191 protein-coding genes, 2 pseudogenes and 2 riboswitches (1 of these 195 cut by a window edge) are annotated in these 230,686 nt (G+C 45.8%); of the genes and pseudogenes, 39 read left to right on the forward strand and 154 right to left on the reverse strand.

All coding sequences use genetic code 11. The annotated features are described in order from the left end of the window. Positions 1-298: 298 nt before the first annotated feature. From CHH60_RS30185 to CHH60_RS03640, 17 genes are all read right to left on the reverse strand, one after another. A complete protein-coding gene (locus tag CHH60_RS30185; protein WP_255247816.1) occupies positions 299-1,063 on the reverse strand; it encodes a discoidin domain-containing protein in 765 nt (254 codons plus the stop codon). Between the two features lie 9 nt (positions 1,064-1,072). Further along, positions 1,073-2,992 carry a glycoside hydrolase family 55 protein gene (locus CHH60_RS03565; protein ID WP_255247817.1) on the reverse strand — a complete coding sequence of 640 codons (1,920 nt, stop codon included), beginning with the start codon at positions 2,990-2,992 and terminating at the stop codon, positions 1,073-1,075. A 195-nt stretch (positions 2,993-3,187) separates the two neighbouring features. Next, positions 3,188-4,837 carry an extracellular solute-binding protein gene (locus CHH60_RS03570; protein WP_095357953.1) on the reverse strand — a complete coding sequence of 550 codons (1,650 nt, stop codon included), beginning with the start codon at positions 4,835-4,837 and terminating at the stop codon, positions 3,188-3,190. A 23-nt stretch (positions 4,838-4,860) separates the two neighbouring features. Further along, complete coding sequence (locus CHH60_RS03575) at positions 4,861-7,125, reverse strand: helix-turn-helix domain-containing protein (protein ID WP_255247855.1); 2,265 nt, start codon at positions 7,123-7,125, stop codon at positions 4,861-4,863. A 311-nt stretch (positions 7,126-7,436) separates the two neighbouring features. Beyond that, on the reverse strand, positions 7,437-8,495 hold the full coding sequence (locus tag CHH60_RS03580; RefSeq protein ID WP_437126859.1) for a glycoside hydrolase family 88 protein: 1,059 nt from the start codon (positions 8,493-8,495) through the stop codon (positions 7,437-7,439). A gap of 100 nt (positions 8,496-8,595) precedes the next feature. After that, the gene (locus CHH60_RS03585) at positions 8,596-9,477 is read right to left on the reverse strand and encodes a carbohydrate ABC transporter permease (protein WP_095357955.1); all 882 of its coding nucleotides are present in this window, start codon (positions 9,475-9,477) and stop codon (positions 8,596-8,598) included. Positions 9,478-9,487: 10 nt separating this feature from the next. Further along, complete coding sequence (locus tag CHH60_RS03590) at positions 9,488-10,411, reverse strand: ABC transporter permease (RefSeq protein WP_095357956.1); 924 nt, start codon at positions 10,409-10,411, stop codon at positions 9,488-9,490. A gap of 56 nt (positions 10,412-10,467) precedes the next feature. Then, a complete protein-coding gene (locus CHH60_RS03595; RefSeq protein WP_095357957.1) occupies positions 10,468-12,093 on the reverse strand; it encodes an extracellular solute-binding protein in 1,626 nt (541 codons plus the stop codon). 312 nt (positions 12,094-12,405) lie between these two features. Beyond that, positions 12,406-12,804, reverse strand: coding sequence for an RDD family protein (locus CHH60_RS03600; RefSeq protein WP_095357958.1), 399 nt, complete (start codon positions 12,802-12,804; stop codon positions 12,406-12,408). Between the two features lie 240 nt (positions 12,805-13,044). Continuing rightward, positions 13,045-15,549 (reverse strand): WG repeat-containing protein, encoded by a 2,505-nt coding sequence (locus tag CHH60_RS03605; protein WP_095357959.1) that lies wholly within the window; start codon positions 15,547-15,549, stop codon positions 13,045-13,047. A 197-nt stretch (positions 15,550-15,746) separates the two neighbouring features. Next, the gene (locus CHH60_RS03610; protein WP_095357960.1) at positions 15,747-16,025 is read right to left on the reverse strand and encodes a hypothetical protein; all 279 of its coding nucleotides are present in this window, start codon (positions 16,023-16,025) and stop codon (positions 15,747-15,749) included. Then, positions 16,012-17,676 carry a hypothetical protein gene (locus tag CHH60_RS03615; protein ID WP_176475970.1) on the reverse strand — a complete coding sequence of 555 codons (1,665 nt, stop codon included), beginning with the start codon at positions 17,674-17,676 and terminating at the stop codon, positions 16,012-16,014. Before CHH60_RS03615 ends, CHH60_RS03610 begins: the two co-directional genes overlap by 14 nt. Positions 17,677-17,797: 121 nt before the next feature. Further along, positions 17,798-21,358, reverse strand: coding sequence for a DUF4132 domain-containing protein (locus CHH60_RS03620; protein ID WP_095357962.1), 3,561 nt, complete (start codon positions 21,356-21,358; stop codon positions 17,798-17,800). A gap of 48 nt (positions 21,359-21,406) precedes the next feature. After that, complete coding sequence (locus CHH60_RS03625; protein ID WP_095357963.1) at positions 21,407-22,597, reverse strand: VWA domain-containing protein; 1,191 nt, start codon at positions 22,595-22,597, stop codon at positions 21,407-21,409. Further along, positions 22,582-24,996 carry a DUF5682 family protein gene (locus tag CHH60_RS03630; protein ID WP_095357964.1) on the reverse strand — a complete coding sequence of 805 codons (2,415 nt, stop codon included), beginning with the start codon at positions 24,994-24,996 and terminating at the stop codon, positions 22,582-22,584. The genes CHH60_RS03625 and CHH60_RS03630 overlap by 16 nt, the downstream gene beginning before the upstream one ends. Beyond that, positions 24,984-26,084, reverse strand: coding sequence for an ATP-binding protein (locus tag CHH60_RS03635; RefSeq protein WP_095357965.1), 1,101 nt, complete (start codon positions 26,082-26,084; stop codon positions 24,984-24,986). The genes CHH60_RS03630 and CHH60_RS03635 overlap by 13 nt, the downstream gene beginning before the upstream one ends. 301 nt (positions 26,085-26,385) lie before the next feature. Beyond that, a complete protein-coding gene (locus CHH60_RS03640) occupies positions 26,386-27,363 on the reverse strand; it encodes an aldo/keto reductase (RefSeq protein ID WP_095357966.1) in 978 nt (325 codons plus the stop codon). Between the two features lie 291 nt (positions 27,364-27,654). Here CHH60_RS03640 and CHH60_RS03645 point away from each other — a divergent pair, with 291 nt between their 5' ends. Beyond that, a complete protein-coding gene (locus CHH60_RS03645; RefSeq protein ID WP_095357967.1) occupies positions 27,655-28,845 on the forward strand; it encodes a cytochrome P450 family protein in 1,191 nt (396 codons plus the stop codon). A 41-nt stretch (positions 28,846-28,886) separates the two neighbouring features. Continuing rightward, entirely contained in the window at positions 28,887-29,246 is a 360-nt protein-coding gene (locus CHH60_RS03650; RefSeq protein ID WP_095357968.1) for a ribosomal protein L7/L12, read from the forward strand. 129 nt (positions 29,247-29,375) lie between these two features. On the opposite strand, the gene CHH60_RS03655 is transcribed toward CHH60_RS03650, so the two are convergent. The 9 genes and pseudogenes from CHH60_RS03655 to CHH60_RS03695 form a co-directional block, all read right to left on the reverse strand. Beyond that, positions 29,376-30,131, reverse strand: a complete 756-nt coding sequence (locus CHH60_RS03655) for an SDR family NAD(P)-dependent oxidoreductase (protein WP_095357969.1) — start codon at positions 30,129-30,131, stop codon at positions 29,376-29,378. A 294-nt stretch (positions 30,132-30,425) separates the two neighbouring features. Next, positions 30,426-32,152 (reverse strand): annotated as a pseudogene (gene poxB / locus CHH60_RS03660) (ubiquinone-dependent pyruvate dehydrogenase). 241 nt (positions 32,153-32,393) lie between these two features. After that, the gene (locus tag CHH60_RS03665; protein WP_095357970.1) at positions 32,394-33,161 is read right to left on the reverse strand and encodes an SDR family NAD(P)-dependent oxidoreductase; all 768 of its coding nucleotides are present in this window, start codon (positions 33,159-33,161) and stop codon (positions 32,394-32,396) included. A gap of 116 nt (positions 33,162-33,277) precedes the next feature. Then, positions 33,278-33,583: a Dabb family protein gene (locus CHH60_RS03670; protein ID WP_176475971.1), complete on the reverse strand. Its 306-nt coding sequence runs from the start codon at positions 33,581-33,583 to the stop codon at positions 33,278-33,280. Between the two features lie 183 nt (positions 33,584-33,766). Further along, positions 33,767-34,018 carry a type B 50S ribosomal protein L31 gene (locus CHH60_RS03675; RefSeq protein ID WP_095357971.1) on the reverse strand — a complete coding sequence of 84 codons (252 nt, stop codon included), beginning with the start codon at positions 34,016-34,018 and terminating at the stop codon, positions 33,767-33,769. A 142-nt stretch (positions 34,019-34,160) separates the two neighbouring features. Continuing rightward, positions 34,161-34,427, reverse strand: a complete 267-nt coding sequence (locus CHH60_RS03680) for an HPr family phosphocarrier protein (protein WP_236146554.1) — start codon at positions 34,425-34,427, stop codon at positions 34,161-34,163. A gap of 166 nt (positions 34,428-34,593) precedes the next feature. Beyond that, on the reverse strand, positions 34,594-35,661 hold the full coding sequence (locus tag CHH60_RS03685) for an NAD(P)-dependent alcohol dehydrogenase (protein WP_095357972.1): 1,068 nt from the start codon (positions 35,659-35,661) through the stop codon (positions 34,594-34,596). 73 nt (positions 35,662-35,734) lie between these two features. Beyond that, a complete protein-coding gene (locus CHH60_RS03690; RefSeq protein WP_095357973.1) occupies positions 35,735-37,876 on the reverse strand; it encodes an alpha-glucuronidase family glycosyl hydrolase in 2,142 nt (713 codons plus the stop codon). After that, positions 37,873-40,098, reverse strand: a complete 2,226-nt coding sequence (locus CHH60_RS03695; protein ID WP_095357974.1) for a glycoside hydrolase family 52 protein — start codon at positions 40,096-40,098, stop codon at positions 37,873-37,875. Before CHH60_RS03695 ends, CHH60_RS03690 begins: the two co-directional genes overlap by 4 nt. Positions 40,099-40,315: 217 nt before the next feature. On the opposite strand from CHH60_RS03695, the gene CHH60_RS03700 reads away from it, so the two are divergent. Next, on the forward strand, positions 40,316-41,230 hold the full coding sequence (locus CHH60_RS03700) for an AraC family transcriptional regulator (protein WP_095357975.1): 915 nt from the start codon (positions 40,316-40,318) through the stop codon (positions 41,228-41,230). Between the two features lie 61 nt (positions 41,231-41,291). On the opposite strand, the gene CHH60_RS03705 is transcribed toward CHH60_RS03700, so the two are convergent. Beyond that, a complete protein-coding gene (locus CHH60_RS03705) occupies positions 41,292-42,692 on the reverse strand; it encodes an aldehyde dehydrogenase (RefSeq protein ID WP_095357976.1) in 1,401 nt (466 codons plus the stop codon). Positions 42,693-42,789: 97 nt separating this feature from the next. Continuing rightward, entirely contained in the window at positions 42,790-43,092 is a 303-nt protein-coding gene (locus CHH60_RS03710; protein WP_095287060.1) for an ArsR/SmtB family transcription factor, read from the reverse strand. Between the two features lie 252 nt (positions 43,093-43,344). Between CHH60_RS03710 and CHH60_RS03715 the strand changes: the two genes are divergently transcribed. From CHH60_RS03715 to CHH60_RS03735, 5 genes are all read left to right on the forward strand, one after another. Beyond that, positions 43,345-44,022, forward strand: coding sequence for a GntR family transcriptional regulator (locus CHH60_RS03715; protein ID WP_255247856.1), 678 nt, complete (start codon positions 43,345-43,347; stop codon positions 44,020-44,022). 41 nt (positions 44,023-44,063) lie between these two features. Continuing rightward, positions 44,064-45,131, forward strand: a complete 1,068-nt coding sequence (gene uxuA / locus CHH60_RS03720; RefSeq protein ID WP_095357978.1) for a mannonate dehydratase — start codon at positions 44,064-44,066, stop codon at positions 45,129-45,131. Then, the gene (locus tag CHH60_RS03725; RefSeq protein WP_095357979.1) at positions 45,128-45,991 is read left to right on the forward strand and encodes an SDR family oxidoreductase; all 864 of its coding nucleotides are present in this window, start codon (positions 45,128-45,130) and stop codon (positions 45,989-45,991) included. The genes uxuA and CHH60_RS03725 overlap by 4 nt, the downstream gene beginning before the upstream one ends. A gap of 244 nt (positions 45,992-46,235) precedes the next feature. Continuing rightward, the gene (locus tag CHH60_RS03730; RefSeq protein ID WP_095357980.1) at positions 46,236-46,964 is read left to right on the forward strand and encodes a DUF421 domain-containing protein; all 729 of its coding nucleotides are present in this window, start codon (positions 46,236-46,238) and stop codon (positions 46,962-46,964) included. Positions 46,965-46,995: 31 nt separating this feature from the next. Beyond that, positions 46,996-47,367 carry a DUF4363 family protein gene (locus CHH60_RS03735; protein ID WP_095357981.1) on the forward strand — a complete coding sequence of 124 codons (372 nt, stop codon included), beginning with the start codon at positions 46,996-46,998 and terminating at the stop codon, positions 47,365-47,367. 73 nt (positions 47,368-47,440) lie between these two features. Here the strand turns inward: CHH60_RS03735 and CHH60_RS03740 are convergent, their stop codons facing one another. From CHH60_RS03740 to CHH60_RS03770, 7 genes are all read right to left on the reverse strand, one after another. Then, a complete protein-coding gene (locus tag CHH60_RS03740; RefSeq protein ID WP_095357982.1) occupies positions 47,441-48,148 on the reverse strand; it encodes a M50 family metallopeptidase in 708 nt (235 codons plus the stop codon). 46 nt (positions 48,149-48,194) lie between these two features. Next, on the reverse strand, positions 48,195-48,671 hold the full coding sequence (locus CHH60_RS03745; protein WP_095357983.1) for a hypothetical protein: 477 nt from the start codon (positions 48,669-48,671) through the stop codon (positions 48,195-48,197). A 165-nt stretch (positions 48,672-48,836) separates the two neighbouring features. Beyond that, on the reverse strand, positions 48,837-49,985 hold the full coding sequence (locus CHH60_RS03750) for a metal ABC transporter substrate-binding protein (protein ID WP_095357984.1): 1,149 nt from the start codon (positions 49,983-49,985) through the stop codon (positions 48,837-48,839). After that, the gene (locus CHH60_RS03755) at positions 49,972-50,865 is read right to left on the reverse strand and encodes a metal ABC transporter permease (RefSeq protein ID WP_095357985.1); all 894 of its coding nucleotides are present in this window, start codon (positions 50,863-50,865) and stop codon (positions 49,972-49,974) included. The genes CHH60_RS03750 and CHH60_RS03755 overlap by 14 nt, the downstream gene beginning before the upstream one ends. After that, positions 50,811-51,518: a metal ABC transporter ATP-binding protein gene (locus CHH60_RS03760; RefSeq protein WP_095357986.1), complete on the reverse strand. Its 708-nt coding sequence runs from the start codon at positions 51,516-51,518 to the stop codon at positions 50,811-50,813. The genes CHH60_RS03755 and CHH60_RS03760 overlap by 55 nt, the downstream gene beginning before the upstream one ends. A 49-nt stretch (positions 51,519-51,567) precedes the next feature. Next, a complete protein-coding gene (gene rpmG, locus CHH60_RS03765) occupies positions 51,568-51,717 on the reverse strand; it encodes a 50S ribosomal protein L33 (RefSeq protein WP_036613813.1) in 150 nt (49 codons plus the stop codon). Positions 51,718-51,785: 68 nt separating this feature from the next. After that, entirely contained in the window at positions 51,786-52,985 is a 1,200-nt protein-coding gene (locus tag CHH60_RS03770; RefSeq protein ID WP_095357987.1) for a GTP-binding protein, read from the reverse strand. A gap of 246 nt (positions 52,986-53,231) precedes the next feature. Here CHH60_RS03770 and CHH60_RS03775 point away from each other — a divergent pair, with 246 nt between their 5' ends. Beyond that, positions 53,232-54,263: a permease gene (locus CHH60_RS03775; RefSeq protein WP_095357988.1), complete on the forward strand. Its 1,032-nt coding sequence runs from the start codon at positions 53,232-53,234 to the stop codon at positions 54,261-54,263. Positions 54,264-54,305: 42 nt separating this feature from the next. Then, the gene (locus CHH60_RS03780) at positions 54,306-55,289 is read left to right on the forward strand and encodes a TIGR03943 family putative permease subunit (RefSeq protein WP_095357989.1); all 984 of its coding nucleotides are present in this window, start codon (positions 54,306-54,308) and stop codon (positions 55,287-55,289) included. A gap of 140 nt (positions 55,290-55,429) precedes the next feature. On the opposite strand, the gene CHH60_RS03785 is transcribed toward CHH60_RS03780, so the two are convergent. The 6 genes from CHH60_RS03785 to CHH60_RS03810 form a co-directional block, all read right to left on the reverse strand. Then, positions 55,430-56,731 (reverse strand): pyrimidine-nucleoside phosphorylase, encoded by a 1,302-nt coding sequence (locus CHH60_RS03785; RefSeq protein ID WP_095357990.1) that lies wholly within the window; start codon positions 56,729-56,731, stop codon positions 55,430-55,432. Positions 56,732-57,044: 313 nt separating this feature from the next. Then, complete coding sequence (gene deoD / locus CHH60_RS03790) at positions 57,045-57,752, reverse strand: purine-nucleoside phosphorylase (RefSeq protein ID WP_095357991.1); 708 nt, start codon at positions 57,750-57,752, stop codon at positions 57,045-57,047. Between the two features lie 132 nt (positions 57,753-57,884). Then, positions 57,885-59,063, reverse strand: coding sequence for a phosphopentomutase (gene deoB, locus CHH60_RS03795; protein WP_095357992.1), 1,179 nt, complete (start codon positions 59,061-59,063; stop codon positions 57,885-57,887). 29 nt (positions 59,064-59,092) lie between these two features. After that, positions 59,093-60,283 carry a NupC/NupG family nucleoside CNT transporter gene (locus CHH60_RS03800; RefSeq protein ID WP_095357993.1) on the reverse strand — a complete coding sequence of 397 codons (1,191 nt, stop codon included), beginning with the start codon at positions 60,281-60,283 and terminating at the stop codon, positions 59,093-59,095. A gap of 185 nt (positions 60,284-60,468) precedes the next feature. Beyond that, positions 60,469-61,119, reverse strand: a complete 651-nt coding sequence (deoC, locus tag CHH60_RS03805) for a deoxyribose-phosphate aldolase (RefSeq protein WP_095358633.1) — start codon at positions 61,117-61,119, stop codon at positions 60,469-60,471. 213 nt (positions 61,120-61,332) lie between these two features. Next, positions 61,333-62,271: a sugar-binding transcriptional regulator gene (locus CHH60_RS03810; protein WP_095358634.1), complete on the reverse strand. Its 939-nt coding sequence runs from the start codon at positions 62,269-62,271 to the stop codon at positions 61,333-61,335. 261 nt (positions 62,272-62,532) lie between these two features. On the opposite strand from CHH60_RS03810, the gene CHH60_RS03815 reads away from it, so the two are divergent. Then, on the forward strand, positions 62,533-63,159 hold the full coding sequence (locus tag CHH60_RS03815) for an FMN-dependent NADH-azoreductase (RefSeq protein WP_095357994.1): 627 nt from the start codon (positions 62,533-62,535) through the stop codon (positions 63,157-63,159). A gap of 90 nt (positions 63,160-63,249) precedes the next feature. Here CHH60_RS03815 and CHH60_RS03820 read toward each other — a convergent pair whose 3' ends face one another. From CHH60_RS03820 to CHH60_RS03835, 4 genes are all read right to left on the reverse strand, one after another. Then, entirely contained in the window at positions 63,250-63,600 is a 351-nt protein-coding gene (locus tag CHH60_RS03820) for a hypothetical protein (RefSeq protein WP_095357995.1), read from the reverse strand. Between the two features lie 175 nt (positions 63,601-63,775). Then, on the reverse strand, positions 63,776-64,438 hold the full coding sequence (locus CHH60_RS03825) for a class II aldolase/adducin family protein (RefSeq protein WP_095357996.1): 663 nt from the start codon (positions 64,436-64,438) through the stop codon (positions 63,776-63,778). A gap of 27 nt (positions 64,439-64,465) precedes the next feature. After that, positions 64,466-65,965, reverse strand: coding sequence for a rhamnulokinase (locus CHH60_RS03830; protein ID WP_095357997.1), 1,500 nt, complete (start codon positions 65,963-65,965; stop codon positions 64,466-64,468). 70 nt (positions 65,966-66,035) lie between these two features. Then, on the reverse strand, positions 66,036-67,826 hold the full coding sequence (locus tag CHH60_RS03835; protein ID WP_095357998.1) for an L-fucose isomerase: 1,791 nt from the start codon (positions 67,824-67,826) through the stop codon (positions 66,036-66,038). A gap of 403 nt (positions 67,827-68,229) precedes the next feature. Here CHH60_RS03835 and CHH60_RS03840 point away from each other — a divergent pair, with 403 nt between their 5' ends. Next, positions 68,230-69,261 carry a LacI family DNA-binding transcriptional regulator gene (locus CHH60_RS03840; protein ID WP_095357999.1) on the forward strand — a complete coding sequence of 344 codons (1,032 nt, stop codon included), beginning with the start codon at positions 68,230-68,232 and terminating at the stop codon, positions 69,259-69,261. A 107-nt stretch (positions 69,262-69,368) separates the two neighbouring features. Here CHH60_RS03840 and CHH60_RS03845 read toward each other — a convergent pair whose 3' ends face one another. The 3 genes from CHH60_RS03845 to CHH60_RS03855 form a co-directional block, all read right to left on the reverse strand. After that, positions 69,369-70,262 carry an NAD-dependent epimerase/dehydratase family protein gene (locus tag CHH60_RS03845; protein ID WP_095358000.1) on the reverse strand — a complete coding sequence of 298 codons (894 nt, stop codon included), beginning with the start codon at positions 70,260-70,262 and terminating at the stop codon, positions 69,369-69,371. A 128-nt stretch (positions 70,263-70,390) separates the two neighbouring features. Continuing rightward, positions 70,391-71,113: an SAM-dependent methyltransferase gene (locus tag CHH60_RS03850; protein WP_095358001.1), complete on the reverse strand. Its 723-nt coding sequence runs from the start codon at positions 71,111-71,113 to the stop codon at positions 70,391-70,393. A gap of 30 nt (positions 71,114-71,143) precedes the next feature. Further along, positions 71,144-72,124 carry a Gfo/Idh/MocA family protein gene (locus CHH60_RS03855; RefSeq protein ID WP_095358002.1) on the reverse strand — a complete coding sequence of 327 codons (981 nt, stop codon included), beginning with the start codon at positions 72,122-72,124 and terminating at the stop codon, positions 71,144-71,146. Between the two features lie 180 nt (positions 72,125-72,304). Between CHH60_RS03855 and CHH60_RS03860 the strand changes: the two genes are divergently transcribed. Both CHH60_RS03860 and CHH60_RS03865 read left to right on the forward strand, forming a co-directional pair. Beyond that, on the forward strand, positions 72,305-72,889 hold the full coding sequence (locus CHH60_RS03860) for a bifunctional transcriptional activator/DNA repair enzyme AdaA (RefSeq protein ID WP_095358003.1): 585 nt from the start codon (positions 72,305-72,307) through the stop codon (positions 72,887-72,889). Further along, complete coding sequence (locus tag CHH60_RS03865; RefSeq protein ID WP_095358635.1) at positions 72,889-73,707, forward strand: SPL family radical SAM protein; 819 nt, start codon at positions 72,889-72,891, stop codon at positions 73,705-73,707. The genes CHH60_RS03860 and CHH60_RS03865 overlap by 1 nt, the downstream gene beginning before the upstream one ends. Positions 73,708-73,812: 105 nt before the next feature. Here the strand turns inward: CHH60_RS03865 and CHH60_RS03870 are convergent, their stop codons facing one another. From CHH60_RS03870 to CHH60_RS03980, 23 genes are all read right to left on the reverse strand, one after another. After that, positions 73,813-74,919: a Gfo/Idh/MocA family protein gene (locus tag CHH60_RS03870; RefSeq protein WP_095358004.1), complete on the reverse strand. Its 1,107-nt coding sequence runs from the start codon at positions 74,917-74,919 to the stop codon at positions 73,813-73,815. A gap of 99 nt (positions 74,920-75,018) precedes the next feature. After that, positions 75,019-75,744: a ThuA domain-containing protein gene (locus CHH60_RS03875; protein ID WP_095358005.1), complete on the reverse strand. Its 726-nt coding sequence runs from the start codon at positions 75,742-75,744 to the stop codon at positions 75,019-75,021. A gap of 82 nt (positions 75,745-75,826) precedes the next feature. Then, complete coding sequence (locus CHH60_RS03880; protein ID WP_095358006.1) at positions 75,827-76,999, reverse strand: Gfo/Idh/MocA family protein; 1,173 nt, start codon at positions 76,997-76,999, stop codon at positions 75,827-75,829. Positions 77,000-77,038: 39 nt separating this feature from the next. Continuing rightward, entirely contained in the window at positions 77,039-78,085 is a 1,047-nt protein-coding gene (locus CHH60_RS03885) for a LacI family DNA-binding transcriptional regulator (protein WP_095358007.1), read from the reverse strand. 257 nt (positions 78,086-78,342) lie between these two features. After that, positions 78,343-79,419: a class II fructose-bisphosphatase gene (glpX, locus tag CHH60_RS03890; RefSeq protein WP_095287732.1), complete on the reverse strand. Its 1,077-nt coding sequence runs from the start codon at positions 79,417-79,419 to the stop codon at positions 78,343-78,345. Positions 79,420-80,422: 1,003 nt separating this feature from the next. Continuing rightward, positions 80,423-80,923 (reverse strand): (2Fe-2S)-binding protein, encoded by a 501-nt coding sequence (locus tag CHH60_RS03895; RefSeq protein WP_095358008.1) that lies wholly within the window; start codon positions 80,921-80,923, stop codon positions 80,423-80,425. Next, positions 80,920-83,244 carry a xanthine dehydrogenase subunit D gene (pucD, locus tag CHH60_RS03900; RefSeq protein ID WP_095358009.1) on the reverse strand — a complete coding sequence of 775 codons (2,325 nt, stop codon included), beginning with the start codon at positions 83,242-83,244 and terminating at the stop codon, positions 80,920-80,922. The genes CHH60_RS03895 and pucD overlap by 4 nt, the downstream gene beginning before the upstream one ends. A 34-nt stretch (positions 83,245-83,278) precedes the next feature. After that, positions 83,279-84,190 carry an FAD binding domain-containing protein gene (locus tag CHH60_RS03905; RefSeq protein WP_095358010.1) on the reverse strand — a complete coding sequence of 304 codons (912 nt, stop codon included), beginning with the start codon at positions 84,188-84,190 and terminating at the stop codon, positions 83,279-83,281. Between the two features lie 367 nt (positions 84,191-84,557). Beyond that, positions 84,558-85,211 (reverse strand): nucleotidyltransferase family protein, encoded by a 654-nt coding sequence (locus CHH60_RS03910; RefSeq protein WP_095358011.1) that lies wholly within the window; start codon positions 85,209-85,211, stop codon positions 84,558-84,560. After that, on the reverse strand, positions 85,177-86,259 hold the full coding sequence (locus CHH60_RS03915) for an XdhC family protein (RefSeq protein WP_095358012.1): 1,083 nt from the start codon (positions 86,257-86,259) through the stop codon (positions 85,177-85,179). The genes CHH60_RS03910 and CHH60_RS03915 overlap by 35 nt, the downstream gene beginning before the upstream one ends. A gap of 74 nt (positions 86,260-86,333) precedes the next feature. Continuing rightward, positions 86,334-87,656, reverse strand: a complete 1,323-nt coding sequence (locus CHH60_RS03920) for a 5'-deoxyadenosine deaminase (RefSeq protein ID WP_095358636.1) — start codon at positions 87,654-87,656, stop codon at positions 86,334-86,336. Between the two features lie 85 nt (positions 87,657-87,741). Then, positions 87,742-89,337 (reverse strand): gamma-glutamyltransferase, encoded by a 1,596-nt coding sequence (gene ggt, locus CHH60_RS03925; RefSeq protein WP_095358013.1) that lies wholly within the window; start codon positions 89,335-89,337, stop codon positions 87,742-87,744. After that, positions 89,331-90,572, reverse strand: coding sequence for a pyridoxal-phosphate-dependent aminotransferase family protein (locus tag CHH60_RS03930; protein WP_095358014.1), 1,242 nt, complete (start codon positions 90,570-90,572; stop codon positions 89,331-89,333). Before CHH60_RS03930 ends, ggt begins: the two co-directional genes overlap by 7 nt. Positions 90,573-90,578: 6 nt before the next feature. After that, the gene (locus CHH60_RS03935) at positions 90,579-91,880 is read right to left on the reverse strand and encodes a Zn-dependent hydrolase (protein ID WP_255247818.1); all 1,302 of its coding nucleotides are present in this window, start codon (positions 91,878-91,880) and stop codon (positions 90,579-90,581) included. Beyond that, positions 91,867-93,282 (reverse strand): allantoinase AllB, encoded by a 1,416-nt coding sequence (gene allB / locus CHH60_RS03940; RefSeq protein WP_095358015.1) that lies wholly within the window; start codon positions 93,280-93,282, stop codon positions 91,867-91,869. The genes CHH60_RS03935 and allB overlap by 14 nt, the downstream gene beginning before the upstream one ends. Before the next feature lie 42 nt (positions 93,283-93,324). After that, positions 93,325-93,702: a hydroxyisourate hydrolase gene (gene uraH / locus CHH60_RS03945; RefSeq protein ID WP_095358016.1), complete on the reverse strand. Its 378-nt coding sequence runs from the start codon at positions 93,700-93,702 to the stop codon at positions 93,325-93,327. Beyond that, positions 93,702-95,207: a factor-independent urate hydroxylase gene (gene pucL / locus CHH60_RS03950; protein WP_095358017.1), complete on the reverse strand. Its 1,506-nt coding sequence runs from the start codon at positions 95,205-95,207 to the stop codon at positions 93,702-93,704. Before pucL ends, uraH begins: the two co-directional genes overlap by 1 nt. A 303-nt stretch (positions 95,208-95,510) precedes the next feature. After that, positions 95,511-97,121, reverse strand: a complete 1,611-nt coding sequence (locus CHH60_RS03955) for a PucR family transcriptional regulator (protein ID WP_095358018.1) — start codon at positions 97,119-97,121, stop codon at positions 95,511-95,513. 256 nt (positions 97,122-97,377) lie between these two features. Beyond that, complete coding sequence (locus CHH60_RS03960) at positions 97,378-100,116, reverse strand: CHASE3 domain-containing protein (protein ID WP_255247819.1); 2,739 nt, start codon at positions 100,114-100,116, stop codon at positions 97,378-97,380. Between the two features lie 313 nt (positions 100,117-100,429). After that, a complete protein-coding gene (gene fumC, locus CHH60_RS03965) occupies positions 100,430-101,818 on the reverse strand; it encodes a class II fumarate hydratase (RefSeq protein WP_095358020.1) in 1,389 nt (462 codons plus the stop codon). Between the two features lie 149 nt (positions 101,819-101,967). Beyond that, a complete protein-coding gene (locus tag CHH60_RS03970; RefSeq protein ID WP_095358021.1) occupies positions 101,968-102,969 on the reverse strand; it encodes an aldose 1-epimerase in 1,002 nt (333 codons plus the stop codon). A 162-nt stretch (positions 102,970-103,131) separates the two neighbouring features. Continuing rightward, complete coding sequence (locus tag CHH60_RS03975; RefSeq protein ID WP_095358022.1) at positions 103,132-103,941, reverse strand: MBL fold metallo-hydrolase; 810 nt, start codon at positions 103,939-103,941, stop codon at positions 103,132-103,134. Positions 103,942-104,119: 178 nt separating this feature from the next. Next, on the reverse strand, positions 104,120-104,392 hold the full coding sequence (locus CHH60_RS03980; protein WP_309147247.1) for a hypothetical protein: 273 nt from the start codon (positions 104,390-104,392) through the stop codon (positions 104,120-104,122). Positions 104,393-104,607: 215 nt separating this feature from the next. On the opposite strand from CHH60_RS03980, the gene CHH60_RS03985 reads away from it, so the two are divergent. The 4 genes from CHH60_RS03985 (at position 104,608) to CHH60_RS04000 (ending at position 108,895) form a co-directional block, all read left to right on the forward strand. Further along, entirely contained in the window at positions 104,608-105,843 is a 1,236-nt protein-coding gene (locus CHH60_RS03985) for an aminopeptidase (protein WP_095358024.1), read from the forward strand. An 83-nt stretch (positions 105,844-105,926) separates the two neighbouring features. Further along, complete coding sequence (locus CHH60_RS03990; protein ID WP_095358025.1) at positions 105,927-107,159, forward strand: aminopeptidase; 1,233 nt, start codon at positions 105,927-105,929, stop codon at positions 107,157-107,159. A gap of 208 nt (positions 107,160-107,367) precedes the next feature. Beyond that, positions 107,368-107,958 (forward strand): RNA polymerase sigma factor, encoded by a 591-nt coding sequence (locus CHH60_RS03995; protein WP_095358026.1) that lies wholly within the window; start codon positions 107,368-107,370, stop codon positions 107,956-107,958. Beyond that, positions 107,936-108,895: a hypothetical protein gene (locus tag CHH60_RS04000; protein ID WP_095358027.1), complete on the forward strand. Its 960-nt coding sequence runs from the start codon at positions 107,936-107,938 to the stop codon at positions 108,893-108,895. The genes CHH60_RS03995 and CHH60_RS04000 overlap by 23 nt, the downstream gene beginning before the upstream one ends. A 1-nt stretch (position 108,896) precedes the next feature. Here CHH60_RS04000 and CHH60_RS04005 read toward each other — a convergent pair whose 3' ends face one another. The 15 genes from CHH60_RS04005 to CHH60_RS04070 all read right to left on the reverse strand — a co-directional run bounded on the left by CHH60_RS04005 (position 108,897) and on the right by CHH60_RS04070 (position 124,551). Then, positions 108,897-109,388, reverse strand: a complete 492-nt coding sequence (locus CHH60_RS04005; RefSeq protein WP_095358028.1) for a hypothetical protein — start codon at positions 109,386-109,388, stop codon at positions 108,897-108,899. Positions 109,389-109,584: 196 nt separating this feature from the next. Further along, complete coding sequence (locus CHH60_RS04010; protein ID WP_095358029.1) at positions 109,585-111,063, reverse strand: Lsa family ABC-F type ribosomal protection protein; 1,479 nt, start codon at positions 111,061-111,063, stop codon at positions 109,585-109,587. A 110-nt stretch (positions 111,064-111,173) separates the two neighbouring features. Beyond that, positions 111,174-111,302 carry a hypothetical protein gene (locus tag CHH60_RS30190; protein WP_255247820.1) on the reverse strand — a complete coding sequence of 43 codons (129 nt, stop codon included), beginning with the start codon at positions 111,300-111,302 and terminating at the stop codon, positions 111,174-111,176. Between the two features lie 177 nt (positions 111,303-111,479). Further along, positions 111,480-112,118 carry a sugar O-acetyltransferase gene (locus tag CHH60_RS04015; protein ID WP_095358030.1) on the reverse strand — a complete coding sequence of 213 codons (639 nt, stop codon included), beginning with the start codon at positions 112,116-112,118 and terminating at the stop codon, positions 111,480-111,482. A gap of 15 nt (positions 112,119-112,133) precedes the next feature. Then, positions 112,134-112,946: a Cof-type HAD-IIB family hydrolase gene (locus CHH60_RS04020; protein WP_095358031.1), complete on the reverse strand. Its 813-nt coding sequence runs from the start codon at positions 112,944-112,946 to the stop codon at positions 112,134-112,136. Positions 112,947-113,260: 314 nt separating this feature from the next. After that, positions 113,261-114,460 carry an MFS transporter gene (locus CHH60_RS04025; RefSeq protein ID WP_095358032.1) on the reverse strand — a complete coding sequence of 400 codons (1,200 nt, stop codon included), beginning with the start codon at positions 114,458-114,460 and terminating at the stop codon, positions 113,261-113,263. A gap of 341 nt (positions 114,461-114,801) precedes the next feature. After that, positions 114,802-116,118, reverse strand: a complete 1,317-nt coding sequence (locus CHH60_RS04030; protein WP_095287117.1) for a hemolysin family protein — start codon at positions 116,116-116,118, stop codon at positions 114,802-114,804. Positions 116,119-116,552: 434 nt separating this feature from the next. Then, a complete protein-coding gene (locus CHH60_RS04035; RefSeq protein ID WP_095358033.1) occupies positions 116,553-118,130 on the reverse strand; it encodes a sigma-70 family RNA polymerase sigma factor in 1,578 nt (525 codons plus the stop codon). A 182-nt stretch (positions 118,131-118,312) separates the two neighbouring features. Then, on the reverse strand, positions 118,313-118,837 hold the full coding sequence (gene gerQ, locus CHH60_RS04040; RefSeq protein WP_095358034.1) for a spore coat protein GerQ: 525 nt from the start codon (positions 118,835-118,837) through the stop codon (positions 118,313-118,315). Between the two features lie 18 nt (positions 118,838-118,855). After that, positions 118,856-119,278 (reverse strand): cell wall hydrolase, encoded by a 423-nt coding sequence (locus tag CHH60_RS04045; protein WP_095358035.1) that lies wholly within the window; start codon positions 119,276-119,278, stop codon positions 118,856-118,858. Between the two features lie 162 nt (positions 119,279-119,440). Next, positions 119,441-121,132 (reverse strand): hypothetical protein, encoded by a 1,692-nt coding sequence (locus tag CHH60_RS04050; RefSeq protein WP_255247821.1) that lies wholly within the window; start codon positions 121,130-121,132, stop codon positions 119,441-119,443. A gap of 204 nt (positions 121,133-121,336) precedes the next feature. Next, positions 121,337-122,086, reverse strand: a complete 750-nt coding sequence (locus CHH60_RS04055) for an SDR family NAD(P)-dependent oxidoreductase (protein ID WP_095358037.1) — start codon at positions 122,084-122,086, stop codon at positions 121,337-121,339. Positions 122,087-122,267: 181 nt separating this feature from the next. Next, positions 122,268-122,660, reverse strand: a complete 393-nt coding sequence (locus CHH60_RS04060; RefSeq protein WP_095358038.1) for a DUF2500 domain-containing protein — start codon at positions 122,658-122,660, stop codon at positions 122,268-122,270. A gap of 262 nt (positions 122,661-122,922) precedes the next feature. Next, a complete protein-coding gene (locus CHH60_RS04065; protein ID WP_095358638.1) occupies positions 122,923-123,132 on the reverse strand; it encodes a hypothetical protein in 210 nt (69 codons plus the stop codon). A 138-nt stretch (positions 123,133-123,270) separates the two neighbouring features. Further along, positions 123,271-124,551, reverse strand: coding sequence for a VPS10 domain-containing protein (locus CHH60_RS04070; RefSeq protein ID WP_095358039.1), 1,281 nt, complete (start codon positions 124,549-124,551; stop codon positions 123,271-123,273). 312 nt (positions 124,552-124,863) lie between these two features. On the opposite strand from CHH60_RS04070, the gene CHH60_RS04075 reads away from it, so the two are divergent. Next, on the forward strand, positions 124,864-125,793 hold the full coding sequence (locus CHH60_RS04075) for an L-lactate dehydrogenase (RefSeq protein WP_095358040.1): 930 nt from the start codon (positions 124,864-124,866) through the stop codon (positions 125,791-125,793). Positions 125,794-126,054: 261 nt separating this feature from the next. Here the strand turns inward: CHH60_RS04075 and CHH60_RS04080 are convergent, their stop codons facing one another. The 6 genes from CHH60_RS04080 to CHH60_RS04105 form a co-directional block, all read right to left on the reverse strand. Beyond that, complete coding sequence (locus CHH60_RS04080; protein WP_095358041.1) at positions 126,055-127,269, reverse strand: chromate transporter; 1,215 nt, start codon at positions 127,267-127,269, stop codon at positions 126,055-126,057. Positions 127,270-127,283: 14 nt separating this feature from the next. Then, on the reverse strand, positions 127,284-128,228 hold the full coding sequence (locus CHH60_RS04085; protein WP_095358042.1) for a tyrosine-type recombinase/integrase: 945 nt from the start codon (positions 128,226-128,228) through the stop codon (positions 127,284-127,286). Positions 128,229-128,317: 89 nt separating this feature from the next. Next, positions 128,318-129,394 (reverse strand): hypothetical protein, encoded by a 1,077-nt coding sequence (locus CHH60_RS04090; protein ID WP_095358043.1) that lies wholly within the window; start codon positions 129,392-129,394, stop codon positions 128,318-128,320. 266 nt (positions 129,395-129,660) lie between these two features. Then, positions 129,661-131,112, reverse strand: coding sequence for an amino acid permease (locus tag CHH60_RS04095; RefSeq protein WP_095358044.1), 1,452 nt, complete (start codon positions 131,110-131,112; stop codon positions 129,661-129,663). A 586-nt stretch (positions 131,113-131,698) separates the two neighbouring features. Then, a complete protein-coding gene (locus CHH60_RS04100; protein WP_095358045.1) occupies positions 131,699-133,072 on the reverse strand; it encodes an amidohydrolase family protein in 1,374 nt (457 codons plus the stop codon). A gap of 173 nt (positions 133,073-133,245) precedes the next feature. Then, a complete protein-coding gene (locus CHH60_RS04105) occupies positions 133,246-133,818 on the reverse strand; it encodes a CGNR zinc finger domain-containing protein (RefSeq protein WP_095358046.1) in 573 nt (190 codons plus the stop codon). Between the two features lie 162 nt (positions 133,819-133,980). Here CHH60_RS04105 and CHH60_RS04110 point away from each other — a divergent pair, with 162 nt between their 5' ends. The 3 genes from CHH60_RS04110 to CHH60_RS04120 all read left to right on the forward strand — a co-directional run bounded on the left by CHH60_RS04110 (position 133,981) and on the right by CHH60_RS04120 (position 137,480). Beyond that, entirely contained in the window at positions 133,981-134,484 is a 504-nt protein-coding gene (locus CHH60_RS04110; RefSeq protein ID WP_095358047.1) for a DinB family protein, read from the forward strand. An 82-nt stretch (positions 134,485-134,566) separates the two neighbouring features. Continuing rightward, positions 134,567-134,717, forward strand: a riboswitch (FMN riboswitch). Between the two features lie 144 nt (positions 134,718-134,861). Then, on the forward strand, positions 134,862-135,842 hold the full coding sequence (locus CHH60_RS04115) for a DMT family transporter (RefSeq protein ID WP_095358048.1): 981 nt from the start codon (positions 134,862-134,864) through the stop codon (positions 135,840-135,842). A 141-nt stretch (positions 135,843-135,983) separates the two neighbouring features. Further along, complete coding sequence (locus CHH60_RS04120; protein WP_095358049.1) at positions 135,984-137,480, forward strand: amidase; 1,497 nt, start codon at positions 135,984-135,986, stop codon at positions 137,478-137,480. Positions 137,481-137,695: 215 nt separating this feature from the next. Here the strand turns inward: CHH60_RS04120 and CHH60_RS04125 are convergent, their stop codons facing one another. From CHH60_RS04125 to CHH60_RS04175, 11 genes are all read right to left on the reverse strand, one after another. Further along, complete coding sequence (locus tag CHH60_RS04125) at positions 137,696-138,682, reverse strand: phosphotransferase enzyme family protein (protein WP_095358050.1); 987 nt, start codon at positions 138,680-138,682, stop codon at positions 137,696-137,698. A 308-nt stretch (positions 138,683-138,990) separates the two neighbouring features. Further along, positions 138,991-140,118 (reverse strand): Ger(x)C family spore germination protein, encoded by a 1,128-nt coding sequence (locus CHH60_RS04130; protein WP_095358051.1) that lies wholly within the window; start codon positions 140,116-140,118, stop codon positions 138,991-138,993. Then, a complete protein-coding gene (locus CHH60_RS04135) occupies positions 140,105-141,208 on the reverse strand; it encodes a GerAB/ArcD/ProY family transporter (protein WP_095358052.1) in 1,104 nt (367 codons plus the stop codon). The genes CHH60_RS04130 and CHH60_RS04135 overlap by 14 nt, the downstream gene beginning before the upstream one ends. A gap of 3 nt (positions 141,209-141,211) precedes the next feature. Then, a complete protein-coding gene (locus tag CHH60_RS04140) occupies positions 141,212-142,705 on the reverse strand; it encodes a spore germination protein (RefSeq protein WP_095358053.1) in 1,494 nt (497 codons plus the stop codon). A gap of 212 nt (positions 142,706-142,917) precedes the next feature. After that, positions 142,918-144,198 carry a DUF4179 domain-containing protein gene (locus tag CHH60_RS04145; RefSeq protein ID WP_095358054.1) on the reverse strand — a complete coding sequence of 427 codons (1,281 nt, stop codon included), beginning with the start codon at positions 144,196-144,198 and terminating at the stop codon, positions 142,918-142,920. After that, on the reverse strand, positions 144,174-144,710 hold the full coding sequence (locus tag CHH60_RS04150) for a sigma-70 family RNA polymerase sigma factor (RefSeq protein WP_095358055.1): 537 nt from the start codon (positions 144,708-144,710) through the stop codon (positions 144,174-144,176). Before CHH60_RS04150 ends, CHH60_RS04145 begins: the two co-directional genes overlap by 25 nt. A gap of 293 nt (positions 144,711-145,003) precedes the next feature. Further along, on the reverse strand, positions 145,004-147,037 hold the full coding sequence (locus CHH60_RS04155; protein ID WP_095358056.1) for a methyl-accepting chemotaxis protein: 2,034 nt from the start codon (positions 147,035-147,037) through the stop codon (positions 145,004-145,006). A 368-nt stretch (positions 147,038-147,405) separates the two neighbouring features. Further along, entirely contained in the window at positions 147,406-148,539 is a 1,134-nt protein-coding gene (locus tag CHH60_RS04160) for a serine hydrolase domain-containing protein (protein ID WP_095358057.1), read from the reverse strand. A gap of 239 nt (positions 148,540-148,778) precedes the next feature. Continuing rightward, the gene (ppsA, locus tag CHH60_RS04165) at positions 148,779-151,403 is read right to left on the reverse strand and encodes a phosphoenolpyruvate synthase (protein WP_095358058.1); all 2,625 of its coding nucleotides are present in this window, start codon (positions 151,401-151,403) and stop codon (positions 148,779-148,781) included. Between the two features lie 254 nt (positions 151,404-151,657). Beyond that, entirely contained in the window at positions 151,658-152,275 is a 618-nt protein-coding gene (locus CHH60_RS04170) for a CPBP family intramembrane glutamic endopeptidase (RefSeq protein ID WP_095358059.1), read from the reverse strand. After that, positions 152,272-153,174, reverse strand: a complete 903-nt coding sequence (locus CHH60_RS04175; protein ID WP_095358060.1) for a LysR family transcriptional regulator — start codon at positions 153,172-153,174, stop codon at positions 152,272-152,274. The genes CHH60_RS04170 and CHH60_RS04175 overlap by 4 nt, the downstream gene beginning before the upstream one ends. Before the next feature lie 174 nt (positions 153,175-153,348). Here CHH60_RS04175 and CHH60_RS04180 point away from each other — a divergent pair, with 174 nt between their 5' ends. Beyond that, positions 153,349-154,314, forward strand: a complete 966-nt coding sequence (locus CHH60_RS04180) for a DMT family transporter (RefSeq protein ID WP_095358061.1) — start codon at positions 153,349-153,351, stop codon at positions 154,312-154,314. 106 nt (positions 154,315-154,420) lie between these two features. Continuing rightward, positions 154,421-155,734 (forward strand): erythromycin esterase family protein, encoded by a 1,314-nt coding sequence (locus tag CHH60_RS04185; RefSeq protein ID WP_095358062.1) that lies wholly within the window; start codon positions 154,421-154,423, stop codon positions 155,732-155,734. A 99-nt stretch (positions 155,735-155,833) separates the two neighbouring features. Here CHH60_RS04185 and CHH60_RS04190 read toward each other — a convergent pair whose 3' ends face one another. The 9 genes from CHH60_RS04190 to CHH60_RS04230 form a co-directional block, all read right to left on the reverse strand. Beyond that, positions 155,834-157,960: a galactose-binding domain-containing protein gene (locus CHH60_RS04190; protein ID WP_095358063.1), complete on the reverse strand. Its 2,127-nt coding sequence runs from the start codon at positions 157,958-157,960 to the stop codon at positions 155,834-155,836. Between the two features lie 77 nt (positions 157,961-158,037). Continuing rightward, the gene (locus tag CHH60_RS04195; RefSeq protein WP_095358064.1) at positions 158,038-161,094 is read right to left on the reverse strand and encodes a glycosyl hydrolase; all 3,057 of its coding nucleotides are present in this window, start codon (positions 161,092-161,094) and stop codon (positions 158,038-158,040) included. Between the two features lie 17 nt (positions 161,095-161,111). Beyond that, a complete protein-coding gene (locus CHH60_RS04200) occupies positions 161,112-162,113 on the reverse strand; it encodes a glycoside hydrolase family 130 protein (protein WP_095358065.1) in 1,002 nt (333 codons plus the stop codon). A 31-nt stretch (positions 162,114-162,144) separates the two neighbouring features. Next, on the reverse strand, positions 162,145-162,972 hold the full coding sequence (locus CHH60_RS04205; protein ID WP_095358066.1) for a carbohydrate ABC transporter permease: 828 nt from the start codon (positions 162,970-162,972) through the stop codon (positions 162,145-162,147). 12 nt (positions 162,973-162,984) lie between these two features. Beyond that, positions 162,985-163,887 carry a carbohydrate ABC transporter permease gene (locus tag CHH60_RS04210; protein WP_095358067.1) on the reverse strand — a complete coding sequence of 301 codons (903 nt, stop codon included), beginning with the start codon at positions 163,885-163,887 and terminating at the stop codon, positions 162,985-162,987. A 75-nt stretch (positions 163,888-163,962) separates the two neighbouring features. Then, complete coding sequence (locus CHH60_RS04215; protein WP_095358068.1) at positions 163,963-165,333, reverse strand: ABC transporter substrate-binding protein; 1,371 nt, start codon at positions 165,331-165,333, stop codon at positions 163,963-163,965. A 191-nt stretch (positions 165,334-165,524) separates the two neighbouring features. Continuing rightward, a complete protein-coding gene (locus CHH60_RS04220) occupies positions 165,525-167,165 on the reverse strand; it encodes a response regulator transcription factor (RefSeq protein ID WP_095358069.1) in 1,641 nt (546 codons plus the stop codon). Then, the gene (locus CHH60_RS04225; protein WP_255247822.1) at positions 167,162-168,841 is read right to left on the reverse strand and encodes a sensor histidine kinase; all 1,680 of its coding nucleotides are present in this window, start codon (positions 168,839-168,841) and stop codon (positions 167,162-167,164) included. The genes CHH60_RS04220 and CHH60_RS04225 overlap by 4 nt, the downstream gene beginning before the upstream one ends. A 468-nt stretch (positions 168,842-169,309) precedes the next feature. Then, positions 169,310-170,311, reverse strand: coding sequence for an NAD(P)-dependent alcohol dehydrogenase (locus CHH60_RS04230; protein ID WP_095358639.1), 1,002 nt, complete (start codon positions 170,309-170,311; stop codon positions 169,310-169,312). Between the two features lie 262 nt (positions 170,312-170,573). Here CHH60_RS04230 and CHH60_RS04235 point away from each other — a divergent pair, with 262 nt between their 5' ends. Together CHH60_RS04235 and CHH60_RS04240 are read left to right on the forward strand one after the other, a co-directional pair. Then, on the forward strand, positions 170,574-171,107 hold the full coding sequence (locus CHH60_RS04235) for a GNAT family N-acetyltransferase (protein WP_095358071.1): 534 nt from the start codon (positions 170,574-170,576) through the stop codon (positions 171,105-171,107). Between the two features lie 21 nt (positions 171,108-171,128). Further along, positions 171,129-171,947 (forward strand): MerR family transcriptional regulator, encoded by an 819-nt coding sequence (locus CHH60_RS04240; RefSeq protein WP_095358072.1) that lies wholly within the window; start codon positions 171,129-171,131, stop codon positions 171,945-171,947. A 65-nt stretch (positions 171,948-172,012) separates the two neighbouring features. On the opposite strand, the gene CHH60_RS04245 is transcribed toward CHH60_RS04240, so the two are convergent. The 3 genes from CHH60_RS04245 to CHH60_RS04255 form a co-directional block, all read right to left on the reverse strand. Next, positions 172,013-172,201 carry a hypothetical protein gene (locus CHH60_RS04245; protein ID WP_095358073.1) on the reverse strand — a complete coding sequence of 63 codons (189 nt, stop codon included), beginning with the start codon at positions 172,199-172,201 and terminating at the stop codon, positions 172,013-172,015. A gap of 37 nt (positions 172,202-172,238) precedes the next feature. Then, positions 172,239-172,466 carry a small acid-soluble spore protein Tlp gene (tlp, locus tag CHH60_RS04250; protein WP_095358074.1) on the reverse strand — a complete coding sequence of 76 codons (228 nt, stop codon included), beginning with the start codon at positions 172,464-172,466 and terminating at the stop codon, positions 172,239-172,241. Between the two features lie 87 nt (positions 172,467-172,553). Next, a complete protein-coding gene (locus CHH60_RS04255; protein ID WP_095358640.1) occupies positions 172,554-173,390 on the reverse strand; it encodes an AraC family transcriptional regulator in 837 nt (278 codons plus the stop codon). A gap of 139 nt (positions 173,391-173,529) precedes the next feature. On the opposite strand from CHH60_RS04255, the gene CHH60_RS04260 reads away from it, so the two are divergent. After that, complete coding sequence (locus tag CHH60_RS04260) at positions 173,530-174,627, forward strand: glycoside hydrolase family 88/105 protein (RefSeq protein WP_095358075.1); 1,098 nt, start codon at positions 173,530-173,532, stop codon at positions 174,625-174,627. 304 nt (positions 174,628-174,931) lie between these two features. On the opposite strand, the gene CHH60_RS04265 is transcribed toward CHH60_RS04260, so the two are convergent. From CHH60_RS04265 to CHH60_RS04300, 8 genes are all read right to left on the reverse strand, one after another. Continuing rightward, positions 174,932-175,804, reverse strand: a complete 873-nt coding sequence (locus tag CHH60_RS04265) for a YitT family protein (RefSeq protein ID WP_095358076.1) — start codon at positions 175,802-175,804, stop codon at positions 174,932-174,934. A 235-nt stretch (positions 175,805-176,039) separates the two neighbouring features. Continuing rightward, positions 176,040-176,636 carry a YdeI/OmpD-associated family protein gene (locus CHH60_RS04270; RefSeq protein WP_095358077.1) on the reverse strand — a complete coding sequence of 199 codons (597 nt, stop codon included), beginning with the start codon at positions 176,634-176,636 and terminating at the stop codon, positions 176,040-176,042. A gap of 17 nt (positions 176,637-176,653) precedes the next feature. Continuing rightward, on the reverse strand, positions 176,654-177,070 hold the full coding sequence (locus CHH60_RS04275; RefSeq protein ID WP_095358078.1) for an SRPBCC family protein: 417 nt from the start codon (positions 177,068-177,070) through the stop codon (positions 176,654-176,656). Then, the gene (locus CHH60_RS04280) at positions 177,067-177,396 is read right to left on the reverse strand and encodes an ArsR/SmtB family transcription factor (protein ID WP_095358079.1); all 330 of its coding nucleotides are present in this window, start codon (positions 177,394-177,396) and stop codon (positions 177,067-177,069) included. Before CHH60_RS04280 ends, CHH60_RS04275 begins: the two co-directional genes overlap by 4 nt. Before the next feature lie 320 nt (positions 177,397-177,716). Then, the gene (locus CHH60_RS04285; protein ID WP_095358080.1) at positions 177,717-178,223 is read right to left on the reverse strand and encodes a DUF6622 family protein; all 507 of its coding nucleotides are present in this window, start codon (positions 178,221-178,223) and stop codon (positions 177,717-177,719) included. Between the two features lie 234 nt (positions 178,224-178,457). Next, entirely contained in the window at positions 178,458-179,123 is a 666-nt protein-coding gene (locus CHH60_RS04290; protein ID WP_095358641.1) for a response regulator, read from the reverse strand. Positions 179,124-179,128: 5 nt separating this feature from the next. After that, complete coding sequence (locus CHH60_RS04295) at positions 179,129-179,440, reverse strand: sensor histidine kinase (RefSeq protein WP_176475973.1); 312 nt, start codon at positions 179,438-179,440, stop codon at positions 179,129-179,131. Continuing rightward, the gene (locus tag CHH60_RS04300) at positions 179,437-180,309 is read right to left on the reverse strand and encodes a sensor histidine kinase (protein ID WP_176475974.1); all 873 of its coding nucleotides are present in this window, start codon (positions 180,307-180,309) and stop codon (positions 179,437-179,439) included. Before CHH60_RS04300 ends, CHH60_RS04295 begins: the two co-directional genes overlap by 4 nt. A 191-nt stretch (positions 180,310-180,500) precedes the next feature. Between CHH60_RS04300 and CHH60_RS04305 the strand changes: the two genes are divergently transcribed. Further along, complete coding sequence (locus CHH60_RS04305) at positions 180,501-180,902, forward strand: transporter (protein ID WP_095358083.1); 402 nt, start codon at positions 180,501-180,503, stop codon at positions 180,900-180,902. Positions 180,903-180,968: 66 nt separating this feature from the next. Here the strand turns inward: CHH60_RS04305 and CHH60_RS04310 are convergent, their stop codons facing one another. The 9 genes from CHH60_RS04310 to CHH60_RS04350 form a co-directional block, all read right to left on the reverse strand. Then, positions 180,969-182,063 carry a GerAB/ArcD/ProY family transporter gene (locus CHH60_RS04310; protein WP_095358084.1) on the reverse strand — a complete coding sequence of 365 codons (1,095 nt, stop codon included), beginning with the start codon at positions 182,061-182,063 and terminating at the stop codon, positions 180,969-180,971. Between the two features lie 13 nt (positions 182,064-182,076). Next, positions 182,077-182,304: a hypothetical protein gene (locus CHH60_RS04315; protein ID WP_095358085.1), complete on the reverse strand. Its 228-nt coding sequence runs from the start codon at positions 182,302-182,304 to the stop codon at positions 182,077-182,079. Positions 182,305-182,316: 12 nt separating this feature from the next. After that, positions 182,317-183,519 carry a Ger(x)C family spore germination protein gene (locus CHH60_RS04320; RefSeq protein ID WP_095358086.1) on the reverse strand — a complete coding sequence of 401 codons (1,203 nt, stop codon included), beginning with the start codon at positions 183,517-183,519 and terminating at the stop codon, positions 182,317-182,319. A 4-nt stretch (positions 183,520-183,523) separates the two neighbouring features. Further along, positions 183,524-184,960 (reverse strand): spore germination protein, encoded by a 1,437-nt coding sequence (locus CHH60_RS04325; protein WP_095358087.1) that lies wholly within the window; start codon positions 184,958-184,960, stop codon positions 183,524-183,526. A 138-nt stretch (positions 184,961-185,098) separates the two neighbouring features. Next, entirely contained in the window at positions 185,099-185,956 is an 858-nt protein-coding gene (locus CHH60_RS04330; RefSeq protein ID WP_095358088.1) for an aldo/keto reductase, read from the reverse strand. Between the two features lie 654 nt (positions 185,957-186,610). Next, on the reverse strand, positions 186,611-188,359 hold the full coding sequence (locus tag CHH60_RS04335; RefSeq protein ID WP_095358089.1) for an allophanate hydrolase: 1,749 nt from the start codon (positions 188,357-188,359) through the stop codon (positions 186,611-186,613). Continuing rightward, positions 188,356-191,979 (reverse strand): urea carboxylase, encoded by a 3,624-nt coding sequence (uca, locus tag CHH60_RS04340; RefSeq protein ID WP_095358090.1) that lies wholly within the window; start codon positions 191,977-191,979, stop codon positions 188,356-188,358. The genes CHH60_RS04335 and uca overlap by 4 nt, the downstream gene beginning before the upstream one ends. Beyond that, positions 191,972-192,640, reverse strand: coding sequence for an urea amidolyase associated protein UAAP2 (locus tag CHH60_RS04345; protein ID WP_095358091.1), 669 nt, complete (start codon positions 192,638-192,640; stop codon positions 191,972-191,974). The genes uca and CHH60_RS04345 overlap by 8 nt, the downstream gene beginning before the upstream one ends. 1 nt (position 192,641) lies before the next feature. Beyond that, positions 192,642-193,364 (reverse strand): urea amidolyase associated protein UAAP1, encoded by a 723-nt coding sequence (locus CHH60_RS04350; protein ID WP_095358092.1) that lies wholly within the window; start codon positions 193,362-193,364, stop codon positions 192,642-192,644. A gap of 70 nt (positions 193,365-193,434) precedes the next feature. Beyond that, positions 193,435-193,541: riboswitch (guanidine-I (ykkC/yxkD leader) on the reverse strand. Positions 193,542-193,802: 261 nt separating this feature from the next. Between CHH60_RS04350 and CHH60_RS04355 the strand changes: the two genes are divergently transcribed. Then, positions 193,803-195,134 carry an APC family permease gene (locus tag CHH60_RS04355; protein ID WP_095358093.1) on the forward strand — a complete coding sequence of 444 codons (1,332 nt, stop codon included), beginning with the start codon at positions 193,803-193,805 and terminating at the stop codon, positions 195,132-195,134. Positions 195,135-195,275: 141 nt separating this feature from the next. On the opposite strand, the gene CHH60_RS04360 is transcribed toward CHH60_RS04355, so the two are convergent. Continuing rightward, positions 195,276-195,794, reverse strand: coding sequence for a GNAT family N-acetyltransferase (locus tag CHH60_RS04360; protein ID WP_095358094.1), 519 nt, complete (start codon positions 195,792-195,794; stop codon positions 195,276-195,278). Positions 195,795-195,957: 163 nt separating this feature from the next. On the opposite strand from CHH60_RS04360, the pseudogene CHH60_RS04365 reads away from it, so the two are divergent. The 3 genes and pseudogenes from CHH60_RS04365 (at position 195,958) to CHH60_RS04375 (ending at position 198,960) form a co-directional block, all read left to right on the forward strand. Then, positions 195,958-196,631: pseudogene (locus CHH60_RS04365) on the forward strand (YczE/YyaS/YitT family protein). Between the two features lie 57 nt (positions 196,632-196,688). Beyond that, positions 196,689-197,570, forward strand: coding sequence for a helix-turn-helix domain-containing protein (locus CHH60_RS04370; RefSeq protein ID WP_095358095.1), 882 nt, complete (start codon positions 196,689-196,691; stop codon positions 197,568-197,570). Between the two features lie 109 nt (positions 197,571-197,679). Next, positions 197,680-198,960 carry a glycoside hydrolase family 27 protein gene (locus CHH60_RS04375; RefSeq protein WP_095358096.1) on the forward strand — a complete coding sequence of 427 codons (1,281 nt, stop codon included), beginning with the start codon at positions 197,680-197,682 and terminating at the stop codon, positions 198,958-198,960. Between the two features lie 146 nt (positions 198,961-199,106). Here CHH60_RS04375 and CHH60_RS04380 read toward each other — a convergent pair whose 3' ends face one another. From CHH60_RS04380 to CHH60_RS04415, 8 genes are all read right to left on the reverse strand, one after another. After that, entirely contained in the window at positions 199,107-199,943 is an 837-nt protein-coding gene (locus tag CHH60_RS04380; RefSeq protein WP_176475976.1) for a carbohydrate ABC transporter permease, read from the reverse strand. A gap of 1 nt (position 199,944) precedes the next feature. Beyond that, entirely contained in the window at positions 199,945-200,880 is a 936-nt protein-coding gene (locus CHH60_RS04385) for a carbohydrate ABC transporter permease (protein WP_095358097.1), read from the reverse strand. Positions 200,881-200,942: 62 nt separating this feature from the next. Then, entirely contained in the window at positions 200,943-202,259 is a 1,317-nt protein-coding gene (locus CHH60_RS04390; RefSeq protein WP_176475977.1) for an ABC transporter substrate-binding protein, read from the reverse strand. A gap of 180 nt (positions 202,260-202,439) precedes the next feature. Continuing rightward, positions 202,440-204,179, reverse strand: coding sequence for a cache domain-containing sensor histidine kinase (locus tag CHH60_RS04395; RefSeq protein ID WP_095358098.1), 1,740 nt, complete (start codon positions 204,177-204,179; stop codon positions 202,440-202,442). Positions 204,180-204,202: 23 nt separating this feature from the next. After that, entirely contained in the window at positions 204,203-205,804 is a 1,602-nt protein-coding gene (locus CHH60_RS04400) for a response regulator transcription factor (RefSeq protein ID WP_095358099.1), read from the reverse strand. 211 nt (positions 205,805-206,015) lie between these two features. Continuing rightward, on the reverse strand, positions 206,016-207,173 hold the full coding sequence (locus CHH60_RS04405; RefSeq protein WP_095358100.1) for a glycoside hydrolase family 88 protein: 1,158 nt from the start codon (positions 207,171-207,173) through the stop codon (positions 206,016-206,018). A gap of 654 nt (positions 207,174-207,827) precedes the next feature. Further along, the gene (locus CHH60_RS04410) at positions 207,828-208,298 is read right to left on the reverse strand and encodes a GNAT family N-acetyltransferase (protein WP_095358101.1); all 471 of its coding nucleotides are present in this window, start codon (positions 208,296-208,298) and stop codon (positions 207,828-207,830) included. A gap of 91 nt (positions 208,299-208,389) precedes the next feature. Next, on the reverse strand, positions 208,390-210,651 hold the full coding sequence (locus tag CHH60_RS04415; RefSeq protein ID WP_095358102.1) for an ATP-binding cassette domain-containing protein: 2,262 nt from the start codon (positions 210,649-210,651) through the stop codon (positions 208,390-208,392). A 273-nt stretch (positions 210,652-210,924) separates the two neighbouring features. On the opposite strand from CHH60_RS04415, the gene CHH60_RS04420 reads away from it, so the two are divergent. Then, positions 210,925-212,295, forward strand: coding sequence for an amino acid permease (locus CHH60_RS04420; RefSeq protein ID WP_095358103.1), 1,371 nt, complete (start codon positions 210,925-210,927; stop codon positions 212,293-212,295). Positions 212,296-212,346: 51 nt separating this feature from the next. On the opposite strand, the gene asnA is transcribed toward CHH60_RS04420, so the two are convergent. From asnA to CHH60_RS04440, 4 genes are all read right to left on the reverse strand, one after another. Further along, positions 212,347-213,360, reverse strand: a complete 1,014-nt coding sequence (gene asnA, locus CHH60_RS04425; RefSeq protein WP_095358104.1) for an aspartate--ammonia ligase — start codon at positions 213,358-213,360, stop codon at positions 212,347-212,349. Positions 213,361-213,494: 134 nt separating this feature from the next. Next, positions 213,495-214,130: a LysE family transporter gene (locus tag CHH60_RS04430; RefSeq protein WP_095358105.1), complete on the reverse strand. Its 636-nt coding sequence runs from the start codon at positions 214,128-214,130 to the stop codon at positions 213,495-213,497. 223 nt (positions 214,131-214,353) lie between these two features. Continuing rightward, positions 214,354-214,686, reverse strand: a complete 333-nt coding sequence (gene csaA, locus CHH60_RS04435; RefSeq protein ID WP_095358106.1) for a chaperone CsaA — start codon at positions 214,684-214,686, stop codon at positions 214,354-214,356. Positions 214,687-214,729: 43 nt separating this feature from the next. Further along, entirely contained in the window at positions 214,730-215,641 is a 912-nt protein-coding gene (locus tag CHH60_RS04440; RefSeq protein WP_095358107.1) for a DMT family transporter, read from the reverse strand. 157 nt (positions 215,642-215,798) lie between these two features. On the opposite strand from CHH60_RS04440, the gene CHH60_RS04445 reads away from it, so the two are divergent. Continuing rightward, positions 215,799-216,677, forward strand: coding sequence for an AraC family transcriptional regulator (locus CHH60_RS04445; RefSeq protein WP_095358108.1), 879 nt, complete (start codon positions 215,799-215,801; stop codon positions 216,675-216,677). A gap of 1 nt (position 216,678) precedes the next feature. After that, entirely contained in the window at positions 216,679-217,557 is an 879-nt protein-coding gene (locus tag CHH60_RS04450) for an aminoglycoside phosphotransferase family protein (protein ID WP_095358109.1), read from the forward strand. Between the two features lie 95 nt (positions 217,558-217,652). Here CHH60_RS04450 and nspC read toward each other — a convergent pair whose 3' ends face one another. The 6 genes from nspC to CHH60_RS04480 all read right to left on the reverse strand — a co-directional run bounded on the left by nspC (position 217,653) and on the right by CHH60_RS04480 (position 223,477). Further along, on the reverse strand, positions 217,653-218,780 hold the full coding sequence (nspC, locus tag CHH60_RS04455) for a carboxynorspermidine decarboxylase (RefSeq protein ID WP_095358110.1): 1,128 nt from the start codon (positions 218,778-218,780) through the stop codon (positions 217,653-217,655). Between the two features lies 1 nt (position 218,781). After that, the gene (locus CHH60_RS04460) at positions 218,782-220,020 is read right to left on the reverse strand and encodes a saccharopine dehydrogenase family protein (protein WP_095287196.1); all 1,239 of its coding nucleotides are present in this window, start codon (positions 220,018-220,020) and stop codon (positions 218,782-218,784) included. Between the two features lie 939 nt (positions 220,021-220,959). Beyond that, complete coding sequence (locus CHH60_RS04465) at positions 220,960-221,310, reverse strand: DUF3221 domain-containing protein (protein ID WP_095358111.1); 351 nt, start codon at positions 221,308-221,310, stop codon at positions 220,960-220,962. A 118-nt stretch (positions 221,311-221,428) separates the two neighbouring features. Further along, a complete protein-coding gene (locus tag CHH60_RS04470) occupies positions 221,429-222,142 on the reverse strand; it encodes an SDR family oxidoreductase (protein ID WP_095358112.1) in 714 nt (237 codons plus the stop codon). A 26-nt stretch (positions 222,143-222,168) separates the two neighbouring features. Then, a complete protein-coding gene (locus CHH60_RS04475; RefSeq protein WP_095358113.1) occupies positions 222,169-222,729 on the reverse strand; it encodes an NAD(P)H-dependent oxidoreductase in 561 nt (186 codons plus the stop codon). Between the two features lie 169 nt (positions 222,730-222,898). Beyond that, entirely contained in the window at positions 222,899-223,477 is a 579-nt protein-coding gene (locus CHH60_RS04480; RefSeq protein ID WP_095358114.1) for a TetR/AcrR family transcriptional regulator, read from the reverse strand. A 376-nt stretch (positions 223,478-223,853) separates the two neighbouring features. Between CHH60_RS04480 and CHH60_RS04485 the strand changes: the two genes are divergently transcribed. Both CHH60_RS04485 and CHH60_RS04490 read left to right on the forward strand, forming a co-directional pair. Further along, on the forward strand, positions 223,854-224,714 hold the full coding sequence (locus CHH60_RS04485; protein WP_095358115.1) for an alpha/beta fold hydrolase: 861 nt from the start codon (positions 223,854-223,856) through the stop codon (positions 224,712-224,714). A gap of 459 nt (positions 224,715-225,173) precedes the next feature. After that, complete coding sequence (locus tag CHH60_RS04490; protein WP_095358116.1) at positions 225,174-225,761, forward strand: hypothetical protein; 588 nt, start codon at positions 225,174-225,176, stop codon at positions 225,759-225,761. A gap of 136 nt (positions 225,762-225,897) precedes the next feature. Here CHH60_RS04490 and CHH60_RS04495 read toward each other — a convergent pair whose 3' ends face one another. Further along, positions 225,898-226,485, reverse strand: a complete 588-nt coding sequence (locus tag CHH60_RS04495; RefSeq protein ID WP_217989971.1) for a hypothetical protein — start codon at positions 226,483-226,485, stop codon at positions 225,898-225,900. 205 nt (positions 226,486-226,690) lie between these two features. Then, positions 226,691-227,440: a gamma-glutamyl-gamma-aminobutyrate hydrolase family protein gene (locus CHH60_RS04500; RefSeq protein WP_095358118.1), complete on the reverse strand. Its 750-nt coding sequence runs from the start codon at positions 227,438-227,440 to the stop codon at positions 226,691-226,693. A 247-nt stretch (positions 227,441-227,687) separates the two neighbouring features. Between CHH60_RS04500 and CHH60_RS04505 the strand changes: the two genes are divergently transcribed. After that, on the forward strand, positions 227,688-228,377 hold the full coding sequence (locus tag CHH60_RS04505) for a DUF421 domain-containing protein (RefSeq protein WP_255247823.1): 690 nt from the start codon (positions 227,688-227,690) through the stop codon (positions 228,375-228,377). Between the two features lie 84 nt (positions 228,378-228,461). On the opposite strand, the gene CHH60_RS04510 is transcribed toward CHH60_RS04505, so the two are convergent. Beyond that, complete coding sequence (locus CHH60_RS04510) at positions 228,462-229,661, reverse strand: MFS transporter (RefSeq protein WP_095358119.1); 1,200 nt, start codon at positions 229,659-229,661, stop codon at positions 228,462-228,464. A gap of 234 nt (positions 229,662-229,895) precedes the next feature. On the opposite strand from CHH60_RS04510, the gene CHH60_RS04515 reads away from it, so the two are divergent. Beyond that, positions 229,896-230,686, forward strand: the 5' portion of a protein-coding gene (locus CHH60_RS04515; protein ID WP_095358120.1) for an AraC family transcriptional regulator. The gene runs 82 nt beyond the window's last position; the window shows 791 of its 873 coding nt (coding positions 1-791); it begins with the start codon at positions 229,896-229,898; the stop codon falls past the right edge of the window.

Genomic DNA, 230,686 nt, shown 5'->3' on the forward strand with positions numbered 1-230,686 from the left:
TTTTAAATGTGATTCGAAGCATCGATAGACATATGTACAAAATACGAGTTTTGTGAAACAGTACCATAGTTTTAGTGATTTACCACATGGATCAATGTGGCTTTTTTGATTTATAACCCCCGAGTTCTTTTCAATTTCATATGGATAAATATGTGATCTGTATACGAATCACAATAACATCTCTAATATCACTTCTTCACAATCAGCTATCCAATCTATCCAAATATAATATGCACCCATTTTAGTTTTAAAATAAGCACATATTATATTTGATACTATAAATCTGAATCGAATTCTTTTAATCTGATCCTACGTCATTTTTAATTCTCGTGTACCCAAAATTCAATAATGCTGTTCCAGGTATTGTATTGGATTCGTTTCCTTGCCCGACATATCGAATGAATTTGGCCTGAACTGGTTCAAATTCAAATGTCTCATAAGCAGCCTGTTTTTGACTTGCCACATTACTTAATACTTTTTGGTAATTAATACCATCAACTGATATCTCCAAGTCAAAATAATTGGATCGCGTATGTCCATTATAGAATTGTATGCTTACCTGCCCTACTTGAGTCTGTTGCTCAAGCTCCAACTGCAGGTATTGTCCCTTTCCATCTGCAGACCATCTGGATTCCGGATCACGGTCGATCGTATGAATCGGCAGATTGCCATCATCTGCACTTGCCGTAACCTTGGTTACGACAGCGAAAGGTCCCTCCGGTTCGGCCACAGGCTCTTTAACTTCAAATTTCTCCCGTGCCTCGACCGTTACGCCATTAAAGACGCAGCTCACGATGATGTCGACTTTTCCCGCTTTTACCGCATGGAATGTAGTTCCTTCTGTATATCCGATTGTATCATCACTTGATGTGTACGTCACAGGAACATTCAATTCTGCAATGTTTACAATCTCACCATTATCTAATGTTAGAAACGAGGATAATTCTCCGCTTTCGCCTGCACTGATCGCATTCCCTGCGACTCTCCAGCCGGGTACTGTTTTATTAGGACTGATGGAGATGTTCTCTGGAAGTACGGGTGTATCAGCTACCTTAAACTTCACTCGCACTTTCTAAGTGTGATCCCGATAAGATACAGTAATCTCTCCAGTTCCATTAGTTCCTTGCGGTTGCTTAATTTTAACCTTTGCATCCTTGGCATAAGCTTTTGCAGAAATGATCGGCGTTTCGGTAGTGCCATAAGGCAAAGTATGATCGTAATCCGTTCTTAAGAACTGCATCCCCCCTATAGGTTCGCCATTAACCAACAGGGATTGAAGCCCCAGATGAATATCTTTGATTCGCTTCTTGCTCTGATCCTGATATAAACTTTGCGGGGACAAACGATCGCCCTCCCCAATACCTTCTGCCATATCAAATGGCTGCGTATTCGCATCCGGTATGGAACCCACAATGTTGACGTTCACGCCGATGTCCTTTCCTTTTGTTCCAATGACATATCCATTCCCGAATTGTTCTGATTCTACAATAACGCCGGATTTACTAGGGTGTGCCGCCTGACCGGTCGTATTCCAGAACACACTTTCCGTGGTTACTACCCCATGACGATTCGTTTGGGATGATCCATAATCCCGTGTAATGGCAGAGATCCCGTCCCCGTTAACGACCAGGTTGTCGATCAGGTTTGCCATGCTCAAATACATATGAAAATCAGTCAATAATGAAGGCTTCTCAGAATACGAACTTTGCAGGACATTCCCGTTCGCAGAGAAGTTGGCATATGTGAAGCTATGTCTAGCTCCGATTGCCTTACTATTCTTAATGAGATTATCATTGCCAATAAATTGATATAAATAACCGTTCCCATTCGCTCCACGATACTGCGGGTACTGCATGGTTACATGATCCACAGTGACGTTCTTCGTACGGTCCAGAATAATCCCTTTGGATAATAGATGATAATTCGCATTGCCAGTTGGCTTATAGGTGTTAATATTTCGAATCCAGCTGTTGGCCACTGCAATCACATTGACCGCTTTGGCATTATCGGCTTCATACCCAGCAGTGCCAACGACTTTGAAGTCATCTTCACCAAGCCCCGACTTCGCATTTTGAATGTTTGCAATCGAGAAATCTTCCAAACCTACTTCGACAATCGGATCTGCGGTCTGACTAATCGTAATATCATCGCGCAGCTTCATGGGATAACGCGTCGGAATGTCTAACGTAATCGTTTTGTTCTCTGAATCTACGCCCACGATTTGGCGATAGAATAATGGTTTTACTTTACCAAGACGTGACGACCACTTGTTTTGCATGCCAAGTTCACGTAAGAAACCTGGCGTCGTTTCGAATGAAATGACCAGGTAATCATTCACTGCAAACCCACTTGTATCTTCAACGGGTAGCAGGACGGTTGGATCAGTAACAGACTTGCGAAGTTTCGTAGAAATTCCGGTTTTCTTCCAATCTCCGTTGCCGATCCGGATAATATCCTTGTTTTTCATATTTTGCTGTGCATTATAGATATGAGTCTTGTTCATCCCGTCACCTTTCAGGACTACACGACTTGCAGGAATGTTTAGTGAATAATCCTTGCCGTCCCGAGGGTTAACCTGATATGTACCCTTGGGAAGATACACGACACCCCCACCTAACGCAACAGCATCATCAATTGCCTTTTGAATAGCCTGCGTTGCATCTCGATTCCCTGAAGGATCGGCAAAATAAGGTGATTTGGTAACGTCAATACGGTTGTTTTTAGCCGTTTTAGGTAGTTCTGTTTCCCCACGCCGATAACCGGCATACGAAAAGTCATGCAGAAACCTTCCCTGTTCGTCTTTAAATCCCGGATACCAATCGTTTGGATAGAGTCTGCTTCTGCCATCCATACCCAGAGATAGATTCTCACTAATACGATCAATAGACGGCTGAGAGTCACCCTCCGACGCTCGAACCTCATGGACTCCAGGTAAAGACAATCCAACAGTCAACGTAAATGCCAACAATAATAAAGGCCACTTTCTACGCATTCTTTCGTTCTCCTCCTTTTGGATTTCAGAGTATGTGAGCGGTTTCAAGAAACCCTGTAGTCACCTCCGATCCTGCTTAAGCAAGAGTCATGTGCATGCCAACTCAGCATGTCATAACCGATTGTAGAGCACGAGGGAACGAAATTACATTAACAAAAACGACACTTCAATGCCCATTTTATACAATATAAGGATTTATTCAGAAGATACAGCGCGATTATATCGCTCTAACGCCTGCTGCTGAATCTCAATCGCACGATCAATCTGCAATGACTTAATTTGCTCGACATACGTATCAAAAGCATCCACCGGCTCCATGCCAAAAATGATTTTAAGCGACATCTCGTCTACCACTTTGTTCACTTCCTGCATGATGACTGACATCTCCGTGCTTTCTTTCTCGGTTTTGGGAAGGGTTGGTACCTGATGCAGAACAGCATCTGTACTGGACCATAACTGAACCGCCTCTTTCTGTTCCGGTAAAATATAATATTGTTCCATATATCGCGTATCCTGGACAAATGGACCGAAATAACTCGCTCTCGTGTACATCGCAAGCGCTTGTGCCGGCGACCACTTATCAGGGTTTTTCAAAATAGTCTCGGTATACGTCGGATACCCGTCCTTCATCTCAAAACTGACACCTTCAATCCCAAAGTTAAACAGCAAATGCCCCTCAGGCCCATATCCGTAATCGAGCATCCGTGCTGCTTCTTCCACATGACGGCTCTTGCTGGATATGGCGACTCCACTGGAACCGATAGCGGGAGCAAGTTGACCAAATTTCGGGCGATCTCCTTTGTTCATGACAGGATATGGCGCTGCCACAAGCTTTGCATGGGGATCCGTCTCCTGCAAGATGGGGAGCCATGTACCAATTCCCGCCCCTGCATTCCAGATACTCGCACCGCTGCGTCCTGTGGTCATGTTTGTATCCTGAGTCTCCGAATCGACGGCAGCTAGATTCTTGTCAATGAGTCCCTCCGCATACCATTCACGAAATAAGGATAGGAACGCCTTATATTCAGGTTCTTGTGCCCCAAACTTAATTTGGCCATCTTCCACGTAGAACCCCTTTTTAATGCCAAAAGCGCCAATAAAACCGCCACCTTCAATACCGAACAACGGATTCGGAACACCTAGAAAAGTAAGCGGGGCGTCAGCTCCCTTTTTGTCCTTAAAAGCCTTAAGCATCGTATGCCATTCGTCAATCGTTGTTGGCACATCAAGTCCAAGTTCATCCAGCCAGTCCTTCCGTATAATCGGCCCTTGATAGGTTCGCAGCTTATCATCTCCTTGAATAAAAGGAAACGCGTAATAACTTCCGCTGGCTGTACGAATCTGCATATCAATGTCCGGATGCTCGGTCAGGTACTGCTTCAGATGAGGTGCGTACTGATCAATAACATCGTTTAATCTCAGAATATATCCATCTTTAATCGCTTTCTCGGGCCCGCCGGGATAATTGCTCCACTCGTATTCAATCATATCCGGCAGTTCTCCGGACGTAAGCAGCACATTAATCGCTTCTTTGGCCTGATTGGCGGGAGGCCGGATGAATTGAAGGTTGACTCCGGTTCTCCGCTGCCACTCCTGAAAAAAAGGAACTTCATTGAAGCTGGACTTAATGCTCGCTGCATTGCCATTCAATTCTGCCCAGTAGGTTAATTTCCCATCGTCATTGGGTGAAGCAATTGAGATGGTCTGGTAATCTGATGAGCCGGAACGTTCATCCAACTTGGCATCCGAATCTGTCCTGTTCTGATCGCAAGCAGTCAGCATGCCAAGCAATAGGATGAATCCTGTCAACTTTGTTATGAATGCCAACTTCCTATTTACGTTCATGTTCCGGTCTCCTTTCAAATCAATCAACTGATTTCTTTATATTTACCGGGCGTAATGCCTTCATATTTCTTGAATACCCGGATGAAAGTTGCTGCATCGTTATATCCGACCAATCGGGATATTTCGGTAATGGATTCCTGTTTATGCTCTATCATTTCTTTAGCCTGTCGGATACGACACTTATGAATACAGTCCAGCAGACCCTCACCAGTCTGATTCTTGAAGAGTTTGGACAAGTAACTGCCCTTAAGCTCAAAATGCTCACCAATTGCGTTGACGTTCAAATTCACGTCAGTATAGTTACTCTCAATATACTGTGTGACTTGGGTACTGAGATGACGCAGGGAATCCTCACGTTCTTGTGATACATTCGTTGCGCGCTTGTCAGCGGCATAGGAACATACCTCCTCAAGCAAGTTCTGCAATGCCTCCTGCATCTCCTGGATGGTATCACCCGCAATAATGTCCTCAATCCGATGCGGGTATTGGGTTAACGTATGGTTATCCCTGTCCCCCAGATCATTGATAGCCTTGATCATTGTACCTACCAGGTTAAAAATCAGGCAACGTGCAAGTGTGAGCGACATAATCGGTTTATCAAAATTTCGCTCTGTAATCTCGTTCATATAAGCACTGGCTTGGTCGGTATCTCCCGCTTTGATAAAATTAAGAAGCTGCTGTTCCACCTGAAGCGGATAGTAGTAGCCAAATGGGTCATCCGCCATCGCATCGCTGCGTACATCCCCATATGTAATGATGCCTTTCTTGCCAAGCACCATTTTGTATTCCATCGCGTCTACTGCTTCCTGGTATGCTTCGGCGATGCCAATCCACGACATATGGCGTCCGCTGATGGAAATCGTCAGTTCCATATCATAACGTTCCAGGAATCGCTGCGCATCAGCCGCAATGTGATGAAGATCCTGGTTACAATCCGAAGAATCCGCTTTCATATTTACAAGACAGACCATCATATCATCGACTTCTGCCACATATCCGACGTGCTGACGCTCTGAAGCCAGTTCTTCAACCACATTTGAAATAATGAGAAGGATTAACTTGTTTCGTTCGTTGATATCAATACCCGGCAGTTTTCCATAGAGATTCTCTTCATTCTCAATGACAAATAAGATAACAGCAAATTCACTTGAATATAGCGGCATATGAAAGGAACGGAATGCATCTTCATAGGGCACGAGCGTATCCTGTTTGCCTTTGAGAAGCCGATTAATGATATTGGAGCGCAGCACCTGCTGATGTTTCTGCAGCTGCTGAGCAATCTCATTCTTTTCTGATCGTGTGTTCATAATGACCTTCTGAATAAATCGAAGTTCGTTCCGATCACCGGGTTCGTTCTGACTATTTTTATCTTTTAGTGATTCCACGAGCTGTTGAATTGGGGAGTAATTCCGGCGCATGAAGAACCAGGTCAGTACACCCGCACTAATGAGACTTACCACGATACTGATATACGTAAAATTGCGGACATATACTGCCTTTTCCCAATACAGGCTGCTGGGAATAATCAATGCGTATTTCAGATCGGATACCGCAGAGTCCATGTAGAACATCTCCGACTTGCCTACCTTCGCGTTATCCAACTGAACCTGATTGCCATTCATGAATGGCTTCAATTCCTCTGACCCGGGATGATTGCTCATCAGAATCTCGTTATTCTGATTCAGAATCAGCAGCGTGGCATCACTAAAACCGGAAATGCTCTCAATTGCTTCCTGGAATCTTCGCGTATCCGCCATGACGACAACCGTACCCGTCTCCTGACCATTCAAATCATCGGGCAGACGTGTAATGTACGCAATGGAAGACTCCGTCGGTGCTGCAGTCTGATGTGGCAGTATGACGAACTGATTCATCTCTGTACCCAGAATCTGATCCCGCCACGCTTCGAAAGACATTGCACCTGTGTTATGTATGGTCTGAAATGCCGTTCGCATATCCCGAATATTACCTGAACGGAGAATGGATTGATCTTTTTTCCACACGACGTAGAATTCATCGATGGATGCGTAGGATGTTTTATAGAGACGGAGTTCCTTTACCAGTTGGTAAGCCGTGTACGGCGCCTCTTTGGCTGGCTGATTGGAATACATCAGCGTTTGCAGATTCGGGCTCCACGTCATCTCCATGTTTAACCGCTTCATCAGATCAACTTGTGTATCGATCGTATATCGCATCTGCTTCAATAAAGAATCGTTGGCCCGATGTATTTCACTCTTCAGTGTCTCATTTGCTTGCATGTAAATAACCAAACTGATCAGAATCGGCACAATCAAAACAGCACTGTAAGAGAGAAGCCAAGTCACAATTATGCTTTCTCGTTTTTGCCACAAATATCGAATGTTTAGCAACAACTCATCACCCAACTCTTCGTAGATTATCGATGTTTGGATCAGGAATTTATTATAACGGCAAGAGCGAGATTGGGATATAGATAAAAAGTTCAATTCGATTGACAAAAAGGGTATCCACCACCGATTTTTCCCGTCAAATCAAGCACAAATAGCCCGAATAGACTACTTTCGTCTATCGGGCATTCGGTATCAAAATGAGAATGTTTTTAATTGTTTTTAGAACATTTTTAGAAAATGCGATGCTTCCATCCGTTTAATTTGGCACTCGCTTCCACGTAGAAATAGTCACCGTAAATTAGCGAGACGTTAACGTTCTGACCTGCCGGTTTATGACCAGTTCCCTCCAGAAGCATACCTTCGTGCTCAGGAAGATCCCATGTTCCATAATGATCCCGCAGGGAACTCAGGATACGTTTGGCAACGGTCGCATAGAGTCTGCCCTCTGGATCAGGAAGCACATCTGCAAGCTCAAGCAATCCGGAAGCAGCAATGGCACCCGCGGAGCTGTCCCGCGAAATCTCCTCCCCTTCTTCCGGCTCAGCACGGAAATCCCAATGCGGAACGCTATCCTCAGGCAGGCTGGAAATGAAGAAGTTCGCCACACGCTGTGCAGCATCCAAATATGACGGGTCCTCTGTATAACGATACGTATTCGTTAATCCATATAAAGCCCAAGCAGCTCCACGACTCCATGCCGAATCCGGCGCCGCTCCCTGACCCCCTATCGCTTCTGCCCGTTCGCCTGTCTCGGGATCAAACCGAATGATATGATGCACAGAGCCATCTTCCCGGACAAAATGCTTCATGACCATATCTGTATGCGCTTTGGCGATATGGCTGAAACGTGGGTCTCCACTTTCCTCCGATGCCCAGAAAAGCAACGACAGATTCATCATGGTGTCGATGATCGACCAGCCCAGCATGTCTCCATTCCAGGCCCGAATGAAGCTGCCTTTGGTATTGAAGCGCCCAGCCAGGAAGTTGGCAGCAAATAAGGCACGTCTAGCCGCGTCAGCATCTCCGGTGAGCTTGTATTTGATGACAGCCGTGGGCAGGAAATGAAAGCCCACATCGTGATCAAAGTAGTTATTTTCGAGAAACCGTTCCGATAGCCGCTCATCCCAATTCCATGCAGCCTCTTTATATTTCTCATCACCCGTCATATCGTACACAATCCATAACATGCCCGGCCAGAATCCCGAGGTCCACCAATCGATTCTCATGTCGTCATAGATGCCATTGGCTCCAGCAACATGCGGAGACTTTTTACCGATGGCTACAAGCATCTGGTCGGCTTTACTTTTAATCTGATCCCACACGTCCTTGTTCACTTCATTTAATACGTTCATGTTGTCATACCTCCTTACCGCTCTTCAATTCTCAGATTTAACCTTTCAATGAACCAACCATGACACCTTTTACGAAAAAGCGCTGCAAAAACGGATAGATGCACAGGATTGGTATCGTCGCTACCATAATCGTTGCATACTTGATGGTCTCCCCGATCTGGAAGCGATCCCCGGCCGATGCTCCGGCTGACATGCTCTCCGTGGAATTGGCAATTAGAATCTCACGCAGCACCAATTGCAGCGGGAACAGCTCTCGGCTCTTGATAAACACGGATGCATAGAACCACCCGTTCCACTTATCTACCGCGTAATACAGAATCATCACGGCAATGACGGGCATGGACAACGGAATAATAATACGGAACAAAATGGTAAAGTGATTCGCTCCATCAATCTTGGCCGATTCCTCCAGGCTATCCGGAATACCCATAAATGACGTTCGCATGATGATCAGGTTAAACGTGCTGATGGCAAAAGGCAGAATAGTCGACCACAGTGTGTCTAACAGGCCAACGCCTTTGACAACCAGATACAGCGGAATTAACCCCCCGCCAAAGAACATCGTGAACACGATAAAGAACATGAACACCTTGTTCCACATCACGTTTTTACGGGACAGCACATACGCTCCGAGCGCTGTCATGAACAGGTTAACGATGACGCCAAACACAAGAATAAACAACGTATTGCGGAATCCTGTGGCTATACCCGGATTGGCAAGCACGCTCTTGTAAGCTTCCAGACTAAAGCCCACTGGCTTCCACAGCAGACCTTTGTTTGCTAACAGCTGCGCCGAATCACTTAAGGACGCAAATAACACGTAGAGAAGCGGATACAATGTGACGATGACAAGCAGGATTAGAAATGTATAATTGAAGATTGTGAAGATCCGGTCAAACCAACCGTTTTCCTTAATCAAAGTTCCCACCTCACCATAAGCTGTTTTGACTCACTCTGCGGCTGATATAGTTCGCCGAAATAAGAAGAACGAGATTGATCACCGAGTTAAATAGGCCGACTGCCGAGCTGTAACTCCATCCGAACTCCAGCAATCCCTTTCGATATACGAAGGAGGAGATGACGTCAGCTGTTTCATATGTTACCGGATTATAAAGGAGAATGATTTTCTCAAACCCAACATTCAGCATATTACCCATCCGGAGAATGAACATGATTGTAATAATAGGCAGCAACCCGGGCAGCGTAATGTGAAACATTTGCTTGAGACGGCTCGCTCCGTCGATCTTCGCCGCTTCATACTGCTCCAGGTCGATGCTCATCAACGCAGCGATATAGATAATGGATTCCCAACCGATTCGCTGCCATATTTCAGACAGGACATAGATTGGACGGAACAGCTCAGGCTTCTGCAGCATCGCCTGACCGTCATATCCGAGCATCATGATCAGACGGTTGATTAAACCATCCGCGTTCGTGAAGTCCGTAATGATACCGCATATGACGACAAGAGAGATGAAATAAGGCATATACGTTATCGTCTGAACGACCCGCTTGAACGTACGTTTGCGAACTTCATTGATGAGCAGCGCCAGAATAATCGGTGCGGGGAATTCAAAGACCAGCGTGTACAAACTGATAAGAAGGGTGTTCTTCAGAACACGCAGGAAATAATAACTGTTGAAAAACTCTTCAAAATGCTTCAGTCCAACCCAATCACTCCCCAAAATGCCCTTCATCGGAGAATAATCTTTAAAGGCAATCATTGCACCATACATCGGACCGTAATGAAATATTAAATAATATCCAATCACAGGAATCATCATGATGTATAAATACTTATTCATCATGAAGTCCCGCACGAACCGGCTTCTAAAGGATTGACGATTGCTCATGATGTACCTTTTCACCTCTTTTCAATCGGGAGGGCCAGAGCCCTCCCCTTTTACAATTACCGTTTGTTGTAGCGTTCGAGTGCTGCGGTTTGGATTTCAATCGCCCGATCCAGATGCAACGATTTCATTTTCACGACATAGCTCTCGAATTGATCCACCGGCTCGTTGCCCAGAATGATCTTGATGGTCATCTCATCGACGAGCGTGTTGATATCATTCATGATGGTCGCGTATTCGGAGCTCTCTTCAGGTGTAGGTGTGATTGAAGGCAGATTATATTTTGCGGCCTGTGTATTCTTCCAGATATCAATCGCATCGCGCTGGGTCTGCAAAGCAAAGAACTGCTCGGCATAACGTTTATCTTGAACGAATGGACCGTTATAGCTGCTGCGGGCATATAGTGAAATCGCTTGTGCAGGAGCGAGTTTATCCGGATTCTTCAGCAGCAAGTCCGTGAATTTCGGATAATCGCCTTCCATGTTATAGCTGACACCCTCTTCACCGAAGTTGAAGAAGAGGTGCCCTTCCTCACTGTAGCCGTAATCCAGCATGCGAACGGCAAGTTCCGGATCCTTGGCTGCCGTCGTGATGGCAACCGTACCTTCTGAGGCATAGCCCTGATTAAGCTGGCCGAATTTAGGAATATCACCTTTGTTAAGCACCGGATATGGTGCAGCGACCAGGACGGCATCCGGATCATTGGCCTCTACAAGCGGCTGCCATTTGCCTATCCCTCCGCCTGCGTTACCTACACTTGCGCCAGTAGCACCCGAAGCGAGGTTACCGTCAACGGATTTGGTATCCGCTGTCGAGATGTTTTTATCAATCAAACCTTCTTTGTACCATTCCTGGAATAACGCCAAGTATTCTTTGAAACCATCTTCCGCCGGACCAAATTTGACCTGTCCGTCTTCCTGGTAGAATCCGCGGTTTACACCGAAGGCGCCAAGGAAAGCACCATTACCCGAATCGTTAAAGAATCGTGGTTTACTTACAACAGAGAACGGAGCGGATGCGCCTTTTTTCTCTTTGAAAGCTCTCAGGGTTGTTGTCCACTCATCAATCGTTTCCGGAACCGGCAGTCCCAGCTCATCCAGCCAATCCTTACGAATGATGGGTCCCTGGAAGACACGAAGATACTCATCTCCCCGAATGAACGGGAATACATAGTAGCTGCCACTGTCCGTTTTGACCATCTTGTCGATGTCGGGATTGTCCTGCAGGTATTTCTTCAGATTCGGAGCATACTGGTCAATCAGATCGTTCAGCTTAAGGATGTAACCGTCGTTGATGGCTTTCTCCGGACCACCGGGGAAATCTCCGATGAAATTGTACTCCAGCATGTCCGGCAAATCCCCGGATGCCAGCATTACGTTAAAGGATTCTCTGACCTGACCTGTCGGTGGTGCCGTGAATTTGAGTGGCACACCGGTTTTTTCCTGCCATTTTTGAAAGAATGGAATTTCGCTGTGCGAGTTTTTGACCCCGATCAAGTTTCCGTTAATTTCACCCCAGTACGTAAGCGTCTTATCCGTTTGAATCGGATAGGTTGTGGCTTCCGTTGATCCGCTTGGTGTCCCTTTATCAGCATCGCCCGTTTTACTGTCTCCGGACGAACACCCCAGGATCGTTGTACCTAATAACAGAATCATCAAACTCGCAGCTAACACTTTTCTTCTCATGGACCTTATCCTCCACCTTTTGGGAATGTCTGTGCTCTACATCAGAGTAAGGGAGAGCGCATTGTAGTGATATTCGCAAAAGATGAAATGACATGTTGATTTCGTCAGAACCAAATGATCATTTAGCCAAAATGATAGACGAATTCTCTATATAATCATCTACAATGCCTTGAATTTGCAGGGTTGGCGCGTGACCGTACTTCTTAAATCACAAAAAACAGACCATGAACAAGGTTCATAGTCTGTAACGTGGGTGAATATGAAGAGATTTGAATACATCGTATATGTTGGCCAGGGCACGCCTTCTCATGTTTAGTCCCAGACGACTTCGGTACCTGCGATAAAATCATGTAATGCACGTTTGTCTTCACGTACAGCAACCATGATGACACTTACAATAAAACCAATGCCAAAAGTTATTCCATATACAAGTCCTGCTACTATTACTCGCATCAGCATGGTTCTAATTCCCGGGGGCTCCTGTGTATCGTATTTTCGAATTCGAATTCCACAGATGCATTTTCCAATCGTTCTTCCGTTCCAGAATGCCGGCAATAAAATGGAATATAATGCACTTAATATTTGCGCTATAGGTTCATCGCTGTCAAAGTTACCTGTAATGAGCCCTGCGATAACCATCAAAGGCAGCCCAATAATAATACCATCAAAAATACTTGCACCGAGCCTTATCCAAAAGCCAGCTTTATACAAGATGTTTCCTCCAAACTGGTTAAATTGAAAAAACTCCTTTACCAAGACATTAATTTAATTTAATTTGTTTGCGTAAATCTTCAGATAGCATAAATAAACTTTCCATTTAATCATCAAGGCTCTTATATTCTTCGTCTTCGATCATGGTGTCAAACCATGTTGCACACTTTCCAAATCATCAAATAAAAAAGAAGCCATAATTAGCCTATGGCCTCACATATATACGCTATGAATTTAAAATTACATATGGAACGCTTTCCAAAACGAACCCTCGGTATTAATAATGTCTCTGATCTGGACAAAAGGAATCGTAAATGTCGGGAATCCGGCAGCGTACGGAGCGATCTCGTATGGATTGAAATACAGATGCAGCGCGTCTGCCGTCACGAAAAATGGCTGGTTCGGGCTAATTCCTTCATAGGTATCCGGAAATACATAAGAATACTGAGGATCATTTTTGATCTGATCTCCTACAATCTGGCTTAATACTTTTACGTAGTCGCTATTCGGCTTAAACAAATCCTTTAACTCATACAGCTGCCCGCTGCTGAGATTAATAATGGCATAGATCATTGTAGGCATACCGTGTGCAGCCCCAAAGGGATAGTTATATCCCGTAAGCTGCAGCTGAAGCAGCTGTTGCTGATAAAAAGTAATATCAAAATCCCCTGTGTAGCTGTAATCCAGCTTTTGGTCTGGAGGAATCGGTTTAACTTGAGACAAGTTCCTCAATTTCAAATTAAGTGCCAGTTGTGCGGCCTGGTCGGTTAATCCCTCCACCTGCGGATAATAAACCAGATAATCGATATTGGGTTTATACTTCTCTTCACGAACACGGTAAGGTGGCTGAAGGGGAACGATCGTATTTTGCCGCCAGATGATCTGTCCGGCTCGATTGACATACAAAAGACGCTGATCAACGTTTGCTTTGATCAAATCCGGTGCTACGACTTCCAGTGTACCGGAACCTTCTACTCGGGGATATCCTGGTGCTGGGCGTCCACTCAGGTCAAGCAGAACAGTCTGTCTTCCATCCGATGCAGAAGCGAGCCCCCCTTTGTAGTCGCCTACGTCCCTGTAAATGAACTCTGTAAGTCTCCTGCCATTAACATCTGCAATCGCATACAATGAGCCAATGAAAGGCTGCTCCGGATCAATGGCCTGCCCCAGTGCAAAACGCTGCTCCCCTAAATCTCGGATATCATTGTAACCCGGTTGAATGACAAAAGCTCCTTGCTTGTTAATGACACCATAAATCGATTTGTAGTCCTCTGCTGTATTCACAATCGCGTGCCCACCATTGAAAGGAAGTGCTGTAGTAAATTTAGGTTCAATTCGGACCTGACCTCGTTCATCGATATATCCGTATTTTCCGGGTGTCTCTTTCTGGAAAGCAAGTAAACCGTCTCCTAGCGGTCCCACATACGCGTAAGGGTATGTCGCCAGTCGGTTTCCATTACGGTCTATGAGTGCGAACTCATTGTCTTTGATCTGTACTACCGCTTTTCCGTCGCTGAAATCGTAGGCTGATACGAACTGTGCTCGGATCACCTCATTGCCAGCAGCGTCCAGGTAGCCATAACGACTGACATCTCCACCTGCCTGAGCTCCGGAAGTATCATAGAAAAGCGCTCGCCCATCCTTCATATTCGCGATAAAGGGATAAGCCCGTTTCGTGAGCACATGACCTTGTTCATCGATCATTTTAAAGCCTTGGGCGTCAATCACAATTGCCCGATCTTCTTCGAATGAATTAATGGAATCATATACAGGCTGAACAACATACTGGCCATTCAGATTAATCACACCAGCTTTGCCATCTTTCACAACTACAGCCAGGCCATTCGGCTGAAAATCACGAGCATCATCAAGTACGGGCTCCAGCCGGATCCGACCCTGTGCATCCATAAAGCCCCACCGGGTTCCCTGGATTGTTCTTACTGAAATGGGGAATAACCAGGTGGTTTCACGTACATGACTACCTCCCATACTTTGTTTGATCTGCTTCTCCAATTCAAGCAGCGCTTCCCGCGATGGGTAAGGCTCGTTGAAACTTAGCGCTTTTTGAACTGAAATCAGGGCAGCCGGTAATAACCCGGCGCGATACTGGGCATCGGCAAGATAATACCAGTAAAAGGTGTAGTCCGGATAATGCTGAGTTAATTGTTCGTAGTACTGCACAACCTTAGGAAAGTAATACATGTATACGTCTGTGGCAGGTACCCATTTCCCATTTTGCCATCTAATAATATCAACCCGATAAGCCTCCCCGGTATCATGCGTCCAAAGCGCAATCTCCACTTTCCCATCTCTTCCATGCTGACCGGGCATATCAATAATCTCGGCATGACTGAAATATAGATCAGCTGGGGCTACGTCCGTTAACCCTGCTTCTGTCCACTCATATACAGCAAGTTTGGACCAGATGGAACCGAGCTGCCAGCCAACAATTAGATTGCTTCTTGCCGTAGATGTTACAGGGGCAGCTGTCAGCAAGGTTGCGTTGTACCCCAATCCTTTGGTGACCGACATCTTCGTCCATTGTCCTTGCACAAATTTCAAAATCAACAAGGTTAATTCTCCATCCAGTTTATAAACCGCAGCGATCTCCGGCATCCCGTCTCCGGTGAGATCTGCCGCATAGATGGCTGGATGTTCGACAGGTTTAAGTATAGTGACGACTTTAGCGCCGGCCGGAAGTTGTTGTTTTACGATTTGAGTTAACAGTGGCTCGCTCATCGACATGTCTGTTTCCTCCCTTATGACCGCATTCGCCTAATGGTATGCATCATAAACCGGGATATGACATCTAAGCGAATATTACTACAGCAAGGTGTATAGTATGCAGAGTTGAGTAGATTCGGTAAAGTAAACCAAATAACACTCTCTCCACAAAAAAAGATTTGCAGAGGCACTCGCTTCTGCAAATCTTTCGTATTGCTTCAGGATGATTCCTGAATGCTCAGTTGTACATACTGGGTTAAGCGGCAATAATGGCTCAGCAGAAGCTCCTCGTTACCATTGCCAAGAGCCAGGCTGCGTCCTTCGGTTATCAATAGCCCTACAATTTCCTCAAGGAATGTCAGTTGATACCGTTTGATCTCCACAAGAAACTGTTCTAACACGCCTACATCCTTCAAGGTGAATTGGGATATCCCGCGCAGCAGCAATTCTTCTGTCCAGCCGCCGATCTGCTGCACGAACTGATTATAGTCTTCCAAGTCTACCCGTCCTCCCATAGCCTATATCCAATTTTAGGCTGATTACCCGTTGTCCCTTCAAAAAGCTGATCGGGTAAAATGCGCTCTGTTCCATTCGCACGAAAGCATAAAAGTGTTCGAGCGAGGCGGCTCCGTATCCTGACTCGAGACGTTGGATCATCATTTGCCAGTCCATGGAGTAAGGAAGCGTCAGAGGAAGCAGTTCCCCTTCTTCCGTTTCAATGGTAAGGATAAGTTGTTGAGTTCGTTTGTCAAAGCTGTGATCTACGATCCGGGCAACCCGAAGGATGGCAAAACGCTCCTTCGGATTGGTAAATAGCTCAAATGTCCTTGAATCCTCAAGAAGTAGAGAAGGAACATTCTGCATGTATTTACCCAGATTCACATCTTCCACTTTCGTTCGCGTCATAAGTTCCAGCTTCGCACCCTCCCCTGAAGAGAGCCTGCGGTCATTGTTCACTTTTACCGTTTGGAACTGCAGCTCTTCCCCAGCAAATTGACGGAAAGTCACGTTGGTAAGCCATGGCGTAAATGCCCCATAATGCTCTGCGTAGGAAAATGAATTGTCGCCATAGTAAACAGCGCGCACATCGCTGTACGTGTATATTTCTTCGTCTTCAAAACAGTAGAAATAGTACGTAATGCCTCGGTAACCGGACCTGGTTTCCCATGCATCTGCTCCTAAACCATACAGATGTAGCTGTGGAACTGTGTAATACTTACTGCGAAAACTGCCAATAAGCTGGCTCTGCATATAAGCGGAAGTACACTCTTGCTCCAAAACCTGTAATGCGAGATACAGCTTAGACACCCGATCAAGCATGGTTTGCATAGAGAAACGAATATGTCGATTGAAGAATAGCTCTAATTCACCCTGAATTCCCCGTAAATTTCGTTCAACATCAGGGAGGTTACCGCTATGCGCAGCTACAGCGAGTGTCTCTAGCTGGGCCATATAAGACTGTGGCAGCCTGGCAAGCCCCGTTTTTAACAGATCGGCAAGCATGCTCCGGCATTCACGGACAGTTTGAATGGAAAACTTGGTATCATATACTCTTCCACCCAAGACGTTCTCATCGTCCATATGTTGTTGTCTGCGATATCGAAGCAAGGCTTCCAGCTTCGCCATACTACCAGCCGTTTGTTTAACCTTACACAGCGCCTTCGTGAGACTGGGTTCCTGGGTGAATGAAACCTCGATGCCTTGTCTTACAAGTCGCACGGTAAGAAGCGAATCCTCCAGAACTTCGATCTGCTCGGGATACTTCAACCGGAACCAAACCTCTTCAATCATCGAGGAGCTATACGATTTGATTAAGGTAGACAGGTCAGACTCTGTCATCCAGCGGAAACGAGATTCATGGCCCGGTGTTAACTCCTCTGCATCCATAGCAATCGAACTGGACTTAGAATCCTTGTCAGTCGCTTCAGGTGTTGGTACAGCCTCCACCTGAATGTCTTGCCCCATAGCATCTTCATCCGTCTGATGTTCACGCTGATAATACAGGATCGAAATCAGAACATGTTTGCAGATGTGATCTGACGGACAGGAACAATCCCAGTGATCGATCGTACTTTCCAGTGTACAGAGATTTCCATCACTCAACAGACAGCTCACTGATGATTCGTTCCACGTATATTGCACACTCACCCCGTTATCGATGTCTTTCAAGGACCTCTTGTACAATCCCTTATTCGCATGTCTTATGAGATAGTCTTCCGTGCATAATTTGGAAAATGTCCTGAATTTATGTTCGAATTCACTCACGTAATCAACGCCCCGTTGCTCTTAGGATATCATAGAGCGTTTCACTGAAGACCCGTCCCGGAATCTGACCCAGAGCAGTGCTTTTGTTATTGCTGTAGTAATAATTTCTCTTGTTCTCCGGTCTGAAGAAATGGAGAGATTCAAGCGTAATATCGTCCATCCCCTCATAATACGTGATACTGGTACCGCTGAAACGCAGTTCAGCTACGTATTCATCGTACTCCTTGTAGAATTCATGGTACCAGCCGCCGTCCATTGCCGGCCCTTTGATCCAACCGAATTTCTCCAGTGCTTTCGGGAAAGCGGTCGGTGAAAATTCCGATTCCGGAAGTCGGGAGTACTCCTCATGCTTGGTGTCTTCTTCCTCAAGCAGGTGAATTTCCCGGTTAAGCTGCTCGAAAGGTTGCTTCACTTCGTAGTCTTCGAGCTGTGTTTTCCAGCCGTTCAGGGTGGATGCTTCAAGTTCAAGAGGGTGTACGAGTCCTACCTGTGTATTCAGAGGCAGTTCATATTCATCCTCATCCACAGTATTATAGGTGCCATCTTCCATATAGCGGAATGTGCTAGTCAGCTGACCATCTTCATATGTCCCCCAGATCAGACCTACAGCGAATTTTTGCATGATCACATTTTCAACAAAGAGTGCTTTCCACTCTTCAGCGGACCACAGACGCTGCTTGGACAATGACTCCTCCAGGCGCTGTGCCTGAATGCCCACCATTGTTTTGAGATCTTTCTTCAGCTGCGTAAAACGTGCTTTGGATTGCGCAGCGAGCTCTGTATCATCCTTCTGTGCGGGTGCAGGCAAGCTTTTCACCGTTTTACCCGTTTCTTCGTTCAGAACGACGACTTGCAAATCCCCATTCACTTTAATCAGGAATGAACGCTCACCGTAACTCAGCCTCATCGTTCCTGACTCGTCAAAGCCAAGCGTGGTCACAAGCCGGTCTTCCAACTGTTCCGGTGTAAGTCCCAAGTTGTCGGCCGCAAGCTGAAGTGCTTCTTCTGCCGCGCCTTTCACCTGACGGTTCTTGACGCTTCGTTTAATTTTATCAATGGCCATGAGTGCAGATGGCTCTTTCAAGTAAGCTAGTACCTTCACGGCATCTGCGGCAATAGCTCCACGGCTATTTTCGGTCCATTCCTTAATCTGAGGCGACAGAATGTGAACGATTTGCACACTGCCAAAGAGCGCAGAGATATACATCACCCATTTCTCCTTCGCAGGAGCACCGTCCTGAATCCATAACTGGAGCAGCTCCGTCGCGAATCGAGATAACGATTCTTCGTCTACATACTCCCGCAGTTCATTCAGTCTTTCGTTAGGTGCAGATGTATGATCTACCGATTGGACCAAAATATATTGCTTGATTCGATCATCCAGAGGTTGATTGTCTTCCGAACGAATAAGCGAAGGCAAGTCCTTCAGGGATAACGAACTAAATCTAGCCAGCTTTTTGGCATCCGCCTGATCAGCAAGTGCAGCATGGGCATATTCCGGGCTTTGATCTGCAGTATCCAGCAGAATTTGAATCAAGTTCTTCCATTCCGCCGACTTCTCACCCTCCAGAAGCTCACGGTATAGCTCTTTATTATGATCCAGGCTGCGAATTGCGCTAAGCGCCATTTCTTTCACGCTTGCTTTTTTCTCTGAACGATAGATCGTTGTGAAAAGTTCCGGATCAGGTATACGATTGAATTCGGATAATGCGAGACTATTGGCTTTTTTGGATGAATCCTGCAGTCCCGCGCGAATCGCCTCGGCAAGCTTCTCCGTCTTGAGTTCGCTTCGTTGCTCGAAGGTAATCTCCAAAATTAAAATACGTGTGTCCGTTGGGAGCTTTTTATACTGTCCCAGAGCATAATCCAGATTTTGCTGAATAATCCGGCGGTACTCATCCTGAGGCATTGCTTTGTACCTGTAATCGGTCATACCGTTTAGCGAGATCAAACTGGTCAATAGTTTATCCTGCTGTACCTCTGGATCTTGCCCATAACGCTGCAGCAGCTTCTCACCGCTGAAAGCGTAGGAACGATACATATCCGAGACGATATCCAGCGTCCACTCCCGATAGGTTGCCAAAATTACAAACCGGCGCATTGACTCTGAATCCACTGGCAGGAAGCTGATCGCAATCAGAGTCTGAATACGTTTTTTGTCACGATTCAGATTGTTAAACAGACTGCGGCTGTTTGAGTCTTTCCAGTAATCTTCAAACGAAGTTTGACCTTCCAGATACCGTGCGATGGCAAGACCACTGCGACCTCCATCGAGTGGCTCCCGGAGTACTGCAGAAACGGCTTGTTCAATCGTACCGTCCGCATCAGGAATTTCTCTACCTTGATCTTCCATTATCTTTTGGATAACCAGCTTGAGGTATGGGGTTTTGAGAATATGATAAGCTCGTATGGATTGTTCCGGATCACTCATAATGGCCGACTGGATCGACTGCCATGATATCGTATACATATTCAATTCGTTATTCATAAGCTCGATCAATTGGTATGGTTCATCCATAGGAAGCAGCCCAGCGAGCAGCCCGTCGGCATTTTTGGCTCTGGAATCCATGCTCATCAGATACATGCGCGTCTCAAACGGATAGATTTCATGCAGCTGAGTAATTGCCTCCAATAGAGCTTGACCTGTTTCGCCTTTGTTTTCGAGGAACCGGTCCTTTCCCCCATGGACATTGATCAGATACAACAACGAGCTGCTTATCAAAATCATGGTCTGATGGAACACATTCTGAGACAATTGTTCTTTTTTATTCAATGAAATGTCCGGGTAGAGCTCTTCCATCAGGCGGTTTCGTTTTTGCTGAAGAAATTCCGGTTTCAGATCATGCACAGACCGATTAGATCGGCTCTGCATGGAGCTAACAACCAGTGGCTCAATAAGCTTATGTAACGCCGGGCGGAGCTGCTCAGCATCATCAGCAACGACCAATTGAAGTAACTCAGGCAGGTGATTGCTTAGTAATTGCAACTGTGCTGCCTGTGAAGGAACTCCGTTCAGCCTGGAATACAGTTTCAATAGAAGCAAGGCGTCGATAATTTCCCGCTCATGGTTACCATATCCGTTGCCTTTTTTGGACTCAACAAATACCTGTACACGGCTTAGCCTGCTTTTGAGCTCATCTACAATTTCTTTTTCTCCGGCAAACTGACGTATTTTCTCCAATCGGGACAGAAGACCACCGATCCGATCCGGGCTTTTGCTCTTTCCACTCAAGCCGTAGGCTTCAGAGTCATTGCCGAGACATATGGTAAAGCCATCCGTGGCCCACGAATTGCGTCTGGAGTAGTGGGATTCCAGGTGAATGACAATAGCCCCTGCCCGGAAAAATATATCTCCATCATCTTTCTTGGCAAGCTTCATGAGCGCATCAATTGTATAGTAGACATAATGGCTGGAATTTCCTATCATTTCAGGAAACTTGTCCGTGTTTCCCAGCACATAATCAATGATTTCCTGACTCCGATCTGTTTTTAGGGAGTAATCCTTCGAGCACATCTCAGCAAACTTCTCAACTAACGCCTCAACAGCGCGATCTGTAGTAAGCATTACACATTCCTCCTTAAATTTTGAGTGAAAAACCTTGTTATAAACTCATTACGTGATAATCTCGCCGATCCAGTCTGCGAGCTCGTTAGGGGTGATTGCGGCGACATGCGCTCCCATATCGGTTAAGGTTTGTGCGGCATGTTTGTTATAGACGGTATCCCCATTAAAATCGAGTGCGGTGAGCACAAGCAGTTTGCAACCGGCATCCATAATATCCTTACACGCTTTATACATTTGTTGGATCGGATATCCCTCTTCCAGATCACTTACAAGGATGTAGATCGTTTTGCCAGGATTATCGATCAGCGTCTCGCCATAACGCAGAGCCTTGGTAATATGAGTTCCTCCACCAAGCTGTACACTCATTAGCACGTCAACCGGATCATCCAACCTGTCACTTAGATCGACAACCTGGGTATCAAATATAAACAAGTGGGTGCGCAGCGCATTCAAACGATAGAAGATACTAGCCATTACTGAGCTGTAAATGACCGAGTCCATCATGCTGCCGCTCTCGTCAACAGCAATAATGACGTTCCATTTATTATGCGGCTGGATATTACCGTCGAAATATAGACGATCAATCACCAATCTGCGGTTTACTCGATCGACATTTTTCAGGTTCTTGGTAATGGTTCGTTTGAAATTAAGATTACGCAGGGATTTTATAGAACTAGGTGTGTAACGGCTGCGTTTTCCCATGATACTGGCTCTGGTCTGGGACTCCAATTTACGCTGAAGGTCCTGTACTACAGTCCGTACGATCTCCTTCGCACTCCGAAGGACGTCCCCTTTCATTCGTCCTTTGAATTGCATGATGTTTTTCAGCAGGTTCATGTTGGGTTCGAGAGACTCAAGCAGTTTTTTATCGGTTAACAGCTCTGTTAGGCCATAACGATCCAGCGCCTGTTTCTCCAGCAGCTCCACGGTTGGCTTGGGGAATAATTCCCGAACCTTATGCAACCAGTTTGGAACCGTAAGATTAGAGGAGCCGCGTCCTCCTTCTTTTCGGTATCCCTGTTCTTCGCCGTATTCCCGATTGTAGAGGTAACCCAGAATTTCATCGATTTCGGTATACTTGAAATGCTCAGCGTCGTATGTATCCGTGTTCGATAAGCCTTCTTCAGCAGAAGCGCCCAGGATCAATCGCCATCGGTTCAGCGTTTCAGCCTGATTGGAATCAGGAAGGGACTTCAATGTATCAGGAGTTCTAGCCCCTCTGTTCAGATCAGCTTCCATGTCTCAAACTCCTTCCGGATGGCTTCATCCCAGGATTTCACCTGAAGCAGTGTGTGTTCGTCGATCCCCGGTATCGCCATCTCTTCGGATTGAACCTGATGCAGCTTCGCAACCCGATCCGCAATCAGTGTTGTCTCCATAGGTGTAAAGTAAGTGAAAGCAAGCCTTAGTTCCGGGATCATCAACATAAAATCATTATGATCCAGCTGCTCTATCATGTAATTCAGCTCGGATAGCAGCTGATCTTCATATAAAAATGCATCTCGTGCCACGGAAAACACACCCTGTAAATACAGTGCTGTCTGCCGCATTTGATCCGGGGTACCGCGAATGTATCCCCGAGCACGATCAACGATCTCTTCCCTTGACCGATCACCGAGTCCCGAGGAAATGGCCAAGCAAACACCCTCGAGTTGAGCCGGAAGGTTGTGATCTGCCAGCAGTTCATTCAGATGAGCTCTGAAGGTTTCATCGCGGTAACGTTCTTCGGAAGATTCCGCCAGCATCGCGAGCAGCTTCAGCCCCTGTATAACAGGCTGATGCTCATCAGAATTCGTTCTCGCGAGCTGCAGCAATTTGTCCACTGCGTTATTGTAGGCTTCGGCAACCAGCTCGGGAAGATGGCTGTCATCCGATAATCCAAGTAATCTTCGGTGCTGATGAATTCGGTCCAGAATGTGAAGACTCCCGCATAGGGATAGGAAATTCCCGTCTTTTCTCAGTGCTGAGCGGACTTGATCATACAATTGAGCTGCCGTATCCTGTAAACCCATAAGCAGAGCCTGGAGCATGGATCTAGCAAGCTCACCACTATGATGATCCGGAATATCCTGCATGTGTTCCGCCATTTTTCGCGTTGCCGCTTCCTGAATGGTACCCCCATAGAGTGAATTTTCGATTAATCTTGCTTCAATCCTTGATGAATAGGTGTAGATCCAAGTTTCCCTGACCAGATTCATATCTCGCTGTGCAATCCAGTCTGGTCCGGATTGGCGTTTCGCGAATTCGGGAACCAGATAGGTAATGCATTGGAATAATTGACTAAGCTGCCGATGCTCTGGTTTGGCATATAGATCAAGGACCTTCTTGTGCTGACCAGTCGTACGAATTTGCAGCTTCGCTACCGCACAGCGGGCTTTGAAATCTTCAACAATCGGAATGTTGAATGAATTGGGGGCCACACTTCCTATGGCATCTCCGGTCAGAAGAAGCTGGAGCTCTTGCAGCGGTTTTTCTGTAGCCAGTGTAAGCTCACCTTTGACAAAAGAAGATGTCGCTGCGTCCATCAATTCATAAACTCCGCCTTCTCTTTTGTCCCGAAGTGCTGCAAGCCCCTGAACCATGCTGTATGCCTCAATCGCGTCACTGGTCGAAACGTGCTCATGGCCCTTACGGAGTGCACGTGTAAGCTTGGACAGCAGATTCACTGCCGTTACGTTGTATGCGGTACTTTTCTTGCGGAGCAGCTCGCTCCATATCATGTCGTAGTAATTCACATATGGCATTCCACTCGCGTAACCATTCAGACGGTCCGCTTCTGCAAAGGTGTACACCATGGGATACATCTGCTGTTGCACCAAATTCGTGGTTCCAGAGCTTATATTGTTCTTCACAGGCTTGTCTGAGAACTTCTGCGAAGCCGAGTCTGTTTCCAAGCCCAGTAGTCCGTACGTATGGAATCCACCTGTAATGACGAGCACACGATCATATTTCAAGGCAGCCTCACGGATGCAGTTTCGCATGTGTTCTTCTCTGTTAAGATCACCGGAACGGTGTAACCGATCAGCTGTGTAACACATACGAGATAACGTACAATAGGTAAACACATCCTGCACAAATTCCTGTGTGGATTTCTCCAAGCCGCCGATCTCAAACACTTTCTCCCATAGCTCGTCGAAGCTGCGGCAGTTGATTTTTTGACACAAACGGTTGATAAAGTCCGAACTGGCCAGCAGCGTCTCATTCTGAACAGATATTTCATGCTGTTCCGCTTTCTCTGTGTTAGCGAAATGATAGTAATCGAGATCAATGAACTGTGCAGGAATGTTAAGCCTTGAAGCTTCGCGTAACGCTACATATTCAGGGGAATAACGCAGCATCGGATAGTAACACGCTGCACGGTCATCCTCGCTCTCATAGGTATAATACAAGCTGACCGGAGGGATCGTTGCTTCATCAGCCAACACGGAGAGAAATGGATTACCACTCTCGGGTCCTTCGATCAGAATACTGTCCGGCTGATATGCCTCGATCAGTTGTAACAAGTGATAAGAACAAACCGGACTATGATGCCTTATCGGAAAATAAACCGTACCATTGTTCAGGTTATATACCTGAGACTCAAAGAGGGATTGTAACTGGGTAACATCCGGCTCCACTTGTGGCGCTACCCGATCCATTTTTTCTCCTCATAATAGTCCTTCCAAATTCCCTCTTCTTTAGAGCGTTCCTTCACAACCTTGGAGAAGTAGGCTTTCAGAACGGACAGATCCTTGTCATTTTCCTTGGCAATGGTTCCAAGCATGTTCTGAACCAGGCGATCCAATGCAATTCCCTTATCCTCGTAATAATACGAAGTCATTGCACTCTGAACATATACGGAAACGGCTTCTGCAGTACTCATGGAAGCTTGTGGCGTGTCCAGCTTGTAACCTTCACGGCTTATGCCGGTACGCAGCTCCATGAATGTCGTCGCAAGAAGCTCGACCACATCGGGATTAATTTCGATATCAATATCACTATGTAATAAAAGGCTTCGTGCCTGGGATTCAATAATTTTCGCTTCCATCTTCACACTGCTGATCGGTTTGATCGTTTCGAAGTTGAAACGGCGTTTCAGCGCACCACTCATCTCGTTAACACCCTTATCACGAATGTTCGCTGTAGCAATTACGTTAAACCCCGGCTTGGCAAACAGCACACCACCATCAAGCTCAGGAATACTCATGACTTTGTCGCTTAGAATACTGATTAGACTATCTTGTGCTTCAGCCGGACAACGTGTAATCTCTTCAAAACGGGTGATGATGCCTTTCTTCATGCCGCTGTATAACGGGGCTGGAACAAGAGCCGCTTCCGATGGACCTTTATCAAGCAGCATCGCATAGTTCCAAGAATACTTGATCATGTCCTCCGTTGTGCCTGCTGTACCTTGAATGGTGTTCAGACTGGTTCCCGAGATCGCAGCTGTCAGCAGCTCACTGAGCATCGTCTTCGCTGTTCCCGGTTCTCCCACCAGCATTAAGCCGCGATTGCCCGCCAGCGTTACCACCGCACGTTCAATTAAGACGTCATTCCCATAAAATTTACGAGTAATCGGTATGGCTTCTCCATCCAATATAGCGGGTTTGTCCCTGCCGATAATGAAATCTCGCACATATGCGGGAGATAATAACCAGTTGGGGGGCCGTTTTCCCTTGTCTTCCTCCCGAAGTGCGCGTAATTCAGTCTCATATAATGTCTCAGCCGGCGGCTTAAGTATTTCCATCGTTATCCTTAATCTCCTTCCACAAAACAGATCGTATGTTCTTATTCCTCTTATTTTATCACAGTGGTTTCTCAACCACCCTAGAAACCGGGAAAAATGGTTGAAACGTCCCTCTTATCAGAACTCTGAACTAAGTCTATGGACATGGAGTATAGCGCATTTATGTATTCACTAGACTACGAATACCCGTATTGAATCTATCAATAAATAGACAAATAAAAAACACAGACCGCCGGCCTGTGTTTCGTTCTCGTTTAAGGAAAAAATGTATCAACTAATGAGCAATCCATATGTCTTCTGCTTACATTCTTCTTCCACAGGACGCTGAATACAGCTCATACCATTCATGTCGCGTTAGTTCAATCTGTGTAGCATCACGGCAGGCACGGATACGTTCCGGCCGAATTGAACCAATCACAGGTTGAATGCCTGCGGGATGTTTCATTAACCAAGCGAGTACAATAGATTCAGCCGTTACGCCCCGTTCCCTGGCAATCTTATTCACGACCTGGACGGTATGTTCTATCTCGGGTCTCTGACCTTCGACTACCCTGCCCGTAAATCTACCTTGCGCAAGTGGTCCCCAAGCCTGCAGCTGGATATTCTCGGCCTGACAATACTCCATCGTACCATAAGGGAAGACTTGGTCCTTGGCTTGTAGACGGTTCACGGTAACCCCCGCTTCCACGAATCCGATTTTGTCCAAACTCATCTCGAGCTGGTTCACGATTAGAGGCACCGAACTATTGAGCTGCAGCAAACGAATCTGTTCCGAACCCATGTTGGATACACCAAAATGTCTGACTTTTCCGGATTGATGGAGTTTCGCCAGTGCTTCACCAATCTCCTGAGGATGCGCGAGAGGGTCAGGACGATGAAGTAACAGAATGTCCAGGTAATCCACGCCGAGTCGAGATAAAATACCATCAACACTGGCTTGAATATGCGCACCAGATGTATCGTAGCGCTGTGGACCCTCGTCTTCCATAGCAAGACGTATGCCGCATTTGGATTGAATGATGATTTGATCACGCAATCCTTTTCTCTCGGATAGGATTCGTCCAAATACATGCTCTGCTTTGCCACGTGTATAGATATCAGCCAGGTCATAATGATTAATGCCGATCTCAAGAGCAGCCTCAACGGCTTGGTGCCCTTCATGTACAAGATCATCGGTGATCGGAAGTCCGTCCCACTCGCCTCCAAATCGCATACAGCCTAATACAAGCGGACTCGCTGGAATCTGGTGACGATTCAGAGGAAGCCGTGATTCATTCATGATAGATTGCTCCTAACTTTGAAATTTTCACTAGTATTGATTCACTACTGCTTCTCTCTTCAGTCTGAATTTCCCTTCTCCTTCCAATAAAATCTTCCTCTCCATGGATATGTCCACTTCTCTGCTCCTCCACAGGAAAACCGATTTTTCAATGAAAACAAGGTTTCTACGCTCTTAATATTGAATATATAGAGGATGCAGGCTTTAGGTATCAAGCCGAAGAAGCATACATATGATCCTTTTAGCAAAGGACTTCATATTTGAGCTCTTGGATGAGAGGAGAGAATTGAATTGAATACGAATGAAACGTCACAAACGACATTCTTTACTAAGGAATTCACTCAAAACCCCTACCCCGTGTACGAAAAGTTGAGAGAGACAGACCCTGTATTCAAGGTCATGTTTCCTCATGGCGAGTTCGGATGGATTATAACCCGGTATGAGGATGCGGTCGAAGTACTCAAGGATCAACGCTTCAGTAAGGATGTAGCCAAACGATATGGACCTGAAAATCAAACGGTTTTTGTGAATAACATGCTATTCTCCGACCCGCCGGATCACCGCCGCCTGAGAGGACTTGTACAGAAAGCGTTCACGCCTAAATTGGTTGCGGATATGAGAAGCCACATTCAGGACATCGCCGATGATCTGCTGAACAAAATAGGCTCCAGGGATAAAATGAATTTAATTGATGAGTATGCCTTTCCACTTCCGATTATTGTCATTAGTGAGATTCTGGGTGTACCTGTTGAGGATCAGGACAAGTTCCGCGTCTGGTCCAATTCGATCATTGATGCATCAAGTTCGGATCACGCGGAGATGTTTGAACAGCATGCGAAGGAGTTTACCGAGTACCTGACCGACTGGTTTGCCAAAGTACGCGAGAAGCCAGGTAAAGACCTGATAAGCCAGCTTGTGATTGCAGAGGAATCCGGACAACAACTTACTGAAAATGAATTACTCGGTGTTGTCTCCCTGCTTATTATTGCTGGCCACGAAACTACGGTTAATTTGATTGGCAATGGTGTATTGGCCCTTCTTGAACACCCTGAGCAGAGAGATCTGCTGATTCAGAAGCCAGAGCTTATCCATAATGCAGTTGAAGAGATGCTGCGCTACAATGGCCCTGTTGAATTCAGTACGTCACGCTGGGCGCTGGAGGACGTTGAATTCCGTGGACAGAACATTGCCAAAGGTGAGCTTGTCATTGTGGCGCTTGATTCTGCCAATCGGGATACTGAGAAATTCAAGGATGCCGATATCTTCGACATAACAAGGGAGAAAAGCCAGCATCTCGCTTTTGGTAAAGGCATTCATCTCTGTCTCGGAGCGCCTCTGGCACGTCTGGAAGGCGAAATCGCCATCAGTACATTGCTAGCCCGTTATCCTGAGATACAGCTTCAAACGGATGTTACCGAACTGGAGTGGAGACCTGGCATGATTGTTCGAGGACTGAAGGAACTCCCGGTTCAACTCAAATGATAAAATGATACACACGTAATGAAAGAGAGGCATTCTACACCATGGAAATCAACACCATTTTTTTAATCGTTTTATTACTTCTAATTGTGATACTACTCACCAGAGTAATCAGTCTGCAAAGCCAACTGAATGAACTTAAACGAGATGTGGAACGCATTGAGAATGGTGCTGGCATAACGCAACGAACGCCAAGTTCCTCATTCAATTATCCTGTTTCATCATCTACCCTGTCATCTTCGTCCGAACAGCCAACGGAGTTGTCAGAGCTGGATCAGGAATTGATCCTAATGATTCAACAAGGCAATAAGATCAAGGCCATTAAAAAGCTTCGCGAAGCCAGAAACCTTTCTCTTAAAGACGCCAAAGATTATGTTGATACATTAGAACGTACTTCTTCCTGATCTGCTTGTTAACTCTCGAAACCGATGCTGCTAACGCTACATGAGCAAAGTCGTGACGGATATAAAATTGGAGAGCAAAGACAAAAAAGAGGCCCTGTGTGCGACAGGCCTCTTTCTCTTTATGCAATATTATTGTGCGGTTACAGCGCCGTCAATCGGATACACAGCACCATTGATGTAAGGAGCTTCATCACCAAGCAGGAAGGCAACGAGATTCGCGATCTCTTCCGGCTTACCAAGACGTCCGGATGGAATGCTGTCCACGGTTGCTTTGAACACTTCCGGGTTGTCCTTACCGAATTGAATGACCATTGGCGTCTCAATTGTTCCTGGTGCAATCGCATTGACACGAATATTTTCTTTGCCGTACTCAATGGCGGCTGTACGAGTCAAACCAACTACGCCGTGCTTGGTAGCCGCATAAGGAGCAACTGCCGGAACACCGACAATACCTGCCGTTGAAGCTGTGTTCAGAATGGCACCGCCACCCGTTTTCAGCATTTCGGTGATGACATATTTCAGTCCATAAAATACGCTTCTTAGGTTAATATCGATAATCTGGTCGAACTGCTCAATCGTGTGTTCGATGAGTTTAATACCAGGTCCTGCGATCCCTGCGTTGTTGAAGAACATATCGATTCGACCGAACTCTTCAACTGTTTTTTTGACATAATTCTCAACGTCACTGGCTTTGCTAACATCGGCTTGTACGAAGATGGCTTTGGCACCAAGCTTCTCAATCTGTTTCACTGTTGCTAGACCAGTCTCCTCGACGAGATCAACAACCACAATGGATGCGCCCTTCTCTGCCAGCTTCAGTGCAGCTGCTTGACCCAATCCACTTCCTGCTCCGGTAATAATGGCTACTTTACCTGTGTGACTCATTCTGATCTCCTCCAGTTGTGTTAGTCATCTTGTCATCGGATCGGCTCATTGCGATAGCGTGTAATCCAACAATTTGCTACATATGTAGGTTAAAACTGACATAAATCCTGCCTGACTTTATCTATTTTAATGGACTTACGATATAAAAACAAACCATATCATATGAGTACATACCATGATTTGGATCACAACCTTGCCATCTCGGGAAGGAGAGCAATCACCATTCAGTGAATTTACGCTCTCCATTCATGTGAGATGTACTATAGAGCAAATAGATTGCGTATTACACGCACATTATCTGAGCAAGTTGGTTTTGGCAAGCTCGATCAATTCATCGCCACGCCCGTTGAGAACCGCCTTCATCATCCACAACGTAAAACCTTCTGCCTGTTTGATATTAATCTTCGGAGGTAAGGACAGTTCCTGACGATTCACAACTGCATCGATCAGGACAGGTCCATCATGTTGAAGTGCACGTTCCACCGCTCCCTCCAGTTCTGCGGGGTCTTCCACCCGAATACCTTCAATGCCCATCGCTTGTGCAACCATGGCGAAGTTTGGATTTACGAGTTCCGTGCCAGATTCAAGGAATCCTGCCGCCTTCATCTCCAGCTCCACAAAGCTCAGCGCACCGTTGTTGAACACGACCACTTTGACCGGAAGGTTATGCTGTTTGAGCGTTAGCATGTCCCCCATTAACATCGCAAGCCCGCCATCTCCGGACAGCGAAATCACTTGCCTTCCCGGATTCGCTACCTGTGCGCCTATCGCCTGTGGAAGTGCATTTGCCATGGTACCGTGGTTGAATGAACCCAGTAATCTTCGGTTACGGCTCATCTCCAGGTAGCGTGCGGCCCATACCGTAGGTGTACCTACATCACAGGTGAAAATTGCATTTTCCCCAGCAGCATCGCTGATTACTTTGGTAAGATACTGCGGATGAATCGGTTTTTTTCCAGGTTTTCCGACAGCAAGTTCATCCAGCTCCTTACGTACCTTCAGATAATGGTCCACACTTTTACGAAGATGTTTGTCATGATGCTCGTGCGTCAGTAAAGGCATCAAAGCCTCAATGGTCGATTTGACATCTCCGCACAACCCATAGTCCAGCTTCGTACGCCGACCAAGATGGGATGACTGTATATCGACCTGAAGCACAATTGCATCCTCCGGATAGAATTGACGATAAGGAAAATCTGTTCCAAGCATTAACAAAACATCACAGTCCATCATGGCATGATAACCGGATGAGTAGCCGATCAAGCCAGTCAAGCCGACGGAATAGGGATTGTCATACTCCAGATACTCCTTACCGCGCAAAGCGATAACCATTGGGGATTTCAGATGATCACACAGCTGCATGAGAGATTCTCTTGCACCTGCACATCCTGCACCACAGAGCAATGTGATTTTTTTGTCCTGATTCAGGTAATCGGCCAATTTCCGCAATTCCTGCTCAGAGGGGTGAACAACAGGCTGTGTCACATGGTAAACATGCTCGGGAACGGCAGGTCGGCTGCCTCAAGACCTGCCACGTCTCCTGGAAGAACAATGACAGATACGCCTGAACGCGAGACCGCAGTTTGTAACGCCATCGTAACCGATCGAGGCATTTGTTTGGGTGTCGTAATGACCTCGCAATAATGACTGCATTCCTGGAAGAGATATTCCGGATGAGTCGATTGAAAATAATCGCTTCCGATTTCATCGCTAGGAATATGAGCGGCAAGAGCAAGTACAGGTACACGGTTTCGGTGACAATCGTACAAGCCGTTAATTAGATGCATGTTTCCTGGCCCGCTGCTGCCAGCACAGACTGCGATACTCCCACTGACCTGCGAATCAGCTCCAGCGGCAAATGCCGCTACCTCTTCATGACGAACATGAATCCATTCGATTTTACCCGACCGCCGGATGGAATCCAGTACGGCATTCAGAGAATCACCCACGATGCCATAAATTCGTTTAATTCCTGCATTTAGTAATGCTTCTACCAGTACATCTGCGATTGTTTTTTTCATAGCTGATCTCCTTTAATCGCTTATTTTGAGTTATGTTTCCACCGGGTTAATATACCTATTCTAATACCCCAATCTTTCGAAAAACGAATCAAAATCATATGTCGTTTTGGATATATAAAACAAAACACCCCTAAGCCATTCCGTCTGCACGGAGCTAGATAGGGGTGTTTCAATGATTCTTTTTCAACAAAGATATTTATATAAGTGTTTCAATTAAAACTTCTTCTAACACATCTTCAGATTAAATAGCTGGCATCACGTTGCCGCCACTGACCGGGATATAGGCACCTGTAATAAAAGAGGATAGATCCGAGGCTAAAAAGGCTACCGCATTGGCAATCTCCTGATCTTCACCCCTGCGTTTCAAAGGAACTGTACGCGTGTAACCCTCATCATGTCCAGGCTCACTGTTACGATCACGATCGCTTATCGTCCAGCCTGGAGCGACTTGGTTGACGGTAATCTGGTACTCTCCCACTTCCTTGGCAAGAACCCGGTATAGTCCGTCCATCCCACGTTTCCCAGCGGTATATGCCGATTGTGTTGCAAAATTCTGCATGGCACATTCCGTGTTAATGCCGATAAATCGACCGCCTCTAGCTTCCTTCATGTACGGAATAAATGCCTTGGCGAGATACACACTCTGCAGCACACAAGATTCGAACTGGCTGATGTAGTCTTCGGGAGATTGTTCGAGCACAGTGGTCCATTCATATTGAATAACTGCATTAGCCACCACAATGTCAACTCCAGCGACGCCAAGAATAGCCTGAATCTGATCCCGCATTTGCATAGCCGTTTCCTGTTTTGTTATATCTCCTTGCACGATAACTGCTTGTCTGCCAAAAGCCTCAATCTCCTGCTTAAGTTCGAGAGCTTTCGTTTCATTGTTTATGTAATGCAGCGCGAGATCGGCACCACAACGAGCCAGCGTACGGGCGATGACTCTCCCGAGTTGTCCAGTGGAGCCAGTGACCAGCGCGGTCTTGCCTGTAAGATCCAATTGCATGGTGACAGCACCTCTCTGGTTCTATATCGATGAATGAAAACACTGCAAATGCAGCATGATAAGCTAAAACGGTTTCGAAACATACCATTCCCTGACCTGAAAATGAAAGATTTATATCATATTCCGTGATTAATCAGATCAATTTCCTGAAAACGACTAACTTCCTTCTCCCAACGTTCCTCCACGTATTTGCGGTGAACCGGGTGCTCATTATAAGCATCATAAGCTGCTTGATCGGCGAAAACCATTGAAAAACTGTAGTCAAATTCATTTTTGGTGCTTACCTGACGCAGTACCTGAAAGTTCTCCACGCCCGGAATGACTGCAAGTGCTTCCGCACTTTCCTTCAGAAAAGCTTCTGCCTCTGCTGTATCCTTGCCAGCGTAAAGTGTAAACGTAACCATATGTGTAATGCTACTCATCTCTATTTCCTCCTCCAATATGATTTCACTCAAGTCCTAGTTTACCTCTGAATGATATGTAAGCGCAATCCTTAATAAAATTTGTCAGAGTTTGGAGCCTTGTAGACCTGCAAATGATGTTTAAGACATAGAAAAAACCCCGGAAACGAATTCCCGAGGTTGATCTTGTCATCTATAGACAAACTAGTTTTTGAGGTTGTATTTACGGTTGAACTTGTCAACACGACCACCGATGTCCACGTTTCTTTGTTTACCAGTGAAGAAAGGGTGGGATGCGGAACTAGTGTCCACACGGATTACAGGGTAAGTGTTGCCATCTTCCCATTCCATTGTCTCGTTCGAGAATTTAGTCGAAGAGCTCAGGAATTTGTAATCAGCACTTGCATCGTAAAAAATAACCGTTTGTGTCTTTGGATGGATATCAGCTTTTGGCATAATCTATTTACACTCCTTTAAATGGGTACTTCCTTGAATAGAACTAAATTTTATTATACTCTTTTTTTGGACAAAGTACCAGCAGGATTTGAAGAAACGATAAATATTTACCTATTCGCCACAATCTGCACCTGATCGCGGTCTAAGTTATTCCCTTCTCCAGTACATCCAGCATGTACTCCAGAGCCTCCAATTCATCTCTTCCACGCGTCTGTAATCTGACTATACTGCCATGACGAATCGGAAGAAGCGCCATACCAAGCAGGCTTTTGACATCTACACGATGCTCATGCTCAGACTCAACAAACGACAATGAAATATCCGAGGCAAAACGTGACGCTTGAGAAGATATAGACATCAGATCATCCCGGTGAAAATCAGAGTGAATCGTAAATTCATGTGTTCTCACAACCTTCAGTTCCTTTCGCTAAGTAGCTTATCAACCAGAGTGGTTTGTATCCATTTATATATTAAAATCTTCATGAATTATACCATGTTATGGGAGCTTGTATAATCATTTATTTGGTGAAAATGAAAAAAAGAAGTCCCTGAATCGGGACTCCCTGAGTTGAGATTTAAATGCAGTTGGGATAGACCATCACTTTCAGACTGCCGCTCTTATTGTGAAGCGCCCGTTCCATGGCTTGTTGAGTTTCAGCCAGTGAATAACGATCCGTGATCAAGGACAATACATCGTGCTCACCGGAGCTCAGAAACTCAATTCCCGCTGGATAGGTGTTGGCATAGCGGAATATGCCGTAAATATCAACCTCGTTATCGGCAATAAAAGGAACATTCAGTGCAATCTCATCCTGTGCCGGCAGGCCCACAATAGCAAGTTTGCCTCCCCGCCGCAGTGAATACAATGCAGATTGAAGCGCTTTGGGGTTCCCTGCAGTTTCCCAAGCCGTATCTACACCGATTCCATTCGTTAACTCTCGAATGACCGTCTGTGCATCTTCATTTCTCACATTGATCGTATGCGTGGCTCCCATACGCCGAGCAGCTTCAAGTCGTACCTCTTCCAGGTCAGTAACTATAATTTTGTCGACTCCAAATGATTTTGCGGCCGCGACAGCCATCAGTCCAACAGGTCCCATGCCCATGATCGCCAGCGTGGTTCCAGGAGCAAGTTTACTTCGACGCGCAGCGTGAATACCTACCGAAAAAGGCTCGTTCATGGCAGCTTCCTCAAAGGACAGATGATCCGGGATTGGAAAAACCATATCCTCACGAATGGTCAGGTATTGTACAAATGCGCCATCAACAGGCGGGGTAGCTAGGAATTGTACATCTGGACACAGATTATAGCGTCCTTCCTTACATGCCACGCAGCGTCCACAAGTAACGCCTGGTTCGATGGCAACCCGGTCACCTGCCTTCAAGCGTGATACGTTCGAGCCTACAGCAGCTACAATACCCGCACATTCATGCCCCAGAATAATGGGTTTTTCCACTACAAATCTGCCAATTCTTCCGTGTTCAAAATAATGCACATCCGATCCGCACACGCCTACTGCCATGACCTGAATCAGAACTTCGTCCTCAGCAGGTTTCGGTACAGCCTGTTCTTCGATGATGATTCGTCCTGGTTCCGTCATTACCGCTGCTTTCATGGTCTGGGGTAATTGATGCTGTCCCATTGGGTTTTCGCCTCCTCTTGGTTGCCAATGCTGCTCTTTCATTCAATAACAAAGGGATGTGTAGCAGAATTCTTTAATAAATGGTTCGTCCCCGCTCATCCTCAATGCCACTCTTGCGATAGAAGTACGTATTAATCATGTCCCGCCATTCCTTGGCATGCTCGGCCTGATTGTCCTGACGCTGAGCTACGGTTTCGAAAATTTCCGGGTCCACTTTACCTTCGAGCTTTCTCCAGGTTTCCGCTAAGGCTTGTGCCTGTTCCGCACCCTTGAAGTGTGTATCATAAATGTGCTGAATGACGGTCTTGCCAGAATGCAGCACATGCGTATAAGGAACATGGTGGAAGAATAACAGCAACTCATCCGGACAGGTCGTTACATTTTCATATCGTTCCGCATTTTCCGTATGATACTGCGATGTATAACCTGTACCGCTCTGTACGGTCCGATCTACTCCAATGCCTCTGCAATCTGCGAAGTGATACGTTCCCCACTTGGAATATTCATAACCGTCCACATTCGGACCATAATGATGATCCGGATTAACCATCCAGCCTACTCCGAGCGGCGCCGTATAATTTTCATAGATGTTCAGAGAGTCGAGAAGCATGCCAGAGATCAGACGAACAACTTCTTCGTCGTGCCCAAACGTGAGTCTAACCCATTCGTCCGCGATCTCTTCCGAAGACAGTTCGGGATTCCAGGCGAGTCTACCATAACCGTACAAATTGGCCTGAGCAAGTGGATGTCCTGTCCAGCATGCATCTGCACCAATATTCGAAACTGCGGCAAAACCGCTATGAGGTCTGTTGTACAGGGAGCCATCCGCAATACGTTTAACTTCCGATCCTTGTCCCTTCGCATAGGTGTCGAAATCCAATACTTCTTTCCACTGTGGAATCAGATAACACAAATGCCGCTGTTGACCTGTATATTCCTGTGTGATCTGAAATTCGAGCACCTGATTGGTCTTATCCATCGCTCCGAACAGCGGAGATACAGCTTCCCTAACCTGAAAATCCATCGGACCATTTTTGATCTGCAAAATGACATTATCAGCAAACCGTCCATCCAGAGGCTTAAAGTGGTCATAGGCAGCGCGCGCACGATCTGTGGAGCGATCACGCCAGTCCTGCTTGCAGTTGTAGACGAAACAGCGCCAAATAACCAATCCACCAAATGGACGAAGTGCTTCAGCAAGCATGTTCGCTCCGTCTGCGTGGTCCCGATTGTAGGTGAATGGACCCGGGCGATTTTCGGAATCCGCTTTGATCAGGTAACCACCAAAGTCAGGGATGGCCGCATACACTTTGGCAGTCTGAATGTTCCACCATTCTCGTACTTGCTCATCCAGTGGATCAGCGGTAAGCAATCCGCCGATCTCCATTGGGCTTGCATAGTTGGCGCTTAAGTAAAGTCGTATGCCGTAAGCTCTGAATGCAGAGGCTACACGAGCTACATCACTCAAAAAGCGCTCTGTCAGAAACAATGTTTCGCGCTGATGCACGTTGACATTGTTGATGGAGATGGCATTGATGCCAGCCGAAGCGAGCAATCGTGCATAATCCCGAATGCGTACGATATCTTGCGTGAATTCTCCATTTTCATAAAAGATAGATTTACCGGCATATCCACGTTCAATGCTTCCGTCCACGTTATCCCATTGATTAATCATCCGCAGCGCATTCCGTGGCTGCTCAATCACATGACTCCATTTCTTCGAGGATGTATCCGCCTCACTTGAACTCCCCTGTGCCAGTACCAGCTCTCTGAGCAAATGGAATGTACCATACAGTACACCTTGAGGTGTCTCAGCACCAATGAAGAGTCTGGCTAGTTCCTCGTCTTCACGAATGACGAAGCCTTCTCCTTGAACAGCGGCACGTTCACTCTCGCTGAACGCCTCTGCAAGAAGTGAATTGCCTGCCCATGTGCCAATCCAGATACCAGGATCATGGGAAGCCTGTTTACCCTCAAGGTCAATACCGGATAAGACTGTTATTGGTTTCTCTCCGAACAATCTCTCCAATCCTTGTGTAAGCTCCTCCAGAGCTGTAGCAATGACTTCATGCTTCTCGATTGTATTTATACGTTTTACCCAAGCAGGAACAGTCTGACTTGCAGTACCCTTACGACTGTATTCACCAGAGAGATATCCAAGCCACGCATCATACTGCGGGCCAGCTAAGTTTTGTTGAACGATTGAACGATTCATCGTACCGCCTCCTTGCTAGCATAGATCTGTTCCAAACGAGTGCCCTTCCCTTCCAGCAGCCAAAGGATGGATGTTACTCCGCGCGGGTAATATTTGCTGCCTACAGCAACGCCCGACAGGATCTGGTCACTCCAGCACCAGTAAGACTCTTCGGGATGCAGCAGCCAGTTTACATGCGCGGCATCGGATGCCTGCCCTGATTCATCCCATTCCATGCCCAGTATTTCTCTAGTGATAAACTGGGACAGATAGATTTTGCTTAACCACGAGTTATTACTTGTTGAGGACAGCTTCCATCCTCCATCTTCAAATAGACAAGTACCTGGTAATAGAACGTTCTTCAAATGGGTTCGGAGTGCCTGCAGGTAAGAACCAAACCGGCCGTGTGCATCCAGTGCACCTTCACAACCTGTAAAGTAAGGGAATACCAACCCTTCGATAGCCGGGATGATACGGGAATCGTTATTCTCCGCAATAACAGCCGGGATGTAGCCTCCTTCCGTCAACTGGGCTGCAACACTCGCGGCACAGCGATCAGCCTGACGTCCTGCCTGAAGGGATAAATCCGAGAGTTTCTCCGCAGCAAACAGCTTTTCAAGGGCCACATATACAGCCCAGCATTTCCCTGCCAGATAAATATTGTTACGGGATTGACCGAGTGACACATCAAGGCTGTCATAAGTCGTAATTTCTGCTCCGCCCTTCGTGCGGCTGCTATCCAGTCCCATGAGACCGTTACGCTGATCTTCATCCGGGTGATCCCGGTTAAGCATGCTTTGGAAGCAATCCTGAATTACAGGAAGCATCTGCTTCACAAATTCCTGATCCTTGGTTTGTTCAATGTAGACAGTTGCACAGCACAGCCAGTTCACAAGCTCTTCATGACTCATCTGGGAAAAGCAATCATCTATTCCCACTAACTCATAGGCAGAATGTCCTGGACGGGAGAACACATTCGCCACACCAATATCATGGGTAAAGGTCAAGCCGCCTGGATACAATTGATCTTCCCCGGGGAAGCGAACCTGATCGGTATAGCTGTAACGTTTCACAAACCACTCGAGCTCGTTGCGAACCGTCCAAGGGTTCAGGGCAAGTTCAAAATATAACTGATCTGCTGTCAGATCAAGGGTGTTCATCATCCGATATTCGCCTTCATTGACAATCCAGAACGGTTCTCCATCTGCGTCCAGGAGCTGCGTGCTTGCATAATAACTATGAATAGAATGAGCGAGCATAAATGCCTGATCATCCGACAGTGAACTGGTACCCAGACGCTGTTCTGCTTCCTCGCAAGATGCTGTCAATGTGTCGAAACGATCCAGGGCATACTGGCCAGCTTCCTGGATATCCGCGAAATATCGGGTATACCAGTACGTCGTATCCAAACCGGAAGTGACGATGCCACCGCGGTAAAAACAAACTGCGAAGTGATATGTACGTTTCTCTCCAGCTGGAACTTCCATTAGCAATGCAGCTGTGCGACCTAATCCAAAAGCCAAATTCTCCACATGTTTTTCCTGCAGGATTTTATCTAACGTGAACCCAAGTGCAGGGTACAGTCCATCATCAGATGACATAATCGCTGTAAGCCTTCCTTGTCCGACACCCGTGAGCTTTCCGCCCTCGGGTCCGCCGATCATGCGCATTGCCGAATACGGATCATTACCCTGATATCCGAAATATGCTCTTCGTGACTGCTGTCCTTGCGTGTTATCAATCGTCATCTCCACGAGAACCGCTGGAACCAGAGCATCCTTTAATTGTTCAAGATCCCCATGCTTCGGTTCAGGTACAGGACGAACTGGTGAATAGATCCGGAAAGTCAGATCTCCCGCTGTCCAGGTGTCTGTACCGGACTTGAATTCACGTGTAATTTCTTCATCACGAAATGCTGCAATGAGCGGACGCTTCGATCGGGTTGAAGTATGTGACTGGGATTGTACCTGTGATTCGGCTCCCTCTTCTATTCCGTTTTCTGCATTGTCCAGCTTCTCAACATCGTAGCGAACACTCTCATCCTCGGTAGCTTCAAAAAAAGGTAGTGCCTGATAATGTTCGCCATCACGAGATTGTAATCCTATATATATATTTTGGTCTGCAGGTTTTCCCAGCTCCAGGCCGAGTCCGCCCTTGGCACCTTTGTATCCAAGTGTAAAACTTGCAAAAGCCCCGATCGGTGAGTGGTGGGCGTTATAAAAGATCGATTTGGATGTGCTCATGAACGATGACCCCTCTCAATATGGTTTGCATGCGTTTTCATAGCCTCATCCTAACATGCTCATTCCACCCTAGACCATGGACAAATCAATCGGATATTTACCCAAATCAAGCTGGTCGTATATAATGGAATAAAGCGATTACATTTATTTTTGAACATTGCCAGCCTTGTAAGCTGACTGCCCATTTAATCAGTTTCTATTATAAAGGAGGTCTCCGATGTCTTCTACTTACTTGCCTCCCGCTCTGGGTGAAAGTGTACATGAGGTCTTCTATCCAGATGTCCAGACCACCGTCAATCTCTTTGCCATTCATCTGCGGAGTGTTGGTGCGAACTGGAATTATCCGGCACATGAACACCCGCAGTACGAGCTGAACTATGTGACAGAAGGTGTACAGCTCATGTCGGTGAACGGCCAAATGTATACACAAAAGGCTGGCGAACTGCTCCTCATTCCTCCAGGAAGCGTTCATTCCAGCCAGAGCCAGGACGGTCAGGGATTTACCTATTTCTGCATGCACTTTGATATCGATGATCAGTTGTTCCTCTCCTTGCTTGCCCGAATCAAGCAGACCCTCTTCCATGCAGACAATCCGGTTACATTAAAAATTGAGCCGGTTCTGAGCAAATTAATGAATTCTGCAAATGAAGAATCGACACCGAATACAATGGTTCAGCGCATGCAGCTGCAATCCGCTGTATTCGAATTATTCGGGCATTTGTGGGAAGCCGTCTCTCAGGAGGCAGCGCATCTGTTCTCCGAAGGATATGAACGGATTGAGCTTGCTCATCAGATCCGGAATCGACTGCAAGGGCTAGTAAACCAGCAGTTTAAGCAAGGCAATGAAACCGACAGCCACTATGGAATTGATGACATTGCTGCTGAACTGGGGATTAGCTCCTCTCATTGTAACCGTGTGTTCAAGCAGGTATTTGGTCAGTCTCCGCGCGTGGCGCTCTCCGAGATGGTTTTGCACGAAGCGAAGGTACTGCTTGGTAATCCGAAACTGTCCGTTCAAAGTATCGCTGCAATGCTCGGTTACAAGGATATCGCTCACTTTAGCCGTCAATTCAAGCGCTGGTCGGGCATGTCACCTTCTCGATTCCGACAGGAACAGCCTACTCTACAGTGAGTCTGTCAGAAGATAGAGCAAAATTGATGAATATGAAATCCCACTACTGATGCAGCAGTGCTTATTTCAACAAACGCTTAATTGTCTTCAGCTTGCCATCGTACGGCGGGTACAAAATGGACAAATTCAGTTTGGTGCTCTTTTTGAGCACGCTTTTCATATGTGAGAAGGTTTCGAGGCTGTACCGCCCATGATAAGAGCCAATACCGGAATGTCCTACACCGCCAAATGGCAGCCGTGGATTGGCTACGTGAGTGATCGTATCATTTATACAGCCGCCTCCAAAAGAAACCTGGCTCAACACCTTATCCTGAAGCTGTAAGTCTGATGTGAACAAATAAAGAGCCAGCGGCTTCGGACGTTTCAAGATCCCGTCAATGGCTTCATCAATGCTGCGGTAACTAATTATGGGCAAAATCGGTCCGAAGATCTCATCTTCCATGGCGGCTGCGTCCCAGGATTCAGCGTCAATTAGTGTCGGTGCAATGTAGCGATCCGCTTCATCAGAGTGACCTCCATAGATCACTTTGTCCTGGTCCCGTTCAATAAGCTTCGTTAATCTTCTGAAATGAGCCTGATTGACGATGCGCCCATAATCGGAATTATGCTGAATGTTTGTACCGAAGAAGGACTCCACAGCTGTTTTCATCTCCGAGATCAGCTGCTCCTTCACTCGTTCATGCACAAGCAAATAATCCGGAGCGATACAGGTCTGTCCCGTATTGAGCAGTTTACCCCATATAATGCGTTCAGCAGCAACTTTAATATCTGCTTTCTCGTCCACAATGACAGGACTTTTCCCACCAAGCTCCAAGGTAACAGGAACGAGGTTTTTGGCAGCGGCCTCCATCACGATTTTTCCTACCGGTACACTGCCCGTAAAAAAGATGTAATCAAACGGAGCATTAATCAGTGCTGTCGTTGTGTCCTTGGCGCCTTCTACAACTTGTACATAACCCGGCTCGAATACCGAGGAGATTATCTCACGAACAACGGCCGAAACCGCAGGTGTGTTTTCAGAGGCTTTGAGCACCGCGGTGTTTCCAGCGGCAATCGCACCAACCAGAGGTTCTATGAGGAGCTGAAACGGATAGTTGAAAGGTCCGATAATGAGCACGGATCCATACGGCTCAGGGATAATGTAACTTTTGGAGCCGACCAGGGCCATCTGCGTTTTTACTTTAACGGGTTTGACCCATTTTTTCACTTTTCGTATGGTGTGTTTGATGCTGTCCATCATAAAACCTATTTCGGTCGTATAGGATTCAAACTCACTTTTACCCAAATCCTGATGCAGCGCTTCGGTGAGTCTGGATTCATATTTCTGAATAGCCTGCTTCAGCTGGGTTAAACGCTCAATTCTAGTCTCCGCTGAACGGGTAGCCCCGGAACGGAAAAACTGGTGCTGCTGCTCCAAAATCAGCTTAACCGCATGATGATCTAATTCCTGCAAGGTGCTCATATCGTATGTCTCCTCTACTTGTATTGATGAAACGTTTAAACAAACGAACGTAACCAACGGAAAACTACGTGCTTCATCGTTAAGATTCATCGGTTGTCTACAGACACTCTTTCTCCAACGCAGCAACCAGTTCTTTCAACAGTTCAACGGATGGCTTCAGGGAAGCAGAGTAATACCGCTGGGTACCCTTCTGTTCCACGGAAATAAGCCCTTTTTCAAGCAGTAACTTGAGATGGTGAGAGATGGCTGGTCTCGACAGACTGGATTGTTCTGTAATCTCGTTAACGGTCATCTGACCCCGCTCGGTTAGGATTAACAAAATATTTTGACGGTGGTTATCGCTTAGCACCTGAAATAATGGAATGCAGGACTGAAAAATACTTATCGCTTGCTGACCCATGTGTTCACCTCAATCTGCTCAATCAATGTATACATTCATATAAATTGGTTTAAATGTTTAAACCTATCGACTTCTATTTTATACCTAATTCAGATAAAACTCAATTATTCATACATTATTTCATTTCAAATGTAATAAAAGCGCTTCCATACTACCATACAAGTATGGTAGTATGTCATTGAAGGAGTTGAAGTTGTGGAATATATCCCAAAGTTTTCGTCCAAAGCCGGTTTGTCGTCTTCCCTAAACGGTCTGTCGTCCAAGAATAAGCAAGCCTCCTCAACACGGGATGTTGTCTATGCTACTTTGAAGCAATTGATTTTAAGTTTAAAATTGCCTCCCGGCACAGCTATCTCTGAGAAGGAAATATCGCTGGAGTTTCAGGTAAGCCGTACTCCTGTTCGCGAGAGTTTTGTAAGACTTGCACAGGAAGGTTTGCTTGAAGTGTATCCGCAGCGCGGCACGTATGTTTCTCTTATACAGGTAGACCTCGTTGAAGAAGCACGCTTCATGCGTGAGCAGCTGGAACGGGCCGTGATCCGGCTTGCATGCGCGCATTTTCCGGATCAGGAGATGATTTTATTAGAGCAAAACCTTGCTCAGCAGCAAGCGTGTTTGCTGCAACCGGACGATGAACGAATGTTTCAACTGGACGAGGAATTCCATAGCACCCTTTTTGCAGGATGCAACAAAAGCAAAACATGGACCGTGATCCAGCAGATGAATGTACACCTCAATCGAAGCCGGATGCTTCGTTTGTCTTCGGATCATCAGTGGGATCATCTAATCGAGCAGCACCGGTCCATGGTGGAGGCCATTCAGCAGCATGATGCTCAGACGGCAGAACGAATTATGCAGGAACATCTTCACCTGACCGTCACAGATCTGGCCATCCTTCAGGATACATATCCTTCCTATTTTCAACAATGACATGTCTGGTTTTTCTAATTACACTTGATGAGGTGAACGTGATGAAAATGGTTTTCCGCTGGTTTGGCGAAGGCAATGATACGGTGACGCTCGATCATATTCGGCAGATTCCGGGAGTGGAGGGCATTGTGTGGGCACTGCATGATGTTCCGGCAGGCGAAGAATGGCCCATGGACAAAATTCTGGCTGTCAAAGCGGCAGCTGATCGGGCAGGATTGCATTTGGATGTAGTGGAAAGTGTCAATATTCATGAAGATATCAAACTGGGCCTGCCTACTCGGGACAAATACATCGACAATTACAAAAAAACAATGGAAAAACTCGCCCAGGTTGGAGTAAAAGTGATCTGTTACAACTTTATGCCCATCTTCGACTGGCTGCGTACGGATCTTCATAAGGAAATGGAAGACGGATCCACTGCCCTTTTCTATGAAAGCAGCAAGCTCGCAGATATTGAACCACTGGAACTTGTGCGGCGCATAACCGAAAATTCCGCGTTAACGATGCCAGGCTGGGAACCGGAACGATTGCAGTACCTGACTGGTCTGTTCGAAGCTTATAAAAATGTGACCGAGGAAGATATGTGGGAGCATGCCCGATATTTTCTACAGGAAATCATTCCTACGGCAGAGCGGCTTGGCATTCGAATGGCGATCCACCCGGATGATCCGCCATGGCCTATTTTCGGTTTACCAAAGATCATTATCAGCCAGGATAACCTGCGTAGATATCTGAATCTTTATGATAGCCCTTACAACTCTGTAACCCTGTGCAGCGGATCTCTTGGAGCTAACCTGGATAACGATATTATTGGTATGATTCATGAATTCCGCGACCGGATTCCGTTTGCCCATATACGTAATGTCAAAGTGTATGATAACGGTGACTTCATTGAGACTTCACATCGCAGCCAGGATGGGAACGTGGATATTGCAGGTGTAGTTGAAGCTTACCATGACATTGGTTTTGAAGGTTATGCAAGACCGGACCACGGGCGTCACCTCTGGGGCGAACAATGCAGACCTGGTTATGGTCTGTACGATCGTGCTCTGGGTATCATGTATCTCTGGGGTGTCTGGGATTCGCTACAAAGGAGGACAAAAGCATGAGCGATTATATATTTGAAACATCTTCCCGTCTGGAAGGCAAAACAGCGGTAATCACAGGTGGTGCCGGCGTCCTCTGCCGATCCATGGCCGAAGAACTTGCTCGTCACGGGGCCCGTGTGGCCATTCTCAATCGTACGGTTTCCAAAGGAGAAGAAGTTGTTGCCGCTATTGAAGCTGCTGGCGGAACAGCCATTGCCGTTGCTTGTGACGTCACCCAAGTGGACAGTGTGAAGGCCGCGGCGGCAGCGGTACAGGAAAAGCTGGGTCCATGCGATATCCTGATCAATGGTGCAGGCGGTAATCACGCCAGTGCCAATACGACGAATGAAATTTTCAGATTGGAAGATCTCGAACAGCCTGATGTCACCACGTTCTTTGACGTCAGTGTGGATGGGTTTCGTCAGGTCATGGATCTGAATTTTGTGGGCTCTCTTATTCCTACCCAGATCTTTGCAAGACAAATGATTGATCGTGACGTGCCTGCAACAGTCATTAATATCTCGTCGATGAGTGCACCTTCGCCGATGACCAAAGTGCCTGCGTACAGTGCAGCCAAGGCTGCAATTAACAATTTTACACAATGGTTGGCAGTCCATCTTGCCGAATCGGGAATCCGGGTTAATGCCATTGCCCCAGGATTTTTCCTTACGGAACAAAACCGGAATTTGCTGCTTCATCCTGATGGCTCTCCTACTGAACGTTCCAGCAAAATCATTGCACATACGCCAATGCGCCGGTTCGGGAAGCCTGAAGATCTGCTGGGCACGCTAATGTGGCTTGCGGATGAGAAGCAGTCTGCATTCGTTACCGGCACGGTTATCCCCGTTGACGGGGGATTTATGGCTTATGCTGGAGTCTAATGATCCGATCGGTACATTTATAAGAGATATCTTAATAGTAAAGCACTAAAAATAATTATTAACATGTAATAACGACCCGTAATCAGGAGTGTGTATCCTGGTTTCGGGTTTTTTCATTTTCCGAATAAGATCATCCAGCCGAGGCAACGCTTGTAATAGTCAACACTAACAATTGGCAGCTAGTTGTCTACTAATAAATACATGTGATTTTGCAGTACGCCAAATGTAGGAAGGTGATACATACATGATGGAAGAAACATGGGTTGTGGTTGTGCGCTCCATAATTGCTTTTTTGACCCTGATCATCTATACCAGAGTGCTCGGCAAACAGCAAATGGGTAACCTTACGTATTTCGATTATATTAATGGGATTACAATTGGTTCCATTGCGGGAACTTTCGCTACTGATTTGTCTTCTAAAGCATGGATTCATTTTGTCGCACTTACCATTTTTACAATCATTACGATTATCTTTCAGTACATTACACTTAAAAATCGAACCATTTCCAAGCTGATGGATTCTGATCCTACCGTTGTCATACAGAACGGTAAAATCCTTGAGCAGAACCTGCAGAAAATGCGTGTCAAATTCGATGAATTGACCATGATGCTGCGTCAAAAAGACGTATTTGACATTACGACACTGGATTATGCAATCCTAGAACCAGACGGCAATCTCTCCGTCGTTTTGAAGCCCGAGAATCAGCCGGTTACTGCCAAGGACATGCATATGCATCCTCCAAAAAGCAAACTAATGACCGAACTCATTATTGAAGGTGTCTTGATCAAGCAAAACCTGAAAGAGAGAAATAAGGACATCAATTGGCTGACTGAACAATTAAAAAAGAAAAACATTACAATCCAGGACATTGCTTTTGCGGCTATCTTGCCTAACGACAAATTGTATGTCGATCTTTTCAAAGACCAATTCTCAGAAAAAACGGATATGGGTGATTATAAGGGACCCTTCTAATTTCTTTTACTATCTGCATGGAGGCGGTTGAATGAAAACACGTTTCTGGTTGCTGTATGTACTACCCATATTTTTGCTTGTTCTGTTTGTAGCCATCATGGCCACAGGCTCATTTCTCAAAAAACCATTTGGTACACAGGACCGTTTGCTCGAATCCGTACAAATATTGGAAAATCAAGTGGAGAAAAAACAGTGGACTGAAGCCAAATCTCAAATTGAATATGCACTGCAAGCCTGGGACCGCATCGTCAATCGTATTCAGTTTAGTGTGGAACGTGAGACCATTTACGACATTTTAGGTACCCTTGCACGAATTAGGGGAGGCGTTGCCGCTGAAGATGATCAGGCGATTATGGAGGAGATTTATTATTTCTACGTCCTATGGGAGAATCTCGGAGATTAGGGGTAGACCAAATCACAAATGATACAGAAAGGCACCTCCTTTATCGCAAAAGGAAGTGCCTTGTTGAATGCATTTAAGCGTTTCGCGAACGTACACCACGTGAACGTGGACTGCGAGATATACCTTCTTTGCGGAAAAACAGACTCAGCGCCCCCTTTGCACACCAGAGCGCAAACAAGGCAAAGAGTGTACCCCAGAACAGGGCTGGCAGGAACGTCTGTTGAGCCAGATTTGCTGCATCCCCAGCCCGTGAAGGCTGTGTCCAGGACATGAAACCAACGTACATGGCACTAACCACAGACTCTTCAAGGGTCAAGAAAGCAAGTAACAGATAGTAGTACTTCACGATCTTGGCGCCAAAGATCATAATCACGACATTCAGAGCAATGAAACCTGTAAGCCATAACATGCCGAATTCTCCTCTTACATACAAGAAAAGGGAAACCAGTGCTACAGCGGTCATGATACCCAGCCCCCACAACTGCAGCCCTTTGCGGTATAGATAGAATAACAACCATGCAAAAAGAGAAGCCGTGACATACCCTGCCAATGACACCAGAATGGATCTGCCTGGTGTTAACATGGAAGAGTACGTGACGCCGCTGTGATCGGCGTATAATTCGATTCGTAATACTTTCCCGGATAACAGCAGGGTCATTAAAGCATGGCCGAATTCATGAATCATCGTGTCCAGATTCCGGAACAACGAAGAGAACGGAATAAAACGTGTTAGAAAAACTGAAGCCACCAAAAACAATATGGTTTTGAGCCATTTATTCAATTCCGTGTTCCCTCCTCATCACCGACTATACATGCCCATCGTTATACTACGTATCAACCCTCTTCTCGTTTCTCCTTGTGAAGTGGGCTGCACAATATTCTATCCACCAGCAGAAGCTGCGATTATGCCTAATGAAGAACGAAGACAGATCATAACGTCCTTTCTCGACCTCGAGCGTAACGAGCAGACGATTTCGCATATGCTTCAGTGCATATTGGACAAATTGATCGGCGGTTTCACTTTGCACTAGTGTAACATAAGCATATAAAGAATGGTCTATCGGTTCATCTAGCGGACTTACTCCAGCACATGAAAATTCGGTCCCAACACCGGCTTGCTGAAGTGAGGATAAGGCTTCAAGCAGCTCCGCATCTATTTCTACACCGTTCCACAACACCGTTCTTTTCGCAGACACGGTATATTTATCACGTTCCGTCCAGTGCAGCAGCTCCTGCTTGCGTCTTCTCCATAGATGAGGCGGCTGCTGACTTAGCAATACTTCCTGTTCTTCACTTAGTCCCATAAGCTTCTTCTCCCCCTATCCCATTGGTCTTCCGATCGTATTACACAAGAAAAGAGCACATCGCTGTGCTCTCTGCTTGGCAAAAGGCAAAGGAATGGCTGTGCCATTCCTCAGCATGTTGTACCATTGTACCTTTTTCGATGACTGGTATCAAACGGGTTTTCATTATTCATTCAGAGCCAGTTTGAGGGCCTCCAGATTCTGCTCCATTACACCAATGTAGTCCAGACCCGCAGCAATCTCCTCTTCGGTTAATCCTTCAATCGGATTCAATACTGCTGTTTTGGCACCCACTTCACTGGCGATGGTCTCGGATACTTTGGAAGATACCAGTGTTTCGAAGAAAATCGTTTTGACCTGATGTTCCTTGGCAAAGTCGATTACAGATGCCATCTGTGCTGCAGATGGCTCTTGCTCGGGAGACAACCCGGCGATAGGTACTTGCTGCAGACCATACTGCTGTGCAAGATAGCCGAACGCTGCATGCTGTGTAATGAAATCTTTTCGTTTGCTGTTGGTTACAGCCGCTTTAAATTCTTGGTCAAGTGTCTCCAGCTTGGCGATGTAAGCATCCGCATTTTGCTTGAATTGTTCGGCATGTTCGGGCGCAGCTTGTGCCAGTCCGGCTTCGATGTTCCGCACTTCCTGAACAGCCAGAACAGGTGATAACCAAACGTGCGGATCAAGTCCGCCATGATCATGTGAATGCCCTTCTTCGGTGTCGGCATCATGTTCATGGTCATGTTCTTCTGTCGTCGCTTCATCTGCATGGTCATGGTCATGCTCTTCTGCAGCAGCTTCTTCCCCATGCTCGTGATCATGATCATGTTCTTCTGTAGTTGCTTCATCTGCATGATCGTGGTCGTGCTCATCTGCACTAGACTCCCCATGATGATGGCCATCTTCTACGCCTTCAAGCAGATCAATGCCTTGGCTTGCTTCAACTTGTACCAGCTTGTCATTACTCAGACTATCCTTTACTTGATCAATCCATGATTCCATGCTAGCACCATTATAGACAAGTACATCTGCTTTCTCGATGCTTGCTATATCCTGAGGTGTAGGCTCCCAGTCATGAGGCTCCATACCAGCAGGAACGAGTGTATGTACATCAGCCAGATCTCCTGCTACATTTTTGGTGAACTCATACATCGGATAAAAGCTAACCTGTACGTTCAATTTTTTCTCAGTTGCTGCCGGAGTACTTGTTGAAGCTGCATCCGAATCGGATGCGGGTTTGGTTTGCCCGCAACCTGCTGCAATAAGTGTGAGACTGAACAGCAGTCCCATTGCTGATTTTTTACTGAATTTCATGCGGTGTATTCTCCCTTGATTGTATTAATATCCTGGCGCCTTGCTGTTTTACTTCCTTGCGATGCCGTTTACGATTGTATAGTTGAATCAGCTTTTGAGCTGATATTCCAGTCAATAGAAAGGCCAGCAAAATGAGTGCGATCGTTCCACCTGGCGGTGTATTCCAATGGTAAGATGTTGTCAATCCGCCAAAAATGCCAATTAACCCGGTAATGACGGCAATGACCAATGCAGCAGCGAAGCTGCGAGAGATTCGAAGTGCCAGCGCTGCTGGCAGCACAATCAATGCGGATACAAGCAGTACGCCTACGATCGGCATAGCTGAAGCAACCGTCAGTCCTGTCAGTACGGCGAAAGCAAACGATAACCCTTTTACCTGAACGCCTCCAATAGAGGCTGTCTCTTCGTCAAACGTCAAATTATATAACGGTCTCCGTAGTACAATGAAAAAAACCAAACCAATGACGCATACAGCTGCCATCATCCATAACTGAACATTGCTGACTGCAACGATGGAACCGAACAGATAGGAACTGAAGGTTTTGGACAAGTTTGTTTTCAAACTCATGAGCACCACAGCCAGTGCCAGGCCTGAGGTCATGATAATCGCCACTGGCACTTCGCTATATGTACGATAGCTTCTACGCAGTTGTTCGACCAATAACGCACCAATGACAGCGATCGCAAACCCGCAGATTACCGGGTTGAGATTCATGACCGAACCAAGGGCCACTCCCGCCAGAGAAACATGGGACAACGTATCGGCCATCAGCACCTGCCTCCGGAGCATCAGGTAGACACCAAGAATCGGAGCAATAATGCCAATCAGTCCGCCTGCCCAAAAGGCGCGCTGCATGAATTCGTACTCAAACACTGCCATTCCTCACTTTCTTGTCGCTCCAGGGTGATCGTCCGGTCCAATCGGTTGCCCATCTCTTCAAGGCCATGTGTGACCATAATAATGGTCAATCCATGGACATCTGCATAGTGTCGCATCAGATCATAGAAACCTTCCCGGCTGCGGCGGTCCATGCCTGTTGTCGGCTCATCCAGAACTAGAACTTGGGGCTGTCCTGCCAGAGCTCTGGCAATGCAGATGCGCTGCTTCTGTCCACCCGACAGCTCGCCTACCCGTGTATTGCGATATTCCCACATACCGACTTCCCGAAGACTGCGTTCGACTACGGCTTCCTGTTCGGGTGAGAATTTTCGGAATAGACCAAGCTTGCGATAACATCCGGACCGCACCAGTTCAATGACTGTACTGGGAAAGCCACTGTTGAATGATGCCACCTGCTGGGGCACATATCCGATCTCCAGTTTGTTGCCATTGTTGTTCTGAATATTCATATGTACCGTGCCGCTCCAGGGCTGTAAAAGCCCCAGCAGCAATTTCAGCATGGTTGTCTTCGCCGAACCGTTGGGTCCGGTAATGCCTACAAACTCGCCCACATGAATATCCAGCGATAATTGATCAATGACGGGGTCTTTGCCATATCCAAAAACCACGTCGCGCATGGAAGATAGAATCATGGTAGATCCTCTTTTCGTAAATATTACGATTTAAAAATGACAAAAAAATTTATCTCGTTTCCCGGTGAATCGTCATTTTCTTTAATCGTGGCGAATATTTTTTCATTTCAAGACGCTCCGGGTGGTTACGTTTGTTCTTCGTCGTGGTATAGTTGCGATCCCCGCACTCTGTACATGCTAAAGTTACAATGACTCTCATGGTTGTGACCTCCTTTTTTAATCGTAATGATTACTGTTTAATGATACTATCCCATCCTTTTTCTTTTGTCAACCCCATGATGGAAACGGATCTTTCAGTTCACGCCAGTTAAGCTGCATCTCTTCTTCGGTAAGCAAAGTATCGTCCAATGTTCGCTCGATCACTGCTCGGTCCATATCAATTCCTATAAACACCAATTTCGTTACCCGGTCTCCCCATGTATCATCCCAATCCGGAATGGCTGGTAACGTATCTCCAAAATGCATCTGCCGTTCCTCTTCGCTCATCGCACCCACCCATAGGCCAGCTGGTCCAAGTTGCTTGGATGTCCCTGCATGACTGAAGGAAATAGCCATATGGTTCCGTGTAGCCAGCCACATCAAGCCCTTGGATCTGACAATACTCTCCGGCCACTTCGCAATCCAGCGCAGCAATCGTTCTGGATGAAACGGACGTTTCCGATGGTATACAAACGAGTGAATGCCATACTCTTCCGTTTCCGGAGTGTGTTCTTCCTTCATTAATTCGCGGATCCAGCCTGCAGACTGACTGGCTTTTTCAAAATCAAACCGTCCCGTGTTCAATATCTCCTTCGGATCGATCTGCCCGTGAGACGTTCGAATCAGCTTAGCTTCGGGTTGCATCGCATGCAGAGCCTTTTCCAGCTTCAGCAATTCCTCCTCAGAGACGAGATCACACTTGTTGAGAATCAGCACATCACAGAATTCAACCTGATCGGTCAATAGATGCACGATTCCCCGGACATCGTCCTCTCCTGCTTCCTGACCCCGATCAATTAATGTTTCCTTTGAATAAAAGTCCCGCCAGAACTGCGCCGCATCCACAACAGTTACCATGGTGTCAAGTCTGGTGAATTTCGTTAAATCAATTCCAAGTTCTTCATCGATATAGGTAAACGTCTGTGCAACGGGAACAGGTTCTCCAATACCCGTCGATTCAATCAGGATATAGTCAAAAGAACCATCCAGAGCGAGACGTTCCACTTCTTTCAGGAGATCTTCCCGAAGCGTGCAGCAGATACAGCCGTTGGACATCTCCACGAGCTTCTCGTCAATACGTGATAATCCGCCTCCATCTCGAATTAACCCGGCATCAATGTTAACTTCACTCAGGTCGTTTACGATTACAGCGACTCTCATACCTTCCCGATTATGCAGCACATGATTCAATAAGGTTGTCTTGCCTGCACCCAGATATCCACTTAATACGGTTACGGGTACCCGGAGATTCTCTTGTTTTTCAGACATGTCTAATCCTCCACTCCCATGGTTCTTTGATAAAAAGGAAGAACCAATATGTTTTTAGTTGATTGTTAATCGTAATTATTACGATTAACAATCAACACTATACTTGACTTGACTTTCGCTTGTCAACTTCTCGATTCAATACCAATCAACAAATCGTAAAATTTATGATTAAAAGACCAAACTGCGTATGTTGCTTAAGGTACAAGCATATAGATTACTAAAAGTCCGGTTGTGGAGGTCTGTTGTATGAAGCTTGCAGCCAATATGAAGCTCCTGTCCATCCTGGTTCCCTGCGCCTTTCTTGTTCCCGTGCTCATCACGATGTCCTCTGATCTGAAACAGGCGTGGAACAGCGAAGCTTTGCAAAATGTGAAAACCGTATTCATCGGCATTTTCCTCGAGGCTGCTCCTTTTCTACTCATCGGTGTACTGCTCTCTTCACTCATGCAGTGGTTCGTGTCAGAAGAAATGGTTCGCAAGCTTACACCAAAGAACCCCGTTGGTGGAGTACTAGTTGCTGGTTTACTCGGCATCATATTTCCGATCTGCGAATGTGGCATGATACCGGTTGTTCGCCGTTTGATGCATAAAGGCATGCCTTCATATATTGCAGTTACATTTATTCTTAGCGGCCCAGTAGTCAATCCTATCGTGTTTACCGCAACACTGCTCGCTTTTCCATCTCATCCCGAAATCACGATTGCCCGCATGGGACTGGCTTTTGCCGTCGCAGCTTCGATTGGCTTGTTGGTATATTTGTTTGTACGGCAGAATCCTCTGCGCAAAGCCAAGGCTGCCGTGACAGAGGTCAAGACTCACTCCGCATTCAAAATGGCACACCCACCTAAGCACGACGACCACGACCATAACCATGAGAAAAACTGGCGCAGCTTCTTTATCCATGCCGGAGATGAATTTGTGGATATGAGCAAGTATTTGGTCATTGGTGCAATGATTACAGCCTGTATACAGACGTTTATTAGTCGAAATGACTTGATTGCGCTTGGGAACGGACCGGTTGCCTCCTATGTGTTTATGATGGGATTTGCTTACGTATTATCTCTTTGTTCGACTTCCGATGCATTTGTAGCCTCTGCATTCTCGCATACCTTCGCTCTCGGCCCACTCATTTCATTTCTGGTTCTTGGTCCCATGCTCGATTTCAAAAGCACACTGATGCTGCTGTCCACTTTCCGCACAAGGTTTGTCATTGGGTTAAGCATATCCATTATTGTTCTTGTCTTCGCTGGATCATGGCTGATTAACCTTCTGGTATAGCGTATAGGATCATTTCATTGAAAATTGAAAAGAGGTGATTAGATGATTCAACCTGCATCCTTTCACGCCTATAGTCACACTCCAAGGAGGCACTCCATCCAGTGGCATTCATTAATCCGTGCGGTATGGATTGGTGGTCTTGCCGTATACATCTTGCATTTGAAGGAGAATGATACTTTACATTATTATCTGGCACCTACGATGCAGCGCTTGCTGTTATGCTGTCCCATACCACTCATGTTCATCGCGGTCATTATGGCTTGGCATGGACTGTTCGGTCACGGCCAGGTCCATTGTGATTGTGAACATCCACCTCCGCCTGGAGGGTTTCGAAGCTTGGTTACCTACGGCTTAATCACGTTTCCCCTGCTGCTCGGCTTATTGCTGCCTGATCAGGCACTCGGAAGTTCCATGGCCAGTCAGAAAGGCATGTCGCTGTCTTACGCTCCTCCCGAAATCCGGCGTAAAGAACCTGCACCAGAGGAAGCTGCCAGCTTGAATATTCAAGATTTTGCCCAGAACCAATCTTCTGCTGCATCTGGGTCAGCGAGTAAAGTCCAATTCATTCCTCCTGATGAATACAGCCGTGAATTTGCTGAGCTAGCGGAAAAATTGTTTGCAGAACCGGTCATCAAGGTTTATCCTGAGATTTTTTCAGAAACGCTTGGCACCATTGACATGTTTCAACGACAATTTGCAGGCAAATCGATCTCCCTTACTGGCTTTGTCTATCGGGATGAAGGTATGGATCATGAATCGCACTTTGCGCTTGGTCGTTTCCTCGTCATGTGCTGTCCAGCAGATGCAGCGCCATTTGGCGTAATGATCCACATTCCTGAAGCCGATAGCTTCCCTACCGACAGCTGGGTACAGATTGATGGCAGCATCGGATCTGCCCAGGTGAATGGCAAAGATACCATCGAGATCCGGGCAGCAAAAATAACTGCTGTTTCCGAGCCATCCACGCCTTATATTTATACCAATGCAGATTCCGTAATGGCTTATGATAAACTCCAAGGGAAATGAAAGGTCTGGTTTAAACCTAAGTTAAGGCCCAGACCGATTCTCATATTCATTGAACGAGAAAAAAACCGAAGCCATGAATCCACGGCTTCGGGTTTTTCAATTCGAGTCCAAGATATATTGTACTCGGGGGATCTGATTGATTATTCTGTTACAATATCATGAACGAGCACAGGAGCATCGGCATGATCCGCAATGGTAATGTTCTCTTTGATCTTCGCGATTACATCTGCCACATCCTCACGATTGGCATGGATGGTTACCAGCGATTCACCAGCATTAACCTTGTCGCCAACTTTTTTGTTCAGCATCAAGCCTACAGCAAGATCAATCTCGGATTCTTTGGTAGCACGACCTGCGCCAAGCAGCATCGCAGCAGTACCAATCTCGTCCGCTACGATTTCAGCGACATAACCGTCCCGGTCAGCTTCAACTTCAATCAGATATTTCGCCTGTGGCAGACGATCCGGATGGTCAACGACAGACGCATCGCCACCTTGGTTGGCCAGGAAATGCTTGAATTTCTCCAGTGCCTTCCCGTTCTGGATCACTTCTTTCAATTTCTCTTCCGCTTGTTCCAAGGAGTCTGCTTTGCCAGCAAGGAACACCATTTGACGTCCGAGTGCAAGACACAGTTCTTCCAGATCTTTTGGTCCTTTGCCCTGCAGTGTCAGGATTGCTTCTTTCACTTCAAGCGCGTTACCGATCGCAAGGCCCAGTGGTTGAGACATGTCAGAGATGACAGCCATCGTTTTGCGCCCTACATTGTTACCGATGCTGACCATGGCATGTGCAAGTTCTTTTGCATCTTCCGTCGTTTTCATAAATGCACCCGCACCTGTTTTTACATCCAGTACGATGGCATCAGCACCTGCAGCAATTTTTTTGCTCATGATGGAGCTGGCGATGAGCGGAATGGAGTTAACTGTTGCTGTTACGTCACGGAGTGCATAGAGCTTCTTGTCAGCTGGGGTAAGGTTACCACTCTGACCGATAACCGCTACCTTATGTTCATTTACGAGTCTAATAAATTCTTCCTTCTCCAGCTCGACGTGGAAACCGGCAACGGACTCCAGTTTATCTGTTGTTCCGCCAGTGTGACCCAGACCGCGTCCGGACATTTTAGCTACAGGAACATCCAGTGCAGCAACGAGCGGGGCCAGTACCAAAGTCGTTGTATCACCAACGCCTCCAGTGGAGTGCTTGTCTACTTTGATGCCTTCAATGGCGGATAGATCGATCGTTTCACCCGAATTAACCATCGACATCGTTAGATCTGCGCGTTCCTTGTCCGTCATATCCTTGAAGAAAACGGCCATCGCCCAAGCGCTGACTTGATAATCCGGAATTTCTCCTTGGGTATAACCTTGAACAACAAAATCAATTTCAGCTGTTGTCAGTTCTTTTCCGTCACGTTTTTTGGCAATAATGTCTACCATTCTCATGATGATCTCTCCTTTGTTGTGGTGAGTGTTTACACAGTCACTCCGATGGCAGAACAACCTTCCGACCACTGTTATCCCCAGATTTCTTGATTCCTCCTTTAAAGGGGGAAATCCTGTGATAAAGGCGGACGCTTCGCTTCTTCAGGTTTATTCTGCCCTCTCCGTTATCGTGTAAATTTGTATGTTATTGTGGTGGTAAAAAAACTCGGAGACAAAGGCGAACGCTTCGCTTCTTCAGAATTGATCCGTTTCCTTCACTACGTGCAAAAACAAAAGTTTCAATTCAAATCAATTGCTTGATTAATAATAAAACCTAAAGCGTGATTGCTGTTTCCAGTGCAACGACCATCATATCGTTGAATGTTTTTTGACGCTCCTCGGCAGAGGTTTCTTCGCCGGTTAGCAAGTGGTCGCTTACTGTCAGAATCGTCAATGCATTAACGCCAAACTTCGCTGCGATCGTGTACAGTGCTGTCGTTTCCATTTCCACGCCCAATACGCCGTGCTGCATCAACTTTTCAGTAACAGAGCGGTCGTCACGGTAGAACGAATCAGAACTGAATACGTTACCCACATGGATTTTCATGCCTTTTGCTGTCGCGCGGTCATATGCTTCTTTCAGCAAGGAGAACGTTGCGATTGGGGAGAAATCATACCCTCCAAACACAAGCTTGTTCATGCTGGAGTCCGTACATGCCGCTTGAGCCAAAATGACGTCACGAACTCGCACGTGCTCCTGCATACCTCCGCATGTTCCCACGCGAATGAGGTTTTTGACGCCATATTCGCTAATCAACTCATTGGCATAGATGGCGAACGATGGAATCCCCATGCCTGAACCCTGCACCGAAATGCGTTTTCCTTGATATGTACCGGTAAAGCCCAGCATTCCGCGAACTTCGTTATAACAAACAACATCTTCCAAATACGTATCCGCAATATATTTAGCGCGCAATGGATCTCCTGGTAAAAGGATCGTTTCTGCGATATCTCCGGGTTTGGCTCCAATATGTGTACTCATGGTTAAATCTCCTCCATTTTATCCATTAATATAGTCATGCCAGATCCCGGGCAGCCGAAGCTGCTCCGGTGTTCTGCATATATTTTTTTTACAGTTTCATTATTCATCTGGTTTTAGCTTGAACGACGAAATCTATTTTAAATCTTTCAGGAAGCTTGTACCATACTCCGGCAATTGAACACCGAAGTTATCAGCTACCGTAGCACCGAGATCTGCAAATGTACTGCGCAGTTCAAGCTGCTTACCTTCAGTAAAGCGTGGGGAATACACAAGCAGTGGCACATACTCACGTGTATGGTCCGTACCACGATACGTTGGGTCGTTACCATGGTCAGCCGTAATAATCAGCAGATCGTCGTTGGTCATTTTCTCAAAAATCTCAGGCAGACGTGCATCGTAATCCTCAAGTGCTTGAGCATATCCTTGTGGATCACGGCGATGACCGAACAATGCGTCGAAGTCTACCAGGTTCAGGAAGCTAAGCCCGGTGAATTCTTCATCCATCGTCTCGGACAATTTGTCCATGCCATCCATGTTGGACACTGTACGGACAGACTTTGTCACACCTTCACCATCATAGATATCTGCAATTTTACCTAGGGCAATGACGTCGAATCCTCCGTCTTTAAGCTCATTCATCACCGTACGGCCGAATGGTTTGAGAGCATAGTCGTGACGATTCGCTGTACGTTTGAAGTTACCCACTTCCCCAACGAACGGACGAGCAATGATACGGCCCAGCATGTATGGATCATCAAGCGTGATCTCCCGGCAGAATTCACAAATTTCGTACAGCTCTTTTAACGGCACCACATCTTCATGTGCTGCAATCTGCAGAACGGAATCCGCGGAAGTATAGATGATGAGCGCTCCAGTTTTCACATGCTCTTCACCAAGCTCATCAATGATTTCCGTACCACTGGCCGGTTTGTTTCCGATGACTTTACGACCTGTCTTCTCTTCGATGCGCTGAATCAGCTCATCCGGGAAGCCATTCTCGAATACACGGAACGGCGTATCAATATAGAGTCCCATGATCTCCCAGTGGCCTGTCATCGTGTCTTTGCCCCGGGACGCTTCTTGCATTTTGGTATAATACGCTTTGGGTGCATCCGAGACAGGAATGCCCTCAATTTCTTTAATGTTGGATAGTCCAAGACTTGCCATATTCGGCATGTTCAGACCTCCACGCTCACGTGCAATGTGACCAAACGTATCCACATCGTAGTCATCAAATTCTGCCGCATCCGGTGCTTCACCGATACCTACAGAATCCATAACGATCAGATGTACTCTTTTGAATGTTGACATAACTTACGCACTCCTTCCAGTTATCCGGCTTACAAGAACAGTCCGGCGATGATCGCAGACAGCACGCTGACAAGCGATGCACCGTAAAGCAGCTTCAGACCGAAGCGGGCCACCACATTGCCCTGTTTCTCATGAAGTCCCTTGACCGCACCGGCAATGATACCGATGGAGGAGAAGTTGGCGAACGATACGAGGAAGACCGACACGATGCCTGTCGTACGGGCAGACAGTGCGGTTTGTTTGGTTAAATCCAGCATGGCGACAAATTCATTCGATACCATTTTGGTCGCCATGATACTTCCCGCCTGAATCGCTTCTTTCCAGGGAACCCCCATAATAAACGCAAAGGGTGCAAACACATAACCAAGCAGTTCCTGGAACGAAATGCCGAGAACAGCACTAAATATGCCGTTAATGAGCGCAATCAGGGCAACGAAACCGATGAGCATTGCTGCAACAACGATCGCTACTTTGAAACCGTCCAGAATGTACTCACCCAGCATCTCGAAGAACGATTGTTTTTCCTCTTCCTGCACTTCCAATATATCTTCTTCCTCGGTTACCTTATAAGGATTCACGATGGAAGCAATGATAAAACCGCCAAACAGGTTCAGCACAAGCGCTGTAACCACATATTTCGGATCAATCATGGACATATAGGCACCGACAATGGACATCGATACCGTAGACATGGCTGAGGCACATAGTGTGTACAGCCGATGCTTCGGCAGCAAACCGATTTGTTTTTTTACGGAGATGAACACTTCAGATTGCCCCAGAATGGCGGAAGCAACCGCGTTATATGATTCCAGTTTGCCCATTCCGTTGACTTTGCTTAATACCAGACCAATATATTTTATAACAAAAGGTAAGATTCGGATATACTGCAGTATACCAATCAGGGCAGAGATGACAACAATCGGCATCAAGACCGTCAGGAAAAACGGGCCACTACCGCTTTCTGCTCCAACGTTTACTAAACTGCCGAAGACAAAGGTAATTCCTTCGTTTGCATAGTCCAGAAGATTTTTAAATATCGTGGAAAATCCGCCAATCAGCCATGTTCCTACTTCGGTGTTCAGCAAGGCATAAGCCAATATAATCTGTAAAATAATCATGACGACCAGCGGCCGGTAGCGAATTTGCTTCTTGCCGTTACTTGCAATGTAAGCCAGTCCAAAAACAACAAGTAAACCAAGTATGGCAATTAGAAATTTCATTTGATCTCTCCTTTGAAGGTAGTTTAGCCAGATGTTAAATTCAGCTCAAAGGCCATACAATAAAATTAAACTTTCAGAAAGTTTATTAAGCGCTTACAAATAATTCATTTTATAAAGGTTGGAAACCTGTTCCCCATGATCGGTGTATATACCGGATTCTGGAGAACAGATCAACCACCTGGTTTTTAGTAAGAGGATGTAGATTGTCCGCCTTGCATGATTTTCACGCCGGAGCTTGCACCAATACGAGTTGCTCCTGCTTCAATCATTTTTTGCATGTCTTCCAGGCTGCGTACCCCGCCCGATGCTTTTACACCCATATCTGGTCCAACCGTGCGACGCATCAGAGCGATATCTTCTGGTGTTGCCCCACCTGTAGAGAAACCTGTGGATGTTTTGACGAAATCGGCGCCAGCTCTAACCGCTGCCTGGCAAGCACGTACTTTCTCTTCATCTGTAAGCAGACACGTTTCAATGATGACTTTTACCAATGCTTTACCCGCTGCAGCTTCAACAACAGCACGAATATCCTGCTCCACATAGTCATCTTTTCCATCTTTTAATGCACTGATGTTGATAACCATGTCTACTTCTGTAGCACCTTTAGCAATTGCATCTGTCGTTTCGAACGCTTTGGTCTCGGAAGTGGAAGCTCCTAGAGGGAATCCGATTACTGTACAGATATCTACGCCACTGCCTTGAAGCTGCTCTGCAGCATAAGAAACCCAGCCCGGATTTACGCACACAGAAGCAAATTGGTACTGTTTCGCTTCTTCCGTCAATTTGTTGATTTCGCTTTGTGTTGCATCCGCACGAAGCAAGGTATGATCGATCATTTTGGCTAATTGAGCTGTAGTCAATTGAATCTCTCCCTTATCTGAACTGTTTATTTATAGCCTTACACTAACATGAACATATGTAAAAATCAATATGAACCTTTGTTCACTCTCATTCACCCATTACTGTGAGCGAACCAACGCTTATAGCTTCTGCCCTAAAAAAGCAAAACATCCACCATTCTTCCGTGGCAGATGTTGTCATCCTCAGATTTAGAATCGAAGCAAAGCCTGCGCCGTGTACTGGTCTGTTACCAGAATGTTAGCATAGTGTCCTTTGAGCGCTGCGTGGATGGCTTCGATTTTGCGTTGACCACCGGCAACAAGGATGGATTTCTCTTTGTTCCGTAATTCAGCCAGGTCAATCCCTACGGTTCTGCTGTTGATCTCTTCACTAATCAATTGACCCTCAGCATCAAAGAAACGTGAACAGATATCACCTGCACCCGAATTCATCAGCAATTGCTGTTCCTCTTCGTTGAAATAACCCAGCTTGAACAGAAGTGCGTCCTCCTTCACCGTACCCACAGTGAAGATGGCGATGTTGGCCTGCCTGCCGAGCTCTACGATGCGTCCGATGTGCCGGTCAGCTTCCACCATTTTCTTGACTTCAATATTGTCAAAAATAACAGGCAGGGGCAAATACCTCGGAACGGTATGGAACGCTTCCGCAAACAAATGCACGATCTCCGCTGCATACGTGTTGACGTGGGAATGACTTACGCCTCCCTTTAATTGAACGACTTCAACACCTTTAACCTGTTTGGCCCGAAGCTGTTTGGCCACCGCGTACATCGTTGTTCCCCATGTCACTCCAATAATATCTGCATCCTGTACGGTGTCCTGCAGATAGTCCGCAGCTCTTTTGCTAATATGCCTCTGTATCTCTTCATCACTCTTCAATGGTGCAAAACAGACGAGTGCGGTATCCAGATTATATTTGGCTTTGAGTTCTCCGGCAATGATATCAATGTCCTCCAGAGGGTCCATAATTTCAATACGGACATAACCTCGGTCCTTGGCATACTGGAGCAACCGGGATACGGTTGGACGAGACACGCCCAGCCTAACGGCGATATCCTGCTGGCTGTAATCCGACTGATAATACAATTTGGCTGCTTCAATGCTTAATCGTTGTTTCTCCATATCCATTCCCATTTGCAATCATCTCACTCATCCATGGTATCGTTTGCAATTCTTGTTTCATACTGATTCATATTTTAATTCACTGCTAGTCCAGTTTATTATACATCATGAAGTACCAGGTCACTATTCCTTCTGTAGCTAATGTCATAAGAGAAGATTTGTGTAATCCAAGCATAAAAAGAACTCTAGGGTGCATACTACAGCGGTCACTTTATCGTTTGAGGAGTTATGAATTCACCCAAATACATGACTGAGAGGAAGTATTGTATGCCAACCCTACTGTATATTACTGCCCATCCACATGATCATGAGACCTCCTTCAGTATGGCCACTGGTCAAGCTTTTATAGATGCATACCGGGAAAGCAATCCCTCGGATGAGGTTGTCCATCTCGATCTGTATCGTTCCAACATCCCGCATATTGATGCTGATGTGTTTAGTGGTTGGGGTAAACTCCAATCCGGCAGTGAACTCACTTCGGAAGAGCAGTCCAAGGTAAGCCGTCTGAATGAGCTATCGGATCAGTTTGCATCAGCTGACAAGTATGTTTTTGTTACTCCGATGTGGAACTTCTCATTTCCTCCAATCATGAAGGCTTACATTGACTCCATATGTGTGGCTGGCAAAACGTTCCGCTATACAGAGCAAGGTCCGATCGGACTTTTGACGAACAAAAAGGCACTGCATATTCAGGCCCGTGGTGGCATTTATTCCGAAGGTCCCGCAGCTCAAACGGAATCCGGGCATCGATATCTGAGCATCATTATGTCATTCCTGGGTGTACCCAAGCTGGATGGGATCTTCATTGAAGGCCACAACCAATTCAGAGAACGGGCGGATCAGATAAAACAGGATGCAATTGAACAGGCTCGAACTGTAGCGAAGCAGTTTTAATCATGAAATGAAAAAAGTAAAGCCCGCTATGCTCCCTTATATATAAGGGTCACACAGCGGGCTTTTATATAATACCAGAACGATATAAGTTTATTGTTGACCGGCACTGGCACGGCTTATGGTTTCAAGTTTGCGGGTAATGGCATTACGGTCCACTTTCAAGCCCCAGAGCATTTCAACGATTTGCTCTTTCTCTTCAGCGGAATCTGCATGTTTGAGCTGCACTAAGAGATCATGCATCTGTTCATTAATCCCTTCAAACTGAGTCCAGAGATCCTGGCGTACTTCTCGAGAATCCAAGTGACGATTAGCGTCCACCTCTTCTTTTAGTGCTTGCAGAATGGAGTTCTTCCACTCATCGTCACCTAACTGTGTCGCTATGTTCAGGAGATCCAGATAATCGTCAACAAGAAGTGAGTTCAATTCAGCATGTGTTTTCATCGTTTATTGCATCCCCTTTTCGTCTATTTACCGAGTATTATACTCGGTTTTTCAGGATTTGCAATAGGTGTCGGAATAAGGTTCAGCTTTTTGCTGTTTATGTCGAATTATGACGAAATACTTTTGTATACACTCTATATTGGCACTCAATAACTCTATATGGATACTCTTGGTATTATGACTTGAGCTGTTGCAGCAGCTGAACACGATACGCTTCACTCTCCAGAGATTGGATCTCCTTATATTGTTCAGTCGTAAGAACCCTTGGTTCTCCAGCTGCCTTGGCTATCATGTACACTTTTGCACTTTCCTCGACCACTTGAGTTCGATAATAGGCTTCACGCAAATTTTTTCCTGTCGTGACCAGTCCATGATTAACAAGAATGAGTGCCGAATGGGAGTCCACCTTAGCTGCGACTGCATCAGCCAGCAGTTTGGTCGTAGGTAGAACGTAAGGAATGAAACCGACGTCCCCTACAAGTGCGGATTGATCCGGAAAAAGGTGAGGCAGTTCATCGTACACGAGGCTCAGAGCGATCGTATATGCAGGATGTGTATGAACAATCGCTTGAATATCGGGATTCACGCGATAGCTGTACAGATGCATTAACACTTCTGAGGAAGGACGTGTTGATTCAGCTCGGGTCTCCCCTGTCCCGATATCAACCGCAATCCACTCCTCCGGTTCAATATCCTCAAGTGCATAACCACTCGGAGAGAGCAGCATCGTCCCTTCCGAACGGGCACTCAGGTTGCCTCCAGGTCCAACCACGAGACCCTGCGCTACCGATCTGCGGGCATATTTGGTCAGTTCTTCTCTTACCAGCTGTTCAGTCATGTGTTCCTCCACTCCCTTAACTTCTTTTTATTTCAATCCTTTCGTAAACCGCCCATTCAGTTTTTGATAGATTTCATAGGCTTCCTGCCATGGCAGGCTATCCTCTGGCTCATAGGTTTCCAACGTGAAGGAAGCGGCGGCAATCTCCCGGACCTCAGACAAACTGCTTAATTCGCCATGGGCCATGAATTGCAGCATGCAATTCCCGGCGGCAGTTGCCTCCACTGGCCCTGCTACTACAGGAATACCGGTAGCATTCGCTGTAAACTGACACAGTAAACGATTCTGAACACCTCCGCCTACCATGTGAATGACGCTCGGCCGGCTCCCCGTGACAAGTTCAAGTTCATCCAGTGTCTGCCTGAATTCCAGAGCCAGGCTTTCCAAGATGCAGCGTACAATCGCTCCGATGGTTTCCGGAGTAACCTGCTTGGTGGCACTGCACTGCTGGCGTATTCGTTCAGGCATATCACCCGGTGTTAGATATATCGCATCCCCCGGCAGGATAAAGCTTTGTAGCGCTGGAGCCGATGCTGCAAGGTGAACCAGTTCCTGATGGCTGAAAATATGGTTTTCCCGTTCCCACTGCCTTTTGCACTCCTGCAGAAGCCAGAGACCAGATCGATTCTTCAATATTCTTGTCTTGCCACTGACCGTCCCTTCATTGGTGAAACCCAGTCTTCGGCTGCGTTCATCCAGTACTGGCGAGTCGCGTTCCATGCCCATTAATGACCAGGTTCCACAGCTGATAAAGGCAAAATTCGAATCTGAAGCAGGAATGGCTGCAAGTGCTGATGCTGTATCATGTGAGCCTACAGCTATGACTTGCATGGGTTCGATCCTTAACTCCGCACACAGATCATCTGTTAACTGCCCCAGTACAGTGCCTGGCCGAATAATGGGTGGGAAAAGTGTTTCAGGTAAACCGAGTCGACCAAACAGGGATTCATTCCAGCGGTCCTCTCCGGCATGCAAAAGTCCGCTTGTGCTGGCAATTGTATATTCACAGGCCTGCTGTCCCGAGAGATAAAAGTGAAACAGATCCGGCATGAATAACATCCGCGTATCCGGACGTAATTCAGCGTTTTCCCGTAAGCTTCCAACCAATTGAAACACCGTATTAATCTGCTGAGGCAGGACACCCGACATGGTATACAGATCTTCGTCATTAACCATACGCAGCGTCTCTTTCATCCAATCGGCATTACGCGACTCCCGGTAATGACGTGGGTTCCCGCACAATTTTCCTGCTCCATCCACCAAGCCATAATCAACGCCCCAGGTATCCACGGCAATGGAACGAACCGGGTGAGTTAATCCCTGAGTCCCCTTTACAATGCCCTGTTTCAGTTCATGGAACAGTCTTAGAAAATCCCAATACAATCCGTCCGCAAGCTGAACGGGATCATTACTGAATCGATGTACTTCCTGTAACGCAAGCATCTCACCGTCAAAACTTCCCCTGACTACCCTGCCGCTTCCGGCACCATAGTCAGCAGCAAGCACATGGTTTGCCTTATTTCCCATCTCTCTTGCCTCCTCCTTTGGAAGAACGCCACATTCTGATTAGGCAGAATATGGCGTCTGACAGGATAGTCTAACGGTATAAAGGTCCAAACACGCTGCAAGCACGATAATCTGCACTTTCAGGTTCACTTGTTCCAAATAACCCCCATGCCCGTGGACGGAATATCTCGGACTCCGGAACATTATGCATACTCACCGGAATCCGCAAGATTGAAGCCAGGGTTAGGAGATCTGCTCCGATGTGCCCATATGAGATCGAGCCGTGGTTGGCGCCCCACTGGTTCATGACTTCATAAACGGAGGTAAACGCGCCTGTTCCTGTTAAAATCGGTGCGAACCATGTTGATGGCCAAGTCGGATCCGTCCGCTGGTCCAGCGTATTATGCACTTCATCAGGCAGATCCACGGTGTAACCCTGCGCGAGCTGCAGTACAGGACCAAGACCCTTAACCAGATTGAGACGTGTCATCGTGACGGGCATACCGCCTTTGGTCAGGAAGTCAGCGGAGTAGCCGCCCCCTCTGAAATATTCGACTGAGGCTGGTCTCCACGATGTCGACTGTAGGCAGCTCTGAACTTCTTCATCTGTAATCTCCCAGAAAGGCTTCAGAGCAGGATTACCGTCTTTGGATTGCTGCCCAGTGCCATCGAGTGCCGCGGAGCCCGAATTGATCAAGTGGAGAATTCCGTCCTTCGCTTTTCCCTCCAATTGGTGTCCTGTGACCCGTGCTACCGAATCCGGACTCCAATACGTCCGTACATCTGCAAAAATCTGGGCTGTATGAGTGAGCAGTGAGCCGAACAGCATGGACACACCATTCAGGCTGTCATTTTCTGTGGCGACCAGATAAGGGGAGCGCTTGCCATTCCAGTCAAAGGATGAATTCAGGATCGACTCCAGGAAATCGCCATTAGGCGAATGGTCCGTCCACTGCCGCTGACCCTGGAAGCCGGATACAATCGCGTGATGACCCATTGATTCTTCTGTAAAACCGAGTTCTGCCAATCTCGGATTACCGGCCATCAGATCACGTACGATCTGAGTCATTTTCACGACGGTTTCCCATTCATACTCTTTCCGCTTGCGGTCTGTTTGCAGATGGGTCGGGTTGTTATCCGGCCCTTCAATACAATTTTCTTTCACCCAAGCCAGTGCCAACTTATATTCTTCCGGATCATAAATTTCTTCCTCAATCCGCCGGGTCAGCTCGCTCATATCCACATATTCGTTCCTCATGCCGAGATATTCCTGGAAAAAAGAATCGTTCACAATGGATCCGGCAATCCCCATGGATACCGAGCCAATGGACAGATAGGCCCGCCCCTTCATCGTAGCGGCTGCAAGACCCGCCCGGCTGAAGCGAAGCAATTTCTCCCGGACGTCATCTGGAATGGTCGTATCCCCGCCATCCTGAACATCCTCGCCATAGATTCCGAAGGCCGGAATCCCCTTCTGAGCATGTGCAGACAGTACGGCTGCCAGATAGACTGCGCCAGGCCGTTCCGTACCGTTAAAACCCCAGATGGCCGTAGGGATGGATGGAGACATATCCATCGTTTCCGTACCATAACACCAGCATGGAGTAACCGTAATGGTGACTCCTACATTCGAACGATTGAACAGCTCTGCCGCCGCAGCTGCTTCGGCTACACCGCCAATACAGGATTCGGCAACGACGCATTCGACCGGGGAGCCGTCCGGATAACGAAGTTCTGCCGTAAGCAGCTCAGCTACCGATGTTGCCATCCGCATCGTTTGTTCCTCCAGGGATTCACGTACTCCCTTGCGTCTGCCGTCAATGGTGGGACGAATACCAATCTTGGGAAAAGCCTGTTTATAACGGTAATCCTGATGTGTCATACTAAAACGTCCTCCTTCAAGTGGTTTCTGGATAGGTACGAATTGATTTCACGTTGTCTTTCAGGATGCAGTTAAAGCGGTCAGACCTTGACGATGTAACCCCGATACCCGTTGGTGCGTCAGTCCTGGACAAGAGAGCAATTCATTAAATGAATGCGTTTACATATTCAAATTGAACAAAAGTCCACTTTATGTATGAATCACCATGATGAAGTCCTGTCTCTATGCAGGAACGGAAGTATAGAGCAAAAAAGAATGAGTACTGAGAATGGTTTTGTTGAAAAAAATGGTTCGTTTTGTATTTTGGGTTATCGGTAACCCTAACATAGCACGCGCCCATATTGCTGTCAATCGGCATTATCCTATAGAATGGTAAGACTATGTTATGAGAGGTTAGATTCTATTGATTACTATTTATGATATTGCCAAGAAAGCCAATGTTTCTGCCATGACGGTCTCCAAAGTGATTAATCAAACAGGTCGCATCAGCACGGCCACCAGGGAACGCGTACAGCAGGTTATTGATGAACTCGGGTATATCCCCAATTCGAATGCACGCAGCCTTGTACTTCAGCGAACACAGATGTTATCTCTGCTGATTACCGATATCACCAATCCATTTTATACGACACTCGCACGCGGCGCTGAGGATGCAGCTAACGCTCGTGGATATCGTCTGTTGTTCGGGAATAGTGATGAAGATTACAACAAGGAGAAAAACTACGTGGAGACGATTCTCTCCACGCGTGTAGACGGAGTCCTGTTTGCCCCTGCGGGCGACCGTTCCCTCGATCATCTACAGCAGTTACATGAGAGGAACATCCCGTTTGTGATCTTGGATCGCACAGTACCAGGAATCACATCGGATGTCATCGCGGGGGACAGCCGGCAAGGTGCACTTCTATTGATCCGAAATCTGACGGAACTGGGTCACCGCCGCATTGCGCTCGTTAACGGCTCTTCCGAGGTTTCTACGGCCAGATTACGTGAAGAGGGATATGCTGAGGGGTTACGTGAAGCAGGAGTTAAGGTTGATCCGAAGCTTGTCCTTCGGACAGGTTACCGTGATTTCAGTGATGAGGCTGGAATGGAACAGTTACTTACACAGCCGGATAAGCCAACGGCTATTTTTGCGGCCAATAATATGCTCGCGATTGGGGTCATTCGTCTGCTGCGTAAAAGAGGACTGCGTGTACCAGAGGACATCTCGGTCGTCTGTTTTGATGATCTGGATCTGGCTTCCGCTTTTGATCCTTTCCTCACTGTAGCAGCACAGCCTGCCTATGATTTTGGAGCCAAAGGAATGCATATGCTAATCGACAGAATTGAAGGCACCGCACCAACGGATCCGCAAACGGTCATTCTTCCATCCGAACTGCGTATCCGTGCCTCAGCTTCCGTACCATTAGGGCAATCGAAACCATTGGAATCATGATAGAATCCGTATGACTGGACTTAAATTAATATAAAAAAATACAGGACGCCAAGGAGTTACTCGCTCCCGTGCGTCCTGTTTTACCTTCATGCTTATACACCAAAAATTTAACCTTCGGACTGCAGAGCCAGTGCCACTTCACGTACGAGACCCGGAAACCAATCCATCAGTGCTTCAAACGTATATCCGGCCTGCTCTGCCTTGGTTGTGTCCATCGTCCACGATTCCGAGATACCGAAGGGGGACATATCCTCCTGAACGGTTTCGCGTAATACTTGGGACTGCATGCCTGTCACAGTCTCAATCAGGTCCATCATGGCAGACAGCGAAATGGATCCTTTCGAAGCGGCGTTTACAGGTCCGGTAATCGACGAATGCCCCAACCAGGCAAGAAATCTGGCTGCTTCCGTGGAATTGATAAAACCAATTTCGGCGTCCGGATTCGGCATGCCAATTGGCTTTCCTTTTTGCACATGTTCAATATGAAAATGCAGTCTTCTCGTATAATCGTCTATTCCGAGAACAATTGGAATTCTCATCGCCACGACAGGGAAACTCGCTTCCTGAAAAAACACAGCCTCCGCTAGCCGCTTGCCCTCTCCATACGAAAAGTCCTCGTGATTCCCGTATTTCAATGGATACGTGTATGGATCAAAATCCTCTTCCTTGAATCCAGGTTGAGGATCGCCATATACGGAGAGTGTTGATGTAAGCACATATCTTTGGGTACGTCCCGCAAAAGCTTCACACGCCGACTTTGCCGCATCCGGTGAGTAACAGATGTTATCATACACCACATCCCACTGGTCAATCTGTGCCACTTCAGCTAGAGATTGTGGATCCTCCCGATCCATCTTGATCCGGTTCACCTCCGGCCCGAAGTCCACGTTCGATTTGCCGCGCGTCGCAACGGTAATTTGCGATTTTCCTTCCCACAGCAAATGATCGACCAGACGTTTGCCGAAAAAGCGTGTCCCGCCAAGAATGAGTACCTTTTTCATCCGATAGACCTCCTACCCTCTTCTGGTGTTTCGTATATTATAGCGAGGTTTGCAATACTACAACAAATATACCCCGTAACTCAACAGTTAACCTGTGTTTCAAGGACGGAAAGACCTCTGATCATGACTCAGGATTCAGGTTTTGTAATTTTGAGCATCGTATGGGCTCCTTGCTGAAATTCATACGTCGTGCTGACTTCTGTAACACTGCATCCAAGGTTCTTCAGAAAGGACTTGATCTCGTCCATATGTTCATAGCGTTTCCCGGACAAGTCTACTGTAGGAAAAATTCGCAGCTCTTGTCTTGTAACGCGCAGCAATTCAAGAATAGTTCGCTCATGGAAGCTGAAGTCCAATCGATCAGCATACGTAAACAGAAAATGTGCAGATAACGTCATATCAAATTGTTCGTCAGTGAAAGGCAGCACGGGAAGCTCTGCATAGACATACTGCAAGGGAAAGCTCCTCATATCTGCCGTACAATCCCGAAGTGCACTCATTCTTGCTTGCTTCAAGCCATCCATTGAGCCGAAATAGTCCCATCTGTATCTGTCATGCACCTGTTCCAATTGCTCGATGGTGTGTTCAACGTCCTGCTGCCCTTTGAGTACCAATTTGTCGATTTCGTGTTCGTATGCGATATCTGCTGCCATGGAGTCCACACCATGCCTGCGGGCATGGCTGCTGAATGAACAAGCCCCACCCGGACAGTCCAGTATGGATCTGCCACGGAGATCTTCTGCTGTAAGGTTGAACATTGACATATATTCCTCATACGTTCGTCCAATAAAAATAATCTTCTCCAGTTCAAGACCTAAACTCTTGTTCTCATGCTGCTCTTCTCTACTCATCTCGTCTCAGCTCACTTTCCTGTCATTCCATTAATCGTTCGGGAAAACCAGACCAATCTGCTTGCGGATCTGATCCATCACCTGCATCGTTTCATAGGAGCGTTCATAGCTGTTCAGCTCGGATTCCTGTTTCCCCTGCTGAACGAGGTTAACGAATTCCTCCACCTCGTAATACATGGCTGGATAGGTCTGCTCAGCTGTCAACAGTTCAACCGTACCGTCATTGTATCGTATTTCCGCGTGTTCGGGGGAACCGATTTTATCAATGATTATGCTGCCGCGCTCTCCCATAATTTCACTTGGCACATGAGAGTTGGATATCTTGGAGTAAGTCACCACGGCTTCCATCCCTTCATATCCTAGAAGTACACTGCCCTGTCCGTCGACGCCTGAATCCAGCATGATGGCTTGAGCTTGAACCTGATTTGGTGCTCCAAACAAAGTGATTAGCGGGTACAGACAGTACACTCCAAGATCCATTAAAGCTCCGTTTGCAAGTTCAGGCTTGAATGCATTAAGCACAACCCCCTCTTTGTACTTGTCGTAACGGGAAGAATACTGACAGTACCCCGCGATATATTTGCGTACAGGTCCAATTTTGTGCAGATGAGCCTGGACCATTTTGAACGTAGGAGCCAGCGTTGACTTCATCGCTTCCATTAGCAAAACGTTGTTATTGCGAGCTGTGTTAATCACATGAGAAACCTCTGCAGCATTGGCTGCAAGTGGTTTCTCGCATAATACATGCTTGCCATTTCTAAGAAACAGCGCCGTCTGATCAGCATGATATGTATTGGGTGTAGCAATGTAGACCGCATCAATCGTGTCACTCGCTGCCATCTCCTCCAGGTCAGTGAATCGATGCTTGGCGTTATATTGATCTGCAAATGCATTCGCCTTCTCCTCTGTCCGTGAGTAGACAGCGGTCAATTCGAATCCCTTCACATGTGCTGCAGCTTCAAGAAGCCGTTCTGTAATCCAGTTGGTACCTACAACTCCGAAACGAACCATTATTACCTACCTCTTTCGTGAATGAATTTCGCATGTACTTCATCCTGCTCATTGTAGCATATTTCATTCCCTTGAACGGAAAGGATCGTCGTCTGCTTGCCATTGAAATCTTGCTTTTTCATGCGAGAATCTGTTGAACATCTTTCGTACAAGGGTATAATGTGTCGTGAGGTGATCCCTATGAAGCTTCGGGATAAACAAGAGCTCCCTTCTTTTTCATTAGACGAAACGCAATGGACAGCCATTATCAGCAATGATGCCTCCTATGACGGAAAATTTTATTATGGTGTCAGGACGACAGGTATTTTTTGCCGACCTTCATGCAAATCCAAAGATCCGAAATACGAAAATGTACTCGGTTTCCATAACCCTGAAGATGCACTGGCACAAGGCTTCAGACCATGCAAACGCTGCAAACCTACAGGACAGCGCGTTCCTGATCAGGAATGGGTTTCCGTCGTAACAAATTACATTAACCATCATTATTCAGAATCTCTTACTCTGGATATTCTTGCCCAGATTAGTCATGGTAGCCCGTATCATCTGCATCGTGTGTTCAAGCGGATTACGGGCGTAACTCCGGTACAATATATTCAGGACACACGGATGACCGAAGCGAAAAAATTGCTTGCGAGCGCTACACTCTCGATTTCAGATATCGGTCGCCAAGTAGGCATAACGAATCCGGCCTATTTCAGTGCTGTGTTTCGCAAGCTTACAGGGCAGACACCTGCTCATTACCGGGAACAGGAGCAACACCAATGATGAAGACCCAATATTTATATAAAACACCCAAGACCCTTTTGAACAAAGGGTCCGGTTTCCTTAACGGATATACCCACACGCTAAATCCCTATACAGGCTGTTCTTTTGGATGCTCTTACTGTTACGTCAGGCAAATGCCCGTTTCTTTGTTCCGCAAGCAGGATTGGGGAAGCTGGGTTGATGTAAAGCAGGAAGCTGCCAGCGTACTTGCCAAAGAGTTGAAACGTGCTCGCTCCAAAGGTAAAGTCACAATCTTTATGTCATCCAGTACCGATCCATATCAGCCTGTCGAATATAAAGAGCAAATTACACGTTCACTGCTCGAAGTGATGATACAGCATCCTCCGGATTTCATTCTGGTTCAAACCCGCAGTCCTCTGGTCACACGGGATATGGACCTGCTGCAGCAATTGGGCGACCGGGTGCGTGTCAGTATGACGATTGAGACGGATCGGGATGATATTCGCAAGCATTTTAGTCCGGCTGCACCACCCATTCCCGGTAGATTACATGCATTGGAAAAACTAAGGGATGCAGGTATAGCAACCCAGGTTGCGATTGCCCCTGTGCTTCCGAGCAGCGATAACTTTCCTACCCTCCTTCGGCCTCTAGTTCAACGTGTATGTATCGATGATTACTTCATGGGCGATGGCAGTCAAGGGAAACGCACGCGCAGATTGGGCATGGAGTCACTCTATCAGGAGTTAGGCGTGGAAGACTGGTATCAACCTGAGGCCTATCAGATCGTTGAGGAACGGATGAGAAAGCATTTTACGGAACATGAGATCTGGATCAGTCAGGCGGGATTTGAGCCTTAATGTGGTTTGCACGATCAATTTGTAAGATTAAAATGAACGAACAGCCCTGCTTCCTTGAGCGGAAGACAGGGCTGTTTGATTTGTATTCATGCTGCGTATCCAAAATTATTGATCAAGACTATACAGAGCCAAACCTTCTGGCAGAGCAGCAGGACGCTGACAGGTGCTTCTCATTTTATAGAAAGTCTGCTCATCGGAAGAGTCATGGAATGCCCACATTGCTTCAAGCACATGGTAGGCAAGCTCTCCGCTCGCTCGGTGAGCGCGGCCACTGTTAGCAGCATACGCCATATCAGCTACACCAATCCCGCGTGTATTTTCCTGATAGCCCGGAAGAAGAGGAACCTCCGTCCACTCGTGTTCACCCAGCAAACGGTAACGTACAGGGCCGCCAAATGTGTTAGGATCAGGTACCTGCAGCGTGCCGTGTGTGCCATAGATCTCAATCGGTGGCAGTGCGCTTCCCCCAAAAACATCAAAGCTCGTAATCAGCGTGCCAATAGCACCCTGCTCGAACTGCAATAATCCTGCCACATGCGTTGGAATATCAACGGGGATGGTTTGCCCTCTCTTTTTCTCACTTGTGATTGTACGCTCTTCCATCGCTTTGCCTGTCATGCCAGCAATGGAGCTGATCGGACCCAGCAGCTGCACTAATGCTGTCAGATAGTAAGGACCCATATCGAACATCGGTCCACCGCCTGAAGCGTAGTAGAATTCTGGATCAGGATGCCAGTGTTCATGTCCTCGGCTCATCATGAACGCCGTAGCAGCTACAGGTTTGCCGATAACGCCATCTTCAACCAGTTTGAGTGAGGTCTGAATGCCTGATCCGAAGAAAGTTTCAGGCGCGCAGCCTACCAGCAATCCTTTGCGCTTGGCTGTTTCCAGAACAGCCTGCCCTTCCTCGCGTGTAACAGCGAGAGGTTTTTCGACGTAGACATGTTTTCCCGCTTCAAGAGAGCGTAAACATACATCTGCGTGTACAGCAGGAATCGTTAAATTGATAATCAGTTCAATCTCTGGACTAGCCAACATCTCATCTACCGTGTATACATTCGGAACGTTATAGGCTGCTGCCTGCTCTTCAGCCCTCTTGCGGTCAATATCCGCTACGGCAACCAGATCTAGGATTTCGAAGCGGTGACAGTTTTCCATATAAATACTACTGATTTTACCACAGCCAATAATGCCAACTTTCATTGTTTTCATGCAGGTGGGCTCCCTTCAAGCGGATCGGAATTGTGGAATGCTGGTCAAGATTTGCTCACTTACGTATGTCCCTTGGTTTATCACAAAAAGTAACGGAAATTAAGTTTGGTTATCGGCCATGCCTGTGTACACTTCAGCTTTTTCACCTGTCTTATTATTGGCAACCGCCTTGCCTGCTGCAGTCCATTTGAAGCCACTGCGCATCATTTCAATAACTTGAGGCATCTCTACGATATCTGCATGATGACCGAGCGAGTTGTAGTACACACGGCCAGCACCCCAACGCTTCGTCCATACAACCGGCATATCCACTGGCCCATTCGCTGAATGGGGACCTTCCACAACCGGGAAACGAGTTGTTGCCAGTACTTCCACCGCAGGGTCAACGTGCAGGTAGTATTGCTCGCTTTTCACCTGAAAATCTTCAATGTGGTCCAGCAGCGGACTTGAACCGCGTTTGATGTTAACCGTATACTCCACGCCATCATTGCCCGGGTGTGCAACCCATTGACCGCCAGTCATAAACTGCCAATCGACATTGTTCCGGAACGCATCACACATCCCGCCGTGAATACCTGCGAGCCCAACGCCGCTCTGAACGGCAGCCGATACATTGTTGACCAGTTCCTGTTCAATCTGTCCCATCGTCCACAATGGAACGATCAGGTCGAGTCCCAGCAGTTTGTCGGCATCTGCATAGGCTTCCAATGTGTTCGAGACCTCGACTTCAAACTGTTCTTCCTTCAAAATGCGCTCAAAAATCGCTGCTACCTGCTCCGGTTCATGTCCATCCCAGCCGCCCCATACAATAAGTGCCTTACTCATCGCTTTATCACTCGCTTTCGGATAGTTTTATAGATTCTCTTCATTTCGAATTCTCTAGCATGTATAAACAGCTAAATGTTGCTCACATCTCATCAAGGGAAACCCAGCGCCGTTCTGTTACAGAACGTTCTACGGCTTCGAGCACTGCCTGGCAGGCAACACCATCATGGAAACTTGGTGAAGGCTGACGACCTTCAGAGATGGCTGTCACCAGCTCCAGCATCTCGTGTGTAAACGTGTGCTCGAATCCGATGGTATGTCCTGCTGGCCACCATGCCTCTGCATACTTATGCGCCGGATCTGTAGCCAGAACACGCCGGAATCCCTGAACGTCCTCTTCATCTTTCGTAAAATACACTTCCAGTTCATTCATTCGTTCAAAGTCAAACCGGACACTGCCCAGGCTGCCGTTAATCTCGAATGAATTGGTACTGCGGTGACCTGCTGCAAAGCGTGTAGCCTCGAAGCTGCCGAGTGCGCCGCCTGCAAACCTGGCCAGGAACAATGTCGCATCATCTACTGTCACTTCGCCCTTCGGTGCGTCCGCATTCGAGCTGCCTTTGGCACTGAGTCCAGTCATTTCGGAAGCAAGCGGCCGTTCCTTAATGAACGTCTCACTCATTCCAATGACTTCTTGGAACTCACCAACAAGGAAGCGTGCAAGATCAATTAAGTGTGCACCCAGATCGCCGTGCGATCCCGAACCAGCCACTTCCTTTTGCAAGCGCCAGACAAGCGGGAATGATGGATCCATGATCCAGTCCTGCAGGAAAAACGCGCGGAAGTGATATATCTTGCCCAGGCGACCGCTCTGAACCAATTCCTTGGCAAGCTGCACTGCCGGGGAGAAGCGATAGTTGAAACCAACCATGTGGGCAACACCAGCATCTTCTGCTGCTTGAAGCATCTCTCTCGAATCGGCAAGCGACAAGGCCAGCGGTTTCTCACAGAACAAATGTTTACCCTGACGGGCAGCTTCCAGTGCAATCTCCTTATGTGCATCACTCGGAGCGTTAATATCAATCAGATCAATGTCATCGCGTTGTACCAATTCACGCCAGTCGGTTACACTTTCGGACCAGCCGAACTGGTTCGCTGCTTCCTGGACACCATTTTCATTCCGGCCGCAGATGACCGACATTTCAGGCTGTAACGGTGCTGATGGGAAAAACATCGGCAGACTGCGATAAGCATTGCTATGGGCCTTCCCCATAAACTTGTATCCTACCATTCCGACACGTAGACGTTGTGACATGTTCTTTTCCTCCTTTGGAATTTGAAATCATGCTCTATGTTACTTACGAATCGATGAAGCTCGGATGATTAACTCTGCAGGCAATAACTCTCTGGGCCATTCAGATGAAAATTCCGAATTAACAGTTGAAGCGCTTCCAACCATAGAACCATGAATGAGTTTAAATGCGGCCAGTTCACCCATTTCATAGAAAGGAACTCTGACGCTAGTTAGCGGAGGCACGGCCATCTCGGCAGCATCGGAGTCGTCATACCCAACAAATGCCGGGAAATCCTCCACCCTAATCCCGCGCTCACGCAAACCATGCATAACACCAATAGCCATACGGTCATTGGCAGCAAATACAGCGTCGATCTCGTCAAGCCTTGCCGCTATCGTGGCCGCAGCCTCCACACCGCTTCTTCTGCTGTAATTCCCTTCAAGCAGCAGGCTGGGATCCAGCTCCATTCCGGCTTCCTGCAAACCAACGCGAACACCTTGCAGCCGCTCCTGACTGTTGGAATAACTGTCCGGACCGTTGAGAAAAGCAATATTTCGGTAACCCTGATCGGTAAGGTGACGAATGGCGAGCCGACTGCCTTCCACATGATCCGCATCCACTTCCAGAAAGGCTTCCCCTGCAAAGTGTTGATTCATAACGCAAAAAGGGTGACCTTCCTCTTGCAGCTGCTGCATGGCTGCCAGTTCCCCAGGGTCATCTCTGGCCCCAAGAATAATGCAGGCGTCCACTTTTTGACGTCGGAACAGGTCGGCATAATTCATGACTTCACCTGGTGATCTGAACATAACCAGCAGATCCATACCGCTGTCTCTGGCCTTATTACCAATACCACTCAGCATTTCCGAGAAAAAATAAGCAGAAAACAAATGCGCCTTCGGAACATAAGGCAAAACAACCCCGAGGTTGCCGCTTTTGCTTCTGGCGAAGCTGCGTGCAATGGCACTCGGCACATAGCCCAGCTTCTGGGAAGCTTCCAATACTTTGCGCCTTGTCTCCTCTTTGATCGGACCGACCCCGTTAAGAACCCGAGAGACCGTAGCTTCGGAGACTCCTGCCAAGTCAGCGACCTCTTTGCGGGATGCCATGAATCTCACTCCCTAACGTCCTTTAAATACGATACTATTTGTGGAATATGATTTTTATGTACGCGCGTACATTTTCTCATGTGTTGTAACCGTTGTCAATGCTTTTAACATAAAACAGGAAGAGGATCTCTATAAGCAGATTCCCTTCCTGTTTGATTGATCTAAGAGCATAAATCTTGTCCTAAGAATGAGGGATGATTCTAATAGATAACCTATGGTTTGGCAGCGACTTTTAGACCACTAAAGCGCAGTTTTGTCTAAGTCAATACACTCTGATTAACTGAAGATTGGCTAAACTCTGCCTGTTCTACTATTTTAGCCGGGCTTTGAATACGGTCTGAGGGTTCCGGCGTAGCTTGCAGTTTCCGTACTTTGTGCAGCACTTCCTTGTTGGGCAGGAAATGCACGGAGCGAATGTAACGGATCGTTTTGGTTTTGGCACGCATGACAATGGAATCTGTCTCGGCACGGTCATCTGCAAGATAACGCACACCGCCCAATATCTCTCCTGGCGTTACACCGGTTGCAGCGAAAATAACATCTTCGGTACCAATCATGTCCTGCATCGTTAAGACTTTGTAAGGATTATCAATGCCCATCTGCAGGCATCGCTGGAACTCGTCTGCATTAGCCGGCATTAAGCGGCCTTGTATTTCGCCTCCCAGGCAAGAGAGTGCTGCTGCAGCCAGCACGCCTTCAGGAGCTCCGCCAGAACCGACGTATAAGTCAATGCCTGCCTCAGGGAATGCAGGCGCCATGGCACCCGCTACGTCGCCGTCACTAAGGAACTTGATCCGTACGCCAACCTTGCGCAGCGTTTTAATCGTGCTCTCATGCCGCGTACGGTCCAGGATCATGACAGTCAAATCCGAAATGTTTTTGTTCAGTGCAGCAGCTGCTTTCTCTAGCGTAACCTCAACCGGGTCTTCGATGCTGACCTTGCCGACGAGTGCCGGACCTACAGCCAGTTTCTCCATATACATATCCGGTGCATGGAGCAGGTTTCCTTTTCCCGCCACTGCAATAACCGATAAAGCGTTGTTCAGTCCCTTGGCCACAATTTCTGTACCTTCAAGAGGATCTACAGCAACGTCGACTTCAGGTCCTTCAGCGTTACCCACTTCCTCGCCGATGTACAACATGGGTGCTTCGTCCATTTCTCCTTCACCGATTACCACCGTGCCGCGAATGGACACGGAATCGAACATGGCGCGCATGGCCAAAGTAGCCGCTTCATCTGCACTGTTCTTGTCACCTCGTCCCATCCAGGGGGCTGAAGCTAACGCAGCCAATTCTGTTACTCGGACAATTTCCAACGCCAGTTCGCGTTCCATTTTTCCCACTTCCTTTCCAGTTTTCAACAGCATACATGGAAAGTACTCCCAAATCCATCGCAAATCCATATGAAAATGATCTATAATCAGCTGAAAATCATTTTTTTGGAATTGACCCCCTTCACTATAAAGGAGCTAATTCTTATCATTTTCCATCGTTATTGAGTTGTTTTTTTGAAAGATAACCTGCAGGGGATTCCAACGTTGATTTCTTGCAGCGTGCCTTTTAGCTATTAAGAACACGAGAATGATGAAAATAAAAAGGAACATTTGTTTACGCATTCCAAACTTCTTTAAACAACATATATTCGATATATTTGCGATGTTTGTTTATAGTAGTCTCACTTGTTTATCAAGCTTCAAAAACGATTATAATTCTACTCTCTCCAGTAAATAAAGAAGCGGAAACAATTATGAGAGTGGGTTATATTTATTTCATGATTTAGAGTTGAATTTTTAAATATGTTGGTAGATGCTGGTTCAACTATTTTATTCCTCAATATAGATGAGGCTTATGGAAGTTATCGAAAATAATAAGTTTACATAATATTTATTATGTCTTTTATTTTTCTAAATCCTCAATATTCTCCTTTAGGAAATCTATTTGTTGACCATCCATACGAACTACATAGATGATCCGGTTGTTTATTCAAACTCTTACCACTAATTATTAAATGATTTCCCCCTTCAACATTATATTTTCGGATGTATAGTCCTGATCCCTGATCTTTATACTCATACCTTTCAAAGTCATTCCAGGAAAGACATTCCCCTTTCCCAGACAATAAAATAAGTTCATTCTAAGGAATGGACGAGCTGGAATCCTCTTGACTAATATTTTTCTGACATGTCAACTCGACTTGCGGTGATTGGTAAATGATCAAATATTAAATGGCCATAAAATAAAGACCGGACGAAATGGAGTTGAGAACTCCCTTCACGCCCGGTTTTATTCGTTTGATATTGAAATATCATGATCTGATCATTCACCTGTACCTCATTGCTAAATTGCCTTCGTTTCCTCACAACTCTCACTTGCCTTACATACTGCTCTTATAATTCCTCCATATCCGGTGCATCGGCACAGATTGCCGCATAATCCCGATTCGATCTGTTCCTGTGTAGGCTGGGGATGATGATCAAGCAGTGCCTTGGTGGCAATGACCATCCCTGGGGTACAATAACCGCATTGAAACCCGCCCTCTTCTACAAAGGCCTGCTGTATCGGATGCAGACTCCCTTCCTGTTCACCATGTAGCCCTTCAATGGTCGTAATATCACTTCCTTCACATTGATAAGCCATAATCAGGCAGGAGTTGACCGGCTCTCCATCCATAAGCGCCATGCATGCTCCGCAGCGACCAACTTCACAGGACACCTTGGTTCCGGTCAGGTTCAGATGTGTTCGAAGCACATCCACCAGCCGGGTTGTTTGGGCAATGTCAAGACGCTTCTCTTCCCCATTCACTACTGCTGACCAGATGTTACCAAGCGGCTTGCTCATGAGGGACTCACCCCTTCCAGTAAAGGTACATGTAGTGATTGAACCAGTTGTTCGCGCGGAACGGGCAATCGATTCACCCACACCCCGGTTGCCTGATGAATTGCTGCAGTGATTGCCGGCGCGAGTGCCACAGAACCAATCTCGCCAATCCCTCTCGGTCCAAAAGGATCTCCTTCGGGGAGGTCTTCAATGGCCTCAACCTCGAGATTGGTATGGATATCCCTAATCGTTGGAATCAAATACGTATCCAGATTGGTCGTAAGATATCGACTATCCTGCATGACAGCATCCTCCGTTAACGTAAACCCGAGCGCCATCACACTTCCACCTTCGATCTGTCCAATGAAGCCCATCGGATTAATGACGGGTCCCGCCGCTACCACATGACGTGTATCGAGCAATTTGGCTTCTCCGGTTAACGTGTTCACTGCTACCTCTGCGGCAACCGCCGCATACGTATATAGATAGTGTCCGCCCACGACATGGTCAGGCGTGGTTGGATAATCGAAATGAGTATCAAATACCCATTCTTCCGCTGTGCCCTGGCCCGCCAAATCTGAGTAGGCAGTAACAAATCCCAATGATTTCGTCTCTACATCAGTACTAGGCAGTTGGCCTTTACGCCATACACCGCCAGGTCCTGTCACCAGTTCATCAGCCGGAATGCCCGACAAGGCCGAAGCTGCCGATAGGACTCTGGAACGGAAAGGGGTCTGCAATCGCTGCAGAGCCATCCAGGCCATCGTTGTCGAACGTGAAGCGGTGCTCGAGCCACTGTGAGGAACCCGATCCGTATCGCCAATGATGATATTCAGATCCGAAGTGCTGCATTGAAACAGATCGCAGAGCATGATCTCCAATGTAGCGATCAACCCCTGACCAAATTCTTCGTAACTGAAAGCCACTTCTATTTTTCCTTCGGAATTAAGGGATAGGCGGCCTCCTGCCGGGTCCGGGATCCCGTAACCCAATCCGGCACCATGCATGGCAATTGCCGCTCCTACGCCGCGCTTGATCCATGGAGGCTGAGAAGGATCTGCCTGGGGAAGCTTATGCTTTTGCCATAATTCAGAACGATCCATGGCTTCCCATACCTGTGACAGTCCATCTGTAGTCAGAATTCTCTGATTTAATGGACCAGGGTCAGCCTTTTCCCTCATGTTCCGTCTGCGAAACTCCCATGGGTCCATATTCATGATCTCAGCGAGTCGATCCATTTGGCCTTCTACAGCAAAGATAGCCTGATTCCCACCAAATCCGCGAAATTCACCTGATAACCCATTGTTGGTATACACGGACAAGCCCTCTACATCCACATTGGGGATAGAGTAAGGACCTAGACAATGCTCCGTGCAGAAGTTCAGCACAGGCGCTCCAAGCGTGGCGTACGCTCCTGTATCTGCCGTAATGCGAACCCGGTGAGCTTGAATGATACCTTCGCGGCTGATTCCCGTCTGCATTTCAATTTTCATCGGATGCCGCTTCAGTCCTGCACGAACGGATTCCTTGCGGGAATTGTGCATTTTCACGGGACGTCCGCTGGTCAATGCAAGAAGTGCGCCATAAGGCTGCACGTTCAATTCGTCTTTCCCGCCGAAAGAACCACCGATAGGGGACGATACGACACGGATATCTTCCTCGGGACAACCGATAATCCGTGCCAGCTGCATCCGGTCCTTGTACCCGTGCTGCGTGGCTGCGTAGACATTAAGCCTTCCTTCGTCATCCGGAACAAACAGGCCGCCTTCTGTCTCCATATAAGCGTGCATTTGACGAGGTGTATAATACGTTTCCGTGACAATATGTTCACATGCTGCAAAAGCCTGCTCTACATTTCCGCGTTTAATTTCGGTGCGATGCAGTACATTGCCCGGTCCATGTGGATGCAGCTCCGGTGCGTCAGGAGCGAGAGCAGCATCCGTGCTGTCCAGCGGGGTAAGCTCCTCATACTCCACTTGGATTGCACTGAGTGCCAGTTCTGCCCGTTCCGGGGAATCCGCAGCAACTGCCGCAAGGGCATCTCCGACATATCGTACAACATCTTCGCAAAATACAGGCTGGTCAGGCGTTGCAATTCCAAAACGATTCAGGCCGGGTACGTCTTTGGAGGTAAGGACAGCATACACTCCCTCCATGGCCTCTGCTTCTGTAGTATCTATAGATAGAATGCGAGCATAAGGATAGGTGCTGCGCAGAACTCTTCCATGAAGCATTCCGGGTAGAGTCATATCCGTCAGATACTGGAGTTGTCCAGTTACCTTTGGAATTCCGTCCGGTCTCAAGTGCCACCGTTTTCCGCTATGTTTCCGATTCAGCAGCATGGTCTCTCTCCCCTTTTCTTGATCAAGATTTGAATCAACGGTATAGTGCTTCCCACAGTCCAGCCCCCAGCAAATTACCTGCAGTCTGCTTGCGGTATTGTTCAGTTGCAAAGACATCGCCATAGGTCACAAATTCCGAAGACGCGGTCCTGCCTAGCGGCTCTGCTTGCATTAGGGAAGCTTCTTCGTGAAGCAGCAGCTGTTCCGACGCAGGTAACCGCATGGCCACACCTGACCCTCCGCCAGCAGCGATTGCAACCTTTTTCCATCGACCATCTGTATCAATCTCTCCTCGAAAAGCAATGGTTACCAGAGATGCGCTAAACGTCTCTCGCCTGCCCAGCTTGCGGAAAAATGCAATTTCTCTCGCGTCAGGCTCTTGCTTCTTCGGATTAGAGACAGGCAACTTATTCAGCGGGATCTGGATCGAAATCAACACGTCACTTGGATTGCGACTGCCGTCACGCCCTCCTTTTAACCAGGAGTCTAGTGTACGGAATTCCAACCCTTCGTCCGTCATCCACTGCAGTTCTGCGTTGTATGTGAGCAATGCGGGTAACGTATCTCCGACACCAGATACAATGTTGCCGCCAATTGTCGCTACATTGCGAATGGACGGCGCAGCTATCGTTTTCACAGCCTCCTGTAATAAGGGCAGATGATGAAGCAATCCCTCCGTAATACATCTATTCAATCGGGTCAGGGCCCCGATCACCATTCGATCTCCGTCCATATATACGTCACTTGTTCCTGGAATACGTGCCAGACTGATCATATGCTCCGGTGAAGGTACAAGACCGCCTTCCCACTGGGTTCGCAGCAATGTTGCGCCTGCAGCGTAGCAGAAGCTTCCGTTCAACCTGTTCCTCAACATCCGGAGTTCTTCCAGATCTTCCGGCTGCCATACCGATGGCATCGCTCCTGACCCATATGCTGGTATTACCATCGTTCCATCCCCTCTCTCTTATAAGCACGATATAGGACGCTGGATTCAATCCGTATAGGCGCTGACTGTTGAAGATAATTCATCCTACAGGATCCAGATAATTCTTCAAATCATATGAGACTATAGGATTAGCGTCAATTAGCTTCACATCGATTTGGATAAATGTATAAATACGATCCACGTTTTGTGCTTCATGCATGATAGGAGTTACGATACCTAACACTGTTCCTCACGTGAAATCATATAAACGACATAAAAAGGCCAACCAAACGAACTGGATGACCTGTTTATGTTAAGAGAGCAGAGATAAGTAGATAACCTACGACTTCGTTGTATTCAATTGAGGGGGCATGTTATTGGGTCGAAGTTACTTCATTTGAGCTGATTCATTTACATAATCCATGATGCGTTTCACTTCACCCTCCGTATCAGCGTCCCAGAAACAAAAGTCAGGCAAGTTGACCTGGGTTCCAGAGAAGGTCTCATTACGCATTATCTTCCGCGCACCCTCATCTCCGACAAGAGCAAGGAGGTGATCAAACATATGAGAGCGAAAGGCAACAGGAGGCTTCCGCCCCTCGCCGTCCGCAGCAGCTGCATAATCAGACTGTTTGTTCACTGCAAGTGCTGCCGAAACCTGATTAATATCCTGCGCCCTTATTAAAGGCTGGTCCGCCAATAGAATCATTACACCTTCTGCCCCGTATTCCTTGGCTTCCTTGAGACCACATTGAAGCGATGCCGCCATACCAGAAGAATATTCTGTACAGAGAGCAATTTGGAGCCTAGTCTGGCTCCTATAGTTAGCTGAAGATACTGATGCGAGGTGTGCGTTCTCGGGGAGCCATTCCAAGGAATCCTCCGGTTTCAGCACACAGATGACCTGTTCCAGTTCAGAATCGAGTGCCGCTTGAAGCGACCAGGCCGACAAAGCTCTCCCATCCGGCATAGGCACTGCTAATTTATCTCGGCCAAGACGGGTACTCCTACCTGCGGCGAGCAGAATGCCCGTCAATCGCATGCGTACTCCCCCTTTGAACAGAACGATTCTCAGTCCCAGCAGCGCGTTTGCACGCAATCAGTTCAGCAGCAATGCTAATGGCGATTTCTTCTGGACCCTCTGCCCCGATACTGATACCAACCGGAGAATGGAGATTCGGTAGCGGTGATAAATCATTCAATAGTCGTGCTGTCCGTGTTCTGGACCCCATAATACCGAGATAAGCATATTCAGTTCCTGACAGCAGCTCCAAGAATTCACGTTCGCGCGGGAATTGATGACTCATCAGTATGAGGTAATCTCCACGTCGTATATTCAGCACAGGCATGATTTCAGCGGGAAAACCAAGAACGAGATCTGCATCCGGAAACCGATCAGACGTACACAGACCCTCTCTCCAATCAGCAATGATGACATGAAATCCAGATACCCTCGCAAGCCTAGCAACAGGTATGGCATCATTTCCCGCCCCGATTATAATAAGTCGCGGTTTAGGAGTATATATGGTCGTTATTCGTAAAGGCAGATTCCAGTAATCTGTTTCAGTTGATTTTTCGTCCTTATCGATTTCTGTACTGAACGAATCGGAAGACAGGCGCGGTACATCTATGGAAGGAACAAGTTTCCTATCGATTGGATCAACTCGATGCCATTCATATTGAATAAGAGAATAGTTATGCTGAAAGTAACGGGTAAACTCGGCTGCTGAACCAGATTTGAAACAATCATGCATTTCAGTTAATACACTTCTCAGTTCGCCGCAGACAGGTTCCAGCAGAACGACAACCAATCCTCCGCAGCCAATCGTTTCTCCCCAAGAGAGATCATCTTCAGGGCGCATGTCGTATTCGGCAAATGCCATGTGTCCCGTGTCCAGCACTTGTTTTACACGCGCATGCAGATCACTCTCGAGACATCCCGGGCTGATGCTGCCATACATTCTGCCATCTTCGGTCAAGAGCATAGAGACTCCCTGCTTACGGTAAGCATGACCTTCTACCTTGACCGCCGTTGCAAGTACACAGCGTGCCTCACCTGCTGCAATTGCACACAGATCATGCATTTCCATATTCGTCTCCACCTTTCCGAAAAGTCTTCTGCGAGCAGCAGTTATACAACATTTCCCTCTGAAAATAACCTAACTCAGATTCTCTTCATCAAACGTGCAATGCTCTTATCCGATTCGCGAAGAACGATGCCTCGGTCAATCGTCTGGATCTTGCGGTTTTTGAGCACAATGCTGCCATCAATAATGACCGTGTCCACACAGCTCCGAGTCGCGGAGTACACTACACGGGAATAAACATCTGTCTCATACGAAGGATACGTATGGAAATCTTCCAGATCCAACAACACCATGTCTGCCTTTTTGCCCACTTCCAGACTTCCAATTTCCTTAGAGAGGCCAAGCACTTCGGCACCACCCATCGTTGCCATGCGCAGAACCGTACGTGCATCCATAATTGTAGGCCCATGAGGAACCTTTTGAATTAATGCTGTCAGACGCATTTCCTGAAACATATCCAGGTTATTGTTGCATGGTGCGCCGTCCGCACCGATTCCCACCGCGATCTGGCGGTTAAGCAGGTCAGGAATTTCCGCTATACCCGATGACAATTTCATATTCGAGCCGGGGCAGTGGGTAACTTTTACCCCTCGCTTGCGAATGATTTCCTTCTCCTCTTCACTAAGCCAGACACAATGTGCAAGGACAAGACGTGGGGTTGCCAGACCGATATGATCCAGATAGACAATGTTACGCATTCCGCGTTCATGTTCGACCAGTTCAATCTCGCCACGATTCTCCGATGCATGCGTATGAACCTTCACATGATACTTGTTCGATAGATCACGTACTTCAACGAGCAGCTCCTCTGTACAGGAAACGACGAATCGCGGACAAAACGCATATTGAATGCGTCCGCCCCCGAAACCATTCCATTTCTCCAGCAAATCAACACTTTGCTGCAGCGAGGTTGCCGTATTTTCACGCAGAGGTTCAGGCACTTCGTCGCCATGGTCCATCATGACCTTGCCAGATATCACCCGAATGCCGCTCTGTGCCATTGCCTGAAAAGCCGAATCCGTGTGATGCACAGTCTCCATATCCAAAATGGTCGTGGTTCCACTCGAAATCAGTTCGCCCAGCCCAAGCATCGCCGAATAATAGACGGATTCCTCATCATGCGCTGCCTCCAGTGGCCAGATTCGCTGACGAAGCCAATCCATGAGCTCCAGGTCGTCCGCACGCCCGCGAAAGAGTGTCTGGCACAAATGAATATGTGTCTGAATAAAGCCTGGCAGCAGAACTTTGCCACGGGCATCAATAACCTGATCAGCCTGAACGTCGATATGCTCGGCAATCTCTTTGATTTTGTTATCCTCGATCAGCAGATCCCCTGTAAATATATCTTCTTCCGCATTCATCGTGACAAGCTGTGCACCCTTCAGCAGGATCGTTCCCATGATAATCTCCCCTATCGTATCTATGTCTTTTTTTACGCTGTTTTCATGAGAAACCAAAACCAATCCAAGCAGCAACCAAGCGTGGTTACCATCCGATGGCCATGCCATCTCCTCTGGGATCGGCAGCTCCGCTAATCATGCCATCTTCACGGATGACAATCCCTTGCGACTGACCCATAATGTCATCCCATGGAGCTCTGATCTCCACATTATGTCCCCAGTGAGCCAGCGTCTCGCATACGTCATCATGATAGCGATTCTCTACCCGCATCGTGTCGCCTGCTTCACCCCACGTCCGTCCGTAGACCCAGCGTGGCAAACCGATTGCTTCCTGAATGGTCAGACCATAGTCCAGAACGCCAGTAAGTACGGATAACTGTGTCTGAGGCTGCCCTTCTCCGCCTTGTGTACCCAGAAGCATATAAGGTTTCCCATTGCGGGTGACAAGACCAGGCATGAGCGTATGAAAAGAGCGTTTATTGGGTTCAAGCACATTCGCATCTGATGAATCGAGAGAGAAAAAGGAGCCTCTATTTTGCATAATTACGCCCGTATCTCCTGGAACGTAGGCTGCGCCAAAATCAAAGTACAGACTTTGAATAAACGAGACGGCGTTGCCTTCCTGATCGACTACAGCAGCGTAGGCTGTATCCTGCCCGATCGTTTTGGACAAGAAGGGCTGTGCTACTGGTGGTGCAGACTGGATCTCATTCCACAACGCATCCCCGTAAGTCTTCGATAACAATTGATTCAAGGGGATCTCGCGAAAGTCAGGATCGGTAAGGTACCGGTCACGATCACGAAACGCCTTTTTCACCACTTCGGCCATCAGATGGTAGAACTCCGGCGAAGTACGACCTACCGAAGAGAGATCTATGTGTTCGAGCATATTTAACATCATCAATATGGAGAAGCCTTGCGAGTTGGGCGGCATTTGGTGAACCTGATAACCCCGGTATTCCGTGCTGACAGGCTTAACCCATTCTCCCTTGTGTGCTGCAAAGTCCTGTGGTGCCAGCATGCCGCCATCTTCTCGAATCGCTGAAGTCAGACGATCTGCAAGCTCTCCTGTATAAAAAGAATCCCGTCCTCCCGCCTGAATCAGGCGAATGGAAGTAGCCAGTTCGATCTGGACGAGGAGCTCACCTTCCTGAAGCAATGTGCCGTAAGGGGCAAATACCGCTCGCAGCGGCGATTGCCCCATAATGAAATCTTCATCCCGCTCCAGCCACAGGCGCAGATTACGCGATACAGGACACCCCTTCTCCGCATACTGCACGGCTGGTTCAAGCAGCTGCTCCCATGGTAATCGCCCATAGCGGGACCACACTTCCCACCATGCATCCACCATTCCCGGAACCGTTATCGCACTGAGCACGCCGCGCTGGGGAATGGCATTCATGCCCATTGCTTTGAACGTATCGGCATGGATACCTGCAGCCGAGCGGCCACTTCCGTTATAAGCGGTTATCTCTCCGCTTGCTCCATCGTGAATGAGGAAAAAGGCATCTCCGCCAAGTCCAGTCATGTGCGGATAAACTACGCCAAGTGCTGCACTCACCGCAACAGCTGCATCATAAGCGTTACCACCCTTTTGGAGAATCGAGCTTCCAACCGCGCTCGCCAGATAATGTGGTGAGGTAACCATCACCTCTCGGGACACGGGCATCTGATTTAACATAAGGCTTCCTCCTTTCCAGCGTACACGTCGAGTGCAGCCTGCACTGCCTCACCCGCAGGTAGCCCGTGGCGATGACGGAGCAGAACCGCCTCCAGGGCACCAAGCACATGCAGTACGTTTCTGCGCTGACAGCTGAAGCCCATCGTTCCAATTCGCCAGATTTTTCCCTTAAGAGGACCAAATGAACTTGCAATTTCGATACCGAAATCATGTAGAAGCATGCTTCGTACCGATTCACCATCGATCCCTTCCGGAATATGGATACACGTAACTACCGGAAGTTTGCTGGACATGTCTCCATAAATTTGAAGCCCCATACCCTGAATTCCTGCGACGAGCGCGCTTTCGTTAATCCGATGCCGCTCGAAACGGGCTTCCAGTCCTTCCTGAAGCAAAATACGCAAACCTTCATGTAAACCGTAGAGCATGGATGTAGCTTCTGTATGATGATTCAACCGGGCAGAACTCCAATAATCCTGCAGCTGACTCAGGTCAAAATAGTTGCTTGCAATGGTACGTCCCTCTGCCCTTGCGCTGGTCGCGTCACGGAGTCCGCGTTCGACCGTTTTGCGACTCATCAATTTCTTCTCCACGCGGCTGTTATATGTCAACGGGGCCATGCCGGAAGGAACGGATAAACACTTCTGCGTTCCGCCCATTACCGCATCCAGATACCAGGTATCGGTCTTAACGGGCGTACCACCTATGGTGGCAACCGCATCAACGACGAGAAGAAGATCCAATTCACGGCATACTTTGCCAATCTCCGCGAGAGGTTGCATCTGGCCGGTGGATGTCTCTCCATGAACCATGGCCACAATATCCGGCTTATGAGTGTGAATGGCCTTGATCACTTCTTCCGGATCAAAGACCGATCCCCAAGTCGTTTCAATACATACAACTTCCGCACCGCAGCGCTCCGATATTTCTACAAGCAAATGTCCAAACCGTCCGTATATAGGGACCAATACCTTATCCCCCGGCTGGATCAAACTAACCAACACCGCTTCAATGCCGGAACGTGAGGTGCCATCTACCGGATAACACCACTCATTGTTCGTCATGTATAATTCACGCAGCATGACCATCGTTTCATTCATCAGGGACGTAAACTCCGGATCAAACTGTCCGAGGATCGGGAAGGATAAAGCCCTTAGAACTCGGGGGTCGACTTCAACTGGTCCCGGTGTCATGATGGTTCGCAAGGACGGAGATAATTCTCTATAGCTGGACATGGTCAATCAACTCCCGTAACCGTATTTATAAAGTAGCTGAACGAGAACCCGAAATCCTCGCATCAAGTCCTCCTCAGCTGTGAATTCTAGGGGACTGTGACTGATCCCGCCCTGACTAGGTACAAAAATCATCGCTGTCGGGCAGGCCGGCTGAAAAATCTGTGAATCATGGCCAGCTCCGCTGGGCATATGCATATAGGACAGCTGCTCCTGTTTGCATATATTCTGAAGATCCGCTGTGATCTGTTCGTTCATTGGAATCGGAGCAACCGACAAGTGTTCTTCCCAGTTCAATTCAAGCTGCAGTTTGGATGCAATCTGAAGAAAGGCCTGAAGCATGTCATGCCAGCACCGATCAATACTCTCCTGCCAGATATGACGGATATCAAGCGAGAATTCGGCTTGTGCCGCGACCACGTTACCTACACCAGGTTCAGCCGTGATCCGGCCAACCGTTGCCACAAGGGGTTCACCTGCTGCCATAGCAATCGTTCTTACCGCCGTAATCATCTCGGCTGCACCTGCCAGTGCATCCTTACGCCATGACATAGGCGTTGTGCCCGCATGATTCGCTTCGCCACTAATCGAAATGCTCAATCGCTTCTGACCAACGATATCGGATACAATTCCAATCGAATGACCAAGTCGTTCAAGCACCTGACCTTGTTCGATGTGAAGTTCAATAAAGGCACCATACTTTTGAGCAGCTGGTCTGTAGCCGCTGTCTGACCCGAATCCGGCTTCTCGAATCGCTTGTGAAAAAGGTATTCCATCCTTATCCGTTAAATGTTGAATGTCTTCAAGAGAGGTGGTCCCCGTAATGCTTCGTGATCCCCAATAGGCAAATGGAAATCGGCTTCCTTCCTCTTCGCATAGCGAAACCACTTGCAGCGTACGCTTCGGCGTACCGAAATGCCTTCGTAAGTACTCCAGAGCAAGAACTCCTGCCGCTACACCATAGGCACCGTCATACCTTCCACCGTAAACGACAGAATCAATGTGTGATCCGGTCACAATGGGGAGCTGCTCAGCTCCTTCTGCAGAATCTGCAGCTCGTAACGTGCCATATAGATTGCCGGATTGGTCGAATTCGGGAAGCAGTCCCATTTGCTCCATCCGTGCAGCCAGTGCATGCTGTGCCTCGCACCAGGCTTTGTCATACAGCAGGCGAGTTACGCCGCCTTTGGCATCAGCCCCGAATGTGGACAGCCAATCCAGCATACCTTGAAGTTTCACTTCTGCAAGCTGCGGCAAGGGAAGAATCGGCACTTCCGTCTCGGAACCCATGAACGGTTCAAACTCTGTCATGATACTCCTCCGTTCCGCGCGTGCCATTTTTACCATACGAGCCAGCAGCAATAAACTGACCTGCAGGATTAGCGGATAGCCCTTCCTTTGCGCTATATACTTTGATCCCTCGGCAGTACACTTCAGCTACGGCGCATGCAAATGTACGTCCGATATATGGACTCTGTTTATGGGTATATAGCAAATCGTCCATGTTTAATGTGGTACTCGTATTCCAATCAATAAGCACGAGGTCCGCGTCTTTACCGATCGCAATTTCACCTTTACTCTCAAGCCCAAGCCTTCTGGCCGGCTGCAAAGCAAGAACCCTTCCGAGTAAAGGCAAGCTTACACGGCGGCGAAGATGACCTTCATCCAGCATGATCAGCAGCGTGCTCTGCGCACCGGAAATACCGCCCCATATTTCAAAAAAATTATCCGACTGTTTCATGGATGGTGGGCACGGTGAATGATCGGATGCGATGACGTCAATAAGCCCGGATGCCAGCGCATCCCATAATGTCTCTTGTTCGGCGCTGCTGCGGAGAGGTGGAGCACACTTCGCCACAGCGCCCAACCGAACTACATCCTGTTCTGTGAGCGTCAGGTAATGCGGGCAAGTTTCAGAAGTGACGTCCTGACCGCGACCCTTGGCTTCCGCAATTCGTTCTAACGCTTCTCTCGTACTGATATGCACGAAATGCAGCGGACACCCGGTTTGTTCTCCATATTGAAGCGCCCTGGTGACGGCTAAGACCTCTGCTTCTGCAGGACGGGAACTCACATAATCCATTGGCCCTGTCTTTCCTTCGGCAATACTTCTCGCGCCAAGCTGCGCAACCATTTCTTCATCTTCGGCATGAAGGGCAAGTACACGATTGAGTTTCGCTATCTCGTGCATGCCGTCCAAAAGCGTTTGCTCATCGGCTCTCGCGAAGATGTCCTCTCCTTCTCCGCCCGGCTCCGACATAAATGCCTTGAATCCGGCTGCACCGGACTCAGCTAAGTTCATTAGCTGCAGCCGATTACCCGGAACTAACCCTCCCCAGAATGCATAATCGACATAGGAGCGATCCTGTGCAGCTTGCTTTTTCATATCCCAAGCTTCCGGACTTGTTGTCGGTGGGACTCCATTAAGCGGCATATCAACATAAGTGGTAATTCCTCCTGCAGCAAGCGCAGCCGAACCCGAACGGAATCCTTCCCAACTGGCCAGCCCCGGTTCATTAAAATGAACATGGATATCCACTACGCCAGGCATAACGGTGAAACCGGCTGCTTCGATTACCTCAGTTCCTTCCTCAACCTTCAGCCTAGTGGATAAAGCTGTGATTTTCCCATCTTGGATACCAATGTCCAGCTGCTGTACACGATCTTTTAACACGACCCGGGCTCCCCGGATGATCGAATCAAAATTTGCCATTTGGATGCCCTCCCTGTGTCAGAACCAGTGTTTAAAAATTCTTCAGCTTCCGCGGTATGTACTGTAACCTCCTGGGGCGATTAGTAAAGGAATATGATAATGACTTTCCGTATCGGATACGGCAAAACGGATGGGTACAACCGTCCACAATGCTTGCACCGATTGTTCAGGTGATCGAGCTGCATAGTACTTTTCGACGTCAAAATGAAGCTCATAAATGCCTTGCTCCAGACTGCCCCCCGCCAGTAAGGGTGCATCCAAACGGCCATCGCCGTTGGTCACCGATTCGGTAACTTTTATCCTGGACTCCGATTCTCCATCCGTTTGGACAAGATGCAGTGCGATCCGAACTCCCACGGCTGGTACTCCTTTGGATGTATCCAGTACGTGTGTTGTTATGCGTCCTCCAGCCTCTGCCATTACGATCTACCTTCTCTCTTCGAATCATTGTCCTCTGCTTCAAGATCTTCCCTGGTCATTGAAAAACCTTGAAACCCGTATGGTGGTCTGGGCTCGGTATACACCTTGCCTTCTCCTTCAGTCACTTCTTCCAGCACGGTATCCCATGTCCGATTGTTGGATTCAAACGATACTTCACTCAATTGCCCGAAACGCTTCAAGACACGGAGTCCGATCTGATACAACAAATGTTGAATGGATGCAGAACGGCATTCGTGAAACACGGCAGCAGCAATATCACTTACTTGTTCAGCGGCCACATAACGTCCGCGCGTATCGTCCATTCCATCTCTTGGGTCGTGGTACCGCCAATTGATATCCAGGAAAATAAACAAGGGACGATCTCTTGTCTCAGGCAGTGAGGTATATTCATCCTTGATAAATCCCGCAAATTCACTACCCTTGACCTTGATCAGTCGCAGATCAGCCAGACCACTGAAATGGTTACTCCATTCAATTTGATTACCTTTTCGTTCTGCCTCGATTGCAGCCGTTCCCCGATCATTTTGCGAATACCGGAATACCATCGTGCTTGATCGATAACTTCCATCGACTCCAATGGGTACATCTTCAAAAGGGATCTGATCCGCGGTCATCTGAACTTTCATCATTTGAGGGTATGTCTCAAGAAAGAGCTGACTCACATACGCAAGAAATCCCTCAACGGTAGCACCGGTATAACTCGCAGCATGTTTGAGGATAAAATTCTTCATGGAATCCGTCGCCACGATGCTGGAATTATCCCCTTCCGTAAACGAAGGCAAGAATGCATCCCCTTGTACAGCTACCTTAATGTTCATGCCGAAGAGAACATTGCTTCTGCCGGTAAATGGGGATTCCGGTATTGATCCGATCCCGGTTAGAGGTTTGGCATAGGAGCGATATAACCAAACGTCACCTTTGCCGTAATACATAGTTCGTTTCGGCTCGACAGCAGGCTTCGGTTCAATTTCATGTTCATGCCCAATCTGAACCAGCCACTTCTCCAGACGGATAGTTGCAATTTTGAATACTTCATTTAAAGCCGTTTGAAATTCTTCATCCCTATTTCGTGAGCGACGCTGACGCATCGATTCGAGAATGGACTGAGCGGTATGACCTTTTACCGCCAATATGAATGGAAAGCCGAATCGGCTTGTATATTCCTTGTTTAATTGATTCAATTCGTCATACATTTCTGGGGAGAGTGAATCCAGTCCAGCACCAGCTTGTTCCTTCACGGAATTGCTGCTCATGCTGATTCTTGCGCCGAGATCGGGATGGTTGCGCAGCAGCTGCAGTATGACTTCGTCGTCAGACGTTTCAACAACATGCTTCATGACTTTCATCATGTGTTCCAATGAATTAAAGGGTCGCAAAGCCCAGGAACGTTCAGCCACCCATGGTGATTCCTCAAATAAGCCACCAAAGGTATGCACGAACTGTGTGACAGACCAGCTGTTAACGAGTTTCATAAAATCGCTCATGTTAGAACCTCCGGTCTTCTGTGAATTGTTGTTCTTCATTCTAAGGTTCAGGGCAGGATGCAGCAATAATATCTACGCAATTTTGTAATATAACATAACATCATATTCACGAACTGTTATCTGTGCACAGGAATTACGGGTCTCCATGTCACATAATCTAAAAAACCGTACGCCAGATAAGGGGCGTACGGTTTGTGATCTAAATGATTATGATCGTTATGAAGCACAAAAGTCGGCAACTCTGGATTCGTTCGAGTGCTGTAGTTCTATCTGTGATCTGTTCACTCTCTGTCTAATGCATCCTTATGGTCTTTCGGTTCTTTTATCCCGGCCAAATTTACGGAACGTAAATACCAGTTTTAACTTTAACAAGTCATTCGTTTTTTTAAAGTCCATCTGCAGCAGACTTCCGATTTTCTCCATGCGGTACGTAATGGTGTTGCGGTGAACAAACAGCTGCTTCGCAGCTTCGTTGATCAGTCCATCGTTCTCAATGAAAGATTCGAGTGTGTTCATCAATATGTGATTAGGGTCCCCATCTCTAGCCAGCAGAGGTTCCAATACTTTATTACAGTAATTCTCCATGATGTTATCCGGGACATGTTGGAACACGTAGGCAAACTCCAACATCTCGAACTGGAGTGCGCGATCCTTCATTCCGAAGCGGCGTGCCAGCTGCCGGGTATCCAGGCATTCCTGATAAGCTTCACGTAATGATTTGGGTTCATGTTTCATTTTACTAATCCAGAATCTCGGCACAGATGCTCCTTTTGACTCCTGGGCAGATAATACATCCGCGAAGCGACTGAGTAGAAAACCCGAAAGTTCCTCCCCATAGTCGCGCCCTGTCGGGCATGTATATATCGACAGAATGCCATCTTCCATCTGAAAATGCTGCGACGCCGTAAATTGCATCAATGGATTGTATTGCAGTTCACGATGAATTTGCTTCAGCAGTTTCCCCTCGGCGAAAACCGAAGGTTCCAGCGTAATGAGCACGCATTGATAAGTACCCTGGAACAGATGAACGCCTTTGTTCTCACTGAGTCTGGTCAACTCCTCCACCGTCATTTTGTTATCGAGGTATTGGGTTAACAATGTACGCATCTCATCCTGCACGGTCGGATTAATGTGTTCACGATAGGTCATATCCATATAAAATGCCAGTACGTCCGCAGCCTGCTGAAATAATTCTTCCTCTGCCCGCAGGGAGAGTGCTGAATCTGTGAACACGAGCAGGAACCCATACTCTTCATCATTTTGTTTGATGGGAACCCGATGACAACTGCCCTGATTCCATTTCACGCGATGCATGACGGATTTCCATGGCCAGCCCTGTACCAATGACTCTCCGGTCATGCCCTCACTACCATAGAGTACGTGTCCTCGGGAGCCTATTACTGCAAGCGGGTAGTTTAATACAGTCGCAAGCTCGGCAAACACATTTCGATGCTGCTGCTGTTGTTGTAATGCAAAATGCATCAGCTTCTTCTGTTTCTGTACAACTTCATGCAGCAGCCGGTGACTTCGCTCGTGTTCCGCCTTGAACAGAGCATTCATTTGGTCCGAAAACGTGAACTGGAATGGCAATTCCAGCAGCGGCAAACGTAAACGGTCCGCCTCTTCTATGATCCCTTGGGGAATGGACTGCCAGAAACGTCCGAGTTTAATGCCGAGTCCTGCACATCCGCGGTCATTTAGTCTGCGCATTAATCGAAGGGCATCTGTCTCATTGTCTTTCATGATAAAAGCGGTTGTGAATAACAACTCTCCGGATTTAATCCAATCCGCGATATCTGGGGCGTCCATGACGTTAACGGATTTCATCATCCGTGAAGTCCCCTCCCCGCCGGCAACGAGTCTGGCCTCAGACAACGGATATACTTGCAAAGCCTCTTTAACCGTAAGCTGCATAGACACGACCTCCCACTTATATAACTCATCAAGTTATATTTATCACTTATAATGGAAATAAAAAGCTCCTTCCCATGGTTCACAACCTATTCACTTCATCGGAACCAAACTATTTGTTAAGTATTATAACATCAAATTTGATTTCAGAGCTTACATAACAAAAATAAAACCAATGACAACATTGCAGCGTGAGCTTGGCAAGTTATCATTGGTTTTATAACGTGTATGAAATGAAAGATTTGCGGCAAATAAGTTCCTAAATCTCTAGCGTTTCCGGACTAAGCCACAATTTCATTCGGGATATGACCTCTTTGATATTCAGCGGCTTGCTAATATAGTCCGAGGCACCTGCTGCAATACATTTATCACGATCTTCTTTCATGGCTTTAGCCGTTAATGCAATGATCGGCAGCTGGGTAAGCTTCAATCGCTCCCGAATCTGACGTGTCGTATCGTAACCGTCCAGTTCCGGCATCATGATATCCATCAAAATAATATCGGGCTTGGCTTCCCCTCGTTCCAGCATCTCCAGACATTCATACCCGTTCTGCGCGGTAATGATATGCATGCCATACTGTTCAAGTGCATTCGCAAGAGCGTATACGTTGCGAATATCATCATCTACGACAAAAACTTCGCGCCCCCTTAATAACGATTCTTCCAGAGGTGTCAGCAGAATATCATCCCTTGATGTATTAGACAGGGATCCCGCGATGGGAATCGTTGTAGCTACTTCGTTCATGAATAGTCGTGAAGTATTCTTTGTCTCAGGCTCCTCAAGTCTCAATGGCAAGAAAAGAGTAAATACACTGCCCTGTCCTTCGCGACTGGTCGCTGATATGGAACCCCCGAGCAAAGTCGCAAGAGATTGGGAAATGGATAAGCCGAGTCCGGTTCCACCGTATTTCCTTGCAGTCGCGCCATCCGCTTGTTTGAATGCATCGAAGATCTGCAGCAGCTTGTCGTCTGCAATGCCGATGCCCGTATCACTGACCGAAAACGCAATAACATCCGTCTCTGGGCCACCAGCTTCCGGGCTTGCCAGAGTCATTCGGGAGATCGTCAGAGCAACTTCGCCTTCGTCTGTAAACTTAAATGCGTTAGAGAGCAGATTTCTTAGAATTTGATGCAAGCGCATCTCATCCGTTACAATCGTTTCCGGTAAATGGCTTTGCAACTGAATCCGGAAGTCGATTCCTTTCTGCTCAGCGGTTTTTAAGAAATACTGATTCATCGTCTCCGGCAGGACGCCGAGATAAACTTCGCCAAGATCAATGTCCATCTCCCCTGCCTCCACTTTGGACAGATCCAAAATGTCATTGATCAGATTAAGCAAATCTTTGCCTGAAGTATGAATTACCGATGCGTATTTTTGTTCTTCGCTGCTCAAGTTCTCATGTTTGTTTTCAGCCAAAATCTCGGACAGGATGAGCATACTATTCAGGGGAGTGCGCAATTCATGTGACATATTAGCCAAAAATTCAGATTTGTATCCCGAACTTGTCCGCAGCTGGTCTGCTACACTCGCAAGCTCACTCGCAGACGTTTCTGCTGCATGTTTTTGCACTTCTAGACGCTCATTCAGCATATGCAGCTCTTCGGTCTGCATCTGCAGTTCTTCTGTTTGTGACAGCATTTCCTCGGTTTGCAGCTGAAGCTTCTCCGATTGAGCTTGGAGCTCCTCGTTCAGTACCTGGGATTCATCATATAACTGCTGCAGTTCCATGCGTGTCGCCGTAGAGTGTAGAGATACGCTGAATATTTCAACTAATTCTTTAAGCTGTTCGAGTTCGTTATCCTGTAATGGCTTTAATGAAGCCAACTCTATGACCGCGATCGTTCGGCCTTCGAAGATCACAGGCACGACTGTAAGAGATGTTGCAGAAGCATGGCCCAGTCCGGAAGAGATTCGAATATAGTTCTGTGGCAAGTCATTCATATGCAGTATGCGTTTCTCCACCGCACTTTGACCCACGAGCCCTTCGCCCGGTGCAAGGGACACTTTGCCGATAGAGTGCTCTTTGTCCCCATCTGCTGCATAAGCTGCTATACGCAAGAGCCGATTATCCTTCCAATAGTACAGGACACTGTAGGGAACCTCTAGCAGAATGGCAAGCTCATTTAGGAACAGACGTGACAAGCCCTCCAGATTAGTCGGGTTCTGCAGGAGTGTAGCGATACTGGTAAGCTGATCCTTCACGCGATTCTGCTCCTGTACCTTATCGAGCAGCTTGTTAGTCTCCCGTCCAAGGTCACCCACTTCATCCTCCGTTCGCACTTGAATCCGTTCTGCCAAATTGCCACCCTGAGAAATATCTCGAATAGTCTGTCTTACGTCACGGAGCGTTTTAACAATATTACCAGAGACCATGATCGCTGCTCCGATTGAAAATGCTGCAATAGCAGCCCATAGGGTATACATGATCGTTAGCAGGGTGGAACTGCGTTCGGCAAGATTGGTTACTCGTGCTTCCGTCAAAGCAATTTCTGTATTACGAAAGCCTGTAAGTTGTGAACGGAGCAAATCGATTTCGTTTTTACCCGGATCGGATTGGAAAAACGTAACTACTTGCTCCTGATCACCCTGATTTTTCAATGCAATGGAAGGTTCTGCTGCAACCTCAATCCAGCGTAGAATATGCGTTTTGATCGTTTGCAATCTCTGTTGCTGGGACGGGTTATCACTAATGAGTCCGTATAACTGGTCATAGTTCGAATTCCACTCCGAGAGTGCTTGATTGTAGGGCTCCAGATAGCTGTCTTTTCCTGTTAGCATGAATCCTCGCTGTCCGGTCTCCATATCAAGTACATCCTTCTCAATGGCATTGGTCAGGTTGTGTACTTCGAGGTCATGATGGCTTATAAAATCGTTTTCTTTTTGCAATTCATTAATCTGAGCCGATAGAACCAGCAAGGCAGCTCCAAATAACAATACAACCACGAGATAGCCCAACAAAATTTTGGAGCGTATCGTAAACCTTCTCTTCTTCGACAACGCGGAAACCTCCAATGGAATCAATCAATTCACCGCACAAAAATTTTGATCTGCTTATGTAGTTTATATGGATAGAGGAAGTCTGACAAGCATTATATCCAATCAAGTCTTATTTCGACATTGACATAACGCAAGGTTGTCATTCTGGGGTTAAACGCATTTTGGTCATTTGGTTCATCTGAGTATTCTGGGGTTGTAAGCTCTGACAAATTCAGACATAGTTCAGAAGGTTTAGATATATTTTTAGCAAGAAAAAACGACCTGCTTTATGCGGGTCGTTTCTTCCTCACGTGTTTTTTTACTATAAAAAAACTTAAGCTTTCGGAGCAATCATTTTCGCTGGATCCACATACTGATCGAACTGTTCTTCGGTAAGCAAACCGGTCTGAAGAGCAGCCTCTTTCAGAGACAATCCTTCTTTATGAGCCAGCTTCGCAATCTTGGCTGCATTCTCGTATCCAATATGCGGATTAAGAGCAGTAACCAACATAAGCGAGTTATTCAGGTTATGTTCGATTTGACCCAGATTAGGCTCAATACCCACTGCGCATTTATCGTTAAAAGCAATGATGGAGTCCGCAAGCAGTTGTACGGATTGCAGGAAGTTATAAATAATGACGGGTTTGAACACATTCAGCTCAAAGTTACCCTGACTTGCCGCGAATCCGATCGCAGCATCGTTCCCCATCACTTGCGTTACAACCATTGTCAGTGCTTCGCTCTGGGTTGGATTCACTTTGCCCGGCATGATGGAACTGCCCGGTTCATTCTCCGGAATACGGATCTCTCCGAGTCCACTACGTGGACCACTTGCAAGCCAGCGCACGTCATTGGCAATTTTCATCAGATCAGCTGCAAGCGCTTTAACAGCGCCGTGGGCGTAAACGACTTCATCATGACTTGTAAGTGCGTGGAATTTGTTTGGTGCTGATACAAAATCCTTACCTGTATGTTTGCCGATCTCCTTGGCGGTATAATCACCAAAGTCAGGATGAGCATTGATGCCTGTCCCAACTGCGGTACCACCAATGGCCAGTTCCTTCATATATTGAACACTATCACGAATCATGCGCTCACTCTTGTCCAGCATCGCTTCCCAGCCACTAATCTCCTGTCCGAGTGTGATAGGAGTAGCATCCTGCAGATGGGTACGTCCGATCTTGATAATATCCTTGAAAGCTTCTGATTTGTCTGCAAAGGTAGATTTAAGTACAGCAATGGCTGGCAAGAGCTGGTCTTCGACAGCAAGTACACCTGCAACATGCAGAGCAGTCGGGAACGTATCGTTGGAGCTCTGGGACATGTTCACATCGTCATTTGGATGCAAACGCTCTTCCTTGCCCTTCTGTTCAAGAAGCTGGTTACCCAGATTGGCGATGACTTCGTTCACATTCATATTGGACTGCGTGCCGCTTCCAGTCTGCCATACCACAAGCGGGAAATGATCGTCAATGCGACCGGCAATGATCTCGTCCGCTGCATAGGCAATCGCATCCGATTTGGCAGCAGACAGCTTACCGAGCTTATGGTTGCTTGCTGCAGCACTCTTTTTCAAAATGGCAAGTGCACGAATGACTTCCATCGGCATATGCTCGCGACCAATCGGGAAGTTTTCCTTACTGCGCTGTGTCTGAGCCCCCCACAGTCTGTCCGCTGGTACCTTCATCTCTCCGAGCGTATCTCTTTCAATGCGGTATTCCACTTGATTTTCCTCCTCTAAAAAGATGAATTATGTCTCTCGAAAATTTAATTATCTCGTCATATTATACATGATTGTCGATCAGATTTTCACCTTTTCGACAAAATTGTAAGCGTGCATCAAAACACGAGATCGTTTATCGATTCATGAAATTATGAATAGATCGGATACAAACGACTGGCTTGTTCGAAGATCTCACCAGGCTCAAGTCCGACTAATCCGATTTCTTCGGCTGGTAGACCTTGCACATTCGGTGCATTAACCAGGTTCATCTGAGGTTCAGGACAGAAGAATCCACCTTCCGTGTTGTTGTTCCAGATCATCCAGTGTTTGTATGAAGCTCCAACATCATAAACAAATTTATCCCCTGTACGTTGGTTCGTGAGCTCCATATAATTTCGACCATTCTGTGGTTCAGCTGTATAGTGATTATCCATGGATTCGAAGAATGGGCTAACCCCTTCTGTCTTCAACTTCTCCTCATTCGGTGAAAGCGGTTGAAATTGGCCGGTAGGCAAAGAACGTTCATTCAGCTCACGGCGCTGGCCGATGGTGATTTTGGCGGTATAGTCAGACACCTCACTGTCGGGAACAAAGGCGACATTAATGGCTGTATGGAATGCAAACAAATTGGGCATGCGCTCTTTGCCGTTATTACGAACCTTCAGCTGCTGCTGGAGCCCTGTGCTGTCAAGAGAGTAACGAAGCGTTACCGTGAACGTGAACGGCAAATATTGATGGAAAAGGTGTCCTTCTTTTATATCTTGGCTCAGCAGGATATAACTCTCCAGTTCGGTCGTTCCATATCCTTCTACCTTCCAATCTGCCTCGTGTAAAAATCCGTGCAAATGGTTGCCCGTAGCAGGTTCATTTACAGGTAATTGATAGATTTCGCCATTCCAAGGAAAACGGCCATCTTCATAGCGATTCGGTGGAGAAAGAACGGGAATGCCGTATACGGCTGGTGCAGCCTTGAATGCATCCATATCATTCAAATCAGGTTCACGAAGATAGCGATGACCGCGCTCTGTATCACGAAACGCAACCAGGTTCGCGCCCACGCTTGGAATTACGGCCGCCTCAAATTGATTGAATCGAAGCCATACCGCCGGAATTCCGCCAAATTGCTCCTCATACGCTGAATTCTGTGTCATTGTTATGTACCTCCTGCATACTAGGGTTATATTATACGGCTCGAATATATCATGACTGGGCACAAAATACCAATCTGTGATATAGAACATTTTCATCATCAGGCGACAAAAAAGACAGCTGCACTGTCCGCGGCTGTCCTCCAAATGTTCATTCCATATCGTTTAATCGACATATTTACCGTGTTCCGGCACAGCATCCTGTTCAAAATCCAGATCAAGCTGCTCAAGCGATTCATGCAAAAAATCTCCTGTCAGCGAATGTCCGTGCCCCGTGACCACGATACGTGGCTCCAAGTTCCTGATCACATGAACGGATCGATGAGCCTCGTCCCAGTCCGTCGTAAAGTATGCAGGTGGGCCATGCATCTGTTCATCCTGCAGCAGTACACTCCATAGTGATTCCTGTTTTACCGAAATAATGGCGTCCCCCGCAATCAGGAAACGGTCGTCCTCGCGAAAGAGCGACACATGACCGGGTGTATGTCCTGGAGTATGGATCCAACGCCATCCAGGCATACCAGGTACCGAATGATTCTCCGGCAGGCTGAAGATGCGATCATCCAGGTTAATTGCTTCGTTCGGATAGGCAAATGACAATCTTGCCATCAGTCCCCCACCTACGGAAGGATCGGCAGGTGGATAATCTTTAAGGCCTGTTAAATAAGGTAATTCAAGTGAATGGGCAAAGACCGGCACACCCCAGAACTGTTCAAGCTCTATTACAGTACCTACATGGTCGAAATGACCATGTGTCAATATGATGGCGGACGGTGGCCCCTCAAACCGTTCTGCTGCGATCCGCACAATATGATCCGTAAATCCAGCCATCCCGGTATCCACTAGAATCCAGTTCCTGCTTCCCGGTTCACCGATGAATACTACATTAACAAATAATGTACGCAGACTGAGGATATCATGCGCGACTTCTTCAAGCCCCGTCATTCCTGCTGTGATCAGATTGTCAGATGTCATCCACGGTTACCTCCCATTCAGGCGATTGTCCCTCTGTTTGCCATCCATAGACTGCCCCTTTTTTGGATATCTATTCCCCTCATCTAATTAAAAATAGACGATGCATACCCGTTCGGGCACACACCGTCTAGTATAGTCTGTTCATTCACATAATAGAACAACTTCCTAATGTTCTGATTCATGCAGGAAAAGCATCCAAAGCCGCGTCGAGCAGCTTGTCGTATATATCGTCGTCGTTTTCGAGCAGCTCGTCCATCCGCAGAAGCTCTTCTTCATCACCGGATTGCTCCGTGAAATGGAGACTATAATCCCAATCCTTGCCGTTCTTGCTCATGAACGTTACCTCATAAATGGACTTTTCCCCTTCTGCACGAAAAACGGTTGTTCCAATATAGGATTTCTCGTCTTCCCGACGCATCTCGGCACGAATAATTTCGATATTCACCAACATACACTCCTTTAATCTCTCATCAGTAACAGGTCTACAACAATTATGGTAAACCTAGTTTGGTAATTATTATTGGTTAATTGTACAATATATATCGTAGCAACGTATACCTTATTCAAATGAAGGCCCTCGGGGGTATTCTTACATACATGATTTGAGGGCTTCATGTTCCAGTGAACGAGCTACGGAAACCTTATATTACAGGAGGAGAATATAGAATGAATAATAATTTTGAGCTTCATTTACAGCAGTACGCGGAACTAGCTGTCAAAGTGGGAGTAAACGTCCATCCTGGACAAACACTCGTTGTAAATGCACCAATCACTGCAGCACATTTTGTACGCAAGATCGTGAAGGCTGCCTATGAAACAGGTGCCAAGCTGGTCAAAGTAAACTGGAGTGATGAAACCGTAACACGTCTTCATTATGATCTCGCACCGGATGAGGCATTCTCAATCGAACCAAAATGGTTTGCGGGTGAAATGACAGAACTCGTAGAAGAAGGGGCTGCCATCCTGCATGTCATCGCGGAAAACCCTGATCTTTTAAATGGTGTGGCTCAAGAACGTATCGTCACCAGTCAAAAAGTGCGCGGAAAAGCACTGGAAAAATATCGTGCCTATCAGATGGCTGATAAATTCAGCTGGTCTATCGTTGCTGTCCCTTCCCCGGAATGGGCTGCCAAAGTATTCCCGGATCTGCCTGCCGAGCAGCAAGTGGATAGGCTATGGGATGTTATTTTCAAAACCGTTCGTATTGGCGAGCAGGATGCTGTTTCCGAATGGAAAACACATCTGCAAAACCTCGATTCTCGTGCCGATCTGCTTAATACAAAAAAATATAAGAAACTTCACTATACTGCCCCTGGAACAGATCTGACCATTGAGCTTCCAGAAGGACACATCTGGGTCTCCGGTGGCAGTGTGAATGAACAGGGTCATGTCTTCATCGCCAACATGCCAACAGAGGAAGTATTTACGGCTCCGCTGAAAACGGGTGTCAATGGCACCGTTCGCAGCACCAAGCCACTCAGCTACGGTGGTAATCTGATTGATGGTTTCTCTCTTACTTTCGAGAATGGCCGTATTGTTGATTTTACTGCCGAGCAAGGACATGATGCCCTGCAAAACCTCATCGAAATGGATGAAGGTGCGCACTATCTGGGTGAGGTCGCTCTTGTTCCTCATAAATCACCGATTTCCGATACGAACATTCTGTTCTATAACACTCTGTTCGATGAAAATGCATCCAATCACTTGGCCATCGGTAATGCCTATGCATTCTGCCTGGAAGGCGGCAAAACGATGTCGAAGCAAGAACTCATCGATAATGGTTTGAACTCCAGCCTTACCCATGTGGATTTCATGGTTGGATCAGCTGACATGAACATTCACGGTGTCACTTCCGAAGGAAAAGAAGAGCCGATCTTCCTGCAAGGTAACTGGGCATTCTAATTTTTACGCTACATGGAGAGAGGAGAGTACTCCTCTCTTTTCCTGCGTAAGCAGGTAAAATTACAGATACGGAGGTCACTACCATGTTAAGTTTTGAACAAAAATTGGATCGTTATGCTGAGCTGGCAGTCAAGGTGGGGGCCAACGTACAACCCGGTCAAATTCTGGTCATCAGCGCCATGATAGATACTGCTGAATTTGTACGCCTGCTCGTTCGTAAAGCGTACGAAGCCGGGGCCAAACAAGTCATCGTAAAATATGGAGATGAAACCGTCAATCGCCTAAGATTCGAGATGGCTCCGCTGGAATCATTCCAGGAGCCACCCAAGTGGCATGCTGCGGAACTTGAAGAGCTTGCAGCGAATAATGCTGCTTTTCTGACTGTACTCTCTTCAAGTCCAGATCTGCTCAAAGGGATTGATCCTGAACGAATTTCGACCCATCAGCGTACATATGGACAAGCCATGGCCAAATACCGACAGTATCAGCAGGCTGACAAAATGAGCTGGACAGGTGTTGCCTGCCCTTCACCGGACTGGGCTGCAAAAGTGTTCCCCGACCTGCCTGCCGCTGAGCAGATGAAGCAGCTTTGGGAAGCCATTTTTGCCGCTGTCAGAGCAGATTTGGATCATCCAGTTGAAGCTTGGGAACAGCATATTGATCGTTTGGAACATAAAGCAGTTGCCCTAAATAGCAAAAAGTATAAAGCACTCCATTTTGTCTCCCCTGGAACGGATCTGACGGTTGAACTACCTGAAGGTCATATCTGGGCACAAGCAGGAAGTGTAAACGAACAAGGGACTCGCTTCGTAGCTAATATTCCGACAGAGGAAGTATTTACTGCTCCTAGCAAACATGGCGTCAACGGTACAGTGTCCAGCACCAAACCGCTGAGTTATGGCGGAAGTATTATCGATCGCTTCTCTCTCACATTTGAGAATGGACGAATCGTTGATTTTCATGCGGAAGAAGGTCAGGATACGCTGGAAAGATTAATCAACATGGATGAAGGATCTCACTATCTTGGCGAGGTTGCACTTGTACCCTTCCATTCTCCGATCTCCGAGAGCGGCATTCTATATTACACGACGCTGTATGATGAGAACGCCTCATGTCACCTCGCGATCGGCAGTTCCTATGCCTTCAATATGGAAGGCGGAAAAACCATGTCCTCCGAAGAACTTGCTTCTCGTGGCATGAATTCCAGCATCACGCATGTAGACTTCATGATGGGTTCTCCGGAAACCAACATTTATGGCATTACGGCAAGCGGAGAACGGGAAGCAGTCTTCCTGAATGGAGATTGGGCATTTTAAGCATTTTTCAATGAATAATTACGTTGTATCGATATTTTAAGGCTGTCTTGCAGACCAGAATGACTGGTGTGGCGGGCAGCCTCTTTTGGTTTCGGCGTGCACCTTTCTAAGGTTGTCTTAACAACCTCCCATTGTATCGTTTCCATATAATGTTGTAAAATGAAATGATACCAATGTTTGTGGACTGTTCACCAGAAAGGAGAACATCATGGCCAATCGGCTCCAATTACTCTTGGCCTCAGATTTCCATAATTTGAGCCCTTCACTTCAGGAAGAAGTGTATTACGAATACTATAATATGGTTCATGGACTCATCGTTTATATCATCAAAGAACGTGCTGCAGCAGAAGACATTATTCAAGAAGCATTCATTAAAATTATTAAAAACAAACCCTCTTTCGAGAACGAAGTCAAACTGAAAGCCTGGCTTAAGGTCGTCACCCGGAATACCGCCATTAATTATCTTAGAAAAAATAAAAATAACCGTAACCAACTGGATACGGATAGTGTTTTTATAGATATGGAGACGATCAATCAGACGGCAGCTTCCGTAGAGAGTACCGTGGAGACGCAAATGATGCAGGAATCTATTGAGTTCTATCTTGAGCAACTTAAACCCGAATACCGGGTATTAATAGAGCTGCGCTGGAAAGAAGGTATGTCCTATCGGGAAATGGCTGAGCTGCTGGACACTTCGGAAGAAATTGTGAAACAACGTTTGTTCAGGGCCCGAGGTAGTATCAAGAAGCAATTACATAAGGAATGGGGTGGGACCATTGAGCAAAGGCAAGTCAGATAGACATATTGAGCACTATCATACAGAGCAAGAAGAAGAATATTTTGATGCCGCCTTTGATCTGGCCTTTGATGAGGCTTTCAATCAGGCTCTCTCTGCTCCCCCTGCCCCTGACTCCCAGCAGATGCATCAATCCTGGCTCCGTGTTCAAAAGGAAATTACCCGGATTGCTGTCAGAAAGAAAAGAATGCGTACCTTGAAATTGTCCGTTGTGGTAGCTGCCTCCCTAACGATCGGTGGCGTCATTTTCAGTCTGCCATCCGGAACGCAGGCCGTGTCCCCTTTTGTTCAGTCAATCAAGGATTGGGGCAATGGTATGAAATCCATCATTATTGAAGATCGTACCGCACAGCTTGGCGCAGATCCTTCTACGGCCAAAACACTCCCACCGCCTGAACCCGGACTTAACGAAGCTCCTATAATTGCTACTGGCGAGGAGGCCGAGGAGTTGCCAAAACAAACCGTGGAGAAAGACATTTTATTTGATGATATCGTCGTAACGGAAGAAATAGCCCGCTCGGGATTCAATGGTGACTTTTTGTTGTCGAGAGCTATACCCGAGCGTTTTAAAGAGATAAAATTTGAACTTACCGTGAATCCTGAAATTCCGGTTGATTCAGATGAGTATTATAAATCCGATCGTATGAGAGTCCGCTACACGGGTGAGAGCGTGAATGGTGAAGAACAAATTATTCAATTTGATTATTACCATGTTAAGCCTGGGCAGGTCATCCAAGGGACTATGCTTCGTGAAACCAGTGTAGTCAAATTAGCTGACGGTAGTGATGCTTTTGTATCCATCGGCCCGCCATATAATACGTTTCAGTGGATGATGGGTTCGGTCAACATGAGCTTGTTTGGAACGGTCACGAAGGAAGAAATGATTGCCATTGCCAATGACCTGCAGGAACAAAAATTCCCAGGCAGCACGAGACAATGAATCAAAATAAAACATTATTTGAAATATGGATTGTATTTTCAGAATTCGTTCCGTCATTCGCCGTATGTGTGCTAACGACCCGGTAGTAATAACCTGTGATCACCGTCCAGCTCGACTGTGCCGACAGGGATTGTGTTTGTGTTTTACTTTTGGTACCAGACCGATACGTCACCCAATTTGAGCCCGTCCAGCGTTCCAGCCGGTAATCCACCTGAAGTGATTTCATTTCCTTGTAAGTTGTTGTTGATGTACTGACGTTTGCTGTCAGCCCTCCTCCCGGAGAAACGTTCCCTGCTGCCTGATATATATACTTGAGAGCTGCCAGTGAGTGAACAATTTGCTCCTCCGGCGGTGGTGGTGCGGTGAGTGCACCAGATGCAATGTTAGGACTAGCTGCGGCAGTGCTGCCAACGGGAATGGATAGAAGTGCAGGCACCGATAATGCAGCAACAAGGGTAATTTTCAAAATGGATGACAGACTCATTTTCAACATATGTATTCCTCCTCCAATGTCATATTTGATATTGTGTAAGGTATAACGGACGGAGGAGGTTATCGGTTTCAAAAATAAAAAAGACGCTCCGACTTTCCTGTCGGCAGCGTCTTTTCTTACTGTGAATTCTGCAGCGTGAGTGAAACCTAAATATTTTCCATTCCGTATAGGCTATAAAGAGTCACATCCACATTATTCATAACTCAATGATACTCGTGGCAATATTCGAGCAAAATTCGCTGTCATGTTCCACAAAAAGAAGTGTTGGCGAGTGCTCAAGCAGCAAGTCTTCAATTTGCATGCGGGAAATGACATCAACAAAATTAAGCGGTTCATCCCAAACGTGCAAATGTGCTTCCTCACTGAGGCTTTTGGCGATCAGTACTTTCTTTTTTTGTCCAGCACTAAACGTTGAAATATCCTTATCCAGCTGCAGCCTGGAGAAATCCAGTTTCCGTAATATTGATTTGAAGAGACTTTCATCAATGCCCTGTGTCATCGCGTACTCGGATAAGCTTCCCGCCAGACCCGAGGTATCCTGTGATACATACGATATTTTGACCTGAGGATCCTTGCGAAGTTGACCTGTGTAGGCAATATCCTCCCCGCAAATCAATTTAAGAATGCTTGATTTACCTGAACCATTCTTACCGTAGAGAGCGATTCGGTCTCCTTTTTCAACCGTTAAATAAATATCCTTACAAACGATATTGGAGCCATATGCAATCGACACATTTTCCAATTGGACTATTTCATTTTTATGAAACTCCAATTGATGAATTTGCAGACGCTCTGCACTTTCGATATTTTTGAGAAGTTTGGACTTTTCTTGAATGGCAGATTGCTGCCGTTGTTCGATGTTTTTGGACCGCTTCATCATTTTGGCAGCCTTATGGCCAATGTAGCCTTTATCCACTTTCGAACCGGAGTTCCTAGTCCCATTTTTGGACTTTTCGACTTCATGTGACCAACCACCCGTTCGTTTGGCGGAGTCGGATAAGCGTTTAATGTCTTTCTGTAATTTTTCGTTGCTTGCAAGCTCATACTGATCCTGTCTCTTCTTATTCTCCCACCAGGCGGAAAAATTGCCTTTTTGAATCTCGATGTTCGTTTTATTGATCGAAAGAATATGGTCTATGCTGTGATCCAGGAAGGATCTATCGTGTGATACGAGAATAAAACCACTTTTTCTGCTTAGATAGCTGCTGACGAGCTTTCTGGCATGCATGTCGAGATGATTGGTGGGCTCATCAATAAGCAAAAATTGATTTTCCTTCATGAATAAGGCAGCCAGCATGACTTTCGTTTGTTCTCCATTGGATAGGGAATCGAATGGTCGATAAAGCACGTCTTCGGAAACCTTCAATAGGTTAAGCTCCCGTACCAGTTCCCAATGCTGATAGTCTGGATAAACGTCACTGATCACATCAAGCGTCATCGAGTCTTTATGCTCAACAGGAAAGGGGAAGTACTCAAAATCAACATGGGCTGAGATGGTGCCACTATATTCATATTTACCAAGCAAAAGGTTAAGGAAGGTCGTTTTCCCTCTCCCGTTTCTTCCGGTAAATCCTAATTTCCAGTCGGAGTCCAATTGAAAACTCACATTTTCGAAAATATTATCGTAACTGCCGTCATAGGCAAAAGTCAGGTTTGATACGTTTATCATTGACATAAGGGATCATCCTTTTCATTTATATTCTGATGTTAAATAAATGAGGTTATGATCATGACATGATTCCCTTATTGTATCCACTCTCGGATGAATCCAAGCAAAAAAGAAACTCAAAGCCAGGTAAATCGTTGCGTGGATAGATAAAGCTCCGAATTCCGATTCATGATTTGGTGAACCATGCCAATGTTCATATCCAGTGACAGGTTCACATAAACATCTACAACCTCTAATTCAGTCATAACTCTATCCCCCTTTATAATCGAATGTTTCAACTTTCAGATACAGAAAACTTAACATGGATGGGATTCGTGGGTCAAGGATGAGGGTTCGGAGTTCCCAGAACGGTAAGTACGCAGCAAAGGGAACCAGTTCTTATCCAGGTCTGGACAAGCACTTGCTCCCTTTAGAATGGATTTCTATTCTATAACACGGCAATCCGCCATGATTTCCGGTTTATAACGCATGCTGTCTGCTTCTGTAATTTTGCGAATGACTCTGCAGGGGACACCTGCTGCGAAGGTATCTGCCGGAATGTCCTGCGTCACTACACTTCCGGCACCGATAACACAACGGTCTCCGATGGTAACTCCTCCGCATACCGTTACATTAGCAGATAGCCATACATCGTTTCCGATCGTTACGGGTTTGGCGTAACATAAAGTCTTCGGGTCACCGTTCTGATCAAACATTTGCCGGCGTTCAGAAGCGATAAACGGGTGAATGGGAGTAACAATCGTTACATTGGGACCAAAACTGGTATAGTCTCCAATGGTTACCTTGGCATCGTCCTGAATCGTTAGATTGTAGTTGGCAAAGAAATGATGACCGATCTCTGTGTGAACACCATAATGAAAGAATACAGGCCCTTGAATGAAGCAGGATTCGCCTTTGCGACCAAGGAGCTGTGTCAGAATCGCTTCACGTTCCTCTGCCTGATCCTCGAACATCTGGCTGTATTGATGGCTTAAGTTGTGCGAACGAAGTTTGATGGCCTTTAGTTCCGGATGGCTGGGACTGAATAAAATCCCGTTTAATATCCGTTCTTCCTCAGTCATGTTTTCAACTCCCATTCAATTCACGTTTTTTTGAAGGTCCATACAGTCTTGGATAGTCAGCAGAACACCGTTCTCTTTGTTGGATTTTGTAATAAAACGCGCTGCTTTTTTGGTATTCTCACAAGCATTGCTGACCGCAAAGCTGTATTTGGCAATACCCATAAGCTCTACATCATTCTCTCCGTCCCCAAAGGACATCGTTTCTTCATAAGTGACGCCAAGCAGCTCCTGCAATTTTTTAACCGTCTCTCCTTTATGCGTGTGCAGGGCCGTAATATCAAGCCACTTGGGTTCTGAATCAACAATATAGATTTGGCCGCCAAGTGTCTTTTCTACATGTTTCCTTAAGGCACTACTCCGTTCCTCTGTATCATATACTGTTATTTTGATAAAACGGCTGTCGATCTCTTGGAAAGAGTCAATCTTCTTAACCTGTTCGTATGAGCTTTTAACCACATTGTACATCTCCTCAGGGATGGAAGAGTGAACATATGCTGCATCGCTTGCACATACTATGAGGGTCAGGTCTGGAGCAAAACGTTGTATCGTTTCAATGCTTTGTAATGCAAGTTCACGATCAATACTGAATTCTTTTACAACTTCCCCATCTTTCTTGATTCTGGCTGCACTATCTCCAAGGACCCATATTCCCTCGCCATGTTCTCCAAACAACTTTTCTACCCGTTCACACTGTTTTCCTGTGCATGCCACAAAGGTAATTCCCTGTTTCTGCATTTCTGCATGCACTTTGTTGAATAATTCAATATCAAATAATCCCTTGTTATTGAGGAACGTTCCATCTAAGTCAGTTACAACAAGTTTAATCATGTAGCAATCCCCTCTTTGTTTAAAGATAATTTATAACACTTTTCACACCTGCTTTATAATGTATGTTTATAAAGAGGGCAGAAACATAGGATGATCATGTTCTCACGGAATCGGTATGCAATTATACTACATAACAAGCGTAATCCATGTAACTGGTTTCATGTCAACCCACTTTTTAACGACCGTACATCTGTCACTCGAACCAATCATCGACGGAGCGCATCGGTTTCACTTCCATAGACTGTTTCGACAACGCTAAACACGCATAGGCAGAGGCCCAGATGATAACAGCTATAATAACATATGCCATCTTCTCACCTCCCCACATTCTGAGATCTTAGAAGTATGCGATTCACGGTTTCCGCGCTAAATAACATCAATACGAGCAGCACAAGCACGACAACCGGAAATGAATCTGTACTGGTCTTCGCTGCAAGAAACCCAAAAAGCGGAGGAAGCAGCGTCGTACCGCTATAAGCGACAGCCATCTGGTATCCCATTAACTTGACGGAGTTCTCTTTCCCGAAGCGAGCCGGCGTTTCATGCAAAAGTCCAGGGTAGATTGGAGCAAGACCCAGCCCGATTAAAATAAAACCTGCTACCGAAAATGATGAAGGAAGCGGAAGCAGTAAAAGGAGTCCTCCGAGGATCGTGATCCATTGCCCATAGCGAATCAATAATCGGTTATGGACTCTTAACGAGATAAAACCTGTGATGAACCTGCCCAACGTAATACCTCCGTAATAAAGGGAAATCCAGCCCGCTGCCATCTCTGCTGAGATACTTTTCGTTCCAACCAAGTAACTGGCTCCCCATAATCCGACTGTTGTTTCAACCCCGCAATATAACAGAAAAGCGAGCAATGTGGGCTTAACGCCTCTTAATCTCAAGACGTTCCCCGGAATACGTATTTCTGATTTTGTCCCGTTATCGGTCATAGTTGTTGGTGCGGTCTCACGCAATGCAGCCACCCTTTTCCATAACGGCAGCGTGATAAGAAGTACGATAACCAGTACAAACTGGATGACACCAACTGCAGCATAACCGCCTCTCCAAAAGTTCTGATCCGCTATATAACCGGCCATGATGATTGGGCCCATTGTAGCGCCTATCCCCCAGAAGCAATGCAGCCAGTTCATATGATGCGCTTGGTAATTTGCGGCGACGTAATGATTCAACGCTGCATCCACAGCTCCAGCGCCCAGGCCGAGTGGAACGGCCAAGATCATAAACCATATCATGGACGGTGCCATGGAAAATCCAATCAACGACATTGCGGTTAGCAAACAGCTGAACAACGTAATGTTACCTGTGCCCATTTTCTGAATCATTTTCCCACTTGCCAGACTGGAGACGATGGTGCCTGCGGCAATAATCATGGAAATGAGACCTGCTGAGCCTACGGATGAACCTATTTCCGGCCATATGATTGGCCATGCAGATCCAAGCAGTGAATCCGGAAGTCCCAGGCTTATAAAAGCCAGATAGATTACGATGAGAAACCAGGTTGCCATCTTTGTAACTCCTCTCTTGATGTAGTCGATCATCCTGATTAATAAATATACTTTATAAAGTGTTTAATTTAAATATGCGGGATATGGTGTTCCTTTGTCAATACTCAACCTATGAGCAAAATCAGATATAATTATTACTTTTATCCAATTCCAGAAAACTGTAACATTTAATCAAGCCTACACGGGATGTTCCATAGGGAGAACAGCCATACCGAGTTTAATATCATGCACCTCAGCCTAAGGTTTTGATTGAAATCTCATAAGCATGAAAAAAGCAGCCCAGGATGAAATATCATCCTGGACTGCTTCGAATAACTCTCACTGGAATGAAGCAGCTAAGCTTAAGCCCCTTCTTCCTCAACCAACATTTCAAGCTTAATTACATTTACCCGTGAAATCCGCTTATGCTCCGTCTCCTGAATGACGAAAACATATCCTCCATATTCAACGGATTGACCGACTTCAGGCGGAATCGTCTCCACTCTGGAGTACAGCCACCCACCAATCGTGTCATAGTCGCTCCGATCCATATCCAGTTCGAATCGCTCACTGACTTCTTCAATCAGCATCATGCCATCAATGGAGTATTCCATCTCATCCACTTTCTCAATGGCAGGACGCTCCTGATCGAACTCATCCTGAATCTCGCCCACGATCTCTTCCATAATATCCTCCAGCGTTACCATTCCTGAAGTTCCGCCGTATTCATCAATCAGAATGGCAATCTGTGTCTTGCTGCGCTGCATACGCTTCAGCAGATCACTGATTGGCGTCGAATCGGGAACGGCGAGAATTGGTCGGATTACAGAAATGGTATCTGTGAGCTGGGACCGCATCAGGTCTTTGATGTGAATAAAGCCGATAATGTGGTCCTTGTCACCGTTATAAACCGGATAGCGGGTTCGCATGCTTTCACTGGCGATTTCCAGATTTTCTAGCATGGACTGATTGGCGTTCAGACAGATCATTTCCGTCCGCGGAATCATAATTTCACGGGCAGTTGTTGCCGTAAAATCAAATATATTATCAACAAGCGCCAATTCAGTATTGTCAATTAAACCGCTCTTATTGCTTTCTTTCATCAGAATGCGTATTTCATCTTCACTATGTGCCGAGTCATGCTCCGAAGCAGGTGCCATTCGAAACAATCTCAGCAGGCTGTTCGCCATACCATTCAAAGCCCAGATAAAGGGATACATCAATTTGTAAAAGAACGTAAGCAGTACCGCAGACCATAACGTGACCGTCTCCGATTTGCGGATTGCCATCGTCTTGGGAGCAAGTTCCCCGAGTACAATATGCAAAATCGTAATAATAACAAATGCAATCACAATCGAAATTCCGTGTACATATACCGGGCCGAGTCCAAACGCGGTAAACATGGGCTCAAGCAAGTGTGCAATGGCAGGCTCTCCGAGCCAGCCGAGTCCCAGTGAAGCCAGCGTTATGCCCAATTGGCACGCAGACAGATAGGCATCCAGGTTACGTACAATATTGGAAGCATAGATGGCTCTTTTGTTGCCTGCTTCCACCAAAGCCTCAATTCGGCTGCCGCGAACTTTTACCATCGCGAATTCTGCCGAGACAAAAAAACCGTTCATCAAAACAAGCAAAGCAATTAAAAATAAATTTAATATACTCGGTAAGGGGTCACTCAAATTGTCATCCTATTCGCCGTCATTCTTCGGCAAATAGGTCCACCTCCTTCGAAAATGTAGGATATTAGCCATTCTGCCGCTCATATGCAGGTTCAACTTCCCAATGCTTCCACCTCCTTCTGGTTTGTGTCGAATAAAAGGATATGCTTCTTTTATTATATAACTCTAAACTACACAGTCAATCCGTGTCCTATGACAACGAAATGATGCTAACCAGCAAATTACTTTACAAAGGTAGCGAATACGCCGTCTTATTTACATTTGCTAACTGACTATGTTGAACAAATCTCAAACAGGTTTATTGTTTATATCTCGTGCTCAGTGGGTGTCAAAATAGAATTCCAAGTAAAATGTAAAACCTAAAAAGAGTATTCCCCTTGATATCCAAATTCGGGGAATACTCTTTGATGGGATTGTGAATTAAGGACGTAATGTTATGTGCTTATTTCGACAGGGAAACGGGACGCCGTATCCCATCGCCACTGCGGTTCTTCGCCTTGTGCGTTCCACAAACCTCCAATCCACATTTCGTCTTTTCTTAATTCTGCATAGTCTGCTTTTTCAGAAAGTACCTGGCTACCGAGCTCAGTTAGAGACAAGACTGCATTACGGAAATGTTCATGGTGCTGGGTGAAATCAGGAAACGTGTCTGCTCCGCTAATCTGTAGTAGAGCATGGGGCTCCTTGGTCATTCTTCTCAGATGTGCCCAATATTCCAAGTCTCCCATTCCCAACACATGCAGCCGCTCACTCACATGCTTAAAGAGTGGATATGGATGATCAACACCTTGACTCACAGCTTCCAGAGTCGCTTGTTCAATTGCACCCAGACCATTGGACTGTGAAGGCAGGCGGGTCAAGTGAGCTTCAAATGCAGCATGCGCAAATGGGAGAACCGTACTGTTTTGTTTTAAATAATCCATGTGATCCTGAATATCGGAAGAGGTGTACGCTAGCCAGAACTGACTTCCCGCCTTAATCTCCTCCGTCCCCATGACATGCCACGTACCAGACAAACGTCCGATCTGTCCGGGGGTAAGCTGGCCCAGTCCCCGAAAGTTCTCTATTTCCGGATAAGCATCAATACATAATAGATTCAGCTTGGTATCCCCAAGCGATTGATCATTAAAAACATGCAGCAGATAAGATAACATCGCTTGATCATAGAGATCATATTCAAACCAGAGTACAATCTCCTTGTACTGATGAAACGCATGCAGCTTTCGCTCCAGTTCCGCAATTTGCAGATATTCTGTCTGGGGAATCCCTAATTGCTGTTCCAGATAGGCAGCGCGCTTGCTTCTCTCCAACTCGTTCCCCATATCTTGGACGACAGGACCAAAGGTGTAAAGTTCCCGCCAGACCATAACCTCTCCTTCGATCCCGCTTTGCCGCAAACGATCTGCAGCATGATCCCCATTGGTAATATGCAGCATGCCTTTGCCCCCTTCATAAAGTTCATTAAATACGGTTATAACGTCCGCCACAGGTAATCTACGCCTCAGCTTCGCCCTGGCATCGAACAGCCTTTTCTTTAATGCCGGAACAGATACGCTAAGGAAATCGGAAATTTCCTTAAGCGAATATCCCTGAAAATAGAACATGTCCACGACATCCTGCATGGATAACGGCAGACTGGATATGGAATCGCGAAGAATCCGATACCGTTCCTTTTGCAAAACAAGCTGTTCAGGGTTGTCCCTCTCTTCGCTCGAATCGATGTTGTACATTAACTCCTGTTCAGGGGAAGTGCTGTGCTGCTTGCGCCTTAACCAACGGTAGCACTGCCGTTCAACAATCACTTTGAACCATCCTGGAAAGGCTTCGGCTGTCTCCAGCTTCGACAGATTAGCAAATGCTTCTGTGAACGCCTCCTGTACAATATCTTCAGCCCAGAAAGCATCCTCCAGTTTGTTATAAGCTACAGCAAGCGCCATTCCGCGGAACTGTTTCATTAATTGCTCATAAGCCTCAGGCTCGCCCCGGATGGCTCCCTCAATCCACTCGTTCAATGATGTAAACTCCTCTCTGCGAGCGTCTTGCTCAGCCTGTATATGTATAAGTGCCATGATTGCGAGTAAAGGTTACTATAGTCTCCATTATAACGAAAAAAACTGTCCCACTTGTGGATTTAATTCCACATGCGGGACAGCTGGTTAAACATTTTGTATGGAGACCCCCCTGTTACAACGAATTAGAATCTGCTTGGAGCTTGAGGAAAGTTTCCGATAACGCCTGGATATTGGTACAACAATGGCTCATCAAACGTAGCATAATCGAAGTTAACCATTAACAGCATAATACGTCTACCTGTTTTTGGATCGCTGATAATGATATGGTCCCGTCCAGCAGCTTCAATGACTCCTTGAAAAATGCGGGCATTCCATTCCTTGTTACCTTCATATGTCATGTAGAACGTTCCAAATTTACCGAGGTTCAGGCGCAGGATATTTTCGATGTATGATTGTTCAAACTGCGGCGCAGTTGTCGTTACAACTCCACCTGTTGGCGTCATTGGACTGCCGCTGGATACAAGCGGTGGTACGCTTGTAGAGCTTGGAGAAACCATGCTTGGTGAAACCATACTTGGTGAAACCATACCCGGTGTTGGTGACATCGAAGGCGCGCCGTTACCGATTTTATAGGATGTTCCTTGAACTTGCGAGTTGGCTTGTTGACCCATTGCCTGTGTTGTTGGTTGATATGGTTGATTAATCATTGTAATTCCTCCTAAAATTTAATAAACTTCCGGACAATCTTCACCTGTCGGACTGAAAAAACAGTGCGCTTTGAAACGGCCCGTATTTTGCTGGTTATACCACGTTGCAGGACAGTCGCCTACAGGTCTGAAAAACCACAGGGCATTGCTGGCTGGCCAAATCCGTTCTCCATTGATTACACGTTGTGCCAAACGAATCTCGGATTGTCTTGCCCGCTGATAGAAGTAGCCTTTTTGCGTCGATTCGAACCCACCGGGATTTTGAAATACCATGCGGTTAATATCACGAATATCCCCAAAATCCAGACAGTCAACCAGTACCCGGTTCACACCCACATTACCTACAAGCAGCATGCCCTGTACGCCGTCACCTTCAGCCTCTGCCCTCATAAGCCTTGCCAGCAGCCTGACGTCTTCTGAGTTGGCTTTAATAACAGCCATAGTCTGTTTCCTCCCTTGCTTCAGCTCTCTTCATCACCGTACATCGTATTGTGCAGGAGCCTATTCGGTGACACGAATCCAACTTTTTTCCACAAAAAAATCCCGGAACCTCACCCCATGTGAAGTCCCGAGAACAAACATTTCCTATATAACCAGCCCAATTTAAGGCTTGGCATTAATCCAGTAATCGTACGCATGTACCATGTTACCTTGGTAGGCTTCATAAGCCTTCAGCAGTTCAGGCAGCTTCGCAAGCTGCTGTTCCATCTCGGCAGCACCTTTTTCGTAAAATGAGATATGTGCGCCTTCGTGATTCTCTTTCATTTCTACCGAAATCAGCAGCGGTTTACCTAAACGGTCGGCGATTTCCATCTCCTGACTGACCACTGCCGCAATGCCATTGGACCCTTCAGCGTTGTTACGGAAAGCCATGAGAGAGACATGATCCAATGTGCGGATCATAAATTCACTAACAGACATGTCCTGTCCTGGCAAAGGGGAGCTATCCAGCCACACGGCCAGATCGGCACTGGTCTCCAAACTGCTGTCCTTCTTCGTTTCTTCCTGGAAAAAAGAGATATTGGCAGCCCACTCTGTCAAAAGTGCATCCCGGTCGGAATTCCATTCCGGCAGTGTGTAGGGCTCGATATCCAGGTGAATGCCTTTGAATCGCTCTTCGGGTTCAACTTCGGCATTATAATTTTTCACATAATTGATCAGTCGCTCGATCCGTGGTCTGTTCTCGGATCTACCCCAGATGGGATGACCGCCCATGGCGTGAATTTCAATCCCTTGTGCCTGGGCTCGTTTAACAAAACTGCGGTAACTTGAGTAGGGCTGGTCCAGATCAAGCCGGACATATAAAAAGTTAATATGCTGTGCTGCGGCGAATTCAAGAATATGCTGACCTCCATCATCCGTCACCTGCGAGGCCTCCCATATGTAAGTTCCGCGAATCTCAGGCTGTAAAGTTGGCTTCTCCGGCACAGGCTGTTCTTCAGGTTCAAGCTGTCCCCAGTATACGATATCATGTACGGCAGAACCGGCATATGAAGCGTGATTACGTAAGGATTCCGCAACCTCTGCCAAGACACTCTCCAGCTGCGCTGCTCCCTTTCCGGCAAAAGTCGTAAACTCTTCACCAGGCATCGGCTTCGTATTTACGCCAACGGTGACTGACGCACCGCTGGCATCGGCCCAATTCATCTCCTGTTCAATGAGTTGAATAATGCCGTTATTCCCTTGTGCGTTATCGCGGTAAGCTAGTAAAGTGACATGATTGAACTGTTCCATGAACCAGCGTGATAACGGCAGGTTATCTGTATCATCTGTTGTTTTTGTACCAGCGATCGTATAAGAATCCAGCCAAAATGGCAGATCCACATTAATGTCGATGGCACCATTTGCCTCGACCTGTTCAAGCAACAATTTCATATTCGCTACCCATGACTGAACCAAAGACTCTGAATCGTCTTTCCATGCAGGCAGAACATAGGGTTTGATATCCAGATGGATGGCATCAAATCGTTCTTCTGCAGCAGCTCCCTGATTATAATCGGAAACCCATGCAGCCAAACGGAGCATCGGTGCTTCACGGCCCTGAATGGCCCATGACGGGTCCCCTCCAAGTGCTTCAACAGCAATACCCGCATCACTGGCTTTAGATATAAACGTGCGATATACCTCATCCGATAAATTCATATCCACGTTCACATAGAGTCTGTTAATCTTATGTTTAGCTGCGTTAGCCAGCAGCTCGTCTCCTCCATCATCTTGGACAGACTTGGCCTGCCATACCCAGGCTGCCCGTATGTCGCCCGTGTCTGCCTCCACAGGCGAAGCCATTCCTGTCATTATGATCCCTCCAATCAGCAGTAATAAGCCAATGATCTTCCGGGATGAATTCCCGAACATATACTCCCTCCATTCTTGTTCTGTTGTAAAATCACATTCATTATAGCAACCGATTTCTGAATTTCAAATAAGCCCAAGTGCTTAACTTGGGCTTACGGGTGCTAGAGCATTCAATTTGTACAACAGATCGAGGGAATCCCGGTTCTAGTCCTCATATATCATTTTTCGAGTCATGCCCCCATCAATCATCAGATTGGTCCCAGTGACAAAGGTATTGCTTGGATCCGACAAATATAAACATGCGCGGGAGATATCCGAAGGGACGCCTACGCGTCCTGTAGGATGCTGTTCATGATCTTCCGGCTTCAATTCGTCCACATTGCCTGTCTCAATCCATCCCGGACTGATACAATTGACCCGAATACCGTCCTTGCCAAGTGAGACCGCCATCGCATGTGTCAAGGCCACAATGGCTCCTTTGGACGCTGCATAGGCCTCTGTCTCAGGTTCAGACATAAACGCACGTGTCGATGCCATATTGACAATAGCGCCTCCATGTTCATTTTGTTTCATATGTTTGGCCGCTTCACGGCTCGCGAGAAAGCAGCTTCTTACATTCGTATTAAGCACATCGTCCCATTCCTCCAAGGTCAGCTCGTAGGGAGACTTCCACCTGGCTACTCCGGCATTGTTCACCAGGATGTTAATCTGTTTGAATTCTTCGATGGTTGTGCGAATCAAATTCGTAATATCCTGCTCCTTCCGAACATCGCACTGAACGAAGATGGCTTCACCGCCTTCATTGCGAATCGAAGCAGCAGCAGCGGCCCCTTCCGCCTCCTGATAATCGGCAAGTACAACTTTGGCACCAGCAACCGCGTAAGCTTCGGCAACGCTGCGACCGATCCCCTGAGCTGCTCCCGTAACAACAACGACTTGATCTGTAAATGACATCATGAACTCCTCCTCTATTAAGACGCTTCTGTCATCACATACGAATATGTCGAATCAAGAAACCTTATTGTTATAAAGACCCTCTCCTTATATAAAAACACGATACCACCTTTAAGAAACGCTTGTCCAAGAAAATTAACATTAAAAAAAGCTTACGCCACTATGGCGCAAGCCAGCCGGATTATCCGCGTAAACGTTCTGAATACAGGCGGTTGTAGCGCTCGAAGCCTATATACCGTGTTCCCTTGAAGGAAAGACGGCCTTCATCTCCTTCGGAGCACAATCCGTACTCTTCTCCGTTCACCTTGAACTCGAGCCGATCTCCGCTCTCTACTTCAAAGGTAATGTAATACAGCGTACGGGCTGAACTGCCTGGTTCAGCTTGCGACTGACTGATCTGCATCCTTCTGCCCGTTATCCGCGAAGGTACGGTAAGCAGAGGCTCTGCGTTGTTGCGCCCCCATCTCCATACTTCTTTCCCCACAGACAGAAGAACAATACCTATAATCAGAACAAATACGACTGGAAAGACGGTTCCGAAAAAATCAAACATCCAGGATGATTCAATGCCCATGTCTCTCCCCTCCGTTCTTACACCTAGGACAGCCAGAGTCTTGACCCGTCTCCTGTACATGTATATGCGCGAGTAATATGGAACTTGTTATCGGGAGTTCAAATTGTAAGGAACGGACAGAAAATGTTCCTCGCGAATGACCTCTTTCATGTTGCAGCTTGAGGTTCATGATTAGTTGCAAATAAAAAGCCCCTGATCAGGGGCCTTGCATTCAGTACATCAGCATTCTTTATCTGTCACCATGCTCTATCTTGCATTGCTTTTATGCATACATCAGGTTCATGAAGCCGCGGGTTGCTTCTGCTCCCTCCGCTTGTTCCGGTTCTTCTGCCTGAGCGTATTGCGCCATGCAGGCCTTCACTTCTTCTTCAGTTGTGCAACGGTTGGCATCATCGCAATTGTAGCATAAGTGAAGCATGTATCTCGTTAATTCGTCCGCCTGCGTGAATTGAGTTTGTTCATTGGTTCTCATCTTCATCACTCCCATCTCTTCTTGAATTCAATATAACATTATTTAAACGAAGTTATTGTGATTAATTTCACAAAGTGGTTAAAAAGAAAAGAGAAACCCGACGGTTCCTCTTCTAAATAACGCCTATATTAAGTTTACCTACAGCACTTTCCACTGCATACCACCATCCACAGTCTGCAGGAGCAAGGATCTCTTGGTATCCGTATTCTCTACCAGAATCCAGCCCAGTTTCGAGGAAACCATCTGCAGCTTCACAATCTCCGGGTAATCCTCCAGAATACCGTCCATGACCTTACTACCCGGAAGTGCCTTCCAGCTTTTTCCCGAATCCTTGGTCTGGTATGTCGTGCCCGACTGAACTATCCATCCTTCTGAAGCATTTAGGAAAGCGGGAGTCAGGTTACGATTGATTCCCTTCTGCTTATTCAGGCCGAAGGTCGATAACGTCCAGCTCTTACCTCCGTCATCTGTGAAGTATCCGTTGAACTTGGTATAATCTCCGCTGGAACAGGTTAAAGGCATCCAGGCTCCCTTCGCTTCCCGACCAAAAAACTGAGGTGAACCAATGTTGAAATTGCCACACCCATTGAAGTCATTGCGGTCAAAAAATGTCGGACCAGTCTTCCAATTCTCTCCGCCATCTGTCGTGACATACAGCTTCGGAGTTCCAAATTCAAGGGCTGTCAAGAAGCCATGTTTCGGATCGGAAAAAGTCAGGCCTGTTGTATATCCGCGTGTCGGAATCTCGGCCGAAGGAGGCTGATCATCCTCATCACTGGATGACATCTCCTTCCAGGTGATGCCTCCATCCTCGGTAACATACAGCTTTTTATCCTGCTTCCCGATGGAGGTATCCACCGTAGTCAGAATCCAGCCTTTCTCGGGGGACACAAAGGATATGGCAGTAACTTTGTCCGTCTTGGATAAGGAAGACAAGCTCCAGCTTACTCCCCCGTTATTCGTGCGCAAGACCATCGTATCGGTTCCGCCCAACCCTTCACGAACGATCCATCCATGGGTACGATCCACAAAATAAATACTTTGCCCATACTGCGGGTTGGCTGGAAATTGCACATTCTCCGAAGGAGAAATATTCGTCCAGGTTACGCCCTGATCCTGAGTGTAGTATAAACGCAGTGCGTTTCTCGTAACACCCCACGCCAACCCTCCGTTGTCGTTAAGCAGCTGGAAGTCGGTCAGACGTGTTTGGATCTGGTATTCCGCTGTATCTGTTGTCGCTTGCGTACTGCTATCAGGAGGAACAACCGTTAATGTCTGTCCGGTATTTCCGATCTCTTCCTGCTCTTGGGGCGGTTCTGCCACCGGGGTCTGACCTGTGTCGGTGCAGGCAGCCAGCAGGGCAGCTATTCCTATAGACAGCAATGCTGTCTGCGCGATTTTGGTCCATTGCAAACGCAAGTGGAGTTCACCTCTCTCATCCAATAGCAGGCGCGCATGCCTGTCCGATCGGTATACATTTTACGATTCATTAGAATCCACTTCTCCCATTCTACCACAAACGATGTCGAAAAGGCTCATCTTGGGTAATAGGGATCAGGAGCGAACCCGTATCAAGTCCTCGTACCATCGTTGGATGCCCATGCGTACTTTCGACTCAATCTTCCTTAAACAGACAATGAAAGTGAAATATTTTATAGACATCGCTTTCTTTTCAAACATTTATACCTTAATATGGATGGAAGTCTACCTCAAAAAGGAGAGGATATGAACATGGTAAACAGTGCAATGCTCAAACCAAGTCGCGTAGTCATTATTGGCATGGGCGCGGTGGGAACAACAACGGGATATACGCTGATGTTAAGGCAGCGCTCATCCGAGTTGGTATTTGTGGATGTGAATCATGATAAGGCCACAGGCGAAATGCTGGATATGAACCACGGGCTTCCATTTACCGGAGGCGTCAAAGTATGGGCTGGTGACTACTCGGACTGCAAAGACGCAGACATCATAATCATTACAGCCGGGGCCTCCCAGAAGCCGGGTGAAACCCGCATTGATCTGCTCAAGAAAAATGCCAGCATATTCAAAGATATCATTGAACGTATTACCGAAGTGAACTCTCATGGTATTCTGCTCATAGCCACCAATCCTGTAGACATATTATCTTATACGTCCTGGAAACAGAGCGGCTGGCCTGCTTCACGGGTAATTGGCTCCGGTACCTTGCTCGACAGCGCACGCTTCCGCTACCTGATTGGTAAGAACAAAGGCATTGATCCCCGCAGCATTCATGCACACATCATTGGGGAACATGGTGATTCCGAAGTACCTGTATGGAGTCTAGCCAACGTAGCCGGAACAGATCTGGAACTCGACGAGGAAACACAGCAGGATATCTTTGATCGCACCAAGAATGCGGCTTATGAGATTATTAATGCCAAAGGAGCCACTTCCTATGCAATCGCACTTGCTTTGGATCGTATTGTAGCAGCGATTTTGGGCAATGAAGGATCGGTCCTAAACGTATCTACACTGCTGGAAGACTACAACGGCGTTTCTGATGTCTATCTCGGGGTTCCATGCGTGGTGGATCGCAACGGAGTGCGTGAAATATTGCCGCTTCCACTGAATGAGACAGAGAAAGTCGCTTTCCAGGCTTCAGCAAACAAATTAAAGGAACAGATTGAAGGACTGGAATAATGTCATTATTTTAATATAACCAAAGGACCATCTGGATCGGATTTCATGCCGATTCGGATGGTTCTTTCGTATGAATTAAACGGTAATGGCCTAAACAAAGTCCGACACTTCATTTTAGTTAACATAATATTTATTACGTGTATTATTTATTCTTTGTATCACTCCACTAATCAGAAAATAAGCGAATTTCTATAATTCCACTTTTTTTAATCGCCTCATAACCAAAAAAAACCAATGAATCCGAGGATTCATCAGTTCTTTCTATAATAGTTCAATTAACGTACCACCTATAATCCCGGTAATGACAATGAGCCACGGTGGGCACTTCCAGAAAACAAGCATGATAAAGAGAATGCATACCAACGAAAAATCAGCAGGTGTAGTAACGGCTGTCGACCATAGCGGTTGGTATAGAGCTGCCAGAAGAATGCCAACCACCGCTGCGTTTATTCCAATCAGTGCTGCTTGCATGTACTGATTTTTGCGGAGGGAACTCCAAAAAGGAAGCGTGCCAATGATGAGTAAAAAAGCCGGTAAAAAAATGGCTATCGTAGCAACAATCGCCCCTGAAACACCCATTGTGATTGCTCCGAGATAAGCAGCAAAAGTGAACAGCGGTCCTGGTACGGCCTGCGTTGCCCCATACCCAGCCAGAAAATCATCCTTTGTCAACAATCCCCTGGGTACCAATTCCTGCTCCAGAAGTGGCAGAACCACGTGTCCTCCGCCAAAGACCAGCGAACCCGATCTGTACATATAATCGAATAAGGATAACCACTGAATCCCCGTAAACTGACGCAATATCGGCAGTGCTATGAACAAACCAATAAAGGTAGTCAAACAAAGTACGGCGACCGTTCGACTTATCGGGACAACAAGATCAGGAACCTGCGGAGCAGATGTTTTCCTATACAACCACAAACCAATCAATCCTGCTGACAAAATAAGAACGAATTGACTGTAAACAGCTGTCCATAATAAAGCAACTGTTGCTGTCAACACAGCAAGCGTAACCCTCATTTTATCAGGCGTTAATTTTTGGCCCATTCCCAGAATCGCATGAGCGACGATCGTGACAGCTACAATCTTTAATCCGTTAAGCCATCCGGCATTACTTATATCATATTCCTTCAGTAGGAAAGCAAACAACACCAGAGCAATTACGGAAGGAAGTGTAAAACCGATCCATGCAATCAGCCCTCCAATAATACCTGCCCGAATTACACCAATTCCAATACCAACCTGACTACTGGCTGGCCCGGGAAGGAACTGACACAGCGCCACAAGATCCGCATAACTTCGCTCATCCATCCATTGTCGTTTGCGTACATATTCATTGTAAAAATAACCCAAATGTGCAGTAGGTCCTCCAAAGGAAGTCAATCCCAGTTTAGTTGACACCAGGAGCACTTCCCAAAGAGAGGCTGTTTTTTCTTGTAGCCCGTCCAGCGTTGGGGTAGTTTTGTTCCCTCCCATTCTGCACATCTCTCCTAATCATAGAGTCGTTGAGATACCATAAACTCCGGAAGTTTGACGTCCAGCAGAGCCATCGCCTCTTCCTTCTCCCGGCTGGTGACGTGCGTATAAACGGTTGTGGTTTGAATCGATGCGTGACCAAGCAATTCCTGAACCGTACGTAGATCGGCGCCGCGCCGCAGCATCATGGTTGCAAATGAGTGTCGCAGCTTATGGCTGGAATAGTGCAGACGCTGATGAGTCGGAGACTCCTGTTGAAAACGTTCGAAGGTTTCCGTAGATATGAGCTGAATACTGCGAATGGATAACCGCTTCCCTTTTTGCGAAACAAACATCGCTTCTTCCTTCGCCCGCCATGGAGATAAACGCTCTTCTACAGCCAAGTTTAACAGCTCCGCAACCATCTCGGGAACAGGGAGTGTGCGCCATTTACGGCCTTTACCGAAGACGTCCAGCGTGCGCCGCTCCGCATTATAGTCTTTACAATTGAGCGCATGGACTTCACCAACCCGCAATCCCATATAACCCATTAACAGAAAGATCGCAAGATTGCGTGTACGGTACTTTCCTTCTACCGATTGCAGGAATCGTTCTAGACCGCTTTCATCCAGAAAGACGGGGGCCCGATTTTTCTCGGTTTTGGATTTTTTGATACCTGACGCGGGATTATTCGTTAACACTTCCAATTCAATCAGCGACTTGAAGAAACAATTTACCGCTGCATGTTTGCGATTTCTCGTCGCATCACTAACTCCACGTTCGCGGGCACGTGACAGAAATGACAAGACATGCAGCTTCTTCACCTGCTCCAGCGACTTTCCTTGAATAGAAGAGAGAAATTCGGCGACGTCACCCGTGTATGATTTTACAGTGTGTCCCGTGTAACCTGCGTCTTTCATCCATATGTGAAAAGCTTCAAGCTCATCAGCGTATTGCTCCTGAATTTCCTCGCTTATCATCGGTATTCGTCACCACGATTCATTCTAGTATATACGTAAGGAGAGCCATTTCTGCTCACGTTATGTTCCTGAAATAAACTTCGTTTCATTTAATCAACAATGATGACATCAATAAGTGGGCTGATCTCCTTCGGACAACCTTCGCTGCGCGTTAGCACAAAGGATGGCAGCGGATTTTCGAACAAACCGTTAACCGATTCGCAGATCTGTACATACAGGTCCATATGCAAAGTCTCCCCTTCGCCTGATACATCGATCACGGGCCAATCCTTCGTGGTACATGCCGGCCAGTTGGCCAGTTCATGAGCAGGTACGATGCTTAACTGCTGTACAGCCGGTGCAATCCGGTAAACACCTCTGAACTCAGGCTCCTCACCAAGCTTGTCCACTGCAAGTAGGGAAGCCGCTTGCTTGTCGGGTGCGGAGTAGATTGAGTAACACCACGGAGATACGCCCCAGGCCATAGCCACGAGCCCTTCCTCCAATAATGTGTCCGAGAGATCACCCTCTCCGAATTGTTCAATCAAGTTATGATCACCAGAACCAATAAGCTCTTCCACTCGTTTTGACATGCGTTGCAGATCCGCCAATATAAACCCAGCACTGCCATACCCGTCAAATACATGATGATCTCTGCTCCATGTGGATGAAACGGCAGATTGATCTTGATTTGCTTCTGATGGGAACAAATTCATTAATACCGTAATGACCTGCGCGTATTTTACCATAGCTTCTTGTTCAGGTTCCAGAGGACCTTCAGCAATCCGGGGCGTCTTCAGGTGCAATGAAATCCGAAGCTCGTAATCACCTTCTGCAAAATCGGTCCATCCCCACTGTATAGGCTGCTGGATCCCTTCTATGGAGTCTAAGAAAATCGTGCTTTCAGGTTTCAAAGAAACAGGATATTGAACGAAACCCAGTTCCTGACCATATATGATCGCAGCGTCATCCCGGTGAATCGGCGTATCAAGCTGCTGTGCAATAACGGATACTTTGCGTCCATCTTTCAACTTGCGATCCGGGTCCATTTCCAGCTGAAAGGCATTCTTACCCTCAGGATGTGAGATATTCACTTTTGCCTCTGCGAGTACGACAGAGTCTGCTAGTGCAAACCCGAAATTCGGATTCAGGTGAAGCTGATTAGTAGTATGTATTGGTGTGTTCATGATACATCCCCTCTCCTATGTCTGATGGCATGTCACATCCCTCAATATATGTCATATTTGAATTGGCCGCAACCCCGAGCTGGGTATGATCGAGTATGGACATGTACTTTAATAGATACCCGAATATAGGTCTAAAGCCAACTTTCTTTTTCTTATTTCCCCTTCGCTTTATAACAGAAAACCCCATATTGCTCTAGTGTAAGCTAGGCAGTATGGGGTAGTGAGTGCATCAGGAATATCTAGTGATACTTAGCCATTATATTTTATTATTTATTTCCCTTTGACTTCGAAGGCTGTGGATCAACAGCTATTGATCCCCGCCGCAGAGGATTCAGGTGACTGTAGTGACGTCCATACATGAAATAAATGATCAAACCGATAACTAGCCAAGCGAAAAACGTGATCCATGTCAGAGCAGCTAGACGGGTCATCAGATATACACAACCAATTGCACTCAGTATCGGAATCCATGGAACAAAAGGCACCTTGAAGCCGCGTTTGAGATCAGGGTTGTTTTTTCGCAGAACGATAATGCCCAGACTTACGACTGCGAATGCAAACAATGTACCGATGTTGGTAAGCTCAGCCAGATGACCGAGTGAGATGAACCCTGAGAATAACGCGATGATGATACCTGCCACCCATGTGCCTGTCGCAGGTGTTTGACTTTTCCCACTGATTTTTGAGAATACCGGGGATAGTAATCCATCACGTGACATGGAATACAGTAGACGAGTCTGCCCATACATCATAACGAGCAGAACGGTTGTTATCCCCGTGATTGCACCAAGAGCCACAATCCAGGACAGACCATGCAGATTCACGAATTCAAACGCAAATGCAACCGGATCACTAACATTTAGCATGTGGAAAGGCACGATGCCTGTCAGAATCAAGGATACAACGATATACAGCACAGTGCAGATCGCCAAGGAAGCAATAATACCAATCGGCAAGTCCCGTTGAGGTCGTTTGACTTCCTCCGCTGCCGTGGAAACCGCATCAAATCCAATATAGGCAAAAAAGACCGTCGCCGCACCAGCGGTTACTCCTGAGATGCCAAACGGCAAAAACGGCTGCCAGTTGGAAGGCTGTACATAAAACACACCCACTCCGATAAAAATCAGCACGACAATAATTTTGATCGCCACCATTATACCATTGGCACGGGCTGCCTCCTTGACTCCACGGGTGAGCAGGAAGGTGATCAGTAACGTGATGGCTGCTGCGGTAACATCGAAATAGGTCCCCTTTTCAGGATTGTATGCACTGCTCAGTGCATACGGAAGCTGTAATCCGAAGCCTGACAGCAGCGACTGAAAATAACCGGACCATCCGCTGGCCACTGCCGCGCTGGCAAATCCATACTCCAGAATCAGATCCCAGCCAAGAATCCAGGCAATGACTTCACCAAAGGCAGTGTAACTATACGTGTATGCACTCCCTGAAGCAGGTACGCTGGATGCGAATTCGGAATAACATAGTGCAGCGAATGCACAGATGATGCCTGCAAGCAAAAAGGAGAGCACTAATCCAGGACCAGCATAATTTGCCGCTGCGACTCCTGTTAATACAAAAATCCCTGTACCGATAATTGCTCCTACTCCAAGTGTTGTTAAGTCCAAAGGACCTAGTGCCCTCTTTAACGCACTATTTTCTTCTCCGAAGGCAAGTGGCTTTTTCCGAAGCAGCGAAGATCGTTTCTGATTCTCTGACATAGACATGTTCCTCTCATTACAAACGTAGATTGAAGTATACCTTCCTAGCTGCTTCATCTCGATCTGTTCTATAAAAAAGTCGTTTGTTCTATATTACCGATCACCTACAAAAATCTATCGTATTCTACACGTTGTCGCGTTGATATGCTAAATTTATTTTTGATCACTGTACTATTTTGTGCTTTTGAGGCGAATAATATCATGAACTGATGGATAGGTCGCAAAATGAAAATCGATTTAAAACAAAACTGCGTATAATTTATATTATGCGCAGTTTTTTAAGTGCTTTTACAAGAGCATAAATCACTTTAACCCGTTGTTATAAGCATCTTCATAAATAAAGGGCTTTTTCGTCTTTTTCTGCTGTCACTTCGCGCCAAAATTCGTTTGAGAGCTACCTCTCCCCCTCCCTGCTCTCGTCTATAGTTGACTTCCTTTTGTTTAGATATAGAAAAAGGCCGCTACATTTAGCGGCTCCTTTCAATGCGATATATTCTTGTGTCATACAGATGTCTCTCGACAATTGATTTTGACTAAACGATTTATACGAGATCTTTACTCCCAGCCTAATTCGCTGCCCGATCCTTTAAGAAAATACAATCCGATCCGCATCAGACATCCGATACTGTGTTAATAAATATTGCTTACTTTCCATCGCTTTGTTTCGAATGTCGTCCAGGTTCACATGCAGCAGCTTACCATTTTGCTTCACAAGTTTTCCTGCAACAAAGACCGTGTCCACATTGGATGGATTGGCGAATTGCACAACAGCACCGATCGGATCGTGAACGGGGAACAAATTCAGATCGGTTGTGCGAATCATAATCAAATCGGCTTCTTTTCCCGGTGTAACTGAACCTGTTTTCCGCTCCAGCCCTAAAGCCTGTGCACCAGCCGAAGTTGCAAACCGCAGTACCTGACTCGATTGTAAACTCAGCTCTCCAGGCATTTCGCCTTGCGCAAGCAATAACTCGTTCGTTCTGGAACGCTCAGCTTGCAACGCAAATTTCATCTGTGAAAACATGTCTCCACCTGTCGAAGTCACCACATCCACTCCAAGCGTTGGCGTACCACCATGTTCCAGAAAATATCCTGTAGCAGGATAGCCATGTCCCATCATCATCTCTATTTCAGGCGTAACTGACAAAGAGGCTCCATTGTCTGCCAGCATTTTGAATTCGTCCATGCCCATCGTATTGCCGTGAACGACATTTATACGCGGGGTAAGCAGCCCTGCCTCGTACATTCGGCTAATGGAACGGTCTGCAGATCCCCAGCTACCAAACCCGACATGCATTGAACAAATTGCATCCAGTTCTTCTGCGAGCTGAATGTCCTGCACCGTTGTATCCCAGTGGCTAAACTCTGGGCCGCGAATAGCTAGTCCATACGTGACCAATTGGTCACTAGAGGAAAAATAACGCTCCTTCACCCCTCTGATATTCTCCGGGTATGAAAGGGTACTTTCCCGATTCCAATAGGCGGTTTCCCCTGGAACACCGTGAGCAAAGACAGCTCGGACCCCTGCATCCTGCAGCCCACGAATAAGTCCATCGGTATGATCAGGTGAATATGGCATGCTCCAATCAAGTACCGTCGTCACACCCGCGTTAAGCGCTTCCAAAGAACCTAGAAGATTGGCAATGTAGCTGTCCTGTGGTCGAAGCTTGCTTCCCATGGCACCATAGTACAGATTTTGCAAATACACAGGCAGCGACCAGTTCGTTCCAGCTGTTTTCACAAGAGATTCCCACATATGCCGGTGTGTATCCACCAATCCAGGCATGACAATCATGTCTGATGCGTCGATCACCACAACATCTGCATCGGACACCTCGATATTCGGTTGAACGGCTGCAATCAAAGAGTCCTGAATAAGTACATCTGCCCTGTTAAACTGACCAATACGAGCATCCATCGATAATACACAACCGTTTTTCAATAGATAACCTGTCCCCATGAGACACCTCTCCAATCGTAATGGTTTGTAAAATGATCTGATCCGCATTGCTTGTCCTTACATATGATTTGTGACTATATTTTCGCTAGTATATAACCATTATATACCGATTGTTAATATTTATCAATTCTGAACACCAAACGACTATCTATAGTGATGTTGTTCTTAAATTGTTAAACTTCATTCTTTTTTTCGCTGGATTCCAGCTTACGTTTCGCTCGAAAACGCCTCACCTTCATTAGATTGCCACACATTTTATCATCGCAATATTTCTGTGTCCTACTCCGAGTATCGTCATAGAAGACCCAGCGGCAGTCCGGGTTGTCACAGCATCGAATTCTCTTACCTTCGCCCTCTACCAGTGTCAGGGCAAAGTCAGCAGCGACCTCTGCCATCACCTGAAACCAATGTGCATGGATGGGAACCAGCTTAACATCCAGTCCTTGATCCTGTGAGATTAGTCGTCTGATCACCCCACCACTCCGCATAAAGTCATTTAACCATGCTTGATCTTTCTCCGTTAGGGGCGTTCCCGCTGACAAACGGATAGCCAGAGACTGTAACTCATCTCTAAAGCTTCTCATGGTGGATTCCTCTTCAGTCGATGCAGGCACTTGTGCCTCTAATTGCCAACGATTCAAGAAATCCTGCTGCCAGCTTGATTTTCCCAGTCTGTCTTCAGATCGATTCCCGCCGCGCCAATCATGATAGTCGCTATTCACAAAATCTGTCCATAACCTATCCATCTATACCCCCACTAATGTAACTATCTAAATCAAATAAAGATGGTTACTTTCTTTTGAATTGTGTTATATTAATTGTAACCATTTCAAACCATATTAGCTAGTTACAAGCATGAAGACGCAAGTCATGAGATGAGTTCCACTAGAGAGGAATGAACTTTAAAGATGACGTCTGTTACAACCGCATTAGATGTGTTGGTTATTCAAAAAGAAGATACCTGGGATCAATGTAACTGGATCGTCCCATTGTCGAAGGCGCTTGAAGGGCTAACCGCAGAGCAAGCAGCTTGGATCCCTCCTTCAGGAGGACTGAGCATATGGCAGCTGGTCAATCATATGTATTATTACAACGAGCGGATCTTAGAGCGGCTTCAAGGTCAGGTTCCATCTGTACCCGCTGCCGAATCGAATGAAGCTACGTTTGGCAGTCCAGGTGATCCCTTGGACCAAGTTGGCTGGAGCCAACTTGTGGAGCGAACCACTAAGGTGGCAGAGCAGTTGCACGATAACCTGGTTAATTTACAGGATTCCAGACTCGAAGAAGCTTATTTGGATTCCGAACAAAACTGGGCTCAAACGCTCGCCCGCTGGGTTCTTCACGACGCTTATCACGCCGGTCAGATTGTGCTTTTGCGCAGGCAGCAAGGAAGCTGGAACATCATCTTCTAAAAAAATGCTTGAACTGCTAGCGCTTACAGGAATAAGATGAAATTATTAATGTTACAACTTGTACTATAACCTATAAATTGAATAGGATCTTCGGGGTAGGGTGCAATTCCCAACCGGCGGTGATGTTCCTTCAGGAACCAGCCCGCGACTCGCTGTTAACTGCTTAAGTTATCAGCGACTGACTTGGTGTGACTCCAAGGCCGACGGTACAGTCCGGATGAGAGAAGATCAACACATGACATACCGCCTATGGGAAGGTTTCTTTCCTGACGATATGTTCATGGATGAGCCCCCGTTTATTTGGTGTATGCCAAAACGGGGGCTTTTGTCGATTTTGCCAACTGAAGATTCCGTGTTCTGACGAAGGAGTCCTGAATATGGAAAAGACACAGCATGCATCAACTGTTTATCGCAAGGAACGAAGCAATACCGGATTTTGGCTCGTTGTTCTCGGTGCAGCCCTATGGGGCGTAGATCCATTGTTCCGCATCATTTTGCTGCAAACAATGACCTCTACTCAAATTGTACTGGTGGAACATATTATCGTGAGCTTAATCGCTATTCCCGTCTTATGGAAATTCCGCGCTGACCTGAAACAATTGCGAGCCCGCCACTGGATCGCCGTTATCTTTATCTCATGGGGCGGCTCTGCACTGGCAACAGTTTTATTCACGCTCGCATTGACACACAATGATCCGAATACCGTCTTGTTGCTGCAAAAAATGCAGCCTATCTTCGCGATTGTTTTAGCTAAGATCTTACTGAAGGAAACACTGCCGCGCCGCTTCGGTTGGTTATTTGTTGTTGCTCTTATTGGAACTTATCTGCTTACATTTGGGTTTACACTTCCGCTTGGAAACTGGAACAATTGGATTCATGCGGGCAGCCTGCTGTCACTTGGCGCTGCTGCCTTATGGGGCGGCTCCACGGTGATGGGCCGACTGATGCTGGGGCAAACCCGTTATGAGACGGTCACCTCCCTTCGCTTCGTCGTAGCTCTGCCCTTGCTGATCTTCATGACCTGGAACGAAGGTGCAGCGTGGACCTTGCCATCCGGTGCTGGAGAACAGGCAGCTGTTGCGCTCAACATTCTGGGGCAGGCGCTATTGCCAGGTTTACTGAGTCTATTGCTATACTATAAAGGTCTCTCGTCCACCAAAGCTTCCGTGGCCACACTGGCTGAGCTGAGCTTCCCAATGGCGGGTGTGCTTGTGAACTGGATTGCATTCCGGACGCTCATCACATGGGAACAACTGCTTGGATTCATTCTCATCTGGATTGCTTTGTTCGCTATATCCAAACAGCAGGAACGATCTTCCACTGCTGCAGACGCAGCTCCTAAGCTTCGGACAGAGTAATAAAGATCTTATTTATATCTTAAAGGCACTGCACATCCTTCTGGATCGGCAGTGCCTTTTGTCTTTTTATAATTCCAGTGGTACGATGACATATGGACAGCTATTAATACTATTTCATATTTTCGGAGAGGAACGATCGTCATGTCTTCATTTTCATATACGTCCTATGATGCCATAGGTCTTGCTGAACTGGTTCGCTCACGGGAAGTTTCCCCCGTTGAGTTGCTGGAAGCGGCTTATGCTCGCCTAGAAGAAGTTAATCCGCAGCTTAATGCGGTCATTCGTACATATGAAACACGCGCACGTGAGGAAGCCGGCTACGTTCGTCCAGGTGAACAGCCTTTTGCAGGCGTTCCATTGCTCCTCAAAGACATCTCGCAATCGCTGGAGGGGGAAATTCTGACTTCCGGTTCCCGCCTTCTCAAGGATCATCGGGCTTTGCGCAATTCTAACTTTGTATCCAGACTCCGGGATGCAGGCTTTGTTATTATTGGACATACGAACACACCGGAATTTGGCCTCAAAAATATTACTGAGCCTCGTCTTCATGGTCCGAGTCGCAATCCGTGGAACACGAATCATTCACCCGGGGGTTCAAGCGGCGGTGCAGCCGCAGCTGTTGCTTCGGGTATCGTACCTATGGCCGGAGCCAGTGATGGCGGGGGTTCGATCCGGATTCCAGCCTCCTTCAGTGGACTATTTGGACTAAAACCTACTCGGGGACGGACTCCTGTTGGACCAGGTGTAGGCCGTCAATGGCAAGGTGCATCCATCGACTTCGCGCTATCCCGGACTGTGCGAGACAGTGCCGCCTTACTGGATACTCTGCAGGTCATTCAGCCTGAAGCCGCGTTTCATGCCCCGCTCTTTCCGGGCAGTTACTTGGCCGATATGAACTATCCGCACCAACGCAAACTAAAGATTGCTTATACCACGGATTCACCTGTTGGCACCCCTGTCAGCGAGGATGCAAAGGAAGCAGTGTACAAGCTGGTTCGGTGGCTGGAAGAACAAGGTCATCACGTGGAGGAGAAATTGAGTCCGGTCAACGGTGTTCGGTTGATGGAGAACTATTATATGATGAACAGTGGTGAAATGGCGGCGATGATCGCCTCCATGGAGCATGCGTTGGGCCGATCTTTGACATCGAGCGATATGGAAATTGAATCCTGGGTGCTGGCTGAGGCAGGCAAAAAGGTATCGGCTGCGGAATTCGTTCACAGCCTTGCCGAATGGGACGTGGCTGCCGCACAGATGTCTACGCTCTTCGAGCGATACGACTTCTATATCACACCCGTTAATGCCTTTCCTGCACCAAAGGTTGGAGAGCTAACTCCTCATGAGGAGCAAATTCAGCATCTGATGCAGATTAGCGAATTGGACAAGGTGCATCAGCAGCAATTGATCTATGAAATGTTTGAGCCAAGTCTCACCTACACTCCCTTCACCCAACTCGCTAACCTGACAGGCCAGCCTGCGATGAGTGTTCCGCTGCACCTCACAGCTGATGGCTTGCCGATGGGCGTGCAAGTTATGGCAACCAAAGGGCGTGAAGACTGGCTGCTCCATCTAGCTGGCCAGTTGGAAGCATCCGGACTGTGGATAGGAATGAATGGAAACCCACTTTTCCCTGTCTAAATTAAAAAAAAGGACAACGAACTAACTCCGCGACCTATTGAGTATATTAAGAGTCACGGAGTTAGTTGTGTGTTCGATTTTATGGTAACAATAACATTGCGTTATGCATGTTTGTCCAATTTTTAGATCCGAATTAGGCACACCTATTTCAGGTTTTCCAATTTCGCACGCAATCAGTTTACATAATATTTATTATGTTCGGAGTTAGAAAATTCTTAAATTTTAATGTCACATCCGTCAAAAGGTACATGTCGTTCAATGAGCTTAACAGCATTATCGATTGCGTTTCGTTGTTCTTCTGTAAGCCGGCTTTCATCTCCATCCCAATCACCTAACCACCAGAAGAACGAACAAATATTGCGGTATTCCATAAACATAGGAATCGTCTTGACCCACCGTTCAGATAAATCATTTTCTTTTCGATATCCCATTAAAAATTCATATAAGAACAGGTGAGCAAATTCATTTTTGGCACAACGATCTTCTTTTTTCACTCCCCACCAAATAGCATGAGTGGCTGCAATTGCTATGTCTAGTGAAAACCAACCGAAGATACTATCGTCAAAGTCAAAGACAGTTATTGTTTCATTCTGAATAACAAAATTATAAGGATGAAAATCATGATGGATTAACCCAAACGCTTCTTTGTCCCTTGGAAGGATATCAATTTGACGCTCCATGGAGATCCATTTGTCACGAAGCACTTTATAACGACCCACCTGCAAATTAGGGTTATTGTTGCCTGACATGCTCCAGGAATCTCTGCTTCCATTGACCTCCGATGATTCATACGTTTTCGAAAGCCGATGCATCATCCCCATGGTTTCTCCCCAGTTTCTGAATATTTTTGGATTCCAGTACTGATCACTATTCTTATCAAAGAAACTGCCTGTAGCTGCTTCAAAAGCAGTAGCAATATACCACTTATTATCTTCTTGGCAAACGGCTGTAAATTGATTTTTCGATGTTTGAATGGGTAACGCAGCACGTACTCCCTTCTTCACTAAGTATTGGATCCAGTCTAATTCAGCTTTTATTTTCTCCTCATATTCCAATGGTTTTTGAGTTATACGTAAGTAATAAGATCGATTACGTTTAGTAAACCGATACACATCGTTCGTTGAGTTACTTAGAAAAACAAGAGTATGTACATGAAAATCAAATGAGTTCGCAAATTTTAACAATATGCTCAAGTTCACCATCTAGAGCCCCTCCAACTTATCTAAATTCCCAACAGATACAAGTAAACAATATATAAGATTTATGGAAAAATATAGACTTATATTTACTCTTGTTTTAAACTCATAATTAGGTAAGGTGTTATTTTTCTTTATAGAATACATATACAACAGAGTATCAGGACTGATGTAACTCTGATCGTTCTTAAGGACGAAACCTTTTTCTACACAACAAAAAAAAGTCACTGCTTAGCGGCTCTTTATGCAAACGACATATAACTCCACTCCTCAGAACCATACGAACGGCCATGGATACATTGTCAGTTGTCAGATTACTCCACTGCCCCGGTGGCAGCGATTCGAAGATCAACTTCGACATCAAACTGGGCACGGGATAGCTCTTTTCCCCATTGGTCCTGCACTTCCTTGTACAACGGGTACTGAAAAGCCCGTGCATAGAACCCGAAACCGACAGGGTCTATTTCGTGCTGCTGGAATTTTTTAATGAGCTTCTCAATGGCTACTTTCATTTCCTCGCTCAATTTTTTCCCCATGTTTTTGAAATTATCCTGAAGTTCAAATTCAAGAAACTTTTCCGTGATAGCAATAGTTGATTTTACTTTTACCTTGTATCGAAATTTCCCGTTCTCATGAGAAGATTTAATCTTTACTGAGGTGCCTCCTAGCGTAAAACTTACTTTATCTATGTTATACGGAACTGTTTGTTGGAGTTTATCTACAGGATAAGTGAGACTGATTCCGGGTCCCGCCTCCCTTTTCAAAATTTGAAGAAGTGAAGTTTCCTGATAGGTCAGGGACGTTTGGTACTGAGCTTGCCTAGATAGGAGAGTCGTTCCTTTAAGTATGATCTTGTTATTCTCAATCTTGATTTCCGAGATGGCAGGGGTCATCGCCCGGTCGTACAATTGTCGATGCAGCTCTTGCGCAGTTGTTGAGACCGTAGTCGAAATTTTGCTTCCTGATTCGACAATCGCTTTTAAAAACATGAGTATTGGCGGCTGATCCTTCGATTGAAAGTTAAAAATATCCGAAACTGGGCCATCAACTGCGATGATCCTGTCGGTAATCGTATTTCGCGGATCACGAAAGGTCACATCCAATACTTTAAACCAATCTTTATATTTAAGTAATTCTTTCCCTACAACAATGACCTGAAAATTCCGTCCTCCTACCGAACCTGGAAATTGAGCATCCTGCTGATTCTTGGACGATCTTAATCCCTCAGCTAACCCTTGCGCTTCGCGGCTTTTCTTTTGAATGTCTTTGCTGAATACAGGGGCGGAGACATAATAATGGAGCTTTTGGTCTTCGACATCCAAGCCCAATGCCAATGGTACGGTAGCATCTTCCAAATTGGTTTTTCCACTTCCGCACCCTGTGATTGAGCACACCCCTATGCAAACTACAATAAAAATACCCGTTTTTTTAACCCATTTCATGTTTGTTTCCCCCCTTCCATTTGTTGAAAATAACGACATACAAAAGAATGGCTGCAGGCAATACGAATTCCATCACAAATCCGATGAGATTGAGTGAATTGTTGATTTGTCCAGCTGCCATAAAACTCGGGCGATAGATGAAAAAACTGATCTGTATCACAATACACCATACAGCAAGGTGAATATTGTCCTTACCTTTTCCCAGCAACGAGGCAGAGCATCTGGAAACAATGTGCATGGAGGGAATCCAAATACATGAGAAGATAAACAGATAAAATGCAATAAACAACACTTCGACCCGTTCAATAAATTGAAATTCAATAGACTTCAAAATACTAATCACCGGATCATTGTATTCTCCGATCTCATCAGGACTAAAATAAACAAAACAAATAATGGTGATCCCCAAATATGCCAGGCAAGTCAGGGAATTGGAGATTACCATAGCAGTCATAGCCTTTTCCTTTTTCACCAAATGAGGGTACAGAAACAAAACCAGTACAATACCCAGCAAGGGATAGATCATGATTTTTATGGAAGTAAATATGGGAAGCCAACCCTCTTTAAATAGTGGGAGCAAGTAAAGCCAGTGAGCACGATTCAGCGTTGACACATAAACCAGGGGAATCCACATGGAGAGCATCGAAACAATTTCGGTGTACCGCCCGATCACCTGAAATCCATGCTGCGCAATCTGGTAGGTAGGAATCAGAAGCAGAAAGGCCAGAATATAAATTAACGTCGTCGGCATCAACCAGAGTTTAATGACCAGCGTAGCAACCGCGTAACCGTCATATGCGAGCAGCAAAAAATAAATCATAAATAGAAGAGTAATCAGTTTTGCCGCCCACCGGCCCATATAACGCTGAACTAATTCAAGTATTGTACTGTCCGGATTATGTTTCATTAATTTCACCATTGCTATGGAGGCTAACATGGCGAGCCCCCATCCTAAGAAGACCGTCATCCAACCATCCGTTCCAGCATGTCTTGCAAGCTCTCTTGGAAGAGCCAGGAAGGCAACACTGATCTGGAAAGTAGAAATGATAAGGATGAATTGAAGCGTCGTTATCGGGCGATATGTCTTCATCTACTAATTCTTCTCCTTCCATTCCCTGCTATTTCCTTGTCGTCTTGTCTGGCGTGATCGCGTGCTGATCGGGCGCGTGTTCATCATCCATAACGGCAACCGGAGTAAGGTATCCTTCCAATCTACAGGTCTGAATGGAGCAATAGGCGTACTATAAGAAGTGTTAAGTGAATTTAACGTTATTAATCTGCCGATTATGGTCATCATGCCGACTACCAGTCCAATGAACCCGAACCAGGTGGCGAAAACCATCATCATAAAACGCATTAATCGCACAGCAGCAGCCATATCCTGATTCGGAATAATAAATGAGGATATCGCTGTGAACGCGACTACGATAACCATGACATTGCTAATCAAACCAGCCTGTACAACCGCTTGACCAATGACAATACCTCCAACAATGCCCACCGTCTGACCAATTGGAGCCGGAAGTCGAACCCCTGCTTCCCTTAGCATTTCAAGAGTCAGTTCCATGATGATTGCTTCCACAAAAGGAGGAAACGGAACCTGGCCCCTGGATTCACCAAGCGTTAACAACAGCTTCATGGGTATAATTTCATAATGAAATGAAATAACGGATATGAAAAAACCCGGCAGAAAGATAGCGACAAAAAAAGCAAAAATACGCAATGATCTAAGAAATGACGAGATGGACCATCTGGAACTGTAATCATCAACCGTTTGAAAAAAGGACATAAACGTAACTGGAGCTACCACTACACTGGGCGAACCATCAACGACCACGACACACCGACCTTGCAATATTTGCGAGGCAGCAGCATCCGGTCTTTCTGTCGTGATGATCTGAGGAAGCAAAGCGAGCGGTTGGTCTTCAATAAACTCAACTAATTCGCCCGTATTAATAATGGCGTCTACATCGATGGATTGAATGCGTTCTTCAAGAACTTTTACAACCTCAGGATCAACTACATCCTCCAAATAAAGCAACGATACGGCCGTCTGGCCTCGTGTCCCAACGATATACCGTTTAAGCTTTAATTCCTTGTCCGCGATATAGCGTCGAATTAAGGCTACATTTTGAGAACCGTTTTCTATAAATCCCTGATGCGCCCCTTTCAGTGAAGGCTCTTGCTGAGGGTCTTCAATTGCACGCTGGGGAATACCTTTCGTATCCAGTACATAGGCGTCACTTCGCCCTTCAATAAAAAGCACACTATAACCGATCATAATGGAACGTTTGAGGTCCTCCCACTTAGAATAAGGCTTTACATACCCCACTGTTGTGATGAAGTCTTCCGACGGGTTACCGGACTCTAGCTGAAGCGGAGCAAGAACATCATGATTCAGTATCGTTTTGTCAGTCATTTCGTCCATGTATATGATGGCAGCTTGTTCACCGGTTTGTTTAATGTATAGCTTCCGAATGATCAAGTCGGGAGTATTCGTAAAGATTTCTTGAATTCTGGCGGTGGATTCATTCAAACTTGGTGTGATGCTATCATCTTTCGGAATTGTGCCAGATGGTTCGCTCATTTTCTCACTCCACTCCCTTCTTCAAGCAGCATTTCCTTATTATGACGATTATTCACGTGTATATGCATTTTGCTTTGGAAAGACAGACTCCAAACTTGAACCAAAAAAAGTCGCTAAACTTAGCGACTTGTAGTTGTGTAACATTATTTTTCCTGTTTTGAGACATATGAAGACAGAAACTTTTCATTTCCATGGATAAATATGTTATAACTTCAGTTCGGTTTTTTCATATCAACAGTGACTTCAAGGTCTTGAAAATATTTCGTTGGATTGAAAACAGGGGTGGCGATCTGGATAGATTCCGTGCTGTTGACATTGGAAAATGTAACCTCATACGTGTCACTACCCTCAATCCGAATCGGAGGGCTCACTCTTGGAAATGGATTACCCATTCGATCGTAAAGCCAAATATCGCTTACTTGTTCATTAATACGTTCTCCTGTAACTTCAAAGGTAAGGGTCAGTTGGTTATTCTCCCATTGCTGATCCAATATGATGAGAGACCCTACTTCTCCCTGCAGAATAGTGATCGGTCTCCCCTTCCAATCCAAGTTTAATTTTGCCGTCGTATAAACTGTACTTATATAAGGTGTGATTGTGACATGGTTGGGCTGAGAATCAAAGGGCTCATAAAGGTACTTGTATTCACTACTGTCCCCTGTCATACTCATACTTTGCTTACCCGTAGTCCTCAAAACATGATCATGTTCATCTCTCACCATAAATTCTAATATCCCGATCGCGCTATATGTATCTTGTAGGCGAAAGGTCAACTGCGTTGTCGTTGGATACAGCGCAAGTGCATCATAACTCATTTCATAGTCTTTCCACATTCCTGATTTAGCAATTGGAATTGTTTGATAACTTCCTTGACGCTCGATCGGGATCTCGACATACGTGGTTGTCTCATCAAGTGAAACAATACCCAGGGTAAACTTGTCTGGCAACTTTTCTTTTGGATCTATATGAAGCCTTCCAGCATACGTGCCATTCTCCAGGTTCAGAGCAGGGGCGCCCGAACTATAGTTCCAAACTGGCTTACCATTCACTGTAAATTTGATATTGCTTGTAAACTCAAAAATATTATCGTTAAGTGTGGATGCAATCCAGCCGAGGTGGATGCTAGAACCATCGTATAGACTCTCTATAAACGTAACATCCAGATCACCAATTCGTACCTGTTGATTAAGTTTTTGTGATATTCCTAACTGGTTCCCCCTCTTTACTCCATCGTCCCCTAGTAACTCAAAGACAGATCCAATGATTGGTATGGATTTCACAGCATCTGCAAATGCGGGAGACAAAGACGCCATGCCAACCAAGAAAGCTAATGAAGCAGTAATAGCTGTTGATGTATAGAACAGGCGTCTACGTGATCTTTTATGTTTGTGTTTTGTTGTCAGTTCGTTAAGCGTTTGGGTCATGAATATATCCATGTTTTCGGGAAGTTGACAATTCACTTGTTCCTTTAGTTGCTGCTCCCATTTTTCCATGCATAGCCCTCCTGCTTCCCCAAGATATGTCGTGCATTTTCACGAGCACGGCGTAACCTCGTTTTGATCGTATTTTCGGATCTTTGATAGATCTCAGCCAAATCCTTAATGGAGATATCATTAATGTGATACAGCTCAAGGAGTCGCCTGTCTTCTCTAGGTAACGTCTCAAGTAACTGTTCCAATTCAATCCGTTCATATCCATCCTCATATGTAGAAGGAACATTAAAATCACCTAGGTCTGTCACTTTTTTGTTTTGCCGATGAATCAGGTTACATTCGTTAATAACAATGCGGAGCAGCCAAGTTTTGAAAAAAATAGGATCTCGTAGTGTCTTGATCTTTTCGAACGCCTTCAAAATTGACTCTTGCATGGCATCTCTACAATCCGCATCCCGTGTAAGAATAGTTTTGGACACTTGGTACATAACGACTTTATGTGCTTGTATCAGATTCTCGAAAGCTTGAACGTTGCCTCTTTGAGCTCTTCGTACTTCTTTGGGTACGTCCAATAAGTTCCCCTCCTTCCGCGTAGACGAGTGTTAGATGGTTAACATGAACATAAGGTTTCAAATTTGCAAAAATTCCGGAGAAAAATCTGCATTTATTATATCAATTCTATAAATGGGCATGATTCAAAAAAATAAAACAACCGTCACCCGATACAACAACGGGAAACGGCTGCTAGACATAGATACTATATATGTTTTGATCATGCAATCTTCAAGGAATCTGATAAAGATTCATTACGAATTTACAACTGAGGCTAGCTAGTGCTCATTTATGGAAAAACTAGCGCTCCCATCTAGACTTTGAATTTATCCGTCAACTCCTGAAGTCTTGCCGCCATACGCGCCAGGTAAGTAGAAGATGAACTGATTTCTTGCATGGAGCCTAACTGTTCCTCGGTTGCTGCGGATACAGTTTGTGCTCCTGCTGCTGTTTCGTGGGACAGATGAGAGATGTCCTCAATTGCAGCTACAACATTGGAAGTCTCCTTCACAATATGTTCCGCCATCGTAGACACTTCACCTGCTTTGCCATTAACAGTGTCTACGGAGAGGTTAATTTCTTCAAACAGACGTCCCGCATGATCCATGATGACCATCCCCGTTGAAACCTCATCCATTGCTGCATCCATGGAACCTTCTGCCTGCTTGATTCCTTCATGAATGGATCCAATCAGTCCGTTTACCTGGTCGGCAGATTGAGCTGCCTGCTCAGCCAGCGTTCTCACTTCCCTGGCTACGACCGCAAATCCTCTACCATGCTCGCCTGCTCGGGCCGCTTCAATGGATGCATTTAAAGCAAGCAAATTAGTTTGCTTTGAAATGTCAGAGATCACCTTAATGATCTGTCCAATCTCCTGCGAGATTAGAACCAGATGGTTGATGCCATCCGACACATGGTTGACGGACTGATGAATGTTGTTCATTTGCGACACAGCTCCCTGAATAACCTCCCCGCCTTCTTTCGATTTTTGGGCAACGTGAGCCGTGGCTACAGCTGTAGTAGAGGCGTTGTCTGCAATATGACCCATGTTTCCGGCAACAACCTGAATGGTTCGCATGCTTTGTTCAACGAGCAACACCTGGCGATCAGCACCTTGTGCCATCTGTTCAATGATTTGTGTGATATGTTCTGTTGACGTTGCACCTTGTCCAGCATTCGCAGATAGCTGCTCAGAAGCTGCGGCAAGCTGACTGGATGAATCCGCAACTTCAGATACAATCCCGTTCAGGGATCCTACCATTTGATTATAGGCTTTTCCCAAATCACCAAATTCGTCTCGCGAAGCAATCGATGTATTACGGCTCAAGTCCCCTTGGCCTACTCCAATGGAAAACTCATTCAACGTTTGTAATGGCTTGGTGATAGAACATACAATGACTACGGTGAGTCCAAAGCCAAGCAGAACAAAGACAAGAATGACCAGAAGTGTATTGTTCCAGATGGGTTCAGCCGCCTGTACGACCTCGATGGGAGAGCGATCGCCAGCAATCTTCCATCCTGTCAACGCGTTGGTGATGTACACTAGATCGCGCGTTTCTCCTTCCGGTGACGTTTGTTCGATCTGCCCGTAGTCTTCATCCAGCATGGATGCTGGAGACCCTTCGCCCTCTTGAGGAACTCCCTGTTCGAGATTCGTGGAAACGTCCTGCGGCCCATCTCCCGATTCCGGTGATTCTCCTTCCGTGCCGGAACCTTCCGATCCCCAAGACGGTGACACAATCATGGAACCATTAGCACTAAAAATAACGACGAAGCCATTGTCGCCAATTTGAATATCTCCTACGGTTTCCTGAAGTGTACTTAAGTCCAGTGTAACGGCAACAACGGATTTGCCGTCACTCGACGCTAGTGCTACGTCTACACTAGTTTGGCCCGACTGTTCAGAGGTGTAAGGCTCGGACAATACGACGTTTTTAGGGTCAGCAACTGCTTTGGCATAAAACTCATGATCCTTTGGATTGTAATTGCTTGGTTCGTTCTGGTTACTTGAGCTATATGAAAATTGACCATCATCCGTAACAAATACCGCAGCTTCCACTTCCGGATGGTTTTTGGTATAGGCATTTAACAGCTTATCCGGATTTTCAGCAGATGAAATGGAATCGAACAGCTGCCCCACATCTGCTATTGTGCTTTGTATGTATTGATCAACCATGCTGCTTACTAATGAAATGTCTGTATTCGCCATATTGGCGAGCTGTGTATCCACCTGATTCTTGGCCGTGAAGTACGAAAATCCGCCGATGACCAAGCTAGGGAGCAGTAGCATGGCGAGCAGCGAAGCAGCGAGCCTTGTTCGGACCGATCTTATTTTTCTGAATTTCATGTGCATGTCTCCTTATGTACGATGTACGCTGTATGATGTATTTGCTCTGTTAAGCAAGTTAAAACTATTAGCTCAGTGAACTTGATCAAGCTCTCCTTGAGCACAAATCAACTATAAAACAGGTAGCTTAAATGAAACTGAATCCATCCATGTATTAGTCGTTACGACTCCACATGGTTGGTCTCAATTCCAATGTAGATACTAACTGACAGGAACCAAATAGACGAAAAAATAAGAAACAGGGACACGCCATAACACGTGTCCCTGTTTCTTTCGTTATAAGGATATCTAATATACGATGATCTTGTAAACTTTCACTTTCCAGCCAACTTGATTTGTTTACTGGTGCTCTGCCTTCGTCTTCAAAATTATAGGCAGGAGTACACAACATTGCGCAAACGTCTCTGAATGTAAGGCTCTTGGCTATTAAGCAGATGCTGGGCATACATGACAGTGAGCCCGGAGTCGGGATCAATAATCGCCATGCATCCGGCAGCGCCGCTCCAGCCAAATTCGCCATGAGGGCTTAATGAACCGCTCTCCGACTTGGAGATATGCGTACGGACACCGAGTCCAAAACCATATCCGCCCATATGATCCCAAGAGTAATCAGGGCGCGTCATCTCATTCAGATGATCTGTCCGCATTAATTCCACGGATGCCTGCGACAAAATCCGAACACCTTCAGGACTGGTACCATGACCAGTGAGTGCGTTCAGGAACAACGCATAATCGCGTACGGTAGATAGCAGTCCCGCGCCTCCGCTCTCCAATTCCGTACCAACACGGAACCCGTTGCCGTCCATGCGGATGGCTTTTTCGAGTTCATCATTGTACGCGTATTGCGGAATCAGACGTGACTGCTGCTCGTCGTTCAGATCAAAAGCTGTGTCGTTCATGCCGAGTGGTCCGGTGATTTCTTCCTGCAGATATGTCCCGAAACGTCTGCCGCTTACCACCTCAATCAATGCTCCCAGCACATCGTGACACATGCTATAGTTCCAATGTGTGCCTGGCTCAAACAGAAGCGGTTCCTTCGCGAGCGCTTTCGCAAACTCGCGAGTTGGCAGTTTCCCATCGGTGCTCTGCACAGCTTCTTTGATAGATGGCGCACCAACGTCATACGAGAAGCCCGCGGTCATTGTAAACAAATCTCGCACCGTAATGGCTCTTGTGGCTTTCTCCAATCGGACCTCACCATTCGGCATGACTTTCTTCACATTCATCTCTGCAAACTCCGGCAGATAGTCGGACACTGGATCACTGAGCAGCATATGCCCTCTTTCTACAAGTTGAAGTGCTGCAACACACGTCATGATTTTGGTCATGGAATAGAGATTGAAGATGGCCCCATCGTTGATCGGTGTTTTCTCCTCTAGATTAGCGTAACCGTTACGATAGTGGAAAACGGTATCATTTTGATGGATGACCATCACCTCAGCCCATGGAATTCTCCAGGATGTGATGCGATCAATAAATGAAGCAAGCGGTTTAAAGTCCATGTTTATCCGTCCTTCTATGTAGAATCTTTTATTATTGCACACTGTGAACCATGGTCACGCCACGAATCACATATTACTACTATACGACCATTTGTAAGCGTTGACTACCATCCGAAATAACTTGTTCCGCAAAAACAAAAAAAGCCGCTAAACTAGCGGCTTGAAGGTAACATGCATATCTCTAACTGCAACTAACTTAGTCTTAAACTCAATCTCATGCTGCCCTTCTGAAGTTGTAGCTACAACGACAATATTTCAATATACCCTTCTGTTCCATGCACACGAATTCTCTGCCCGTCTTTTATACGATTCGTTGCATTCTCCACGCCAACCACCGCTGGCAAGCCGTACTCACGTGCAATAACGGCTCCATGGGTCATCAGTCCACCTACTTCGGTGACTAGCCCTTTGATGGATACAAATAGTGGTGTCCAACTAGGGTCTGTAAAAGCAGTAACGAGAATATCTCCATCTTCCAGCTCAGCCTCCTCCATGTTCAGAATCACACGTGCACGCCCTTCGATAACACCTGAAGAGACAGCGAGACCCACTAATGCTTCTGCTGGGAGGTTATCTCTTTTATACTTACCTGTAATGATTTCACCATCTGACGTGATCACACGTGGTGGGGTGAGTTTTTCATATAGCTTGTATTCATCTTTTCGCCTGCGGATCATCTGGTCATCTACTTTACGGGTACTCACCGCTTCGCGAAGTTCTTCAAAAGTAAGATCATATATATCTTCTTTTTCCCGCAAAATACCCGCTTGAACAAGTCGCTCGGCTTCCTTGAGCAAAGCTTTCTTATAAATGAAGTAACGATGAACCATGCCGTATTTAGGGTACTCTCTGTACCCGCTCAAATTTCGAATGATGTCGATCTTTTCTTTTGTTTCTTGTGCTTTCTGCTCTCCATCAGGCAGCTGCTTCAATCGCTTCAATAATTCCTCTTCTTTTCTCAAAGCCTCCTGTCGCCCTTGCTCAAACTTCCGGCTCCCTTCATTAGGCTCAAAGTTTTTGATATTACCCAGAATCAGGGGAACAAGTGTCAATGGTTTTTCAATCCAGCGAGTTCGGGTTAGATCAATTTCTCCGGCACAGCGCATTCCATATCGCTCAAGATAGGCATGAATCGCTTCTTGTGCTTCCTGGCCACCCGTGAATTGAACAAGATCATCCAGGAATTGATCCTTTTGTACATGTTGTAAGTATTGAACGACCTCAGGATAAGGACGAATCACATCTGCGACATCCAATAAGGCGAGCCCCATTTCGGACGTGATATTGTTTGGAACAGACTGGGAAATCGCATCTGCTGCGTTTTTTTCACCCAACCATTCGTTCATCTTGTCATTGAGCCAGAATGAAGCATTCATACCCGTTGTAATTACAGCTGAACTTCGCGGGTCAAATAATATCTTTCTAAGTTCCTGGATATCTTCCTGAATAAAATCAATCAAGTCAGATCCTGATTTTGTTTGGATCTTTTGTTTCAATTCTTCTATAGATGCTTCATTCTTCTTGATCAAATCCGTAACGATGGACGGATCTTGTTCATTAATTGGAGTTTGAGTGCCTGCTGGGGGCAAACCTCTATTGCCTCTACCGGAATTCTCAGCTTGATTGTCGTTCGGTAATGTTTTCACAAAATCTCCTCGCTCAATTACAGTCATTAAAGCATCTTTGATAAGCGGATCGGATTTCCCAAGGGCATTCACAATGTTTTCTCTGGTGACAGGTGAGACTAGCATAGGCGTTACATCCACGAACAACCTCCCGCCCGCTACACGCATGGGTGCAGGAGTTGTCATGAGATAAAATGACAGTCCGAGTGGTTTGATGGGATCAGTCATCATTTGTTGATGGGCAACAGAAACATACACATGATTTTCTTGATCATTCACTTCAGGGATCGGAAATAACGTCGTAATTGGTCGGCTCTGGACAATGTAGAACGCGCCATCGGACAAGCACCACTCAATATCCTGCGGGCAACCAAAGTATCCTTCAATTTGTCTTCCTATCCGAGCTAACTCCAAAATGTGATGATCCGTGAGTGTTTGAGCTTGTTGCTGATCAGATGGAATTGTCTTCGTCTCAGTCCCGCCTTCTTTACGGGCATAGATTGCGAGTTTTTTGGTTGCAATTCTTTTATCGACAATTTCTTCTTCCCGTACCTTATAACCATCAGCAGATACCAAGCCGGAAACCAGTGCTTCTCCCAAACCATAGCTGGCATCGATCGATAAAAGTTTTCGGCTTGACGTCATGGGATCAGCAGTAAATAGAATTCCTGAAGCCTGAGGGAATATCATCTTCTGAATAATAACAGCCAAGTATACCTGACTATGATCGAATCCATTCTGCATTCGGTAGATTACAGCACGATCCGTGAAAAGGGACGCCCAACATTTGCGGATATGCTCCAGTATGGCTTCCTTGCCGATGATGTTCAAATAGGTATCCTGCTGACCTGCAAATGAAGCATGCGGCAAATCCTCGGAAGTTGCACTGGAACGCACCGCATATGCATGTTCATCCCCATACTGGCTGAGGTAGCGGCTTACTGCATCGACAACATCGTAAGGAATTTCCGAATTTAAAATGATCTGCCGAATCTCTCTGCTGATTTCACCAATTTGATCTCGTTCTTCTACATGAAGCATCGTTAGTCGACTGAGCAAAGCGTGGAATGTCATGTTCTGTTCGATGGCTTTCTGGTATCCCAACGTTGTAACGCAGAATCCGTCTGGAACTTGAATCCCTTCGCTCTTGGATAATTCTCCTAGATTCAAACCCTTCCCACCCACAAGCCAAAGCTGTGTCTTTTCGATCTCCTGGAAACTGAGAACCATAGAACTCATTCAACATCTCTCCTAATCATCAAATTGAGAAAAAAATCCTTTGACAAGATTTTAGCGGCATGCTACAATAAAAATATAAGATAGACTTACTATGCTCATATACATAAAGATACTCGTGAACTGATCATACCATCGTGTTAATTTATATGCAATAATTAAAAAAGGACCTGACTAAATGTCTGGTCCTTTTGTGGTATTTCGTTCAATTTATCCAGGTGTTATGGGTAATAATGATCAGCTCCCTTGCCCTTGTCTTACTTATCTTTTTTAAGAACGATGACTTTATACTTGAATAGCAGTGTCACACCCACATTCATCGCTACGTGAACAATTACAGGGACAATTAAATTATCAGTGGCCCCATACAATGAGCCGAATAGAAGGCTTGGTATCACAATATTGAGCAGCATGATAGGAGTTTTGAAATAGAAAAAGTGAAAAGCTACAAACAAGGCTGAAGAAGCAAGAATTGCGACCCACTTCTCATCCAATACGATATAAAATAAATTCTGGATGATCCCCCTAAACAGCAGCTCTTCAAAGAGACCTGCCAAACTCATAAAAATAAAAATGTAACATAGGGGCTGATTGGCATACTCCTTATTGGACTCCTGAATATACTTCTCAGGTACCAGATACGTCATCAAAACACCAAATAAGATCAGGCCAAGCGAGCATCCCAGGACAAGAAGGATCATAAGCAAAGGTTTCTCAAAAGCTAACAGACGCTGCATGGATACCATATCCATCTGAACGAATACGAATAGTGCCGCAGAGCATATAAACAACAAGGATACATAACCTATAGCTACATCTTTCAGTCGAGGTACTGCTGGTTTACTATGTACTTGTAATTGTTCCGGCTTCTTCATTTCCTTCCCCACTCTGACCCTTTTACATTTGACCCATTTGTCTTGCGATCTGCGGATAACATTAATTCGTCTATGAATGAACGAAGTGTACTGGTTAGGAAGGAATCTTTCCGGTGAATGAATACAGTTGAGACCTCATTATACGTTTGAGAAACAGGATATGCGTGCACTTTGCCTTCATCAATCAGGTGACTTACAGAAGATTTGGGAGCAATTGTGATCCCGATCCCTGCGGTAACACTTCCGATTATCGTTTCAAATGTGCCAAACTGCATTATCTTTCTAGGAACAATGCCTTCTTCCCTTAACCAGCCTTCTAACCTCTCACGATAGCTGCACCCTTTGTTAAATAACAATAGCGGTGTGTTCGTGACATCTTCAATTGTAAATGAACTGCTCTTGGTAACAAGAATGAGTTCCTCCCGAAAAATCTCACTCGCCTCAATCAAAGGATGATTGATCGGTCCGGTAACAAAAGCCCCATCCAATTTAAAATTCATCACATCCTGAAGCAATTGTTCACTCACACCTACATTCAAGGAGAAATCCACATTGGGGTACTTCTCAACATAGTTGGATAGTATACCAGGCAAGCTGATCATCGTTTCTACGATTCCAATGTTAAGAATACCTGAAGGGGCATCCGCGCTCTGAAAAGTACGTTTCATCTCATCAAACTTGGCCAATATTTCTTCCGCGTATATCAGCAGCCGTTTACCTTCCGCGTTTAGAATCATTCCTCGTTTATGCCTGGTGAACAACATGGTCTTTAATTCTTTTTCAAGCTGTTTGATTCTTGCGGTTACATTGGACTGAACATAACTTAACTCAACAGCAGCCTGGCTCACGCTTCCCCGCTCCGCAACAGTTTTAAAAATCCTCAAGTCATTTAATTCCAATTTGCTCGTTCTCCCATGTATATGATCATGCAGTTAACCATCTATCTTATCTATCTCGTTCACCTATCATTTTAAATGATGATAAGTACGATTTTCAATCATTTTACTCTCCACTTTTTATATCATATGATTCAGTGGATTAAATTGGACACCAATGATGATGGAGTTGTCAAAATGAACAGAAAGAACGTTAGTCTGGGCACTGCTCTGTGCCTGATTGCCAGCATGTCTTGGGGTGCCATGTTCCCCGTAGCGCACAGCGCACTACAATTCATGGATCCACTGTATTTTTCGTTTTTCCGCTATTTCTTCGTGACGGTTGTACTTGTGATATTACTTGTCTTCAAGGAAGGAAAATCCGCATTCCGGTTGGAGGGAAAAGGAGGAAAACTCCTTTTTTATGGAACGATGGGCTTCACGCTGTATAACTTCATGATTTTTTCCGGACAGGACTTGATGGGCGATTCAGGTACAATTATTGCCTCTATTATGGAAGCACTTATGCCCATGATTACCATTGTCATCCTATGGTTCAGAACAAAAATCAAACCCGCACGATTCATGATGATCAGTATCCTGATTGCTCTAACAGGTGCTTTACTCGTCATTACCAATGGGAGTCTTACCTTTTTTGCAAAGGCCGCTGAACACCTTGTCCCTGTTCTCTTTATATTTATTGGAGCGGTAGGTTGGGTTCTGTATTCACTGGGAGGAAGTCAGTTCGGTGAATGGTCTGTTCTGCGATATTCTGCATTAACTTGCTTGCTGGGGACGATTGTTTCCTTCTTTATTGTTGCGTTAGGTTCCTTGTTCGGTTTACTGCAGACGCCTGATTGGCATACGCTGTCTTCTGTTAAGTATCAAATGACGTTCATGGTTATTTTTCCTGGTCTCATAGCTTTGCTGAGCTGGAATGCTGGAATCAAAATGCTCTCCACCGTAAACGGGATCCTATTTATGAGTGTGGTTCCGGTAACGACCTTTGTACTCATGGCCTTACAAGGCTACAAAATCAGTATGAATGAATTCTACGGTGCACTACTTGTTATTTTTGCCTTGATTCAGAACAATTACTATCAGCGAAAATCCTTAAGGAGCCTGGACCTAGCTGAAAATGGAACACTAAAGAAAGCCTTATAAAAGACAATATCAAACCTACCCTCCCCACCTAAGCGGCTTGATTCGGTTATTCAGTGAACAATTCGGAAATAATTCTCTCATACCGCTTATAGGAAGGAAGAACTTCATGAATTTTAACTCTCAATCAGAGAAAGACGCTTATTTAAAAGAACTGGGTGCCTTATTTATCCCTTTGGACGAGATGGAGAATCTGGACCGAATGGTTGATGCGATCGGGGATGCAGATATTGTGCTCCTGGGGGAATCAAGTCATGGGACAGCTGACTTCTATCGATACAGGGCTGAGCTTTCGAAAAAGCTGATTTCAAGCAAGGGATTTAACATTATCGGTGTTGAAGGGGATTGGCCCGCAGCTTATCGGTTGAATCGGTATATAAAAGGAGCACCGGGTGCCGATTCCTCGGCAGCAGACGCACTGGGTGATTTTACTCGCTGGCCGACCTGGATGTGGGCGAATACAGAAATTCGTGATTTTGCCGAGTGGCTAAAAAAATATAATGCAGCTGAAATCAGCGCTAGCAGTGAACGTTCTAAGGTCGGATTTTATGGGATCGATATGTACTCCTTATGGGAATCGATGGAGGCCATTATTGGGTATTTGGAGAAAACCAGGTCTCCTCAATTGGAACAGGCCCGCCGCACCTATGCCTGCTTCGATCCATACAACAAGGATCATCAAAGTTATGGTATTGCAGCAGGATTACTCTCCGAGAGCTGTGAGAATGAAGTGGTCGAGCTACTGAAGCAGATGCAGAAACAGCGTATGGTGCACCCTGGTAGTGAAGAAGAATTGAACGCAGAGGTTAACATGCTGGTAACTTCCAGCTCCGAAGCCTATTATCGAACGATGGTGCGTGGTGGCCCGGATTCCTGGAATGTACGTGACAGGCATATGGTGGAATCACTGAAGCGTATCATGTCCTATTACGGATCCTCTGCCAAAGCCATTGTCTGGGAGCATAATACACACATTGGAGATGCGCGAGCAACAGACATGCTGGAAGATGGCATGGTGAATGTTGGTCAGCTGCTGCGTGAGGATGCACAACATCGGGTGTTTGCCGTTGGCTTCGGAACCTATAAAGGAGAAGTCCTTGCGGGAAGAGCCTGGGGAGATCCTGTTGAGAAAATGGTCGTGCCACCCGGGCAGCCGGGAAGCTGGGAGGATTACATGCATCAGGCAGGAGGAGGCCGTAATGGCATGGTCATGCTCTCCGAAGCGTCCTCGTTACTGCATAAAGTCATTGGTCACCGCGCCATCGGTGTGGTATATGATCCGAAGCTTGAACGGTTTGGCAATTATGTACCTTCCAGCATGGCGGACCGTTATGATGCATTTGTCCATCTTGATCAGACAACTGCCCTTCAGCCACTCCCGATCCATAAACCAGTTGCAACGGAAGCACTTTTTTCATCGTAACTCTGCTTGGATAAAGATCACATCTCAAAATAATTTAAAAAGCGGCAGTCTCCGAATGCATCGATTCAAGGATATAGACTGCCGCAATGCTATTATATTCTACTCGGGACCGTAAACCTCAAACTCCCAGATCGAATATCCGTATATGGTTGCTCGAACCGTTCCATACATTCGAACATACCGTGCTTGAACTTCGTCAAAGGTTATGGTTTCTATACCACCCTGACCTGCTGTGGTACTGTATACATCCTGCCAATTCCCCTCATGACTCGGATCTTCGGTAACCTGTATTCGATAACTCTTGCCATAAGCAGTTTCCCAATACAACCTCACTTCATCTATCGTTTTACTCTCGCCTAAATCCACATATACCCAGCCCGGGTCCACTCCCCGTTTTGAACCAAAGCGCGTAGTGAAATTTCCATCATTTACGTATGGAGCGGTATCTTCAACTCCATCACGAGATGAAGCTACTGCGGGACGATGAAGCGCTAAGTTTGTTCTGGGAAGTGGTTCCTCATCTTGAACTGGCCTGATTGTAATATCATCGTAATGTTCCTTGCTCAAAAAGTTCATCTCGTGAAGTGTAGTGGCCGGCTGGCTTGCTCCAGGCATATATATATTTTCAAAGGTCACATCCGTGATCTTGGCACCTTCCATGCCTTTCATTTTCGCAAAACTTTCGCCAGCGTCACGTACCGTAATATCCTTAATCCTAATATCACTGATGGGCCCAACACCGTTATTGCCAGCATTCACCGTAAATAGGGTCATCCAGGCACTATTGTCTTCGTTCTTCCCGCTAATGTCTTCCACATCCATGGATTCAAACCGAACATCGCTCACCGCACCGGTGCCGTACTTGTGATGAATGGCGAACCCTACTGCTGCTTTATAAACAACGCCATTGCGAAATACGATATCGGACTGATTCTGCATAACGCCTTGACCAACCTTATATCCATAGCACAACGTCCAAGCAATCGTGTCCTCAAATAGCACATTGCGAACAGGCTCAGGATTACCCGGCCATGGCACTCTTCCGGAAGCGATATCCGTATCCGATTTCCATGATTTTGTGGAGAAAGGATCATCAAGTGAGATGCCAATGGCATTCTGTACAATGACATCTTGAGATTCACAAATATCGATACCATCGTTCTCCCCCATGCCCAAACTGTTAAAGAGCTTTAGATTTCGGAAGACAAGATCGTCTGAACGCACCGTAACCACAGCCCAGCCCGCTGATTCTCGGATGACAATGCCTTCCATCTCAAAGTGGGTCGTATCGATCGGAACAACCAGGTTATTAATCATTCCTTTTCCATTGGTACTTTTGTCATCATGCAGCGCTTGCCCGTTGCCGTCAATTGTACCTCGTCCATATATTCGAATGTTCTCGGATTGGAAAGCCGTGGAGATCCACCAGGTTGCGGGTCGTCCCATCGAATCCTTGAACCAGTGCTCCGTGTAATCTGTAGTTTTGCCCGTACCTACCAAGGTGGCTCCGGGTGCCATATAGATGGCTGTATTACTTTTTAAGACCAAGTTGCCAATAGAATAAGTTCCTGCAGGTACATAAACTATCCCTTGGGCTCCTCCGCCTTTTAAGGTCCCGTATTGGCTGGCATCTTCAATGGCCTGTTGAATGGCCTGGGTCCTTGCTGAAACTCCAGTGGATGACGAACCTGAGGATGCCACATGATACGGCGCGGCTCCGATATTAAAGATCCCCTCCCCACCTGAAGCAGGCACATCCGTTTCGAGTGGATCTGCAGCGATGACCATGCGGGTCTTGCGATTATTCATCATTACGATAAGGTATTCGTCAGATTGAGTCGTGAAAGTGATGGTTCTCCCCTCGATCTTGTCCGCTTGGATTCCGAGTTTCTTCGGACTTATCGAATACTCATGCACCTTGTCCGTGTTCAGGATCGTTAATTCGTAAGTGACGGGGCCATCTGACATCGAAAAATGCGCATAGTCATAATCGCTGAACCCCTTCACAACAGGAACAGGCACACCGTTTGCCTTAAGCGTGTAATTCACGGAACGTGCATACCGGACCGATGACTCGTAGGTTGTAATTGTCGCTGAACTCCCCTGAAGATGCTGTTCTTCACTCTCCAATGCGTTAACGTGAGAATTCGAATATGGTGTCAGCAGTAAAGCAAAAACTATAGTAAGCATAATGGTTGCACGAAAATGCGTTCTAACCCATGCCATTTCATATCGCCTCCAGTCATTTCATCACCTTAGAAAGCGCATACAATAATTCTTCAGCAAAATTATCCTTGTTCTAATCATTCAGGAATACGAACCAATCTGGGAGTGGCAGAGAGTCCAAAAGGTACAAACGCATAACGCTCCTGGTAAATAGAAGTATTCGGATCCAGATCCTTATCCGTCCATCCCGGCTTATCCTTAAAGCTGTCTGGGCCTACTTTAATTGGCTCCCCTTTTATATGATGATGTGGCCCGAGCAAGTTCCTGCAGCTTCCGGTCAATTCCAGCTCAATGTGATTTTCTCCTGGTCTAAGAAAATCCGTGATATTGGAGACATACGGCTCCCATAAGAAAAGACGAATCTCTACTCCGTTAATCCTTAACCTGGTGACTGTTGCATCTGGTTGTGAACCAAAATCCCAAAGCCAGGAATCTCCATCACCGAATTGTATTTGGATCGTCTGCGCAACTCTAATGCTTCCTGCGAAGAACGGTAAACCCTGACTTACCAAATCGTCTCCGAGCGAGCATATTTGCAGAGAATCGGCGAGTATAAATGGTCCCTCCGTACATCTCACTCCATGTTCATCACCCACATAACCAGCTTGGGAAATGACAGCAAAATCACCGATAATATATATGCTTTCAAGTTCCGTATCCAGTGTAAGCTTATTCGCTTCGGATTCGAATTGGTTTGCCCGAGCCATCGCTGCATACGTTTCAGGTGAATTCCAGAAGTACAGGCTGAACCTGATCTTGTTTCTTCCTTTGAATAGGCATCCCCCGATATTTATCTTTTGGAAAGAGATATCCCTCCACCAACCGCTGCTGATTGATTCAACATCTATTTCATTCACTACAATTTGCAGTTTTTCCGGTTTTTCCACGACTAAATACATCTCCTGCCCGTCAGCAGGTTCGAATGCAAGGTTAATGCTGAATTCCAACTCGATATGAACGGGGGAACCGATCTGCAGCAGCTTTTCCTGAATAAAAATAAGGGGCATTTCCGTTGACCATTCCCCATTTTTTACGCGATACCTGCAGGTATCCAGCGTGATGCTATTCACATCGATTTGCTCGATTTTCCACTGGTTATCCAGATGATAAATAGGACTATTGCTTAGGTCCGTTTGAAGCAGATTTATTGGATCGGAATGACTTTTCACATCATGGTGTGTAAGCAGGAACATATAGGACTGAGCCGGATACAGCGTCAATGCAACGCGCGTACCGCCATCGACCGTTCTTTGGTTCACTGATTTGAGGTCACCGCTTTCCAAATCAATAAGACAAAGCGTTCCCTTTTGATAAATGGTTAGTTCAATATCCGAATATGACTCGTCACCTGAATTTACCAAATAGTAAAGGTAAGCGTCGTCAAGCTTAAGTATCTGGACGTTAACCATATCGGATACAATAGGTTTTCCCAACCTGTCATGTACTGAGATCGACGGCGCAACCTGACCGGATATCATTTTGGCTATGGATAAACGGGTATGGGCGGGTTTTAGGGCAGCATGGATCAAACGATCGATCTCTTGATTCTGTTCTCCATCAATCAACCGTGGGTAGGGTTCAAGTGCAATTAACATCCCCCCCTGGAGGATAAATTGATGAAGCAAACCGACTGTCCTGCTGCTTAATGTGACGCATGGAGGTATGACTACAACCGAGTAGCCGGCTTCTCCTACAACGAACTGTCCGCCATCAACATTTCCATGGCGCTTCAACATCCCTTCACTTCCGTAATCATGTTCAATGAACGATTGACACAACCAGCGAGACAGCTGTGCAAACGATTGATGATACGGCTCTATCCCTGCTGAATCTGAACCCTGTTGTTCCACCCAAGCGGTGCCGATGGGATGCAGCAGCAATACCTCCGCTTGCCTGGAGCCTTCGACCAGAAGCATCGATAACCGGGCAAAGTAATCGTTAAAGCGATGATAGTGTTCCCACCAAGGCTGCTGATAGAAAAGAGAAGGCGGATAATCCCGCTTTCGCAGACCTCTTAGCGAATATGCCTGCAAGTGCTGGCACATGAGATTCATTCCATGAACAAATTGCCACTCGCCGATTCGTTTCAGATCCCGAAAGCTGATATTCCACCCCGTACAGCCGTAACTTTCAGTGATGGCCTGTTTTTGGCCGAGTTGACGTACAACAGAGCTGACCTGCTTGGGAACCAGCGGATCTTCGCCAACAGATCGGCCCAACCAGTCACACCCTGGAATATGCAGGTACTCATAAAAGCAAAGAGGGTCGCCTACCGAGGTAACTTGACTCATAAGCGTTTGTTCGTCTACGACATGACCGACAGACATCCACCCTCTCTCACCGCACCACGTACCCACCTGCTTGGCATAGGCTTCTGTGAACATAGTAGTAACGCAAGACCAATAATCATACCTCATTTTGCGGCAGTTATCCGTATCCAGAAACAGTCCTGGAAGAGCTTCAAGAATCGAATAACCGTAACGGCTCTCGAAGACATCCGCTAGCTCCAGTGACCACGGTAGATCACCTCGACCAAACTGCGGTTCATCCGTGAATATGCCTTTGATTGCAGAAGTGTATTTTGGCCCCAGCCTTAGCCAGTAAGCATCGTAAATCATCTCAATAAATGTGCTCACTACATGCTTGCTTAGCGTATCAATATAATACGGATTGACCTCGTAATACACGCGGAAGTCAGGTCTGCGTGGATCATCTTGTTTAAGGAGATGCAGCTGATCTTCAATCTGAATATAGCTGGCAATCGTCACTTTTTCTTCTTGATTAAAGGGTGCCCACTCGTATGAAAGTCGCTTTTGCTGATAGGAATGACCGAGGGCAGGCAGCTTTCCGTCTGCGTAACCGCTGGGCCAGCCATTTTCATCATACAGCCACACCTCCATCCCGAGTTCCTGGCATTTCTCGATACAGAATTGGTTTAAATCCATCCACTCCTCACTCATGTATGGTACCGTTAAGCCTCCTCGGGCGTGAATAAAAAAACCGCCAATGCCTGCCTCATGCATTTCTTCGATCTGCCTTAATAGCTCGTGCTTATTTAGATCGTCATTCCATGACCAGAATGGTTTTGTTCGATAACGAGCAGGCGGATCCTTTAGCAGGTTCCATACTGTCATAGTTTATCCACCTCGTTTTAATCGTTTAGGCATAGCTTGATCAGATCATCGATATGTGCCGTGGCCAAACATTCCACCGTATCCGCCGAGCCGTAATAGATTTTCACTTCACCATCAGATTCAAGGATCATCCCGCCAGGAAAGATTACGTTATTCCTGAACCCTCCCTCGATCTCGTAACTTACTTCTGGCGCTATTAAGGGTTCCTTGGCCCTGCCAATGATTTTCTTCGGATTATTCAGGTCAAGCAGCATCAAGCCAGCCGTATATCTCTTCTTCCAGGATGATTCCCATCCATTCTTCCCCCTTGCTGGATCAATATCTACGGCATGGAATGTGGTAAGCCACCCATGCTTTGTCTTGATTGGTGGAGCGGCAGGGCCGATCTTGTCATTGGCAAAAGTAACGTCTTCAACAGCCAGCAGTAAGTCGGAATTGCCCCAATATTTCAAATCCGGAGATTCGGATATCCACATATCAAACCGGTCCATTCCTCCTCGGCTGTACACGGTGAATGGCCGTTCAAGTCTCACGTAGTTTCCACCGATTTTCTCGGGAAATAATACCATGTTGCGCAAATCCGGCGTGGATAGACTCAAAATTTCAAAGTTCTCGAAGTCGTCCGTAACAGCAACTCCACCGCGAATACCATGCTTCGTATCCACGGCGAAACACATATAACAACGACCGTCTAGCACCGTAAGTCTAGGGTCATATGCCCGAATGATCTCTTGATCGTACAGCTTAAAACAAGGTTTAGGCCGTACTTCCCAATGGATACCGTCTGTACTGAAAGCGACTCCAAGGTCGGTGGTATGATGTGGTTCAAGTGTCATCTGTTCGGTGGAGCCGTAATCGTTCCGAAACACCATCACATACGTCCCGTTGAATTTGGTTACGCCTGCATTAAATACAAGAGCAGTCGGGTATGGAACCCGGGATGCATCCAGAATCGGATTTTCCGGATAACGTTTAATGACAGAACTTGAGGTCAAATCTCCGATATGAATTGAATTCATGGCATATGCCTCCTGGTTGGATCGATTCCTGCTAGCCCTTCAAGGAACCGGCGGTCATTTGCATAAAAGATTTGTTAGCAAAAATATAAGCGATTAGAATCGGCAGAATAGAGAGGCACGCCCCAGCCATCATGAAGTGTGTCTGTGAAGCGGCGGCGACCCCGTATTTCAGATTGGCCAAACCGACGGTCAACGTCTGCAATTCAGGTTTGCTAAGCGTAAATACAAACGGGAGCAGATACTCGTTCCACGCCCCTCGGAAGGCAAACAACGCGCAGACACCAAGCCCTGGCGTAAGCAAGGGAATGATGATTCTCCAAAATGTCCTTCCCGGTGAGCAGCCGTCGATTCGAGCCGCTTCGTCCAACTCCCTGGGGATCCCGTTCATAAAACTTAGCAGGATAAAAAAGGCTGAAGCATGGGCGCTGATCAGAATCAGAATGACTCCCCACAGTGAGTCATGTAGATGAAGCTTAACCATAAGGTCAAATTGAGGTCGAAGCACGACAGCTCCAATGGCCACAAACATCGTAAATGCCTGAAGGCTGACGTAGATCTTTTTACCGATAAAATCCATGCGGTTCACAACATACGCTGCCATGGAAGCCACGAGCAATGTCCCAAGCGTCGAGGCACTGGCAACGAAGAGGCTATTCAGCGTATAGGTTGAAAAATTCGCCTGTTTCCATGCTTCGAGATAGTTGGAAAACTGCCAATCAGCCGGCAGAAATGTGGCCCCGGCCGTCAGCTCAGCATTGGTTTTGAAAGAACCGAGAAAGGTGATTGCCACAGGGAACAGGGTCAGGAATGCAACGACAATCAGAAACGTCCATAGTGCGGTATTCCAGGCGATTTTCATGAACGTTCCTCCTTAATCGTTCTGACTCATTCTACGAGAGCCGTAGAAATAAAGTATTGTAATCACGCCGACAATCAAGGCGGTAACAAAGGCGGCGGCGCTCCCATACCCAAACTCCTGAATTTGCGTCGCCGCGGCCCCGCCAGCCGGTGGAAAAAATAATTTGTACACGTAGAGGAACATGACATTCGTTTTCCCGATCGGACCTCCATCGGTCATGACCATGATGCTTTCATAACCTTTGAGTGCATTAATGATGGCGAGCATGATAATCATCTGCATGACAGGACCGAGCATTGGAATAGTGATGTATCTGAACTGCTGGAATTTGTTAGCTCCATCCAGTGCAGAGCTCTCGTACACATCTTGGGGAATGTTTTGGAGACCCGCCAGAAATAAAAGCATGTAATTTCCAACCGCTCCCCATACCGCCACTAGAATAACGGTCAGCATTGCATAATCCACGCCGAGCCAGTCGATGGCATTTTGAATAAAAAGATACTTCATCAGAAATTGATTCAGAATGCCATTATACGAGTTGAAGATTGTAAAAAAGACAACTGCCATGACCGCCGTACTTATAATCGTCGGCATGAAGAAAATAGCTCTAAGCAGATTCTTTCCTTTAATATTCCAGTTCAGAATCACAGCCAGGATCAAGGCAAGCGGAATCGATAGCAGAAGTTTGCCTCCGGCATAAATAAACGTATTGGCAACGGACTCCCAAAACTGCTGATCTCCCATAATGCGTTTGAAGTTGGCCAAACCTACAAATCGCTCCGTGCCAAATCCTTTGTAGTCATAGAACATATATCTCAGCGCCCATGCCATCGGGTAAATGCCTAAAACCATGGTCAGAATAAAGCTAGGCAAAAGAAAACTGTATGAGAAGGCAGCATTCTTCGCTTTATTCATATCCTCTCAACTCCCTGTATTACTTTCACTTTTTTTAAAGGTAAGGATGGTATAAGCACCATCCCCGGTCTGCTTCTACTTCGCATATTGCCCCGCAAGATCAAGCGGATTAAAATCTGCTATTGGTTCCGCCTTCACATCCCCGCTTGCGATGGCAGCATCCAATGCGGCGTTATAACGAGTGTTCAAATCGCTAATGATGGAATCCAGATCGCCACCACTCAGCATATAACTGAAAAACGCATCATCCGACTTCATGCCTTGAACTGCTACAGACGGATATACTGGCCAGACACCGTCGTATTGGTTTGGAAGGAATCCGTCAATCCCTTTCACTTCCGGCTTGGCGGCGACCGCACTAACGGAAGGAACCATGGATATGCCAAATCCTTTTTCCTGGTACTGTTTCAGGATGGATTCGTCGTACATGTACGTGAGAAATTTCCATGCAGCTTCTTTATGTTCAGACTGAGAGCTAATGGCCAACCACTGCCCACCCAAGAAACCAGATGCGCCATTGAATTGTCCATTAATGGATGGTACTGGTGCTGCGGCCCAGTCAATCTTCGCCGGGAATTGCGATTGGTAAACTCCTGCCTCTGCGGAAAAGGATAAATACATGCCAATTTTACCTTCTGCGAATTGTGCGCGCAGTGGATCAATATCCAGCGACTCAACACCCGGCAGCATGCTGCCATCATCTTTGATTTTTTTGAAAGCCTCTATAATGGGCTTAAAACTACTAAAATCGTAGCGTGCGGTCTTAAAATCATATCCAAACCCTCCGTACCCGCTAACCTCTGCGATTACTCGCGCAGAGCGCCCAAATGCACTCGAAGGACTCTTGAAATTCTGAGCGAATCCATAGGCTCCGCTAGCCTTCCCCACTTCGGTTATTTTCTTAGCTGTTTCGACCAGCTCCTCCAAAGTGGTGGGTGGTTGCTTAATGCCTGCTTTGTCAAAAAGTTCTTTGTTATAGATCAATCGCATCGTCGTGCCATAGTTTGGCAGGCTATAGCGTTTACCTTCAAAACTGTTCAAGTCCTCCATGACCGGGAACTTTTCCTTCATCTCATCCGTCAAAAACTCATCAATGGGTGCAAGAAATCCTTTCTTATAGAATGTCTGGATGGTATTTTCCTTCACGCGGATAATATCCGGTGGCTCTGAGGTCTGATAGGACATATCCAGTGCCTGATCGAAATCGTCTCCCTTGATGACCAGCTCAACCTCAATGTTGTCCTTATTCGTTTGGTTGAATGTATTGATCGTTTCTTTGACATACTCGGAATCATGGCGATCTCCCGTCCAGTATGTGATTTTTGTCTTGGCATTCGCTTCTGTTCCCGATCCTTGTTCGGAAGGTTTGGGGCTGCTGCAAGCTGCCAAACTCCCTGTAAGCACCAAAAACATCGCCGAGATGAGAATTTTTTTGCTTATTTTCATTTACCTAGCCTCCTCATCATATCTGCAATCTCGTTCTTTCTCCTTTAGTATAGGGGGTGCTCTTCACTTACATAATGCGGGTAACCACACATCAAGGGCAGGTTTCTTCATCAATGTGCCATCATTCAATAAAACAAGCCCTGCATCCAAATATCCTTCGGAAACAAGGCTTAATCTATAAACGAGCAACTCTAGACCAGATCGGCAGGCGTACTGATTTTCCCTGTACTATACAGCTTGAACTCGGATGGAGTCATATTGGTATGCTTCTTAAACATTTCGCTGAAATAGCGGCGATGCTCGTACCCAAGGCTTTGAGCGATCTCCTGGACCTGATAATCGTCGATCAGCATCTCTTTGGCTCTCTCCATCCGCTGGTGAACAACGAATTGTTGAAAGGAAATATTCAGTACTTTTTTGAATAGATTCGAAAAATATCCGGGGCTGATATTAAACTCCTTGGCACAAACATCAAGGGATAAGTTCGTATGCAGATGTGCACATATATATTCTTTTGCCTGATAGATCAGTTTCGTAGATTCGTCGGATCGTTCATGTTCAATCCATGAACAAGCTTCAAGACATATTCCCTTTACCGTCTCCCTCATCAGCTGGAATGAAACATGACCTGAACGCCTTACTGCATTCCATTGATCTTCAAGCTTTTTTACCCGATCCGGTGAATAGTGCTCCGACATCACCCTACAGATTTTGGAGGATAGCTCATAGCATATGTTTTCGACTTGCTGCGGTTTCGGCAGGGGGTCCCGCTGTAATAGATCATTAAAAATCTGCTCCAAAATAAGCCGGCACTTTTCGCGATGACCGGAGCGTAAGGAGAATAGCAATTCCTGTTCCGTCGAAACCGTATAATTCAAGAGTGTTTTCTCTTCCTCCGAAGTGCTTATATAACTATTCATGCCATGGGTATAGAATTGATACTCCAGCGCATTTAATGCCTTTTGATACGAATCAGGCAGTTCATCAATCGCATCCACACAGGTTCCAACCCCAATGGAAATCGTTGAATGCGTGAATTGATACATGTTTGTTCGGCACGCTTCCGATATCCGTTCTGCCAGCTCGATGTCCCTGCAATTGATAAGACATACAAAACGGTTTAATGCCTCGCCAAAAACGACACCACGAGTGAAACCTCGAATCGTTTCCTCCAGAACATTTCGCAGACTGAAGCGGATGAGCTCTACTTCCCGCGCAGGCTGCTGTTTATATTTGTCCATGAAACGATCCAATTCCACGATAAAAAGATTGAAGTCCCTAGAATCAAGCTGAATGCCGAGAGTTTGCCATCTGAGATAGGCAGTCGTTGCATTGGTTCGATGATGAATCAAGAGAGACAGGTGTTCTTGTTGCAGAGCAGGCAGGCTTTGCATCATATTTTGTTTCAGTTCCAACACTTTGCTATGTTCCTGCCATTCCTCCAAATAAGCCTTCTTCGCCTTCAATACGACTTGCACAATCTCGTCGATCGAGAACGGCTTCTTCACGAAGTCAAATGCACCTAAACGAATGGCCTGTCTCGTAAATGAAAAATCCGTATATGCACTTAGGATAACGATTTTGGTGGAAGGAGATTTTTCGAGGATTTCTTGAGTCATGGCGAGACCATCCTTTTTGGGCATGCGGATGTCGGTTAGCACAATTTCGGGCCTCTTTTCCTGCACAAGGCGAATCCCTTCCACACCATCCAGTGCTGTACCAACCACCTCAATGTGATGCTCCTCCCAAGGGGGCTTTCGTGCGATCATATCAACCACGCTTCGAATGTCATCGATGATGCAGAGTTTTACCATTTGTTGTTCAAGGATCATGCTTCTACCTCCCCTTCTAGAATGGGCATCCATATTTCCGTTCTTGATCCTTTTCCAGGAAGACTGGTCAGTTTAATTCCGGCTTTTTCTCCATAAAAGAGGTTGAGCCGGTTTACAATGTTGTTTAGAGCATACCCTTTGTTGGTAATCCGAGGTTCCCGCATCCGCCTATATACTTGCTCAACATCCATTCCTGTTCCGTTATCCTCTATGATTAGATGTAATAAACGATCCTGGAGAGTGACATGCATTTGAATCCGGCCACCTGAGCTTATATCCTTAAAGCCATGTTGAATGCTGTTTTCAACAATGGGTTGCAGCAAAATTTTCGGCAAGAGTGACGTTAATAGCGAATCGTGAGTCACCGTAACTTCAAAATCGAACATCCCCTCGTAGCATTTTTGCTGAAGGAGGCAGTATTGTTTCACATGAAGCAGTTCTTCCTCAAGTGTATTCCAGTCTTTCCCTCCGCTTATACCTAACTGGAACATTTGAGACAAGGACATAATCATCTCGCTGACCTCATCATTTTCACCTAATATGGATTTGCAATATATGGTGTTAAGGGTGTTGTATAAAAAGTGAGGTTCCATCTGCGCGGTTAACGCTCGCATCTCTGCCTTCCTTTTCCCGGATTCACTGAGTCTGACATCATCGATGAGACGATTGATCTCATCCAGCATTCGGTTAAATTGGTAACCCACTTGAGCTACTTCATCAGTAGAACGGCTATTGAAGCGGACATTTAAGCGATTATCTTCTACCTCCTTCATGAGGCGCTGCAGCTTATAGAGTGGGTTTAACAGGAGTGCCGTCAATCGGGTGGATAAAAACCAGGTAAGAAGTAAAAAGAAAAGCATAATGAAAAAGGTGGTTCGTTTGACATTATTCATTTGCTCAAGCAGTTTATCCTTTTGCTGAATACCGAACAAACTCCAGTCATCCATAATGGAAGAACGGGTATAGTTCACCAGATAATCGGTATTGTCGAATGCATGAAAAAAGGAACCTTGTACGTCTTCAGATAAATTCATCAAAAGCATGCTGTCCTTCATCAGATTATGGCTGGAGGACCAAGCAGTCCGAATTACTTCCTCACCTTTTGAATCAATGACAAAGTAGTCACTGTCATCATTCAAGGAATGTTTGTTCACCGTACCAATCAATCCGCTCTCGTTCACGTTTACGACGATAAACACATTCGTATTGGAATTGTTATCTAGTGTTCCCTTCGTCACAAAGGATAGTGCGCGACTGTTACCGGTAAAAAACTTGTCAATGTGCCCCTTGATCCATATCCCCCCGTAGTTTTCCTTTACATCGTAATACATGCTGGACTCATAGAAGGAATGATTTTGCGTACGCCGCTGCGATATTGGATAAAAGTCTCCGATGGGTGTAGCAATAAGGATGCTGTCGATTAAAGGTTCATTAAAGGAGACTTGTGAGAATACATACTGAAGTTCGGACAAGTGAACATAATAGTTCGATATATCGTTGCTCTGTACATCCAGCATCATGTCCTTAAAGGCGTAACTGAACATAAGAGAACGAACCGAATTGGAGATTCCCGACAGCTTATCGTCCAAGATCTGGTTCGTTTTGTTTACCGTCTCTTGGCTGGATTCAAATGCGTTTTTTTGAATTTCCTTGGAAGCAATCCAATATGTCATCATGCCTACTGATGCTATTGCAAGCGTTATCATAATTAAGAAGGCGAATCGAACTCTTTGTTTAAATGAGATGCCATGAGCCCACCGACTGAACGTTCCGGGTTTGAATTGAATTCGTTTAATCAAACTTCATCAACCTCTCCTGATCTACAAGACTTCCCTTTCACCTTAAACTAATCGTTGCGAAAATATTGTACAATAGAATGCCATTTTAGCAACAGGTAAGTTTCCTCCAGAGCAACTTGGCCCCATGAACCTGTCCATACAGATAAAATCCTCCCAACATACAAATTTTTATTTGTTTGTACACGTTCAAACATTCGAAAGCAGTACCTAAAAAATAAAAAAAAGTCGCAGAAATCGCGACTTGGTCATTTTACTCTGCTATTAACTATGATGAAAAATCTCTTATAACATAAAATGCTTGTTTCCTGTCTTTTGAAAAAACGTTGTGACATCATACTGCCATCATTAATCATCATTTTTAGTTTTCTTCAAGCTGACAACAGCTTTTCCGTTTACCCTACCTTCTCCTAAGTCACGAATGGCCTGAGATGTTTCACTCAAAGCATACTCCCGATCAATACGTGGAGTAACCTGGCCTGATTCAACAAGTTCCTTCCAGATGGTCTGGTCTCCATGGTTCGGTTTATGGATAAGAAGAGTTAATTTCTTCTTTTCCAGCCAAGAAACGAACGGGCTCCATACTAAGTTAAGCAAGATATGCGGCATAGGGCCCCCGATCATGACATAGGTGCCCCCCTTCACTAACGCTCGCTTCAACGCAAAAGCAGATCGGTTGCCGACAACATCAAGAATCAAATCATATGCTGCTCTACTCGCTGTGAAGTCCTCTTTGGTATAATCCACAACGTCATCGGCGCCTAATTCAAGCAGCATATCCAGCTTCTCACCACGATCCACCGCAGTTACTTCTGCTCCCTGTAATTTGGCATATTGAATGGCGAACGTCCCAACTCCGCCCCCAGCTCCATTAATTAGAACATGTTCTCCCTTTAACAGGTTCCCATGCTTCCTAATTCCTTGCAGAGCTAGAACGGCCGCTTGGGGAATGGATGCTGCCTGCACATAAGTGATTCCCGCTGGCTTGGGAGTCAACGCCTTCTCATTCGCACACACATATTCCGCGAATCCTCCCCAGCCACAGCCGGACAAATCTCCGAACACCTCATCGCCCGGTTTGAATCGTTTGGCAGCGGGTCCCACCTTGATAACCCTCCCTGCAATGTCTGCACCAAGAATCGGGTAACGTGGGTGACGAAACGCACCTATGCGGTTAACAAATGGTTTCCCGCGAAGAAGATCCCAATCCCAGGAATTCACCGAAGTCGCATGTACTTCAATTAATACTTCATTGTCTTTCGGCATCGGAACATCTACCTCTTTTACTCGCAGGACCTCTGGCGTTCCATAGGTATCGTAGACCACCGCTTTCATTACTGCTGCATTCATTTTTGGGAATATTCCAGTGTCAGTCATCCTTATTTCGCTCATGGGCATTCTCCATTCAATAGACAATGTGTTTCGCCTTCAAACAACTGATACGCTTGGAAAAAAATGACGTTTCATTTTGAGGATGTAGATGCCGATTTAATGTATAGATTTGAAGTGTACCCTTTAGAACAGGTATTCCAGCTGGCTTGACTCTGGTATTGTACCAGGGTTTATCGTAATCCATAGCAGATATGGTTTTTACGAATCAGGAGGAATAATAATGTTTATTGATCCATTTGATCAAGTATTTGAAATTATGAAGCAGTCTTTTCCTGAATCAGAGTACCGGGAATACGCACACCAGAAGAGATTGCTGGCTAATCCACGTTATCACCTATTTACTGAGAAGAACGATCAAAATGAAGTGATTGGCTTCCTCGCTGGATGGGAGTTCGAAAAATTCAGGTATATTGAGAATGTAGCCGTCTCTCCAGCCATTCGCGGTGGCGGTATAGGCAGACGGATGATGGAACGTTTCATTAAGAAGTCGGATATACCCGTTGTATTGGAAGTTGAATTGCCTGAGGATGATCTGAAACGAAGAAGAATAGGTTTCTATAAACGACTGGGATTTCAATTGGAAGATTATCCGTATGTTCAGCCGGCTCTTCGTGAGGGGCAGCGTGCCTTGCCTCTTCAGATCATGAGTTATCCTGCCCCTTTGACTTCTAGTGAGTTTGAAACGGTTCGAAACGTATTGTATAAGGAAGTGTATGGCGCCTCCGACTCTTACGTGTACACATTGAATAGATAAGTGCAGATAGAAGGGAAAACCATGAAAAACGATTATAAAATCAATGAAATCGCAAAGCTCTACGGCATAGGTGTTGATGCGCTGCGTTATTATGAGAAATTGGGATTACTGTCTCCTGCGCAGGATAGCAACGGATATCGCCTTTATCGTCTTCAAGATATGTATAAACTGAATATCATCCGCGACCTGCGTCAGCTAGACTTCACCATGCAACAGATTAAAGCGTATCTGGATGATCAAAGTGTTGAAAATACGCTTGAATTGTTGTTCAAGGAACAACAGCTGATCCAGGCGCAGGTTGCCAAGCTTGAAATGAACCAGCAGATCATTCAGAGCCGAATCAAGGTACTGACCGAAGCGAGACAGATCAAGACAGGTGTTTTTACCATCAAAACCTACCCCAATAGACCTTGTCTGCAATGGAATACACGGATCACCAGGGATGAGGAGATGGATTATGCGGTTAAGAAGCTGCACAAGAAACATAATAGTCACGTGTTGGATTTTGGGAATCAGTTATACGGGGCATCAGTTTCTCTTGAAGACTTGAAGCAAGGTGTAAAAGATGTATTTAATTCCGTGTTCTTTATATTTAATTCGGATGAAGCAGAACGAATTGATCCAGATTATTCGCTGCCTGCAGGTGATTATTTGTCACTCTACTATCGGGGTCATTATCGTCAAAGTCACGAGAAAATGCTGGACGTGATTACGTATGCAAGCGAACAAGGGCTGAGCATATCTGGAGATCCTTTTGAAATTTATGAAATTGATAATCGGGATACCATCGTTTCCGATCAATTCTTGACGGAAATCCAGGTGAGAATCACAACCGAATAAAAGTAATGTAAAGAAACAAATAAGCCGATCCAATAATGGATCAGCTTATTTGCGGGGTTCATCTGTTAAGCACGCTTGTTCTCAACAGATTTCATGCGGTTTTGGTCGTCATCCTGCCGGTCATGACTGAACTCTTGCCCGGCTTCTACTTCGCTCTGCCCTGATACGCTTCGGGCAAAATTGGTGAACTGTCTTTTATGCTCGTCCAGCTCGTGTTTTTGTTTAAGAAGTTCTTGTGGATCCTGATTCGTCATCTGTTAACCCTCCTACAACACCGAAATAGTCTCCACATTATGAGTTTTGCTGATGCTTGGATTCATCTTGAATTTCTTCACGGAATCCGGAAATGCTATGTTTACGGCGCTCATTTTTTTCCTCAATCTGACCTTTTTCCCGAGCTGGAATTTCATCACCGAATTCTTCAAGATAATCCTCGGCTTCCCGGTAATTTTCGATTGTGTTTTGAACTGCATTTTGCAAATGCTGCACATTGTCTTCACGGTTATCCGGTTTGCTCATACATCTCACCTCCCCAAAAATGGAATCAGTGCTGTTTATTCGCACTACAGAAGTGTTCCATAAGAGAGCGAAGCTTATGCATGAAATTCAGTCTCCTTTCCTTCGATAATGCAATGGCGAATGGCCTGTGACGGCTTTGAATACCCGGCCGAAATGGGTTACACTCCCGAATCCAACCTTCCTCGCAATCAAATTGACCTTGAGGTTTGAGCTCTCAAGCTGCTTTTTTGCCTCCTTGATTCGCACACTGTTGACGTATTCTACAAAAGCGAATCCTGTCGCTTCTTTGAACGATCGACTCAAATAATAAGGACTGATATAGAACTGATCTGCCAGCAAATGAAGCGACAGTTCATCCATGTAATGGTCGTTAATATAACGGACAATTTCTGAAATACGCTCATGCATGGGACTTGGCGATGCCAGCGGTTCCGCATCATGCGGCTTGAAATGTCTACAGCACATGATAAGCAGCTGCACGGCAAGTGTCTGGGCATACAATTCGAAGCCGCTTCCTCGCTCCTTCATCTCCTGCATAATGGCTCTTGTGTGCATATCGATCAGCTCTCTACTGCGCAGGGAACCTTTCAATATCAAATAATCCCGCTGAAGCAGAGGTTGAAGCACTTCTTCATGGGAACCGTCCACCGAAAAATACTGGGCATGCATATTAATAATAAGCCGCTCATGCTTTGGCCGTTCCGCATTGGTCGTGCGATGAAGAACGTTGGGAGAAATAATAACCACGTCACCTTCCGCGATGGTAATCGTCCGGTCCTGAATGAAAAACTCCCGCTGCCCTGACATCAACACATAGATTTCATATGTGCTGTGAAAATGGCTTACCGGCATATGATGGCTTAATGCTTTTCGGTGGGATACCAGGAATGTACTCTCCGAATTTTCAAAGTATAGATTCCCCATCAAAGTCATGCTCCCTTCCGTTCCGTCCTGGATGTTTATATTATATCGCAAGAAATAAGAAGAAATGGGCATTTTCCGCAAATCATGTACATTATCTGTTGGTAAAATGGGAGTACAACCAACCAAGGAGGAAGGATACATGCAAACCACTTCATCTACCTTGACGCCAATTCAATGGGCGTTAAAAGCCTGTGAGGCCATTATGGATACATTCGAGCCGGAGCATCTTCCGCCAGACCGATTCCATTATCATCAGGGTGTCTTTTTATCCGGGATGGAGAAAAGTTGGCGACAAACCGGAGAACAAAAGCTCTATGATTACTTGAAAGGTTGGGTCGATAGTCAGATTCTGGAGGATGGCAGCATCAAAAAGTTTAAGTCTGACGAACTCGACGACATCCAGCCCGGTGTTCTTCTCTTCACTCTCTACGAACAGACGGGAGATGAACGGTACAAAAAGGCGCTTCACACCTTAGTTCCTCTCCTAAAATCCTGGCCCACTAATGCATCAGGCGGATTCTGGCATAAGGGACATTATCCGAACCAAATGTGGTTGGACGGTTTATATATGGCTGGACCGATCGCGGTGCAATTCGCCAAAACATTCGGTGAGAGCGATTACATCGATATGATGACCTATCAGGCGCTGCTTATGGAAAAGCATACAAAAGACCCTGTCACTGGCTTGCTCTACCACGGATGGGATGAGACAAAAGAAGCCAAATGGGCTGACCCTGTTAAGGGTCTTGCTCCGGAATTCTGGGGCCGGGCCATTGGCTGGTATCCGGTAGCACTGCTTGAAATGTTCGAATACATGCCTGAGGATCATCCGGACAAAGATAAACTCGTAACGATCGTACAGGATCTGCTGATAGCTCTGACCAATTACCAGGATCCCGCCACCGGATTATGGTATCAAGTCATCGACAAAGGAGATCATCCGGATAACTGGCATGAGAATTCCTGTACGGCTCTCTTTGCTCATGCCATTGCCAAAGCCGTTCGATTCAGCTATCTGGACCCTAAATATTTGCAATATGCATGGAAAGGTTACCAAGGCGTTATTGATACACTACAGTTTGACGAAAATGGAAACGTTATCATCGGTAATATCTGTATTGGCACGGGAATCGGCGACTATGATCACTATATTGCTCGGCCAACCAGTGAAAACGATCTGCACGGGGCAGGTGCCTTCATACTCATGTGTGTCGAGATGAATTTGGCAGCAAAATAGGTTAAACGCAAAGAAGACAGGGACAACAGTCTCTGCCTTCTTTATTTTCTTTTTGTCTGAAAAAGGTAAACCATTACGATATTAAGCGGTCCTTCCTGTCCGCTTCCAAAATGCTCTGGACGTTGCTTTTCAAATGCCTTTATTGAGGCTGCACAAACTTGTTTCTGTTTGAAGCGGATCGGAAGCCTGTAATTGACGTTTGAGAATAAAAAATATAAAAAGCAATAAAAAAAGGTCGCTAGAATTAGCGACCTTTTGTTGTATCTATGTTTATGTGTTTATGTCATGACATCATGCTTAAGTATTAGTGAATATCTTTCTTTTTGAAGCTGCCGCCCTTCACTTCTGCTACATCATACACAACTACAAAAGCATTCGGGTCAATTTCATGAATGATCTCTTTAATTTTGCTCTCTTCCATACGGTTGATTACACAAGTGATTTCTTTAAATTGTTCATTAGAGTATCCGCCATAAGCATCCGTATAGGTTGCTCCACGACCTAAACGGTCACGAATAGTTTCGACCATGATTTCGGGTTGATTGGTGATGATTTTAAACGTTTTGGAACCGCTCAAGCCTTCTTCAACGATATGAATCACTTTGGAAGCAATGAAATAAGCCAGCCCTGACAAGATGGCCCCTTGCAGACCAAACACAGATGAAACGACGATAAATACAAACATGTTTAGGAACAAGATTAGATCACTGGTACCAAAAGGAACTTTTCGTGATAGCAGTACTGCGAGCATATCTATTCCGTCCAACGCCCCGCCATTACGAAGTGCCAGACCCATACCGAAACCGATGATAATCCCGCCGACAACGGTAACCAGCAAGGTGTCCCCTTCGATAATTGTAGGTACATGGTGCATCAGACTGGTACTTACTGCGAGTGAAGCAATACCGATAATGGAATAGAGAGCGAAGCTTTTACCTATTTGCTTATATCCCAGCCACACAAAAGGAATATTGATTATACCGATCAGCATCCCCAGCGGCAATCCAAACAATTGTGAACCAACGATACTCAGACCCGTTACACCACCGTCCGAGACATTGTTGGGGATCAAAATGGCTTCAAGCCCGTATGCCGTAATAAAAGCCCCGATGATGATCAATACAACTTTTGAAAAAATTCTTGCCTTATTCGATTTTGCTTTCTTTCTTTGATGCATTCAATTTCCTCCTTGGATAAGAACTCATAAAATATAGTTTATATTAATAATCACCAACTTGACAAATTTTTCGCATTAGTTATGACTGTTAGTATTGCTTTTTTTCGTTCTTGTTACCCGTTGTATCCCCTGACAAACCTTAAAAGTACAGTCATGAAATTTTTAAAAAAAACACAAAAAAGCCGCTATATCAGCGACTTATGGTGTGACGCATTTTATGCCCACAAACACTCAATTACTTGTCATTAAGCCCTTTCCCATCAATGATATGCGGGATGTACTTTTCGACTCTCGACTCTCGGGTCTTGGATTGTTTGGGTGAAGAAAAATGCATGATATATGCTCTCTGGCGTCCTGGTGTCAGTCCTTCGAAAGCTGTTTTCAGATCGGGTATCTCAACAAATTTGTTGGCTAATTCCTCAGGCAGGATATACTCGTCATGCTTTTTTAGTTCAACTTGCAGACCCGCTTTCTCAATCTGAACGGCTTCCTCAATATAATCCTGGATGATCAACTGCATTTCTTGAATCGTCTGAGCATTGGTGAACCGAAGCTGACGTGCTACCTGCACATTCTCCGTTTGCTGAATCAGGATTCCATGAGGGTCTTTTAGCAGCGCCCCTTTGTGAAACAACAGGGCACAATACTCCTTAAAACCATGGATTAAAACGATATTTTTGCCGTCCAAAGTGTAACAGGGATGCATCCACTTAAAATCTTCTGTCAGCCCGCAATCCAGAACGATCTCCCGCAGCAGCTCGAATTCTTCTTTCCAGTTCTTCAGCTTGTTGAAATAGGGATCAATTTTTGTATTTCTCTCACCTTTTAACATCGATGTCCCTCCTTAGATTATGCCAGAAGCTTCTCAAGCCCTTCGCACCATTTACTCCAGCCATACTTGGCACCAGCCAGTGCTTGAGGATTGGAAATTCCGGTTTGTTCAAGGTGAAGGTTTACTGTACCGTTTCCTAAATCTTGTAATGTCCACGTAACCGTATGTTTCTCTCCGCTTTCCCAGGTATAGGAGAGGCAATGTGGTTCTTCTACGATCAGGACTTCTCCTTTAATAATTCCGTCCCAGTACTCCGTTGCCTGCGTTCGAAATTGAAAACGGTGACCAACCACTGGTTTGAAATCATTCTCCATTCCTTGACCGGTATGAATGTTGGCTACCCACTTGGCAAGCTTGCTTGAATCCGTTAAGGCTGACCAGAGCTTCTCGACCGACGTCGCATACTGATAGTCCAATTCCAATGTTAAACTCATTCTTCTTCCTCCTTTAATAGTTGGTCCAGGCGCATCATATTTATACTCCAGAACTTGCTGTAGAAAGCCACCCAATCTTGAACTTCTTGTAATGGTGAAGCATTGAGCCTATACCTCGTTTCCCTGCCGACTTTTCGGTCAACGACCAGATTCGCCTCTTTAAGAATGGACAGATGCTTGGATACCGCTGTCCGTCCCATTTCGAATTGTGAGGTTAATTCATGAAGCGGTACCTCCTCTTCTTCGGTTAACATCTGCATCAACCGGCGCCTGGTTGGATCTGCAATGGCATCAAATACATCACGTGATCTTTGGTTCTCACTCACGCCACTTCCCTCCAATCTGCTGTATCGGAACACGGATGATACGGAGGATTTGTTTTTAATGTCGCTATATATTTTTGTGAAATGTTCTAATCAGACACCTTTTGGTGTCGAATTGATTATATGACACCAAAAGGTGTCGTGTCAACACCATTTAAAAATTAGCCTATGAGTGGCTTCTTTCTCGGTTCACAGCAAATTTCCAAATAAAAAAACACCTCATATGAGGTGTTTTTACGTTTCTCCAGTTAGTCAATGGGTCTTTTGTGAAAGGAAAGTCTATGTTCTGAACGATGCTTATTGATAATTGCTCCCAACAATATTTACGCTACTACTTTCGAATTCTTTATTTCTGATTTGATAAGAATGGTATACACTATTCCTCCAAAGAACAAACCGACAGTTAATCCGTTCGCAGAAGAGTATACCACGTGGAAAAGATCACTGTGATAGAAGACCAGCATGACATTCAGACCATACTTAACTACAAAGTTAAGCAGGACGATCACCAGAGGAAGATAACTTGTCTTCTTATAAAAGGTTGAATTTTTGATATAAAATGCTTGAAAGTTTTTGTTCAGGACGTATCCAATCAGAAAGCCAGGAACGATAAAGATAACATAACTCGTTAAGGTTAGACCGATATGAGAGAATGATGTCGTTATGGTCCACAGACCCCATATCATGAATATTAATGGGGCAACAAACATCTTGGCCATGTTAACCGCTCTTTCCTGTGAATTTTTTATGCCCAGTATAAATAAAGCCACTAAGAGCATCCATACCCAGGTTGGTGTGTTTACAATAATCTGTTGGACTGTGATGTTCATTATATTTCCTCCTATTGTCATCTCATGCACTTATGCAATGAAGTTTTTTTGAACTTATAATTCAATAGTAAAGAATTTTATGATACCCCACATCCACTTAGCGATTGATTTTGGTTTTGCAATAGCTCTATCTAGAGATATACATGTCACCAGTCAACCTGACTTTTGTCATAAAATCAATAAAGACCGGCTCAACTCTCGCCGGTCTTTCTATATATTGCTTTACTTCACTGGTCACTCTACCATCCCTGTTCGTATTGCCAAAACGACAGCTTGAGTACGATCTTCAACTTCAAGTTTTTGGAGAATGCGATGGATATGAGTTTTGACTGTACCTTGGGAGATGTATAGAATTTCAGCAATTTCAGAATTACGGCGGCCGTAAGACATTTGTTGCAGCACATTTAACTCGCGTTCTGTCAGCAAATCTGACGAATTCGTTACTTGCCCTGATTGTATGGGTTTTCCATCACTATAGATAGCTTCAGCCAGTGCTTTGCTGGCCGTTGGTGTCCTGAAGATCGCATTCCCTTGAAATGCCCAGCGTATACCTTCAAGGATTTCCTTCATATCCGTGTCCTTTAACAAGTAACCTACTGCGCCAGCTCGTATACCTTCGATAACATAGGTTTGCACATCAAAGGTGGTTAAGAGCACTATTTTAATTTTTGAATTATCATGCAGAATTTTTTGAGTTGCTTCAAGCCCCGATGAATGCGGCATCTGAATATCCATTAATACAATATCGGGACTCATTTCCATTGAAATGTGGTAAGCTTCGTTCCCATTGCTCGCTTCCCCCACGCATTCCATATCACTTTGAGAATCTATGATGTATTTTAACCTTTGTCGGATAAAAGGTTGATCATCAGCAAGCACAATCCGAATTACATCTTTCATAAACATTACTCCTTCTCTTCCACAATAGCTATACGCTCAACAGGGAGCATAACTTTTACACGAAAACCATGTGGCTCGACTGATGAAATAGAAACATTTCCGCCCCACTCTTCACATCGCTTTATGATTCCATTTAACCCATAACCCAAATGTCCTGCTCCTCCCTTTTCAGTTCTGCCATTATCTGTGACTGTAAGTTGTATTCTGTCACCAGCTTCATCAATATCAATCCAGGCCTGATCTGCATCTGAATGACGAAGGATATTGGTTAACGATTCTTGTAGAACTCGATATAGCACAATACTCGTTTCAATCAAAACTCGGATAACTCCGAGTTTTGATTGAATTTGAACTGCACGGAAGATCTACCTTGTGTCTGAGAGACCAGGCCTTTGAGTGCAACGATTCCCAAGCCCATTTCGTCGTTGGTCCATTCCTTAACAGCTACTCGTACTTCGGCCATGGCTTGACGGGCAATGCCAAGTAACTGGTTGATGGAATCCGAAGCCTTTTCAGGTTCAGTTACATGCATAATCTGTAGCGCCTGCAATTGTACGATTAGTGATGTTAATTGATGGCCGAGTCCATCGTGAATTTCTCTTGAAAGTCTTGTCCTTTCTTCCAACGCTGCATAACGTATCGAATGTACAGTCGCTTCCTGAAGCTCCTTATGAGCTACCTCCAGCTCCTGATGTGCTCTATCTAGTTCTTTAAGATGAAGAGTTGTCAAAAGATGAGCATCTCTTCGAATTTTGATACTTCGAGCAACAAGCATCACGCCAAGCAGTCCTAAGATCGTACTCAGAGACAACGTATTTACCCAAGCAATACAAGATAACGTAATTAAGCCCATAATCAGCGAAACACGGGGATACACTCGATTCATCAACAGGATAATAAAGTAAAGCGGCCATAGTAATGTGGTATGTGGTGAGTCAAAAACATAGTGGAGAACAAGAATAATCGAGATGATCATCATTGAAACAACATAATACTTCACTTCATTCCACCACGTTGTCTCCGCCCAGATTAAGACCATGTACAGCAACAATACAAGAAACCCACCAATTAAGCTGATGGCAGCCTGATTGGTATATTCATAATAGTAGGATAATGCCAAGAGCAAAGTTCCTAGTATACGAATCAAATTGATGTATAATTTCTCTTCCTTCAATGTAGATGCCACGGAAAACCTACCCATCTAATGAATTGCCCAGCAATTAGATACTATACGTTAAGCTCAATACTCAGGACAAGAGTGTTGATTCCATAAAACCGAACAGCCTACAAAATTTCGGCATCCATGGGCTTCAACCCATTCCCCTGTTCAAGTGCCTACATACAATACCTTAGACTAATGAACAGGAGTGATGATGTATGACATTTTTACCTCCCTTTGGACCTGGTGGTGGGTTTGGTGGACCAGGCGGTCCTGGTGGAATTTTCGGACCTGGGTTTCCTGGAGGCCCTGGAGGTCCATCAGGTCCTCCCCCGTTCCCCGGAGGTGGAGGCGGTGGACCGCAAGGTGTGCAGCCCCCTCCCGGACCGCCTCCTTCATTTGTTCCACAGCAGTCGCCTTCATTATATGCGGTAGATCCAAGAGCAATATCCGGGTGTCTGTTCCGCTACACTTATATTTGGCCGAATCGCGGTCCCGGTTTCTGGATGTACCCGGTATTTGTCGGCAGAAATTCGGTAGCCGGCTTCCGCTGGACTGGATTCTTCTGGGTGTACAGCGGCATTGACCTGCAGCGGATTAGCTCCTTCAGCTGTTTCTAATACTTAAACACCCTGATTGTGGTTATCTGCACAATCAGGGTGTTTTACATTGAATCCAGGGTCTTGCTACTTGTTGATAGACTCCAATGGACCCTTCATTTTACTAATCGACCAGAGCACGATTGGGAACCCAATGCCGAAGATCATGGCGTAGTAAGGCCAAATCTGATTTATTTCAATGATATATGAAACGTTGGGCCAGATAAAATCAGCCATGGCCAACACCATCAGTATCAAAGGAATGAATAGTGAATTCATGCTTCGAAGACGAAAAGCTTCTGCAAGCCCTTCTGCTGAAACATATAGAAGCAATGCAAGTCGAAAGAAAATCGTAACGAACCAAACAATGGCAAGGATGATTTCAAATCGCTGAAGAAACTCACCAATACTAATCGTCCGATCAATAAAAAAAGTAGGAAACGTCAAGTCCGCCACGACACCAGCGCTGATCACAGCGATGATCTGCATAACCATGAAAAAGTACATAGCTCCGCTAATCAGAGCACTTACGATCACCGATTTTCTCCACTTTTTCGGATCAGGGAAGTGATGGGCAAAGAAAAGAAACAATACCGCCTCCAGATAAGGAAAAGCAAACAGATTAATGGATGCGAGAACGACAGGCTTCAGTCCGTTTTCCAAAACAGGAAGAAGGTTTTTGAAATCTGCATCCGAAAAAAGTGTGATCCTAACCAACAAGTATAGGGCCAGAAGAAAAAAGATAAGAATCTCCGCACAACGCCCGATAACAACCGGACCCGAGCGAACTGCAAAATAGACTGCCAGGAGCATAATAAAATATACGGCATCATAAGGAGTTTCGGGCATAATGGAGGTCGTGACAAAGTCTCCCAGATTTCGAAGTGTCATGATGCACTCCAAAAAGGGAAAGGCAAATATAAAAATTATACTTATGGTCCCGCCCAAGGGACCAAAGACATTTCGGAGATACTCAACGAAGGTTCTGCCCTTCATTTGCCTGACGATGGAAGTGTATAACGGTATCAAAAGCAAATGAAATGCCAGGGAAATCGGAACAGAAAGCCAAGCATCCTGTTTAGCAACAGAAGTTATCGCAGCTGGAAGCACCAAATATGCACTTCCGATCTGATACAACACAAACCATGTGATGGCTTGTCGAACAGTTAACTTGCTACCCACTCCCGTCCCCCCTTTAAGATAAAATACTTGCAATGTACTGACTTACCGGTTGAAATATCATCCGGATACCCGCTAACGGACTCGGTAGTTCAACGTGTCCGATTTTCAGAACGATCAATATCGCTCCTGCGGCGAACAAAATGGAGCTAACTACCATTTCACGCACATGGTGCTTCTCCTTCAATTGACGAAACTCATAAAACATGGTCAGGATCGAGATGATAAGTACCGCATACAGCATATACATTCACTCCTAATGTTGCGGTTCAGCGTCGATGGGATTGGTGATTTTCCCAACCCGGTTTAAATGGAAATGAATATCCAACTTGACCTCAAGCTTTTGAAATTTCTGCTTCCAATCCCCTCTCCATTGGTGCCACTCACGAGGGAATCTTTGATGAAAGGCTTCCCCGAATCCGAATATGTCGGAGCCAATCTGCTGCGCTTTTTCAATACCTTCCTTCAGGATCTGTTCTTGTTCTTCTCTGGCTGCTGCCTGAAACTCATTAAATGTCTTCTCATCCTTCAGGTCAGCATCACATTCAACCTCTCCGATGTTCGCTTCTGTTTCCACGACAAGAGAGATACTCGGTTCACTCTCTTTTATTTCCGGATTAATCCTGACGTTGTTACGTATGATTTCAAAAGCAAATTTCCCTTCTGAGTTTGGGCATCCGATGGAGGCTACAGAACTGGAAACACGGTTTGATATGTAGGTAAACGCCTTGCTTTTGGATTCTTCTATCCAGCCGATCAGACGGTCTCCCTGAAAGACACCAATGCCGGTAAATAAATAATTCGCATGTTGTGGTGACTTGGTCACATTATCCACATTCAATCCTTTGTCCAGATTGTTCAGTCGAATGCCAGTCAAGACCGGCTCAATGCCATCTTTCTTTAGACGCTGCAGAATGTCTTTGACATTGACCGCGGAAGTGGGTGCCCATGTCTTTTCAGACACATTAAGAGCTTTATACATATCCATTGCAGGTAAAACCTCGGTTGGAGCCACAAACGTAACCGCATCCTTAGCCGAACTGCCTCTGACAACAGCCAAATGAAAATCAGGCCGCACTTCATGATCACGGAACAGAAAATCCAGCGGCTTCTTGATTCCTTTTTTTGCTGTATCTTCGTCAAAGATTACAAACTTTAGATGAGACAGATACATCTTCCTTGATGATTCCGTCGTGAGTTTTCGGAGGGCCTCAAACAGCGTGTTTGCACGGCTGGAAAAAACGATTGTAGGTGACCGTTCCATCGCCCGATTACGAGACATTTGAGACGGATCAACCACTTGCAGACTGATCTCATACTGGCCATCTACGGTATCAATACCCATAGCCATCACAACGGATATTTCGTTTAACTCCTTACTATTCCAACAACCCGTAACAATGACCATAAGCAAGATGCACACTAGCAATGTAGACATGGTGGATCGGTACGAGTTCATTGGCTTACTCCTTTGGTTTGTTGTTTTGATTTGTTTTGTTCCTAAAAGGAAACCGCAGTACGGCATCGCTGTGTTTCGACGATTGAAAATTGGCTATGGGGCTCATATACGGCACACCGAACGAATGAAGACTATTCAAATGCACAAGGAGTATAAGAATGCCAACCGTCAATCCGTATACGCCAAACATGGCTGCTATTCCAATAAAAGCAAACCTTAATATCCGGATGGGAATAGCCATGGTGTAGGACGGGATCACAAAGCTTGAAATCGCTGTAATGGCAACAACAATGACCATAACGGGCGAAACGATGTTAGCTTCTACAGCAGCCTGGCCGATGACAATGGACCCAACAATCGAAACGGCCTGACCGACCGTCCGCGGCATTCGTAGACCTGCTTCTCTCAGGATTTCGAATATGACCTCCATAATCATCGCCTCAACAAATGCAGGAAACGGTACACCTTCACGTTGCGCAGATAAACTCAGTAATAGAACCGTTGGGATCATGTCCTGATGAAATGTAGTTAGTGCCACATATATAGCTGGAGCCAGCAAACATATTGCCAGGGAAATGTACCTTAAGACTCGAATGATGCTGCTGTAAATAAAGGATTGATAATAATCCTCCGCGGATTGAATGAAATCAACAAATACTGCAGGCGCAAGGATGACAAAGGGAGTTCCGTCGATAAATATCGCGATTTTTCCTTCCATCACACCTGCTGCAATAGAGTCTGGGCGATCCGAATTATAAAATATAGGGAAAATGGTCAATTGCTTGTTCTCCACTAAACATTCTTCGAGGTACTCCCCTTCAAGCACGCGATCCATTTTCATATTTTTCAGTCTGGATATCATGTTTCGTACCAATTCATCATCAGCAACTCCATGCATATACATGACCGATATGTCTGTCTTTGTTTTTTCGCCAACCTTGACGTTTGTTAGCCGAACTCTTGTGTCCTTCACTCGGCGACGGACCATCGTTGTATTGGTACGAAGATTCTCCGTAAACGATTCTTGTGGACCTCGGATCACAGGCTGCGTCTTCGATTCCGTTATACTGCGTTCTTCCCAACCAGGTATGGAAACGACTAACCCTTCCCCCATCCCGTCGATTAGCAGGAGAAGTCCGCCTGATAGAATCTGTTCCAACGCATCTTCAATGTTGTCAGAGAAACTTACTTCACCAACGTCAAGAACGCTATCTTTTAGGAAAGATAAACTTAACTCTTCTGCAGAAGTCTCCTGCAACGGACGAATTACGTTATCCTGTATCTTCTGCATGTCTGTCATACCGTCCAAATAAAAAAGGGCCGCGTGGTAACTGCCAACGGTGATCTCGCGAACAACAAAATCCGAACTTTTTCCCATGAAGTCACATATGAGATCTATATTTTGGTAAATTGGTTTGGAAAATTCGTGTTGTAACTTCATTTTCACCATCCCCTTGGATATGTAGTATTGGTACTAATTCGAATAATAAACTTCTCCCCGTCAGAATCACGCTATCACAGAAGCTAAAAAAAGACCGTCCAATTGGACGGTCACCACTAGTACACATATATTACAACTTTATTCCAACCCTTTTTTGGCGTAGTCCGTCAAAAATTCAACGGTTTCCGGATCATAGTGAGAGAAAAATGCACTTTCTTCTGTATCCAGAGCAGCTATTTTTTCCATATCCTGAGCGGTTAATTGAAAATCAAAAACGTTAAAATTCTGTACCATTCTATCTTTATTAACCGTCTTCGGAATTACAACCACACCACGTTGAATGAGGAAGCGCAGAGCGACTTGTGCTGTCGACTTATTGTATTGATCCCCAATTTCTTGCAAAGTAGCGTTCGTGAACAGTTCCTTTCTTCCTTCAGCAAAAGGACCCCACGATTCAATCTGCGTATTGTATTTCTTCATAATGTCATGCGCCTTATTCTGTTGGTTGAAAACATGTGTCTCAACCTGATTGACTGCAGGTACTACTTCACTGAACTGTACCAGGTCGATGTATCGATCCGGATAGAAATTGCTTACCCCGATGGCTCTGATCTTACCAGCCTTATAGTATTCCTCCATAGCCCGGTATGTTCCGTAGTAATCACTGAACGGCTGATGGATCAGAAGCAAATCCAGATAATCAAGCTGTAGTTTTCTCAGGGACTCTTCAATTGAAGCTTTCGCCCTTTCATAACCTGCATTGGATATCCAGACTTTCGTCGTAATGAAGAATTCTTCTCTCGGCACACCGCTTTTCTGGATGGCACGACCCACTGCTTCTTCATTCCGGTAAGCCTGTGCCGTATCAATGGAACGGTATCCAACACTTATCGCATCTAGCACACATTTTTCACATTCGTCCTGATCTGGAATTTGATAAACTCCATATCCGAGAATCGGCATCTGTACCCCATTATTTAATGTTACATATTCCATTCTTCATTCCTCCTATTCAAGCTATAGATAATCCACGAAACGCCTGATCCTATTATGCAACAAATGAAATAATATCAGTTATCTCATTTGTCTCATATGTTTGCCTATTCCTCTTACGCAGATGAAAAAGTGTTGTTACCTCTATTTCAGAAGAAACCGCTGTCCTTATGTTTAATGTGTATACTTCTATTCATTTTGTGAATGATCGTATAAATTTTTTGGAAAATGAGGCTGCTAGCTCACTTGATTTAGATACCATCTCAAGGTTCTTAAACTATTTGAATATGATTATTCAACAATTCAATAAGGCGCAGACATGTTAATCGTTCAAAATGTATAGAGAGGAATATATCCCCCAGTGTATTTATCAAATCCATAGATTGGGGTCTACCATCTGTAGAATGTATAGAATCAGTTATCAATATAAATAATGAAAGTTTACATAATAAATACTATGAATACTCCTTAGTTTGAAGATGTGTTTTCTAAATAAAGTCACTCTCTCTTTTCTATACTAATATCCCTATAATGTTCAAACAAAAAAAGAAAGCTATACAAAAAAAGCCGCTAAAAATAGCGACTCTAATGTGAGATGTGACCCATGAATGATTAATCAACATTTTAGCCTTACTTATCCTCCGTAAACAAAAACCACTATTTCGTGCCTACTGCATCACCAGCAACGATGTTTCTCCATCCTCCGAGATGAGACATATCTACCGCATCCTGAGCAGCCGAAGCTTCACATATGAATCCGGATACCAACCTGCCGTCCTGAAGCTTAATTTTCCCTATACCTAATGGAGCAGGAATGGCTGCAGTGAATGAACCAAAGGAGGATAGCGGCATGCTCCACAGTTCCAGATCTATGGATGTCCCCTCTTCAAGGGAAGTTACTAACCCCGGTTTTGCAGGACTTGTGTTCAGTTTGTACAGACGATATTCTGGAGCGGTTCGGGTTTCCTCCACAAAAAAGGCTCCTAACCCTGTCATCTGGGGTTCCAGTGACATACCTCTCATATGCAGTCCGCAGACAGCAACCAAAAGACGTTTGTGATGCGGCTCAAGTATTCTTGCCGCTTCAACCATGGAAGCTTCCTGCTCAGGCAATGTGAACAGGGTTATTCCAAATGGCATATCCTCTGCAACCTTGCCTGCCGGAACAGCAATGGCGCTCAAATCGAGCAAATTGCAATGATTCGTGTACAATCCCATGTGGCTGTTGGTTTGAATCGGATCCTGCTGCACTTGTTCTCTTGTCCATGTTCCTCCGCAGGTTGGCAATACAAGAACGGCGTTATGCAGCCATTCTGCCGTGCTTCGCCGAATTTCAGCTAGTCGGTGCTGTGCCCGGAATAGTGCAGCAGCCGTAAATGTTTCCTTGCTGCCTGTTCGGAGCACTTTCTCCGTTACAGGAAACAACGCTCCTGGATGCTGCTGGGCGAACATCTCCAGATCCGTCCATCGTTCAGCAACAAGCGGTCCTTCATACAGAAGCGCTGCGGCCTCTTGCAGCATGGATATATCGACCTCTTCGACATGTACTCCTGACTGCAGCAAGGCTTGTTTGGCGGTTTGCCAAGTCGTCTCGTATGCTTCTGCAAAGGGACCAAAGAAAGTTAGCTCACCTTTGGGTAATAACCATTTGGCAGGTGCACGGGTTGGTTCCAAAGGACGTGTTTTGGAGAAAGCATCTTCGGCGTGCGGGCCTCGTACGATCCGGTCAACGGAAACAGCATCTTCGAGGTCATGGGTAAACACGGTAATGCAGTCAATGCTGCGGCATGCAGGCACCAAACCAGCGGAAGGCCATGCGCCTACTGCAGGTTTGTAACCAACCAGACCATGCAGTGCAGCCGGAATTCTGCCTGACCCGGCGGTATCTGTCCCAAGTGAAAACGCTGCTTGCCCAAGCGCCACCGCTACGGCCGAGCCTGAACTGGATCCTCCGCTGATCAGTTCGGGCCGCAATGCGTTACATGTCTCCCCATAAGGACTTCTCGTTCCGACCAGTCCTGTGGCGAATTGGTCCAGATTGGTTTTACCGACAGGTATGGCACCTGCAGCAATAAGTCGTTCAACAACAACGGCATGTTGTTCCGAAACCGATGAGAACTCAGGACAACCAGCCGTTACCGGCCACCCTTGAACCTCAATGTTATCTTTGATGGCAAAAGGAATGCCCCACAGCGGGTATTCGGTAATGGACAAGTGTTGAAGTTTCTCCAGGTACGGCGTAATTCGTTCCCTAGACGGCGGCGTGATCCAGACATGGTAATCCTCCGTATCCTTTGCCCGCTCGATGATACTCTCCACCACTTCCGCTGGTGTGAAGCTTCCTCGTAGATATCCTGTACGCAGAGTACTGATCGACATCATTTTCGGGATGGCATTTACCGTCATCGTGCAACCTCCTCCTTAATCGTTGGAATGATGGCAGCAATCCAGTCTCCCGATTTGATCTGATCACCGGGCGAAACGTAAATGGAAGCAATAATTCCATCCGTTGGAGCGAGCTGCGGAAACTCCATTTTCATACTTTCTTCTATTATAATAGTGTCTCCCTTTCGCACTTCCTGGCCAGGCTCAACCAGCACCTTCCATACACTACCCGACATTGAACTGCTCATGCCCAGACTCCCTTCCGGCATCTCCACTTCTTCCAGCGCTGCCGCTGCTTCAGGTTCGGATACGTACTCGGCAATACCGAGTTCCTTCCAGTAATTTCGTTCAGCCTGGAATGCACTCTGCTGCTGCTGACGAAAAGTTCCGGACTCGTTCTCAATCGTTTTCAACCAGTTCAGATAGGACCCCAGATGGAATGTGGTTTCCTCTACTTGAAGTTCAAATCCTCCTCGCGGGAATTCTTCACGCATTTTCAGCAGCTCAGCTTCCGTAACAGGATAGAATTGAAGCTGATCAAAGAACTGCAGCAGCCAAGGTTTTCCTGCCTCGAAATTGCTTGTTTCCCTGAACGAGTTCCACATTTGCACTGTACGACCGACAAATTGATATCCACCCGGGCCTTCCATGCCATACACGCAGAGGTAAGCGCCGCCTATGCCTACGGCATTTTCCGGAGTCCATGTCCGTGCAGGATTATATTTGGTGGTTACGAGACGGTGGCGCGGATCCAGTGGTACGGCAACAGGTGCTCCCAAGTACACGTCACCAAGTCCCATGACGAGATACGAGGCGTTGAATACAATTTCCGCTACCTCTTCCAGCGAACCAAGTCCATTCATACGTCGGATAAACTCCAGGTTGCTGGGACACCAAGGTGCATCAGGTCTAACGTTTTGCTGATATCGCTCAATGGCGAGCTGCGTCGCTGGGTCATCCCAAGACAATGGTAATTTAACGATTCGTGAAGGTAATTCAATGGTTTCCAGCTCAGGAAGCTGCAGGTCCAGCTCCATGATCCGTGCCGCCGCTTCTTTTACCGTCATACGGGAAGCATCCAGGTGGATTTGCAGAGAGCGAATGCCTGGAGTCAGTTCGATATATGGAATGTTTCCATTCTCCTTGATTGCTTCCATAAGTACGTATGCCTGGAATCGGTATAACAAGTTCAACTCGCGTTCTCCGTATTCGACCAGAATATTTTCATCACCAGAGCAGCGTACCGTAATGGAGAAACGTCTGCCTTCCACCGCTTGGGCCAAAATCGGCATATACTCACCAGTTGATGTTTCGACCAAAACCGGTAACTCATGCGGAACGTCCAGTTCCCGCAGGTACAACTCTTGGTCTGCTCTTAACTGCTCGGCTTCCTCAACAGTAATGAGTCTGAAACGAACTTTATCACCAGGGCTGAGTTGACCCAGCTTCCATAATTCAGCGGTGGCCGTTGTCACCGGGCAGACAAAACCGCCAAGACTGGGACCATCCGGACCGAGCAGGATCGGCATATCGCCTGTCAGATCCAGTGCACCGACGGCATAGGCGTTGTCATGAATATTGGAAGGGTGCAGTCCTGCATCTCCACCGTCGGTTCTTGCCCACAGCGGGGCCGGACCAATCAATCGGACACCTGTTCGGGAACTGTTGAAATGCACTTCCCATGTCGTCTCCGTCAGCTGATTCAGATAAGCCGGAAGAACATATTCGTCCGTACAATGAGGTCCCGGTATCACACCAATCGTCCATTCATTGTTGTATTGTGGTCTGCGTTCTGTACTGAGCGGAGCAAGCAGAACCGGAGCATTTCCTCCTCTTTCATGTACGCGGAGAACTGCACCCGTTCGCAGCGCACTCCCCCGGTGCCCACCGAATCCTCCCAATGTAAAGGTAGCTGAGCTGCCAAGTGTGATCGGCATGTCGAGCCCCCCGGATACGAGCAGGTACGTTCGCATTCCCTGTTTGGCTTCACCCAGAGTCAGCACCGCACCAGGAGATGCATTTGTCGGTGTGTAGGGTTCCACGTGGACGCCATCCAGTTCGGCTTTCATATCTGCTCCTGTCAGGCAGAAGGTCATTTCATCCCTGAATCGATAAGTTCCCCCACGCAGCGTCATTTCCAGTCCGGACGCTTGTGCGTCATTGCCAAGCAGTCTGTTGCCAATGCGGAAGGCAAGCTGATCCATCGGGCCGGACGGCGGAACGCCGATATCCCAGTAGCCGATTCTGCCGGGACTATCCTGCACAGTCGTCTGAACGCCTCCGTCCAGAACTTCGATCGCATGCTCCATGGGTTTAAAGCCCGAAAGCATTCGGGTATATACTTCCCCATTAGCGAAGACATCGTTATCCAGAAATGCTTCAATATACGCCTGATTGGTGGTGACACCATATACCCTAAGCTGACGAAGAGCATTCTTCATTTTGTCTATAGCTTCAACACGCGTGCTCGCGTGCACAATTAATTTGGCCAGCATCGGATCATACAACGTAGTTACGTTCAATCCAGGCTGAATCCAGCTTTCAACTCGCACGTCATCAGGCCAGTGAATGGCATCAATGCGTCCATCGCTCGGCCGAAAATCATTCATGCAATCCTCAGCATACAGACGTACCTGGAGACTGTGTCCTGTTGGTGCGGGAACCGTAATGTTCAATGAATGGCTCTCGTGAGCTGCCTCCTTGACCATCCATTCCACCAAATTAATGCCAAGTACCTCTTCTGTCACCCCATGCTCCACTTGAAGTCTGGTGTTCACCTCGAGAAAATAAAACTGCTGCTCATCAGGGTCGTACAGAAACTCAACGGTTCCCGCGTTACGGTAACCTGCCGAAATCGCCAGTCTGCGGGCACACTCATGCATCTCTTGCCGGATTACATCCGGCAGGCATGGCGCAGGGGTTTCTTCAATGATTTTCTGATTTCGCCGCTGCACCGAACAATCACGCTCTCCCAAAGCGACTGCTTCACCATTACCTGTACCAAAAATCTGAACCTCAACATGACGTGCACGTGCAATATACTTTTCAATGAACACGCCCCCGTCATTAAAATTGGCGGATGCCAAACGTGTTACGGATTCAAATGCCTCCCTAAGCACATCCTCGTGTTCACAGACCCGCATGCCGATTCCACCACCACCGGCAGTGGATTTCAACATTATAGGATAACCGATAATTCCAGCATGTTGAACCGCATCATCCAGAGATTGTATCAGGCTTGTGCCCGGCAGTAAGGGTACTCCAGCTTCTGCAGCCATTGCTCGTGCCGTATGTTTCAAGCCGAAGATCTCAATATGTTCAGGAGAGGGACCGATAAACGTAATACCTCGCTCAGCACACGCTCTGGCAAAAGCTGCGTTCTCACTCAGAAATCCGTACCCGGGATGAATCGCATCTGCCCCTGTCTCTGCTGCTGTCTGGAGTACCAATTCGGCGTTCACGTAACTCTCTCTAGCAGGGCCTTCTCCAATCAGTACCGCCTCGTCCGCAAGCTCAACGTGAAGGCTGTCTCGGTCTGCCTTCGTGTAGATAGCTACACTGGAGATACCCATCTGACGCAAAGTCCGAATAATGCGTACCGCAATGGCACCTCGATTCGCAATCAGTACCTTATTAAACATTGGCGCTCACTCCTTCTGCATCCCATATAAGGACTTTGGCTGGTGTTGGGTTGTAGGCATTGCAAGGATTGTTCAACTGCGGGCAGTTACTGATCAGCACGGTTACCGGTGCCATAGCAAGGAGTTCAACATAGCGACCCGGTGCAGATAGACCATCAGCGAAGGTTAACTCTCCTTCCGGTGTCACCGGCACATTCATAAAAAAGTTGACGTTTGGGGCGAGGTCACGCTTAGTGAATTCATCCCGCTGAGAGAGCATCAGCATAAAGGTGTCACGGCAGTTGTGCATGGGCAATTTATCATGAGCATATCGGACGGTATTGCTCTGAGCGGAGCATGCGCCACCGATGGTGTCATGCCTTCCGCAGGTATCGGCTGTAATACGCAACAATTCTCGGCCTGATTCAGCGAGCAGCGTTGAACCTGTTGTCAAATACAGATTGCCCTGGCGGGTAATCGTTCTCACTGCACTATAATGATCTGACGGATCCTCCGTGGAATAGAACAGCGTATCAACAGCTTGATTGCCTTCCATATCAACTATGCGAAGAACCTGGCCTGGGAGCAAATCATGTATCCAGCCATCACCCGCAGTGATGACTTGCTCATACATGGCTTTTTCGGTCAGTAATGGACTCTGGACAGGTTGAAATGTACTCATATTAGTTGGCTCCCTTCAGCAAAGCATATGCGTTCCACGTATTTTCAAAGGCTCTCCGGTTCTCTGCACAATGCAGCACACAAGGGTCCATCTCAGAGACAGGTTCGGCATCTGCCACGGAAACAACAATCGATGCGTCCGGGTATTGTCCCGAAGGATCAAGTGGATGAGGTGTGTTCGATAACACGAGCAGCATATCCATTTCTGTACGAATAGTCACCGAGCGTGCTGACGTTTCCTGCAGTGTGTATTTCATCGTTCCGTCCAGCTCACAAACGACTTTGGAGAAAAAGTTGACCGGAACCCCGATATCGCGTGGCAACAGATTGTTCCGGAACACTTCAACCTTGAAGTTCTCTTCCCCGCTTCTCAGCCAGTCATTGCGCTGCTCCTGATATGTCGTCTTCCCATACTTTTCATCCGTACCCTCTCGGGTTGTATATCCCGATAAAGGATCATGCCACCCTACCGAATCCTCCGTAATGGAAGCAAGCGCCTTCCCTTGATCCGTCATCAATATATTGCCTCTTGTCAGAAAAGCGGTATGTTGGGCTTTGAGCGTATCCGGCATGTTGTACCGTTCCGCTGGATCTTGTGCATGGAAGAACAATGCCGACACATTGGCTCGATCCCCTGTTGCCTTTAATGTAATGGATTTTCCTCTTCCTACATGAGCAGACCATTTGCTTCCAGGCTGCATCGTTATTGTAAATAGGGCTGTCATTGTTCATTCCTCCTGTAGAAAAGTATAGAAAAAAGCCCGGGAGAAACATCAAAGATTGCTCTTTGATCGATTCTCCCGGGCTTTTATCCCGCCGTGTACATCAGGTTTAATCTCCCAATGCGTTTTCTCTCGGACCAGTCAGCCAGTGGATGGCTCGGAACCCTAGAAAACATTTTATTTAATTGATGTTATGAATACTAACACGTGAAATTACATTTCACAATACTTTTTTTAAAAATATACGATAAAAAAACAATTTCACTTGCACTTTTTTCTCATTCTTCTCAAAAATAACGAAATACCTACTATAGAAAATGCACTGATGTTCGTATATTCCCAAAAAAATAACTTGATTTTTGATAAAACCCCTGTAAAAATGTGAAGTGTCATGACATAGCATAACGATGTATCATTCTCGATTCTGAAGGAGGTTTTATAATGTCACAAAATATAACACTTAAAAGAAATCTCTCCTTGAGCCATGTGGTGACCATGGGACTGGCCTGGATGTCTCCCATGATTTTTTTCACAAGTTTCGGCGTGCTGCATGAGGGTTCACAAGGCATGCTCCTGGCAGCCTATGTCCTTGCTTTTGTAGCTATTTTATTTACAGCTGGCAGCTACGGACAGATGGCCAAGGCTTTTCCAGTCTCAGGTTCCGCATATACCTATGTAAGCCAGGCTATGAATCCATTTATCGGTTTTCTGGTGGGCTGGGTGATTCTGCTTGATTATCTGTTTTCCTGCATTGTAGCTGTACTCATGTTTGGCATTAATCTACATGCTCAGTTTCCCTCCATCCCTTCTCCTGTCTGGATTGTGCTTCTAACCCTAATTGTGATGACCATCAACATTATCGGCATCAAAACATCAGCGAACGTCAACAAAATCTTTGTTCTGATGCAGATCATTTTTATAGCAGGCTTCTGTGCATTTCTTGTATACAAAGCAGTGACACAAGGCGTGTCCGCAGGATTCAATCCTCTTCATTCCGTAGAAGGAGTTCCTTTCTCCGCGGTAATGGCGGGTGCATCTCTTGTCTGCTTCTCTTTCCTTGGTTTTGACTCCATCACAACAATGGCAGAAGAAACGCGAAAACCCGAAAAGACGATACCTCGAGCCATCCTGATTATCGTTAGCGTCGCCGGGATCATGTATTTCGCGACGGCATATTTAATTCAACAAATGTATCCTTCGTTCACTTTTACACATATGGACGCTGCAGGATTCGAATTAATGCAAGTTATAGGCGGCGGAACGCTTGCATCCATCTTCACCTTTGTCGTTATTTTCTCCGTGCTCGCACAGGGCATGTCCTCCATGACAACCGTTTCAAGGCTGCTGTTTGTCATGGGCAGATCCTCCTTGCTTCCTCGGAAATTCAGTTCTGTTCACCCCAAATTCCGTACACCTGTGTTCAACATTGTGCTGGTCAGCGTCATTTCCCTGGCTGCCTTATTCATTAGTCTGGAGACCGCCATCATGTTTGTCAGTTTCGGTGCGCTAACGGCCTTCCTGTTCGTTAATCTTTCCGTCATCTGTCATTACATCATTCGCGAGAAAAAACGTAGTGTGCAGGACTGGATTGTGAGAATGGTCTTTCCCTTGTTAGGCGCCATGTTCATTCTATATCTCATCACTCAACTTGAAGCTTCCTCTTTGCTCCTTGGTACGGGCTGGATCGCTCTTGGCCTCGTTCTGTATGTGAATCAACGAATGAGATCTTCTTCAGTATCCAAGGCATTGCCAGAGATTGAAGAGGCCATGTGAGTGAAATCAATCATTCATATATCAGTAAGCTTTCTCCCCCTGCGAGTACCATAGAAAAAGAACCTGAATGCAGTATTCAGGTTCTTTTTTACGGTACTCATATTTTGATTTCACAATGCAGGAACTATGAAGTTTTCTATGCTATACAAGAGTTTTACTCATAATAAAATCGGTTTGCTCTTCATCCCCCATATAAAAGGAATGGGCCCCTGTCTGGATAAATCCCATCTTGTTATAAAAGGCAATTGCCTTCCTGTTTTTCTCCCATACCCCTAGCCATACTTTGCTTTTGTTCTTCTCCATCGCTAGTTCGATTGCTTTATTCAATAAATGCTTACCCAGACCATGGTTTTGGAACGGGCTTCTAATATAGATCCTCTCAATCTCAAGGAACTCTTCCCCCATTTTCTCGGATTGTGCATCATTGACATTGACCTTCAAATAGCCAGCTAGTTCTTCGTTGAAATATATAAAATAAACGTCTGAAAATGGATTAACTAACTCCGTTTCCAGCTGTTCCGAGTGAAATGCTTTTGCCAAATATGCCTCCATATTCTCAGGCGTATTCTGATCTTTGAATGTATCATGAAACGTTTCTATACTGATTTTTTGGAGTGTCTGCAGATCTTCACGACTGCACTTCGCAATTATTATTGTCATGTTAAGATATCGCCCCTTTATGGATTAAACGCTTTTCGTAGTCCTCTTCCCGCTTTGAATCCTCACTCTTTTTGTTGCAAATGCAATAAAAAGTGGTTATATTTAATCTACTTCAAACATGTTGTATTTGCAACAAAAAACATAAAAAAAGAGGTAGATGCAGTTGAAATATGTATTTTTTTGCGTTGGAATCTTGATATTGACTCTTGGTATCTCACTCACAATCCATTCCGACCTCGGAACCTCCCCTTTTGACGCTCTTTTGGTAGGTTTGTCCGTTCAGTTGGGGCTCTCTGTAGGCAGCTGGGAGATTATCGTAGCGTTACTTCTGCTATCTTGTAATTCGCTCATACTGAAAAGCAGACCGGAAATTTTAGGATTGTTAACCGCATTTGTTACGGGAATTGGCATCGATATTTGGCTTTTTCTATCGCACAGCTGGAGTACACCTGAGTTATGGCTTCATAAATTGCTGTACATGGTCATCGGTCTGATCCTCATCGGAATAGGAACGGCTACATACTTATTGACCCATTTTGCACCGATCCCACTGGACCGATTAACATTAATTGTACAGGAACTAACCCGAACGAATCTCTTTGTAGCTAGAACGATCATTTATCTTATTTTCCTTGGATTAGCGTTGATCTTAAAAGGACCCATCGGGATGGGAACGATTCTAACCGTTTGTTTAGGCGGATTCATATTGAATATCTTCATGCCTTTGACCAAAAGAATTTTGGAACGTTTCATCCATCAGGCCAGCTCATGGTCAGATTCATGAAATCCTCCCGTGCGAACAGTAAACATAACAAACGGTCGCTATTTCCATTATAATCATACTTATTCCACTAGCTAAATCGCATATATTCTTAGAACCATAAGGAGATATTCATGGACATACCCAAAGGTACATATGGCTTTCGATTCGCTGAAGATCCGGAACTGCAGCTATGTATATTATACGCGGCAGGCTCCGATACCATCAGCAATCCTTCCTATCATTGGGACGGGTTGACACGAAACGATGGGCCTCTCCTCCTTTTCCAGTACACGCTTTCTGGCCAAGGAGTATACGAATCAGGAGAACAGCTGCACCGTGTCTCTGCCGGACAGGCTTTTCTTGCTGAAATCCCTGGACCCCATCGTTATTACTATCACCCTGAATCCAGTGAGCCGTGGGAATTTCTGTTTTTGCTTTTCCGCCCGAATCTAATTCTGCCTCACTGGCGTAAATTTTTACGCGAAGCCGGGGAAGTCCCTTACCTCCCAGCAGACTGTGCACCAGTAAAGTTGTTGCGAATGATTGTGAACGACGCAGCAGCCGGCCGAATCTCCGATCCCTTGATCGCATCTTCTTCGGTATATCAATTCATGACCGAGCTGGCCAGATTGCAGGTTACGACTCTGCGGAACAAGTATACTTGGCCGGATAACGTCAAGCGTGCAGCTGAATTTATAGAGCAGCGTTATTCACAAATGATTAGTATCGATCAGTTAGCCGAACATGTCTCTTTGTCCAAATATCATCTGATACGTCGCTTCTCGGCCAGCACAGGACTTACTCCCGTTGCTTATTTAACTCGAATTCGCATTGATAAAGCCATGGAACTGCTTCGGGGAACCGAGCATAGCATTGACTTGATTGCCGAGCGTATTGGGTATTCCAGCGGAAGTTATTTTATTAAAGCATTTCGTACCATGACCGGACTTACCCCAGGAGAATTTCGCAGCGGGGGCGAGAGCCTTGCTTATCGCAAACTGTTCTTTGATTAACAGCAATATAGTACAATTCAACTTCCAAGATTACTATAGATATTGCGTATCTCCTTGATTAAGATGAACATAACCAGAGCAATAATTAATCAGTCAAAGGAGATTACACATGAATCACAAGCATGCAGCACCCACACCACCGCTTGGTTGGAACAGCTGGGATTGTTATGGTGCGGCCGTAACGGAAGAAGAAATTCGCGGGAATGCAGAATACATGGCTGAACATCTCAAAGCCTTCGGCTGGAACTACATTACCGTCGACATCCAGTGGTATGAACCTTATGCGAATTCATCTCAATACCGGCCTTTTGTTCCTTTGGTGATGGACGAATATTCCCGGCTTATGCCTGCCGAGAACCGCTTTCCCTCTGCAGAAGGTGGCCAAGGATTCAAGCCATTAGCCGATTATGTACATAGCCTTGGATTAAAATTCGGCATTCACATTATGCGTGGGATTCCAAGGCAGGCTGCACATGCAGCTACCCCTATTCTCAATACAAGCGTTACAGCACGTGATATTGCACATACCAATTCCATCTGTCCTTGGAATACGGATATGTATGGCATTGACGCATCGAAGGAAGGTGCACAGGCCTATTACGACTCTCTTTTTGAACTCTACGCCGAGTGGGGAGTAGACTTGGTCAAGGTAGACGACATCGCTGCCTCCAGACTGTATGATACCCATCAGCCTGAGATCGAGCTAATCTCCAAAGCCATTGAACGCTGCGGCCGGCCCATGGTACTGAGTCTCTCTCCTGGTCCCGCTCCTGTGGAATACGCCGCGTTCTTCGCTGATCATGCCAATATGTGGCGGGTCACGGATGACTTCTGGGATCAATGGCCGCTGCTGCTGGATATGTTTGACCGCTGCCGAACTTGGCAAGGTATCCCGGAGGCGGGCTGCTGGCCGGACTGCGACATGCTCCCGCTCGGCCATATCGGAATCCGTTCCGTTGACGGAGGCGGTGCGGATCGCTGGACTCGTTTCACACGGGATGAGCAGCTGACCATGATGTCGCTCTGGAGTATCTTCCGCTCTCCGCTCATATTCGGCGGTGAGCTTCGCGACTGTGACGAATGGACCCTATCCCTGTTAACCAACAAGGAAGTGCTGCGCTTGAATCAGGATAGCCATGGAGCCAAGGAAACGCTTCGCCAAGGCAATCTCATTGTCTGGACAGCAGAAGCTGCTGATCAATCTCGTTACGCTGCATTATTCAATGTAGGTGATTCTGAGCTCCCGGTAAGTCTGTCTGTTGATGACATCGATCTTACGGGCTATACCTCGGGCACCGAGCTGTGGAATGAAACGCCAGCCGAACTTGCAGGAGACGTTCTACAGACGAAGATTCCTTCGCACGGCGTAAGACTTTATCGATTCTATTGAACCTAGGTTACCTGGTTTAGAGCAACTCCGATACCGAAATGAACCAGTCACCTGAATAATTTTGGCGACTGGCTCATTTCGTATTTTCATCATTTTTTATTATCATATCCTTATATGTTCAATTGTTATAAGAAGTATACTGATCTTTATCCCTTGGTTGCTCCGGCAGAGATCCCCTTCACAAAGTATCTTTGCAGAGCAACAAAAACGATCAGCACAGGTACCACCGACAGGGCAGTTCCGGCAAATATCATATCCCATCTGGAGGAAAACTCACCGATATAACGGTAAATTTCGACAACCATGGTTTTGGGCTCACCTGAAGGAAGAACGAGCATTGGCATGAGAAAATCGTTCCAGATACCCAAGCCGTTTAGAATAATCATACTGGCTGTGACCGGTCCGAGCAGTGGGAATACAATTTTCCAGAAAATGCCGTAACGACTGCATCCGTCAATTTCCGCCGCTTCTTCAATTTCCTTCGGTATCCCTTTAACAAAGCTGGTGTACAGCAGGCAACCAAATCCAATAGCTCCTGCGATATAAACCAATATTGGACCAGCGAGACTGCCATAGAGGCCCAGCATTTTCAATTCTTTAAATAATGGAATCATGTATGCCTGAAATGGAATCATCATCCCTGCCAGGAAGTAGAGAAATACAAAATTCGTCCATCTGGCATTTCTCCTTTCAATGGCATAACCCGCCATAGGGATGATCAATATCTGCATCACAATGGAGACTACGGTCAGGATCAGACTATTCAGGATCGCCCTCGGGAACTCTGTCTCGGTCAACAGGTACTTGAAATTCTCAAGATACAACGAAGTTGGTAATGAGAGCGCATTTCGCATGATTTCACTATTGCTTTTGAAGGCAGACATTAAATTAAAGAAGATGGGAAAAAAGAACAGGATAGCGAATATCAGAATAACGACGAAGAGCACGACATCCGTTGTTTTTTTGCGTGTCTGCATACTCATGTTAATACTGCACCTCCCGCTTGCGGAGGATTTTCACCTGAATCACGGTGATAACTAGAATAATCACAAAGAGCACCATGGCAAGAGCTGTCCCGAAACCCTGACGTAATTCCCCGAATCCAACTTTGTAGATGATATAAGTCAATGTTTCTGTTGCGAAGCCTGGTCCTCCATCGGTCATTACCGCAATTTGATCGAATATTTTCAGTGCACTAATCATCGAAAGAACCATACATACGGTAACGGACCCGGCAAGCAGTGGAAATGTAATGAATCGAAATTGTTGCCAGCCATTGGCACCGTCTATATTGGCTGCTTCGGACAGTTCTGCGGGAATACTCTGAAGTCCGGCCAAATAAATGATCATATAGTAACCTGCCCCTTTCCAAACGGTAGACAGGATCACGGACAGCATAGCGTATTGGGGATCACCCAACCAATCCACTGTCCAACTACCGAGGCCAATATTGTTCAGAATTTGATTTACCACACCAAAGTTGTAATTCAGGATCATCGCCCATACGAAGCCCATTACGATTCCGCTCAGTAAGGTAGGAAAGTAAAATATGCTCCGAAATAAATTTTTGAACCAACGGACTTTGTCCACCATGAGGGCCATGGCGATCGCAGCGATATTTTCCAGCACAACCAGACTCACCGTCATGATTAGCGTATTTTTGAGGGCATTATGAACCCTCGGACTGCTCCATATCTCAACAAAATTAGCAAAGCCGATAAAACGGATATCTTCACTTATGCCATCCCAGGACGTAAAGCTTAGATATGCGCTCCCCAGAGTAGGCACAATAACAAATAGCGTGTACAAAATTAACGACGGAAGTATAAAAACAACAGCAAAAGGATGATGCTTTTTCTTCCGTTTTCGAGTTGCTGCTGCTGCCAAAGTTGCTTTCTCCGTTGATGCAGGTATTCCCATTTCATATACTCCTTCCTTATCCAAGGAGGAACCACCGAGCAGCGGTCCCCCGCGAATTAGTTTTACATCGAATTCGCCTTGACCTGGTTATCGTATTCCGCATCAACCTGTTCCATATACGTTTTCACATCACCATCATTGAGGACCATTTCCTGCAGCTTTTTATAGAACCAGTTCCGGAATTGTGGCGGTATTAAGTTCTCTCCCCACCAATTGTTAATCGCCAAGGACTTCGTTACGTTCGGATCTGACATCAGGTCGAGGGCCGTCTGCATCGCTTCTCCGGTTTCATATGTCACTTCTGCTTGAGTGGATGGGATTCCGTTAACACTTGCAAGATACTGGGAGTACTGCTCTGGCTCAAAGAAGAAACGAATGAACTTCTTGATGGCTTCAGTCTTCTTCGGATCCTTAGCCGCCTCAGCAGAAAGTGTCCATCCGGCAGGTGATGGAAGTCCGATCACATTCACATGACCCTCCCGGTCCGGAACTGCATAGAAACCGTATTCAAAGCTTGGGTCTGCTTCTTCGATCTGTGAGAACATCCAAGTACCCGAGTATAGTTGTGCCGCCTTTCCCGTGATCAGAAAAGAAGCTGTTTGGTTATCAGGAGTACTTAGCCAACCTTTGTCTACATAATTTTGGAACAACGCTTTGTAATCCGTCATCGCCTGCACGACGTTTTCATCTGCGAAGCTGACAGCCTGCTCTGTCTTTTTGGAATTCCAATCTGGATCTTTCGCATATACTTCATCAATAAGAAACTTGTTCACCCAGAACCCCATATGAAAAATATCTTTGCCTCCAACAACGATCGGAGTTATACTGGAGGCCTTCAGTTTTTCCTGGATAGCAATGAATTCGTCATACGTTTTGGGAAGCTCAGTAATCCCCGCATCGGCGTATGCCTTTTTGCTGTATATAATCCCTTGAGGCACATTATTGGCTATAGGAGCATTCCAAATTTTCCCGTCTACTTCAGGTGGTGAATCAAACAGCTCAATCAGGTCAGAAGGAAGTTCCACGATTTTACCTGCATCCGCAAAAACCTCTGTATCCCTCATCTCAACAAGGTCAGGGAACTCGCCGACCGCATCCTTTGTTTTCAACCAGTCCAAGTAGGAATTGCTTGTGTTCTCGCTCATATCCTTAATTTCAATACTTGGATTAGCCTCCGTGAATCTTTTGATGGAATCAGCAATCGCCTTTTTGGCAGCAGGATCACCTGAAGCATAACCAATGGTGAAACTTACTTTGTCACTGCTGCTTGTTGACCCGTTTTCATCGGAATTCGGACTACTGCTTGTGCTGCAAGCACCTAAGGTCATAGTCAACGCAAGCAGCAAAGCCGACAACTTGAATTTTGATTTGTTCAGCATATCGTGCAAAACTCCCTTCCATATCAACAAAGTTAAAATCAGTTTCCCTTACAGGTAAGCGTTTTCGTATTTAGAATAGCATTGCCTGGTTTTTGTTTGTATGAACTTTTTAAAGCCTCATGTGGTGTAAATTTAAGAATAAAAAAAGAGCGGACAAGATCATTCGCTCTTAAGGTGGCGCTATTCAGGAACAGGAAAGCTGAGCAGCACGGAAGTCCCGATATTTTCCTGACTACTCACAGAGAGGCCATAATTTTCTCCATACATCGATCGGATTCTTTCATGTACATTTTTCAGTCCCACTGATCTGTTATGCGGATTGGCCGTGTACAGACCTTCATTAATGCTTTTGAGCTTCTCTTCGCTTATGCCTATACCGTTATCATAAATAACAATGACCAGATTCTGCTCTTGCTTGTCTATCGTTACCCCAACCGTCCCTTTTTTCCTTTCACGAAGTCCATGCTGAATGGCATTTTCGACAATAGGCTGCAAACATAATTTCAAGATCGGCCATTCCATTTGCACGTCAGGAGCAATGTCACATTGCAGTACATATCTATTTTCATAACGAATGGAGATGATGTAGAAATAATCATGCAGATGTTCGACTTCTCTCCATAGACTTACACGATCTTCTCCGTAATCAATGACATATTTCAGTTGATTGGACAAGGAATGAATCATGTCAGCGACTTCTTCCGCATCTTTATCTACTGCATTCATGCGAATCACTTCAAGCGTGTTATACAGGTAGTGCGGTCTGATTTGACTTTTTAGTGCGTTTAGTTCGGTTTGCTTTTGTTTGATCTGAGCGACATAAGCTTCATCAATGTGTACTTGCAACCGCTCAACCATTCGATTGAATCCATGGGTCAGTCTGCCTATTTCATCATTGCTGGTAACAGGGAGTCTGGCATTCAGCTTCCCGGACTCCACTACGGCCATTTGCTGGATCAGCTTGCGAATGGGTGCTGCGAGCCGCCGTGAAAACCATGCCCCCATAACAATTAATACAATGGTGCAAATGAGGATGGCGAGATATACGGTAGCCCTGGCGGAGAAAAGCTGTTCAAACAACCCGGCTCGGTGAATAATTGCAACCAATTGACCATGAATAAAAGGGATGTCTTCCCGGAGTACCAGCATTTCGGTATCCTTACTTTTGGAGATGAATTCATCCAGTGTCCTATCCTTTTGGTTGCTGAAATACATCTCATCCTGATTATTGAGCAGAACTAATTCATCCTGAGTACCAAGAGAAAGCTCATTCAGAAATTGCTGGAACATGGTGGTATCGACGTCCAGGAAGAGCGTACCAACCACTTTAGGTTCCCGTGTTAGACGTCCGGAGGTATCGATCAGATTACGTGCAAGTGTAAATACTTCGCGTTTGGAACCAGTAAAGTAATCATCCTTATGCGTCGGGAAAAGCGCAGCCTTGGAAGGCTGGCTTCTCATCGTTTCTTTCCATTCATGAACCGGAAGTGCCTCCTCTGTTATGCCTCTATTCTCTCTTTCTTGAGAGTAGATTTTGCCGTCTGACGACCTCATAAAATAAGCTGCTGATATATAATTGTCGCTAAACACTAATGTCTTCAGAAACGAGTCGATAGGAATTGAATTGATCTGCTCCAGCTCATTGACATTGAACGTCTGATTTTGATTGATGTTTTCGGCCAAACCCTCGTAGCGTACGTTATACATGAGCTTGGAAATATCATTATATTGCTGAAATGCTGAGTTCAGGTTGTAACTCATATACATAATCATTTGCTGCTGATTACTCGTAGTGTACCGTTCCACGTAGCTTGAGAAGATTTGCACGGAGAAATAACTTAGCGCAAAGAGCGGGATTAGCCCCACCAAAATAAAGGAAGCTGAGAATTTGACAAATATGCTTTTGGTCAAAAAGCGCATGAAGGAAACACCTTCTTTATCGGTTATGTTTCAAACTGACGGAAGGACTGCCTGTAGTCTTGCGGTACCTTTCCATATCTTTTCTTGAACATATCACTAAAATGCCTTACGTTGTTGTAGCCCACACGGTCGGCAATCTCATAAACCAAGAGTTCCGTCTCCATAAGCAGCTTTAACGCGTGACTCATACGCACTTCTGTGACGTAGTTTTTGAAATTTTGACCGGTGTGCTTTTTGAAGAAACTGCTGAAATAGTAGGAATTCATATAGACCAGGGCCGCCATGGATTCCAGTGTGATGTTGCTGTCATAGTTTTCTTCAATATACGATTTGACTTTCGTAAGCAGCGCTCTTTCTTTTCCTGACACCTTACTCGCAAGTTTCTGCTGCATTTCCGTTAACATTGCTTCGACTTCTTGAGCAACATCTGCATAAGAGAGACAGTCATTCCATCTTTCAAGCAAGCCTCCTTGGTCCCCCTCTAACTCTCCACCGAACTTCTCTAATTCCTGAATCAATGTCAAAACCGCATTATATACTCCTGTAAGCGCAAGGTTTTTGTTGTTTCCCGCTTGTATCCTGATTTGTTCAAGGAGCTCCTTAATCAGCGGTTCGATCTTCTCTCGTTCCATGGCGGTTAATGCTTTGACTAGATGGGATTGAAGAACGGTAATGGGCCTGTTCTCTTTATTCGCTTCCGTGTCTGCTTCTCCAAAACGAATAACTTGATTTGTTCCCATAAAAAACTTGCTATGAAGCGCTTTCAATGCTTCGCGGTAAGTTTCCTCTGCTTTCTCCAAGCCAGCCTTGTTCGTTCCAACTCCGCACGAGACACTTAGCTTCAAATATTGCTGAATCTTATGGCGAAGGTCTTGTGCCAATTGAAGAGGATAGTCTTTCTCCTCATGCTGAACCAGGATCGTAGACAATCCTTCCTTTTGAACTAGCAAACCCTTTCCCATCACTGGTTCCTGATCCAATGTCTCTCGAATAATGTTGGACACTGCAAAGTTCACCAAATGACGTTCACGATCTTCCCACCGGGAGGTGTCGGCATAATCATCCATTTCCAATACACAAACGGTAGTAAATCGGCTAACTACGATGACACCCAATTGTGTCAAGTCAAGTATGGTATTCGTATCACCGTCCAGTAATCCGTCAAGAAGCTTCTCAATGGTATTGGCTCGATTTTTTTCCTCATAGTAATTTAACATCTTTTTGTTTCGTTCACCATCCGATGTTTCGCGGATCATAGATACGGCTTTCCCAACTACCCTCTCCAGCTGAACTTTATTTATTGGCTTTACCAGATAATCCAGTGCTCCTAACTGAATCGCTTGACGGGCATATCCAAACTCTTGAAAAGCACTAATAAATATAACCTTGCCGCTGTATCCCTGTTCATTCAACTCCGTAATCACATCTATCCCACTTCCACCTGGCATACTGATGTCGCTAATAATAAGTTGAGGATTATGTCTGGCTATCAGATCTCGTAGTTCGATCCCATCATTAGCTTCAGCCACAATCCGGATTCCAAGCTGTTCCCAGGACACCAGTTTTTTTAGCCCACGCAATATGATGGGTTCATCATCTGCGAGTAATAATTTTATGTATTCCATACATTCACCTTCCTTAACTTCGCCTCTATACCCCAAATGATCATAAGCATGCAGGAGGAAATATGATCTATTGCATCTCATTGTACGTTTTTTTTAGAATTTGTGCTGCACAATTTTCATTCATCGATTATACAACGATCTGTTTCAGTCATATGAAACAACCCACGACATAACCGGTTGTGGGTTGTTTCTCTTCATTATCGTTATCAATCTACCAAATATATAAATCCGTACCTTTTAGTTTGAATATGGCTTCAATAAAAAAATAATCTCCATAGATAATAGACTGATGGTGGCTTTTGGCGTGATAAGCTGCTGAACCGTTTTGGAGAATACAATCGCAGCCGGGAGTCCAATCGGTCCGTAACTGTTCTAGCGTTTGGAGCAGCTTCAACGCTGCATTCAGATATAACTGTTTCTCGTGAGTTCCGACAATCTTGGCAATCTCAATCAAGCCACAGGCAGCGATGGCCGCTGCTGTTGAGTCCTCCAGTACAGGCTCTGCAGGCTGCCTAAAATCAATAGGAATGATTCCGTGTTCAGGAATGTTCGCGATAAAATAGTGGGCTACTCGTTTAGCCGTATTCAGATACTCCTCTTTTTGTGTCCAGTTATAGCTCATCATAAAACCATACAGTGCCCAGCTCTGTCCCCGCGTCCAGGAAGAACCTTCCGCGTATCCCTGTCCTCCACAGGTTCTAATGACCCCACCCACCGCCGGATCCAATTCAACAATATGGTTAACCGAACCGTCTGGTCTTACAAAGGTATTCATCGTGGTATCGGCATGTTTCATCGCAATGTGCTTAAAACGCGGATCTCCTGTTTCATTCGAGGCCCAATATAAAAGTGGTATGTTAAGCATACAGTCAATAATCGCCCATCCCCTTGTGTCTTCACCCTTAATATCATTCCAGGCTCGGATGAATTCCCCTGCAGGATTGTACCGGCCAGCAAGCAGATTGGCGGCATGCAGGGACCTTTTGCGCGAATCTGGATTCCCAGTAAGTTTATAATTGGCTACACTCGTCGGCAGCCACATAAATCCTACGTCATGGTGCAGCCCATCAAACTCCAGGAAGCAGCTATCCAATTTTACTTCAGAGATTTCAGCAATTTGTTTGTATTTTGGTTCTCCCGTTGCATTAAACAGCTGCCACATCATGCCTCCCCAGAATCCATTTGTCCACCAACATATTCCGTCGTCAGCTGAACGGGTTGGATTATGGACCGATCTGTCATCATGTTCACCATCAATGGTCGTATATGGAATTTTGTTTTTGGATTTAACACTGACCCAATCCATTTTTGCCGTGATTTTGTCTACAACGTGATTTACCCATTCCGTTTTGTCGTCTAATGTAAGCATACACCAGTCCTTCTTTCTTCTTGAGAAGTTGTCTTTGCCAATCTGGACCACATATCGAATTTAGAATACCACTCGTCTTAAAATGTCTGTATGCAGTTTTTTAAGCTTCCTATGCTATAAATTTAAGAACTACGTGAAGGCAGTGCAAAGTCACCTTTATCCGAAACCACTAATCATATCGATGCATATTTTTAGCCCAAGTAGATTAAAATCGTGTTTCAAAATGAAAAAGAGCAGCTGCCCGCTGCAGCTCCTCTTTATCGTTCTCTATTATGTAACACTTCTAAGATGAATACCTTCTTTTTGATAATAATTGCAGTCCCATGGCAATCTATTATCAGGATTCATTTTTTTGATCCAGGACCTCCACTATTCGTTCAAGCTTCATATAGATCGCACGCAAGTAAGCAACAATAAAGAGCAAACCCAAAATTAAGATGATAGCGAGCATATATTCCCTCCTCCATTCTATTCATAATTATTAGTTACAAGCTCATGGATAAACCATTTCCCACTCTGATTATACATAAAAAGGTAATCCTGTGCAGTTAGCTACTGTTGGCTCGCCTGCAGTGATATATAAAAATAAAAAACCGATAAACCCCATCTCTCTGGGTCTACCGGTAATGCAAATTTTCGAGATAATCAGATCACTTATAATGTTTTCAAATACCACGTATCACATGCATAATGTTCAGATCCATTCAAGGGGTTGTCCAATGCAATAAATCCATTTTTCGCATAAAACTTGTTGGCTGCCGTCATATTGCTCAGGGTTTCCAGGTAACATTGTTCATAATGATCTTTCGCATAATCAAGGACAACGTGCAGTAATTCGCTTGAAATACCTGTACCTCTCGTTTCTTTGAATGCATACATTTTTTGCAACTCACAAATCTGAGGATAACCGTCAATCGGACCAATACCACAGCCCGCTACGACCGTAGAATCTTGCTCAACTACCCAATATTTAGACCCCGCATTTTGGTACAGATGATAGAAATCTCCCAAATGTGGATCTGTCCAGGCTGTCCCTGGTTTGTTCGCGCCAAATTCGATCAAACACGTTCTGATCAGATGTTCCACCTGTTGATTATCTCTTTCTTCAATCTCTCTGATCAACATAAAAGTAACCTCCGTAAGTATGTTCCTGCTCCATTTACGCCAAGTCATCATCAGACGTTCTGAATCGTATGGCTGGACAGCCAATAATGTTTCAATTCATAGACAAGTATCGCCCGGTAATAGACTGTTCTGCATGGATGATCTGTGAAGGAATACCTTCATATACAACTTGTCCACCCTTGCTTCCTCCATCCGGTCCCATATCGATAATCCAATCGGCCTGGCTGATCACATCGAGATTATGCTCAATCACAATAACCGTGTTGCCTGCATCCACGAGACGGTTCATGATCTCCAGAAGATGGCCGATATCCGACATATGAAGACCTGTCGTCGGCTCGTCCATTACGTAAATACTGCCTTTTTTGTGCAGTTCACTTGCGAGTTTGATTCTTTGGCATTCCCCGCCTGAGAGTGTGCTTAACGGCTGGCCAAGTGTAATATAGTTCAATCCGACGTCGCTCATCGCCTGAAGCTTGCGTACCACTTCTTTTAATTGAAAAAACTCGAGCGCTTGCTCAACAGTCATCTCCAGCACTTCAGCAATTGACTTGCCGCCAAGTTTGTACTCTAACACCTCGTCTTTGAACCTTCTGCCTTCACATACGTCACATGGCAGTTTCACGCTGTCCAGAAAGGAAAGGTCTGTATATAAGACACCAAGTCCATGACAGTTATCACACGCTCCTTTGGAGTTGAAGCTGAACAAGCCCTGATTCACCTTATTTTCCTTGGCAAACGCTTTACGCACGTCATCCATAATGCCCGTGTACGTTGCCGGGTTCGACCGTGTGCTTACACCTACTGCAGACTGGTCGATTACTATTGCATCTGCATGCTGACTGAGAAACACCTCGTTGATTAGCGTACTTTTCCCCGATCCGGCAACACCTGTAACGACAGTAAGCACTCCGGTCGGAATATCTACACTCACATTCTGCAAGTTATGCAACGTTGCATCTTTAACAAGCAGTTTGCCGGATGGCTGTCTGCAGTCGAGTTTTAATTGCAAAGGCCGCTTCATGTGTGTGCCAGTCAGAGTGCCCGATTCAAGCAATCCACTGAAACTTCCTTCATATACAATAGTACCACCGCGTTTGCCAGCGAAAGGTCCGACGTCCACGATATGATCCGCAACCTTGATGACATCCGGATCATGCTCAACAACAATCACGGTGTTACCTTTGTTGCGCAGCTTTTGAAGCAATTCATTCAATCGGTGTACGTCACGAGGGTGCAAGCCAACACTGGGCTCATCGAAGATATAGGTGACATCGACAAGGCTGCCGCTTAGGTGCTTCACCATTTTGACGCGCTGCGACTCGCCGCCGGATAACGTATCTGTCTCACGATCCAATGTCAGGTAGTCCAGTCCAATATCCACTAGATGCTGCAGCCGCTCCAACAAAGATTTGATGACCGGTACTGCAACTGCATCATTCATTTCCCGGATGACGCGAATAAGCTGGCCCACTTCCATGGCAGACATCTCCGCAATATTCAATCCATTAATTCTGCAACTGAGTGCTGCCTGACTAAGTCGCGCACCATTACAGCTGGAGCAAGGACCTTCAGAGATAAACGGCATTACCGCTTTTTGAGTACGTTCCGATTTCGTCTTCACATCCTGCTTGATGTACTTGTTCGTGAATTTCTCAATAACACCTTCTACGGTAATATTCGTTGCTTTACCAGCGAAATCCATCTTTACTTTTCTTGCCTTTCCATATAAAAGAAGGTCCAATTCCGCTTCGGAGTATTCGCTTAACTTCTTATCGGGATCAAAGTCTCCTGATTGCAGCACCATGTTCCAATCCCAGCCATCGACGGCATAATCCGGGAGCATGAGCGCCCCTTCGTTTAGAGATTTCTCCATGTCCACAGCCTTGCTCATATCCACGCCAAGTCTGCGTCCAATTCCGTTGCACTCAGAACACATGCCTTGCGGATCATTAAACGAGAACATGTTTACTGGCCCGACATAAGGCTGTCCAACGCGAGAGAATAAAAGACGAAGAATAGGTGAAATATCGGTGATTGTTCCCATTGTGGAGTGAGATCCGCCGCCGAGCCGCTTCTGGTCCACAATCACCGCCATGCTCAGATTTTCAATGGCATCGGTATCTGGCTGCGGAACACGAGGCAGAAACGTACGAACGAACATACTGAAGTTTTCGTTCAACAATCGTGTGGATTCTGCAGCGATTGTATCAAAGACAATCGATGACTTGCCGGATCCGGATACTCCGGTGAAGATCGTAATTTTACGCTTTGGGATGCGCAAGGATACGTTCTTGAGGTTGTTCTCCCTTGCACCAGTGAGTACAATGTACTCCTGATTAGATTCACTCATGCGTTAGAACCCTCCGATTTATTTATTCATAGGATACAGCCATAACTTGGACATTCAAGTTTAACTTTCATTGAGAGGGATTAATCTTGATTTTCAATGTGTGTAGACGGTTGTGGGATTAGACACCATGTCATGACGTTTAGATTGTAAGACACCATTTAGAGCTGTGTCAACGAACCTCTGTTCTTTTCCCGAAAAAGCGTAAGTAACAAGTGGAGGCATATTTTGTCCTCAAATGGTTCACCTTATCTGAGAAGGAGAGGTGTACCTACTTTGACGGATTTAAGTTGCGCTGCACAAGATGCTTCCTCCTCATCTGAAGGTAAGGAGAAGGGAAACTTAAAATGGTGGCAGCTGTCCCTGCTTGGCATCGGCTGTACGATTGGTACCGGATACTTTCTGGGTTCGGGAATAGGGATCAAACAGACCGGACCTTCAATGGTGTTATCCTTTTTGATCGCCGCTCTGGGTACCTACATTGTGTTTCACTTCCTGGCCAAAATGACTACTGCAGATCCTCAGGAAGGTTCGTTCTGTTATTATGCCGGCAAAGCCTTTGGGCGTTGGGCCCGCTTTGGCTGTGGATGGAACTATTGGAGTACTAAAATTTTGATTATGGGAAGCCAGTTAACGGCCTTGTCCATTCTCTCCCGATTTTGGTTTCCTAATGTTCCCCTCTGGGTTTTTGCGGCGGGTTATGCCTTGCTCTCCATTTTTGTTGTCCTACTTGGGACACAATGGTTTGACAAGATTGAGAATGTTCTCGCTGTGGTCAAAACCGCAGCCATTGTCATGTTTATTCTGCTGGCTGCAGCAGCACTCTTTGGCTGGATCCATGGGGGAAGCAATGAACGGCCTGGCATGCCAAGTTCAGCTGCTGAACTGTTCCCAGGTAAGTTTCCATCCTTCTGGTCGTCACTTCTCTACGCGTTTTACGCTTATGGCGGTGTAGAGACTATTGGACTCATGTCCATCCAGTTACAGGATAAAAAGGACGCCCCTAAAGCCGGAAAGGTGATGTTAACCGGACTCTCCATCCTTTATATGTTATCGATTGGTATGGCAGTGTTCATGGTGCACTATACGAAGATGAATGAAAAGGAAAGCCCGTTTGTTACGGCTCTATCGTCATATCATTTGGAATTCTTTCCTCATGTATTCAATGGCGCCATCATCTTGGCTGGTTTTTCGGCCATGAGCGCTTCGTTGTTTGCTGTCGTCAACCTTCTGGTGACCATGTCCAAGGATGGAGACGCGCCTAAGCTGTTCAAAGCAAAATTAAAATTCAAACAACTTCCCCTACCTTCCCTTGTGCTTGCTGCGATTGGCTTATGCGCCTCCATAGTGACAGCCCTGCTGCTTCCAGGAAAGATATATGAGTACATCACTACCGCAGCCGGTATATTGCAGATGTATAACTGGTCCTTTATCATTATCGCTGCCTTCAAAATACTTCAGATCCGCGCCAGGGATGTCACACTTGGCATTTCCGGTCTGGTTCTGTTATTGGGCGCGGTAAGTGGGACGCTAATGAAACCGGACATCCGGGTAGGCTTTTATGTAAGTCTGATCATGATTTTTGTGATAGCTCTGGTCACCTGGATCATGACAAGATGGTGGAAAAAACATAAGATCTCGACGTAGCAAAAAAGAGGGTATCCCGCGAGGATATCCTCTTCCTGTTACAAACGCTATCTATAATAGAGGAATATTTCCCTCTTCGCATTCCCGCCACGTTCTGTCATTCCACACCGACGCCTGCACTTCTCCAACATGCGCTTTTCGCAGCAAAAACATACACAGTCTGGATTGACCAATCCCGCCTCCAATCGTGAAAGGAAGTTCTCCATTCAAGACAGATTGATGAAAATCAAGAGCGGCCCGTTCGTTCGCTTGACTCAGGTTCAATTGCTTTTCAAGTGCAGCGGCATCAACACGTATTCCCATGGATGAGACTTCCAGGGCCTGCTCCAGCACAGGAAACCATAATAAAATATCTCCGTTTAACGTCCAATCATCATAATCCGGTGAGCGACCGTCATGCACAATTCCTGAATTCAGTAGCCCGCCTACCTGCATGATAAAAACAGCACCGTATTGGCGTGTAATCTCATTTTCCCGCTCTTTTGGGGTAAGATCCGGATATCGGTTCTCCAGCTCCTGTGTTGTAATGAAGAAAATCTGATCGGGCAGAATGGGTTCAAGGCATGAGTATTGAGTACAGACTTCTTGCTCTGTTGCTTGAATCGAACGATAGATCTTGCTTACTTCTTCCTTCAGAGTCGCTAGGTTGCGTTGATCTTCAGCAATGACCTTCTCCCAGTCCCATTGATCCACATAGATGGAATGGAGGTTATCCATCCACTCATCCCGTCTGATGGCATTCATATTGGTGTATAATCCTTCACCCACCTGAAAGCCATATGTCTTCAGAGCCATCCGTTTCCACTTCGCAAGGGATTGAACAACTTCAATCTGTCCTTCTTCCATATCCAATGCATCGAAGGAAACGATACGCTCTACCCCGTTCAGATTATCGTTAATTCCTGTACCTTCTTGCAAAAGAACAGGTGAGGGTACCTGTGTGAGATTTAAATGCTGTTCCATTCGTTCCTGAAACTTCTTTTTTGAAAAATGTATGGCCTCAGCAGTTTCCCTTAGGTTCAGCATCGGTTTGTACTTGTTCGGTACAACTATCGTTCGCAGCATGAAAGTACATCGTCCCTTCAGTTTGATTATCATGCAGTTTTCTGCATAACTGATGAGAGCAGTCTATGTGCCTACCATGGCGGTGTCGCGTTGTCCCACTCCAGAATTGAAGCATTTGGGTGTACGCCCATCCTCTACGAGAACAATGCACGCAGCCCTTGAAGCGCAAAATAAACGCCGAACCCAACCAGAGACAAACCGGATACCACGGATATGATGGAGAGGCTTCTTTGATTGAGATAACGCCGCATTCCTGTAGTTAACCCCGCCACAAGCAAATCCCAGAGCGTCAATCCGATGAAGATCATGCTGCTGTAAATCAGCAGATGACTTGTCCCAAATGATACTGCTGTTTTGGCCAGAATGGATCCATAAATGCCTAACCAGAAAATGATGGACATCGGGCTGGTAATCGACATGAAAAATCCCAGCATAAAGCAGTGAAAGAGGGAATCCTTGCGATTTTTGGCCGAATGCAGCTTCACTTTGTTCATTTGCAGAATGCTTTCGATGCCAGTATAGGTTAGCGTGAACCCGCCAACGAGCCAGAGGAGAATTTGTACCCAGGGGATATTGAGAAATTGAACCAAGCCCATATAAATCAACAACATAAAGGCAGCATCGGCGATCATGGAACCCGCCCCGACCATCCAGGCATGCCAAAAACCATTTTTGATGCCTTTGTCCAACCGGGCTGAATTGACAGGCCCAATGGGAGCAGCAAGCGTCAAACCAAGGAAAATATAACTGATCAGAAGTTGAACACTCAAGACTTCCTCACTCCTACTCGCTTGTCCAGTTTATTTCCCCATCTTATGATCTAATTACGCTTAACATGACAATATAACAACCGTTTATATCGCTTTTATCTATGAAAAATAAAAAGACTATTTCACAGACAGATAAACATGTCTGGAAATAGCCTCTATACGTCGTTATTTGATGCCTCTACATCGTACGATTTTTAGTTTGATCGCTAACCCGAGAATCTTCTTACGCTATAGGTGTTCCTGGTGGTAATTCAATGTCCGGTTTTAACAACACCACATCCCCTTTTTCGGGTACACCCCCTAGAACCAATATCTCCGACTTGAATCCGGCTATCCGGCGCGGAGGGAAATTAACAACACCAATGACTTGTTTCCCTATGAGCACTTCCGCTTCATATCTTTTCGTAATTTGTGCACTCGATTTCTTGATACCAATCTCTTCTCCAAAATCAATCTCCAGCTTGATCGCCGGCATTTTTGCCTCTGCAAAAAACTCAGCATGAATTATTGTTCCAATCCGGATATCCAGCTTCATAAAATCATCAATGGTTGCCATGTATATAATCTCCTCATCTTTTGTTCTATTCCAATATAATACACTAAACCCATTTTTCTTTAGCTACGAAATGACTTGATGATCGTATCCAAAAGTATATGCCCATGCCGAACAATGTAATCAATCCGCCTGTTAATTGAAATGCAGATATCGTTTCTCCCAAAAATAGATACGCCAAAAGAATTGCCAGAACAGGCTCTCCAATAATCCCTACAGAAACCGTCGTTGCGCCGATCGTTTTTAATAACAGGTTAAAAATATTCTGACCAAAAATGGTTGGAATTACGGCGAGCAACAAGAAATAGGTCCAATCCGAAGAACGGTAACCCACCAAAGGGATATGATTGAACAAACAATAAACCAGCATCACGGTCCCGCCCAGGAAAAAAACAAGGATACTGTATAAATTCGAGTCTATTTTACGGCTGACCTTCTGCCCTGCAAGCATATAAGCAGAGACCAAAATGGTTCCCAACAAGGATAGCCCATCTCCTAGTAACGCCTCACGCGAAATCCCTAGATCTCCCCAAGCTATGATAATTGAACCAATGAGGGCAGCAATTAAACAAATGATCGTTAGCATGCTGTTTCGTTCTCTGAACATAAAATAAGAGCCAATCATTACGAATAAAGGCTGCAATGACAAGATGACCATGGAACTCGCCACCGAAGTATGGACCAAGGATTCCATCCAAAATAAAAAGTGTAATCCAAGAAATAGACCTGCTACTATTACGGTAACCCAGTCTTTCTTGTTCATCTTAGAGATTCGAAGGGCTTTCCAGGGTACAAAAGGAAGCATAATGATTACGGATATGTACAATCTGTACATTCCAGCCACAGCGGTTGCCGTATCTGATGATTTGATCATAATCGATGAGATCGAAACAGACAGGATGCTGATTAAAAGCAATACATACGGATGAAGCGGTAATGACGATGGTTTGATTTTCACATGTAAGGCCTCCATGATATTTTATCCAATCGTCTGTGCACAGGATTGTATTGATAACCTTAAGATCTGATATGATAATATCACCGCTTATCGATCATTAGTGCAATAATATCTTTCATTTATATCGAAATATCGTCATTTGAGAGGAATTAACCCCATGGAGAAACCCTTACATGAGACCATCCAATATCCCGATACTTCCTTCCCTTATATCATGTACACGCATACGGTCCACGATAGCATCCCTGAAGGGAGAGGGTTTAACGACCTGCATTGGCATGAAGATTTACAGATCACGTTGGTTACCAAAGGAACACTGGTGATCCAGGTTAACGGGATGGATCATGAATTACATGCAGGTCAGGCCATTCTGATCAATAAAAGCATTCTTCATGTGACGACCCATTTGACGCATAACGGACAGTATGTCAGTTTTAATTTTCCGGAGAAACTGCTGGCTTTCTACTCTGATAGTGCTATGGAGAGAAACTATGTCCTCCCCTATACCAACTCATCTTTCGTATCACTTGTAATCAAAGGCGAAGTTACATGGGAAATCCAAGTATTAGAAATGCTGTGGGATATGAAAGCAAGATTTGAGAAGACCAAACAATGGGGCTGGGAATATGAGGTTTCCATTCAGACGGTACAGTTGTGGCTGACCATAATCTCCAATTTCTCGCTATCGACAGAGGAAGCATCAGCGAACGTGAAGCGGCAACAGGAGAGACTTCAATTTATGCTCAGTTTCATCCACCGTCATTATGCAGATCCGATCACATTACAGGAGATCGCGGATGCAGCTCATCTGAGTGTTTCGGAATGCACCCGAAGTTTTAAGCGTACAATTCATATGACCCCTTACGCCTACTTGATTAAGTATCGAATCAAAAAAAGCTGCGAGTTATTAAGCTCGACCGACTATACAATAACAGAGATAGCCCATAGAGTGGGCTTCAATCATGTGAATCACTTTATTCAGTCTTTCAAAAAACAGTATCAACGAACACCTAACCACTTCCGCAGGGGGGAATAACATGATTGAAATTACGACAAAACTGGTACGTCAGCTGATCCAGAGTCAATTTCCCGAGTGGAAGCACTTAGCCATAGCACCCGTAGACAAAAGTGGACACGATAATCGGACCTATCGATTAGGAAATGAGATGACTGTTCGTTTACCGAGTCATGAGCGATATGCCTCTGCTGTTCAAAAAGAATTGACGTGGCTGCCCGTTTTCAAGCCTTATCTCTCCTTACCGATTCCGGCACCGATTGCAAAAGGTGAGCCTACGGTAGAATATCCTCTACCCTGGTCTGTTAACCAATGGATTGAAGGCAGCACAGTCACAGTTGAAAATATAACGGATCTGAACACATTTGCTGAGGATCTCGCTGGTTTTCTAATTGAACTGGAAGCGATTGATGCAAGCCAAGGTATTCCAGCAGGCATCCAAAATTTTCATCGCGGAGGAAACCTGGCTGTTTATGACCAGGACACCAGATCCGTCATAGACGTTTTACCCAGTCCGTACGATCCTACGCTGTTATTGGAAATATGGGAGCTTGCCCTTGCCACAAAATATGAAGCTGCACCGCTCTGGCTGCACGGTGACGTTGCTGTAGGAAATCTGCTCGTACAAAACGGACGATTGTGCGGTGTCATTGATTTCGGAACGATGGGCGTGGGTGATCCTTCCAGCGACCTGGTGATGGCTTGGAACTTTTTTGATGAAAGGAGTCGTAATATATTCCTCCGCAGAATGAATGCTGACCAAGATATGATTAACCGTGCACGTGGATGGTCATTATGGAAAGCACTTATCACTTATGCCTGGAATGAACCAGGTTCGGAGTCATCCATCTGGGGAAAACGGGTTATCGATGTGATCATCCGAGATTATAAATCACTATAGTTCCTAGTTCATCGTAGTGCATCTAAGATAAAAATAAAACCGGATTCCTATTCGCGGAATCCGGTTTTATGATTGATGATATATATAATAGCTAATTAAGCCAGTCTCATTTTGAAATCCTGATATCCGAATTCACGGACAACTTCACAATCGCCACTTTTTCGTTTTACAGCGATGGCTGGTAATGGCATTCCGTTGAATGTATTCGTTTTGACCATGGAATAGATCGCCATATCTTCAAAGACCAGACGATCGCCCTCTTTCAAAGGCTCATCAAACGAATAATCTCCAATGACATCACCAGATAGGCAAGTTTGACCGCCAAGACGGTACAGGTGAGGCTTCTCTCCTGCTTCTCCGGAGCCAACAAGCGGCGGACGATATGGCATTTCCAGTACGTCTGGCATGTGACAAGTGGCTGACGTATCCAGAATGGCAATGTCCATTCCGTTTTTGTGGAAATCCAGCACAGAAGTCACCAGATAACCCGCGTTAAGCGCAACAGCTTCTCCTGGCTCCAGATAAACTTCCAGGCCATATTTGTCCTGCATGCGTTTGATGCATGCTTCCAGTCTTGGAATGTCATAATCTTCACGCGTAATGTGGTGTCCACCACCGAAGTTAATCCACTCCATTTGAGGCAGCCATTGTCCGAACTTCTCTTCGACTGCGTTCAACGTCGTTTCCAGATCATCGGAATTTTGTTGACATAGTGTATGGAAATGCAAACCGGAGACGCCTTCCAGCAGCTCTGCACGGAAATCCTCCTGTTTGGCACCAAAACGTGAACCCGGAGAGCACGGATCATAAATCTCGTGCCCTTCTTGGGTTGAACATTCAGGATTGATACGCAAGCCAATCTTGCGGCCGGCCTGAAGTGCTTTATCCTTAAATTTCGCAAGCTGCGAAAAAGAGTTGAAAATAATGTGATCGCAGATTGAAATAATCTCATCGATCTCGTCTTCGCGGTAGGCTGGTGCAAATACATGATTCTCTTTGCCCATTTCCTCGTGGCCCAGACGGGCTTCATACAACCCACTTGCTGTTGCCCCGCTCAGATATTGTCCGATTAGTGGATACATCGCTGTCATGGAAAATGCCTTTTGAGCCAGCACGATTTTGGCACCTGTACGCTGCATGACACCGTTAAGGATTTTTACATTTTTCTCAATAAGCGCCTCATCAACAACAAAGCATGGTGTCGGTAATTGCTCAAACCGCATCTTAACGAACGAGCTCCGATTCTTTTGCTTCTTCTGGCAGTTCGTCAACAAGAACCGGGTTGAAGTCTTCTACCCATGGAAGTCCCCATTTGTTCAGCTCTTCCATGAACGGATCCGGGTTGAACTCTTCCACGTTGTATACGCCTGGTTTGTTCCATTTGCCTGTCATGACCATAGCTGCACCGATCATTGCTGGAACGCCTGTAGTATACGAGATGGCTTGGGAACCAACCTCTTTGTAGCACTCTTGGTGATCACAGATGTTGTAAACGTAGTATGTTTTGTCCTTGCCGTCTTTTTTGCCTTTGAAAATGCAGCCGATGTTCGTTTTGCCCACAGTACGTGGTCCAAGGGATGCCGGGTCAGGCAGTACCGCCTTCAGGAATTGCAGCGGGATGATTTGTTTGCCTTCGAATTCGATAGGTTCGATGGAAGTCATGCCCACATTTTCAAGTGCTTTCAGGTGAGTCAGGTAGCTTTGGCCAAATGTCATGAAGAAACGGATTCGTTTCAAGCCAGGAATGTTTTTCGCCAAAGATTCCAGCTCTTCATGGTACAACAGGTACATGTCTTTTTCGCCAACTTCCTTGAAGTCATAGACACGTTTGATTTCCATCGGTTTGGTTTCGATCCATTCACCATTCTCCCAGTATCTTCCGTTTGCCGAAACTTCGCGGATGTTGATTTCCGGGTTAAAGTTGGTTGCGAACGGATATCCGTGATCGCCGCCGTTGCAGTCCAGGATGTCGATGTACTCGATTTCGTCAAAGTAGTGCTTCAGGGCATAGGCAGAGAATACGCCAGTTACGCCTGGGTCAAAACCGCTGCCGAGCAGTGCAGTGATTCCTGCTTTTTCAAAACGCTCTTTGTAATCCCATTGCCAGCTGTATTCGAATTTTGCAGTATCTTCTGGCTCATAGTTTGCCGTATCCATGTAATGCGTTTTGGTTGCGAGGCACGCATCCATGATCGTCAGATCTTGATAAGGCAAAGCCAGGTTCATGACGATATCCGGTTTAACTTCGTTGATCAGAGCAATCAATTCGTCTACATTATCCGCGTCTACTTGTGCTGTCGTAATTTTTGTTTTGCCACCGTCCAGTTTCGCTTTGAGATCATCACATTTGGATTTGGTACGACTCGCAATACAGATTTCCTCAAAAACTTCGCTATTTTGAACGCATTTGTGTACTGCCACAGAAGCCACGCCGCCGGCGCCGATGATTAGTGCTTTTCCCATTTTTACATTCTCCTATCCCATATGTAGATTTTTTTGGTTTTTGATTCAAATGTCCGTTTCAAGGTCTTCTCATTGTTCAACTTCCGTCAATTCCTGACAACAAAAAAAGCAAGGTGAATAAATGCCGCAACCCGCGCATCATCACACTTGCTTGTCGATATACATCGTGAAAAAACGTAAAGTCTCCATAACCAAAAAAGTTCAAAGAACTCCTCTGGTGGAAAGCTCCCTCATGTATATCAATATCAGATCAGAGTCTATATAGCAAATAATTCGCCTTTACCACTCTTATTGACCGTTTCACAAGTTGATGTGCTATTGCACTGGTTGTAAAGTAACCAACTTATAAAATTTGAGCTTTTAACTCAATCAATAAGGCAACATAAGTTGCCAATCGGCGTTTGACCCGGCTGTCCGTATGGCCTTGACTCCCTCATGGAAGTGGTCAAAATTATCTGCTGGAAAGTGCTCGTTCCAATTGATATAACTGCTTTCCAAAATCACAGGTTAAACAATAACAAACACTTTTAAAAAAATCAAGGGATAACTCAAAAAAACTTTTTTCCTCATTCTGGTCCAGAGTTTCCTTTAATCCGATATGCCTTTTCTGTTTAGCTTTCCGAGCTGGTTAATGACATTCATTATGGTTTTCTCTTCTGCTCCGATGCTTACTTATAGTTTGCACAATGTAACAGGAACATATGAGTTATCATCTTCTTCACTGAAGAAAGAACATTTTTATAAGGTCACGAACCATATCCGCAAGAATTACAAGTCTTTTCTGCATTCCCGGATACAATAAGTTAATTATGGAATCAAGTTTATCAACAGACATTAGTATAGTTACTAAAGTTACTGAAACTTTACACCTTTACCCATTTATATTGTTCTCCCTTTTCTTTGTACTTATTTACTTTAGGAATCATTGAAGTTTATGGTTCATTCTTCTCTCTCAATCCTGCCTGCGATAATCTGAGGTGGATCAGATTTTCTGACATGATAGAACCCTTCCTCATTCACTTTGGGAGTAATTTTAACTTTGTCTCCTACTTCAAGCTGCTCAAGGAGCTCCGAATCTTCAACAATATAATGGATTAGGGTGACCTTTTTTTCTCTAAGATCGCCAAAAGGTTGATCCGCATCTTCTCTAGATATATTTTCCGCTACAAGAATTCGATCTTCTTCCTTCTGAAGAATGTAATTCCCAACTTCACTTGTCGAGAATACTTTACATCCACTAAGTGTACATAGAAGAACGAGTAGCGTCACATTTATGACCGATTTTCTCAATTATATTCCTCCTCACAACACAGCTACCTCCTATATTAGACGTTTGGATTAAAACGTTTGTTGCTTCTTCATCTAACATCCACCAACATAAAAAGCCGCAATATGCGGCTTTAATGAGTTACCAAGGAAGCTGACTATCCATATAGTAAAAGCTGCCTGTTGGACCGTCTTCAGACAAGGTAGCCAGACGCACAGCCGTTTTGGCACCTTCCTCTGGGGATAGCTCTGCCTTTTCACCACCCATTTGTGTTTTAACCAAACCGGGATGTACGGAATTCACTTTAAGATTCGTTCCTTGCGTTTTCTGAGCCCAATATGCTGTCAGCATGTTCAATGCTGCCTTGGATGCAGAATATGCAGGTGTAGCAATCCGCTGTGCAAGCTCATTGGTCAGCAGAAATTGTATGGAACCGAGAGCACTGCTCTGATTGACGATTCGACCAGCATCACTTTTCAGAAGCAGAGGCATTAATGATTCTGTGAGATGATAAGGACCAAATGTATTGACCTCAAACGTATCACGCAGTGCATCGCCTTCGTAATCCTCTTTTTCAGCCCATACCCCTGCATTATTGACCAGGATATCCAATCGACCATACGTGTCACTTATCCATCTGGTTACCTTCGCAATATGCTCCGGGTTTGTCACATTCAGCTCCACACCCACGGCTTCGATGCCTTTCTTGCTTAGTTGGTTTGCTGTTTCATCAGCTATTACTTGATTGCGTGCGGCTACCAAAACCGTAATGCCTAATTCGCCGAGCTGTCTTGCAACCTCATACCCAATTCCTTTATTTGCTCCAGTTATCAATGCAATTTTATTGTTTGTCATTTTTTGTTCCTCCTCAGATTTTATGATTATTTGTTAATGGTGACCAAACCCGATGTTTGCACATGTTTTACACTTCTTACATGATCCACGTAAGCCTCTTGGCTAATAGCGATCTGCTCATCCGTGATATGATTGGCGTTATGGATAGCAAATGGCGGCAGATAATGGGCCCCGACATAGTTGGCGAGCGCCTCCATTGGTTTTGCAATATCCCGAATGGTAAACAGATTGTATCCGCCGGGCTGATATGAAGCCGCAGTGCCTGCTGTTGAAATTGCGATGCCGATCTCTTTCCCTTTAAGATACTCCCCACCCGGGCCGAATGCCCAGCCGTATGCGAGCACCTCGTCGAACCACTGCTTCAAGAGTGGTGGCGTGCTGTACCAATATAAAGGGTATTGGAAAATAATCCGGTCATGACGTTCCAACAGTCCTTGCTCATGGGTCACATCGATAGATTTATCTTGATATAACTCATCCAGCACATGTACGGTCGTATCCGGCTGCTCCCTCATGGTATCAACCAATGCCCGGTTAATCCGTGAATTTTGCAAATCCGGGTGAGCTACAATAATTAGTGTCTTCATGTTTAAACACTCCTTTAATTTTTATATGGGAACGATCGTTCTAAAAATGGCGCAAAAGAATGTTCTGTATTTGGTTAAGGCAGAAGCTGGCTCCTGCACTTAACCATCCGCCATTGCTTTTATTGAGTATGACCATTCTAATATCCCGTCAAGATGACACCACTTCATCTTATTTTTCTAACAAAAGCATGCTCATTGTGGAAATACGCTCTAGCTTTTCCTTAGGCACTGATGTCCGGGCCATTACCCTTATCCCGATTAAAGAATTATGCAAGTACTCCGCTAATTCTTGCGCGTCATACTGGCTTGAGAACTCCCCATTTTCTTGCCCCCAGGTGACGATCTCCACAAGAAGATGCTCCACTTTTTGAAAGGCTCCAACCGTTTTGGCATCTACATCTTCATCTCGGCAGGCCATTTCCACTGCAGAATTGACAAACATGCATCCAGGTGGCTCGCCCTCTTCAGTGCTGCTCATATAATCAAAGATAAAATGAAGAGCTTCCTTGGCTGTTTTCGCTTGCTTGACGCCTGCAGCCAATTTGGCATCGGTACGATTACCGAACCGTTCCATTGCTTTGAAGAACAAGGTACGTTTATCGGTGAACGTATCATAAATGCTTCTGCGATGAATACCCATGTGTTCAACGAGATCACTCATCGACGTTTTCTCATACCCCTGCTCCCAGAACAGCTTCATGGCTTTATCTAAAACTTCGGTTTCCTCGAATTCTTTGCTTCTCGCCATCTCAGGTACCCTCCCTTCACCAATAGTAATGTGTTTATAACGTTTTAAAGAATATTCTGCAGATTCTCATAGGTTTTTATTTCCTGTAAAATCATCCTAACAGAATGAGAACGATCAGTAAAGAATTAAATTTTACCGAACGTTCTCAAATTAAGTTCTCGCTTTTTCCCCTTGTCTTTTCAAGCCATGTATAGATTAATCGCCCAGATTCAAATTCCATATACTTGCTGCTCATTGGCATTAATGAAGATGTTATTTTTTGTTTCCCAAAGCGGACATGCGTTTAATAGGGATCAACATGACCGTACTATTCAGGTTGGAACAAAGCCAACTGTATTAGGAACAGACTACTATAAATGGGTAGGAGGAATTTTACATGGGACAATATGTACAAGTTGAGGACAACGTTAAAATTTTTGTCGAAGATATCGGTCAAGGTGTTCCGGTTATCTTCCTGCACGGCTGGCCTGCCAACCATCTTATGTTTGAATATCAATATACTTTGCTGGCTTCTCACGGTTACCGCTGCATCGGAATTGATATTCGCGGCTTCGGTAAATCTGATGCCCCTTGGGAGAGTTACTCATATGACCGTATGGCGGATGATGTACGTGCAGTTATTGATGAACTTCACCTGGAGAATGCAGCTTTAGTTGGCTTCTCTATGGGTGGAGCCATAGCATCTCGCTATATGTCACGTCATAACGGCCACGGTATTACAAGACTACTCTTGGCAGGAGCTGCTACTCCCGTATTTACCCGCCGACCTGGTATTGAGTATGGAATGGAGCCTGACGAAGTGACTTCGCAGTTAATACATGCTACCTATGAGAACAGACCTGCAATGCTCAACAAATTAGGTCTGAAATTTACCAAGACTAAATCAAACCCGGGTATGCTGGTGTGGCTGGGATTGCTCTGTTATCAGGCATCACACCATGGTACGATCAAAGCTGCAGTTTCTTTACGGGATGAGGATCTTCGTCAAGACCTCGCTGCAATTCAAATTCCAACTACTGTGTTCCATGGGCAAAAAGACAAAATTGTTGAGCCTGAGTTGGGAGAACTAACCTCACAGAGCATTGCGGGTTCCCGCATCGTGAGATTTGAAGATAGTGGTCATGCCATGCTATTCGATGAACCGGAGAAGTTCAACGAAGAGTTGTTAACCTTCCTTGATGGAATGAAAATGGAGTATGATCCGTTGAATTCAGTAGAATCGCAGCGCAGCTTGTAATCGAGGACATCGAACGAGCCTCATTAAGAACCCTCTGGCTGAGTACCACCAAGGGGTTCTTTCTATTACTTATATACGGCTATACAAAGCTTAGATCGTATCACAAAGTTAATGCATTATTACTATATTAATACTACATAGAAGTTAGCTGATTTTTTCCATATTAATTTCAGAGGATTCAACTGCGAATCATTCAATCTTCTCAGAAAAAGTGCTTGTGTTTTTCTTAAGGATCGTGAACTTTTTAAAACATCGAGGGTGAGTTGATGAATGCTAAGGTAGGTAGCAGCAAAGTTCGTAGAAAGCTTTTTCTATTGTGAATTTTTCATATGTTTAAATATTGTAAATAGGGATAAATTTAAACCTTTTCTTTGTGGTTTCAAACCTTTTGCCAATCATTTTGTTCATTAATTGAAATAGTTGATGGTACGAAGTCATTGGAAATTGGAGGTCTCTTAAATGAATAAAAGGTATTATGGTATTTTCTCTGTTGTAATGACTGTGTTCTTGCTTCAATCTGCTTGTACAGCATCCGTTGGAGATTCGATGAATGAAATTAACCAAACAAATCATTCAAGCAGCAAAACACCGGTGAGTCAAACACCTACTTCAACTAATGTCATAACCGAATCGGAGAGACTAATTGACCCCGAAGGATTGGAATTCAAGGAGATTGGAGTCGAAGATTTTAATAAAGGCGTGTTCATTGATTTTGAACGGTACAAAAAAGACTTTTTTAATGATGACATCATTTCAAAGTTCAAAGGCAATCTTGAGGGTATTGTTGAAAATGATAAAGCGAAATTCAAAGTCCATCTCTATGAAGGTTCACAGAAAGAATCACTCTTCTTCGATGAAGAAAACGCTCAGTTTATGTTTAATGATCTGGACCTTCTAGAAAAGATAACCATTTATGGCCGTGAACAAATTTGGATTGGCGTTCAATATGCCAAAAAACATGAGGATGGAAGTGTTGAGAATAAAGCCATAACGTATTTCTTCACAAAGAACAAAGAAGGTAATTGGCTTATCGAAAACATTGATTAGATTAACACTTGATCAGAAGTTCATTTAACTTCGAATAAAAACATGAAGCAGCTGCCACTGCAGCTGCTTCATGATCAGGTATGAACTTTAATCTGATAATCTGATTTATATTCAGATGCTACCTTTTCACAGTCTCCTATTCGTCAAAGCGCAAAGTGAACACAAGAGCCCATTCGATTTTGCTTAAACTTTCCTCTGAGAAACCTCCTGCAAATACCTGGTTTGAACTTGTTGCATGCATAGCGAATGTATGAACTGGATGATCTGGTACAAACGTTAAAGCTTCGGTGTTTTGAATCAACCCTCGTCCTTTCAACTCCGAATTCCAAGGAAGCGTAAATGTAGCTAAGCCTGACCCTGTACTGATTTTAACAATGCATACTTCTTTGTCTTCTTCTGTTCTTACCGTATCAATGGATATAATGACTTCAATTTCATTACTGTTATTCACCTGTCCTTCCGGACTGAAGAACAGGTCCCCTATGGATCCTGCAGAATCTACCTTCGATCCATTCTCCCAGATGTCCATATCCAAATTGGCGCTCGGTTTCACTCCCTCGTATCTTAATTTAAATGCACCGGACATGGTGCCGAGGAAAGGTCTTAATTTTGCTGTTTCTCCTTGAGCCAGATCCACCGGAGTTAATGTGATGCTGTCAGTTATCGATTTGTCCGGTTTAATAGCCTCTGCGCTATCTGCCGAACAACCTGTTAGTACAAACAAGAAGATAATTATGTACTGTCTTAATCGCAAATTTTCACCTCCAATCCGGATGAAGATTAAACTTTAACATGCTATTTTATTGTACCATACATTTTTTACATATTTATCTATAATCATGAATCAATACATATCCATAATGTATATACCTATGTGCGCTATAAATTAATAAAAGCAGCTGATCGCAAGGATCTAGCTGCTTTTTTCATTATGCTGTTATCTCGTCAATATTAATATCATAGCCAACGAAAGTACAAGAACGAACAAAAGCTGAGAATAACTTTTGGCTAAATGAATCTACTGTATAGCTGTACTCCGGATGCCATTGCACTGCCAGCACAAATTTTTGGTTAGGCATTACTACGGATTCAACTATTCCATCCTCAGCGACTGCAGCTGCTTGCAGCTTATCCGAAAGCATTTTGATTCCTTGATGATGGTAACTGTTCACTTTAATCGTATCTGCTTGAATAATGTCATACAGCAAGCTACCTATTTCAATATGTACATCGTGTACCAGATTCGTATAGGGTGGGCTTTGCTTATGATTAACCGTATTGCTTACTTGAAGCTGTGTAGGAATATCCTGATACAAAGATCCACCCAGTATCACGTTAAACAGCTGTAATCCCCGGCATATGCCGAAGATAGGCTTATCGAGTTCGATTACTTTCTGAAATAGCAAGGCCTCCATCATATCGCGTTCCATACATAACTCCCCGCAGGTATCCTCTGCTTTTTCATGATAAAGCTCCGGATTAATATCATGTCCGCCCGTGAACAAGAAACCGTCAAACTCATTCGCCAAAGTTGCAATAATTTCGAGATTCGTTGTCAACGGCAGCATCACTGGAATCCCGCCCGCACTCTCGATTGCGTTCATATAATCTGGAAGCATCCAGTAACTTTTTTTGTTGGAATCATACAGCGGCAGGACTCCGATTATTGGCTTCTTCATTGGTTTACCTCCTAATGGGGTCATTTTCATGTGAATCGCTTTGCTAGGAATGGGAAATCTTTTCATTCATTTTATCAGATCTCCTCATATACAAACTCACCAAATTATTGCATTTTCCTACGCTTTGCCTATCTTCATCCTGCATACCTTTTACAGATTTAGCTTCACTGGTAAATAATCCAATATGTTATTTATAGAATATCCCGGGTAATGATTAATCAAGATTCCGAACTTGGGAGGGATAGGAATGTTCCTGGAGTTAAGCATCAAACTAGTCATTAGCTTCTTCGGCCTATGGGCCATTGCCTTTATTACCGGCAGAAAAACGCTAAGCCAACTTACACCGCTCGATTTCCTATCCTCGTTGGTGCTCAGTGAGATTGTGGGAAATACGCTGTATGATGATGAGATCAAGGTATCTCATCTATTATTCGCATTAGCACTTTGGACTGCACTCTCATACCTTTTCGAGAAAGCCACAACGCGATTTGTGAAGTTCGGATATGTCGCGGAAGGACGAGTCGTGCTCTTAATTGATAATGGAGAAGTCAATCAAGGTTTGTTAAAAAAATACGACATTGAATTTAAGCAGCTGCTCTCCATGCTTCGTAAACAGAATGTATTTTCAATTCAGGAAGTGAAATACGCCATCCTGGAAACGGATGGATCGTTATCCGTGCTTCGCAAGCCCGAGTACGAACCACCTACCGCAGAAGATATGGGTATGGAGACATCACCTGATCGTTTTGCGGTAACCGTAATTGATAAAGGAGAGCTGCTTAAGAAGTCCATGAAAGGTAAAAATATCGATATGGAGATGGTCAAGGTAGAAATTCAGAAGCAGGGCTATGACAATATAAAGGATATCGCCTATGCAGAATATGGTGACGACGGAGAACTATACATTATTCCGAAAAGCAAAAACGGAAAAGGTTAATTCAAATCTCTTCGGTCCATTATAAATAAAAAGACCGGGTACATGGTAAGCCCATATACCTGGTCTTTTTTGGTACTCATGTATCTACGCAGCGTTAGAAGTGGGCGCTTCATCCGCATTCAACTGAATGGTACGCTGGCATATTCTTGTAATGGCAAAAGCCAGCAAAGCTAATACCACGGCTACCGGCGGCACCCATGCCACACCGCCAAGATTAACGGCAAGTCCACCGACCCCAGAACCGAGAGCAATGCCCACATTGGCCGCCACAGGCAGCAGTGTGGATGCAAAAGCTTTGGATTCCGGTGCAATCGATCCAGATACATCAAACAGATATAACTGGGATGCTGCGCTCATTGACGACGACAGACAGCCGATCAGTAGCAGGAATGTCAAACCTAGCCACAGATTGGACACAGCGAAACTCAGTCCGAGGAAAATAACCGCTTGGATGACGAATAGCCACTTAAGTTTGGGTAGAAAATCACCCTTGGCTATTTTGGCACCGATCCAGTTGCTCAGAATACTGCATGCCCCATAGATCAGGAGTATAGCGCTAATCCAACGTACGGGCACCCCCATAGACTCGCTGAGGAGCGGTGTAATATAAGTAAAAGTGACGAAGATACAGCTGTTGCCCAGCACGGGAATTAGGCAGGCCAACAATATGCGAGGCTTCATAAAGAGAGCCATCTGATCACCAAATGAACCGGTAACGGTAGTCGTGCGGCGTGGAAGGATTCGGAACATGAATACAAACGGAACAACACCGATGCATGCAGTAACTACGAATGTCATGGACCAGTTCAGATGCTGTCCAATATATGTACCGAGCGGCACACCTAGTACATTCGCGATGGAAAACCCGCCCAAAATCCAAGCGATAGCTTCCCCTCTCCGATCCCGATGAACGGCGTCGCTTGCGATTGAGATCGAAAGCGATATCGTAAGTCCGCAAGCAACGGCCGAAACGATGCGAATAGCCAACAAGGAAGGGAATGTTGTTGAGAACACAGTTAATACATTCAACACAAGCACAATGGCGAATCCAATTAAGATGGAGCTTCTTCTGGAAATTTTGGCCAAGGAAGCCACGGCGAATGGTGTCCCCACTGCATAAGCAATAGCGAATCCGGACACTAGGGCACCTGCAGCAGCGAGAGATACTTTCATATAACTCTCAATTTCTTTCAACACACCCACAATGACATACTCGGTCGTTCCCAGTACAAAGCTGACGAGCGTAAGCGTTAAAATAAGTAGATTTTCTCTAGTTCTGGTCATCAATTTAATTTCACTAATCCTTTCTAATGTTGCAAGCGCTTCAATTCTTAGGACAGCTCCTAATCTATGTATTTTCTGCTTTCCCATCCCTTCGATTTCGATATATAGTACATATTGGATAGTGAAATTGTACTGTCAGACTTGTCAGACGACAATCAAGGTTGTTGTGGATTTGATTCAAAACATGATGTATGTTGTCATTTTTCATCATAGAACCTCGAAGGGAAGACATAGATGGATACACGCCACGAACCCGAACAACGATATGAAGATCAGGATTGTATCATTATTTATGTCGGGAAGCTGGCCGGCAATCCCCAGTGGAGTTTTCCGACGCATAAGCATGACGATTTGCACGAGATTATTTATGTTAATGAAGGCAAAGGATCATTCACCATTGATGGTGCGAAGCACTTGGCCCAAAAGGGAGACCTGCTCATATACAATAGAGGAACACTTCACGAAGAAAAGTCTGACCCCGAATATCCCTTATCGACCTTTTATTGTGGCTTTCGTTTCAAAGAGGATATCCATAGCGATGCCGATTGGGTCGTACCTCCAGGTAGTGAACCAATCATTCGCGCAAACCGGTATTCGGAAGAGCTGCATACGTTAATGCAGACCTTATTCAGTGAATTCTCCATTCGTGAGGATGGATACGAGCGCATCTCCCAGCATGTGTTAAAAGCCGTACTACTGATCATCGAACGCATGTCCCGACATCAACAGTCTTCTGAACAGATTATACGGAGCATTACCCTTGCTGAGAGTATTAAGGACTATCTGGATACCAACTACCGGCAAAACATTAAACTGAAGGAACTCGCCGAACAGTTTCATATCGATTTCTATTACCTCATTCATATGTATAAAAATCGCTACGGTACCTCCCCTTATCATTACTTGATCCAACGACGAATGGGTGAAGCAACCCGTCTGTTAGTTTCAACCAAGAAGAAAATATGGGAAATTGCCAAGCTGGTTGGGTATGATAATCCCAATTACTTCACCATTCTTTTTACCAA

The sequence above is a fragment of the Paenibacillus sp. 7523-1 genome (genome assembly GCF_002276415.1).
GTDB lineage: Bacteria > Bacillota > Bacilli > Paenibacillales > Paenibacillaceae > Paenibacillus > Paenibacillus illinoisensis_A.

What these genes read in the sequence shown, in the direction of transcription:
- CHH60_RS03870 (WP_095358004.1), bottom strand. Translation starts at nt 74,919, where the DNA reads ATGAAAACAATGAAAGTTGGCATTATTGGCTGTGGTAAAATCAGTAGT.
- CHH60_RS03905 (WP_095358010.1), bottom strand. Translation starts at nt 84,190, where the DNA reads ATGGTAATACCAGCATATGGGTCAGGAGCGATGCCATCGGTATGGCAG.
- CHH60_RS03990 (WP_095358025.1), top strand. Translation starts at nt 105,927, where the DNA reads ATGTTAAGTTTTGAACAAAAATTGGATCGTTATGCTGAGCTGGCAGTC.
- CHH60_RS04200 (WP_095358065.1), bottom strand. Translation starts at nt 162,113, where the DNA reads ATGAATTCAATTCATATCGGAGATTTGACCTCAAGTTCTGTCATTAAA.
- pucL (WP_095358017.1), bottom strand. Translation starts at nt 95,207, where the DNA reads ATGAGCGATTTTATGAAACTCGTTAACAGCTGGTCTGTCACACAGTTC.
- CHH60_RS03650 (WP_095357968.1), top strand. Translation starts at nt 28,887, where the DNA reads ATGGAAATCAACACCATTTTTTTAATCGTTTTATTACTTCTAATTGTG.
- CHH60_RS03700 (WP_095357975.1), top strand. Translation starts at nt 40,316, where the DNA reads ATGTCTTCTACTTACTTGCCTCCCGCTCTGGGTGAAAGTGTACATGAG.
- CHH60_RS03655 (WP_095357969.1), bottom strand. Translation starts at nt 30,131, where the DNA reads ATGAGTCACACAGGTAAAGTAGCCATTATTACCGGAGCAGGAAGTGGA.
- CHH60_RS03685 (WP_095357972.1), bottom strand. Translation starts at nt 35,661, where the DNA reads ATGGGACAGCATCAATTACCCCAGACCATGAAAGCAGCGGTAATGACG.
- CHH60_RS03725 (WP_095357979.1), top strand. Translation starts at nt 45,128, where the DNA reads ATGAGCGATTATATATTTGAAACATCTTCCCGTCTGGAAGGCAAAACA.
- CHH60_RS04085 (WP_095358042.1), bottom strand. Translation starts at nt 128,228, where the DNA reads ATGATAAGCGAGGAAATTCAGGAGCAATACGCTGATGAGCTTGAAGCT.
- CHH60_RS03895 (WP_095358008.1), bottom strand. Translation starts at nt 80,923, where the DNA reads ATGAGCAAGCCGCTTGGTAACATCTGGTCAGCAGTAGTGAATGGGGAA.
- CHH60_RS03985 (WP_095358024.1), top strand. Translation starts at nt 104,608, where the DNA reads ATGAATAATAATTTTGAGCTTCATTTACAGCAGTACGCGGAACTAGCT.
- CHH60_RS04050 (WP_255247821.1), bottom strand. Translation starts at nt 121,132, where the DNA reads ATGACAGGAATGGCTTCGCCTGTGGAGGCAGACACGGGCGACATACGG.
- CHH60_RS04015 (WP_095358030.1), bottom strand. Translation starts at nt 112,118, where the DNA reads ATGACTGAGGAAGAACGGATATTAAACGGGATTTTATTCAGTCCCAGC.
- CHH60_RS04265 (WP_095358076.1), bottom strand. Translation starts at nt 175,804, where the DNA reads ATGCATCAAAGAAAGAAAGCAAAATCGAATAAGGCAAGAATTTTTTCA.
- CHH60_RS04190 (WP_095358063.1), bottom strand. Translation starts at nt 157,960, where the DNA reads ATGGCATGGGTTAGAACGCATTTTCGTGCAACCATTATGCTTACTATA.
- CHH60_RS03605 (WP_095357959.1), bottom strand. Translation starts at nt 15,549, where the DNA reads ATGTCGATGAGCGAGCCACTGTTAACTCAAATCGTAAAACAACAACTT.
- CHH60_RS04290 (WP_095358641.1), bottom strand. Translation starts at nt 179,123, where the DNA reads ATGAAAGATGTAATTCGGATTGTGCTTGCTGATGATCAACCTTTTATC.
- CHH60_RS04020 (WP_095358031.1), bottom strand. Translation starts at nt 112,946, where the DNA reads ATGATTAAACTTGTTGTAACTGACTTAGATGGAACGTTCCTCAATAAC.
- CHH60_RS04450 (WP_095358109.1), top strand. Translation starts at nt 216,679, where the DNA reads ATGATTGAAATTACGACAAAACTGGTACGTCAGCTGATCCAGAGTCAA.
- CHH60_RS04400 (WP_095358099.1), bottom strand. Translation starts at nt 205,804, where the DNA reads ATGGAATACATAAAATTATTACTCGCAGATGATGAACCCATCATATTG.
- glpX (WP_095287732.1), bottom strand. Translation starts at nt 79,419, where the DNA reads ATGGAACGCGAACTGGCGTTGGAAATTGTCCGAGTAACAGAATTGGCT.
- CHH60_RS04005 (WP_095358028.1), bottom strand. Translation starts at nt 109,388, where the DNA reads ATGTTGAAAATGAGTCTGTCATCCATTTTGAAAATTACCCTTGTTGCT.
- CHH60_RS03570 (WP_095357953.1), bottom strand. Translation starts at nt 4,837, where the DNA reads ATGAACGTAAATAGGAAGTTGGCATTCATAACAAAGTTGACAGGATTC.
- CHH60_RS03845 (WP_095358000.1), bottom strand. Translation starts at nt 70,262, where the DNA reads ATGAAAAAGGTACTCATTCTTGGCGGGACACGCTTTTTCGGCAAACGT.
- CHH60_RS04225 (WP_255247822.1), bottom strand. Translation starts at nt 168,841, where the DNA reads ATGATGACATATTGGATTGCTTCCAAGGAAATTCAAAAAAACGCATTT.
- CHH60_RS04270 (WP_095358077.1), bottom strand. Translation starts at nt 176,636, where the DNA reads ATGTTAAAAGGTGAGAGAAATACAAAAATTGATCCCTATTTCAACAAG.
- CHH60_RS04105 (WP_095358046.1), bottom strand. Translation starts at nt 133,818, where the DNA reads ATGGATAGGTTATGGACAGATTTTGTGAATAGCGACTATCATGATTGG.
- CHH60_RS04275 (WP_095358078.1), bottom strand. Translation starts at nt 177,070, where the DNA reads ATGAGTTTAACATTGGAATTGGACTATCAGTATGCGACGTCGGTCGAG.
- CHH60_RS03625 (WP_095357963.1), bottom strand. Translation starts at nt 22,597, where the DNA reads ATGGAAGCTGATCTGAACAGAGGGGCTAGAACTCCTGATACATTGAAG.
- CHH60_RS03755 (WP_095357985.1), bottom strand. Translation starts at nt 50,865, where the DNA reads ATGGCAGTGTTTGAGTACGAATTCATGCAGCGCGCCTTTTGGGCAGGC.
- rpmG (WP_036613813.1), bottom strand. Translation starts at nt 51,717, where the DNA reads ATGAGAGTCATTGTAACTTTAGCATGTACAGAGTGCGGGGATCGCAAC.
- CHH60_RS04480 (WP_095358114.1), bottom strand. Translation starts at nt 223,477, where the DNA reads ATGGCGAGAAGCAAAGAATTCGAGGAAACCGAAGTTTTAGATAAAGCC.
- CHH60_RS04075 (WP_095358040.1), top strand. Translation starts at nt 124,864, where the DNA reads ATGGTAAACAGTGCAATGCTCAAACCAAGTCGCGTAGTCATTATTGGC.
- allB (WP_095358015.1), bottom strand. Translation starts at nt 93,282, where the DNA reads ATGGCAAATTTTGATTCGATCATCCGGGGAGCCCGGGTCGTGTTAAAA.
- CHH60_RS04335 (WP_095358089.1), bottom strand. Translation starts at nt 188,359, where the DNA reads ATGACGGTAAATGCCATCCCGAAAATGATGTCGATCAGTACTCTGCGT.
- CHH60_RS03785 (WP_095357990.1), bottom strand. Translation starts at nt 56,731, where the DNA reads ATGAGAATGGTAGACATTATTGCCAAAAAACGTGACGGAAAAGAACTG.
- CHH60_RS04180 (WP_095358061.1), top strand. Translation starts at nt 153,349, where the DNA reads ATGAACAGAAAGAACGTTAGTCTGGGCACTGCTCTGTGCCTGATTGCC.
- CHH60_RS03930 (WP_095358014.1), bottom strand. Translation starts at nt 90,572, where the DNA reads ATGTCCAGCTATAGAGAATTATCTCCGTCCTTGCGAACCATCATGACA.
- CHH60_RS04475 (WP_095358113.1), bottom strand. Translation starts at nt 222,729, where the DNA reads ATGAAGACACTAATTATTGTAGCTCACCCGGATTTGCAAAATTCACGG.
- CHH60_RS03910 (WP_095358011.1), bottom strand. Translation starts at nt 85,211, where the DNA reads ATGCGATTGACGGGCATTCTGCTCGCCGCAGGTAGGAGTACCCGTCTT.
- CHH60_RS04485 (WP_095358115.1), top strand. Translation starts at nt 223,854, where the DNA reads ATGGGACAATATGTACAAGTTGAGGACAACGTTAAAATTTTTGTCGAA.
- CHH60_RS04065 (WP_095358638.1), bottom strand. Translation starts at nt 123,132, where the DNA reads ATGAGAACCAATGAACAAACTCAATTCACGCAGGCGGACGAATTAACG.
- nspC (WP_095358110.1), bottom strand. Translation starts at nt 218,780, where the DNA reads ATGCGGTTTGAGCAATTACCGACACCATGCTTTGTTGTTGATGAGGCG.
- CHH60_RS03835 (WP_095357998.1), bottom strand. Translation starts at nt 67,826, where the DNA reads ATGACACATCAGGATTACCGTTATAAACAGGCTTTTCCCAAGATTGGT.
- CHH60_RS04125 (WP_095358050.1), bottom strand. Translation starts at nt 138,682, where the DNA reads ATGGTGAACTTGAGCATATTGTTAAAATTTGCGAACTCATTTGATTTT.
- CHH60_RS03995 (WP_095358026.1), top strand. Translation starts at nt 107,368, where the DNA reads ATGGCCAATCGGCTCCAATTACTCTTGGCCTCAGATTTCCATAATTTG.
- CHH60_RS03710 (WP_095287060.1), bottom strand. Translation starts at nt 43,092, where the DNA reads ATGGGTCAGCAAGCGATAAGTATTTTTCAGTCCTGCATTCCATTATTT.
- gerQ (WP_095358034.1), bottom strand. Translation starts at nt 118,837, where the DNA reads ATGATTAATCAACCATATCAACCAACAACACAGGCAATGGGTCAACAA.
- CHH60_RS04285 (WP_095358080.1), bottom strand. Translation starts at nt 178,223, where the DNA reads ATGAACATCACAGTCCAACAGATTATTGTAAACACACCAACCTGGGTA.
- CHH60_RS04185 (WP_095358062.1), top strand. Translation starts at nt 154,421, where the DNA reads ATGAATTTTAACTCTCAATCAGAGAAAGACGCTTATTTAAAAGAACTG.
- CHH60_RS04375 (WP_095358096.1), top strand. Translation starts at nt 197,680, where the DNA reads ATGAATCACAAGCATGCAGCACCCACACCACCGCTTGGTTGGAACAGC.
- CHH60_RS03850 (WP_095358001.1), bottom strand. Translation starts at nt 71,113, where the DNA reads ATGAGTAGAGAAGAGCAGCATGAGAACAAGAGTTTAGGTCTTGAACTG.
- CHH60_RS03935 (WP_255247818.1), bottom strand. Translation starts at nt 91,880, where the DNA reads ATGACAGAGTTTGAACCGTTCATGGGTTCCGAGACGGAAGTGCCGATT.
- CHH60_RS04370 (WP_095358095.1), top strand. Translation starts at nt 196,689, where the DNA reads ATGGACATACCCAAAGGTACATATGGCTTTCGATTCGCTGAAGATCCG.
- CHH60_RS04320 (WP_095358086.1), bottom strand. Translation starts at nt 183,519, where the DNA reads ATGAACTCGTACCGATCCACCATGTCTACATTGCTAGTGTGCATCTTG.
- CHH60_RS04510 (WP_095358119.1), bottom strand. Translation starts at nt 229,661, where the DNA reads ATGACCAGAACTAGAGAAAATCTACTTATTTTAACGCTTACGCTCGTC.
- ggt (WP_095358013.1), bottom strand. Translation starts at nt 89,337, where the DNA reads ATGTTAAATCAGATGCCCGTGTCCCGAGAGGTGATGGTTACCTCACCA.
- CHH60_RS04350 (WP_095358092.1), bottom strand. Translation starts at nt 193,364, where the DNA reads ATGACAGCCCTATTTACAATAACGATGCAGCCTGGAAGCAAATGGTCT.
- CHH60_RS03620 (WP_095357962.1), bottom strand. Translation starts at nt 21,358, where the DNA reads ATGCTTACTACAGATCGCGCTGTTGAGGCGTTAGTTGAGAAGTTTGCT.
- deoB (WP_095357992.1), bottom strand. Translation starts at nt 59,063, where the DNA reads ATGTCAACATTCAAAAGAGTACATCTGATCGTTATGGATTCTGTAGGT.
- CHH60_RS03970 (WP_095358021.1), bottom strand. Translation starts at nt 102,969, where the DNA reads ATGACACAGAATTCAGCGTATGAGGAGCAATTTGGCGGAATTCCGGCG.
- CHH60_RS04330 (WP_095358088.1), bottom strand. Translation starts at nt 185,956, where the DNA reads ATGGAATATGTAACATTAAATAATGGGGTACAGATGCCGATTCTCGGA.
- CHH60_RS04315 (WP_095358085.1), bottom strand. Translation starts at nt 182,304, where the DNA reads ATGCTGTATGCGGTACTTATCATCTCGATCCTGACCATGTTTTATGAG.
- CHH60_RS04145 (WP_095358054.1), bottom strand. Translation starts at nt 144,198, where the DNA reads ATGGAAAAATGGGAGCAGCAACTAAAGGAACAAGTGAATTGTCAACTT.
- CHH60_RS04240 (WP_095358072.1), top strand. Translation starts at nt 171,129, where the DNA reads ATGAAAAACGATTATAAAATCAATGAAATCGCAAAGCTCTACGGCATA.
- CHH60_RS04260 (WP_095358075.1), top strand. Translation starts at nt 173,530, where the DNA reads ATGCAAACCACTTCATCTACCTTGACGCCAATTCAATGGGCGTTAAAA.
- CHH60_RS03595 (WP_095357957.1), bottom strand. Translation starts at nt 12,093, where the DNA reads ATGAGAAGAAAAGTGTTAGCTGCGAGTTTGATGATTCTGTTATTAGGT.
- CHH60_RS04245 (WP_095358073.1), bottom strand. Translation starts at nt 172,201, where the DNA reads ATGACGAATCAGGATCCACAAGAACTTCTTAAACAAAAACACGAGCTG.
- CHH60_RS03830 (WP_095357997.1), bottom strand. Translation starts at nt 65,965, where the DNA reads ATGGGAAATAAGGCAAACCATGTGCTTGCTGCTGACTATGGTGCCGGA.
- CHH60_RS03800 (WP_095357993.1), bottom strand. Translation starts at nt 60,283, where the DNA reads ATGAAATTTCTAATTGCCATACTTGGTTTACTTGTTGTTTTTGGACTG.
- CHH60_RS04090 (WP_095358043.1), bottom strand. Translation starts at nt 129,394, where the DNA reads ATGAACACACCAATACATACTACTAATCAGCTTCACCTGAATCCGAAT.
- CHH60_RS04360 (WP_095358094.1), bottom strand. Translation starts at nt 195,794, where the DNA reads ATGACAATAATAATTGCGAAGTGCAGTCGTGAAGATCTGCAGACACTC.
- CHH60_RS04415 (WP_095358102.1), bottom strand. Translation starts at nt 210,651, where the DNA reads ATGAGTGAATCTAATCAGGAGTACATTGTACTCACTGGTGCAAGGGAG.
- CHH60_RS04110 (WP_095358047.1), top strand. Translation starts at nt 133,981, where the DNA reads ATGACGTCTGTTACAACCGCATTAGATGTGTTGGTTATTCAAAAAGAA.
- CHH60_RS03875 (WP_095358005.1), bottom strand. Translation starts at nt 75,744, where the DNA reads ATGAGTAAGGCACTTATTGTATGGGGCGGCTGGGATGGACATGAACCG.
- CHH60_RS03750 (WP_095357984.1), bottom strand. Translation starts at nt 49,985, where the DNA reads ATGAAATTCAGTAAAAAATCAGCAATGGGACTGCTGTTCAGTCTCACA.
- csaA (WP_095358106.1), bottom strand. Translation starts at nt 214,686, where the DNA reads ATGGCAACCATTGATGATTTTATGAAGCTGGATATCCGGATTGGAACA.
- CHH60_RS03780 (WP_095357989.1), top strand. Translation starts at nt 54,306, where the DNA reads ATGATTCAACCTGCATCCTTTCACGCCTATAGTCACACTCCAAGGAGG.
- CHH60_RS04470 (WP_095358112.1), bottom strand. Translation starts at nt 222,142, where the DNA reads ATGACAAACAATAAAATTGCATTGATAACTGGAGCAAATAAAGGAATT.
- CHH60_RS04220 (WP_095358069.1), bottom strand. Translation starts at nt 167,165, where the DNA reads ATGATCCTTGAACAACAAATGGTAAAACTCTGCATCATCGATGACATT.
- CHH60_RS03980 (WP_309147247.1), bottom strand. Translation starts at nt 104,392, where the DNA reads ATGTTGGTGAATATCGAAATTATTCGTGCCGAGATGCGTCGGGAAGAC.
- ppsA (WP_095358058.1), bottom strand. Translation starts at nt 151,403, where the DNA reads ATGAGTTCTATGGTTCTCAGTTTCCAGGAGATCGAAAAGACACAGCTT.
- CHH60_RS03760 (WP_095357986.1), bottom strand. Translation starts at nt 51,518, where the DNA reads ATGATTCTATCTTCCATGCGCGACGTGGTTTTTGGATATGGCAAAGAC.
- CHH60_RS03635 (WP_095357965.1), bottom strand. Translation starts at nt 26,084, where the DNA reads ATGGAAATACTTAAGCCGCCGGCTGAGACATTATATGAGACTGAATTA.
- pucD (WP_095358009.1), bottom strand. Translation starts at nt 83,244, where the DNA reads ATGCTGCTGAATCGGAAACATAGCGGAAAACGGTGGCACTTGAGACCG.
- CHH60_RS04410 (WP_095358101.1), bottom strand. Translation starts at nt 208,298, where the DNA reads ATGTTGATCAGAGAGATTGAAGAAAGAGATAATCAACAGGTGGAACAT.
- CHH60_RS04345 (WP_095358091.1), bottom strand. Translation starts at nt 192,640, where the DNA reads ATGAGTACATTTCAACCTGTCCAGAGTCCATTACTGACCGAAAAAGCC.
- CHH60_RS04380 (WP_176475976.1), bottom strand. Translation starts at nt 199,943, where the DNA reads ATGAGTATGCAGACACGCAAAAAAACAACGGATGTCGTGCTCTTCGTC.
- CHH60_RS03820 (WP_095357995.1), bottom strand. Translation starts at nt 63,600, where the DNA reads ATGAAAACACATGCTGAATTGAACTCACTTCTTGTTGACGATTATCTG.
- CHH60_RS03665 (WP_095357970.1), bottom strand. Translation starts at nt 33,161, where the DNA reads ATGCAATTGGATCTTACAGGCAAGACCGCGCTGGTCACTGGCTCCACT.
- CHH60_RS04140 (WP_095358053.1), bottom strand. Translation starts at nt 142,705, where the DNA reads ATGAGCGAACCATCTGGCACAATTCCGAAAGATGATAGCATCACACCA.
- CHH60_RS03955 (WP_095358018.1), bottom strand. Translation starts at nt 97,121, where the DNA reads ATGCAGCTTACGGTTAAAGAGGCTTTGCAAGTATATCCGTTGTCTGAG.
- CHH60_RS03735 (WP_095357981.1), top strand. Translation starts at nt 46,996, where the DNA reads ATGAAAACACGTTTCTGGTTGCTGTATGTACTACCCATATTTTTGCTT.
- CHH60_RS03865 (WP_095358635.1), top strand. Translation starts at nt 72,889, where the DNA reads ATGAAGACCCAATATTTATATAAAACACCCAAGACCCTTTTGAACAAA.
- CHH60_RS04385 (WP_095358097.1), bottom strand. Translation starts at nt 200,880, where the DNA reads ATGGGAATACCTGCATCAACGGAGAAAGCAACTTTGGCAGCAGCAGCA.
- CHH60_RS04235 (WP_095358071.1), top strand. Translation starts at nt 170,574, where the DNA reads ATGTTTATTGATCCATTTGATCAAGTATTTGAAATTATGAAGCAGTCT.
- deoC (WP_095358633.1), bottom strand. Translation starts at nt 61,119, where the DNA reads ATGATCGATCATACCTTGCTTCGTGCGGATGCAACACAAAGCGAAATC.
- CHH60_RS04130 (WP_095358051.1), bottom strand. Translation starts at nt 140,118, where the DNA reads ATGAAATGGGTTAAAAAAACGGGTATTTTTATTGTAGTTTGCATAGGG.
- CHH60_RS04080 (WP_095358041.1), bottom strand. Translation starts at nt 127,269, where the DNA reads ATGGGAGGGAACAAAACTACCCCAACGCTGGACGGGCTACAAGAAAAA.
- CHH60_RS03730 (WP_095357980.1), top strand. Translation starts at nt 46,236, where the DNA reads ATGATGGAAGAAACATGGGTTGTGGTTGTGCGCTCCATAATTGCTTTT.
- CHH60_RS04205 (WP_095358066.1), bottom strand. Translation starts at nt 162,972, where the DNA reads ATGAAAATCGCCTGGAATACCGCACTATGGACGTTTCTGATTGTCGTT.
- CHH60_RS04115 (WP_095358048.1), top strand. Translation starts at nt 134,862, where the DNA reads ATGGAAAAGACACAGCATGCATCAACTGTTTATCGCAAGGAACGAAGC.
- CHH60_RS03670 (WP_176475971.1), bottom strand. Translation starts at nt 33,583, where the DNA reads ATGAGTAGCATTACACATATGGTTACGTTTACACTTTACGCTGGCAAG.
- CHH60_RS03775 (WP_095357988.1), top strand. Translation starts at nt 53,232, where the DNA reads ATGAAGCTTGCAGCCAATATGAAGCTCCTGTCCATCCTGGTTCCCTGC.
- CHH60_RS03590 (WP_095357956.1), bottom strand. Translation starts at nt 10,411, where the DNA reads ATGAGCAATCGTCAATCCTTTAGAAGCCGGTTCGTGCGGGACTTCATG.
- deoD (WP_095357991.1), bottom strand. Translation starts at nt 57,752, where the DNA reads ATGAGTACACATATTGGAGCCAAACCCGGAGATATCGCAGAAACGATC.
- CHH60_RS04355 (WP_095358093.1), top strand. Translation starts at nt 193,803, where the DNA reads ATGTCACAAAATATAACACTTAAAAGAAATCTCTCCTTGAGCCATGTG.
- tlp (WP_095358074.1), bottom strand. Translation starts at nt 172,466, where the DNA reads ATGAGCAAACCGGATAACCGTGAAGACAATGTGCAGCATTTGCAAAAT.
- CHH60_RS03885 (WP_095358007.1), bottom strand. Translation starts at nt 78,085, where the DNA reads ATGGCATCCCGCAAAGAGGTCGCTGACTTGGCAGGAGTCTCCGAAGCT.
- CHH60_RS03815 (WP_095357994.1), top strand. Translation starts at nt 62,533, where the DNA reads ATGCCAACCCTACTGTATATTACTGCCCATCCACATGATCATGAGACC.
- CHH60_RS04010 (WP_095358029.1), bottom strand. Translation starts at nt 111,063, where the DNA reads ATGTCAATGATAAACGTATCAAACCTGACTTTTGCCTATGACGGCAGT.
- uraH (WP_095358016.1), bottom strand. Translation starts at nt 93,702, where the DNA reads ATGGCAGAGGCTGGAGGACGCATAACAACACACGTACTGGATACATCC.
- CHH60_RS03810 (WP_095358634.1), bottom strand. Translation starts at nt 62,271, where the DNA reads ATGGATATGGAGAAACAACGATTAAGCATTGAAGCAGCCAAATTGTAT.
- CHH60_RS04405 (WP_095358100.1), bottom strand. Translation starts at nt 207,173, where the DNA reads ATGCTTACATTAGACGACAAAACGGAATGGGTAAATCACGTTGTAGAC.
- CHH60_RS04395 (WP_095358098.1), bottom strand. Translation starts at nt 204,179, where the DNA reads ATGCGCTTTTTGACCAAAAGCATATTTGTCAAATTCTCAGCTTCCTTT.
- CHH60_RS03640 (WP_095357966.1), bottom strand. Translation starts at nt 27,363, where the DNA reads ATGAATGAATCACGGCTTCCTCTGAATCGTCACCAGATTCCAGCGAGT.
- CHH60_RS03860 (WP_095358003.1), top strand. Translation starts at nt 72,305, where the DNA reads ATGAAGCTTCGGGATAAACAAGAGCTCCCTTCTTTTTCATTAGACGAA.
- CHH60_RS04025 (WP_095358032.1), bottom strand. Translation starts at nt 114,460, where the DNA reads ATGGCAACCTGGTTTCTCATCGTAATCTATCTGGCTTTTATAAGCCTG.
- CHH60_RS30190 (WP_255247820.1), bottom strand. Translation starts at nt 111,302, where the DNA reads ATGACTGAATTAGAGGTTGTAGATGTTTATGTGAACCTGTCACTGGAT.
- CHH60_RS03825 (WP_095357996.1), bottom strand. Translation starts at nt 64,438, where the DNA reads ATGACTGAACAGCTGGTAAGAGAAGAACTGACCAAATATGCCCGCAGA.
- CHH60_RS04325 (WP_095358087.1), bottom strand. Translation starts at nt 184,960, where the DNA reads ATGAAGTTACAACACGAATTTTCCAAACCAATTTACCAAAATATAGAT.
- CHH60_RS04160 (WP_095358057.1), bottom strand. Translation starts at nt 148,539, where the DNA reads ATGGACTTTAAACCGCTTGCTTCATTTATTGATCGCATCACATCCTGG.
- CHH60_RS04155 (WP_095358056.1), bottom strand. Translation starts at nt 147,037, where the DNA reads ATGAAATTCAGAAAAATAAGATCGGTCCGAACAAGGCTCGCTGCTTCG.
- CHH60_RS03975 (WP_095358022.1), bottom strand. Translation starts at nt 103,941, where the DNA reads ATGACATCTGACAATCTGATCACAGCAGGAATGACGGGGCTTGAAGAA.
- CHH60_RS04460 (WP_095287196.1), bottom strand. Translation starts at nt 220,020, where the DNA reads ATGGGAAAAGCACTAATCATCGGCGCCGGCGGCGTGGCTTCTGTGGCA.
- CHH60_RS03705 (WP_095357976.1), bottom strand. Translation starts at nt 42,692, where the DNA reads ATGAGCACCTTGCAGGAATTAGATCATCATGCGGTTAAGCTGATTTTG.
- CHH60_RS03675 (WP_095357971.1), bottom strand. Translation starts at nt 34,018, where the DNA reads ATGCCAAAAGCTGATATCCATCCAAAGACACAAACGGTTATTTTTTAC.
- CHH60_RS03855 (WP_095358002.1), bottom strand. Translation starts at nt 72,124, where the DNA reads ATGGTTCGTTTCGGAGTTGTAGGTACCAACTGGATTACAGAACGGCTT.
- CHH60_RS04195 (WP_095358064.1), bottom strand. Translation starts at nt 161,094, where the DNA reads ATGACAGTATGGAACCTGCTAAAGGATCCGCCTGCTCGTTATCGAACA.
- CHH60_RS04060 (WP_095358038.1), bottom strand. Translation starts at nt 122,660, where the DNA reads ATGGGCATTGAATCATCCTGGATGTTTGATTTTTTCGGAACCGTCTTT.
- CHH60_RS03690 (WP_095357973.1), bottom strand. Translation starts at nt 37,876, where the DNA reads ATGAATCGTTCAATCGTTCAACAAAACTTAGCTGGCCCGCAGTATGAT.
- uca (WP_095358090.1), bottom strand. Translation starts at nt 191,979, where the DNA reads ATGTTTAATAAGGTACTGATTGCGAATCGAGGTGCCATTGCGGTACGC.
- CHH60_RS04215 (WP_095358068.1), bottom strand. Translation starts at nt 165,333, where the DNA reads ATGAAAATAAGCAAAAAAATTCTCATCTCGGCGATGTTTTTGGTGCTT.
- CHH60_RS04100 (WP_095358045.1), bottom strand. Translation starts at nt 133,072, where the DNA reads ATGGGGACAGGTTATCTATTGAAAAACGGTTGTGTATTATCGATGGAT.
- CHH60_RS04255 (WP_095358640.1), bottom strand. Translation starts at nt 173,390, where the DNA reads ATGGGGAATCTATACTTTGAAAATTCGGAGAGTACATTCCTGGTATCC.
- CHH60_RS04305 (WP_095358083.1), top strand. Translation starts at nt 180,501, where the DNA reads ATGACATTTTTACCTCCCTTTGGACCTGGTGGTGGGTTTGGTGGACCA.
- CHH60_RS04095 (WP_095358044.1), bottom strand. Translation starts at nt 131,112, where the DNA reads ATGTCAGAGAATCAGAAACGATCTTCGCTGCTTCGGAAAAAGCCACTT.
- uxuA (WP_095357978.1), top strand. Translation starts at nt 44,064, where the DNA reads ATGAAAATGGTTTTCCGCTGGTTTGGCGAAGGCAATGATACGGTGACG.
- CHH60_RS04390 (WP_176475977.1), bottom strand. Translation starts at nt 202,259, where the DNA reads ATGCTGAACAAATCAAAATTCAAGTTGTCGGCTTTGCTGCTTGCGTTG.
- CHH60_RS04170 (WP_095358059.1), bottom strand. Translation starts at nt 152,275, where the DNA reads ATGAAGAAGCCGGAACAATTACAAGTACATAGTAAACCAGCAGTACCT.
- CHH60_RS04500 (WP_095358118.1), bottom strand. Translation starts at nt 227,440, where the DNA reads ATGAAGAAGCCAATAATCGGAGTCCTGCCGCTGTATGATTCCAACAAA.
- CHH60_RS03580 (WP_437126859.1), bottom strand. Translation starts at nt 8,495, where the DNA reads ATGCTTGTAGCCATCGGTAAAAAGTCTCCGCATGTTGCTGGAGCCAAT.
- CHH60_RS04490 (WP_095358116.1), top strand. Translation starts at nt 225,174, where the DNA reads ATGAATAAAAGGTATTATGGTATTTTCTCTGTTGTAATGACTGTGTTC.
- CHH60_RS03695 (WP_095357974.1), bottom strand. Translation starts at nt 40,098, where the DNA reads ATGAGCACATCCAAATCGATCTTTTATAACGCCCACCACTCACCGATC.
- CHH60_RS04135 (WP_095358052.1), bottom strand. Translation starts at nt 141,208, where the DNA reads ATGAAGACATATCGCCCGATAACGACGCTTCAATTCATCCTTATCATT.
- CHH60_RS03770 (WP_095357987.1), bottom strand. Translation starts at nt 52,985, where the DNA reads ATGTCTGAAAAACAAGAGAATCTCCGGGTACCCGTAACCGTATTAAGT.
- CHH60_RS04055 (WP_095358037.1), bottom strand. Translation starts at nt 122,086, where the DNA reads ATGTCATTTACAGATCAAGTCGTTGTTGTTACGGGAGCAGCTCAGGGG.
- CHH60_RS04120 (WP_095358049.1), top strand. Translation starts at nt 135,984, where the DNA reads ATGTCTTCATTTTCATATACGTCCTATGATGCCATAGGTCTTGCTGAA.
- CHH60_RS04230 (WP_095358639.1), bottom strand. Translation starts at nt 170,311, where the DNA reads ATGAATGCAGCAGTAATGAAAGCGGTGGTCTACGATACCTATGGAACG.
- CHH60_RS03915 (WP_095358012.1), bottom strand. Translation starts at nt 86,259, where the DNA reads ATGGAAATGCATGATCTGTGTGCAATTGCAGCAGGTGAGGCACGCTGT.
- CHH60_RS03745 (WP_095357983.1), bottom strand. Translation starts at nt 48,671, where the DNA reads ATGGGACTAAGTGAAGAACAGGAAGTATTGCTAAGTCAGCAGCCGCCT.
- CHH60_RS04445 (WP_095358108.1), top strand. Translation starts at nt 215,799, where the DNA reads ATGGAGAAACCCTTACATGAGACCATCCAATATCCCGATACTTCCTTC.
- CHH60_RS03565 (WP_255247817.1), bottom strand. Translation starts at nt 2,992, where the DNA reads ATGCGTAGAAAGTGGCCTTTATTATTGTTGGCATTTACGTTGACTGTT.
- CHH60_RS03630 (WP_095357964.1), bottom strand. Translation starts at nt 24,996, where the DNA reads ATGGATCGGGTAGCGCCACAAGTGGAGCCGGATGTTACCCAGTTACAA.
- CHH60_RS03920 (WP_095358636.1), bottom strand. Translation starts at nt 87,656, where the DNA reads ATGGGAACGATCCTGCTGAAGGGTGCACAGCTTGTCACGATGAATGCG.
- CHH60_RS04505 (WP_255247823.1), top strand. Translation starts at nt 227,688, where the DNA reads ATGTTCCTGGAGTTAAGCATCAAACTAGTCATTAGCTTCTTCGGCCTA.
- CHH60_RS04210 (WP_095358067.1), bottom strand. Translation starts at nt 163,887, where the DNA reads ATGAATAAAGCGAAGAATGCTGCCTTCTCATACAGTTTTCTTTTGCCT.
- asnA (WP_095358104.1), bottom strand. Translation starts at nt 213,360, where the DNA reads ATGCTGCGAACGATAGTTGTACCGAACAAGTACAAACCGATGCTGAAC.
- CHH60_RS03880 (WP_095358006.1), bottom strand. Translation starts at nt 76,999, where the DNA reads ATGTCACAACGTCTACGTGTCGGAATGGTAGGATACAAGTTTATGGGG.
- CHH60_RS04045 (WP_095358035.1), bottom strand. Translation starts at nt 119,278, where the DNA reads ATGGCTGTTATTAAAGCCAACTCAGAAGACGTCAGGCTGCTGGCAAGG.